Raw genomic sequence first — 230,686 nt, 5'->3', positions numbered from 1 at the left:
GGCGGACTAGCCGCATTTCGTTAAGGCTAAGTCAGGTCGACGAACCGCGCTGAGACTAATTTACACTTGGGGGTTGAAAACGATGGAGCTCAAGCTTAAAGGCATTCATCACGTATCGGCCATTACGGGCACGGCTGCGGGCAACGTCGATTTTTATACGAAGACGCTCGGGATGCGGCTGGTCAAAAAAGACGGTGAACCAGGACGATACGTCCGTTTATCATCTGTTTTACGGGGACGAGCGCGGGAATCCGGGCACGGAGCTGACGTTTTTTGAATTTCCCGCCGCTTGGCGAAGCCGGCCGGGGACGAGCAGCATCTCCGCGACTTCGCTGCGTGTGCCCGGCGACGCGGCGTTGGCCTATTGGCAGCATCGTTTTACGCAATTCGAGGTCGATCAGGACGAGATCGCAGAACGCGGCGGTCGCTTGACGCTTGCCTTCCGCGATCCCGAAGGTCAGCGGCTCATCCTCGTGTCCGACGAGCGCGATGCCGGCGTGGCCGGGGGCAAGCCTTGGGCAAGAGCGAAGTGCCTGCGGAATTCGGCATCGTCGGACTCGGCCCCGTACGGCTAACGGTTGTCCGCGCGGCACCTACCGAGCGAGTATTGACGGAGCTGATGGGCTATAGAAAGAAAGGGCAGTATGCTTCGGAGGCCGCAGGCCAGCCCGATATCGTCGTGTTCGAGACGGGAGAGGGCGGCAGCGGGTCGGAGGTGCACCTGGAGGAGCGCGACGATCTGCAGCAGGAGCGCCAAGGCATCGGCGCTGTGCATCACGTGGCCTTCCGCGTAGAGGACGAGGCAGAGCTGCGCGCTTGGATCGGGAAGATCTCGTCTGCGGGTCTCGTCAACTCGGGTTATGTCGACCGCTTTTATTTCAAGTCGCTCTACTTCAGAGAGCCGAACGGCATCCTGTTCGAGCTGGCGACCGACGGTCCGGGCTTCGACACCGACGAGCCGCTTGACCGGCTTGGCGAGCGGCTCGCCCTGCCGCCGTTCTTGGAACCGAAGCGCGAGCGCATTGAGGCTGGATTGAAGCCAATCTAACCCCGCGAAACCTGCATGTATAAAAAAAGGAGGAGAATCCCATGTCCATGATCCATATTTTCGAACCGGGCACAAGCCCGAACGCGCCTACGCTGCTTCTGCTTCACGGAACGGGAGGCTCGGAGCGCGATTTGGTCGGCGTCGGCCGCATGCTGAATCCGGAATCCGCGCTGCTTGGCGTGAGGGGCAACGTATCCGAACGCGGCATGGCTCGCTTTTTCCGGCGCATTGCCGAGGGCGTATTCGACGAAGCGGACCTGATCGCGCGGACGGCGGAGCTGAACGCCTTCGTCGACGAGAGCGCGGACAAGTACGGCTTCGACAGGCATAACGTCGTCGCGGTCGGCTATTCCAACGGCGCCAATATCGCGGCCAGCCTCTTGTATCATCACCAGGATGCGCTCAAAGGGGCCGTGCTCTTCCATCCGATGGTGCCGCGCAGAGGCGTCGAGCTTCCCGATCTGTCCGGCGTGCCGGTCTTCATCGGGGCGGGACGCAACGATCCGCTCTGCACGATGGCCGAGAGCGAAGAGCTCGCGGCGGCGCTTGGCGCTGCCGGCGCGGCAGTCGAGGCGCATTGGGAGAACGGCGGGCATCAGCTGTCGAGGACCGAAGTCGAAGCCGCGGCGGCTTGGCTGCGAGGCGTATGAGAACCGGGGCTCAGGCAGCGTGCGGCAAGCCGAGTGACGATCGTCTGCAGGGCGGCATGCGGCGGAAGCCGTCCATGACGATAAGGCGGTGCGCGGCAGTTGCGCCGGCAGGAGGCGAAGAATGAAGGTGAAACGGATCGTGGCGAACGTCGCCGCTTCGGATCTGTCGGCGGCCAAGCGGTTTTACGGGGAAGCGCTCGGTCTCGACGTCCTGATGGATCACGGATGGATCGCCACTTACGGATCGGCGGCCGACATGCAGGCGCAGATCAGCTTCGCGGCGGAGGGTGGTTCGGGTGCGCCCGTGCCTGACTTGTCCGTCGAAGTCGACGACGTCGACGAGGCGCTGGCGCGCATGCGGCAGGCCGGATTCGCGATCGAATACGGGCCGGCCGTCGAGCCGTGGGGCGTAAGGCGTTTCTACGTGCGGGATCCATTCGGCAGGCTCGTGAATATTCTGGCGCACCTCTGACTCGTGGCGCTATGGACGGTTTTAAGGCCATCCGCCGGGCAGTCGACATTCAATATGCGCGCCGAAAACGCGAGCGCAAGCAACGCAAAAAAAGGGACGGGCAGATCGCTCTGCTTCGTCCCTTCTTGCGTTTCGGCCTTTCGGATCAGCGGCGGCGCGGCGCGCCGGCGGAGCGGGTGGCGCCGCGGAAGCCGCCTTCGAAGTCGTCGGAGTAAACGTCCTTCGTCGTACATACGGTGACGTGATGGTAGACGGGCACGCAGTGATGGCGCCGGACGACCTCGACGGTCTGCACGACCTCGACGTGCTGTGGATGGTAATAATCCTCATATACCGTTTGCGGCGGATCGTATACGGTCTTGCTAACGCATTTTGGGCAATCCGACATGTCTGCCAACTCCTTCGCTTGGGATGTCGTACAGTATACGGGTCGGACGCCCTGTTGGACTGTTCATCCGCCTAGCGGACGATTATTCCTCGAATTCGATGCCCGATTCGGACAGGCTCGCGATGCGGGCCAGCGATTCGACGCGGTAACCGGCGTCTTGTAGCAACTTCCTTCCGGGCTGGAACGCCTTCTCGATCACAATGCCGATGCCCGCCACGGAAGCGCCGGCCTTCATCGCGATGCCTGCCATCGCCTGGGCGGCTTGTCCGTTTGCGAGAAAGTCGTCGACGATCAGCACGACGTCCGATGGCGAGAGAAACTGCCTGGAGACGGACACCTCGCTCTCCTCCTGCTTCGTGAAGGAAAACGAACGCTCGGTCCACAGGTCGTCCTTGAGCGTCAGCGATTTGCGCTTCTTGGCGAAGATGAGCGGCACACGGAGGCCGAGCGCGGTCATCAGAGCCGGCGCGATGCCGGAGGATTCGAGCGTGAGCACCTTCGTGACGCCGGCGTCCTTGAACAAGGAGGCGAACGTCTCGCCGATATCGGCCATCAGGACAGGATCGACCTGGTGGTTGAGGAAGGCGTCTACTTTAAGTACGTCGGCGCCGAGCACGCGGCCTTCCGTGCGGATTTTTGCTTTTAGCTTTTCGATGACTGGCAGCCCCTTTTGTACGGATGATCCCCATTATATAGGATGCGGCCCGACTTTTCTTATCCCATCGCGCATAATGGCTGTAATTTCCACGCAAAATGAGACAGCCGAGCGAACGATTGGAATGAAGAAGGGCAGGGATGCGAAATGAAAAAAGGATGGCGATGGAAAAAGCGACTGCTGAAAAGGGGCGGCATTCGTCTGGCGTCTGTTGCTGCTTCGGTTATTGTGGCTTTAAATGCGCTGCCCGCACCGTCGTCCGCGAGCGCGGCTGTCCCGGCCGGGCAGGACGCGCCGAAGGAACATACGGTCGCGGTCGTGATCGACGACTTCGGCAATCGGATGAAGGGGACGGCCGAAATGCTGCGATTGCCGATTCCGATCACCGCGGCGGTCATGCCGTTCCTGCCGACATCGCAAGCTGACGCGGAAGCGGCTCATGCCGCAGGCCGAGAAGTCATCGTTCATTTGCCGATGGAGCCGGTCAAAGGCAAGCCGAGCTGGCTCGGGCCAAAAGCGATATTGACCGCCTTGTCCGACGAGGAGATTCGCCTTCGCACCGAGGCCGCGATCGCCGACGTGCCGCATGCGGTCGGCATGAACAATCATATGGGCTCTCGCGCGACGGCGGACGAGCGCGTCATGCGCGTCGTGCTGCAGGTATGCAAGGAGCGCGGCTTGTTTTTCCTGGACAGCCGCACCTCTTATAAATCCGTCGTGCCGAAGCTGGCGCGCGAGATGGGCGTGCCCTTGCTGCAGAACGATTTGTTTCTTGACGATGTGTACACGGACAGGCACGTGGGAGGCCAGATCTTGCTGCTCAAGGCCCGCGTGCAAAAGCACGATCGCACGGTGGTAATCGGCCACGTGGGCCCCCCGGGGCTGATCACGTCGGGCCAGTTGGCGGCTGCGATTCCTGCCCTGCGCCAGGCGTCGGTCAGGTTCGTCAAGCTGTCGGAGCTCCTGTCGCCGTCCGCGCCCTATTCGCTGCCGGGGGCGAAGCTTCCCGGCTCGGCGTCTGTAGACGAGTCCGAGCCGGGCGCGAAAGTACCCGAAGAGAGTCCTACGAGCCGGTAGGCCGCGATGCCGTCTGCGATCGCGGTCGCGATCGCGGTCTGGCCCGCCGAGTTGGTGAGCATGTTCAGATCGCCAGGGTTGCTGATGAAGCCGGTTTCGACGATAACGCTCGGGGGGCCGGCTTTTTTCAGCACGTAAAATTGATCCCCTGCGAGCGGCGGGACGTTCGTCTTCTGCTGGATGTTCAGCCGTTCCTGGATGAGCGAGGCGAGCAGCGCGCTGCCGGCATCGAGCCGGTGGAGCACGACGGGCCCGCGGACCGATTTGCGTTTGGACCAGTTGACGTGAACGCTGATGAACGCGCCTGCGCCGATATCGCGGGCGAGTGCCTTGCGCTGGGACAGGTCGCGTTGATGACGGGAGGAGCGGAGCCAGCGGTTGTCGTCGCTGAGCGCGTAGTCGCCGGTACGATTGAGCACCGCATGCATGCCCCGGCTTCTCAAGATGAGATAAAGCTTGCGGGAGATGGCCAGATTGATGTCCTTCTCCAGGATGTTCCCGACATGCGTGCCGCCGTCGATGCCGCCGTGTCCGGCGTCGATGAGCACGTCGGCTGCGGGCAGCGTATGCCTTGCCGTCGGACTGCCTGCGAATGGCAGCGCAAGGCCCGCGTCCGTATCCTCGGCGCTGGCTGAGGGTAACGGGAGCGGGCCATGCGCTGCCGATAGGCACACTAAAGCTGCGCAAATGAGGCGTTTATAAGAGGGTATCATTCGATCGTCCGTCTCCTTCCGGCCCGGGGCGAAGATTCTGCCGTTAGCGTGGCTCGGGACGGGCAATCTCATTCATAGACCGCGCAATGGACCGGCTGAGCTTCAGGCTTCCGCTTCAAGCTTTGCCCTGCCGTCCTGGCTTAGCCAAGTTCGCTTCCAGACGCCTTGCACGATCGAGAGCGCGACGAGCGCGCCAAGCGCAATGCAGGCCATCGTGATGAAGCCGGGCGTATAAGAGCCGGTCTTGCCGTACAAGCTGCCGAGCAGCAGCGGCAGCAAGTAGCCGCCGAAGCCGCCGGCCGCGCCGACGATGCCGGTCAGCAGCCCGATGTCGGCGCCGAATCGCTGCGGGATCAATTGGAATACGGCGCCGTTGCCCGTTCCGAGACTCATCATCGCGAGGAAGAGAAGCGGGATGACGACGGCCAGCGGCGGCAGCGAAGAGATGGTAAGGAACAGGAGGCCTGCCGCTGCGTACAAGACGATCAGCATGCGGATGCCGCCGATTTTGTCGGACAAATACCCGCCTACGGGGCGGAAGAAGCTGCCCGCGATAACGCAGATCGTCGTGAAGTCGGCCGCGCGGACGGCGGACAGGCCGTACTGGGCGTTGAAGAAAATCGTCAGGTAATTGGTCAGGCCGACGAAGCCGCCGAACGTAACGCCGTACATGAGGCAAAACAGCCAGGTGTCGCGTTTTTTTAAGCACGGTCGCATATTGAGAGAGTCTTTTCGGGGCGGGCTGCGTTGGGCTTTCTTTGGCGAAAACGGTGAAGATGATAAATACGATGCCGATGGGAATTAGCGCGAGTCCGAATACGGTCTCCCAGCCGCCGAAATGCGTGGCGAGCCGATTGGCGAACAGCGTGGAGAATACCGTGCCGCTGTTGCCTGCGCCGGCGATCCCCATCGCGAGGCCTTGATATTGAGGCGGATACCACCGGCTGGCGAGCGGCAGCGCGGCGGCGAACGAAGCGCCTGCGAATCCGAGCAGAAGCGCTACGATATATAGATGGTTCAGCGAATCCACGAATTGCCAACCCCATACGAGCGGCACCATCGTCGCGAGCAGGCCGAATTGCCCCGTGCGCTTGGGGCCGATGTAGTCGGTTAGGAAGCCGAAGACGAGCCGGAGCAAGGAGCCGCCGAGGACGGGCAGCGCCACCAGATTCGCCTTTTGAATGGCCGTCATCGGATAATCGTTCATCATGATGACCGCGAGCGGCCCGATCAGCACCCAAACCATGAAGCTCATGTCGAAATACAAAAACGCGCTGAATAAAGAAGGCTTATGCCCGCTTTTCCAAAATCCTTTGTCTCTTACGATTTCCATTCGAATCCGCCTCCCATGATATACAAGATCACATATGGTTCGGGCGTGTTCACGCGCCACGGCGGGTGCCGAAAAACGAAAAGACGCACCTTGACCATGGCGAAAGTGACACCCCAGTGCGCGGTACGTCGTTGTACCGGGCGATCGGATGCTTTCGGTCACGTCATTGTGAGCCAATTTGGATTATACAGGGGCTTCAAAAGTCATGTCAATATATATAACATAATAATAATTTCCGCCGTGATCCGTGCATCGATTAGAGAATATATCTAAAGTTAAGTAATGAATATTGACATCGATTGTTTCTCCGCCTATGCTGAATAAAGATTCCGCGGCACAACGACGTGCCCGAAAACCGGCGACGAAGCCCGCCCCGATGAGGGGACGGGTTTTTTATGTTCTTTTTCAGGCATTTGCCGCGGCGCAGGAAGGGGAGTAGGCATGGCGAAGCTCAAGCTCGTGTTGGTCGGCAACGGCATGGCCGGCATTCGTTGTCTCGAAGAGATCCTCGAATTGGCGCCCGATGCCTTCGAAGTGACCGTGATCGGCAAGGAGCCGACGCCGAATTACAATCGCATTCAGCTCTCCAAGGTGCTACAGGGCGGCACTTCGCTTCAGGACATCGTCTTGAACGATTGGTCCTGGTACGCGGATCGAGGCATCCGGCTGCTGACGGGAGAGTCGGTCGTCCGCGTTCGCGCCGGCGAACGCAGGGTGGAGACGGAGTCGGGACTCCGCGTCGATTACGACAAGCTGATCTTGGCGACGGGCTCGTCCGCTTTCGTGCCGCCGCTCCCGGGCGCTGGCAAGCCCGGCGTGCTGGCGTTTCGAACGATTGAGGATTGCCGCCAAATCATGGAAGCTGCTGCCCAATATCGCAAGGCTGCCGTGCTGGGAGGCGGACTGCTCGGCCTTGAAGCGGCTCGGGGTCTCCTGAATCTGGGCATGGAGGTGGAAGTCGTCCACAACTCGCCCTTCCTGATGAACCGACAGCTCGACCGCATGTCTGCCGAACTGCTTCGTGCCGCGCTGGAAGAACAGGGCATGCGATTCAGGCTCGGCAAGACGACGACGCGCATCTTCGGGCGCAAACGCGCGGAGGGGCTTCTGTTCGCGGACGGCTCGAAGCTCGAAGCCGACCTGATCGTCCTGTCGGTCGGCATCAGCCCGAACGTCGCGTTCGCGAAGTCGAGCGGTATCGACACCAATCGCGCGGTCATCGTCAACGATTATATGGAGACGAACGTGCCGGACGTCTATGCGGTCGGCGAATGCGCCGAGCACAGAGGGATCGCCTACGGCCTCGTCGCCCCGCTCTACGAGCAGGGCAAAGTGCTGGCGCGCGTCGTCTGCGGCCTCGAGGCGGAGCCTTATGCCGGAAGCATGCCCTATGCGCAACTGAAGGTGGCGGGCATCAACGTGTTTTCCGCGGGCGTCGTGCAGGGCGGGGAAGCGAACACCGTGCTGCAGGCGTACGACGGGTTGCGCGGGACGTACAAACGGGTCACTGCTGAAAACGGGCGTATCGCGGGCGTCGTCCTGTACGGCGACACGGACGAAGGGCAAACGCTGCTAGGCCATCTGAAGCGGCGCGCCAAAGTCGAGGCGTTGGCGCGCGCGCAGTCAAGCGGATCGCCGGCCGGCGGCGCGGGCGACGTCGCCGCGGCGGCGATGGCGGATGCGGATACGGTATGCGGCTGCAATGGCGTCTGCAAAAGCGAGATCGTCCGCTCGGTGACCGAGGACGGCTCGGACACGATCGAGCTCGTCAGGGAGCGGACGAAGGCATCGAGCTCGTGCGGCGGTTGCAGCGGGATGGTCGCGGCGATCCTTCGCGCGGCGCTGGCAGGCGCGGCATCGGCCGCGCCGCCGGATCCCGCGTTGTGCGACTGTACGCCGCTCGGTCATCGCGCGCTCAGGCTCGCGCTGGCGGAGAAGGGCTTGCGCACGCCCGCGGAAGCGATGGCCGAATTGGATTGGCGGACAGCGGACGGCTGCGTCGTTTGCAAGAGCGCGCTGCGTTATTATACGCGGGATCGAATGGGGGCTTCCGGCGCGGCTCATGAATGGCATTTTTCCATACAAGTCGGGGAAGCCCTGGGCGGCAGCGGATCGAGGGGAGGGCCTTGCCGCGGGCATGGCCGCTAAGCTGTGCCGAAGGCTCGCGGACGCCGCGCTGCCCAGCCGGGTGCAGGCTGCCGTCGCCGGCTTGGCCGACGAACCGGTCGGCCTGCTCGTCCGCGATATCGGTCTCGCCCGGGCGCCGGCCGGCTGGGAGCTGTATGCCGGCGGTCATGCGGAGCGGCCCGTCAAGCAGGCGCAGCTCATCGCCGTCGAGACTTCGGCGGATACGGCGCTCGAGATGGCCGAAGCGCTGCTGCGGTGGTATCGGGCCGAGGCGGACTACGGCGAGCCGGTCTGGCGATGGCTCGAGCGCACGGGCTTGTCCGCCGCGCGCGAGCGTCTGCTTGACGCCGAGGCTCGCGAGGCGATGTTAGCGGAGGGCGTCCGCGCAGGCGCGGATTGATCCGCGATCGAAGCAAGAGATACGCGGGCGGGAGCCGAAGCCGCGCTTCCGTGCTAGAAAGAGGAGGAATCGCCATGCAAGTCATGCAAGCCATACAGGCCAGCTTCGATACCCAATGTCCGTTCTGCAGCGTTCAGTGCAAGATGCGGGTCATCGAACAGAAACATACGGACCGGCGGCCGACGTACAAAATCGAAGGATTGCCCAATGCCGCTTCCCAGGGGCGGCTTTGCATTAAAGGCATCAACGCCTATCAGCATGCACTCAGCCGGGATCGCCTGCGGATGCCGTTGCTGAAGACGGACGGCGCATTTCGCGAGATCTCCTGGGAAGCGGCGCTGGACGTTATCGCGGACCGCTTTTCGGCCATCCAATCGGAGCATGGCTCGGATGCCGTCGGCCTCTATGGCGGCGGTTCGCTGACCAACGAGTCCGCCTACGCGCTGGGCAAGTTCGCGCGGGTCGCGCTTAGGACGCGGTACGTAGATTACAACGGCCGCTTTTGCATGTCTGCGGCTGCGTCCGCGGGCGTCAAGACGTTCGGCCTTGACCGGGGGCTGACCAATCCGCTGGCCGAGGTGACGCAAGCTGAATGCATCGTACTGGCCGGCACGAACATCGCGGATTGCCAGCCGACGCTCATGCCGTACTTCGCGAAGGCCAAAGAAAACGGCGCCTTCTTCATCGTCATCGATCCGCGGACGACGAAGACGGCCGAGATGGCCGACCTTCATCTGAAAGTGAAGCCCGGCACGGACCTGGCGCTCGCGAACGGCCTCCTGAAGGTCGTCGTCGAAGAAAAGCTGACGAACCCTTCGTTCATCGCCTCGCGCACGAACGGCTTCGAGGACGTGCTGTCGTACGTGTCGTCGCTTCAGCTCGCCGACATCGCGGCGCTGACGGGCGTCGACGAAGCGGATATCCGGCGGGCGGCGCGCGCCTTCGGGCGGGCGGCCACCGGCATGGTCTTCACCGCGCGCGGCGTCGAGCAGCATCGCGACGGCCATATGGCCGTCCGGGCGTTTTTGAACCTGATCCTCGCCACCGGCAAGATCGGCAAGCCGGGCTGCGGATACGGCGCCGTGACCGGGCAGGGCAACGGGCAGGGCGGCAGGGAGCATGGGCAAAAAGCCGATCAGCTCCCCCGGCTACCGGCTTATCGAAAATCCGGTAGATCGCGCCTACGTCGCAAGCGTGTGGGGCGTCGATCCGGCCGAGCTGCCGGGCAAAGGCGTTTCCGCATACGAGATGATGGAGCTCGTGCACAAGCGGGACATCCGCGCGCTGCTCGTGATGTCTTCGAATCCCGTCGTCTCCAACCCGAACGCGGTCTTCGTCGAAGAGGGCTTGCGCAGCCTGGATTTTCTGGTCGTAGCGGACCTGTTTCTCTCGGAGACGGCGCTTATGGCCGATCTGGTGCTGCCCGCGACCGCGTTTCTCGAAAACGAGGGTACGTTGACGAACCTTGAAGGCCGCGTACTGCTTCGGGGCGGCGACCGTCCGGCGCCCGGAGAAGCCCGCCATGACTGGGTCATCCTTTCGGACATCGCGGCGCGGCTGGGCAAGGGGGACTATTTCCCGTACACGACGGCGGAACAGATCTTCGAGGAACTGCGCCTAGCGAGCAAGGGCGGACCGGCGGACTATTACGGCATCACCTACGAGCGGCTGAAGCGGGAAGGCGGCGTCTATTGGCCTTGTCCCGAGCCCGATGGTCCGGGGACGGCGAGGTTGTTCGAGCGGACATTCGCGCACCCCGACGGCAAAGCCGCATTCGCGAAGGCGGTTCACGACGTGCCCGGAGAGACGGCGGACGAAGCTTATCCGCTCGTCATGACGAACGGCAGAATGCTGTCCCACTATTTGACCGGGGTCCAGACGCGGCGCAGCCCGACGCTGCTCGCCAGGGAGCTCGAAAACGTGATGGAGATCCATCCGCGGACGGCCGAGCGTTACCGCATCGCGGACGGAGAGCTCGTGCGGGTAACCTCACGCAGGGGCAGCATGATCGTGCGCAGCCGGGTGACCGCGGACATCCGGGAGGACACCGTATTCGTGCCGATGCATTGGGGCGGCGTGCAAAATGTCAACAACGCGACTAATCCCTTGCTCGATCCTTTTTGCAAAATGCCGGACTTCAAAACCTCAGCCGTACGCATCCGGGCGCTGAACGCGGCAGATCTGGCAGCTCTCGAAGCAACGGAAGCATAAAAGGGTCCGATCGCGGGCAAACTGACTTCATCAAGCATCGCGAGGGAGGAAAGCCCGATGAGCGATACTACGGATTATTTGAAATATGTCGCGGAGCGGTCTGTCGCCTATCTGAACCTGCCTGCGGACGAACGCCGAGAGCGGCGCAAAAAGAAGCGCGAGCCCTGGCACATCCGTTGGTTCGGCCAGCTGCTGCCGCTAGGCATCCGGATTTGGTGGGCCGGTCGCAAAAAGAAGAAGAGCCTGCAGCTCGGGTCTGACGACCGGGGCCATGCGGGCTCTTTTTTGCATCCATCATTGATTTAACGATAAAAAAAGGCCGTCGCTCAGCTTCACGAGCGCATCGAGCGGAATGAAGCGCGAGCCGTTCATGTCGAGCGCGAGATCGAGCCGGCCGCCTTGCCATCGCTGGTAGCCGACGACGGATTGCGCGTACAGCATCTTGTCGCCGAGCGGCTCGGCGACGTACACGAGGCGATCCTTCGCTTTGAGTCGGGCGATCAGCCGATCCGGCCGGGGATCGAAGGGCTTGTCGCCGAGCAGCCAGGACAACCGTTCATAGGGATCGAACGTCTCGGCGGCGGCCAGCAAGCGGAGCTCGCGGGGCTTATCCGGCGCTGCGCCCGCGTCTGCGGGTATATACGGATCGCTAGCCGCAGCCGCCAGCCACTGCGCCTCGTTGTCGACGGGCAGCAGTTCTGCGGTTTTGGCGTCCAGCCAGATCGTCTCCTTCGCGAGCTTCACCTCCCAAGCTGCGGCGAAGGGATGAATATAATGCTTGACCGCGCGAAAAGCGTTCGAGGTCGCAGCCTGAATATAACCGCCCGTAGCCAGAGCCATGCGCAATGTCGTCGTATCGAACAACGGCTTGGGGCCAAGGCCGTATTCGCCCAGCCTGCAGCTGCCGTCTTCCGCTGCGTAGACGACGGCATAACCGAGGGGCGTTCCCTTGGGCCCGACGACGGTCGCGAGCCAGCCGTGCGTGCCGGGACCGAGCGCTTCGATGCGCGGCGAACCGGTTTTCCAGGCTGAGAAGCCGGGCTGGCCCGACAGCTGCGAGACGATGGCCGCGGCGCATTGGGCAGGATCGTTCGTATCCGCGGGAACCGGCGCCGCGGCCGACCGGGCTGCGGCGAAGACGCTCAGGACGGACAACAGAAGGACGAGCAGCAGCGGCCTGAAGGCGGCGGACCGGTAAGCTTTACGCATCGTATCACCTTTAATCGTCGAATTGTTCGAGCTTGTCCGTTCATTGTACCCGAGCCGTGCCGCCGATGGTGCCGGATGCTGTCCGGCGGCGCATCGGGAAGGGCTTCTATTTTTGTCGCAAGGAGGCTAATGGATGCCCGGCAGGTGGAAAAGGCCGCAGTTCATGACGGATAACGTCACTCTCGGCCGGTACTGCCAATCGATCTCGGATTCCCGCTGGGCGAGCCGTTGCGACAGGTTCTCCTTTTCCTCGTCGGTCACGGCCCGTCCGATCATCGGGTCATAGTAGGAGCGGATTCGCCGCAGCTCGTCCTGCCTTCGGTCCTCGGCTTCGGCCGCCCAAGAGAAGTCGCCCGACTTAAGCTTGCGTTCGAGCGCCTGCTCGAGCTGGCTCATCGCCTTCTTGAGCGATAGTCCGTTCGGCAGCAGGTGCACGTTGGAGGGGAGCTTCGGCGTCAACTTGCGGCCGCGGAGTCCTTCGAGAAAACGCTCTTCGATGTAGCCGGTAGCCAGCGAGATGCCCCAGCCGTACATTTCCTCGCGCTTCATGTCGCATTCGTAGTCCACTTTGAAGTTGACGCCGAGCCATGCCGTGTAAGGATTGGAGCCGAGCCGGTCCGCCCGTCCCCGCGGCGGCTCCTCGAACATGGCGACGCATCGCCCGCCGTCGCGAACGGCGCCGAAGATCTGCGCGAGCCGCCCCGATCCGAAGTACAGGTCCTCGCGCAGCACGCGTACGGGAGCGACGCCGAAGCCGAGAGGAGAGAGCCCGGATGCGGCAGCCTCTTGCGGGTCGGGAGCGGTCTGCTCCTTCTCGACTTCCCCGGCTTCGTCGTCGTCGCGCCCGAACTGCCAGCCGAACGTCAGCGTCTCCGGCGGCGTGCCCGTACGCTCCACGAAGCCCCAATAGTAGGGGCGATTCGTCAGCCGCTTGTCCGCCTCCGGCGACAGCCTGACCGTTACGCTGCCTTTCGCTTTTTCGATAATGTCGCAGCCCGTCGCCTCGAGATAGGACATCACGAATTTTTCCACCTGTCTGGCGTTCATGCGTTAGACCTCCTCCTCCACCTGCGCCTTGGTACGGAGCAGCGATTCGCCAAGGCCGTCGATACGGCTGCGAAGCTCGCCCTCGTCTTTGGCGTCCAGCATCATCTTGGCGAGGCGCTTCTCGAGCGATTCCTCGCGCTCCATCCGCTCCACGATCTCGTCCAGCTCGCCGATGACCGTCTCGAACATATTGATTTTCTCGTGCAGCAGGTGAACAATATGCTCCTCGATCGTCCCGTAGGTGCACAGGTTGTAAATCTTCACGTCCTCGGTCTGCCCGAGGCGGTGCACCCGGCCGATCCGCTGCTCGACGCGCATCGGATTCCAAGGGAGGTCGAAGTTGATGATATGGTGGCAAAACTGCAGGTTGATCCCTTCGCCGCCCGCCTCGGTCGCCACCATCACCTGCGCGCGCCTGCGAAACAAGTCCATCATCCAATCCTTTTTGCCCCGGTTCATCCCGCCGCGGTAGGGGACGGCGATCAATCCGTGCTCCTGGAAAAAGCGGAGGAGATATTCCTGCGTCTGGCGGTATTCGGTGAACACGATGACTTTGTCGCCGATCTCCTCGATGAGCTTCATCGTCGCTTCGGCCTTCGTATTCGCTTTGACGTTGCGGATGAACTCGACGAGCTCCCAGATTTTCGGACGGCGCGGCGAGTCTTCGGGCGTTTTTTTGAAAAGGTTGACGAGCGTCAGGAACACCGCGTCCCGGCTAGAGCATACTTCGCGCTGCAGCGTGACAAGCGAGAGCATGCTGGACATGTCGACGCCTTCGACGGTCGCGTTCTCGCGGACGTAACGGGTGACGGCCTCGTAAAGCGCTTGCTCCTCGGGCGACAGCCGGAGCGGGACGTTGGCGACGAAGCGCTTCGTGAACTCCACGCCGCCATCGGTGCGGCGGTTGCGGATCATGACCTGGCCGAGCGCTTCCTGAAGCTTGTCTTCGTTTTTGGCGATCCGTTTGCCGGCCACGTAGTTCGCGGAGAAGTCGCCTTCGCCGCCGAGCTGGCCCGGCTTGAGCAGCGTGATGAGGTTGTACAGCTCGTTCATGTCGTTCTGCACAGGCGTCGCCGTCAGCAGCAGGCAGTACTTTTTGCGGATGTCGCTGACGAATTGGTAATTGCCTGTCTTTTTGTTCTTGAGCTTGTGCGCCTCGTCGATGATGAGCATGTCGTACTCGGTATCGAGCAGCAGCTCGCGGTGCGGGTCGCGCTTGGCCGTATCGATCGAGGCGACGACGATCTCGTTGTTCCAGTGATACGCCTTCTTCTGCGCGATGGCCGGAATGCCGAACTTGGCGTTCAGCTCGCGTACCCACTGCAGCACAAGGGAGGCCGGCACGAGGATGAGCGCGCGCTTCACGAGCCCCCGGACGATATACTCCTTCAGGATCAATCCGGCTTCGATCGTCTTGCCGAGTCCGACCTCGTCCGCGAGGATCGCCCGGCCCCGCATCTCGTGAAGGACGCGCCGCGCCGTGTCTTCCTGATGGGGAAGCGGCGTGAGGCCCGGCAGCACGCGCATGCATTGCAGTTCATGGAAGTCCGTCACGAGCTGTGCTTCTTCGGCTTCCCACGACATCTTGTATAGGGACCAGTCGTCCCAAGGTCCGCCGCGGTCCGCTCTGCGTTCGAGCTCCTCGAAGGCGGCGCGGTCGACGTGCAGGTCGACGAGCGGATGCAGCTTGCGGGCGCTCCGCGCCGCTTCTTCCGGCGAAGCGGACGCGTTCGCCGCCCGGCCGCCGGATGGATCGGCATTCGGCTGCGCGGCAGCGGGGGACGCGCCGTCGGCCGGCGCGAGAGAAGGGGCGATGCTGACGGCTGTTTTGACTTCGGCCTCGGAACCGTGCGGATGATGGAATGGGGGGCGCAGACGCTTCTCCTCCTCTTGGGTCTATTCTTTTTAGTATGAGCAAGCGCGCGATTTTCATAACCGCTAGGCGTTACAAATAAGGCGCGTTCGGCGGCTTGCGTCGGTTCCCCGGATTTTTTGGGACCATTGTCGCAATTGACGAACGTGCCTCTCGAATATCTATATTTCGTAGCGTATAATGGGTAAAGTCGCAATATATTGTGTCCTATAAGGAGAGTGGCGAAGTGAGCGTCCAATTGAATAATGGCGGGGCGGACAAGGCCGCGGGCCGTCGTCTGGAAGGTCTGAGCGAGAAAATTTTTCTCGATCGATATGCATGGAAAAACGCGGATACGAACGCGGTCAAGGTCGGCGACACGGTGTTGGCGCTGACGAAGGACGATCCGAAGTTCCCGGCCAAGGAGGTCGGCGAGGTCGTCGCGAGGGACGGCAGGCGGGTGACCGTGCGCACGCGCGCGGGCGATCTCGTCGAGACGTCGCCGGAGAAGCTGACGCTGACGATCGAAAAGTCGCCGGAGGAAATGTGGGACCGGCTGGCCGGGGCGATGGCTTCGGTCGAAGCGCCGGAGCGGCAGGAGATCTGGCGCGAGCGGTTCCGCTGGCTGCTCGACGACTGGAAGCTCGTGCCGGGCGGCCGCATCGCCGCGGGAGCGGGCGCCAGCGACGAGCTGACGCTTTTCAACTGCTACGTCATCCCGTCGCCGAAGGACAGCCGCGGCGGCATCATGGAGACGCTGACCGAGATGACCGAGATCATGTCGCGCGGCGGCGGCGTCGGCATCAATCTGTCGTCGCTGCGCCCGCGCCGGTCGATCGTACGCGGGGTGAACGGCTCCTCGAGCGGCGCCGTGTCCTGGGGCGGCCTGTTCAGCTATACGACCGGACTGATCGAGCAGGGCGGCAGCCGGCGCGGCGCGCTCATGCTGATGATGAACGACTGGCACCCGGACGTCGTCGACTTCATCACGGTCAAGCAGACGATGGGACAGGTGACGAACGCCAACCTGTCGGTATGCGTGAGCAACGGCTTCATGAAGGCGGTCAAAGAGGACCTGGATTGGGAGCTTGTGTTCCCGGATACGTCCGACGCCGAATACGACGCGCTGTGGGACGGCGACCTGGACAAGTGGAAGTCGCTCGGCAAGCAAGTCATTCCGTACCGCACCGTCCGCGCGCGCGAGGTGTGGCGCACGATCATCGAGTCCGCCTGGAAGTCGGCCGAGCCTGGCGTCGTGTTCATGGAATACTACAATCAGATGTCGAACAGCTGGTATTTTAATCCGATCATTTGTACGAATCCTTGCGGCGAACAAGGCCTTCCCGCCTGGGGCGTCTGCAACCTGTCGGCGGTCAATCTGTCCCGCTTCTACGACGAAGCGAAGCACGACGTCGCCTGGGAAGAGCTCGGCCGGGTCGTCCGGTATTCGACGCGCTTCCTGGACAATGTCATCGACAAGACGCCTTACCACTTCGAAGAGAACGAGGCGAATCAGAAGCTCGAGCGCCGCGTCGGCCTCGGTACGATGGGTCTGGCGGAGCTGATGATCCGGCTCGAGATCCGCTATGGGAGCCCGGAGAGCCTGGAGTTCCTTGACAAGCTGTACGGCTTCATGGCGAAGGAGGCGTACTTGGCCTCCACGGAGATCGCGGCGGAGAAAGGCTCGTTCCCGGCGTTCGACGCCGAGCCGTTCCTGCAAAGCGGCTTCATGAAAAACATCGCCGAGTCGTATCCGGAAGTCGGGGCGGCGGTTCGGGAGCGCGGCATGCGCAACGTCACCGTGCTGACGCAGGCGCCGACGGGTTCGACGGGTACGATGGTCGGCACGTCGACGGGCATCGAGCCGTACTTCGCGTTCGAGTTCTACCGGCAGAGCCGGCTCGGCTACGACAAGCAGCTCGTGCCGATCGCGCAGGAATGGCAGGACGCGCATCCGGGCGAACAGCTGCCGGCATGGTTCGTGACCGCGATGGACCTGTCCGCGAAGGATCATATCCGCGCGCAGGCCGCCATCCAGCGCTGGGTCGACAGCTCGATCTCCAAGACGGCGAACTGTCCGGCCGACTTCACGGTCGAGGAGACGGCCGAGCTGTACGAGCTGGCGTTCGAGCTGGGCTGCAAGGGCGTCACGATCTACCGTGACGGCAGCCGCGACGTGCAGGTGCTAAGCACGACGAAGGATGAGAAGAAGGACGAGAAAAAAGAAGAGAGCAAGGACGAGGCCGCTCCGATCGTCGAAGCGGTAGCGGCGGTGCAAGCCGTATTGCCGGCGTCCGCGGCGCAGGCGGCGCCTGTCGAACCGGCTGTGCCGGTCGTATCGGCTGCTCCGGCTGACAAAGCTTACAAGAGCCGACCGAAAATTCTGCGCGGGGCGACGTACAAATTCAATACGCCGTTCGGCATGGCGTATATTACGGTCAACGACCTCGACGGCACGCCGGGCGAGATCTTCCTGAACGTAGGCAAGGCCGGCTCCGACGTGTTCGCGATGGCCGAGGCGCTCGGCCGCGTCTGCTCGCTGTTCCTGCGGTACGGCGACCACGGCGACAAGGTGCAGCTGCTCGTCAAGCACCTGAAGGGCATCGGCGGCTCCGGCGCCGTCGGCTTCGGTCCGAACCGCGTCGAGTCGATCGCGGACGCCGTCGCCAAAGCGCTTGAGCTGCATGCGGGCATGCTGGCCGAGGAAGCCGCGGCTTCCGAGACGTTCGATGCCGCCGCGGATAGCGTCGCGGGTTCGATCGCCGCGACCGCCATCCCGGCGCCGACGGCTTACGGTTACGGCAAGTCGGGCCACACCTCGACAGACCTGTGCCCATCCTGCGGTTCGGCATCGCTGAATAACGTAGAAGGCTGCAAGACTTGTACGAATTGCGGATATAGTAAGTGCAGTTAACCGCCGGCTGGTGAGACGGAATAAATGGACCTATACTACCGTTGTTGTCCGTCACGATTATTGCAAATACAGTCACAATAATTGAAAAAGTACGGCTAGAAAATCCACGTCTAGCAAGGGATAACTTCTTAATTACTGCAAAATGAAAACTATCTCATGTAAGAAGACGTTGTAGGCAATTGCTTACAACGTCTTCTTTTATTAAACAAGCTTGTAATTAGGATTGTTGAAGATAACTGTGGCGTGCCAAAGGTCAATATATGTTGTCAATCATTGAATGAACCCATCATAGCTACATTGCAGACGGCAAACGATGATATCTTCAAACGGATATACACCACCACCACGTACACGGTAACATGAACGTGTTGTCGATTTTTCAATCTCATATATACTGGAGATTATTGGGGGGGAAGTTTACCGTGCGAATTAAAGAACTGAAAATCAGTAACTTTAGAAATTATGATGAAGAAGTCCTAATCACACCAAAGATCGTAAATGGCATGGACATGGTTGTGCTGGTTGGAGAGAATAACGCAGGCAAAACAAGCATTCTAACAATTTTGCATTACCTGTTTAACCCTGAGCGATCGATTCGAACATTGGAATTTCAAGAAACTGATTTTTATGATTTGGACAAGCCGATTAAAGTGGAAGTTACATTCTCAGAACTTAGTGATGAACTACGGTCGCACTTCATCGGGATGGTGGACAGTGAGGAAATAGATGGCGTTGAAAAATGGTTTCTGCCTCTTGAATTCACCTGTGTTTTTGATAAAGCAACAAAAGAAAGTGAACCCGCACTGGTTTACGGAAGGCAGCCTGATCGCTCGGTAGGATTTACGGAAAAGCGACTTATCTCATTTTATTATCAAGATGCGCTAAGGGATTACCGCGCAATAAAGTCCAATAAGGGTAGTTTGTTCGGGCGTATTCTACAACAAATCGATTTATCCGCTGAAGAGCAGGTCATCTTGGACAAGTTGGGTGAAGCGGGGGACACATTAAAGGATAACAGCGACATCGGTGACTTTATCGGTGGCGTTACCGAGGTCACGCGAAGAATAATTGACCTGCCCAATGTAAGTGATCTCCTGCGCTTAACTGTTGCCGCTTCTTCGACGGTTGATATAAAGAAAAATATCCAATTGCAACTCAAACACACGGGCAGTGATCGTTATCTAAATATTGAACAACTTGGTCTTGGCTTGCAAAGTGTCCTGACTGTTAGTGTTTTTCGAGCGTTTGCAGGTATCGGCAAACTGCGTGAAGGGATTTTTGCAATCGATGAGCCTGAATCGCATTTATACCCACACTCCCAGCGGTCCATGTATCGCGAAATCATGGAACTATCCAAGGTGAGACAAGTATGGGTTGCAACGCACTCCCCGAGCTTATTGGAATGGATTAATCCGCGTCAAATTTGTTTAATTCGGAAAAAGGCAAACGGGGGGATCTATAAGTATTCAGCTCCCAAATGACTTCCCTGAACAACATATCGCTTCGTATGAGAAGCACCTTGATGTAGGAAAGGCAGATGCTTTCTTTGCAAAGGCAGTCTTACTGGTAGAAGGTCCGACAGAACTTGGATTGTTCCCTGCACTCGGTCTGGCATATACGTTTTTATCCGACGTTTACGATTTTGACAGAGTCGGTGTTTCTGTCATCAATGCAGGTGGAAAAAACAATATCAAAGCGCTCATTCAGCTCCTTGGAAACTTTAACATTCCAAGTGTGGCAGTAATTGATTACGATTCAAAAGACAAGAAACACGAAAAAGAACTTGAGCAAATCAAGGCGGTCACAGATAACCTGTATGAGTTGCCGAGACATGTTGATATGGGTGATATTGAGGGCTTTGTCTGTTTGAATGCTCCAATCGGAGAATTGGCCAGCTTTCTAGAGGAAATTTTACCAGCTGAGCGGGTCGACGACCTGATTTCGGAGATGCAAGGTATCGCTAGAACTATCGACGGGGACAGAGCAGATCAGATCAAATTTATTCGAGAAGCGGAAGCGGGACTTGCGGCTTGTATTTTGCTTGTTGAAAGTCTTCCCGACGCTGAATTTCGCGTGCGGAAAGCGCTAGCGGGAGGGTTTCGTAAGGTAAAAGGACGTACGACGGGGCGGTTGATCGGAGAACGATTCTGGATGCACTTTCCGAGTGAATTTATCGAAAAAACATTGGATCATGTAATCAAACTTGCGGGATATGAAATAATCTTTGCTGATGAGGGTACCGAAGATGAGATGTCTTAAGGATCTTAACCCCAAACAGCTAGAAGCCGTTCAATTCTTTGACAGAAACTCGATGGTGTTCGCAGGTCCTGGCACAGGCAAGACACGCGTAATCACAAGTCGGATCGCCTATATGCTTGAATCGGGAAAACTTCCCGAGGCAAGAAGAATTCTTGCGATTACGTTTACCAATAAAGCATCCAATGAAATGAAATCACGGGTGGCTGCTTTTGGGGTCGATCAAAAGCGTGTTCGAATTGGAACTTTTCATAACTTTTGTATGTGGGTTTTGAAAGCATACGGTGACAAGATTAATTTAAGCCGAGAATTTACTTTTATCTCTTCAAATCAGCAATTGCACTTACTTAAGCAAGTCGCAAAAGATGCAAATCTGATGATGAAGCCTAATGATCTTAAGAACCGTATCAGCGATCTCAAAAATTCTTCTGTGGATTTTGAGGATTATCTAAACAAAACACGATCGGGCACGCAAGAATTTCAAGTGGCTGCTGCTGATTATCAAAACCGTCTGTATGCGCACAAATTAATTGATTATGACGATGCCATTTTACACACCGCAACAATTTTTAAGTTGAAGCCAAGCATTTTAGAACTTTACCACAATGCCTTTCCGTATATTTTGGTAGATGAAATGCAAGATACCAATCGTATGCAACTTGAACTAATTCGTTTGCTTGGAGGAAATGCCAAGCATGTTATGGCTGTTGCCGATGATGATCAATCGATTTATGGTTGGAGAGGTGCGCTTCCCACGGTAATTCAAGAGTATATTGACTTACTCGCGGCAGACAAGATTATTTTGAATCAGAATTACCGATCGCCACAGAGAGTGCTGGATGTAGCGAATCGTTTGATTCAATTTAATGATGGTCGAACTGAAAAGGAATTGGTTGGTCGCCCGAATGAATTAGGCGATGACGTTATTGGCAGGTGGTTTGATACTTGGAAAGAAGAAGCGGAGTGGGTAGCGGATAAGATTGTGGAACTTCATAGTGCTGGCATGGAATATCGGCAAATGATTATTCTTTATCGAAGTCGGCACCCATCCTTGAAAGTGATTGATGAAAAGTTGTTGGAAAAGGGTATTCCATTCCAGCATTTCGGCAAGAATTTTCAAAACAAAAAACAACTTCTATCGGAGTTCATTGTGGCATCCATGAAACTTATTGCCGATCCTAATAACGAAGTTGTGCTGTCGGCTCTCATTTATGCTTTTGCGCAGCGCTTTGAATTAAATGATGATTTCGATCTATACGAGTATTATAAAAAAGATTCAGACAGATTGACGTTGGATAGATTGGCTCAAATCCATGTCGAAGATGAAATTGACGATGCCGTCCAACGAACCGCGGAGTTTTGTCTGTCTGCAAAAGACTTGAAGTCGTTCGCGAAATTATACGATGGTCTGTATAAGGCGCTTAATATCGAAGAAGATTTGGCAAAGTATGATGAGACAACTAGGCATGAAGAAAAACGTCATCTTGATCTGATGAGAGATCGGATGTCAAAGTCTGTGGCCTCAACGATTACCGATATGTTGGCTGAGATTGAATTGCAGGACGACTCCAATCATATCGATCAGCGAATGAATAAAGTTGGAGTTTCCACCTTTCATACAGCGAAAGGTCTTGAATACAAGGCGGTTTTTATTATCGCATTGGAAGACCATTTCGTGCCTGGACGCAATGGAGGACGACCTGATAAAGAACAAGAAGAACGGCGGGGGTTATATGTAGCCATCACAAGAGCAGAAAGCAAGTTGTTTATAACTCACGCAAATCAACGGACGGATTGGAATGGTCGAATTGAAGCCGTTAGACCTTCAAGGTTTATTGATGATATGAGAAAACGCGAAGTTACTGAATCATAATAAAAAAACTGGTGGATTCCCGAAAAGGAAGATCCACCAGTTTTTTTATGCTAGTTCCTCTGGTTTAATTATGACTTCTTTTTCTTTCAATTTAATCACAATTGTTCTTGTCGACTTATCTTTTACAACTACCACATTATCTTTCTCTTGTGAGGATAGACGTTTAATATTATTAGTTAGCCAATTTATTGTTGGATTATCATTAACCAAATGGTGGTACATTACGTGTGTTCTATACAAAAAAAGTGTAACTTTAAAGGCGATAAATCGATTTGTCTTATTGTTGTAAATATAATTATCATTATCTTCAATAACCCGCCTGACAGCCAATTCGGGTGTTAACTCTTCTTCTTTTAATAATGTTTTCCAAGTATGAATGATCAATATAACAAATTGATCGGAAGAAATGGAGTTGTTAAATTCCACTTCCTTATCCATTGTTTCTAAGTCAAAATCAGGACCCCATTCTTTATCCTTATCCAATTTCCTAACCCCCTTTAAAAAGAAACGAATAATATTAGGAATATATTCTGTCGTAGAAAATATGCAAGTTAATTTTGGGGAAGTTTTTTAAAAATTGAATAATTGTATAATCACAACCAACGCATGGTTCTCGTTGAGTATATAAGTACACTTCCCCGCTACTCTCTCGATTAAACCTTAACGCTAGTTCTTCCAATATCTTTGCTTCTGAATCCCTAAATCGTTCAATTGCCCCCCTCTGCCTTCATTCCCACATAAATATCCCGAGATTTATTTGCACTTACATGATCAAATTTACGAACAGTACGAAGGGGGGCGAAGACTGCTTTTATGTGGGCGTCATCAATATCTTTACTACTACCATAAACGATTTTAGAAGGCATACCCAATATATTATATTGGGCAGCAGCTAGATTTCCTTGTCTAAAGAAATTAAAAGTTTTACTTGGCAATTTTGCTTGGAGTCTGTTTACTATTGTATTAACACTGTTGCGAAGTAGGTAGCCCTTTACAGCATCATGTGGTGGGACTTTTGGTTTGATTGCTAGTAATTTTTGTCTAACAGCAAATCGCATACATATCTGCCGCCTTATCGATTAAGTATGAAAACAGTAATCTTTGAACATTAATACAAATAGAGATTCAGAATACATAATTCCGCATTTGGTTTTAGACCAAAATACATTATACCTTATACCCTTGCTATATGGTATTCTTTTCCTATAAACATAAACACATGCCTTAGTTTTTTATTGGAATAAGTTTATTATGCCAGTATGAGTGCGGCGTAAAGGAGCATTAATGAAATGGGCGGAAAAGAAGGCGCTTGGGGTTATCTTGCACAAGCAGTTGTTAGCGTAATATATTCTTTGGTTGAGGAAGAGTGGGACACTGTACAGGTTGAGCCCGATACTAAAAACGACAAGGTTGATATTGCTTGGTTTTATAAAGAACAACCTCCGCGTGTAGTTCAAGTGAAAACTTCAAAGAACAATTTTACCCTACCAGATATGAGAAGATGGCTCGAAAGTCTGATTGATGATGTTAAAGAAGCGGAAGAATATAAACTTATTTTATTAGGTACTTGTAATGACGAAACAAAAAAAAGTTATAAATCGGATTAACGAAAATAAAGCAACTAATGAGGATTTTGATGGGAAATTGGTTTTGGAAGAAAATAAGGAAAAATTAAAAATCAACTTAAAAACCAATGAACAAGACTCACTGGATTCCCAAATTTATAGATATCTCAGTAAATTTCTTTCCAATAAAAGGAAACATCCTAATAATACAGAGCTAGAAATTATGTGCAAAGCAATTGGATACCAATACATGGTTTTGTCGACGAATGGAAAAAAGGTAACTAAACAAGAATTTGAAACTCAGTTGATAACGTGGATTGATTCTTTTTTTGGGAATTTCAGAAGCAAGAAAAAGTGCACTGAAAATAGAGTTTTATCTAAAGGATAACGTACCTTATTCGTCAGAAATGAATGCAGTAAATACTAAGCTTAGAACTTCAAAATTTATAAAAAACAAAAGAAGAGATTTATTATCGCTTTATAAAGAAATAACAGAGAGAACAATTGAACAAAAGGATAGGAATGACCCAAATGATGAAGACGAAGAGATTTTTAAAAGACTTCGTATTTCCATAGGCATGAGTATGACTATATATTCTGAAATCAGCGGAAAAAGGCGTAAAGAGTTAGAATCTTTAGCCCATGAGTTATTAGAAGTCCAGATGAATGATGAGTTTTTTTTATGTAGGGAACCTAAAAGAACCAATGGTACGACCTAAACATATGTTTGGTTATTCACCTGTTGAGAGGACAGGAACTGGCGAAGAAATAGATAAGTTTAATTTATTATTAGAATTTGAAAATGAACTTGAAATACTACAATCATATACTAAAATGTTTGCATTTTTAGATTCCATTAACCTTATCCCAGTTGTCATACGCAACAATGGAACTCGACGAGATGAAGAAATTAAGGTGAAAATATACTTGCCAAAAAGCGTACGAATAGTAAAAGTTTCAGAATTTATGATTCCTGACGATAGAATTATTAAGGATTTTACGGGGTTTAAAGGGTTTATACACTATAAGTTTACTCATAGCTCTGATGGGCACATTAATTCTTATTTGCATCAACCATATGATTTATATCCTTTGCCTTTTTTTGGGATTAGAAGATGGAGGAAAACGAAATCGAGAATTATTTCCGCTTTACTTAGGTAGTTTATTCGATTTTAAATTGCATTCCCATGGAGAAAGTCAGTTGTTAGTGTTCGAATTTGATAAACTGAATCCAAAAGAAACATCAGCATTCCCTTGTTTTGTGCCAGTATGGGCAACTGAGAATTTTGAAATAACATATGAAATAACTTCGGCTCATCTTCCTTTAGAAGAACGCGGAACTTTATTATATAAGGTGAAGTCAGAATAAAAGATACTTAAAAAAGTGGGTTGCTTCGAATTAAGCACCCCACTTTTTGCTATGTTCTTTTATTGTTTAGATTGAATCAACTCATTTAAGGACTACTAGTGTTGTGGTATTATTTACCTAAGATAAAAGTACCTTGAAGTCAGGGAGTTATTATGGTGAATATCATCGAGAGTGTTATTGGTTACTTTCAAAATCGCAAAATTAAAAAAGAATGTCAACGGGTTGGTAAATATATAAATTCCTTCGAGTGGACCGTAGCATCTCTTAAAAGCATAGCAAATGACTTCAGTAAGCGCCGATCGCTAATTACCGATGATGAAATTAGCGGAGTATTGCTTAAATACAACGATTTAAAACAATACATAGACGGCAATAACGTTGCGAACGTGGACGAGCAATCGCGATCGTTTTTTATTGCACGCAGTGGTGCTATTGCATCCAAGGAATACCTTGAACTGACGAAGCGGTATCAGAAGCTTAAGGGTAACTACGTCACGGCATTAACCAACATCGAAAAAGCACACTTCGCGCAAAATCAGGTTGTTGAGCAACATACCGTACAGGCTACACAATTTCTAAAGAAGGTTAATCTATATCGTCAGGATTATTTCGTTCATTCTCGAATACAGCCCTTAAAAGAATCCTTCCTAGAATCGTTCAACTTCTTTCAAGGCAATGTCGCGGATATTAAAGATGGAAGTGTCAAAACTTTTGTTGATTACTACGACCAGCTCGATCGATACGTAGAAAGTTGGAACACGGAGTATATTCAAGATCAGTTGCTTAAGCAGCAGCAACTCTTTAACAACATCGACGGTAAGGCACTCGATCAGCAACAACGGATCGCGGTGGTGACCGACGAAGACAATAATCTTGTTCTTGCAGGCGCGGGAAGCGGCAAGACATTGACGATTTCAGGGAAAGTAAAATACCTGGTGGATGTGAAAGGGATTTCGCCGTCGGAGATCCTGCTTATTTCGTTTACGCGCAAATCTGCTAACGAAATGGCCGAGCGTATCAAAGGAAAACTTGATGTGCCTGTCGATGTTAAAACATTTCATAAATTGGGTCTAGGAATTATTGGGCAGGTAACCCGCTCAACCCCTGACGTTTTTGACGATTTACCTAAAGTGCTGGATAACTATTTTAAAGATAAAATCTTTGATGACGGCTCGCAAATCAAAAACCTGATCGAATTTTTTGGTTATTACATCAGCATTCCAAAGGATTATTCAGAGTTTAACAATCTAGGCGAGTATCATGATTATTATAAGAATATTGACTTTGAAACGCTTAAGGGCAAGGTTAACAAGACGGTCTTTGCAGAGCAAGCCGCTGGTAGATTGGCGGGGCAGAAACGGACCATTAACGGAGAAACCGTCAAAAGTTTTGAGGAAACGCTGATCGCGAACTTCCTGTTTTTAAACGGCGTCAGTTATGAGTACGAGAGAATGTATCCGTTCAATACGGCAGATGAATTCCATCGGCAATACAAACCTGATTTTTATTTGCCTGATTATGATCTGTATCTTGAGCATTTCGGAGTAGACGAACATAATCGAACACCATGGCTCAGTCCAGTTGAAGAACAGAAGTATCTTGAGGATATGGTATGGAAGAGGGGCATACACAGCGAGAAAGGCACTACGCTAATCGAAACTTACTCGCACTATAACAAGAACGGGGTTCTTCTAGAAAAGTTGAAGGAGAAGTTAATCGCCCACCAGGTCAAATTTCGCGAAGCCGATTATCAAGCCATCTTCACAAAGATTTATGACATCGAGAATCAGGACAGGTACTTCAAAGAGCTTGTGAAGCTAATCAATTCATTCCTTGGATTGTTTAAATCAAATGGATTTGGTGAGACTCATTTCACCTTGTTCTTGGAAGAGAACAAAAAGAGCGCAGCCAGCGCATTTACCAAAATGCGTACCAAGATGTTCATGGAAATGGTTCAACCGATCTTTATCCATTACCAAGAAGAGCTGAGACGTAACAAGGCGATCGACTTTAACGATATGATAAACATGGCAACTGATTATGTGAAAGCTGAAAAGATTCGATTCGATTACAAATACATCATGATCGATGAATACCAAGACATTTCTACAAGCAGATTTGAGCTGATCAAAGCTATTAAAGATCAAACGAATGCGAAAGTTATGTGTGTTGGCGATGACTGGCAGTCGATCTACCGCTTTGCGGGAAGCGACATTCAGCTCTTCACTAAATTCGGAGAGTTTTTTTGGATTTCACCAGCTGATGAAAATAGAGCGGACCTATCGTAACTCTCAGCAACTTATCGATATTGCAGGGAAGTTCGTCATGCAAAATCCAAGTCAGTTCCGCAAAGACCTTTTATCAGACAAAAGCATGTCCCAACCCATTCAGGTAATGGGGTACAAGAAAGAAGCAATCGTGGCATTAAAGCGAGCGATCGCAGACATCGCTGAGCATTCGGGTAGTTCATCTGAGATTATGCTGCTTGGCCGAAACAACTTTGACGTCAACTTTATTGATCAAGATGATGAGTTCGAAAAAAAGGTACGATAAAACTCAGGACGTCATGATGATTAAATACCGTAGATTTAGGGATTTAAAAATCACTTTCTTCACCGCGCATCGGTCGAAGGGTCTTGAAGCCGAAAATGTGATCATCATCAATGCAAAAAACAGTTTGGTCGGTTTTCCGAATAAAATTGCTGATGATCCGATCTTAGGATGGGTGTTGACTGAGCGGGACAACTTCGATTTTGCCGAGGAACGTAGGTTGTTTTATGTGGCCATTACACGAACCAAGAACCGTTGTATCATATTGGCTCCTGAGACGGGGATGTCAGTATTCGTAAAAGAGCTTATCGACAAGCATCAAGTCCCGTATTCCATGGTAACAGATGAAGAATCCATGGCTGATCATCCAAACTGCCCCCGTTGTAGAACAGGATACTTAGTGACAAGACAGGGAAACGGCGGACAGTCATTTCTCGGGTGCAGCAACTATCCTGGTTGTGAATACAGAGTAAGATATATACAAATATTGAAAGACAAAAAAGATTTGTAAAGCCTGCGGTGGATTTATGGTAGTGCGGAGTGGGAAATATGGCAAATTCTATGGTTGTACCAATTTTCCGAAATGCGGTAATAAGTATAACTTAGCCAGGTAATACCACGGAGGTGGAGCATGGGGATATATGATCAGTTTGAATGTTACGGACACTTTTATCAAATCGTGAAAGAAGGTAAGGTGATCGCATGTTGCCGTAGCCAATTAGATATTGTCGATACTCAAAGGTTAACTAATGCTTCGTCAATCGATGCATTGGCGATTATGATGAATCCTGGAACTTCTAAACCATGCGATGAAAATTATATTGAACCACAAGTAGACATTATGTCGTTTCGATTACATGGGGCTAAACCACTGGTTTCCACAATTCCAGACGATACTCAAAAGCGCCTCATGAAAATTATGAAGTATAAACAGTGGACACATATGAGGGTGATTAATCTCTCTGATATTCGACAACCCAAAAGCGCCAAGTTGCCAGGAGAGTTAAGGAAATATAAAACGCACAGCTCCAATCATGAACACAGTATCTTTTCGGATGAAAGGAAAGATGAACTTGCGGCTATTCTCGAACTGTATGAAGATAAACCAATTATCGTCGCGTGGGGATCACAGCCTTGTCTAAGTCAATATGCAAAAGCATGCCTTAAAGCGCTGGAAAATAGGGATTATTACGGCGTCAGTACGTCCAAGGTCCCGTATTTTCATCATCCTTTGACGCGCCAGTTCAGCTGGATAAATAGCCTGATTGCATTAATGGATAAGACCGTTTCAGCATTGTGATTGTCATTTTCTTAATGACATATTAAATATTAAAAGGCTACCGAGAAAAGGTAGCCTTATGCAAATATTATTCATTACTCGTTAAAATGTCCTGAAGCATTTAACCCTCCAAGCCTTCGAAGAAATCAAGACTCTTAAGCATCGTTTCAATGGTTTGTTTGTTTTTCTGATAATAGCCGCTAGATAATGACCCAGATAAACCATACTGTATCCGTTTATCGAGAATATAAGTCAACTGTATGGTCGTTGTGTTTCCTTCGTCTTGAACGAGTAAGTGCGCTTTTTTTCCATTGTTGAGTGTGAACGACTTGTAACCCGTTAGATCTGGTGCAAGTTCCTCCATGTAAAAAGATGCATAAGCCAATATTGAGCCAGCAGATTTTTCGCTAAGCTCGATCCCATCCCCGTTTGCAGGCTCTTCTCCTCTAACCCAGCTTTTTGGGTATGACAATTCAAAGCCAAAGCGAGCATTTTGGTAGGTATTCCACTTTTCAGACTTTGGCTTTGCTGTGGATGTTGCACTAGGTGTGGCAGAGGGTTCAGACATCTGAATGCTTGGGCTAGGAGTAGGCTCGATTTTTTCTGTCGGCTTACTTGACTCCGAAGGTTCATTAGTTGATATTATCGCATTAGATGCAGAAGCAACAGGAGGCTTGATATCTTCATTCTGATCCTCAGCATTCTCTGCAATTAACCAAAGGCCAATCGTCTCGTTTACTCTAAAAGTGTATCTCATGCTGCCTTTTGTGACGATCGTTTCCGCTTGTTGATCCTTAGCTGCTTTCGAAAGCTGACTGACGATTTCTTGCGCCCCAGCTGCGTCTAAAGTGGGGCTTGTAACTTGCAGGAGAGTCGTCCAAGCTGCAATTAATCCTACCGCTTGAGTTGGATCGGAAATTCCTGTTGAGATGATTATCGCATTTCGAAGGGTTTGGTCATTTTTATTGATGGTAGCAATCATCCCGACGTTATCGTTGAAGGTTTCTTGTAGTACGTCTTGAACATCACCTTGGGTGACGGAAGTGGTTATTCGGTAGTCGCTTGAGATGTTTGAGATCTGCTTATTCCATTTGCTTATAAACGTATTTGCCTTAATCCCGATTGACTTAGCGCCAACAGTCGACTCAGACATGGGAATCGCCGAAGCAGACTCTGTCGACTCGACTTGAAGCGATTTAGCTCCGCTGTGATCTCCAGCTTGATAGCCGATCCAGAACAACAAACATGCCAATACTAGACCAGCAAACGTAAACAGAACTTTTTTTAAGAATGTACATGACGATCTCCTTTTCATTTTCTTTTTTAGATTATATCTCTAAATGTTTGAAACATCTCCTGATTTTTCTTGCCGTGAGTTAGATGAATAATGAAAGATGTCTAGATGAGACCAAATTCAACAGCAGTATTTTTGTTCCATAAATAACCACTAAGTTGAAATAAGCACAGGAATAAAAATTTACGCTTGACTAGTAACATGTCCATAGCTGATTATATGCGTATGATAATGATTGTAATCACACGTGTATTGGAGGGTTAAAAGTGCAGGAGCAATTGTTAGTAGAGATAAGGGATCTGCTAAGCGATATTCTGCTCGAATTAAGGACAGCCAATCGCCAAAGTTCAAGAGCACCAATTCGTATCGAGGATGCAAATGAAAATGTCCTTCCAGGTTCCCAGGGTACTGTTTTAACCTCTAACTTGTTTAGGCGCATTGTTGATGTTTATTACAAGGAGGAACTTGAACGGATTAAATCAGGTAACTCTAAAAAATCTGCACGTCGTGTGTCAGTTGAGCTAGGTAAAACATTGGCCGACTTGTTTAACGAGCAAATGGCTCAGAAAGGCATGACATTCCAAAGAATGCCTGATGGAATGGTTATAGGTGAAGTGGAAGAAGAAAGCCGAATAGCAATTAAGCTGATTACAGACACAGGGTATTACCGCGGGGAACATTGGAATGAAATTATAGAGGATATTTTGGAAAGTTGCGAAGAAAAGTATGGAATTAAGAATGATCGAGTGTACTTTATAATCGCATCACTTCGTAATGGATTGGATCAAAGTTATATAGAAAAGTTATTGGGAGAAAAGGTACGTTCAAATGGGGAATTTTTAAAAAATCGATCATTAGTATTGAAATACATTAAGAAATTCAAAGCCACAACAACATCACTTGCTGCGCCATATGATCAGATTTACGTAATGGCTTCGGAGATGCATCCCAATGTCTTAGCGGAAGATCTTCACAAAATGACAAATGCGCAAATGCAAGAAGTATTAGATAAACTCGACGAATATGAATGGTTATCAGACTTGTCCAAATTGGTGTCTATTTTTAAAAAGGCAATATAATATAAGTACAGTGAGCCGCCAGGAACTTGGTGGCTTTTTTTTTATGTTGTGCTATTCATATCACATCAAACACATCACAGTGAACACAACATGTCATTATCTTACGGGATTCCTTGTGACGGTTTATAATTGAGAAAACACACTTTCGTGGGAGGTATAAAGATGCTATCTGAAAAAATGACGAAAAAAAGAGAAAATACTGCGTTTGTATAAGACGGGAATGAAGCAAGTTGATATCGCACGTGAACTTAGAACCTACACGAATTATGTATGTAGAGTCGTTAATGAAAATAAAGTGCATAAGGGAATTAACTAAGGAGTATTAAGCTCAGGCGAAACACATGTGAGAGTCCTCAGCTTAGCAAAGCAGCGATGCAGTGTTTGTTACTGCATCGCTGTTGTATATTTTAGATAGCTAAACTTAAAGACTTAGAACCAATTATTGCTGGACAGGAGTTGTGTGCGTATACCTGATCGTGAAGAGCGGATCGATCTGGTAAGCGAATGCAACTGCTTTACGATTGACGACAGGCAATTCGTAAACTGTCTCGGCAATTTCTACATTGTTTGAGTCTTTGCCAGTTGTCTCGTTAGCGTCGACGATCGTTCCACGGGGGGAGGATAGTGGTCACCTCAACTCTACTGCCATTTGGCATTCCAAGTCCGTCAAACGGAACGCGGATTTGCAATTCGTACGAATCAGGAGCGCCCTGCTTTGCAAGCGGAAAGATCTTGTACTCATACGTCAACTCGTACAGGTTGTTAGATCCTGCGACAGGCACGAGCGCAGACTTTTTCAGAAGTGACAGCAACAGGAGCTTGGCTGCATCATCAAGGGTAGCAGCGGGATCTCCGTTCAGTGCCTCATCACGTATATCTTCCGTCCCTGCAAGAAGTGTGTCGGCCTTGAAAGGTGTAACCTCAAGGTTCTGAAGCTTCAACAGTTCCAAAATAGCGGGGTTGGCGGTAACGCCACTTGGAACATAATACTCGTCCAATACAGGCTCGTCCGTTTTTAAAAACGTCTTAACTAGAACAGTATCAAATGCGTTCCCGTTATAGCGTGAAGTCCCATTCACCAAAATCACTACATCTTGCAGTTGAATGTTTGCCAATGAAAATCAGTCCTCTCACTTTGAGTTTGAGAACGACATTGACAAGGATACCCTACAAAGCACTCCAAGCCTATACAACACTTGTGACAGAAGGTCAAATGTTGTATGATACGGGAAGTGATAGTTTGACACAGTTGTTCCTTTGTTTTGTAGTTGCAGCTACAAAATGGTGAACGGGGCATCCTTGTCAACATCGCATAAGCGTAATTTCTTTGGGCCTTCCTTTGGAGGGTCCTTTTATTTTTCCTTGCGAACGCCCTTGAAAGGCCCAGGGCTACTGGTTTTAACATCCATGAATCGACCAGTGTTTGTGTCGCGTTTCACCCAAAGTCCGCTGGAAGTCTGCGTTTGGCTTCTGCCGCGTACAGCACCGATTCGTCCATTACCTGGTTGTCCGTTCTTTGCCATGCTTTCACCCCCGATCTGGCATATCTTGTCTTTCCTGATATTACGATAACCCATGAACAATGCGGGTGTCAACAATAAAAATTATATGAAAATAAAGTTTATAACATAAACATATTATAAAATTTTTTATGTAATTTATTGCGTTAAATCGCATGGGAAAATTTATATACCATAAGGAAAAGCTAAATAGTCAGACTATAATTAAGTGATTCAAAAATTTAAATAACAATCGAAATTACGCATGTTTTATGTTGATAGTTGACCCAATGTTTTTGAGAGAGGTTTTTTATAAATATAGGCGTTTTTCTAAATTATTGTAGCTTTATATCATAGGGAAAAGTTATAATCATAAAATGGGAACATACGTTCCTTATTTAATTAAAGAAGGAGATGTATCAAATGTTTAAGAAATTAGAATGCGTTTGTATTCATACAAACGACATTGAGAAATCACTTTCGTTTTACATATCAATGGGCTTAACAGAAAACTGGAAGATAGAACGTAACTTAGAGAATGGTTCGACTTGGACAGTGATAGGTTTGAAATTTCCTTTAAAAGATAGTTCTGAACTTGTGTTGAGTAATCACCCTGAAATTAATTTTACAGAAATCGAAATCTATGTTGAAGATGTTCGACAAGCATATGATGAGTTGAATAAGAACGAAGAAATCCAATGGATTAGGGCTCCTTTTTCAACCGAATCTGGACATATTGCCGTAATGGAAGCTCCTGATGGGAATGTATTTGTATTGGTTGGGAAGTAACCTATCAAACGTTTTTAATGTGCCAACAGTGGTGAAGTTTGGTTTCTGACAAGATGCCGATTTCGCATCTTGTTTCTTGTTAAGTTCAAGGAATCGATGTCCAATAAGTAGATTTCCAATTAGCGATTTTACATTATCAAATCGTTTTTAATGCTAAACAAATTGTTGGTGTTTGAAGTTATCGAATATATTTTTCTGATAGTCTCAATGGATGGCTTTGAGCCAGTATTTCTACTCAGGGGGGCTCTAGTACCTCGCAGATAAAATAAACCGCCCTTTTAGGGTGGTTTATATTAGGGTTGAGAATCACTATTTAAAAGTAACTTAGCTAAATTATTAAAGAAGAAAGATCTAGTTCACTTTTTCAACATCTATGTCTGAAGGACTATGTTTGCGTATAATATTGGGAAAAATATTATAGAAATTCTGATAAAATTCAATAACTTGGTAGTTTGTACAATTGTCAAATGTCTCAATACTAGTCTATACTTATTTAAAAGAAGTAAGGAAGAATATAAAATGGAAATCTACTTTCACATTGGTCGAAAGTTGAAAGAACTTAGAGAAAAGCTTGGTTACAAACAGTTAGAAGTTGCAGATAAAATTAATATGACTAGATCTTCAGTTGCGAATATTGAGCAAGGTAGACAAAAGATACAGATAGATGTTCTTTATGAATTAGCTTACTTATATGATGTCGATCCCAAAGATTTACTACCTGATTTGAGTATGATAACTAAGTATCAAGAAGTGGATGATAAAGTAAAAATACAAAACGATAAAACAAAGATGCTGAATTTAATCAATAAATTGAGGGAAGGGGAAGGAAAATGAATCTTAAAAGAGCAGAAAGAAAAGCTTACTGGCTTTTAGATGAAATGAACATCTCAGCTCCCTCAGTTCCAGTAGAAAAAATAGCAGAGGATTTGAATATAAAATTAGTGTATGAGAAGTTGGAAAAAGACTTATCTGGCTTTTTATTTAAAGATGATACATCGGAAGAAAGTTTTATTTTTATTAATGAAGGACATTCTATTAATAGAAAGAGATTTACCATAGCCCACGAACTTGGGCATTATTTATTGCATAGCGATAAACAAGACGAGGCTCATATAGATCGTGGTTTTACGATTAATTTTAGAAGTCCTCTATCTTCAAAAGCAGTGAATCCAAAAGAAATAGAAGCTAATGCCTTTGCGGCAGCCCTTTTAATGCCTGAAGAACTAATTATTGAAGAGATACAGAAAAAAATTAAAGATGGTATTGATCTTGTTGAATCCATCGAATTAAAAGAAATTGCAAAGAAGTTTGAAGTAAGTGAACAAGCATTATGTTTTAGACTGGGCAAACTAGGTTACTTATAAAAACAAAAAATACTTATCTAAAATAGAGAAGTCCATTTGGACTTCTTTTTTTGAAAGTAAAAAAATGTTAGTTGGAACTTTGGACGACACTAATTTTAAAATGGGGTTCAAAATATGTTCATCAGTAGCACTGAAGACTTAATCGATAATATCTTCACCTTACACAATTATAGAGATACTGAGTATCACGAGTTTTATAACGGCATGATTAAGAATGGTGTTGTGTACATAGCTTTGAAGCATAACGGAGAATTTTATTTCGCTCCGAGTCGCTTTGCAGGATATAAGAACAACAACGCTGATTCACACATAAATAGTTATGAAAAGGATGGAGGAGAAACTAATAGAGAAATAAGTAAATTAATGGGGAAGGAAAGAATAGACCAAGTTTTAGAAGAAGAATATAAGAAATATTGTGAAAGAAATGGAATAGTTCCAAGTAATAAGAGTCGAAGATATTGGCCTCTAATTGAAGGACCTTATCTACGCGAAAAGTCCATGGTTAAAGATATCTCTGAAATTATAAGGAATATACTCTCATTTGATAATGGGTTGTTTTCGGCGCTTGCAGATGTTTACAGCAGACTTCTTTATGCAAGTTCGACATTAGTGGTCTTAAAATATGACAAAGATTATTTCTTCGCTCCATCGACGTATGTAGCGTATATGAATTTAGACAAGATTGATTCTTTATGGACGGATACGATACAACATAAAGAAACGGATAAAGTTATTTCAAAGATCCTAGAGCAAGAGTTTATTACAAATCATCTACTCGATGCAAAGTATAAGCAGTATTTAGCGGTTAGTAAGCTTCGTGCTAATAACAAGAATTTATCGTATTGCTATTTAGACGTTGAAGAGGATTTGGGAATTACTGATATTACTATCAACTCAGTAGAGCAGACAGAAAGGGAATCAAAAATTAAAGCTCGTGTTGGACAAATCAAATATCGTTCGGCATTGATAGCGATGTGGCAAAAGTGCTCCGTTACAGGTTTTCAAAATGTTGAACTTCTTCGGGCATCGCACATAAAGCCTTGGCGAGATTGTGATAATGTAGAGCGATTAGATCCCAACAATGGGTTATTGTTAATTCCGAATTTGGATCTCCTTTTCGATAGAGGCTATATAAGCTTTGATGGCGATGGTCGAATATTAATTTCAAGTTTACTAAGTATTGATTCCCGAAGAAAAATGGGGTTGCATAGCAACATGAACGTGATACTTAACGAGCGCCAGAAAAAGTACATGATGTACCACGTAGAAGAAATTTTTAGGCCCTAGTTAAGGTTTAATATAAATTATCCCTATATGACACGGCGTATTGAAACTTCAGTGTCGGAAATAGATTAGGATAAAAATTATAATTGAGGTGATGCGAGTGTACATAAGCTACAAGAATCACAAAAGAAGCTGCCGCAGCAGTTGCAGAGCATATGAGGGATGCTAAAACAAGATATTTTCCAAAAGCCTATGATTTTCATCGTTCTTCTGAAAGCGAGTGGTGGGTCGTGTTATCTCAAGAGAAGTATCGATTCGCTAAGTTTTCGTTTTGGACGGAGAAAGAATTTATACATTGTGGGTATTATGTTGAAAAAGGATATGGCAGTGGAGAAGGAAACTCCAGTCTGCATGAACAGATGATGGATAAAAGCTGGGATTGGCATGAATTTTCTGCATCAATGATAAATGGTGAGATAGATAGTTTGTTAAAACAATTTAGCTTTCCAATTCATATAATTTTAACAGATGGCGGGTTAGGCGGAAATTTAAACCGCATAGAATTTGCATTGGAAAATGGAAAACTTAAGTTTCAAAACACTTCACATCAAATTGATACTTCATTTGAGGACCTGAAGAACTGTTCTAGTTTTATAGACATAGCAATGGTTCTCCAGAATGAAAAGTGGCAAGAGTATTGGATTAATTTTTATATCCATACCCCATTTTTACCTGACGAAAGTGGATGGGATGCAGACGACATATCCCGCAATTTTTTAATGCACTTCGAAAAGTGGATTAATAAGCCAAAGAAAAAAATTAAATAATTATGGGTCAAGACCGTAGCTGCTTAGTGACTGATGTGGTTAGTGTAATTTATTTTCCAACTGTATGGCCTTTAAAGTGGAACCGAGCATGAGCTTGGTTCCACTTCATTTTTCTTATACAGCCACCAAGATTGGGTTTATTAACTAAGACAAAAAGTTATGTCATTTTAGATACTCTCTCCAAAAGATCGAATTTTTGGAGCTTTGAAGTGAATTTAGCAAGATCATTGGGATCACTAGGCATAAATTTATACGAGACAACAACCGCAAGCATTTCTAAACAAGAATAAAGTCTATAAAAATTTATAGGCTTATAATAATCCTTATTGTACCCATGCAGAATACTGTGACGGTTCAATGTGAAATTTGACTGTGATTTATATAAATAGTTTAGTCCATATCTTTCGAAAGATATAAACATATCCATTACTTCATCAACTGTCCTCAAGATTTCATCATTAAGATAATCCTCTGGCAATATTAATTTACTTTGATGACCAATTAGCAATATCTTCTCCCGCCAAACAGACTTACCGTATTTAACTGCTGTGTCAAAGGCACTTATTGACCCGTGTTTATTAAATTGCAAATTGTGAAGTTCACAAAAATCTCTTGCGATACCTTCAATAATCGTGAGTAATAAAGTTATTGATGCAGCTAATTTCCCCAAAATAAAACATTCAATTGATTCCTCAATTAAACTTAAGTTTGTCACAAATAATGGAATTTCTTGATATGTGCTTGTCAATTGAGAAGCGAAATATCCGTTATTGTATGTTGATCTACATAATTGCTCCAAATCGGGAAACGATGTGCTTATCATCTCACCAATGATCCACATTTGTATATACGGGGGGAATAACCCAATGAAATGCTTCAAGCTCTTGACCAAGTGTACGCCTAGTGTTAGCCAATATTTCCTCAGGCGAATGTAAAGGGATGACATATTCAGATTTATCATCAATATTAATATTAATCGAATTCTGTTGTGTAGTCCTGCCCCACGTACCAATTCTAATCTTTAGACTATCCCCAAATCTTTTTTTTCATTTCCAAAATCAAATTTTCTTCGGAATAGCATTTATTCTTTAGAACTTGTTTGTAATACAGATAATAGCTATTCAACTTCTTATTATTCAATTCTTGATTCTCCATTCTCGATTGGGAGTAATTCCCTAATAAACTCATCGACTAATGATAATAATCAGATAGTATCAAACATTGTTATATCGTGGTACAATTTTCCTAAATAGCTACTGAATTGGTTAGGCACATAATCACGATTACGAAGGTGAAATCATGGCGAAACAAATTGTAAACCCATTACATAGCCGAATTGCAAATTGGAAGAACAATCTTATCGATATGAGCAAACGAAATACGTTGCTTAACTTTAAACCCAAGGCAAGCAATAGCATTAAATTTATGGATGAACCATCCATCTTATATAAGCTGCTTGTGAAGGAAGAAAATCAGTTAAATTGCGAAAAGTTGGCCACGCAGTTTTCAGCACAAATCGAAAAGCTCAAAGGCATGGCAATCGAAGAACTTGAAAAGAAAAAACGTATCTTTGAAGAAACACAAAAGTACAAGAAGATCCTTAACAAGTTAAGAATGGCTGCTAAAACCCGAATGAATGAACAAGGGATCAACATCTCATACCTTACATTCGGGCTTTTAAAAATGGAAAGAAACTCAAAGCGCCGCTACTTCAGATTATTTTTTTGCCCCTTTGCTTTTGGTGCCCACAACCATAAAAAAGAGCAAATGCTAATGACCCTTTCACCTTGACTATATTTGAAGATGATATCGTAATTAATCCGTTTCTTTCGCATATGTTGCGTGAGCAGCATGGAATTTATATGCCAGAGTTGGCTGAAGATCCTTCAGATCTTTCCGTAACAGACCTATGGATGAAAATACGTGAGCTCATTGCAAATTTGGAAGAGTGGAGCGTCGAAGAAGACGTTTATTTGTCTTTGTTCTCTTTCAACAAATTGGTTATGTATAAGGATATGGAAACCTACAAGGATCTTATTGAAAACCATCCTTTAATAAGGGAAATTGCAGGTGTTTCCGATGAAGATAGCAGAAAGCAGACGTTTGATCATACACGTGTGCCTGACGAATCATCTATGGATCGTGAGGTTCCGTCACAAGAAATTTTCAATATCCTAGATGCGGATTCAAGCCAGCAACAGGCGATTTTGGCAGCGAAGAATGGAATGAGTTTTGTTCTTCAAGGACCTCCAGGGACGGGGAAAAGCCAAACGATCTCCAATATAATCGCAGAGAACTTGGCAAGCAATAAAAAAAGTTCTTTTTGTTAGTGAAAAGATGGCTGCGCTAAATGTCGTTAAAACACGTCTTGAAAACGAGGGACTTGGGGATTTCTGTCTTGAGATGCATAGTCAAAAGGCAAACAAAAGACAGGTGCTGGATGAATTAAACCATGTATTGAATAAGCAGCCTTCTAAAAATAGAGTTCCAAATGAAGTGTATGGACAAATCAACGTAATTCGAGAAAAGCTAAATACATATGCCGAAAAAATCCATGAAATCAGGGAGCCATACGAAAAGACGGTTTTCGAAGTACACGGTATTCTCTCCAAGCTGGAGGAAGTCCCCGAATTAATGGTGGACTTTAATATAGCACCGAATACAGAGCTGGAGTCCATTTATAGGCTGCTGACCGATCTAGAGCGTTATCGGAATTCAGTTTATAAATCGGACTTTCATCCGTGGGAAGGGTTCAACGATGAAAGTTATTCTCTTGAGTTAAAATCAAAAGTAAAGATTTTCTTAACGGACTTATCCAAACAGATCGGAAATATTCTCAAATTAGCCTCCAATATTGAAGAAACCGTAGGTTTAAAAGTTAATACGCTGACCGACTTGAAGAAAACAATTGCAGTTTTAGACATGGCAATTCATTCGCCAATGCCCCCCATAGCATGGTTTGATAAAAATAATATTACACAAGTAATTGCCGACGCAAAAAAGTTATCAAGAACGCTTCTCTTATTTCCTGGATGATAAGAAGAAGCTTATGGAGCAGCTAACGGAGAATGTCCTCAATGAGGATAAATTAGAGCAAGCGTATGAGCAACTATTTATTAAGCGTGAAAAGCTCGTGTCGATTTTACCAGAAGGAAAATACTCGGAAGTATTGTTAGGGCAGAGCGAAATTATCGGAAATATTGATGGTTTTGCCACCGAAGCGGAGAAAATCACCGTCTACTTAGAAACAGCATCCCAATTGGGGATCTTTGGGCTTAACAATTTGGAAGACCTAAAACTTTTGTTGGTCTATTTATCACTCTTGAATAAGTCGGTAACCCCCACTGTTGAGTGGTTTGATGAAAATAAGTTTGAAGAAGTGCATAAACAAGCTGTGGCAATAAAGACGAAGTTCGATGAAATCGGATTAATACGGCTGAACTTGTTGTCAAAGTATAAGAGCTCTTTTATAGAAATCAACGCTGAGAAAGCTTTGGTTGAACTTGAAGTGAAAGAGGGCCTCTTGGGTTCATTTAATCGAAATCAAGATACTGTTCATAATCTCCTGTACGACCAAAAAAATCAAAGTCACGACGACCTTTAATGAACTGTTTAATAAAGTTAAGTTGTTTAACACCTACAAAACCGAGTTTGAAGAGCTTTTCGGGACTCCAATAATTAATGTTGCTTCGGTTAACAATCTGGAAACGATTGTCGGTTTAATCGCCAAGTCACCTCGCCCGCAGGAAAAATGGTTCAGCGTTCATAACTACCATGAGATTCAGTCTGCTGTACGGGAAGGCAAAGATCTATTTAGTAAATACCTTACCGAATATAATAAAGCAGTCAATGTCTTCGAAGAGGAAGTTTATGACGAGCGGATCTATGACATTTTTGACAAATGCGAAGGCAAGTATCAATCATTTACACGTATTGTTAACGGGTCATACAAAAAGGACTTGAAATGGCTTAGGGCTAACCTTAAGTCGAATGAGAAAATCGACTTTGATACATTTCATAAATATGTCCGTAACGTAAAACGCGTATTGGACTATAAGAAGGCCATCAACCAAAAAGGAAGCGACTTTAAAATGTCGCTTGGCTTGCATTATCAAGAAGTTGATACAGATTGGAATCAGATTGAACAAGCGTTAACGACCACCAGAGAAATAATTGAATGGCATCAAGGAAGAAATATTACCACATCGCTTAAAGACTTGCTGATTCGGCCTGCTGGCAGAGTAGAGCAGTTATTGACTTCTTACAATCAGCTTAAGCAAACAAGCAAAGAAATACAGCACTCAGTGAAAGTCCTCTTAACGGAGTTTCCGAATTTTATTCACCTTTTAGGTGCAAATATTGCATCCGTGAGTATCGATGAATTAAATGCTACCTTGCAAAACGAATGGGAGAAAGCTGAATCTTATTTCTTGTTTGTAGACGGTTTCGCAAATCTTCTGCATAATCCATTGAGTCTTAACGTTACTGGGTTAAAGGAAGACCTAGTGGGCTTAACCAAGTTCAATCATGAATTACGAATACTTAATGATATCCTTCAGGATAGCTCAAGTGTTCTCGGTGAGGCATTTAAAGGAGAAGGTACAGATTGGGATCGTCTTCTCGGGTTTATGGATTCCTTCAGCAACTTGTATAAATACAACGTGCGAATCAACCAGGAGTTTAAAAATCTGTTGCTCCACGGCGGTCTCACAGCTTCGATTGACGAAACGGCACTTCGAAATTGCATTAATAAATTCGAGAAGGATATGCCGCTATTCAAAGAAGCCTTGCCTAAAGTATTTTCGGGATTCGAAGGACCAGAGCAATACTGGCCCATTATTGCGTTCATTGAGCGACTTCGAGACTTCAAAGAGCAAGTAACAGAATGGCAATCCTGGTTCGCAAAAGTATCGCCGTATTTCCGTAGTTACTTGCCTTTCAATGAAACCAAAGCTTTACTCGAAAGGACAGTACAACTCAAAAAATTGCAAACGAGCTTGGATGGTCAGCTTGAGACCTTAAAAAATATTTTTGGAGATCGTTTCACTGGTTACACAACAAATTGGGAAAAGATTTTTGATGCACTGGCTTGGACTGACGAATGGCATGAATTGTTCATTGATACGGAAATGCCTGAACAAATCGTAGAATTTGTGAGTGCTGAAGGGAAGAAAGATGTTTCTGAATTAATTCATCTTATTACTGTTATGAAAGGTGAGCTAGAAAAAACAGAAGGCTTAGAAAGTAGCTTTCACCTGTATTTCACGATTTCGGTTATATTTATAACCGATTTTTCCCTAGTCTCGCTCAGCGAGTTATCAAGCTTCACGGATATTAGGCTTGGAGCCATTGATCTGTTGGAGGATTGGATACGATACCAGCGTCTTGAAAAGCATGCGGATTCGATGGGGCTAAACCGATTTATGCTTGCTATAAAGAAAGAAGAAATCGGCGATCATACTTTCAAGAATCTATTTCAAAAGCGATTCTTTAAACTTTGGCTGGATCAAATTTATATAAAGGAACCAATGCTTTACGAATTCGATGCTGACGCTATGAATACAGACGTTACAACTTTCAGGAAATTGGATCGGAACAGCAATGGGTTAAACGTGAATCGTATCAAAGAAAAACTGGAATCCAACCGAAATCATGCGATTAATGCTCTGGCTTATCGACGTGAACTTCAGATCATACAGGCTGAGATAGGAAAGAAAAAACGGCATTATCCAATTCGGAAGTTGATGAACGTAACAGCGTCATTGTTTATGGAGATTAAACCATGCCTTCTGATGAGCCCGCTCTCCGTAAGCCAGTTCTTAGATGCATCAGTTGTTCAGTTTGATGTTGTAATTTTTGACGAAGCGTCCCAGATTTTTTCCGAAGACGCGATCGGGGCAATTGTACGTGGAAAACAGGTCATTATCGTTGGTGATACAAAGCAGCTTCCTCCGACGAACTTCTTCCACAGCAGCATGATTGATGAAGACTTCGATGAAGATGAGCAGGAAGAAGAAGCTGTGTACGAAAGTATCTTAGAAGAATGCGCGCACGTTCTGCCTGCTATTAACCTACGCTGGCACTATCGAAGCAAGCATGAAACATTAATCAATTTTTCTAACCAGGCGTTTTATCACAACAACCTAATTACGTTTCCGAGTGCGGATAACGGACCCTATCTGGGAGCGGAATTAGTGCATGTGGAAGGCGGTATTTATGAACGTGGTGGGAGCAAGACAAATAAGAAAGAAGCAGAGACAATCGCCAAACTCGTCCTTGAACATTTTAGAAGCCATCCAGGACAGTCGCTGGGTGTAATTGCCTTTAGTGAAGCACAGGCGTCTGCTATTGAGGCAGAACTTGCAAACCAAAGGACTAATAACCCGATCTATGAGCGCTTCTTCCAAGAAGGTGCACAAGAGGAATTTTTCATTAAAAGTTTGGAAAACGTCCAAGGTGATGAGAGAGACGTCATTTTCTTAAGCATCGGGTACGCGAAAGCCATGGATCAATCCTTACATTATAATTTTGGACCTCTAAGCAAAGCACGGGGCGAACGGCGGTTAAATGTAGCGGTTACTCGCGCGAAGTACCACATGAAGCTTGTCAGTTCACTTATGCCATCTGACTTGTCCGATGCAAAAGTTAATGGGAATGCAGGTCTTCGTCTTCTTAAAGACTACATGCAAACGGTAATGGATGGAAAACTGCCTGTTAGTATGACACAGCATGAAGAAATGGAATTTGATTCACCTTTTGAAGAAGATGTTTTTAGAGTAATCACAGACCTGGGTTACAAGGTGAAAACTCAGGTTGGTTGCTCAGGTTATCGTATAGATCTTGCAGTGGTCGATCCATTGGACGAAGATAAGTTCGTTCTCGGTATAGAATGCGACGGTAAGGCATATCACAGTTCAAAAGTGGCCCGTGACAGAGATCGGCTTCGTCAACAAGTTCTTGAGGGGCTTGGATGGAAAATTTATCGGATATGGTCCCAAGAATGGTTCAAAAAACGGAAATTTGAAATAGAACGTCTTAAACATCGATTGGAGAGTCTTAGATATTGAATTAATTAAGTTTGAGGATTGCAAGGTGCTATTTTAGTTGAGTCAACTTTGCAAGCTTTTTCACTTATAGAACCGTTACTTTATTCAACTCAGTGATGATCACCGTTTACTTATAGTTTTAAGTCGTATTCCTTGTTGAGCAGCTAGAAGTCGCAAAAAGACTGTGACTTCTAGCTTTATCTTTAGGGGGGCAACTGAATGGATATCGCACAATATGAAGGAACTGTCGTCAATATCAACACCGAACTCAGCAAGTCCAGTGAATCCGACAGAGCAAGAACAATTGAAAAGTATAGGCGAATTGCCGAGAAGGGCGCTATGTCCTGTCCCTTTTGTAATGAAAAACTTCAACTGCGAGCGGGAGAGGTTCGTGAAATTCATTTCGCGCACTTAAAAGGCAAGTCATGCCAAGAGGCTGATGCGTATGATACCTATCGAAACCAAACGCAGCGGGAGAACAAAAAGCATTCGGTCATAAAAGAAATCATTTACACCGAACTTAAGAGTCAGGAAATCATCAAGCCTGACTTAAAAGTGGAGTACGGTTATAAAGAAAAAGCAGCAGAGAAGTGGAAGCATTATCCCGATATCTACATGAACAAGAATGGACGAGAATTCGCGATTTCTGTAATTACGAATGTACATAATATTGGTGACGAGAAAGTGGTAAAGACGATCAACAAGCGAAATCGGTATTTCGAGGAAAAGGGATTAAAGTCGATTTGGTTTGTCGAGGACAGGGAACTAGCGGATGACTACGAACATCGCGTGCTCCACTTGTGGGAAGCCGAATACGATTTGGCCATTAAAACGGAAGAAGATCAGATCTGGGATCAGCTTATTAATGATATTGTTGACGAGTTTCCTAATGAAAAACTGCTGGATCTATTTCATTACAAAGCTTACGGCCCCATGGATGTGGATGTGCGCAGTTTATATTACGTTCATTCAACAGGAGACGAGATCTCTTTCTCCGTTTATCGATTGATTTTGGATGAGAAGCAGTCGCCATATCGAGCATTCGCTGTAACCCGTGGTTACCGCATGCATATGTCTAATGCTTTAATTGTACGGGACGAAATCTTACTGAGCGATAAGCAGCGAGAAGATGCGGATCGTATTGACTTCGTGAATGAAGTTGCCAGGAAGTTGGAACAAGCCCGTGAGGTTGAGCAGGCAGCTGCCAAAGTACCCGAACTATCGTATAAAGAAGTTGCTGTCACGGCACTTCCCAAAGCCATCGAAGTAGCTGATATTGATGTACTGGAGTACATGGAGAAATTAAATCATTTAAGGATTTCGGAAAGTGAAGCGAAAACGCTATTTAAATACATGAAGAAGCATCGAAGTGATCTTGGCGATTATGGCTTAAGTTTTGCGGATGTAATGCGTACGATCAACTATGCGCTCGGAAAAATTATGGACCCAAAATCCGAATTTGGTTGGTGGATATTGAATACCTTCGGTAACTAAGTCGTCTTAAAAGGAGAGGTATATGAATTTAAACGAATTAGTGAGAATGAGGAACTTTACTCTGACCAACAAAGTAAAATTGGTACGCCATCAAGATCCCAATTATGACACAAAGTTATTACATAAAATCGGCATGCTTGAGTTTTACCAAAGCATCCAGAGTAATGATGTATTTGGTAACTGCGATTACATTCTTTCCTTCCTTGGTGAAGAGGGAAGAAAAGCGATCTTCATTGGTGCGTATCAAAAAAATTACTAGCGAAATGTACAACATTGAAAAACATGGAGCACCTCAAGGATACCCGTATATGGATATCCTAAGTCAGCCATTGTTCTATTACGAATTTCAAAAAAATTGATCTTCTGGGCGACATGATCGATCGGCTTGTCATCGATTGGTCGACCAGAGGATGGCACCAATGGATAGACTCTGGCTTGCCCAAACAAGTAATTGAAATCTTGCCCTCGGGTTACGTGAAAGAGTTTCCTGGATTCGACAACCTGATTTTAAACTATGATGAACTTGCAACGATCATTAAGAATCCCGATCCCAATCGGGTCTGGCACAATATGCTGAAATCGGTCGCGGGCGTATACTTAATCGTTGATTTGACGAACGGCAGCCAGTACGTGGGCTCTGCAAGCGGGGAAGAGGGTATCCTGGGGCGCTGGAAAACCTACGTGGATAGTCAACACGGTGGAAATGCTCGCTTAATGGAATTACTGAGCCTCGAACCCGATAGGTACAAACATTTTCAATTTTCAATTTTAAGTGCGTTGCCAAGAACGCTGACTAAAACACAAGTCATCTCCCATGAACAAAAATACAAGCAAAAGCTGGGATCTAGGGCATTCGGGCTGAATGCTAATTAATTTAGAAATTCAGATTTTAGGGCGCTGCGTAAAGCTAAGTTGAAGGGGAACGAATATATATGACCACTCACTTTGGGATAAAGCTACGAAATAAAGAAGGTGGCCATAAACTAACCATCGATAACTATATTGGCGTAAGGCCTAAGGACATTACCAGCTATTCTTTTGATGAGTTGGAGGAGAAGAAGGGGAGGATTCTGAACAAATTTGAACTTAATATGAAATACTTTGAATCCCTGTCAAGGATCGAATTTAACGATGAGCTAACTAAGTTAGTAGCCTCAGATAATTTCATTGAAATTATTGATCTTAACTCGATATATGATGTGCCTGGGTATTACATCATGGTATTAGATGATTACTGCCAAATTTATATTGGAATAGCTCACAATATTAAAAGCCGAATAATGCAGCACTGGAGGGACAAGGTACCATTAGATAACCTTGTGAACAGTTCAGATAGTGGATTGCTGCACATAGATAGTTTTAGGGCTCTGGACACTACAAGAATATATGCTTGTATCGGCTATGAAGATAACTTTTCCGAGGATCACATGGAAAATATGATACGTGAAAATCTATTCATATTTAAGTTTCCCGTAGACTATTGCCTAAATGTAGCTACTCTTTTTTTGGGGTAGTCGAGAAATACGTTTAAAAAGACTAAAGCATCTGGAGCTAAGAGATTTAAAAGTGTATGGTAAGAGCCATTTAACTCAGATGTTAGATTCGATTAATCGAAGAGCAAAAGGGAGTCATAGCAAGACCGACAGTCTACTGCATTAGTATGTACATTTGGAGGTTCCACATGCAAAATCGAGAGCTAATAACGAATGAAGATTTGGATGAAGTAATCTTGAAAAAAGAATTTGTTGAAGTTTGGGTCAATGGGGCGATCGCAGAGAAAGCCGTGTTAATTGAATCCTATACGAACGAAGCCATCAAGGTTTCGGACGGTTATTATTTAAGGGCAAATTGCACGATAATAAAGCCAGGCAAGAAAAAAGTTCTTTCGATGTTCGAGGGACGCTGAGTAGCATCCCAGTTAAGGTTGGTTTTATTGGTCTGATAGTTGTTTTAAAGTTTCAATCAGAATATTCTTTGCCTTTGAAAGCGTTTTGGGATCTTGGCGGTTTAGTACCGTTAAGATCTCTTTTATTTCTATATCCTTAGGAGTAGTCAGCTGCGGCTGTCCCGCGTAAACAAAAAAACTCGGACTCCGAGACACCGAGTACAGTTGCGATTTTACTTAACGTTTGAAGGGAAATGTTTTTCTGACCGCGTTCGATCCGCCCTATGTAGCTATAAGAGAGTCCAACCGCCTCCCCCGACTTGCTCCTGGGTCAATCCCATATGTAAACGAATCTCGCGAAGTCTTAGTCCTACCTGCTCAAGTATTTCCATGGCCACACCCCCACTTCGAGTGTAGTTTAGCCGTAACTTCGCTTGAATGAACTGATGGGAACATAAATAAAAAATGTTTACTGATAGGAACAAAGTCATATATAATAAGCATGCTCAGGTAACATTTGGATATGCGAGGTGAGATCATTAGGCAAACAGCATCTAAACAGAAAAGTCCCATATGGCGCAGCCTCGCCGACGTCATTGAACACAAGCAGATGTTCAAAGCGTTATTTTGGCTCGGGTCCCCGTTGCTCGTTTGCACCTTAATGTCCTTACTCGCCAAGGGACTGAAGTCGGAAGGGTATTTGGTTTTGCAAGGGACTTGGAAGTGGGCATTGATTTATTATCTCGTGGTGGGGCTCATCACTCGCGCAAAGAAGAACATCCCAAAAGTTAATCTCAGCGCGATAATTGGAGCCATATTAAGTATCTGGGCTGTTATCCTCATAAACGCTTGGGGACTGAAGCTGGTTCCCGCTTCATTGGTCCAAAGCGACATCGCTTTGTATCCTTGGACCTACGACGCGCTGAAGAGGTACTTATTCGGGTGGCAAGCAGTGTTTGTCCTGGCGGGAGCCGTGGTATTTCACGTGATCGGATTACATAGGAGGCCCGCTGAGAAAGAAGCCGTCTCGGCTGACAAGCGAAGCTTGGATCGCGAAGAGATCCTGGAAGCGGCGCTTGATAAGCTCGATCAAATGATTGGTCTTGAAGAAGTTAAAGCAGAAATCAAAGGCTTCATGAATCAGTTGGTCGGGCTAGCCAAACTCGCGAAAGTGGCGGTGGTCTCAAAGCCGACGCTGCACATGATTTTTTCTGGTCCACCTGGCACGGGGAAAACGGAAGTCGCGCGGATCATGGCGGATATTTTGTACGGACTCGGATTTTTGGAAACCAACACCTTGATCGAATGTGACCGATCCCAGATCATCGGCAAGTATGTTGGTCACACCGAAGAGAAAATGAACGGTCTCATTGAACATGCCATGGGCGGCGTGCTGTTTATCGATGAAGCGTACACGCTGTCCAAGGAAGGCAATGACTTTGGTCAGGAAGCGGTTGATATCCTGCTCAAAGCGATGGAAGATAAACGCGACCGATTCATGGTCATTTTGGCGGGCTACCAAGCGGACATGAACGCCCTTTTGGAGATGAACGAAGGATTCAAGTCCCGCATTCCTTATCATTTGAAATTTCGGGATTACGGCCCGAATGAACTCGCAGACCTTGCCGAGATGATGCTGAATTTGCAGGGCTACGAAACCGTTAGAGCCACGGAAATACTCCGTGAGGTCATCTGGACCAAACACAGGCGCGGTGAGATCAGCGGGAACGGCAGATGGGTCAGGCACTTGGTCGATCGCATCTTGAAAGAGCATGCGATATCCATCGCCTCCGACGACCGCGAAGCGGGTGTCATCACGAGCGAAGACATCCGCAAAGCGGCGGGAATGAATCGCTCCCGATACGAGACCGAAAACGAGCAGTTGAAGAAGGAAGCACTCCTGCAGCTTGACCAATTGATCGGTCTTGATAACATCAAAAGCGAAATCAAAGATTTCCTTTCCTTTGTGGAGGCGGAGAAGGAGCGGGAAGCGTCGGGCATATCATCCCAGAAGATGAGCATGCACATGGCCTTCACGGGCCCTCCAGGCACGGGCAAAACCACGGTGGCTCGCATCTTGGGCAAGCTTCTCAAGGCCGCGGGGATGCTCTCCACGGGGCAATTCATCGAGGCGGATCGATCGCAAATCATCGGCAAGTTCGTGGGTCACACCGAAGACAACATGAAGAAACTGCTGGATCAAGCAGACGGTGGCGTGCTGTTTATCGATGAAGCCTATTCGCTCGTGAAAGAGGGCAATGATTTTGGTTCAGAAGCGATCGCGGTTCTGATCAAAGCGATGGAGGACAGACGCGATAATCTGGTTGTCATTCTCGCGGGTTACGAAAATGAAATGAAAGAACTCATGCGAAGCAACTCGGGAATTCCTTCCCGAATTCCCTTCACGTTCCGTTTTCCTTCATACTCGGCCTCGGAGATGTCGCAAATCGTCCGATCCATTCTGGCGGAACATCAGCTGGAACTGAGTCTCCACGCGTCACATGTGCTCGATAATCTTCTGATATCGATACGGACATTTAATGGCAACGCGAGATGGGGACGTGATTTTGTCGGGAAGATTCGCATGGCTCAAGTCAGGCGAATCAAACAATCGGGCATGGCCGTTAGCCAGGAAATCACGGAACAAGATATTATCGAAGCCATCGCGAAAACGGGGTGACCAATGGCGGACTTAAAATTAACCGATGAGCCCGTACGCGCGGGGATGGTCCATTATTTCTTCAACAACCTTGCCAAGTATCTGCTAGAAATTCCGTTCAAAGTTTTTCTTTATCTGGTGAGAGAAGCGTACACGCTTGTGAAATGGCTGTTTGTCCAACTATGCCCCAAATGGCTTCAACCGATATTAGGCGTAGTTTTTTTTGTGGTTCTTGGTTCATTGGATTATGGATCTTTACGCTTACCTATCGCGGTACAGTTTTATAGATGAGCTCACGAAATCGATCGTTGAATTGGTAACCAAATAGGGGAGGATCAGATATATGAAATGCTATAAACACGAGAGCGTCGATGCGTCGGCCACCTGCCAGGAGTGCGGAAGAGCGCTTTGCAGAGAATGTTCGAGCCGTTTTTCCTTGCTCATGTGCGAAGGCTGCCTTGTACAAAACAACGAAATCGTAAAAAACAGGTTAATCAAGGGATTCGTCATGTCGGGGATTTTCTTTGCGATCGGGATCGCTTTTGGCATCATGGGAGACAGCGGGTTGTTTGCGACTTTGGTGACGGGATATGGTTTGTTCGGGGCGTATTGGTCGTACACGCTGATGAGCAAATTCATTAAAGGTGGCATGCCCATGCCGTTAATTAAGGGCGTTCTGGCGCTATTCACTGGCATCTTCGTTGCTCCCTTTAAAATTTATTGGGATGTTAGAGAACTGAAAAAGATTGAAGAGATTAAAGCAACCATTATTAGTAACGGAATTGCAGGTTAATCCGCCTATCGAAAATCCCCGCCGATTTTTGCGGGGATTTTTCTGTACAAATGGTGCAGCTTAGCAACTAGTAATCCTGTACTGTTTTTAAAATAGGGTCTGGTAAATTTTATTGTTGATTTTTGATTTAAATAACTGGCAGATTAGTGGAAAAAATTTTGTAGTTTCTATAAATTATTCGTGATAAAGTTAGATAACGAATGGTAATGGATGGATGGATGAAGGTGCTGATTCAACTAACCTAGACTAGGAGGCTCCTTAATGAGCGATATCACTACGCTTGGAAATGCTATTACAAAGTTCAAAAACAACCAATACGATAAAACAATATTAACCGCCGAAGATTTTGAAATTTTACAAGAATATGCCCCTGCTCTATTGGGGTTGTGTACCAAATTAGTTCAAGAAGGTAGCAAAGTCCAGGAAAGAGTATTTAACATTCTCGATAAAGTAACGGATAGTTTTGCAGACCAACTAAAAAAATCCAAATTTAACTCCAGAAGAAAGAAAAGAGTTGAATGCTCAAATGGAACGAATGGCTGATCGAGCTATGAAAAAAGATACGGAGTACAAACAGTGGGTGTATGGTGGACTAACAGTAGCAGTAGGAGCAGTTGTCGGATTCTGGGCAAAAAATAAATTCGGAAAACGATAGTTCAAGTGCCACCTCTAAATGGGGTGGTTTACTTTTGTTCGTAAATCAACAATGAAATTTAAATGAGCCGAAAAAAAAGAAAAGTCAATGGTGTGGGCTTGTAACTAATACAATCATGCAGAATTATGAGTCTTCTTGAATTTTTCCTGGTTTATAATGTGAATTAAATAAGCCGAACGGGTTGTGTTCTGGGGCGTAAGAGTCATTGATTCATTTGAATATAATTATAAGGAGCTGTTCGTGTGTTTTATGAAGACGATGAATACGAATTTGAACCCGATAGTAATTATTATTCAAGCGAAGAATTTGTCGATGACTACTTAAGCTTTAAAAAAAAAGAGAATAGCTATAAAGACATTAAGGGCTTTTTTTGAAGAGCGATTGTATACGCTCAGTGACATGGATTACAGTCCAGGGGGCACATATTTATCCGATTTATTAGCTTTGTTTTCAAAAAAAGGGTACTAGTATTTCGTTGATGTTTGCGAAGGATTATTTGAGGTCTCATTTTTATAGAAATGATCAGATTATTGAAGAAGGCTATGAATATGAGCAAATAATGAATAATCCCGACGTACTTAATCTTTCGAAGTTTCTTTCGAAAAATGGTGAAGAAATAATTATTGCTGAAAACGTACTTAATTATACAAAAATAATGTTTTTGAATGATAACAAGATAACCGATTACGATAGATATCAAATGAAATATAAAAATAAAAATTCTGATCCTGGTGATTCATTTGATTCAGAAGTTTTATATTGGGAAGCTGTACACGAAGGAGAAATTGACCCTACGCAAAAGAACTCTAGCATGACAGATCCACAAACATATTTTGAAGATCTAAGTGATGTTTACTCATATGACAAGTATGAAGTTCTAAGGAAATATATAAATATAATAATACAGTCGGATAATTTACCAATTTCTATGGAATCTGATATTTATTCTTCTATATCAGGATATGGTGAAAATAAACTTAATAAAATGGCTAATATTGGATACAAAAAAACTAATAAATAGAGCTTTCTTGAAATTTTCGAAGTTATATAATCTGGTTATTGATAGTAGTAGAAAAGAGCAGTTGGTACTAATCGATAAAAATAATGTTAGAGTGCTTAGATTTCACTACGGCAGTAATTTGGCAGATCCATATTTCTCAAAAAGCATTTACTTTTATGCATTGAATCAAAATGGGTTACCCTCTCGACTATATTTACGTTTTGCTCAGCGCCTTATTAAAACACTCAACTTCACTCTTGATGATCAATTATTATGTTATCTTGAAAAAAGATTTCTAAAAAATGAGAATGTAAGTCCTAATTATATGGATAAGGATCTTAGAATTTATACGCATCTTGGAAAAAGCGTTCATGGAAATCAAGCCGAACTTAGACTTGGTTTTAATTTATCTGCCTATGATAGAGAAGGAATGGGTGGGAACGGGAGTTTTAAATAGGCTGCATCAATAGATGTCTATTAGCACCACTAAAGATGTTTTAAAAGCACTTTTAAAGGTGGAGTTAATTTGGAAACTGAACACATTTACTCGGTGAATGAATTAATCCGATTACGTGAAAAAGCACAAAGAGCAATAAAAATTCAATCAAGCGAACTCGAAATCGATGGCTGGAGTAAATCGGACTATGATATCAAGGCATTACTTGACGTATTCAAACCCTTAAGAGCAAGAGAGGGTATTATCTTTAAATCCTATTTATACCGAAGCGGTTTAAATGGTAATGGAATCATCCGAGCCGTACAAGCCTCGGAAAATGATCAAGCAAGTGATTTGTTTTTGGGGAATGATTTGTTTTCTCCACCCAATCCCAAAGGATCATTTGAGAACTTAATGGATGGAATCCAAGGTGACGGTTCACCTTGGTCTTATATGTGCGCATCACTGTTTTTGCGTGAAGCCCTAGCTTTCGGTGAAATGTGGCACGGAATCAGTTGGGGGCATTTTCATATCTATGTTCCCAACATCGAGGGAGAAGAAAGCGTGATTCCTGAATATTGGGATCTAGATTGGAGAAGGGTTCCGCCTGATTTTACACCTCAAGTAACCGTTACAGAGGAAGCCGTTGTGGTGAAGTTTTACACGTTTTGTGGTGTGGGAGCATCTGGGGTATTTGAACACATCGATACATACAAAAAAAGGCTCTTATGCATTTGAGTTTCAGAATTAAAAGATCGCATTCGGAGAGGTCGGAATCATTTATTAACGAAAAGTTACTTTGCGTTAAATGAAGGAACAGAGCAGTTTTAGGCGAATTTTAGAACGATTGGGCTCATATAAAAAACATAGGTGATTAAAATATGAATATTAAAACATGAGCATTAAAGAAAAGATGTTGTTTGCCATTAATCCGACAGCTTATCTAATTTGTAAGGGTGCAGAAAAAGCAACTGAGATAGTAATGGAATTGGCTCAGAATGGAACGATTCAAGAACTGAGAGAAGAGTCCATTCGTCAGGAAATAATCGCAAAAATGCGTGCATCCCAAGCGAAGGTAGCGCAGGAGCTAATTAATATGTGCTTCGCAACAAACCGTTCGATAAGATAACGATATACAACAGTTCTGCTGTGTAAATGAAAAATCGCCTCCGAGAAATACGGAGGCGATTTTTCATTCTTCATCGTCATTCCAAGGTAGTGAGGTGAACTGTTGCAGGCAATTCTCAAGTTTTTTTAAGCGTAACCGCGCTGTTTCGGAGTCACCGCTTTTGATAATTGACTCCAAAGAGGAAAGGTGCTGGTCAAATGTTGATTTGATTGTGGTCACGGTTTCCCGAATTTCCAGCTGTGTATTTTGCCAAAACGTCGTGATCGCTTTTTGATAGTGTGCAATCACATTCTGCTTTTGGACAGCGCTTGCGGCATCCTTAGCCATTCGTTTTTTCCATCCGTCCCCGAATATGGCGGACACAAAAGCGAAGACACCAAGTGCAATCGAAATCGCGATAGTGATTGGACCGCCAATCGCCGCAACGAAGGTAGTTGCTGCTGCGCCGCCGCCGACTGAGATGCCAAGGGTACTTAACAGACCTACGCCCTTCGCAACAAGGATATAACCTCCTAGGTTACCAACCGTGCTTGCCCAAAGACCGAGCCCGCCAAGCACTGTCGCTCCTGCAAGTCCCCCTGAAAGAGCTCCTTTAAAATCGAATGGAATACTAGCAACGCCTGCGGCATGCTTGTCAATATCCTCGATTTTCTGCTCTACCGCATTAAAGAATGTAGTTAGGTCGTTCTCGAACTCAGCAAGGCTGGTTTTAAGGATCGTCTGCATTTGAGCAAAGTATAGATCCGACAAATCGCTTAAGAGATAATTTTTGGCTTGCTTTCGGTCATAGCCCTTCTTCTGGATAAGTCCCATTACAAAGTCGCTATTTATGGTCTTTTGTTCCCAAGCAGTCATTGCTGCGAGATTTTGTTTTTCCGCTTCTGAGATTTTGCATTGGAGGTCTTCTTGGAGGAGATCGATTTCGCGAAATCGTTTCTCCTTTTGTTGCATGGCTTTGTCATAACCTTCGATGGCTTGCTCTCTGCTGTGAAGCACACCGCTAACTTTTTGGATCTCATTTGTTTGATGGCTTATAACTCTATTTTTAAATGTAGCCAGCGCTTCACGAGTTTGTTTGCGTTTTAAAGCAGGTAGTTGCTTGGTGATCAGCTTGGTAAACGAGGCTTCAAACTTTTGACGAAGTGCAGGGTCATCCAGCTCGTAGCTGAAAAACCTTTTTTTTAAGCTTTGAGCCGAATTCGCGCTTTGTAAGACCAAACTGTGATTCAATGAGCTCCTCGGAGAGCAAGTTGAGCAGTGCATCCGAACGGGTAGCCAGGATCTCATCTGCGGCTTCCTCTGTTTTAGCCGTACGAGCCTGCGTGGCCAGGACAAACAGACTAGATAGCAGTGGGGCTTCTTTCGTGTCGACCGCAGGAATCGTTCGAATAATTTCTTTTAGAAGCAACATGTCCTCGTGGCGGTTTAAAAACCCGAGTGCAGGCGTCAAGAAGAGCACGACATCCGCAAGCGATTTTGTGCGTTGACTCTTAATTGTGTCTGTCTCATTCTCTGTACCAAAGCCTGGCAGATCTACAAAATCACAGGCAAGAAGCAAATCCGAATCGGTATAAATAATCGCCGAATCGACTTCCTCATAGGTGCGGTTTTGATGACGATTGCAGTATTTGTAAAGAAGGTCGAAGCTACCGAGGTGTAAGAGATGTTTTTGGCAGTATGCAGCCTGATTAACATTCTTGACGTTCCAACTCTGCTCGGCGCTTTCGGCTTTAAAGATAGCCACAGGATGTTCATCCATCCATTCTGGCTTATCATTGATGTGTCGAAGGTGAACGGTCGCCGATGTGGTTGGCGTCCATTTTTCCTCCAACACGTTTAAACCTGTCAATGCGTTGATTAGAGAGCTTTTACCCGCATCTGAAGGGCCTAACAGGGCCACGAGAGGCTTGTCCAATAATCGTTCAGTGAAATTCTCCATTTCCTCGACAAATGGCAGATCGCCTAATTTGTCGGCAGGGGAGAAGATCTTTCTCACCTCGCGGCGAAGCTTTAAAATACGTGTGCGGTCTTTGGCATACACGTCGCCTGCAACAAGAGGCTTTGGTCGCAAGAGTTGGAACTGCAAAACATCATTCGGCGTTAAGCGGTAAATCATGCATAACTTATAAAAAAAATTCGAGCGACATTGCTTCTGGGTGCTGTTCCAACCGCGAGATTAATTCTTGCCCGCAATCCATAGCTTCAGCGAGTTCTTTTTGCGTGAGTTTAAGCAGCTTCTCCCGAAGCGCTCGTAGATCAAAATTGAATTGCGGGGGTTGATTCTGATCGTCGCTCATTCGTAATTCTCCTTTGAAATAAGGTAGTAAAATTAGCTCGATCTCAGTTATACCAGATTAAATCTGGCATGTAAATACTGGATATGCAAATTTGCATATTTAAGATTCGAGTTATCTTATGTTCAGGAATAACTGAGAATCAAAAATGAAAATAAAAAAAAAGCTACCCGCCTAAAATCGGGTAGCTTTGGTTCGTCAAAAGTTTATATTCTCGGTGTCTTTTTTTGCTCCTGTCAAAATCTTACGATAATAATCGATCCAATCCTTCCCGCTTAATCTGCTCATTTCATCTAGAAACTTCTTCAGGTCTTCGGGGGATAGATTCTCATGTGCCTGATGTAGAACTCCCATGTCCCAGTGCGTATCTTCGACAGGTGCCAACCCATATTTACGACAGACATCTTTTTTCTCCGCAGCAGAGGCCGTAGTATTCAATTTGAAAGCACCTCTTCCAAGTTTAGTTACGTCATCTCGCTTATTTAGATATGTCCATACGGAGTCAGACCTGCTCTTATCGTTTAGGCCAGAAATCGTGTACATTTTCTCAATCTCTTGTTTCACTTCAGAATAGTGTGCACTTCCGCCTAAACGTTCAAGTGCTTCAATAGCAGCTTCGCCGATCTCCGAACCTTTAATGATTGGCTGCTGAATTTCTAATTTGTTGCCCGATAATTTCTCCAGTTCTCCTTGGAAGGTGGTTATTGCCATGTCGACTTGTTTGAGTTCACCTTGGAGGTTCTCCATTTGATTCCGAAGAACATTTTTTTCTTGTATTTTCTCTTCAAGCATGAATTGAAGCATTTCGATCTTCTTTTCATGATCCAAAGCGATCACTCCTCTGACTTAAAAGATAACACTATAAGTATATGATTGCAATAAAAACATATAAGTAATAATTATAAGTGAATTAAGGTTTGAATCATCTGAAACTGGAAATAAGGGAATGTGAGGTGAACTTGTATGTTGTTAAATGCTCGGCCAACAATCTTTGAAGATGAATGTTTAAGTAGTTACTTGTACCGCTTAGCGTATGCCAATGCACATGCATCGGGAAACGTTTATGCTAGAAAGCTCGGAATGACGGTTTCAAATATAAATAATAATGAATTTTCCGAGCAGGCCGTAAAGACACTTTCAGAAATGACGTGTTATCCACCACCAGAGTTAAAGAAGCATACGGCTATTCAACAAGAAAAACGGAGCAAAGAAGAAAGCCCGCTAAGACGCAGAATGAGATTTTGTCCATTGTGTCTTGGAGAAAATCGGTATCATCGATCTGCTTGGAATTTGAATTGGAATACCGTTTGCTTAAAACACGGGATCATGCTCAAGGATAAATGTGAATGCGGACGAATTACGTCGTTGCATTCAGTAATGATTAACGGGTGCTTATCATGTGGCAAAGCATTAATCCGTGAAACAGCAAAAAAAGGCTGATCCGTTCATTCTACGATTTCAGCAATTCATGTTTAGTTAATTAACGGATACGGACAACAAGCGATTGAGCGTTTTAATTTCTCTAATAACAATAAGAGGACTAAATCAAGGTTTACCAACCTATGGTGAATTTTAATGTTTGTTAATAAGCCTATGGATCTCTTCAGTTGGGATTAAAATGCCTTTGAAATTAGGGACACTTTTCAAATAAACAGTAGAAATTGATCCATCTATAATTTTTTTTTACTATCTCTGCAAATGTATGTCCCAGGGGCACAACCAAACTAAGTACAGCTTTGAGTGGCATATGTGAAGCAGGAGGCATATCGACCGAACTACTTTGATTTATTATCCTGTCCAAAAGTGCGTGTGCCTCAACTTTATTAAAATGCCAAATCTTATATCCATTAGTTTTAGGACCCCAATAAGCTGTTATTAGTCCATAGTCAAATAGCTCAACAGCTCGAACGAATTGGATACCTAGTAACTTACATAGTTGTCCCATTGAGTAGCTATTGTTTTTAATAAAGTAGTATCTTTCAACACTTGCACTTTCAATTAAAAGACTATTCGTATTTGTTCTATGAGAAGTCAAGATTCCAATATCACACAGATGATTAATAACATTAAAGTCTTTGCGCATTATTTTAATCACTTCAGTTGTCGACAAATATTTTTTTTGTGCAACATTTGATTTGATCAATCGTTTATTGAACGAATCAAATGAGAAGTTGTTAACGCATTGAGAATAACAATCGTGATATATAGAACCATCTTTAGAATCGATGATTGTTTTTAAGACTCGATATCGTCGTAAATTTCTGTTGCGGCTTTTGCCTGTCTCTTTGTTCATTTTTACGTTTATTTCTTCAATGTTTTTCAACAGATTCGTAAGGTGTTGGAACGGAACTGAAATTAGTTGATGTGATACAACTGAAACGAGGGACATCATTTGGATATCACGTTCTTCTTTCTTCGCTGAATTAAAATTAATTACAGGCTTATAAATGCCCGCTTGTTTAAAAAAAATTTCTCCTGGTAAGTTATCTATGATGCTACAAAAGGCTAAGAATAAAAAGAAATAGCCGCTTTTCTCTAGAATTCTGCCATCAGAAAGAATAACGGACTGCTGCGTGTTATCTAACAGTGTTCTCTGAATTACTCTTTGTGTTTCCATTATAATTTCACTTGGTACTCCTGCTGTCATACACGTGAAAATCTGACCACAGGAACACGAATTCTGCATTAAATTAGACATCGTAATTTTTTTTGAGCAATTGGTACAGCGATCAATCAAATAACAATTATGTGATTCACAAGCTGTAACAAAAGAAATATCCCAGTATAATCTGTGGTAAAAATTTTCTTGAAGACAAGACGGACAATACTTTGTTTTTTCTTTCTCATAAACTCGATTATCAATTAATTTATCTGTCATGTACTCACCAAAGATAACGTTATCGAACTGGTTCAGAACAAATTTATTAATATCGACACCTAAAGAATCCGTAATGGATTTGAAGTACGGAAACCAGGTACATTTTTGCCCAACATAGTTGCAATTTGTCTTATAGATTCGAGATGATTGTTCACTGATTATACTAGCCAAGTGTTTATAATAGTTGACTGTTGAATTACGAAAAAGAAACGAGTATATGCTTTCAAAAACTTCGGGATTTACTCTATTGAGAAGTCTCATTGTTGTTTCCCCCCTAATACTTCGCATCAAACAAACGTCTGGGACCTATTATACTGATTACATTAGGCACCGAGCACTATGAATCTTTTGGAAGAAACAAGTAATATAAAAAAATATATCCTTTTGTTTTGTGCAGAATTTCTGTGTGAACCACTCAAACGCAGCTCTCTACCTCACATCGACCCTTAATTTAAGACAGTGTGCATTATATTTCTTACCGTTTAAATCCGATACAAGCGAAAAGAAGTTGCATTGCTGTTCAGTGGGCAGTACAAATCGCCCGTAAGTTTCGTTAATCATCTGCCGCGACAAAAAATAGCTAGAGAAATGATCCTGCTGGAATTTATTCCAGCAGGTTTTGTTATCAGGGCGTGCATTTTCTTACAATATACGAATTGTAGGGGGGGAGTGATCAAATAAGATCCTGTGCGCAGGCGCACAGACCTTGGCATGTTATTTTATAAAGAACATTAGAAATCACGTATTTAGCGAGAAATAGAGAACGAGTGTTTGGGAATAATTATTTATTATTCTGGCTATAAAAAATAACAGAGGTGATAAATATGAGGTTAAATTTCAGGCCTCAAATTTACGAAGACGAAAGTCTCGGTGGTTATGTGCACCGACTTGCTAATGCTAACGGGTTTGACTCAGTAACGGCCTTTGCTGACGGACTTGGCATCCGTAGGCAGAAACTAGATAATCATGTTTTTACGCCTTCTGCAATAGAGATTCTCTCCGAAATGACTGATATTAGTGAATCAGAATTATTGCGTCATTCGGCTGCGGAGTATGAAAAAGTAAGCTTCATGAATGGCTTACTTAAAAACAGGTTTAGATATTGTTCACTTTGTGCAAAGGAAAAGTTATATCACAGACAATTATGGATTCTAAGGCCGTTGACGGCATGTTTAAAACATAAAGTACATTTAAACAGTAAATGCCATAACTGTGACACAAACATTTCCTTAACTAGTCTAGTGACAGGACACTGTAACAAATGCTACGCAGATTTGTTAACAGTTTCCCCTACGGTTATCGATGAACAGTTGGAGCAATACGAATTTGAAAGAAGCTTTGTAAATAAATTGAACGGCAAAAACACCGATTGTATCGGGAATTTGAGTATAGAAAAATATATGCTATTAGCGACGGGAAGTTTTCATTTGCTTGAAGGACTGGATAGTTTTTTTGGGCACAGGACAAAAAATCAGCCTATTTCACCAAAAGAGAGACTGCCGATTAGAAAATATAGAATACGGAAATTTTCACTGGATGTTTAAAAATTTCCCGCATAACTTTTTTGTGGTGCTTGAAAAGTTCAATGAAAAGCACTCTGACATTCGATATTTGCAAAAAATGAATTTTGAAAAAGTATTGATGGATAAAGCGTTTGAAAAGATAAAGCAAGCCTATTTATTCTTCTGGACAAGGAAATTGGACCATGGTGAAATCAGAAGAGACTTTTCTGTATTTAAAATGAACGAAAGATTGCTTGTGGAACGTGAATTTGTTACTCAAGATGAATTAAAGAATAAATCAAAACTAACATACCAGGCGATCAAGCGAATAGTTAAAAAAAGAACAAATTAAAGTTAACGAAAAAACATATGGGAAAATAAAAAAGAAGGGAGATTCACAAAAAAGACATTCGATAAAGCAGCAAAAATAAGATCAGGCTTCATTCCGAGGCGAGAGGCAGCCAACATGCTCGGTATCTCATTAGAATCCTTAAAAGGATTAATGGAGGCGGGATACCTAAAAATTAATTACGATTATTTTAAATATGGCCTGATCGATTCGCGACAGATCAAGGCTCTTCTTAAGAGATTTGCTGGAGAGTATGGTGCGGAGCTTTCAGATGCTGTTACCTTTGGCCATGCGTTAATCAAATATTCAGTATGCGGTTTGAAAATTGTAGACCTATTTGAATTTATAAAAAAAAGGATATTTGGTGCCATTCAATTCCATGGAAAACGGTAACCTTGCCAGCTCTGCTTACGGCAAGAAACAATTAGCACAATGCGTACAAATGCTAAAACGACAGAAGCAAAAAATGGAAGGGTATTATATGTCTGATGTGATTAGACGACTTCGTATTGGTGAAAAATCAATGATCCGTTTGATGGATATGAAAATGCTTATACCCGAAAAAATTGTTGTTCATAGGAATGGTAAAAAACATTACCTATTTTCAAAAATGCAAATTGATGCTTTTGCTAAAAACTATTGCACCATCGAAGAGGCGGCAAAAAGATTCAAGATCCCGAATTCACGAATTAGAAAGTGGTTTTATCAAGGTAGGCTCCAAGATGTAGCGCAAGGGCATTGTCGTTCGTATCTATTCAAAACAATAGAAATAAAAAAAACTAATAAATAGTCAATTAAAAGAACCGTCATAAATGGCGGTTTTATTTATTTTTTTAAGCAAAATATACTTCCCGCACGATCCAGGCCTCAAAAAAAGAATTTTTATTATTTTTTAAAAAAAAAGCAATTATTATAACATTTTCTTTATGTAATTATCAATAGTTGGGTAAAATTACCACTTGTCATAAGAACAAGTGCTCTAGTATGCTCATAAATATCAGCTTGTATTCAGCAAGAATAAACTTTTTAACCAAAATGCGCATAAAATTCCAAAATTGTGCTCATCATAAATAATAGCTGGATAATAATCCCAGAGACATAGCTGTTCCATATTAAGTCGGCTTACCGTCTGCCTGCGGAGGTAGACAATTCGAAAATGATTACCATACAAGACACTCTAGCGGTTTATCAAATTTATAAGGTCAGGTGGTTATATGCAACGAATCTATCCTGGAAAGGGTATTCGTTTCCTATTCCAAGAGCGGACTTTCGAGATATTGGAGGAATTACAGGACAAGGTCCGAGCTGCGGACAAAACCTTCGGTGGAGAGCGGATTTTTGCTCGGGAAGATTTGCTCATTTTTTTGGAAAGCGGTGAACTTAGATTTGAGGAATGGGGCCGAAACACTAAGCTTGTAGACGGCATAAGGCAAAGCACGTATGCGGACATCGATATGCTGCCTAAATCTCTTAAAGATGTAGTGGATTTTCGATTTAGAGCTATTAAGCCGATACTCAACTTCAAAGGAAGTTTAGAACCTGAATTAAAGAAGAGATCTGCTGAACTTGCAGTCATGGGCGAGAATGCTTCCTCCGCTTCATTAAGAAGATGGCTGAATTATTTTCGTGATAGCGGCGGAGATCGTAGTTCCCTTATAAGTAACGTACGGGATCGTGGTCCTCGTGGCAGTAAATTGCAGGCCGAAGTAGACACATTTATTGAACAATCGATTGATCGAATCTACAAACGGCGCGAAAAAATAACTGTTGAAACCGTGCTGGATGACGTGATTTACAAAATTGACGTTGCCAACAAGGACCCATATCGAAGGCCCGATGATCTACTTAACGTTCCCAGTGAGTCAACAATCAGACGAAGAATTCTTGAGTATGATCCATACGAAATGACTAAAGCTAAGGAAGGTTCTAAGCGAGCGTTTGAAAAATACGGTCAAGTCAATCTGAGGGAAAAGCCAAAGCGACCGCTTGAACGAGTTGAAATGGATCATACGGAGCTTGATTTCTTTGTTGTCGATGAAGAAAAGCGCGAGATCTACGGGAGACCTTATCTGACAACCGTTCTTGATTGCGCAACAGGCTATCCGCTTGGTATTTATTTGGGTTTTGAACCGCCTTCATATACTTCCGTGATGCTGGCTTTAAAGCATGCGATTTCTTCGAAAAGTTACATTAAAGAAAGATTCCCTTCGGTTCAAAATGCATGGTTGGCGCACGGAGTGCCCGATATGTTGGTCGTTGACAACGGAAAAGATTTTTTGAGCAAGCATCTGGCAGATGCGTGTATGCAATTGGGCATCGAACTTAAAAATACTCCCGTCAAAAAAGCCTTGGTATAAGGGACAAGTTGAGCGCTATTTTGGAACCATTAATCGAGGGTTGTTGCATCAAAACAAAGGTACGTCTTTTTCCAATGTTATTGAACGCAATGACTATGATCCAGAAAAAAAACGCTTGTGTAGATATCTCAAGTCTTCTTGAAATGATTCATATCTGGATTTGCGACATTTATACGCAAAAGCCTAGCAAAGGAGTAAAAGGAGTCCCCGCAAAGTTGTGGGAAGAAAAGATAAAATTATACGGCAGTCCCGCTTTGCCTTCTTCGAAGTTGGATTGGGAAATCGCGTTGATGAAAATTGGCGATGGAACAATACAGGATACAGGCATTCAGCATGATAACCTGCATTACCAATCCAAAGAGTTCGCCGAACTTCGTCGTCTTTTGCAGGCAAAGCCTAAAAAGCAGCGTAAAGTAAGATTTAAAATTGATCCCACCGACATCTCCAAAATGTATGTTTATGACGAATTCAATGACAAATACATTGAAGCTTATGTCGTTGAAAAGGAATACGCCATGGGACTCAATCAATACTCGCATAAAGTTGCTGTGAAAATGCTTCGAATGGAAGGTAAGAAAATAAACAGAGTTTCTCTTGCGTATGCCCGTAAAAAAATCGCTGAAATCATGGAAGGACAAGGTAAAAAAACCAAGATTTCAACGAGAAAGAAAATTGCTCGCATGAAAGGTGTAGGTTCCGACAAAGAAATTGTGAGGTCGCAATCCGAAACGGCTTCCTCCGCAAAACCGACGGAGAAGAAAAAACCAAAACGGTCTTCGAAGGCGAACGTGAGGCAAAACGTCGTTCAATTTCCGCAACAAGGCAACGATGACGATTGGGGTGTTTTTTCCGCAAAACGTTACTGACAAATAACTTTCTATCTCATCGCATCAATAAGTCATTTTTCACAACAATGCACTTGTTGACTTGATGTTGTCATTGATGTCAAACGACTGAGCTGGAGTTAATGTATAGACAACGATATAGGAGGATGTTCTAATGGTATGTGCGGTCGATTTAGATATTGATAACCAAATGGAAAGAATCAAAATCGTTGAGGATATTCGTATAAAGCATCCTAGATTTAACCATGCACTAAAACTGATCCAAGATTGCCATCAGCATTCAAAAATTGCCGCCGAACCCCAATGCTTATTGATAACAGCACCCTCAGGTGCAGGCAAAACCACCTTATTCAGGCAGTATGTCAAGATGCATGACAAAATAATCTATGGAAACACTCGTACAAAAAGAGTTATTCTTTCTGATGAAGTACCAAGTCCAACGAGATTGGTGGTCGTCGTGGAAAGCTTACTTGAGAAGTTGGGCGATCCATTTCCGTTAAGAGGAACACTAGGCAACAAAAGAGATCGATTAATTAAACTGATCAAAGACTGTCAAATCGAGTTGATCATGCTGGATGAATTTCAACACTTCGTCAACAGCGAGAACAACAAACTTAATTATGAAGTTGCCGAATGGTTTAAGTCTCTTGTCAACATCACCAATAAGCCGTTTGTTCTATTCGGTCTCGAAGAATCCCGTATCGTGATGGAAGTTAATGAACAGCTGGATGGTCGTTTTAGCGTTCCTTACCATCTTCATCCATTCAGCTTTAATTCACAGAGCGATAAAGAAGAATTCCGACGATTAGTTGACGCCATAAGCAAACAGTTGCCGTTTGAAGATCAGCCGACATTTGCGGAATCGGGAATGGCAACTAAACTAATGTATGCAAGCGACGGTACTATGAGACGGTTAATGAATTTGATTCGACGAGCGGCGCGGATCGCGATAGAAAGAAACCATCCGCATGTAGATGAGAATCATTTTAGCGAAGCTTTTGAACTGTTTACGCGTTTTCGCAAAGAATATAACCCGTTCCTAATTAACGATTTTGAATTTGAATGAACAACTATTTGAAGCCATCCCTAGGCTGGGGTGGTTTTTTATTATCGCTTGGAGAAAACAACGTACAATTATTTTGCAATTATCTTGGAGTAGCGGTGTAGTTTTTGCAATTATCTTGGTGAGTTTTTGCTGTAATTGTGAAAGCGGTCCTTGAGTGGCGTGGCTTTTCGGGTCTGACTTTTGCAATTATTGTGACGGACAACAACCGTGCTCTTGAACCGGGGACTGGACCTCGAGGATTCCGGCCGGCCGATGCTATTCGGCGACATCGACAGCGGCGCATGGTATGCTTCCGATGTGGCGGCTGCGTATGAGGCGGGGAATCCGATACGCTTCGCAATAGAAGCCGCTCAAGCGATATTCAATTTGTTCGTCAAATAAAAAAAGGAAGCTCGGGGTTAATGCCCGAGCTCCCGGCCTGCGGATATTCGTTCTTAACGGAACGGTATCCGCAGGCTTTTTTTTAAATGAAACAGAAATCTTAAATCTCCGCCTCGTGCCGATACGTTTTCCAGCCCATATATTTGCCCAGCGCTTCCTCCAGGGAATCCGCGACCGACGACATGCTGGACGAGACGTGATGCTCGAAGCCGTTCTCGCAAATGTATCGAAGCAGCTTCTGGAACTTCGGCACCTGAACGACGCCGTAGCCGCCGAACGTCAGCAGCGGGTCGCGGGTGAACAGTCCTTCGCCTGTATAAGCCGCGATGCCGCCGTTCAGATCGTCGGTCGTTATGCCGCAGTACGTGAACGGGCTCGCTTTGATTCGACCCTGGATCGTGCCGAGCGTATTTTCCCTGCCCACGGTGCCGGATAAAATCTCGTGATAGTCCATATGAATCTCTTCGAAAACTTCCTTCGGCAGGTTGCTGCAGTGGAAGACGACGCCTTTATCCGGATCGGCCCCGTAGTTGTTGTTCCAATCGAGCAGCGCGCTGGGCCTGCCCGACGCCTGCTGGAGCGCGTACATGCCGACCAGGCCGGTGATGTCGACCTCGCAGGCGCTCGGAATGAGACTGCTGCTGAGCATGCTCATAATCGTGCAGGGCACGATGCCGAAGTATTCCTCCATCGACGTCCAGCATTGCAGCGCCGTGCCGGCAAGGTCGTTTTCGTCCATCCACGCCTCGACGACGACGCCGAGGGAAGCCATGCGGACGAGATTTTCCTGCGGAAATCCCTTTACGTCGACATAAGCCGCGATTTCCTCCAGCTTGCGTTTGACGGCCGGATCGCTTTCTTTGCGTTTGTTCGCGCGGCCGAATACTTCGGACAGATCCAGCGTCTCGATCGTAATGCCGGAGCGTTCAAGCAGCTTCTCGCTGTAGCGGACCGTGTTAAAGGAGGCCGGACGGGCGCCGATCGAGCCGAGACGCGCATGGCGAAGCGACTTGACGACGCGGCAAGTTCCGGCGAAGCTGCGCAGATCGCGGCGGAAGCTCTCGCTCGACGGATCCACGGTATGGAGGGCAGTCAGCGTAAAAGGAATGCCGTATTGCTTGAGATTGTTGCAGACTGACATTTTCCCGCAGAAGCTGTCGCGTCGATCCTGGATGCCCATCTTGGTCATGTCGTCATTGAAGGCATGGACGAGTACGGGGACGTTCAGACCCGAATAACGGATCGTATTCGCAATCGCCTTCTCGTCGCCGAAGTTCGGCAGCGTGACGAGGATGCCGTCGATCTGGTCGCGGTGGGCTTTGAACAGATTACCGCAGGCTTTGGCGTCATCCAGCGTCATGACCGCGCCGTACTTCGTGTCCGCGATATCTAAAATAACCGCGTCTATGCCTTCTTCCTCCAGGACGCGGAGAATCTCCGTTCGTCCCGATTCGCACAGGTGGCCGGGGAAGAAGCCCCGATTGCCGACGATTACCCCAAGCTTCGTCCGATTCATATGTTTGCGCGCCATAACTCGTTCCTCCTTGGTTAGATCCCCGAAAGCGAGGATCATTCAATTCCTATCCCTGTCGGTCCGCCGGTCCGATCCATATCCCGGCTTGCTCTTCCCAGCGCCAGCCCTCCATCGATCTCCCGACGGGGAGCCGGTCCCAGCCCGAACGGATCCTTTCCTGCACGCGATCCCATGGGACGATGCCGTCCGTCGCGCCCAGCCGCTCGACGCTGCAGGCGCCGACCGCCACCGCGCCCGTCATCGCAGCTTCGGGTCCCAGCTGCAAAAGGAGACCTTGGATGAAGCCTGCGATCGTACAGTCGCCGGCACCGGTCGTTCCCGCTACGTCCGTCCGGAAGCAGGGCGCCCACAGCTCCCGACCGCTCCATGCGTCGCCGGCTAACGGCGCCAGCCGCCCGGCAAGGCCGTTCGGCAATTGCGCGGCGCTTCGCATATACAGGCCGCAAGCGCCCAGCTTGAGCGCGACGATGCCGCAGCCCATCGCCAGCAAGCTCCCGGCAAGCGTCCGGATTGTCTCCACGGATATCGATTCGCAGAGCTCGTCCCCCCGACAGCCCCGATTGCTCGTAGAGCTCGCGATTCACCATCATGAGCATCTCTTCGAGGCTTGGCATGAACACGTCTACGATGGGGAGCGCTCTCGATAATATGCCGGTCCAATCGGCCCGGTAAGCCGCCGTTCCTTTGCCGGGCATCGCCATGTCCAGAGAGACCGTCATCCCTTTCTCCCGCGCCTTCTTCAAGATGCCGGTCAGCCGATCGCCGTCGTCGTCGTACATCCGCTTCATAAGCGGCGGATAGCCGAAGTGAAAGTGACGGGCGGCAGGGACCTGGTCCCAGCCGATATCGCGCTCCGTAAACGTATCGTTGGTGCCCGGGCAATGCAGGAAGGTCCGATCGATGCCCGGCGGGTTGACGACGAACGTATAGGAGCTGGTTTCCCCGGAGACGCTGGCGATCCCCTCCGCAAGCGCAGGATGAACTTCGCGAAGGAGATTAAGCGTGAGGCTTCCGAAAATATCGTCGCTTACCTTTCCGATCAAACGGACGGGCGTTCCCAGCCGATGAAGCGCGATCCCCGTATTGGAGACGGCGCCGCCGGTGCAAAACGCCGCTTCGCCGACCTCGATCAGCGCGCCGGGCGCCAGTCGGCCGCTGTCGGATTCTCCCTGGATAAACTTCGGGATCACGTCGATCGATATATGTCCGCATACCCACACCTCCGCCGGCGCCGGCACCGGACCGTTGTTTTCCGCCATGTCTGATCTCCTTCGGTTACGGCGTCATTGCTTGACGTATTGCCGCCAGTAGGCGACCGATTCCTGATGGTCGGGGATAATGCTGAATTCCGACGACCACGCCTCGCGATGGTAAATTTCAAAAATGAGTTCCGCTTCCGTGGCCCCGGACGCTTCGAGCGCTTCGATGACCTTGTCCGCATGGATGATGCCGATATCGTTGTAAGTCTTCGTGAACGGCCAATGCCGGCTGTGTCCGGCTTCGGTCTGCTGCAGATGGACGATGGGGGACAGGCTTCCCAGCTCGCGAATCCAGCGATACGGATCCCGGTCGTTCGGATGCGGCGCATGGCCCGGGTCGAGACATAGCTTGAAGGGAACACCCGCGCCATCGTTCAGCCGGGCAAGCAGCTCCCGCGTCTCCTCGACGGTATTGGCGAACTCCCTGGGCACGGACATCGGCTCGAAGATCATGCAGGTCATGCCCAGATCCTTGCAGAACCAGCTGAGCTCCTGCCAATACTTGATGCCCTCCGCCGTTCGTTCTTCGCGGATCGCCGGGCTGTCGTAGTCCGAAAAAGTCAGAATGCCGGGATGGCCGCCCGTCATCTTGGCGCCCATCTTCGCGGAGATCGCCGCGAACTTTTTGAACCAGGCGAGCCAGGCTTGCCGCTGCTTGGCATCGGGGTGCATGAAGTGATTCACCCGCGTGAAGGAGCTGAGGAAGCTGCTCGTGATCGACAAGCCGTATTTGTCCGCATTTTCGATGATCTGTTCGGTTTGCTCCTCGACGATGTCGTCCGGCAAATAGACATTCAGCAGGTCGGCTACGAACTGCACGTATTTTAGCCCCAATTCTTCGGCGACGATGCGGGTCCAAACGTGCGGCTCGGGGTACTTGTTGTTCGCGAAGCCCATATTAATGCCAAGCTTCAAATCAAGTGTCATGCGGGTCGCTCCTCTCCTTCATTAGCAAACATGAACGTTAACATTAACGATAATGTTAACAGTAAATGAGATTGGAATCGCTGTCAATATAAAAAAGGCGTCGGCTTCGCAGGGAGGGAAGAACCCTGCGAAGCCGACGCTTCCTTATGGCTTGGCGACGCTTAAAGCAAAGATCTCGTGCTTTCCCGGACGACGAGCCGCGTATCGACGATTTCATTGTAGCGTTTGCCGGCGTTTTGTTTGTGCATTTTTTTCAGCAAAATCTCGAACGCTCTGCGGGAGGTTTTTCCTTTGGCGTTGCTGACGCTCGTGAGCGGGAAAGGAACGAACAGCCGCGATTGAATGTTGTCGAAGCCGACGACGCTGATTTGATCCGGTACGCGGATCTGGTGCTTGTTCAGCACATAAATGGCCTCCCAGGCCATCATATCGTTAAAGGCGAAAAGCGCGGTATAGGGGAGCTTGGATTTGATGACGTCGCTCATCTCGTTTTTGACGCCGCCCGCGAGATGGGACACTTCGCGGATCAGCTCCGGCTTTGCGGCAACGCCCGTTTCCGACAGCGCCCGCTTGTAGCCGGCCAGTCGCTCGCGCGAGCTCGATATCGAATGATGCGCATTCAGGAAAAGGATGTCGCGGTGTCCGAGCTCGAGCAGGTGTTTGGTTGCCAGATAGCCGCCTTTTTCGTCGTCGCTCACGACGTAATCCATTGCATCGTCGTTCAAATGGCGCCCCAACAGGACGAACGGTGTACCTGTGCGTTCCAGAAAAGCCAGATTGTTTTCGCTCCCCCTGTGAGGGGCAAATGATGATGCCGTCCACGTTTTTGGACAATGCGGACTGGATCGCCTTGCGTTCGGCGTCCTGGTCTTCGTACGCGTTCAAAATAAAAGTTGTATAATCCTGCATTCTCGCGGCTCGCTCGATCTCCTTGACGGCGATGGAAAAGTGGGGATTGGATACGTCCGCGACGATCACGGCGATCGTCTTCGTGGTGCCGGAACGAAGCGAGCTGGCCATGACGTTGCCGATATAACCGAGCTCCTCGGCTTTTTGCCGGATCAGCTTGATGGTGGCGGCGGAGATGTCGCCTTTATTTTTAAGCGCGCGAGACACCGTATTGATCGTAAATCCGGTCTGCTCGGCAATATCCTTTAAGGTCGTCGCTTTGGCCGGAGGGCGTCCTTGTTCGTCGCTCATCTCATCATTCCTTATCGCGCCTGTCGGCATTCGGTATCCTGTGATCTAAATAGTAGGGACAGGCGAACGGGTTGTCAATATGGCCGGAGGGAACTCGGATTGAACGACAAAGACCGGGCTGCGACCGCCCGGTCTTCATCATGCTTGTTTGCGCATCAGAACGTATATGCAGCGGATGGAGCTTGCGCGCATTATTTTTGCGCCGCTTGGCGGGCCAGCTCCTTGTGAACGATCGGCGCCACCTTCGTGCCGAGCAGCTCGATCGTGCGAAGCAGCTCGCGATGGGGCAAGGTGCTCACGTCCGCGTGCAGCATGAAGCGCGTCACGCCGAGGTTTCGCTGGAGCAGCACGATCTTCTCGGCGACGTACTCGGGATCGCCGACGTAGAGGGCGCCGCGCAAGCTGCGGGCGGCGTCGAACGAGTCGCGCGTATAGGGCGGCCAGCCGCGCTCTCGTCCGATCGTGTTCATCTGGGCCGCCGTCGACGGGTAGAACAAGTCCGCGGCCTTGTCGGTCGTGTCCGAGATGAAGCCGTGCGAGTGCGTCGCGATCTGCAGCTTGCTTACGTCGTGGCCGGCCTTCGCTGCCGATTCCTTGTAAAGGGCGACGAGCGGCGCGAACCGCTCCGGCATGCCGCCGATGATGGCGAACACGACCGGCAGTCCCAGCGTACCGGCGCGAACCGCCGACTCCGGGTTGCCGCCGGTGCCGATCCATACGGGCAGCGGCTCCTGGACGGCGCGCGGATAGACGCCGAGATTTTTAATCGCGGGACGATGGCCGCCGCGCCAGCTTACTTTTTCCGATTCGCGAATCGCGAGCAGCAGCTCCAGCTTTTCGTCGAACAGGCTGTCGTAGTGATTCAGGTCGTACCCGAACAGCGGGAACGATTCGATAAACGAGCCGCGGCCCGCCATAATTTCCGCCCGTCCGTTCGACAGGCCGTCCAGCGTCGAGAACGCCTGGTACACGCGGACCGGGTCGTCGGAAGACAATACGGTCACGGCGCTCGAGAGCCGGATCCGCTTGGTCGTGGCCGCTGCCGCGGCCAAAATGACGGCCGGCGCGGAGCTTGCGTAGTCCGCGCGGTGATGCTCCCCGATCGCGTAGACGTCAAGGCCGGCCTGCTCGGCCAGATTGATCTCTTCGACCGCCTGCCGCAGCCGCTCGGCGTGCGTGATGCCGCCGTCTCTCGGAGCGGCTTCGAGAAAAGTGCTGATTCCTATTTCCATTTTAGAAGTCGTTAGATCGGACATGGTGGATCGCTCCCTTCCGGATAAATCCATTATACTTTATATTATAAGGCAACTCAATATTAGTAAGTAAATAATTTGCGGGTAAGCTGACGGGAAAAGGAATGGGGGCGCATACTGGGTAATGGGATGGTGATGACGGCCTATATACTCATAAAACGGGAGGTGCTGCCATGAGACCGAAAGCTGCTTTTTGCTTGCTGTTCCTTGCCTTGATTATTATGCTTTGCGGCTGTCGCTTGGATGCACGATCTCCGCAAGAAGAGATCAAGGTCGAACGCAAGGGCGAGCTAACGCCGGACAAGTTAAACGTTGCGATCGAACGTTATTTTACGAGCTTTAATCATATCGAGGGGTGGAGTCGGTTCGCTACCGATGACTTTGTAAAACGCGTATATTTGTGGTGCTCCGGGGACGACTCCGATTCGAAAAGCATCGATGAAATGAAGCGGTTTTTAAAAGACCTCGAGCCGCGAACCTACGATCTGACCGGCTATCAAGTCGAAAGCTACAATTTGACGGGACCCGGCGCGGAGATCTTCGTAACGAGGGAGTGGGAAAACGACGAGACGGACCGGACGTCCTACTCGCTCGTCAAAATAAATAATGAATGGAAAATAGACGATCGCTATTGAGGATGAAACCGATCTCGGCGATTTTATCGTGCTTGAGCCGAGCTCTCCGGTTGGCGAAAGTGTCTACATGCAGGCTGTGCCTTGGTATGTGCCTCGATTATTGGGGGATGCAGAAGCTGCCCGACTTGACGGAATGGGAGGACGTATCGGATCAGTTCTCATAGAAAAGGCAAGCTGCCCGACCGGCAGCTTGCCGGATCGAATATGATGCGATCGGCCCGGTTAGCGCCGACGAGCCGCTAGTCGACCCGCTCTGCGGGCAGATGCGCGCAGAGGTATAAGCAGAAGGATAGACGTGACCAGGGCGGATGCCTGAAAGACGACGGATCCAAGCAAGCTATGCGAGACCGCATGCGCGAATGGCTGCCCGGAGATTTGGCCTGCTTGGATCGATGCGTTAAAAACGGTGACGAGAATCGCCAAGCCCAGCGAGGCGCCGCTCTGATGCGCCACATTTATGAGACCCGAAGCCGCGCCGGAATCGCGCGCGTCGACGTTCGAGAGCCCAAGCGCGGTGAGCGGCTGGAACATTAAGCCGGAACCGATGCCCATTATAACCATCAGGAAAAACATTTGCGGGAAATACGCCGTTTGCGCGGCGATCGTCCGGCTCATCCACAGCGTCCCGATGACCGCCAGCAGCAGGCCGGCGATCAACAATTTGCGGTTGCCGTAACGGAGAACGAGGCTTTGCATCACGAACATCATGCCGAATTGCGCCGCGGTAAACGGAAGAAAGGCTAGACCCGCTTCAAGAGAACCGAAGCCAAGCACATTTTGCAAATACTGCGGGATAAAGAAAAAGAGCGAAAAGTTGCCGCCGACCAGCAGAAACCGACCCAGATAAGCCCCGGAGCGCTGACGGCTCGCGAACAACCGCAGCGGCACGATCGGCTCGACCGCACGCTTTTCGACAAGCACGAAGACGGTCAGCGACACGATCCCGATGCCGAGCCAGATCCAAGTCTCCGCCGAACCCCAGCCTTGACCCGCGGCCTGGACAAAGCCGTAAACCAGCCCGGTCATGCCGACGACGGACGTCAGCGCGCCCCACAGATCGAACCGGCCGGTCCTCGTCTCCGATTCCGACACGTAACGCCACACCAGGTACATTAAAACGATGCCGATGGGAACATTGATAAACATCCCGACGCGCCACGATATAAAATCGGTAAAAAATCCGCCGAGCAAGAGACCGACGCCGCCGCCCGCGCCGGCTACCGCGCTGTACATCGCGATCGCCCTCGACCGCTCCTTTTCCTCCGTAAACGTGGCCGACAGCAGGGCCAGCGCAGCCGGCGTGGCCAGCGCGGCCGCAAAGCCTTGAAAAGCCCTGGAAACAAGCAACACTTCGGCAGTCGGCGCCAGACCGGCGAGCAGGGACGTCAGCGTAAAAAAGCCCGATCCCCGCGCCGAGCATCCTTCTGCGGCCCAGCAGGTCTCCGGCCCGGGCGCCGAGCAGCAGAAAACCGCCGAAGGCTAAAATATAGCTGTTCTGAACCCAAGTCAAACTGACGGTCGACATATGAAGCGAGCGGCCGATCTCCGGAATAGACGTCACCATGACGGAGGCGTCCAGCACGACAAGCAGCTGACACGCGATAATGATCGTTAAAATGATGCCTTTCGATTGCTGCATGCAGGCAAGTTCCTTTCCCCGATAAAATGTGTGTCTCTGATCCGTATTATGAATCGAATCGGCGGCGGGAAGTAGACCTTTCCTGCTTGAAAATTGCCTAAAGCTGCAATATGATACTTGAAAGAGTGAAGGAGGTCGAGCGATATGCCTGAGTCGGGATCGGATGCGGGCGGGACGTACGATAAGCCGTTATCCATTCATAAGAAGGCGTTGGACCAGCTACTGGCCTTAGCCAATCGGTTTTCGTTGGCAGAAGGCCGTACGTCGACCGTCGTGCCGTACTTCTCCATCGTGAAGCGCAGCCGGGAAACGGAGTGCATCCCGGGCGTTTTGACGCCTTCTTTTTGTCTGATCCTTCAAGGCGGGAAGAAGCTGTATCTGGGACAGGAAGTGTACCGTTATGGTGCGGGCGATTACCTGGCGTCGCTGATCGACATCCCCGCCTCCGCGCAAGTCGTGGGGGCGACGGAGCGCTCGCCTTATATCGGGCTGCGCATCGACTTTACGACGCAGGAGATCGCTTCCGTGGTGATGGACGCGGGGATCGACGCGGAATCCAGGGAGAGAGGCTTGAGCAAGGGCGCTTTTGTCGGGAAGTCGGATGCGGAGCTGCTGGACATCTTTTCGCGGCTGCTGAAGCTGCTCGACAAGCCGAACGACGCTCGTTTTCTGTCCGAGCTGCTCAAGCGGGAAATGATTTTTCATTTGCTGTCGGGCGATAACGGCCATTTGTTTTTTCAGAAGGTGCTGTTCGATCAACGGGCGGACGGCGTCGGCAAGGCGATCCAGTGGATCAAGGAAAACTACGCGCGTTCGTTCACCGTCGAGGAGCTGGCCAAATCGTGCAGCATGAGCGTCTCCGGACTGCATCACAAGTTCAAGGCGATCACGACGATCGGCCCGCTGCAATATCAGAAGCAGCTTCGCCTTCAGGAGGCGCGGCGCCTGATGCTGAGCGGGCCGGTGGGCGCGACGACGGCCGCGCTGGCCGTCGGCTACGAGAGTCCGTCGCAGTTCAATCGGGAATATCGGAGGCTGTTCGGCCTGCCGCCGCTGCAGGATATCAAGGCGATGCGCAAGTCGGCCGTCCCATGGACCGGAGCCGCTGCGGTAGATTAAAGCATCATGCGGGGGCGATCGAACTTATAACGGTTAGACCGAGGGAGGCGCTGCGCTCGATCTGCGCTCGATCAAGGCGGTAGCGACGGAGATGTTCATGCCGCCTTCGGACGGCGAATCGTCAAGCGAGGTCGCTAGCCGGACGGCGCTGCGTACCATCTTTTCTTTGTCTACGCGAACGGTCGTCAGCTCGGGCGATACGATGACCGCTTCGGCGATATCGTCGAAGCCGACGACGGAGACGTCCTCGGGAACGCGCACGCCGAGCTCAGCCAGCGATTTGATGACGCCGATCGCGATGAAGTCGCTCTCGCAGAAGATGGCGGTCGGCAGCGGCTTGCCAGCGCTTTGCATTTTTTCGATACGATCCCGGAAAACGGCTTGCGCGGCTGGAGCCATCGGGTCGACGGAAAATTCATGTTCGGACGAGACCGCGATCGACCATTCCCGCATCGCATCGTCGAAGCCTCTCCGGCGGGCGTCGAAGTTAGGAATGCGCACGTCCGAGGCGGCGTAGCCGATGGACCGATGTCCGGATCGGCACAGCCAAGTCCCGGCCTGATAGCCGCCAAGCACGTTGTTCGTGTATACGAACGGGATGGGGAGCGTCTCGAAGCAGGTGTCCAAGACGATAAGCTTATGCAGGCGCTCCGCGATGCGCGATAAGGTCTCTTTATTCAAATTGGTGCCAAGCAGAATAACGCCCCGATCCGAATGCATGTCCGCAATGGCCCGAAGATCTTCGTCGAAGCGTGCCATATCGATGGCCGAGATGAGCAGCGAAAAGCCGCCGGCGCGGGAGCCTTGCTCCAGAAAATGAATCAGCTCCCGAAAAAAAGGCTGCCGGTCATATTGAGAAGTAACGATGCCGGCGTTCGCAATGACCAAAAACAGCAGCGCAGGCGATGCTTCTTCGACAGCCGCGTCCGCGATCGTCGCTGCTTCCTGCGCTTGAACGCTCTTTCTCGGTTTATAACCCGCCTTCCCGGCAACGCTCAAAATGCGCGCTCTCGTCTCGTCCCCGATGCCCGGTTTGCCGCTAAAGGCAAGGGAGACGGCGGCTTTTGATACGCCCGCGAGTCTCGCGATATCCTCCATCTTCATGATCAAAACTCCTCGTTAAATGTTAAGTTTAGTTTAGTTTGTTTAGCTATTTGTAGCAAGGTCTTTGCAGTTGTTTAGTTTTGTTCAGTTAATTTTAGGTTTTGAGTAAGAATTCTCTACTTGAATCTAATCATTGACGCTAATCAAGCATGGTGATAGGATATTTTTAGTGGCTAGCAACTAAATTATCAACTTAACAATCGTGATTAACTTAACAAAATTACTGAACTTGGTTCGTGGAGGAATGAACATGAAATGGCAAGTGACTGAGGGCCGGACGGAGTACATGATCAATCCGCTGGGACTGGACGAGAAGGCGCCCCGCTTCTTCTGGAAGCTGCACGCGGACGAGCGAGGCGCAGCGCAATCCGCCTACCGCATTCTGGTCGCCTCGTCGTTGGAAGCGCTTGCTGGCGATGAGGGGGACATGTGGGACAGCGGCAAGGTCGCTTCCGACAGATCCGCGCACGTCGTTTACGAGGGAAAGCCGCTCCAATCGGAAGGACAATACTTTTGGAAGGTTCGCTCCTGGAACCGCGACGCTGTCGCTTCGGATTGGAGCGAAACCTTTTTCTGGACGATGGGGCTCCTCTCTCGCGACGAATGGAAAGGCTCCTGGATCGGCGCCAAGGCGCAGCCGAACGTAGAGCTCCAACCGTCGCCGTACGTCCGCAAGCCATTCCGGACGAGCGGCGAAGTTCGTCGGGCAACGGTTTACGCGACTGCGCTCGGCTTGTACGAGCTGCATATCAACGGCAGTCAGATCGGCGATCTGTTCGCGCCGGGCTTTACCGATTACGACAAGCGCGTGCAGACGCAAGCCTACGACGTGACGCCATGGCTGAAGGATGGAGACAACGTCATCGGCGCCGTGCTCGGCGACGGCTGGTACTCGGGGACCGTCGGGTTTCTGGGCAATCACGTGTATGGAGAACGTCCTTTTTTCCTCCTCCAATTGAATATCGAATACGCGGACGGCAGCCGCGAATCCGTCGAGACCGATGCCAGCTGGCGTACCTCCAAAGGACCGATCGTCTACTCCGACATGATCAAGGGAGAAACGTATGACGCGCGGCTGGAGCTGACGGGGTGGGATCAACCGGGCTACGACGATTCGGGCTGGGAGCGTCCGGACGTTCGCGCGGGCTATAACGGCCTGCTGACCGCGTCGATCGAGCCTCCGATCCGCGTGACCGAGCAGATGAAGCCGATCTCGCTCCGCAAGACGGAGCAGGGCACTTATATATACGATATGGGGCAAAACATGGTCGGGTGGACGGCGCTGCGGGTAAGCGGCGCGCGTGGAACCAAAGTGACCCTAAGCCATGCCGAGATGCTGAACCCCGACGGTTCGATCTACTTGGATAATCTGCGGGTAGCCGTTCAGCAGGAACATTACATTTTGAAAGGCGAGGGCGAAGAGCGGTACGAGCCGCACTTTACGTTCCATGGCTTCCGCTATGTCGAGCTAATTGGCTATCCGGGCGAACCGGACCTGGATACGATCGTCGGCAAAGTCGTTCATTCCGACACGCGCCCGACGGGAAGCCTGCGGACGTCCGATTCGATGGTCAACCAATTGATATCGAACATCTCCTGGGGACAGCGGGGCAACTTCCTCTCGGTGCCGACCGACTGCCCGCAGCGGGACGAACGGCTCGGATGGACCGGCGACGCCCAGATTTTCGCGCGGACGGCTTCTTACAACATGGACGTATCCCGGTTTTTCACGAAATTCATGTGGGATATGATCGATTGCCAGCAGCCGTCGGGCGCGTTCACCGACGTGGCGCCCGACGCGGGCTGGATCCGGCACAAGATGTGGAATACGAGGCTGAACTGGTTCGCGCCGGACAATGCGGGCTGGGGCGACGCGGGCGTCGTTATTCCATGGACGCTGTACCTGATGTACGGGGATATCCGAATTTTGGAGACGCACTACGGAGCGATGGTCCGCTGGGTCGAATATCTGCGGACGAACAGCAAGGGCCTGATCCGTCCCGACTACGCGAACTACGGCGACTGGCTGTCGATCGACGCGGATACGCCGAACGAGGTGCTGGCGACGGCCTACTTCGCCTATAGCGCCAAGCTGCTGAGCCGGATTGCAGGCGCGCTCGGCAAACGCGACGACGAAGAAACGTACGCGAATCTGCACCGGAACATCGCGGAAGCGTTCCGCCGGGCGTTCGTCGCAGCGGATGGCCGCATTCGCGGAGAGACGCAGACGGTGTACGTGCTTGCCCTGCAGTTCGACCTGCTGACCGAAGGGCTCCGGGAGCTGGCGATCGGCCATCTCGCCGAAAACATCGCCTCCCGCGGCGGCCGCTTGTCCACCGGGTTCCTCGGCGTCGGCTACCTGCTGCCCTCGCTGACGGACAACGGAAGGCTGGATGTCGCGTACGGCTTGCTGACGCAGGAAGAGTTCCCATCCTGGATGTACTCGATTAAGCACGGCGCGACGACGATCTGGGAACGTTGGGACGGCTGGACCGAGCATGGCGGCTTCCAGACGCCGTCGATGAACTCCTTTAACCATTACTCGCTCGGCTCCGTAGGCGAGTGGATGTATCGCTACATGGGCGGCATCGAAGCCGACCCTTCGGCGCCGGGCTTCCGCCGCGCGATCATAGCGCCTCGCCCGGGCGGCCGGATCACGGAGGTCGAAGCTTCCTACGAATCGCTATACGGCACGTACGAATCGGCCTGGACGCTGGACGCGAACGGCAACTTCAAGCTGCGCGTCACGGTGCCGGCGAACGCGTCGGCAGTCGTCCATGTGCCAGGCATCGGAATTGCCTTAGACGGGCAGCCGGCCGCGGAAGGAAAAGCGAGCTTCGAGCTTGGTTCGGGCACGTACACGTTCGTCAGCCAAATTGGAGGTTAATACGCTGCCAATTGTACCCTGGCCTCCGATTCTCTTGAAAGAGAATCGGAGGGAGTGGTATAAAGAGAAGATATTCGAGAGCAGATAAGTACAGGAAAGGGAGAATCGCCTATGGGAACGAACGCCGGTCGATGGATCATCGGGAGGGTTCGTGCCTGGTTCTCCCAGATCCGTACGACGCTGCTCTTTAGTTATTTTATCGTCATTTTATTGTGCATCGCGCTCGTCGGCACGGCATCCTTCTATATTTCCTACCAGACGATGGCCGATCGGATCGAATCGGCCGGTTCCCAGATCGTGGGCCAAATCGAGAACAACATGGACAACGACTTCCACAGCAAACGCAATCTGCTGCTTGCCCCCTACTATGACCAGAAATATATCGACGGCATCAACGCATACGCCGAGATGAGCGAACAGCAGAAGTTCCTGTTCCGCCAGAATCTCGTGAACCTGTATTTGAAAAGCTTCAACGCCACGCCGATCCGCGGCTTCAGCCGTTTTCAAATCTACTACAGCACGGGCGAGCTGCTGGGCGCTTCCGACGACTTCAAGCCGCCGTCCGAAGCGAAGATCCGCAATGCCGACTGGTTCCTGCGGACGATCGCCGCCGACGGCGGCGTGTACTTCATGGGGCGCGGCGACGGAAGCATAGATGCGGATAACACGGCTTATTCGTCGTCCATTCTGATCCGGGACTTCTCGAATCCCGAGCGATTTATCGTCGTTCGCGTCGAATACAACGACGAGCTGTTCCTGACGATCGGACAGAGCGACGACCTGTCGGCCGGCAGCCGAATCGTCGTTTTCGACCAGAACGACAAGACGGTGTATGCCTCCGGAACCTTGCCCGACCATGCGCCCGAATCCGAGCTCGTCGAGCGGGCGAACGGGCCGAAGGGCAAGTTCTGGTTCGCGAAAGGCGGCAAGAATATGCTCGCTTCCTATACCCGATCGGACTATACGAACTGGAAGATCGTGCTCGTCATGCCGCGAAGCGAAATTTTCGGTCCGCTCGACCGCATCAAGACGACCGTTCTCTATACCGCTTTGGTCGCGTTCGCGTTTACGTTTCTGTTGTCCGTTTTTTTCGGAAGAATCATTACGAAGCCGATCCTCAATTTGTACAAAACGGTAAACCGGCTGAAGCGCGGCGATTTTTCCGAACGGGTGGCGGTCGGACCGAACAACGAGATCGGGCGAATCGCCGCGAACTTCAACGCCATGCAAGACGAGCTGCAGATGCTGATCGAGACGAAGTACGTCAACCAGATCAAGCTGCAGGAGGTGGAGCTCAAGATGCTCTACTCCCAGATCAATCCTCATTTTCTCTACAATACCCTCGACAGCATCCGCGCCATGTCGGACTACTACAAGGTCGGCGAGATCGGAGAGGTCGCGCAGGCGCTCGCGGACATGTTTCGCTACAATACGAGGAACCGCGACGAGATCGTGACGCTCCAAGAGGAGCTGGAGCAGATCGACGCCTACATGAAAATTCAGGGGATTCGCTTCGACGATAAAATCGTCTACGAACAGGACATCGACGAGGCGCTTTACGGTTTTCCCTTGCTCAAGATGACCTTGCAGCCGCTCGTCGAGAACGCCGTGTTCCACGGCATCGAACGCAAGCGCGGGAAGGGGACGATCCGGATCGCCGCCCATAGCGAGCTTGAAGGCGTTCACCTCACCGTCTCGGACGACGGAGTCGGCATTTCCGACGCGCGCCTGGGCGAGCTCCGGGCGAAGCTGAACTGGCAGTTGCACCGGGAGGTATGGCCGGATTCGGCCGCCGAAGGCGGCATCGGCGTGCGCAACGTGTATACGCGATACGCGATCCGATTCGGGGAGCGCATGTCTTTTCGTATCGACAGCCAGAAAGGCGTGGGCACCCGCATCACGCTCATTCTCCCGCACGACGGGGTTTTCGCGCTCCCGCAGGCAAGGTCGGAATATTCAACATAAACGGTCGATTTCGTGAATGGGAGTCGGGAAAGCGCTTCCCTATAATCAAGTTGTAAGCGATTACGAGATGAAGGGGTTGCTCGAATGAGAAAGTCGAGAGCGTTAGCATCGGTCATGGTCCTGGCAGTAAGCGCGGCGGCGCTGGCCGCATGCGGCGGCGGCAACGGCAACAATAACGCAGGCGGCGCATCGTCACCGGCAGCAAGCGGAGCTGCCAGCGCCAAGCCGGCCAAAGACCCGGTCACGTTAACGTTCGTGATCTCGAATACGGAAGACACGACGGCGTTCACGAAGATCTTCGACGCCTACCAGCAGAAGACGGGCAATAAGGTGGAGCTTCAGGCGCTGCCGGGCGGCGATTACGACAATCTGATCAAGACGCGGTTTTCCACGCAAGACTTCCCGGATCTGTTCCTCATGCAGCCGGGGACGAAGCAATACGTGAAGCTGAGAGCGGACGAGACGCTGCACGAATGGTCGAACGAGGCCGGCGTGTGGGACAACGTGATCGATTCCATCAAGCAGGCGCAGGTGCAGGACGACAAAATTTACGGCGTTCCGTACGGGTCGACCGGCATGATGGGCGTGTTCTACAACAAGGACGTCTTCGCCAAGGCCGGCGTCAACCCGCCGACGAACTACGCGGACCTGGTCGAGATCGCGAAGAAAATCAAAGCGGCGGGCGTTACCCCGTTCTACGAGGGCGTCAAGGATGCGTGGCCGCCTCAGGTGTTCTATTACACGGGTTGGGTGACGCAGGTCGATCCGGCGATCGGCGACGAAGGCGTCGCGAAGCTCAATTCGAACGCGCTCAAGCTATCCGACATTCCGGAGCTGAAGGATCTGTTCGTGAAGCAGAAGGAACTGAAGGCGCTGGGCTTGTACCAGGACAACGTCATGTCGGGTACGTACGACGAGATGCAAAACGAGTTCGGCGAAGGCAAGGTGGGGATGACGTTCATGCTGGACGGCATCATCTCCCAGCTCGAGAAGAAGTTCGGCAAGGACTTCGTCGCGAAGAGCGTCGGCTTCTTCCCGTTCCCGTCCGCGACCGATACGGGCACGGCGATGATCACGCCTCCGAACCAGCTGATGGTGCCGGATAAGGCGAAGCATGCGGCCGAGGCGATCGAGCTCGTGAAGTTCATGCTCCAGCCGGAAAACGTCGACTTGTTCTACGCGAACAAACCGGGGATCCCGATCTTCAAGGGAGCGACCAGCGAGCTTTATCCGGTTCAAGAAGACGTGAAGAAATACATCGACGAAGGCAAATCCAAGGTCAATATCCAGAACCGCCTGACCCCTTCCTTCGTGGACTTCTCCAAGACGCTGCAAAACTTCTTCCTCGACGGCAATATCGACAAGGCGATCAAGGAATTCAGCGACAACTACCAGAAAGACGGCAAGGCGAAGGTGCTCGCAGGCTTCTAAGCCGAAGTCGTCAAAGCGGCAAAGAATGGCGGATGGGGGCGGCGCCCCCCATTCGCGACGGCCGCCGGAAGCCGAGGAGGAGACCCCATGGAGAGACGAAAATATCCGCTTTATTTTTCTTTTCCCGCACTTTCCGTATTTCTTCTGTTCTTCATCGCGCCGACCTTGATCGGCGTCTACTACAGCTTCACCGACTGGAACGTCAACGCCGATTCGATTCGATTCATCGGACTCGACAATTACAAGGCGCTGTTCGGGGAACCGAGACTCGGGAAGGCCTTGTCCAATACACTGATCTTCGCCGCCGCGGTCACGCTCCTTCAGAACGCGGTCGGCCTCGGGCTTGCGCTGCTCATGAACGAAGCGATCCGAATGCGCAACCTGTTCCGCACGATCTTCTTTATGCCGTACGTCATCGCCCCGATCGTCATCGGCTACGTGTTCCGCGCGATTTATCATCCGGAGCACGGCATCGTGAACGAGGCGCTCGGCTGGATCGGGCTCGGCTCGCTGGGCCAGGACTGGCTGAACGATCCGAAGTGGGCGCTATTCTCCATTATCCTCACGGACATCTGGCGCGTGGCCGGCTTCGCGATGGTCGTCTATCTGGCGGGCCTGCAGTTTATTCCGAAGGATCTGACCGAGAGCGCTTCGATCGACGGGGCCAGCTACTGGCGCCGCTTCCGGCACATCGTGTTCCCCCTGCTGGCCGCTTCGTTCACGGTTAACGTCCTGCTGTCCGTCATCGGCTCGATGAAGGTGTTCGAGATGGTCATGGTGCTCACCGACGGGGGGCCCGGCTACACGACGGAAGTGTTCTACACCTACATCCGCAGCACGTTCAGCATGGGTCAAATGGGGTATTCGACGGCGATCAACCTGGTGCTGTTCGTCCTCGTGACGGTCGTCGGCGTACCGGTGCTGATGGCCTTGAAGAAGCGGGAGGTGGAGATGTAATGGAACATCCGGGCCGCAAAGCGTTCGTAAGCGCCATCGTCTTCCTCGGTGCCTTGGTCATTCTGGTACCGTTCTACATGATCCTCGTCAACTCCTTTAAAGGCATCCGGGAATCCGCCCTGTTCGGGATGGGACTTCCTTCAACGTGGAATTTGGATAACTACAAGGAAGTTTTCGATAAAGGCAACATTTTGCGTGGCTTCAAAAACAGCTTCCTCATCTCGGGACTCGTCGTCGTCTGCGTGACGCTGTTCGCCTCGATGGCGGCGTTCGTCATTCAACGGCGAGACGACCGGTTCATGCGATCGGCGTATCTCACGTTCATCATGGGTCTGATCGTGCCCGTGTCGATCGTGCCGACGATCCGGCTCATGGGCGAACTGCATATCCGCGGCACGTACTTAAGCCTTGTCATGTATTACACGGCGGTATTGCTGCCGTTCGCGGTATTTCTGCTCGTCGGCTTCATGAAGCAAATACCGCGCGAGCTCGACGAGGCGGCGCTGCTGGAGGGCTGCGGTTACTTCCGGCTCTACTGGCGGATCATTCTGCCGCTGCTCGTCACCGTCCTCGTCACGGTTACGATCGTCGTCATGGTGTCGGTATGGAACGACTTCTTCGGTCCGTTCTACCTCATGACGGACAGCACCAAGTGGACGATCGTCCTGCAGATTTTCAACTTCGTCTCGTTATACAACACGAATTGGGGCATCGTGTTCGCCTTCATGGTCATCGTCATCGCTCCGATTCTGCTCGTGTACTTGCTGCTGCAGCGCTATATTATCGACGGATTGACGGCGGGTTCTGTCAAGGGCTGAAGGATCATCAGGTCAAGTGCTTAAGGATCGCCGGGTCAAGAACTGAAGGTCAGTTGGTAAAAAAACACGAATGGCCGGCGACACGATACATTCAATCGGGGGGGGGGGGCTTAACGACATGCGCAAAGTTCTCGTGGTCGACGACGAGAAGTGGATACGGCGCGGACTCATTCAGCTCATCCCGTGGGAACGCTTCGGACTTGAACTGGCTGGAGAAGCGGCGGACGGCCAGGACGCCTACGAGCTCGCGCTCGAGGTGAAGCCCGCCCTGCTGTTCCTCGACATGCGAATGCCGGGACTCGACGGCAAGCAGCTGCTCGGGAAGCTGCACGCCGAGCTGCCGGAGCTGCTGACGATCGTCGTCAGCGGCTACTCCGACTTCGAATATACGCAGGAGGCGATCCGCCACCGGGCGTTCGATTATTTGCTGAAGCCGGTAAAGAAGGAGGAGCTCGCGACCGTGCTGGAGAAGGCGGTTGCCGAGCTCGAGCGGCGGGAAGCGCAGCAAGCGGCCGCGTCCGCAGCCGGCAACGACAAGGAGGCGGGCTGGCTGCGCGAAGCGCTGACGCGGCGCGGGGGCGGCGAGACGGCGGAAGGAGAACCTGCGGCGCCGCCGGCAGGATGGGCGGAAGGAGAATGCGTCGTGTTCGTCGCCCAGGCGGACGTTTACGCCGAGGAGCGGCCCGATGCGGCGAAGACGGCGGAAGAGACGCGCGGACGGCTTGCGCAGGCGCGCGCCTTCCATCTGGGCGGCGAATGGACGTTCGCGCTGAAGCCGGGCGCCGACGGACGCGCCGAATTCGTCGGAGCGGTCGGGGCGCGGCGTTCGTTCGGCGCAGAGCTGGGCCGCGTGCTGACGGAGATCCGGGGCTTCCTGAGCGAAGCCGCCGGCGCGACGTTTAGCTTGGGCGCGGCCGTATCGCGGAGCTTGCGTCCCCTGCATTTGCAAGACGCATGCCAAGCGGCGCGGGAGGCGCTCGGCTGGCGGAAGCTCGGCGAGTCGGGAAAAGTACGGCTCGCGGGCGATAGCGAGGCGGCTTCCCAAGCGGCGCCCTCCTATCCGCACGAGGCGGAGAAAGCCTTTCTTCTCTCGCTCCAAATGGGAAGCGTGGAGACGGCAGGCGAGCTTTTCAGGCAGCTGTTCGCTCGCATCGCGACGGCCGGCACGACGGTCGAAGGGATGCAGCGAAACGCGGTGATCCTCGTCCATTCGATCGAAAAGCAGCTTCAGCTCTCGGGCTGCAGCCTGGAGAGCGTCAGCGGCCGCACCCCGCTCGCCTATTCCGAGACGATCCGGCAGCGCAACGATCCCGCCTCCGCAAGCGAGCTGTTCGAGCGGGAGATCATCCCCGCCATCCTGTCGAACGGCAGCCAGGCGGGAGGCAAGCAGGGCGAACGTCTCGTCAGGGAGATCGTGAAGCTGGTCGAAGTCCACTTCGAACAACCGCTCTCCCTGCAGCAGATCGCCGAGACGCGTTTCGTCAACGCCGATTACTTAAGCCGTTTGTTCAAGAAAACGACCGGCCATACGTTCGTCGATTACCTGACGGATTACCGGATTCATAAGGCGATCGAGCTGATGAAAATTCCCGCATACAAAAACTACGAAATCGCGAAAATGGTCGGCTATGAGGACTACCGATACTTCAGCCAGATTTTCAAAAAGAAAACGGGCAAAACGATTGGGGAGTACCGGGGCCAGGCCGAATGCGCGAGCAAATAAAAGGAGCGAACCTGCCATGACACGACGATTGATACCCGATACGCTGACGCTGGAGGAGAGGGCCGGGCACGCGCTGAACGCGATGGCCGGCATGGCCGATCCCGAATACGGCGGCATCCCGTTCTTCGCCGCGAACCTCATGAACGATCCTGCCAATCTGACGCACGGGGATTGGGACTTCGGCTCCTCCCACGGCCGCATGATCGACGGCATGATTCTGGCGCGGCATATGTCCGGCGAGACGTTCGGCGCGGAGACGGAGCAGCGCTACCGCGACAACTTCATGACCTTCTTCAAAGACGACGGATTAAGCTACCGGCAGGAAAACCCGAACTTCGGCTGGGAGCCGAACGCCAATCTGATCGACCAGCGTGCGGTCATCCTGTCGCTGACGACCTGGTACATGGCGACGGGAGACGCCAAGGTGAAGGAAGCGGCCGACCGCCACGTCGCCGCGCTGAAGCGGATCGCGATCAAAGAGCGCGAAGTATGGTATTATCCGGCTTCGGAATACAAGGAGGGCGGCTGGCCGTCCGCGAACGCGATGCTGCTGCGTCTGGCGCCCGATCCTGCGGCGTTCTGCGGCCGGCTCGTCATGCCGCTGCTGAAATACCACGAGCTGACGGGGAGCCAGGATGCGTTCGAGCTGTGCCAGTTTTTCGTCGCGCTCATCGTGGAGCGCAGCGGCGTGTTCAACAAGGACGGAAGCTTTAACGACGCGCTGGCTTACCGAAGCGGCCACTTCCACACCCGGCTCGGCACGCTCGACGCGATCGCGAGATTCGGCGCCTTCACCGGGGACGCTTCGCTGATCGCGTTCGCGGAGAAGAGCTACGCCTGGGCGCTGACGCAATGCACCGCCTTCGGCTGGACGCCGGGCGACATGAAGGAGCAGGCGTACGAGCACGAGACCTGTTCGCTCGTCGACCTGATCGCCACCGGCATTACGCTCGCGAAGAGCGGCTATACGAAGTATTGGGGCGTCGTGGAGCGCTTCATTCGCAACCACCTGACCGAATCGCAGCTGCTCGATCTCGATTGGGTGAAGGAGACGGACGACCGTTCTCACAATGTCGCCGGGCGGATCAGCTACACGAACGTGGCTGCCAGCACGCGCGGCGCGTTCGCCGGATATTCGGCGCCGAACGACTTTTGCTGCGACGTGAATCACGGGCGCGGGCATACGAACGACCTGCAAATCTGCTGCCTGGGCTCGGGCACGCGCGGCCTCTATATGGGCTGGAGCAATACGGTGACCGAGAAGGACGGCAAGGTGAGCGTCAACTTCCTTCTCAATCGCGGTTCGGTCTGGCTGGACGTCGAATCGTATTTGCCTCACGAAGGCAAAGTCGTGCTTCGCGTGAACAAGGACCTGCCGTCGCTGCAGGTTCGCATTCCGGAATGGGCGGGCTTCGCCAAGGTACGCATCGTGCGGGAACGGAACGGAGCGGTATCGGAAGGACGAGGCTCGGAGCCGAGCCGTTGGGTGAAAGAGGTGTTCCTACAGCTGAACGAAGCGTTCGCGGGGGGAAACGATCACGATTACGTTCCCGTTATCCGAGCGCACGACGGTGGAGACGGCGATCGGCCAGACATTCGTGACCGAATGGCGCGGCGACGACGTCGTCGGCATTACGCCCCGCGGCACGAAGCATCCGTTCTATTCCGGACGCAAGGTGTACGACGCGGCGCCGATGCGCGAGGGCGAGCTGCGCCGTATCGAGACTGAATTCGTATGGTGAGGGAGGGGTTCGGACGATGAAAACGGTCGTTGCCGTATACACGGGCCAAGGGTTGGCCGATCCGCTGAAAAAGGTATTCCAGGAGCTGCTGCCGGACGTCCGGCTCGTCAATATCATCGACGACAGCCTGATCGGCGACGTGGTGAAGGCGGGGCAAGTGCCGCCGGGCGTCGCCAGAAGGCTCGTGCAATATTATCACAACGGCGAAGAGCTGGGAGCGGACGTCATTTTGAACACATGCTCTTCCGTAGGCGAAGTGGCAGACGACGCGCGCAAGCTGATCGGCGTGCCGATCGTCAAGATCGACGAGGCGATGGCGGCGAAGGCCGCGGCGAGCTACGACCGGATCGCGGTGCTGGCGACGCTTCCTTCGACGCTCGAGCCGACGATGAGGCTGATCGAAAAGGAAGCGGCTGCGGCGGGGCGCGCCGTCGCGCTGGTGAACGGCCTGGCTGCGGGCGCGTTCGAAGCGCTGAACGGCGGAAGTCCGGAGGAGCACGACAGGCTCATTCTGGAGACGGCGCAGCGGGTGGCAGGCAATGCGGACGCGATCGTGCTCGCGCAAGGTTCGATGGCGCGCATGGAGAAAAAGCTGGCCGAAGCGACGGGCAAGCCGGTGCTATCGAGCCCGCGCCTGGGCGTCGAGCAAGTGCGCGAGGTGCTGGAGCGGCTCGCTCGCGCGGAGGAGTCCGCGCAATGAGCGGCGTCTGGAACGGGAAACCGGCAGGCGCTTCGGCGTCAGGGGCTCCGGCTGGCGGCACGGAGCGGGTTCTAGCGGAATACTTCGTCGAGACGCCGTGGACGCTCGCGCGCGCTGCGGAGGTGATCGCGGGCGAACAATCGACCGGGACCTTCACGGCCGTGCCGGGGGAGACGGCTGCGCTGAAGGAGCGCCACGGCGCGCGGATCGAGCAGATCGTGCCGCTGGAGGAGGCATCGGCTCCGCTGCTTCCCGGAGCGAAGCCGCCATCCGGCCATGACGGACGCTACCGGCGGGGCAAGATCTCCGTGTCTTATCCGATCGTCAACTTCGGTCCTTCGATTCCGAACCTGATGAGCGCGATCGCGGGCAACCTGTTCGAGCTGCAGGAGCTGTCCGGCTTGCGGCTGCTCGATATCGAGCTGCCCGACGCCTTTGCCCGTCGGTACCCGGGGCCGAAGTTCGGCCTTGCCGGCACCCGCAGGCTGACCGGCGTGTACGGGCGGCCCATCCTGGGCTCGATCGTCAAGCCGAGCGTCGGCTTGACGGCCAAAGAGCTGGGCAGCCTCGTCTACGAATTGGCCGTCGCCGGTCTCGATTTTATCAAAGACGACGAACTGAACGCCAACCCGCCTTACCTGCCCTTGGAACAGAAGGTCCGGGCGGTCATGGACGCGATCGGGCGCGCGGCGGACGTCACGGGCAAAAAGACGATGTACGCGTTCAACATTACCGGCGACATCGACGAGATGCGCCGCCATCACGACGTCGTCGTCGAAGCGGGCGGCAACTGCGTCATGGCGAGCGTCATGAGCATCGGCTTCGCGGGACTCGCGCACCTGAACGGCTACAGCGAAGTTCCGATCCACGCGCACCGCAATCAATGGGGCATGCTCACCCGCAGTCCGGGGCTCGGCATGGAGTTCGGCGCCTTCCAAAAGCTGTGCCGGCTGGCCGGAGCGGATCATCTTCACGTGAACGGACTGAACAGCAAGTTCTACGAGAGCAATGAATCCGTCGTGCGCTCGATTCAAGCGTGCGCGCGCCCGCTGTTCGGCGGCTACGAGACGGTGCCGGTCGTCTCTTCGGCGCAGTGGGCGGGCTCGGCTCCGCCTACGTACGAGGCGATCCGCAGCGTGGACGTGATGCACCTCGCGGGCGGCGGCATGCTCGCGCATCCGGACGGTCCCGCCGCCGGCTTCGCGAGCATGCGCCAAGGTTGGGAAGCGGCCGCGGCGGGCACCCCGCTCGAGACGTACGCGACGACCCATCCCGAGCTGGCCCGCGCGATCGAGAAATACGGAAAGGGCTGAGGCGGCATGGGCATACAGGATAGGATCGAAGAGGGAGGGGGCCGCGCCAAGCGGCCCCTGATCGGTTATTACGGGGACGACTTCACCGGGTCGACGGACGTGCTCGAGGCGCTGTTCAGACAGGGCCTGCGGACGGTACTATTCATGGATCCGCCGGACGAAGGGACAGAATCGGGCACGGCGAGGAGCGAGAGGTTTGCCGACCTTGACGCGTTCGGCATCGCCGGCGTCGGCCGTTCCCTCGCGCCGGAAGCGATGGAGCGAGAGCTGCCGCCGATCTTCGAGCGCTTGAAGCGGGCCGATCCGGCCGTCGTACACTACAAGATCTGCTCCACGTTCGATTCGTCTCCGGAAACGGGAAGCATCGGCAAGGCCGCGGAGCTTGGACGAGCCGTTTTCGGAGGGCGCTTCATTCCGGTGCTCGCCGGCGTGCCCTATCTGGGACGTTATACGGTGTTCGGCCATCACTTCGCGGCGGCGCCGGGCGGCGAGGTGTTCCGGCTCGATCGGCATCCGACGATGTCTCGGCATCCCGTCACGCCGATGGACGAATCGGACCTGCGCGTTCATCTGGCGCGACAGACTTCGCTCAAGACTTCCTTGCTGGACATCGTCGCGCTGGACGGCGACCCGACCGAGGCCGGCGAACGGCTTGAGCGGGTTCTCTCGGCAGAGCGTCCAGATCTGCTGCTGTTCGACGTGCTCGACGAGCGGCGGCTTACCGTCGCGGGACAGTTGATCTGGCAAGAGGCGCTAAAACGGGAGGGTCCGTTATTCGCCATCGGCTCCTCGGGCCTGGAGTATGCGCTCGGCGCGGCGTGGCAAGCTTCGGGCGCGGTATCGTCCGCAGCGTCGAGGGCAGTGAGGCCGGACGGGGAGGATGGGGACGGAGCGGCGGGAGCTGTCGTCGGCGTATCGAGGCCGGTCGATCGCCTGCTCGTCGTGTCGGGCAGCTGTTCGCCCGCGACCGCGAAGCAGATCGCCGAAGCCGAAGAAGACGGCTTTGCGTCGATCCGCATACCGGCGCTCGCGCTGATTCGTCCCGAGCAGGCCGATGGAGCAAGGGCGCGGCTGCTCTCGGAAGCGAAAGCGCTGTTGGATCAAGGCCGCAGCGTGATCTTGTATTCGGCCGGCGGACCGGACGATCCAAGCATCGGCGAGCTGCGGCGGGCGCTGACTGCGCAGGGGCTGAGGCCGGAAGACAGCAGCCGGCTGCTCGGCTCGGAGCTCGGCAGGCTGGCCCGTGCGCTGGCCGTCCAAGCGGGCCTGGCGCGCATTCTGGTCGCGGGGGGGCGATACGTCCGGCTACGTCACCAGGGCGCTAGGCATATATGCGCTCGAGTGCCTCCAAACGCTGGCGCCGGGCGTGCCTTTGTGCCGCGCATATGCCGACGATGCGAAGCTCGACGGACTCGAGCTGGTGCTGAAGGGCGGGCAGGTCGGCGGAGAGCGCTTTTTTGAACGCGTAAGGAAAGGCGGCGTATGAGCGGATGAACGAGCCTATTAAAGTGCCGATGAACGAGCCTTTGAATGACCGGCCAAGCGGCCGTATGAAGCAGGCGGCGTCCGGCAACCAGCCCGACTGGGCGAATCTGGCGGTGCTGGAGCGGAACGCCGAACCCCCAAGGGCCGATCTCATTCCGTACGGCGGGACAGGCGACGCGATGGCAGGCGAGCGGGAGTCTTCGCCTTATTTCCTGCTGCTGAACGGCACCTGGCGGTTCCGTTATTTCGAATCGCCGTCCGCCGTCCCCGGCGAATGCGAAGGTACCGACTACGCGGACGATAGCTGGGACTTGCTTCCGGTCCCGTCGAACTGGCAAATGCACGGTTACGGCGCGCCTCATTACTCGAGCTGTCCGTATCCTTTTCCGATCGATCCCCCCGCATGTGCCGGCGAATAACCCGGTCGGCTGCTACCGCATCGCGTTCGTCGTTCCCGATGGATGGGAGGGGCGCAACGTCCGGCTATTGTTCGAAGGCGTCGATTCGGCATTCCATGTCTGGGTGAACGGAAGCCCCATAGGTTACGGTCAAGGAAGCCACTTCACAACCGAGTTCGACGTGACGGGTGTGCTTCGTCCCGGCGCGAACCTGCTTGCGGTCCGCGTTTACCAATGGTCGGACGGGAGCTACCTGGAGAGCCAGGACAAGTGGCGTCTTAGCGGTATTTTCCGGGACGTGTACCTCTTGTCGCTGCCGGCGGTCACCGTGCTGGACGCATTCGTCAAGACCAGCTGGCGACCGGACGGAGAGACCGCTGAGCTGGACGTCTGCCTGCAAATTTCTAACCTGTCGCACGATCAGGCGAGAGGCGGCCGAATCGAAGCTTTTCTGATAGACCCCGAGGGAAACGTCGCGCTTGCTGCCGATTGGCCGTTCGCGTCATTGCTGCCGGGCGAATCCCGCGAGCTTCGGCTTCGCGAGCCCGTCGCTTCCGCCCGGCCCTGGTCGGCCGAAACGCCGAACCTGTACGTCTTATTATTGAAAGTCATTGACGTGGACGGCCGCGTCGCGGAGGTCAAACGGATCGCTGTCGGCTTCCGGGATATCCGGATCGCAGAGGGGCGCTTGCTCGTCAACGGGCGGCCGATCATCGTCAAAGGCGTCAACCGCAACGAATTCGACGCTCGCCTCGGCTACGTCACCACGAAGGAATCGATGCTCGAGGACATCCTGCTCATGAAGCGGCACCATATCAACGCTGTCCGGCTTTCCCATTATCCGAACGATCCGAGATGGCTGGACCTGTGCGACCGGTATGGCCTGTACGTCATCGACGAGACGGATCTGGAGACGCACGGATTTCATTTTGTCGGCGACGAGGGGTATTTAGCGAATCAGCCTTCGTGGAGAGAGGCCTACGTGCAGCGGGCGAGGCGATTGGTCGAGAGGGACAAGAACCATCCGTCCGTCATCGTCTGGTCGCTCGGCAACGAATCCGGCTACGGTTCGAACCATGATGCGATGGCGGAATGGGTCAGGGAGAAGGACGGGACGCGGCCGATTCACTACGAACGCGCCTACGACGCGCCGGTCGTCGATATCGTCAGCAGCATGTACCCCGCGGTCGGGACGATCGTCGAGGAAGGGCTCAAGGACGACCCCAGACCTTACTTGATGTGCGAATTCGGCCACGCGATGGGCAATTCGACCGGTAACCTGAAGGAATATTGGGACGCGATCTACGCGCATCCGCGCCTGCTCGGAGGGCTGATCTGGGAGTGGGCGGATATGGCGATCGAGGTGGCGGAGTCGGCAACCGCGGCGGATGCCGGACGCGTTGCCAAGCCGTTGGCCAGGCCATCTGCCGTATCGTCAGCCGATCCATCTGCCGTACCTTCAGCCGAGCCATCCGCGAGAACGTCGCACGAGACCGGCAAGATTTACCTGTATGGCGGGGATTTCGGCGACGAGCCGCACAGCGGATCGTTTTGCCTGGACGGGCTGCTTTTCCCGGACCGCACGCCGAAGGCGTCTTTGCTCGAATACAAGAAGGCGATCGAGCCGGTCAAGGTCGTATCCTGGAACGAAGATACGGGATCGCTCGTCTTGGAGAACCGCTACGATTTCTTGAGCCTGACGCATTTGGCGGGCGAATGGACGCTCTATCGAGAAGGAGCGGCGCTGAAGAGCGGGCAATTGCCTTTTCTCAGGACGCTGCCCGGCGAGCGCGAGTCGATTCGCCTCGCATCGAAGGCGGAGCTGCCGGCGGAATCCGGCGAGTACTGGCTGCGGGTTCGCTTTCTCCTTCGAGAGGGGACCCCGTGGGCCGAACGAGGCTTCGAGATCGCGTGGGCGGATCTGCCGCTGGGCGTCGTCAGCGCTCCTGCTTCAGACGCGCCGGTCCCGCCGCTTCCGGAGCTTCTGATCGTAAATGAGGCAGGTACTTCCGCACGGCTTGCCGTCGTGCGGGGAGAGAACGACGAGTTCGTATTCGATCTGAACCATGGGAAGCTGACGAGCTGGAAAAGCGGCGGCAGAGAGCTGCTGCTTTCCGGACCGTCCGTAAACCTCTGGCGCGCGCCGGTAGACAACGACGTGCATCTGGCGAAGGAATGGCTCGCGGCCGGTTATGATCGGCTCGCGCCGGATCTTCGTCACGCCGCGATCGAACGATTGGACGAGAGCGGCGCGATTCGCTTCCGCGCCGAGTTTGCGCTGGGAGCGAAGGGCCAGGGATCGGCGTTCTTGGCAAGCCTTACTTACACGGCGAATGGATCGGGCGAGCTGCTCGTCGAAGCGGAGCTCGAGGCGAAGCGAACCGATCTGCCGCCACTGCCCCGCTTCGGGCTGGAGCTGCGCCTGCCTCGCGAATTTGATCGGCTGACCTGGTTCGGCCGAGGTCCGCACGAGTGCTATGCCGACCGGCAAGAGAGCGGCAAGCTCGGCGTCTATGCCGGTTCGGTGGGCGAGCAATATGTGCCCTACATCAAGCCGCAGGAAAACGGGAATAAAGCGGACGTGCGCTGGGTCAGTTGCGAAGATATGAACGGCTTGGGGCTTCTGGCCGAAGCGAAGCGCGTTCCCATGAACTTCAGCGCGCATCACTATGCGACTTCCGATCTCGCGAGCGCGAAGCACAGGCATGAACTGACGCCGCTCGAAGAGACGATCGTCAAGCTGGATGCCGCGCAGAGCGGGATCGGCAATCATAGCTGCGGCTATGCCCCGACGCTGGAGAAGTATTTGCTGCCCGCGTCGGAACGCCGATTCTTTTCGGTCGCGCTGTCCGCAAAAAGGGGATAAAACATCGAACGGTCCTGGACAGCACGTCGTGTCCGGGACTGTTCTTTTTCATTGCGGCGTTCGCTGTCATCTCGACAAGCTTTTCCGGTAAGCGGCCGGCGTCCCGCCGGCGACCCGCTTGAACAGCCGGTGGAAGTGGGGCAAACTGTCGAAGCCGCATGCGGCGGCGATCTGAGCGACATTCTGATCCGTCCCGACCAGCAGCTCTTTTGCCTTGACGATGCGCTTCGCGGCGATAAAGCCGGTGACGTTCATGCCGGTCATTTGCTTGAACACCCGGCTGAAGTGCGCAGGGCTCACGGATGCCCGCTTGCTCAGCTCGCGAAGTCCGATTTCCTTTGAATAATGTTCGTCGATGAACAACAGCGTGTCCCGCATCCAAAGCGGCCCGATCGCGGGAGGGAGGCTGGCTTCGTCTCCTCCGGATACCCCGAGTTCCCGATGGACGGACAGCAGGATCCGCTGAACCAGCAAGGAAACGGCATGCCGTCCCCCGATCTCCGAAGCCCGCAGTTCATCGTCAATCTCCTGCAAGCACCGCTCGAAACCTTCCCGCAAGGCTAAGCTGCATTTCAATTCATGCCTCCGGTGCTGCCGGCTCCAGTCAAAGCACTGCATATAAGAGAACGGCTCTCCATACGACGGCGCCTGCACCAACGCGGGGTTAAAAAACAAGGCTGTCGACGTGACCGGATCTTCCGCGTCGGGGAAGGCGCGATGGATCGTGTTGGCCGGAATGAGGAACAAGCTGCCCGCGTGCATGTCATAAAAAAGTGCGATCGATAAAAAAAGGTCCCTTTGCCCCCGTGAACGTAAACCATCTCGTACCAGTCGTGCAAATGGTCGGGGAGCTCGCGCTGCTCCGTCTTGGTGTCCCTATAAACGAACGAGAAGGGAAAGGACGGCGCGACGTTAAATGGCTTGTAAATAGGCTTCATGGCGTTGGCACCTGCGCTCGGCGATTTCTTTTCAAAATATCAAAAAAAGGATATAAAATTGCAAGCAGAAGCCATTTTACATTTTAATCCGAATGCTAGAATAGACAGAGAACGGTTACAATACCTCGATTAAAGGGAGATACCCGATGAGAATCGATGCCCATCAGCATTACTGGCAGATCGAACGAGGCGATTATGGGTGGCTGACGCCTGATATCCCCGTCTTATTTAAGGATTTTTTACCGGCGGATCTGAAGCCTCGTCTGGACGCCCACCGTCTGGACGGATCGATTGTCGTTCAAGCGGCGCCGACGCCGGAGGAGACGGATTTCCTCTTGTCGCTCGCCGAGCGAGACGCGTCGATTAAAGGCGTCGTCGGATATCTGGACTTGACGGACGACCGGCATGCCGACCACTTTGCAAGATTCGATCGGCATCCGAAGTTCGTCGGCTTCCGCATCATGATCCAGGACATGCCCGACGCCGGCGTCATTCTCGCTCCGTCGTACGTCGAGGCGCTGCGGAGCTATGCGGAACGAGGCGCAGCCGTCGACCTGCTCGTGAAGTGCGATCAGCTCGATCCGCTGATCGAGCTGGTGGAGCTGGTGCCCGGGCTGCACGGCGTGATCGACCATATCGCCAAACCGCGCATCGCCGAAGGCAGGATGGAGCCATGGGCGGGCCAGATCGAGCAGTTGGCTTCGTACCCGAAAATATACTGCAAGCTGTCAGGCATGGTCACCGAAGCGGATCACGAGGGCTGGACGGCTGAACAATTTATTCCCTATGTGCGTCATGTGCTGACTTGCTTTGGGACGGACAGAGTGATGTTCGGCAGCGATTGGCCCGTCTGCTTGCTGGCGGCCGGTTACGACGAGGTGGTCGATATACTGGAACGCGCGCTGCCCGATACGTGGGGAGACGCGGAGCGGGAGAAGCTGTTCGGGTTGAACGCCAAGGCCTTTTACCGGCTGTAATTCGGGCACGCGATTTTTGACAACGGGGTGACTTGGGAAAATGAAGTATCGTCAATTGGGGAAAACAGGCCTGGACGTCTCCGTATTGAGCTTCGGCGCTTCTTCGCTCGGTTCGGTCTTCCGGGATACCGACGAGGGAGAGAGCGTCCGGACGGTGCATGCGGCGATCGATGCCGGGATCAATTATATCGACGTATCGCCCTACTACGGATTGACCAAGGCGGAGACCGTGCTGGGCAAAGCGCTGAAGGATATCCCGCGCGACAAGTACGTGCTGTCGACGAAAGCGGGCCGATACGGAGCGGATGCGTTCGATTTCTCGCATGACCGGATCGTCGCGAGCGTAGACGAGAGCCTTGCGCGGCTGAACGTAGACGAGATCGACATTTTATATTTGCACGATATCGAGTTCGTGCCGGCCGACATCATTTTCAACGAAGCGATACCGGCCCTGAAGCGGCTGAAGGAGCTTGGCAAGATCCGGTTCGGCGGCATCTGCGGTCTTCCTTTGGGGCTGTTCGAGACTTTTATACCGCGCGTCGAGGTCGATTGCATCATCTCGTACTGCCATTACGCCCTGAACGACACGAGTCTGCTCGGCTTGCTGCCGCTTCTCGAAGCCAGCCGCACGGGTCTGGTCAACGCTTCGCCGCTGTCCATGGGACTGCTCGGTACGCGCGGCACGCCGGACTGGCATCCGGCCTCTCCGCAGATCAAGGCTGCATGTCTCGAAGCTGCGCGGTATTGCGAATCCCGGGGAACGGATATCGCCAAGCTGGCGATCCAATTTTCCACGTCGAACGAACGGATCCCGACGACGCTCGTCAGTACGGCCAATCCGGCCAACATTCAGAAAAACGCAGCGTGGACAGAGGAGCCGATCGACGAAGGTCTTCTGGCCGAAGTGCTCGCGATTTTGCAGCCGGTGCACAATCGGACCTGGGTTAGCGGACGAGCCGAATACAACGTCGGGATCGGAGGCGACGATAAATGAGAGGCATCATCTGCGCGGAGATCGAACGTTTTGCGTTTGTGGACGATTTGCCTGAGCCAGTGCTTGAGCCCGGCTCCGCGATCGTTGCCTTGAAGAGAATCGGCATCTGCGGGACGGATCTGCATGCTTATAAAGGCAGGCAGCCTTTCTTTGCCTATCCGCGAATACTGGGACATGAGCTGGCCGGCGTCATCGAAGCGATCGGTCCGAACGAAAAAGGGCTTCGGATCGGCGATCGCGTCAGCGTCATTCCGTATATGCACTGCGGGATCTGCATCGCCTGCCGAGGCGGCAAGACGAACTGCTGCACGGATATGAAGGTGCTCGGCGTCCATATCGACGGCGGCATGCGGGAGCGGATCTCGGTTCCGGTCTCGCATCTGATCGCGGCGAACGACCTGACGCTCGACCAGACCGCGACGCTGGAGCCGTTCGCGATCGGCGCGCATGCGGTACGACGGTCGGGACTTGCGGCCGGGGAATCGGCGCTTGTCATCGGCGGCGGTCCGATCGGGCTGGGCGTCATGGCATTCGCGAAGGCGCGGGGCGCCAGGGTCATCGCCATGGACGTCAACGAGGATCGGCTGGCGTATTGCCGCGACTGGGCCGGCGTCGACCAAACGGTAGGGGCGCTGGCGGATCCGCTCGGCAGTCTGTTGGCGGCGAATGGCGGAGAGCTGCCAAGCGTCGTATTCGACGCGACGGGCAATGCGCAATCGATGACCGCGGCATTCGGCTATACGGCGCATGGAGGCAGATTAATATACGTCGGGTTGGTCAGTGCCGATATCCAGTTCCATGATCCCGAATTTCACAAACGAGAGCTGACGCTGATGGGGAGCCGCAACGCGACCAGAGAGGACTTCGAAAAGGTGCTTGAAGTTATCCGTGCCGGGAACATTGACGTTAACCGCTATATCACGCACCGGGCTTCGCTTGACGATATGATCGGGCAATTCGAGGATTGGCTGAAGCCTGAATCGAAGGTTATTAAGGCGATGGTCGAGCTTTGATCGAGATGTTAGTCCATAAATGCCATTGATCGGTAGACCCATGTGTCTGCCGATCTTTTTTTGTTGTTGAAATGAAACAACTATTATAATATCTACAAAAGAAAGTAAAATTTTTCTTTTTCAGGACCCTATAAATGAATCTGGAGGTTTTATGATGCTCAAAAAAGAAAAAAACACTTATCGCATCGATAATTGCCATTGCGGTAATCGTTTATTTATCGACAACGGCATTTGCAGCAATTCGATACTCCATATTGGTGAACGGTTCATTAATTAAAGGGGGAAGCCAAAGTTATTGATGGGGTTACATATGTACCTATGCGTACTGTGGTTGAAAAGTTAGGCGGAACATACCATGTCATGACGGATCAGAATAAAATCAGTATTCTGGGACAGGATCGAAGCATGTTCGGCGGCTACACGAAATCAAATCCATTGTACTCGGGTTCAGTTGCATATATAGCCATTAATAAAGGCAGCGAAAAATTCATCGCCTCGGTTTCAAGCGAAGGCATGAGTACGGGAACAGAAGCATGGAAAGATTTCAAAACATTCAAGGAACCAGCTCCAAAAGGTTACTACTATTTATTCGTTAAAGTGAATTTTAAATTGCTCTCAACGGAAGATCCGGGCTCCTCGGTTCATTTGCATTTTTATGACTTCAAATATTTGGACTCGAAAACAGGCGAATTAACTCCATCCATTCCATTGTTACTGGACGAAGTTATTTTGAGGCAGGGAGAAAGCTATGAAGATTGGATTGGATTCCTAATCCGTGAAGATGAAAAAAAATTATACAATCGGTTATTCATTTAGTAGCGATTCTAAAGATGCATTGTGGATGAAGGTTTAACGTCTAACTCGAAGAAATACGAGGAGATTACATGAAAAACATTCAAGCCGTTCTATTTGATCTGGATAATACGCTTTTGGATCGTACGCGTACTTTTCAAAATTTTACTTCCTCATTCGTTCGTACATACTTTTCCCATGATCCAAAAACGGATTCTATAGCGGCAAGAATCATTGAATTAGACCAAGACGGTTATAAGGAGAAGACTTTATTATTTACGGAATTGCTTCAAGAACTGCCGTGGTTAACCAAACCCGAGCTTAATGAATTGATGGACTACTATAGCGAGCATTATGTAAAAAATGCTTTATTGATGGAACATGCGGTAGAAACCATGAGCTATATCAGGAGAAAGTACAAGTTGGGTCTTATTACAAATGGCAGAACGGCTATTCAATATGGAAAAATCGATCGATTAGGAATTCGGGATAACTTCAACTTCATTCTCGTTTCTGAGGAGGCAGGCGTTAAGAAACCGGACAATCGAATCTTTAAAATGGCATCGGATAAGCTCGGCGTTAGCCCGGAGCAATGCCTGTATATCGGCGACCATCCCAAGAACGACATTGAAGGCGCAGGGCTGGCCGGGATGAAAACCATCTGGTTTGAAGTGAATCAACCATGGAGAGCGGAGATTACCGTTAAGCCGGAATTTAGAATTAAACATTTAATAGAATTAGAAAACATACTCAAATTGTAGAAGGGAGAGACACGATTGAAGAATCTTGCAACGAAGCTCATCCTTTCTGGCATTTTTATTATCGTTCTAAGCGGCTTAGAAAAGATCTTGATCTTTATGTCTTTTCGAGGGCAAGGCGTTATGGATTCTCATACATTGAAGAATTTGACCCCAAGCGTCATTTGGAATGTTACGCAATCGACGAAAATTTTCGGCGTCTGCATTTTAATCATAGGCATCGTTTTCTTTATGATAAAAAAACCGACATGTTCTCGATCTGTTTAAATCGCTTCGATTAAAAATCGCTTTAAGAGACGCGGAGTATGAAGCATCCAATCGCCTGGATTGAATAAGAGGACGGTGAATCCGTGATTTTCTACTTCGGTTTATTTATGTTCTTGGTCGTGGTGGGACTCGGTACGATTCATACCTGCTTGAAGAGACAGATTCAAAACGAGGAAAAGATCATTGAGCGGCTGGATATGATCCTTCTAGAGCTGAAGAAGGAACGGGACTTGCATTAGAATTCAGAAGGAGCTGCACGGTGAATATCATCGGGGAACAAACGGTCAAGCATGCGAAAACCGCTGATGCAAGGCGGTAATTTCGCACAACTTCGCACGTCGCTCGAAATGCCCAATCATTGTGCATCTTAGCGAAGCACCGACCGTGCGGCGGCACGCTTTCCTGGATGGTGCACAATGATTGGGCATGGAAGGGCTGCACGTACCTGGCTATGATGCATTTGGTTTTGATTATGCACATTTAATGCAAGGCTAGTGCATTAATTGTGCATGAGGCATCGGACTAGCCGCCCGGCGTCGCCGCCTCGGCTTACACGCGATGCAGCCTCCGATGGGCAGACGGCGTCATCCCGAGCTTGGCGCTGAATACGCGGCTTAAGTAAAAGCCGTTTTCGTAGCCGCACTGCTGTGCGATCCAGTCGAGCGGCTGCGTCGTCTCCTCCAGCAGCCGGCAGGCCCGTCCGAGCCGGAGTCCGGTCACGAACTCGGTCGGCGTTGTCCGGTATGCCGCGCGGAAGCGCCGGGTCAGCTGCACCGGGCTGATGCCGAGCGCATCCGAGAGCTTGCGCATCGCGAGCGGCTCATACGCATGCTCGAGCAGCCATTTGCGCGCTTCGACCATATCGGAACCGGGCGCGTCCGCCGCCGAACGCGCGGCCGATTCGTCGCGGCTGCGCTCGATCTCCATCAAGATCCACAAATCCTCGATCATATGCTTCATTCGGCCTAGCGCGGGCTCCTGCCGAATGGCGCCTCCGATCTCCTTCATGTACCGGTAGGTCGACATGAGGCGCTCCGCGTCATGTACCATCCACTTTCCGCCAAGCGCCGCCGATTCATCCGAATCCGGCGCAAGCGCCCAATCGAATTTGATGAAATGGAACGTCAGCGGCGACAGCGCGCGGCGATGAAAGACGATGCCGGGCGGACATACGACGATGTCGCCGAATCCGGCCTCGCCTGCATGCGCGCCGATCCGATATTCGAACCGCCCGCGCTCGACCGCGAACATCGTCCATGCCGCATCCGTGTCATGCGCCAACTGAAACTGCTTTTTTTTTGATCCAATACATGTAGGCCACCGGGCGCGACGACCAATCGTTCCTCATGCGCGGACTCTCCCGTCATTTTTGAAATATCGGATATGGTTATCGTAATAGGATGTATGTTAATTGGCAAGTGGGAGAATTAAAATGAAACAGAGGATAAACGAACGATTCGGAGGTTTGGGAGGCATATGCGGAACGAAACCGTAAAAACCGATATCGCCGTTATCGGAGGCGGACTCGCGGGCGTAAACGCGGCCATCGCGGCGGCGCGGCTCGGAAGAACCGTCGCGCTCGTCAACAACCGTCCGGTACTCGGCGGGAATTCCAGCAGCGAGGTGCGCGTCTGGGTGTGCGGGGCGACCGCGCACGGGACCCAGCGCTACGCGAGAGAGACCGGCATCATGGGCGAACTGTTCGTAGAAAATCAATTCCGCAATAAGGACGGCAACCCGTACTTCTGGGATATGGTCGTACTGGAGGCGGTACGCGCGGAGCCGAACATTCAGCTGTACCTGAATACGGACGTGCATGAGGTCGAAGCGGACGGAGAAGCGCATGATCGGACGATCCGCGCGGCGATCGGCTGGATGATGGGCTCGGAGCGCCGGATCCGCTTCGAGAGCGCGGTGTATCTCGACTGCACCGGCGACGGACTGGTCGGTTTCCTGGCGGGGGCGAAGTACCGGCTGGGACGCGAAGCCCGCGCGGAATTCGGCGAAGAATGGGCGCCCGAAGCCGCCGACGAGATCATGCTAGGCAGTACGCTGCTCTTTTATACGAAGGACGCCGGACATCCGGTCAAGTATACGCCGCCGCGGATGGCCATCGACGTGACGAAGACGACGATCCCGGAGCGGCGCATCATTCGGAGCGGGGACAACGGCTGCGCGTACTGGTGGATCGAATGGGGCGGCGAGCACGACGCCGTCCACGACAACGAGCGGATACGCGACGAGCTGTGGTCGGTCATCTACGGCATCTGGGATTATATTAAAAATTCCGGGAAGTTCGACGCGGACAACATGACGCTGGAGTGGGTCGGATCGCTGCCCGGCAAGCGCGAATACCGCCGCTTCGTCGGCGACTACGTGCTGAACCAGAACGACATCCTCGCGCAGCGGGAATTCGACGACCGCGTCGCGTTCGGCGGCTGGTCGATAGACCTGCATCCGCCGCAGGGCGTGTATGCGACCGAGTCGGGCTCGAAGCATTTGTTCCCGGACGGCATCTACCACGTCCCGTTCCGTTCGCTCTATTCGGTTAACGTGAGCAACATGCTGATGGCCGGCCGCGACATCAGCGCGTCGCACGTCGCGTTCGGCACGACGCGCGTCATGGCGACGTGCGCCGTCATCGGCGAAGCGGCCGGCACCGGTGCGGCGCTGTGCGCGGCAAAGGGCATCTCGCCGCGCGAGCTTCACGGCAGCCATCTGCGCGAGCTCCAGCAGACGCTGCTGCGCCAGGACGCATCGATCATCGGGCTGCGCAGCGACGACGAGACCGACCTGGCCCGCGGGGCTCGCGTCTTTGCCTCTAGCGAGCGCAGCCGCTTCGGCATCGAACAGCCGGCTTACGCCATCCCGCTCCATGCGGATATCGGCATCACCGTGCCGGTCGATCCGGCGCTGGACGGCATCGAGCTGCTCGTGGACGCCGACGCGCAGACGACGCTCGTCGTCGAGCTATGGGACACCGGACGCCCGGAAAATTACGTGCCCCATGCCAAGCTCGCGGAAGCGTCGGTCGCCTTGTCAGCCGGCAGCCTGCAGTGGGCGAAGCTCGGTTTGAGCTGGACGCCGGTGACGGCGTGCAACGCGTTTCTCGTCGTCAAGGCGAACGAAGCGCTCGCGCTGCATATATCGGATCGGCCGAGCTCGGGCGTGCTCGCTTATCGGAGGAGCGAGCAAACGGGCACCTCGCGGCCGAACGAAGAACATCAGCCGGGGCAGCCGCTAGTCGAGTGGAGGAAGCACGAATTCGATCATGCCGCGCCATGCATCCGCCTGACGGCTCCGACCGAAGCCTTCGCCGCGGACAAGGCGATCGACGGTTACCTTCGCCCGTACGGCGGGCCGCACCTGTGGTCGTCCGAACGGATGACGGCCGCGCGCCTGGAATGGCTGGAGCTTACATGGAGCGAGCCGGTGCCGATCCGCGAGCTTCATCTCGTTTTCAACGACGACGTCAACGACGACTTGATCAATTTGCATCACCATATTACGCCGTACGAGACGATGCCGACGCTCGTCAAGGACTACCGCGTCGAGGCGAGAGAAGGCGGCGCTTGGGCGACGATTGCGGAGGGACGGGGCAATTACAAGCGCAAAAACGTCCTTCGCCTCGATGCTCCGATACAGACGGACCGGTTGCGCATCGTCGTCGAAATGACCAATGGCAGCGAATATGCGGAGATCGTCGAAGTTCGGGTATACGCCTGAGCGGCCCCTGTAGTCGGTAATGTCGTTTTACGAAACAAATACGATAAGACGCAAAGAAGCGATTCCGCTTCGCCTAGTGAAGAGGAATCGCGTCTTTGCCGTTTTCTGCGGCCTGCAGCAACCCCTTATTGCTTGTTCTGTCAAAATGCCCACGTCGCCGCTACCCAGCCGGGTCATGTTCAAGATCGATTTGATGGTCGTCGTTTTCCGTGCGCCATTGGCGCCGATAAAACCCCGCAATGCGCGCCGTCAAACGTTAGATCCGAATGCTTGTATAAAAATGTCCTATAATAAACAAAGAATGGTCCATTGGATGCCTTGAAGACGCCTACCATAATGAGATCAAAGGAGGCGTATGGATGCTGACCGTTTATCATGCGAAAAAAGATTTCGAAGCTTCGGATTGCCGGGTCGCCGTTCTTCCCGTCGGCGCGACCGAGCAGCATGGCAGCCACCTGCCGGTCGGAACGGACACGATTTTCGCCGAACGCTATGCGAGGGAATTGGCGGCGGCGCTGGACGCCTATTTGCTGCCAGCCGTCGCGATCTCCTCGTCCATCGAGCATCGGAAGGGCAAAGGAACGGTCTATCTGAAGTCGGACACGCTCGCGCTGATGCTCCGGGACATCGCCGAGTCGCTGCGGTTTTCGGGCTTCAGCAAGCTGATCATCGCGAACTTCCACGGCGGCAACTGGATCATCAAGCCGACGGTTCGGAATTTGAACCGGGAGCTTCGGGATTTTCAGGCGATTCTGCTTTATGCCGGCGAAGTGGCCAGACCGAGATACCACGAGATTTTTAACCATGTCCAAAACGACGTGCATGCGGGGGGAGATGGAAACGTCGCTCATGCTTCACCTTCACCCGGAATATGTCGGGGACATCAAGCGAGAGCAGGATCCATCATTCGTGCCCCAGGCTTTCATGGATTACTTTGATGTCGGCGATATTACGCCCGACGGGTACTGGGGATTTCCGGAAGACGCGACCGCGGAGAAAGGGAGCAAGGTGCTGGAGCTCATGCTGCGGGAGGGGATCAAATACCTCGCAGATGTGGATCGGATCACGCAGCAGGTCAGGGCGAAGGCCGCTCGCGAGGCCGGACAATGAACCGGCTGCGAATTCGGGCGCTTTCCGAACGCGACATTCCCTTCGCGATGAACCTCAAAAATATCGCAGGTTGGAACCAGACGGAGCGGGATTGGCAGGACTATCTCTTTTTTCGATCGTGAAGGCTGTTTTCTGGCCGAATTCGACGGTCAAGCCGCTGCGACCATGACGACGATCCGCTATGGCGACCGCTTCGGCTGGATCGGCATGGTATTGGTGCATCCCGAGTTCCGGGGGAGAGGCATCGCGACGCAGCTGCTGCAGCTGGGCATTCGGCATCTGCGCGACCAAGGCGTGCGCTGCGTCAAGCTGGATGCCACGGCGATGGGAAAAAAGGTTTATGTCCCGCTCGGATTCGCGGAGGAGTACGACGTTCGCAGATATGAGCTGGAGGCATCGCCGTCCATGCGCGAGTCGATAGGCGAGGATGCGGCTGGATATCGGGGCGAGGTCCGGACGTTAACGGAAGCGGATCTGGAAGAGATCGCTGTCTACGATGCGGCGATATTCGGCGCGGATCGAAGGGCCGTCCTTGAGCGATTGCGGGCGCGGGAGCCTAAGTATGCGTTCGTAACGCGGGACGATCGCGGAATAACAGGGTATTTGATGGCCCATCAGGGATACGAGGCGGTGCAGATCGGTCCGTGGGCGGCATCCGACGATCGTGCCGCGGAGTCGCTGCTTGCGGTCTTGCTGGCCGAAGTCGGAACCGGGCGCATCTATTTCGATCTGCCTTGTCCGAACGTACAAGGTATTCAAATGGCGGAAAAAGCCGGGTTCCGAATCCAGCGCACGTTTTGCCGGATGTATCTCGGGGTCAACGCGAATCCGGGCACGCCGCATCTCGTCTACGGCACGTCCGGCGCGGAAAAAGGCTGAGGGTGCCGCGTGTCCTACGTCGGCGCTTGCCATTATTTGAGGATAGGTATCCGATCTCCGATTGATTACGATAGAGTGCGAGAGTCTATCAACGATCGGAGAGCGTGATACCTGATGCTGTTTAAACTGGCAACCGCATCCCGCAAGGCGGTTGCGTCGGCGGCGCTCGCCGGAATGCTGGCGGGATGGATGAGCGAGCCCTGGTTAACGCCGGCGGCTGCTGCCGCTTCCGTCTCCGCCTCGGGCGCGCTTCCTTTTGACGACGTGCGCGACAACTTCGCCGCCCAAGCGATATCGAACATGGCGGCCCTACATATCGTGACCGGAACGGGAGAGCGTCGGTTCGAGCCCGACAAGCCGGTCACCCGCGCTGAATTCATGACGATGCTGGACAGGCTGCTGCGCATCGAGCCCGTCGAGAGCGCGATTTCTTCCTTTTCGGACGTTCCGAAGACGGCGTGGTTTTACCGATGGGTGCAGCCCGCTGTCCAAATCGGATTGGCAAAGGGGAAGTCCGATACCTCGTTTGAGCCGAACCGCCCGGTGACGCGCGAGGAAGCGGCGGCGCTGATCGCTCGCGCCTTGAAGCAGCCGCTCTCCGCCGGCGCGGCGCCATCCGCGCCGGTCTACCGGGATCAGGCGCGTATCCAGGCTTGGTCGCTGCCCGCGGTATACCGTCTGCGGCAGCTCGGCCTCATGGGCGGAGACGACGACGGCAGCTTCCGGCCGGCATCCCCGATGACGAGACAGGAAGCTGCCGCGCTGCTCGATCGGATCTGGTCGTATCCGGGCTGGGCGGCGGAGATTCAAGCCGCGCCGGACAACCCGATTCAACTCGGCTGGCAATACGGGCAGTCGACCGCGCAGTACGAAAAGGAGGTTCAAGCCTCCGGCATCAATACGTTGTCGCCGCGCTCCTTTTTCCTCGACAAGAACGGGACGATCGCGGACGATACGGACGCCGCGCTCGTCGCTTGGGCGCACGGCAATGGCAAGCAGGTGTGGACGATGGTCGGCAATCGCTCCGACCAAGCCGCCACGCATGCGATGCTGTCCGACGCCGGACGGCGAAGCGCGTTCGCTTTACAGCTAGCCGGCTTGGTCCGGCAGTACGGTCTCGACGGGCTCAACATCGACTTCGAGAACATGGCGCCAGGCGACCGTCAGTCGTTTACCGCCTTCATCTCCGAATTGAACGACGAGCTCGACGACCTTCACGCCGTCTTGTCGGTCAACGTGTCTCCCGACTTCGGCACGGATTGGACGGACGTATTCGACTATGCGGCGCTGGGGAAGGAAGCCGATTATATCGTGCTGATGGGCTACGACGAGCATTGGGGAGGCGGCGATCCGGGCTCGGTGTCCTCGCTGCCTTGGCTTCGCGCAGGCTTGACGACGCTGCTTAAGCAGGTGTCCGCCGCCCGGGTCGTCCTGGCGCTGCCGCTGTATAACCGGGACTGGAGGAGCGAAGCCGGCATGACCGTCTCCGAGGAAATCAGCCTGCTGCAGCAGAATGCGCGGGTGACGGGGATGCGCGCCAAGGCGAGTTGGGAGGAGACGATGGGCCAGTACTACGCATATTACGGGAAGGGCGCGTCTATTCATCGCATCTGGCTGGAGGACGGACGTTCGCTGTCGTTAAAGGTCGGACTCGGCCAATCGTTCGGCGTAGCCGGATACGGCTTCTGGTATATGGGCGGAGAGAGCCTGGACGTCTGGACGAGCATGGCGAACGCCAGGCGGTTTGCCTCGTATGTTTTCGATTGAGCGGGTGTATGATCATCGACGATCGCGCCCTAGTGGATCAGGATTCGTTTGCCGTATTCCAGATGTTCGGTCACGGCGGCCGCGGCTTCGTCGGGCCGGCCTGCGACGATCAGCTCGAAGATGCGGACGTGATCCTCGTACGAAAAGCGGATGCGCGTCGTATCCTTGCGCAGGACGCGGATGGCGATCCGGTACAGCTTGTCCTGGAGGTTTTCCATCGCTTGAATGATCTCGACGTTTTCGTGGCACTTCGCGAGCTGCAGATGAAAGGCCGAATCGGCCGTCGTGAAGCCGGCATTGTCGTTTTGGTCCGTGCATTCCTTCTGCCGCGCCAGATTGTCCCTGAACCAGGCCAGCTCCTCCTCCCGCCAGGCGCGCGCCGACAGCTTGCGGACGACATGCGTCTCCAGCGCGACGCGGATGTCGTAGAAGTCGACGGCGCGCTGGATGGAAAAGTCGGCGACGAACAGCCCCTTGTTCGGGGTATAGCGGACCAGTCCGTCGCTCTCGAGCCGCTCGAGCGCCGAGCGGATCGGCGTCCGGCTCATCGAGAGCCGCTCTTCGAGCATGCGCTCGGTCATATAGTCGCCGGGCTCGAATTCATTGCCGAGGATCAGCCTTTTCAGCTCGGCGTAGGCCTTTTCTTTAAGCGTCGTTTTCATTTTTCCATTCTCCTCGCACGAAGGGTATGCTGGCTTCGAACCATTCCCGTTCCAGCTCGATCGTCCGCTCGACGCTTCCCGCGAACGGCGTCCATAGTTCAAGGATCCAATTCGGCGTCCGACCGCTCTTCCGCAACGCCTCGCGCAGCAGGGGCCAATTCAGTCGGCCCTGTCCGGCAGGCGTGCCGAGCACCGAGAAGCCCATCTGATGATCGACTCGTTTAATCTCGAAGTCTTTGATATGCAAGTTTACCGTATAATGCGCCAGCGCCCGGATGACCGTATCCGGGCCTTCGAGCGCGCCGAAGGAATTGACGGTATCGAGGCAGCATCCGAGGGAAGGCGAGTCGAAATGCTCGAAGAGCGCGACCAGTCGGTCCGTCGTATGCAGCCCGTGGTTTTCGATCGCGAGGACGATCCCCTTCGATTCATAATCGGACAGCGAAGCCTCGAGATCCCGGTAGGCCGAGCGAATATCCGGCTCGGTAATCAACGTGCGTACGATCGGGGAGCCGATCTGAACCGCGAGCTCCGCATACAGCGCCAACGATTCGGGCGCGGTGCCCCGAAGGCCGGCCTCAAGCCCGATGTCCCACTCGCGCGCGAGCCGGACGAGCTCGCCCAGCTCGGATTCGGACAGCGCGTGCAGCGGCAGATTGTCGGCGTACTGTACGACGCCGGCGCCTACATCCTTGGCCGCGGCCAGCAAATCCCGAGCCGCGAGCGGACGATTCGGCGGTTCATAACCCGGCACGCCGATCGCCCAAGTGAGCGAATAACTCCCGATTCCCCAGCTCATATGCTAGCCCCCCCGGTTTTGAAATCCATTTCCTGCCCTTTTGAAGTGTAACATGCCCGCTCTGACCCTACAATACTTTCGGTATTTTTTTTGGTATACCAATTGTATTCAAGAATGAGGCGTGTTAATCTTAGCTTGATAACGACGCGGAACGTAGGCAAACGATTCGCGATCCGGGAGGGGTATCACGTGACCAAGGTCGTCGCACTGATCGGCGCCGGCGGCAAGATGGGCTGCCGCATCGCCGATAATTTGAAGGAATCGCACTATGACATGAGGTATGTAGAGACGGGCGAGCGGGGCGCCGCGCAGCTGGCGCAGCGGGGACTCGCGCCGACACGTCAGGAGGATGCCGTACCCGAAGCGGATATCGTCGTCATGGCCGTGCCGGACGTCCGCATCGGGGCTGTATCGGCGAACATCGTCCCGCTCATGAAAAGCGGGGCGATGATGATCCTGCTGGACCCTGCCGCGGCTTATTTGAAGCAGCTGCCGGAGCGGGACGATATCGTCTACTTCGTATCTCATCCGTGCCACCCGCCGGTATTCAACGACGAGACGTCGCCGGAAGCGCGGCGCGATTACTTCGGCGGCATCAAGGCGAAGCAGGCGATCGTCTGCGCGCTCGTGCAAGGAGACGAATCGCGGTACGCGGTCGGGGAGGAGACGGCCAAGGCGATGTTCGCGCCGGTCTTCCGATCGCACCGGATCACGCTCGAGCAGATGGCGATCCTCGAGCCGACGATGGCGGAGACGGTGAGCTCGATGCTGGCGACGCTCATGCGGGAGGCGATGGACGAGGCAGTGAACCGCGGCGTGCCCTACGAAGCGGCGCGGGACTTCATGCTCGGCCACGTCAACATTCAGCTTGCCATCGTGTTCGGCGAGGCGGGCAACCCGTTCTCCGACGCCTGCAAGATCGCGATCGAGTACGGCAAGCGGTTCATGATCCAGCCGGATTGGCGCCGCCTGTTCGAGCCCTCCTCCGTCTATGAGCAGATCGACGTCATGCTCCATCCCGAGAAGCTGAATTCGGCGGGTTAGGAGAGTCGGAACATGAGCAAATGGAAGATCGGCCTCGTCGGCACGGGCTGGTGGTCGGAAAAGCATCTCGGCGCCTGGCAGCGGATCGAAGGCGTGCAGATACAAGCGCTTTGCGATCGGGATCCGGAAAGGCTGGCGGCGAAGGCCGGGCGATACGGCGTGCGCGAAGCGGATCGCTACGGCGATCTCGCGTCCATGCTGGCGAATGCGGACATCGATATCGTCGATATCGTGACCGGCCCCGACACGCATGTCGAACTGGTGCGTCAGGCGGCCGCCGCGGGCAAGCATATCCTCTGCCAGAAGCCGTTCGCGCGCAACGAGGAGGAAGCCCGGGAAATGGTCGAGCTGGCGCGCGCGGCGGGCGTACGGCTCATGGTCACGGAAAACTGGCGCTGGCTCTCTCGCTTCCGGACGATCAAAAGGCTGCTGGACGAGGGACGATGCGGCAAGCTTCATGCCATTCGTTACATTCATTCGGACTATTACACGCCTCGGATGCGGCCGGACGCATTGTTGCCGCAGCCCTTTTTCCGCGAGATGCCTCGCCTGCTGTTCTACGAGATGGGCGCGCACTGGTACGACACTTGGCGCTTTCTCTTCGGGACGCCGTCCAGGCTCTATGCCGAGACGGCGTCGGTCAGCCCGTACGTCCGCGGAGAGGACGCGGGCATCGTCGCGCTCGGCTACGACGACGGCCGATACGGCTATATGGACATGAGCTGGGCGACGAGGCAGAAGCTCGACGCGCCGCTCGGCGAAGACGTCGGGCCGGTTCATCTGGAACAGATGATCGTGGACGGAGAAGACGGGTCGATCAAGCTGTACGCGGACGGCGCGATCGGGCTCGTGCGGCGGGACGGAGGCGGCGAATCGACCGTGCTGGAGGCGCATCCGTTGGACCACGAGGAGAGCCATGTCCGGCTTCAATCGCATTTTATCCAATGCTTGGCTGACGGACTTCCGTTCGAGACGAGCGGCGAAGACAATCTGACGACGCTGCGCATGATCTTCGGCACGTACGAGAGCGCGGCCGGTCATGTCCCTGTTTACTTCAATCGAGAGGAGCGAGAAGCGACATGACGATCATCGACGTGCATGCCCACCTCGGCGAGGACTGCGTATTCGACGAGACGTTCACGGAGGAGGAGCTGCTGGACAAGCACCGGGCGCACGGGATCGGCCTGTCCATCGTTCAGCCGGCTTCCTGTCACGACATTGAGAATGTGCGGGCGCAGCACGACGCCGTCTATGCGCTCGCGGGCCGGTATCCCGGACAATTCCTCGGCATGGCCAATCCGAATCCGCATCTGAAGGATGAGACGTACGCGGAGGAGATTCGGCGATGCATCGAGGAGCTCGGCTTCGTCGGCATCAAGCTGCACACGTCGGCGCATGCGGTCCATCCGAACAGCCGCGACGGGCGCAAGGTGTTCGAACAGGGCCGCAAATGGGGCGTCCCCGTCATGGTGCATACGGGCGCGGGCATTCCGTTCGCCAATCCGGCCAATCTGATGGCGGCCGCGGAGCGGTTCCCCGACGTGAACATCGTCATGGCCCACTGCGGCATGATGATCATGGCGGGCGAGACGGCGCTCGCCATGGAGCGTCACGACAATCTGTACGCGGACATCACTTGGACGGCGGGCTTCCAGATCCGGCGCTGGGCGGAAGCGTTCGGCGCGCGCCGGTTCCTGTTCGGGTCGGATCACGCGGACAATGCCGGCGCCGAGATCGGCAAGCTGCGTACGTGCGGGCTGTCGGCGGAGGATCAGGAATGGATTTTCGGTAAAAGCGCGGAGGCGCTGTATCGCATTCAACCCGGGAGGGAAGACGCATGAGTCTGACGATCGACCCGTCGAATTCTTATTTTCTGAAGGACGGGAAAAAGTTTTTTTTACCTGGCGGATACCGTTTGGAGCGTATTTTCCAACGCCACGATGGAGGAATGGGAGACGTACCTGGACTTCCGCGCGGGCCAAGGCTTTAACGCGGTCCAGATCTCCGTCTTGCCGATCATCCACGACCGGAGCGAATCGGTCCTCGGTTTGTATCCGTTTCATGTGCGGGAGGACGGGAGCTGGGACTTCTCCCGTATCGACGAGCCGTTCTTCGAGCGGGCCGCCAAGATGACGGAGCTGGCGCGCGCCAAGGGATTCCTCCCCGTGCTCGTCGTCCTGTGGGGCGACTATGCGCCTGGCAACTGGATGAGCCGGATCACGGAAAACCGGTATGTCATGCCGCGCGAGTCGGTCGCGCCGTACGTTGGGCAGGTGTCCCGCACGTTCGGCCCGTACGAGCCGATGTACTTCATCAGCGGCGATACGAACTTCGAGACGGATGAGGCCGACGACTATTATGCCGAAGCGCTGCATGCCCTTAAACGGCTGGAGCCGAACGCGCTCATGGCGATGCATTGCGGCGGCAGCGTCGTCAACCTGACGGAGCGGCTCGAGCAGGATCCGGCGCTCGATTTTTACGCTTATCAATCCAGCCACAGCATCGACGGCCAGCACGAGACGTACGACATGGCGCTGAAGCTGAACGCCAAGCCGGTCAAGCGGCCCGTCATGAACGTGGAGCCTTGCTACGAAGGTCACGGCTACGGCGGCAAGTACGGGCGGTACGACGCGTTCATGATTCGCAGGGCGTTCTGGACGAGCGTGCTCTCGGGCGCCGCGACGGGCTTCGGCTACGGCGCGCACGGCGTCTGGTCCTGGCATCGGCGAGGTCAAGCTTTCAACAACGAAGGCTATTCGATGACGCCGTACGATTGGCGCACGTCGCTCCGGTTCGAAGGCGCGCGGGACGCCGCGTTCGGCAAGTGGCTGTTCGAGCGCTATGACTTGTTCGGCTGGCAACCAACGCAGGAGCTGCTCGCGGTCGACGAGCCCGAGATCCGCGTCGCCGCTTCGGCGGATCGCGCGGGCGTCGCGATTTATGCGCCCTACGCCAGAAGCTTGCCGCTTCGCATCGGCTCGGATCGTTACACCTGGGAGGCGTTCGATTTGCGCGAGCGATACCCGCTCGTGCCGAGCGTGCGAGTGGTAGGCGCGGAGACGCTGCTGGCGCTGCCCGAAGCGAACGCGGACGTGCTGTATATCGGAAAGCGAGCCTGATCGCTTCGCCATCGTATCTGTCTATCCATCCCCGACGAGATCCGCTTGCTTAACGGCATGCGGATTTTTTCAATGACATAGCATCACGTATCGGCGAAAGGTTCCCTTTTTGACGAGGCCGCGATCCGCAATGGCGAACCCCGCCACCGCAAGCATATCGTCGATCGGTTCGATGGAGACGACCGCTACGCGGCCTGCGATCCGGCGGGCGTGCCGGAGGATGGACAGCTGCTCCTCGGAAGTGATTTTGGAAACGTGATTGTACGGCAAATCCACGATGGCCGCATCGTAACATTCGCCCGCCTCCGCGATCGGGCCGAGGACAACCTCGCCTTGCAATCCGAAAAACGCGAGGTTTTCGCGCGCGCCGACCGCGAGCTGCGGATTGATCTCGCGGCCGACGATGTCGATGCCCATGGAGAGCGCCTCTACGAGGACGGTCCCGATGCCGCAGCAGGGATCGATGGCCTTAACGCCTTCGGGGCGCGGAACCGCGATATTGGCGAGCGCTCTTGCGAGTCTCGCGGGGAGCGCCATCGAGTAATTGCGGGGTTTGTTCATATGGGCCAGCCATACGGAACGGTTTTTCGCATAAGGGCCGAAGTACCAGCGTCCGCCCAGCGTCGCGATGCCGAATACTAGATCGGGATGGCGCATATCGGCTTTGCCTTTTATCCGCATGCCGACCTGCCGCTCGATTTCCCGGTGCTCCTCGTACGTCATTTTTTCGGCAGCCGTCAGATCGTTCGTCTTCACGAACAGCACCTTAAACGACGAATGAAGCGCAGGCATATTCGCCGCTTGAACCGAGACATCATCGACGCTGTCGCCCTCGTACAATACTTCAATGCGTTCCCGGATAAACGGACTTCGGCTGGGGTCGATGGCGGCGCTGCTTTTAAAAACCGGCCATTCCGGCTCGATGCCGAACAAGGCGCGCAGCTCCAGTCGGCACAGCGAACGCTCGTCTTCATGCGCCGCGCAAGTGTAAACGTATTGGATGGAATGCGGAGAAAGTGTCAAAGCCTAACCGCCTTTGGATGAAGTTCATGTCGCTTATTATACACGGAAGCAGGATACGGGAGGCGTTGGATGGAATAAGATGGAGACGCCGAAAAACAAAGGAGGATGACTTTGGAGCCGAACGACAGAAGCCTCCTCGCCCGATTCATGGCGCTCACGGAAGCGGAGCAGTTTCAAATCACGTCCGCGCTATCGCTGCATTTCGGGGAACCGATCGCGGTGACCGAAGCCGATTTATCGAAGAGAAATCATGACGATGTCGAGATCATTAAAAACGTAATAAGCGGCTGGATCTTGACGAAAAACAATCGACCGGATATTGCAGAAGCGCACGAAAGGCTTAAAGATACGAAGCTGCCGCATATCGTATCGTTCGGTCGCCTCGACGACGGTCATGAACCGTTTAGTGTAGGGCTGGTGCGAGCGGATATTCAGGATGCATGCCTCATTCATGAAATGCAGATCAGAGCGTTCAAGCCTTTGCTGCTAAAATACGAGGACTTCGATACGAATCCGGCCAACGAAACGGTCGAGCGAATCGTCGAACGGCTTCAACAACCTTTCACCGAATACTACCTCATCGTTCTTTCCACTCTGACTGTGGGGGCCATTCGAATCGTTAAAAAGCCAAATAATATCTACCGGGTGAGTCCGATCTTCCTCTTGCCCGAGCACCAAGGCCGGGGGATCGCGCAAATCGTATTCGAATTGATCGAGCGACAATACGCGGATGCAGCGAAGTGGGAGCTGGCTACCATCCGGCAGGAGGCGGGCCTTTGCTACCTTTACGAAAAACTGAGCTACAGGAGAACCGAGGGAAGCAAGATTATTAACGACAAGATGACGATCGTTTTTTATGAGAAGCGGATGGATAAAGCGGTTGATCAAGGGGATATCCAATGATCGATAACCAGACGGCAATTTGGTTTCTTATCGGACTATTTGGCTTCATTATCGCGGCAGCAGCTTTGTTAATCGGACATGTGAAAGTCGTGAGCTGGGTTTCGGACGATTGCGAGAAAAGAGGAAAAAGCGAAACGAATCAATATCTCTCGATTGCAGGCGTCTTTTGCTTTCCGCTTATTGGAATAGGTTTTTATTTGCTTCTTCGGTGGATCGTGCATCATTCACAACGGCATCTTAAGAGTTAGTCCGTGAGGAACGAGACTGCTTTCGCAACACGATTTAGATTGGAGCCGATCAATTTGTCATTCATCATGACCAAACAGGAAAACGCGATTAGCAAAGCGTATATTTGAAATAAAAGGATTGAATTTAGTCCGCAAGCCATCCGGCAAGCGGGATTATTTCTTTTTGCAAGCGATTACAAAACTATACAGTCAGGAAAATCGCGAAAGGCATTAATGTTCAAAATATATCGTTTCGCGGGGACGGCCCTGCGTGGAACAATGGTGGCGCACTACCATTCGAACCGCAGAGGAGGATTCAAGTAATGAGCATGAGCAAGAGCGCAGCGTCAAGAAGCTTGGTATGGCTGTTGGTCGCGGTATTGTTTGTCGGCATGGGCACGATCTCGTTCGTTCAGCGTTCGCACGCGGCGACGAACTACTACGTCAGTCCGTCGGGGAGCGATACGACCGGCACGGGGACGGCGGCGAGCCCTTGGAAGACCATCGCCTACGCGGCGGCGCATGTGCCGGCCGGCGCTGGCAACACGATCGTGCTGTCGGCGGGAACGTTTACGGAGACGCAGCCGATCCAACTGCCGGTTGGCGTCAACGTCACGGGAGCCGGCGTCTCGCAGACGACGGTATCCGCCGGTTCGCTTCCGGCCGCCAGCGGACGCACCGAGCTGTTCCTGCTGATCTCGTCGTCGCACGCGAACGGCAATCAGACGCTGAGCGGGTTCAAGATCGACGGACAATCCAAGGCGCTTGAAGCGGGCATCCACGTTGAAGGTCGCGATAACGTCATTATCCACGACGTGAACGTACAGAACACCAAGCATACGGCGATGCGGATCATCGCCAGCTGGAGCCCGACGGACACGGTGCCGCCGTCCTTCTATTTGACGGGCATCCAAGTTTACAATTGCGTGCTGACGAATGTGGCTCAGGATCTGGCCAACTGGACGTCCGGCGCCATCCTGATCGGCGGCGTGGACGGCGCGCTCCTTCATCACAATACGATCAACGAAACTGCCGGCTACGGCATCAAGTTCGAGAGCAATGGCTGGTTCAAGGGGCTGAAGGTATACGACAACACGATCAATACGAACAGCTACGATACGAAATGGGGAGCGGACGCGTCTCTCGAATTTTGGAACATTTACGACGGCAGCGAGATTTACAACAATACGCTCAACAACTGGGTGTCGCTGGTCAACCGGTTCGCGGGTACGGGGACGACGTTGACCTTCCGCGACAACACCGTGATCAACACGCGCGACGATACGCCGGTGGCGGGCATCGAGCTGGCGGCGGGCAACGCCAAGGTGTACAACAACTACCTCGAGCAGTTCCGGTGGGGCGTCGGCATGTGGCAGGAGAAGTACGTCAGCAACAACGAGATTTACAACAACGTCTTTTATAACCGCGTGCTGCCGGCCGACGCCTACAATTCCGGCATCTTTTTCGAAAATCTTAACGTCGGCTACGCCTATGACAACAACAAAATCTACAACAACTACTTCAACAAATTCGAGCAGGCCGTCTGGTACAAGATCGTCGGCAATTCGCCCATCACGAACACGAAGTTCCAGAACAATATCGTCGAAGACATGTCCTACGCGCTCATTCTGACGGCGTCGGACACGAATTATTTGTCCAATACGACGATGACCTACAATGTGCTGAACAACGTGCCGGCCGTATTGCGTCCGTTCGGCGCGGCGCCGTCCAACCTGGTGACGACGAACAATTTGACGGGAAATCCGGGGCTGAACAAGTCCGGGGCGAAGCCCGATCCGTACTTCCGTCCTTCGTCGTCGTCGAGCTTGGTCGTCAACGCCGGTACGAATGTCGGACTGCCTTACAGCGGCGCCGCGCCCGATATCGGCCGGTACGAATGGACCGGGACCGGCGGCGGCACGGATACGACGGCGCCGACCGCGCCGACCGGACTCGCTTCGCCGTCCAAGACGGACACGACGGTCAGCCTGACCTGGACGGCATCGACGGACAATGTCGGCGTGGCCGGCTATGACGTCTATCGCGGCACGACGAAGGTCAATTCGTCCCTGATCACGGGCACGAGCTACACGGTGACCGGTCTCGCCGCGTCTACCGCGTACTCGTTCACGGTCAAGGCGAAGGATGCGGCCGGCAACGAATCGGCGGCAAGCACAGCACTGTCCGTCACGACCAACGCTTCCTCCTCGGCCGGCGCAACCTACGAGGCGGAAGCGACGGCGAATACGCTGACCGGCGGCGCCTGGAGGGCGACCTGCTCGACGTGCTCGGGCGGCTATTCGGTGAACAACATCGGCAACAACGACGGCACGCTCCAGTTCAACGGCGTGGCTGCGTCTTCGTCGGGCAGCTATACGGCCAGAGTGTATTACAAAAACGGAGACGCCTCGGCAAGAACGGGGCTGATGAGCGTAAACGGCGGCACGGCGGTCACCGTGACCTTCGCGCCGACGGGCAGCTGGACGACGGTCGGCTACGTCGACGTGACGGTGAGCCTGAACGCGGGCAGCAACACGATCAAGTTCTACCATAACGCAGGATCGTACGCGCCGGACTTCGACAAGCTGACGCGGCTGTAGGATGAATTAGCGATACATGCACAGGCGTGAAAGGGGGCCGCGAGGCCTCCTTTTTTGCTTTTCCTCAATCGGAACAAACCGAGCCTCGCCACAGCTGGCATGTGCGGAAAAGTCTCAACCAGAAACAAATCAAACTTCGCCGCAGCTGGCATGTGCGGAAAAGTCTCAACCAGAAACAAATCAAACTTCGCCGCAGTTGGCATGTGCGGAAAAGTCTCAACCAGAAACAAACCGAGCCTCGCCGCAGCTGGCATGTGCGGAAAAGTCTCAACCAGAAACAAATCAAACTTCGCCGCAGTTGGCATGTGCGAAAAAGTCTCAACCAGAAACAAATCAAACTTCGCCGCAGCTGGCATGTGCGGAAAAGTCTCAACCAGAAACAAGTAGAGACTCCCCGCAGTTGGGCTGCCTAAGGAAGTCCCAATTAGGATCCAATCAAAACGCCTTCCGCGAGAGCGATCGTCGACTCCTCCGCCATTCTCCCGTCCAAGCGTGCCCACCTTCATTTTTGGTAGTCATGTGCAAGATGGATAGTCGGCAATAACCGACTGGGGCATTGACGTTCACTCCGTACAGTAGACCCTGCCTTCGCCTCGAAGCATACTGAGCCCAAGACGTCCGCAGCCCGCAAGTCAAACGGCGAACGACAGATCGCAATAAACCATTCAATGAATCGCCGGAGGTGCATCATGTCAAACGCTCCAATCGCCATTCAGCGATGGCGCCCCGCGGACGACGCGTCCGGCGGGGACCGACCGGTCAGCCGGGATAAAGAAGACTGGCTGCTGCCATGCGACGGCGAGCCGCGCCGCTACGATGGCGTCGTCGCCGTTCCCGAAGACGGCGTTCTCCTGCTCCAATGGCGCTCGCCCAGACCGCTGCGCCTATGGCTGAACGGCATACTCGTCGTCGACGAGCCGCTGTATTGGCGCTCTTTCCAGCGGGAGATCCGGGGCGCGTTCGCCGTCCCGTGCCGCAAGGGCGAAGCCGTCCTGCGCGGATTCACGGGCGAGCGGCCTTCGTTCGCGCCCTACGCCGCGGCCAACTGCCCGTCGCGCAACAGGCAGAAGGTGTTGGAGGCGGTGCGGGAAGCCCGCCCCGACATCATTCGCATGAGCGGGACCGTGTACCCGGGCATCTCCGGCTTGCCGCCGGTTCACCTCCGCTTCGACCCGGTCCAGCACCAGGCTGGCGGCATCGTCTATCAGCGCGTCGAGGCGAAGCGGCTGCAGGATCCGTTCGAGCCGCCGGGCACCGACTGCCGGTCGACGGCCGAACGGCCCACCTCGCGGCTCGAGCTGCGTTCGTCGGTCGTGCCGTACGAGACGAAGTACGAGCAACATGCGCACCCGAGCGCGTCCGCGGACATCTTGATCGTCCACGTGCCCGTCGCCGACACGGTCGATCCGCTGCCGTCCGCCCGCGGATGGGAAGAGACCGAGAAGCGCGCCGAGCCGCTGCTCGAGATCGTCCGAACGGACCAACTGACGCTGCGCGCCGCGTCCGCGGACCCGTCGGCGCCCGGCATCCGCGTGCCGCTGCCGGTGTTCGAGTCGCTCGGCCGGCTGGCGCCCGAGCGGGAGCGCCGGCAGCTGCGCTGGCCGTCCGAGCGAGAGCTGCTGGCGGCAGCCCCGGAGCCGGTGCTGCCGGCCGAATGGGCGGGGCTCGGCGAGCTGTACGCCGAAGCCTGGCGAATGCTGCTGCGGCTCGTCCGCGAGCCCGCGCCGGATAGCGGCCTGCCGGGCGGCTACATTTCCACAGGATCTAATTTTCCCGTGAACCAGTTTCTATGGGACACGGCGTTTACGGCGATCGCTGCGAAATACGGCGCGAGGGCGCTGCCCGTCCATGCGTCGCTCGACGTCCTTTACGGCACTCAGTTCGACGGGGGCTACATTCACCGCGAGCTGGACGTAAGGGACCGGCAGCCCGTGCTGTACGAGCCCGACTTCGGGCCGAATCCGCCGATTCTGTCGCTGGCGGAGTGGAGCCTGGCGATGCTCACCGGCGACGTCCTTCGCCTGAAGCGGACGTACCCCGCGCTCAAGGCGTATCACCGTTGGATCGTCCGCAACCGCCGGCAGGCGAACGGAACGTACTGGACGACGGGCCTCGCCAACGGGCTGGACAACTCGCCTTCTTACGGCAGCGGCTACCCTTGCCTCACCGCGCAAATGGCGCATGACGCGGAGCTGCTCGGGCAGATCGCCGGCTTGATCGGCCGCGACGAGGAAGCCGCGCGATGGGCGCAGGAATACGAGGCGACCAAAGAAGCGCTGAACCGGCATCTCTGGGATCCGGCTGCCAAGATTTATTCCGCTTCGCTCGACGAGGGCGGACACAATCCGAACAAGGTCGTCACCGCCTTCTGGCCGCTGCTGGCCGGTGCCGTGCCCATGGACCGGGTTCAGTCGCTCGCGCGGCACTTGACGGACCCCAAGGCGTTCTGGCGGCCGCATCCGATCCCGAGCGTCGCGGCCGACTCGCCTCACTTCGTCCCGGAAGGCGACTACTGGCGGGGGTCCGTCTGGGCGCCGACGAACTACGCCGCGATCCGCGGCTTCCAGCGGGCGGGCATGACCGACTTGGCCCGCCGCGCCGCCCTCAAGCATTTGAACGCCCTTCGCGAGGTGTACCGGGACACCGGCTCGTTCTGGGAGAACTACTGCAGCGAGCGCTTCGCCAAGGGCAGCGCCTCGGCGCCGGACTACAGCTGGACAGCGCTCGGGCCGATCGCGCTGCTGCTCGAGACGGTCATCGGACTCGAGCCCGATGCGACCGCGGGCGAGCTGAAGTGGAGCCCGCCGCCAAGGACGGCGGTTGGCGCGAGACGATATCCGCTCGGCCAGGCGACGATCGACGTGGAGCTTATCGACGAACGGGACGGTTGGCACGTACATGTCCGCACCGACAAGCCGTTCAAACTCCGCTTCGCGCTCGGCGAATCGGAGACCGTCTTCCCATGCGCGCCCGGACATCGGCGATGGCGGATCGACATGCCTGATCCTTTGCCCGATGCCGAACCGCTTCCTCGCTAACCAAGCGAAAATCCGCCGCGGCGTCCGTCCGCAAAGCCTTTGCAAGTGCGTTTTCGCAAGCAATGTGCAGTTTATACAGTCCCGCCCGCGCGTAAAGTTCAGTTCCGGCAGTATCCGCAAGCGCGGCCGCCTTCGCATAATAGGCATCAAACCGACGAGGCGATTTCGCACAACAAACCGAGGTGACCGCAGCAATGAGAAGAAGATTTTCTTTCCTGAGAGGGAAAAACGGAGAGTTAAGCGTGCTTTTCCTGCCGGGCTTTCTGTTTTTCCTCGTCATGTCCTACATTCCGATGGTCGGCATCGTCATCGCGTTCAAAGACTACAACCTGCGCAAGGGGATCTTCGGCAGCGAATGGGTGGGCTTCGACAACCTGAAGTTTTTTTTCGTCAGCGATACCGCGTGGCGGGTCACGCGAAACACCATTTTGTACAGCTTGAGTTATATTGTGCTCACGCTGGTCGTCTCTTTGGCCCTGGCGATTCTGCTGAACGAGCTGACGAGAAGGTGGATCAAGATTCACCAGACGGTCATGTTCCTGCCGTATTTTCTCTCGTGGGTGCTCGTCTCGTATATTTCGAACGCGTTTCTCGACCATCAGAACGGCTTCCTGAACGCGCTGCTGAAGAGCGTAGGGATGCAGCCGGTGGAATGGTACTTCGGCGCGGCGTACTGGCCGATCATCCTGAATCTCGTGCACTTGTGGAAAGCGGTCGGCTTCAACGTCCTGCTCTACTACGCGGGCATCATGGGGATCGACCAGAGTTACTATGAGGCGGCGAGGATCGACGGCGCGAACAAGCTGCAGATGGCGCTGAAAATCACGATCCCGCTGCTTGCGCCGCTCGTCACGATTTTGCTCATCCTGTCCATCGGGGGGGGATGTTCCGCGGAGATTTCGGCTTGCACTATTTCATTCCGAACAATACGGGGCTCATCTATTCGACGACGGACATTATCGACACCTACGTATTCCGCGCGCTCCGCACGATCGGCGACATCTCCATGTCGGCCGCGGTGGGCTTCTTCCAATCCGTCGTCGGCCTCGTGCTCGTCCTCGGCGCCAACATGGTCGTCCGCAAGCTCAACGAAGAAAACTCACTTTGGTAACCGGGAGGGGCCCGCATGTCCACGATCCAAGCAACCGCAAACGCCGGCGCCGCGCCCGAGCTGCCGGCCGCGAGGTCCAAAGCGCTCGATTCCCGTCCGATCTACCGGTGGCTGATCAACGCGCTGTTCATCGTCGTCTCGGCGTGCATCTTCGTACCGTTTCTGCTCGTCGTCGTCTCCAGCTTTTCATCGGAGGATTCGATCCTCCGCCACGGCTATCAATTCATCCCCCGAACGCTGGTCGCTCGGCGCGTACCGCCTCGTGTTCCAATCGCCCAAGATTTTGCTGCGCGCGTACGGCGTCACGATCGTCGTGACGGTCGCCGGGACCGCGGCCGGCTTGCTGCTGACGGCGATGACGGGCTGGGTGCTGTCGCGCTCGGATTACCGGTTCAACCGCCAGGCTACGTTCTACGTGTTTTTCACGATGCTGTTCGGCGGCGGTCTCGTACCGTTTTATATTTTAATGACGCAATATTTGCATCTGAAGGACAGCCTGCTCGCCGTCATTATCCCGGGGCTGCTCAGCCCTTTCCATATCATGGTCATGAAGGGCTTCATGTCGAAGATCCCGTTCGAAATGATCGAGTCCGCCAAGGTAGACGGGTCCAGCGAGATGCGCATTTTTTTCACGATGGTGCTTCCGCTGTCCACGCCGGCCCTCACCACGCTGGGACTTACGATCGCGTTCAACTATTGGAACGAGTGGTTCAACGCGATGCTGTTCATCGACAAGCCGAACCTGGCGACGCTGCAGCTGCTGCTCGTCCGGATGCTGAGCACGATCGAATATTTGACGGCCAACACCGAGTTCGTCAAGCAGCTCGGCATCGACGTCGGACAGCTGCCCAAGTATAGCGTGCGGATGGCGATGGCCATCCTGGCGGCGGGACCGATGCTCTGCATCTTTCCGTTTTTCCAGCGCTACTTCGTCTCCGGGCTCACGCTCGGCTCGCTCAAAGGCTGACCCTTCATCCGGGAATCCGCGGGGCGGGACAGGCCCAAAAAACGCTTGTTCTCGCCGCCGCCGTCCAACATAATAAAAAAGAACAGGGAGGTTGTTTGAAAATGAAAAGATGGCGTACGGGGGTGACCGCGGCATTGTCGCTCGGTCTGGTACTAAGCGGCTGCGGCAATAACGACGGAGGGAACGAGGGGTCTTCGTCCGCGCCGGCTTCGCCGTCCGCATCCGCAGGCGCGTCGTCGTCGGCCTCGCCGTCCGGCTCGGAAGCCGCGGCGCTCGAGCCCGTCAAGCTCAAGTGGTACTATGTCCAGTTCGGCATTCCGCAGGACCAGCAGGCGGTATCCGATGCCTTCAACGAGATGACCAAAAAAGCTGATCAATACGACGGTGGAGCTCGTGCCGATCGACGGCGGCGACTACGAAAACAAGATGAACACGATCGTGGCCGCGAGCGACGACTACGACCTCGTATGGACCTCCAGCTGGCTGTTCAAGTACGGAGATAACGTCAATAAGGGCGCTTTTATGGAAATTACCGACGAGATGCTGGACAAATACGCGCCGACGATCAAGGCGAGCTTCTCCCAGGTCGCCTGGAACGACGTGAAGGTCAAAGGGAAATTGTATGCGATTCCAAACTTCCAGACGTTCACGAAGACGCCGGGCTTCATCATCCAGAAGCGGTTCGTGGACAAATACAACTTCGATACGAGCAAGGTCAAGACGTACGCCGATCTCGAGCCGCTGCTCGACCAGATCAAGAAGAACGAGCCCGGCATCATTCCGTTCGGGATGGGCAAAGACCAGACGAGACTGAGCGAAGCTTACGGCATGCAGTGGCTCGGCGGCGTCGACTATCGCCTCAGCGACCCGTTGACCGCGATCGATCTGCTCCAGACCGACGAATACAAGACGCACGTGAAGCTGATGAAGAGCTGGCACGATAAAGGGTACACGAACCCGGACGCCGCCACGGTCAGCGACCTGAAACCGCTGCTCGCTTCGGGCAATGTCGCCGTCGTCCAGGACTTCACGCTCGCCCCGGGCAGCGAAGCCGGACGCAAGGCGGACTTCGGCGGTAACGAAGTCGTCTACGTGCCGATCGCCGAGCCGACGTTCACGGGCGTCACGCCGACGATGAACGCGATCAATTACAATTCGAAGCATGCGGACCGCGCGCTCATGCTGCTCGAGCTGCTTAACACGAACGCCGATCTATTCAACTTGCTCACGTTCGGCATCGAGGGCAAGCACTACACGAAGGTCGGCGACAATACGATCAAGATCATCGACAAGGGCGGCTACTCCAACAACGCCGGCTGGATTTTCGGCAACGTGACCAACGGCTACCTGCTCGAAGGCCAGCCGGCCGACACGTGGGAGCGGGTCAAGAAGCTGAACGAAGAAGCGACCGTGCCGGCGCTGAGCGGCTTCAACTTCAACAGCGAGAATGTCAAGGCCGAGATGGCGAACATGGATGCGCTGTTCAAGGAATACAGCCCGGGGCTCGAGACCGGCACGATCGATCCCGACAAATATTTGCCGATCTTCACCGAGAAAATGAAGAAGGTAGGCGCCGAGACGGTGCTAAAAGAAAAGCAAAAGCAAATCGACGAATGGGCGAAAGCGAACGGCAAAAAATAAGCGTCTTCAGAGGACCGCTTCCCGTAGGGGGCGGTCCTCTGGGGCCGTCAATATGAACGATGCGGGTGATCCGATGTCCTTGTTTCCGGCGATTCGATCCAGAAAATATTTGCAGCGGATCTGGCTGTCCGTCACCCTGCTCACCGTCGTGCTGCTCCTGACGACGGCTTTTTCGATCATGTACACCTCCGAACGGACCGTGCTGCGCGTGCAGCAGCGCGCGAACGCGAAGGTGCTCTCGCAGATCCGCTACAACGTCGCGCAGCTGAACGAGATCGTCGCCGATTCGGCGCAGACGCTATATCAGAACGGCGACGTGAAAATTTTGCGGTACGCCAAGACGGACGACGAGTTCATGTACCAGCGGATCGCGGCGCTCGATACGTTCGTCGGCACTTCGTCGTTTCTTCATTCGATCTTCGTTTACAACGGCAACATGAACCGGTTCTACATCGGCAACGGCAATATCAGAGCCCTGAAGGAGCCGTACGAAAAGAAATTTTCCGCGTTGTTGACCGATTCGCGGCGGACGCCCAAGCTGCGTCTGCTGCCGATCGACCTGAACGAACCCGGCGTCGGATTCGGCAAAGTCGATTTTTTCAGCTATATTCTGTTCGATCCCAGCACCAAAGAAGGGCTCGACGACGCCTTGATCTTGAATATTAAGTCGACATGGCTTTTCGATAATCTGGCATTGATCGCGCAGGAGGATGCCGGGCGGTCCGGCGAGGCGTACTTGATGGACGGCTCCGGCAAGATCCTCAGCGCGGGCACCGAGCTCGAACCCGACGTGTCCCGGATGGCCGAACGGCTCGGTCCGGTGGCGGCGCGGGAGGAGACGAGCGGCTACAAAGTGATCGAGACCGGCGGCTCCAAGCAGTTCGTGACTTACATGCAAGCGGGCTTGCAGGACTGGACGCTGATCTACAGCCAGCCGTATGCCGAAGTCGTCGGTCAAGTTCAGCGGCTCCGGTACACGACGCTCCTGCTCACGGTACTGTTTCTGGTGCTGGCGCTGTGCGTGGCCGTCGTCGTATCGAAGCGGCTGTATCGACCGGTCGAGCAGCTGTTCCGCTCGGTAATCTCCAATACGCCGGACGCGATGGTGCGCGAGGCCCCGATGCAGGACGAGATGACGTTCCTGTCCGGCTTGTACGATCACATGGCGGACCGGCTGAAGCGCGCGGACTCGAACTTGACGGAGAACCGTTGGATATTGAAAAGGTTCACGCTGCGCCAGCTCGTTCAGGAGAGCGCCCTTCGGACGCCGGAGCAGTGGGACAAAGAAGCGAAGGAAAACGGCCTCGCGGTCGATGCCTCCGGCGGCTATACGGTCTGCGTCGCGCGCGCCGAAGACGCTTCGTCTCTTCTGCTGCGCCAGCCTGACGATCTGCGCCTCTATCACTACGCGATCTCGAATATCGCGGAGGAGATCGTCTCGCGCGAGTTCGCGATCGAAGTCGTCGACCTGAAGCCCGATCATCTCGTCTTCCTCGTCCAGCGGAGGGAGGCCGGCTTCGATCGCCTGCCGGCGCTGCTCGAGGAAGTTCAGCTGGTCGTGAAGCAGTATTACCGCCTGACGTTCGGGGTCGCGGTCGGCGAGCCGACCGGCGATTGCCGGGAGCTGTCGGCCGCGTACGCCAAGGCGCTGAATCTTTCGCTTTACAAATGGTTTTACGGCAGAGGGGCGATACTGACGCCGGAGATGGCGCATAAGCCCGAAGGCGGCGGCGGCGACGCGACGATTCCCTCGGAGCTCGAACGCAAGCTGGCCGAAGCGATTCGCTCGGGCAATGCCGACGCCGCCGATGCGGCGATCGATCGGATCTTCGAGATCGTCGCGACGGCATCGTACGACGACTGCATCCATGCGCTCTCGTACCTGGCCATCGTCATCAAGCGGACGGTATCCGAAGCGAACGCCAACAAGCTGAAGCCGATCTCGCACGACCTGTACCGGTTCCATACGGCGGTGCTGGAGCAAGAGACGCTCGAGGACGCCAAGCATACGTTTCAACGCACGCTTCGCGAGTTATGCTCGTTCCGGCAGGAGGCGCGCGAGTCGGATTCGAACAGCTTCATGATCGAGACGATCAAGGAGATCGTCAGGGCGAATTACAAGGATCTGAACTTAAGTTTGCAGAGCGTGGCCGACCTGCTCAAGATGTCCTCGGTCTACGTCGGACGGCTGTTCAAAAAAGCGGAAGGGCTCTCGCTCGCCGATTATATTAACGAAGTCCGGCTCGAACAGACGATGCAGCTGCTCGAGAAGGGCAACTATACGGTCAATGAAATCATGGAGCAGACCGGCTTCAGCAACCAGAGCCATTTCTTCCGTTCGTTCAAAAAGAAATTCGGCACGACGCCGCGCGAATACCGACTGAAAAAGAGCTTGTCCTAGCGCTTCTCCGCGCGCGTGAAATATTGGATATGCCATTGATATCGCGTGCATGTACACCGGAAAAGAACAAAGCTATGATGCAACTTAGGATTAGAGAAGAAAGGGAGTAAGATCGCCATGACGACGTCGCTCGAGCCTGCGGTCGAAGCGCTGCTCCGCGAAGCGCAAGCTAGCCTGAAGACGGCTTGCAGCGCGGTTCTCATCTGGTCGATTCCCGGCTATTATTACGATCGCGAGGGCCATCTGACCGGCAAACGGTTGATGGAGCCCGATGCCCAGGCGGCCTATACGACCGCGCTGGCGTACCGGATCACCGGAGAGGCTGCCTACGCGGCCAAAAGCGCGGACATTCTCGACGGCTGGGCAAGCGTGAACCGGGAGATCGGCGGACACGACGGACCGCTGGTATCGGCCTACCTGGGCGTCGGTCTTATTCGCGCGGCCCTGTGGCTTGAGCCGTTCGAGGGCTGGAGTCGCGAAGCGCGGGACCGCTTCATAGGCTGGCTGAAGCAAGTTTGCCTCGGCGCATGGGTGCGCATCGAAGGTCGCAATAACTGGCGGGACTGGAGCCTGTACGCGCGACTCGCCCTTCATCGGTTAACGGGAGACGACGCCTCGTTCGCCGCGGCGACGGCAGCACTGAAGGCGCACATGGACCATGCCATTGCGGAGGACGGCTTCTTGCCGGAGGAGGCGGCCAGAGGAGCTAACGCCATGTGGTACCATTACTTCGCCCTGGCGCCGATGACGGCCGCGGCGAAGCTGGTCCTGGACGCGACCGGGGAGGATCTCTTCCGTTGGACGACGCCCGGCGGCAAAAACATCAAGCGAGCGCTCGACACGTTCCTTCGTTACGCGGACGGCCGTTCCAACGAATGGCCCTTCGGCGACGAAGAGCAGAACATGCCGGTCCCGCTCGGCGCGGATACGTGGCCCGTCGATTTGTTCGAAGCGATGGCGATTGTATATCGGGACGAAGCCTACGCGCGCTTCGCCGCGCCGCATCGGCCGGTAGCGGGGCACCGCAATGCGAGCAGCGGCTATTTCCAGTCGTATGCTTGGAATTACCCTTCGCTCTCCGTTTAGAGACCTCCACATGCAACGCGGGCAGCTTCACTCGCGAGACCGCGCGCTTGCTTCGCAGATGCACAATTCTTGTGCATGGGGGCGATTGTCCTGCCGCGAGACCGCGCTTGCTCCATGCTCTTCGTAACAACGAGAAAAACCGTTCTTTTTCAAATGGAAGGATCGCGCTTCCATTTGCGAAGAGTACGGTTTTTTTGCGCGATGTAAGTGACAGCGAAATAACTTATATCGATCAACTCTATAGTAAATATTTATTAAAGTCGGTTGGTAATAGTGTTAAAATAGATAAGGTTAATCGGACCCGTATAAAAATCGAGCAAATTTTAAGATATAAGGATGGTCATAATGAGTAACGGACAAACAGGTTCAGACGTAATCTTGATCGGCGCGGGCATCATGAGCGCGACGCTGGGCGCCATGCTGAAGGAATTGGCGCCGAACTGGAAGATCACCGTGCTGGAAAAGCTCCCGAGCGCGGGCGAAGAGAGCTCTAACGAATGGAACAACGCCGGCACGGGACATGCGGCGCTGTGCGAATTGAACTATACCGTCGAAAAGCCGGACGGCTCGATAGATATCAGCAAGGCGATCAGCATCAACGAGCAGTTCCAGGATTCCATGCAATTCTGGTCCTACCTCGTCGAGAGCAAGCTGATTCGCAATCCGCAGGACTTCATTATGGCCCTGCCTCACATGAGTCTCGTGCACGGGCAAAAAGACGTGTCGTTCCTGAAAAAACGGTACGAAGCGTTGTCCGCGAATCCGTTGTTCCAAGGCATGGAGTATACCGAGGACCCCGCCAAGCTGAAGGAATGGATCCCGTTGATCATGAAAAACCGGAGCGCGAACGAGCCGATCGCGGCCACCAAGGTCGACGCGGGCACGGACGTCAACTTCGGCGCTTTGACGCGCATGCTGTTCGAGCATCTGAAGAAAAACGGCGTCGAGATCAAGTACAAGCATAAAGTGGACGATATCAAGCGCACCCGCGGCGGCGCATGGGAATTGAAGGTTCGCGCCGATAACGGTCGCGTCGAGCGGCATGCCGCGAAATTCGTCTTCATCGGGGGCGGCGGCGGCAGCTTGCACCTGCTTCAAAAAACGGGCATCCCCGAAGGCAAGCACATCGGCGGGTTTCCGGTCAGCGGTCTGTTCATGTCCTGCAACAATCCGGACGTCATCGCCAGGCATCACGCCAAGGTATACGGCAAGGCGAAGGTCGGCGCGCCGCCGATGTCGGTACCGCACCTCGACACCCGCTTCATCGACAATAAGAAGTCGCTGCTGTTCGGACCGTTTGCCGGATTTTCGCCAAAGTTCCTGAAGACGGGCTCGATGCTCGATCTGATCACTTCGGTCAAGCCGCACAATCTCGTCACGATGATGGCGGCTGGCGCCAAAAACATGTCGCTCACCAAGTACCTGATCCAACAGGTCATGCTGTCGAAAGAACAGCGTATGGAGGAGCTGCGCGAGTTCGTGCCGGACGCGAAAAGCGAAGATTGGGACTTGGTCGTAGCCGGCCAGCGCGTCCAGGTCATCAAGGATACGGCTGCCGGCGGCAAAGGCACGCTGCAATTCGGCACCGAGGTCGTAACGGCAGCCGACGGCTCGGTCGCCGCGCTGCTTGGCGCATCCCCGGGCGCCTCGACCGCCGTCTCGGTCATGCTGAACGTCATTAAAAAGTGCTTCCCGCAGCAAATTCAAGCTTGGGAGCCGAAGTTAAAAGAAATGATCCCGTCTTACGGCGCCTCCTTGCTTAAAAATCCGGAGCTCCTCCGCGACGTTCAAGCATCGACCGCGCAATCGCTCGGTTTAAGCCCCGGTCAATCGTTTCAAAAGGCGGTCAGCCAGCCTGTTTCCTAGCCTTTATAGCCTGTTTTTTCGACAGCGAGCGTCCGGTGCGTTTTCCCCGAACGCACGCTGTTGTTTTTTATGTTTCAAAAGAATTCGAATGGGGTATAAGCATCTAAAACTATGCCTTCATGCAGTATTGGCGGCAGATGGTACAAACTTGGAGGTAAAGGCATGCATCGCGTTAACTTGGATCAAAATTCCTTTAACGGTCAAGTGTTTCAATACGCGTTCTTCGGCGTCGCGCTCATCGATCCCAAAGGACTTTTTTTAACCGTAAATCCCGCGATGGAGCGGATTTTCGGCTATAGCAAGGAAGAATTCGACGGGCGCCTGTTCGGTTGCTTCTCGCATCCCGACGACCCGATCAAATCCATCGGAGAGTTAAAAGAGGCGATGGGGGAGACCGAGCTCGAGTGGCAGATGGAGAAGCGGTTTTTCAGAAAAGACGGCGCGACGATCTGGACGTTGATGTCCGTGCGTCTGTTCCGCAATGACGAGGGTACGCCGCTTTATTATATTTTGCAGGTCATCGACATCTCGAAGCAGAAGTTATCCGAGATCCAACTGCAGGAATCGGTCGAGAGATACACGTCGCTAAAAAAATACAATCACGATGCCGTAATCTCCTTTGACCTTCAGGGGCGCGTGATCAACGGAAACGCCGTAGCCGAAAAGCTCACGGGCTATGGCATCGCGGAGGAGCTCATCGGAATGGAGCTCGCCAACATTATCGGCAAGCCGAACGTGGACCGCATATTGGCGGACGCGCTGCATGACGCCACCGTCGAGCAGGGTATCGATACGCTTGTCACCAAGGAAGGCGAGACCGTCGAAGTGATAACGAGCATCGCCCCGATTTTCGTCGGCAACCGCAATATCGGCTTCTATCTGATCTGCAAGGATATATCGGAGCAAAAGCAGCTCGTGCTGGCTAAAGAAATGGCGGAGGCCACCAACAAAGCGAAAAGCGAATTCCTGGCCATGATGAGCCATGAGATCCGCACGCCGATGAACGGGGTCATCGGGATGACCGACCTGCTGCTCGATTCGGAGCTCGACGAGGAAAGCAAGGCCTATGCCGAAATTATCCGTAAAAGCGGTGAGGCGCTGCTTGCCATTATCAACGATATTCTCGATCTGTCGAAGATCGAGGCGGGCAGGAGCGAGCTGCATGAGACGTCCTTCGATTTGAGGAAGTGCATCAAGGACAGCATGTCGGTCGTCTCGGCCAAGGCGGACGAAAAAAATCTCGAGCTGTCGTACGCCATCCATCACGACGTTCCAGATTATATTTTCGGCGATGCCGATCGATTGAAGCAAGTGCTGCTTAACTTGCTCGGCAATGCGGTGAAGTTTACGACAAGCGGCAAGGTGTCTATCGCCGTCAAAAAAATAAAAGGAAAAACGCCCCTCCTTGCGTTTACCGTGACGGATACGGGCATTGGCATCCCGCCGGACCGCCTGGAGGAGATTTTCGAGCCGTTTTCGCAGATCGACAGCTTCATGGTGCGCAAGCACGAAGGCACGGGCCTCGGACTCTCGATCAGCCGGCGCATCGTCGAGCTGATGGGCGGGGGGGATTCGCGCGGAGAGCGATGGCAAGAGCGGCTCCGCTTTCCAATTCACGATCGAACTGCACGAGTCTACCGAAGACCCATTGGCGCCCGAAGCCGCATTGACGAATGAAGCCGGCACTGCCCAAGCGAAAATATTGGTCGGCGAAGACAATCCGATTAATACGCTCGTGTTGAAAAAAATGCTGGAAAAAATGGGACATCACGTAACGGTGGCCGACGACGGCAAAGAGGTCATCGAGGCGGCGCTGCGCGAATCGTTCGACTTTATTTTCATGGATATCCATATGCCCGTCATCAACGGCTTGGACGCGGCGCGCGCGATCAAAGAGAGGTCGGCGCCAGGCAAGTGTCCGCGGATCGTCGCGGTGACCGCGAACGCGCTGAAGGGCGATCGGGAAAAATGCCTGGCAGCCGGCATGGACGATTACGTGAGCAAGCCCGTAAAGCGCGACGTGATCTCGCATATTTTGGGTCAATATATGGGTAAGGCGGTTTAAACAAGGCATCGGTAATTCGAACTTGCATGGGGGTACGCGTCCGATGATGGACGCGTACCTTTTTTTATGCGCGAAATATCGCGGTCGCATGAATAAACGCCGACAAACGCATAGGAGGCCCGAGTCCCCCACGCATATATAGAAAACGGGGCCAAATGCGGAAAACGGGGGACGATCATGCACGGGAACAACAAGATGGGCAAATATAGGCTGATGCTTAAGGATCGGGCGACGGCGAGGCATCTGCCTCCGACCGCGATCGCTTCCTTGAAGGCTGTTCGCAGGATGTTGGGGCGTTATGCGGCCGTCGATATCAAACCGAGTCATGGCACCGGCGGCTACGGCATTTTCAAAATGTCCAGGTTCAAGGGCGGGTACCAACTCAGGTACGGCACCCGAAGCCGCTCTTATCCGAAGCTGGAACAAGCTTATGCCGCTTTCAACAAGGCCAGGAGTAACAGAATATACCTGGTGCAGATGGGGATCCCGCTGCTTCGATACAAGCGCCGACCGTTCGATCTGCGCATCATGGTGCAGCGCAATCCGAAGGGAGCCTGGGAGGCGACCGGCATCGTCGGCCGGCTCGCCATGGCGAACAAGATCGTGACCAACTATCACAACGGCGGCAAGCCTATGCCGGCCGACGTCTTGCTCTCGTCTGCGGTCCCGGCGGCCAAACGCCAAGGGTACAAGGGGCGGCTACAAGGGCTTGCGCTTCGAGTCAGCCGCCATTTGAACGGTTATTTCCCTCAATTTCGCGCGTACGGCGTCGACATCGGCATCGACCGGTCGCTGAAGCCGTGGATTATCGAGGTGAATTCGCGTCCCGACAGATCCATCTTTAACGCGCTGTCCGACAAGCGCATGTATCGAAAAATCATGGCCTACAGCCGGCGGCCGAAAGCAAGAGCGCCGCTGGCGCGCAACGCCGCTCGCAACCGACGCAAGCGATAGCGGTGGCCGAATGGCTCTCGACTATTGAGATGTTTTTGACCGAAGACGTTTGTCGCGGTTTGTCCGCGCCAAGCGTCTTTTTCGCGTGGCAACCATGCCGAGCGGGCGGCGCTTAATCGTGTTATGTTAAGGAGTGAAAACGTATTCCATTTATCGAAGGGTGGAAGTGACGGATGGTAAAAGACCCGACATACGATCGCAATTGGGCCGGCAATTATGAATACAGCGCTTCTGAGACCGTTTTTCCGCAAAGCGTCGAGGAAATTCAGGAGCGGGTGGCGCGCAGCCGCCGCGCGAAGGCGCTAGGTTCGCGACATTCGTTCAACGGAATCGCCGATACGGACGGGACGATGATCTCGCTGGAGCGGCTGAACCGCGTCGTCGAACTGGACCGAACGAACGGCAGAGTGAAGGTAGAGGGCGGCATCCGGTACGGCGAATTGTGCGCTTATCTGGACGAGCGCGGGTATGCGCTGCCCAACTTGGCTTCGCTGCCGCATATTACGGTGGCAGGCGCCTGCGCGACCGCGACGCACGGCTCCGGCGATCGCAACGGCAACCTGGCGACGTCGGTGCACGCGCTGGATATCGTGACGGCGGACGGGGAGAAAATCGCGATCTCGCGCGAAGACGGAGACGGGACGCTGGCCGGGGCTGCCGTCGGACTCGGGTGTCTGGGGATCGTGACCGCGATCACGCTTGACGTCATACCGGCTTTCCGCATGAGCCAGACGGTCTACGAAGGATTGCCGCTCGCGGCGTTAGCGGATCGGCTCGACGCGATCTTCTCGGCCGGATACAGCGTCAGCTTGTTTACGGATTGGCGCGAAGCCTCGTTTAATCAGGCGTGGATCAAACGAACGGAAACGGACGGGGGGCATGACCGGGAGGAGGCGGCGTTCTTCGGCGCGGTCCGCGCGACCGAACGCAAGCATCCGGTGCCGGGACTGCCGGCTGATCCATGCAGCGAGCAGCTCGGCATCGTCGGGCCATGGTACGAGCGGCTGCCCCATTTCCGCATGGATTTCACGCCGAGCGCCGGCGAAGAGCTGCAGAGCGAATACTTCGTCCCGCGCGCCGCGGCTTACGATGCGCTGTGCGCGATCGAACGGCTGCGTCTGCGGATCGCCCCGCTGCTGTACGTCTCCGAGATCCGTACGGTCGCCGCTGACGAACTGTGGATGAGTCCCTGCTATCGCCAGGATTCGGTTGGGTTCCATTTTACATGGAAGCCCGACCAGGAGGCCGTCTACCGTCTGCTTCCGTTGATCGAGGAGGCGCTTGAACCTTACCGGGCCCGCCCGCACTGGGCCAAGGTGTTCGCCATGACGCCGGACAAGCTGCGCCTGCATTACGCCAAGCTGCCGGACTTCGAGCGGCTGGTCGCGCGGCTCGATCCGGACGGCAAATTCCGCAACGGTTATACGGAACGGTATTTGACGGGAGGCGCCGAGTCCGGCCTGCGAGATTAAGGCCTTTTAACCTTGCGATAGTGGCCGGGCGGAACGCCGTAGACTTGCTTGAACGAACGGATGAAATAGTTCGGGTCCATGCCGATCCTTCCTGCCGTATCCGATACCGAGGCGCGCGGATCCTCTTCCAGCCATACCGCGGCCTGATGGAGCCGGATGCGGCGGAGGTAAGCAAGCGGCGGTTCGCCATAGGCTTCGCGGAACAGGCGCTGGAAATGCTGGACCGAATAACCGACCGCGCTGGCGACGTTGGACATGACGAGCGGCTCGGCAAAGTGCTCGTGCAGATAATGGACGGCGCGTTCGAGCGCGGCGTCGGATTGGCGCGCTCGAGGCGGCGCGGCCGGGGCTGCCGGTCCGGCGGCGAGCGACCCGAGCAGCAGCAGCAGGTCGTAAAGGCGCGCCGACAGCAGGCGAGCGGCATCCGGGTCGGCGCGCTCCGCGAGCTGCCAGAGCGCCCGGATGCTTGCCGCCGGCGCCGCCGTTTCTTTTAGCGAAATCGCCGTTCGCAATGGCAGTCCGCAAGCCCCGGCGATGTCCGCCGCGCAAGGCCCCTCGAAACCGACGAACCCGAGGAGCCACGGCTGTCCCGGAAAAGGCTCGTAGCGATGCGCTTCGTCCGCGGGGAGCAGCAGCGCCTGGCCGGCCGCGATCGACAGACGGTTCCCGTCGGAAAATTCAAAGCGGCCCCGTCCGCCGAAGGCAATAAAGCACTGCATGACGGGAAAGCCAGCCGGACGGGCTACGGGATGCTGGGCATGCGCGCCTACGCAGTACAGGCTTGCCGGGAGTCGCTCTAGCTGGACGGAAGAGGACAACCGGAACGGGAGCTGCATCTTGATTCGCCTCCATATTCATTTTGTGCTTATTTTAACGTGCATTTTGCTAACGATTATGCCTTTTGTGCGTCTACAATCAGACTATAGTTTAGTTTTTAAACGTTAGCAATAAAAAGAAAAGCGCAAGCGCGAAGGAGAGAATCGAGATGGCGAAGCGGTATGCGCCGGTGAGCGGCAAGATCAAAGGGTTCATGCATGGCGCGGATTACAATCCGGACCAGTGGCAGCACGACCCGAAGGTGCTTGAGGAGGACATTCGGCTCATGAAGCTGGCCGGCTGCAATGTGATGGCGGTCGGCATCTTCGCCTGGGCGGCGATCGAGCCGGAAGAGGGCCGGTTCGAATTCGGCTGGCTGGATCGCGTGCTGGAGCGGTTCGAGGCCAACGGCATCTATGCCTGGCTAGCGACGCCGAGCGGCGCCCGGCCGGCTTGGATGTCGGAGCGCTATCCGGAGGTGCTGCGCGTCACCGCCCAGCGCATGCGGAACCTGCACGGACATCGGCACAACCACTGCTACAGCTCTCCCGTCTACCGGGAGAAGACGGCGATCATGAATCGCAAGCTGGCGGAGCGGTACGCCACGCATCCCGCGGTCGTCGGCTGGCATATCTCCAACGAGTACGGCGGCGATTGCCACTGCGATTATTGCCAGGAAGCGTTTCGCGAGTGGCTGCGGGCCGAATACGGCACGCTGGACGCGCTGAACGCCGCCTGGTGGACGACTTTCTGGGCGCATACGTATACGAGCTGGTCGCAGGTCGAGTCGCCGTCGCCGCGCGGCGAAAATATGGTTCACGGTCAAAATCTGGACTGGAAGCGCTTCGTTACCGCGCGGACCGTCGACTTTTGTGCCCACGAGATCGCGGCGGTGCGTCCGTACAATACGGACCTGCCCGTTACGACCAATCTGATGGAAGGCTACGAGGGGCTCGATTACCGCAAGTTCGCCGACATCCTCGACGTCGTTTCCTGGGACGCTTACCCGAAGTGGCACGGCGCGCGGGACGATATCGAAGTCGCGGCTTGGTTCGCGTACAATCACGATTTGTACCGCTCGCTCAAGGACAAGCCTTTCCTTCTCATGGAGAGCACGCCGAGCATGACCAACTGGCAGCCGATCAGCAAGCTGAAGAAGCCCGGCATGCACAAGCTGGCTTCCCTTCAGGCCGTCGCTCACGGCTCCGATTCCGTGCAGTACTTCCAATGGCGCAAAAGCCGGGGCTCGAGCGAAAAGCTGCACGGCGCGGTCGTCGACCATGCCGGGCACGAGCATACGCGCGTATTTTCCGACGTGGCGGAGCTAGGCGAGACGCTGAAGCGGATCGCGGACGTCGCGGGAACCGGCGTGAAAGCTCGCGCCGCCCTTCTGACCGACTGGGACAACCGGTGGGCGGTTAACGACTCGCAAGGGCCGCGCAATGCGGGCGTTCATTACGAAGACACCTTGATGGAGCATTACCGCGCGCTGTGGGCGCTCGGTATCCAGGTGGATATCATCGGCTCCGAGGAGGACCGGGACCTTTCCCGCTACGACCTGATCACAGCCCCGATGATGTATCTGTGCCGCGCATCCGCCGGCGAGCGCCTGGAGCGTTTCGTCGAAGCGGGCGGCACGCTCGTCGCCACCTATTGGAGCGGCGTCGTCGACGAACATGACCTGTGCCATCTCGGCGGGTTTCCGGGGCCGCTCCGCAGAACGCTCGGCATCTGGGCGGAGGAGATCGACGCGCTGTACGACGACGAGCGCAACGCGCTCGTGCCGGTGGAGGGCAATGCGCTCGGCCTTGCGGAAACGTACGAGTCGCGCGAGCTGTGCGAGCTCGTGCATCTGGAGGGCGCGACGGCGCTGGCGACGTACCGCGACGATTTCTACGCCGGACGCCCGGCGCTCACGGTGAACGCGCTTGGCAAGGGCCGCGCTTATTATCTTGCAACCAGGGCCGACGCAGCGCTTCTCGATGTGCTGTACGCCAAGCTCGCCGGGACGCTGTCGCTGCCGAGGGCCATCGAGGCGGACCTGCCGCGAGGCGTGACGGCGCATGTCCGCACGGACGGCGAATCGGACTATGTGTTCGTAGAAAATTACAGCGGCGAGAGCCGGCGCGTCAAGTTGGATGGCCGGGCCTACCGCGATGCGGAGACCGGGGAGCCGGTGACTGGCGACGAGCTGAGCCTGCCGCAGAACGGCGTGCGCGTGCTGATCCGGACGACCGAATAAAATACGAGTCGAGACCGCTTCCCTTTTGTGGGGGAAGCGGTTTTAATTTACCTTAAGAAAGCGCTATTATAAATAATGGCAATTGACGATCGTTGGTTCTATTACGGAAGCATTTATCGGCTCCTCGTACCGGTTTACACATTCAGGAGAGGATGGAGAAGGACGATATGACGGATGAGCGAAGGCTGCCGGATGTTCTCAAGGGAGCAAACGGAAACGCGATCAAGACGGTCGAGGAGTGGCGCGGCTCGAGGCGACCCGAAATTTTGGAGCTGTTCCGCACTTACGTATACGGCAGAGAGCCGGTCGGCCGGCCGGCATCCCAGGTTTTTGAGACGGTGATTACGCCGGGCACGATGAACGGCGCCGCAGTCCGCAAGCAGGTCGAGATTCGCTTCGAAGGCCAGGGAGGGACTGGGAAGGTCCGCCTGCTGCTTTTCGTCCCGAGCGAGGGAAAAGGGCCTTATCCGGCCTTCTTGTTTCTCAACAATCGGGGAGTCACGGAGATGGATCCGGAGCGGCGCGACATCTCCATGTTCTGGCCCGCTGAGCGGATCGTCGCCCGGGGATACGCGGCGGCCGCGCTCGACCTCGAGGATGCGGATCCGGACGTCGACGAAGGCCATCGCAACGGCGTGCACGGCATCTTCGACGAATACGACGGCGAACGCCCGAAGGATGCTTGGGCTACGATCGCGGCCTGGGCATGGGCGGCGCGCCGCGCGATGGATTATTTGGCGACGGACCCGGACCTGGATGCCGGCCGGATCGCCGTCGCCGGACATTCCCGGGGCGGCAAAACCGCGCTCTGGGCCGGAGCCCTGGACGAGCGCTTCGCGCTGGTCGTGAGCAACGAATCCGGCAGCACGGGAGCCGCGTTGTCGAGAGGCAAGCGCGGAGAGACGATCCAAGCGATCAATGACCGTTTTCCGCACTGGTTCAACGGCCATTATAAATCCTTCAACGGCCGGGAAGAGGCGCTTCCCGTCGACCAGCATATGCTGATCGCGGCCTTGGCCCCTCGATCCGTGTACGTAGCGAGCGCCGTCCAGGACGAGTGGGCGGATCCGGCTTCGGAGTTCGCGGCGCTCGCCGAAGCCGCACCGGTGTACCGGCTGCACGGCTACAAGGGATTGGCGGGAGCGCCGTTCCCGGCGCCGGAGTCGCCGCTGTTCGGGGAGCGGATGGGCTATCATCTGCGCAGCGGCGGCCACGACCTGACGGCATACGATTGGGAGCGGTTCATGGACTTTGCGGACGCAGGCGCGTTGAAGTGACGCGACGCTGTTCCGTTCGCTTGTCGCTGGAACCGCAAAAACGAACCTAGAGCGGAGGGAGTACCAAGCTTGGAAGCAGAAAACGCGAGAAGCGCTTAGAGAAATCATGGTCTATCATCTTCGGTGGCCTCCGCACAGGGCGGAGGCCACTTCTTTAGCCCTGCAGTCAGCTTCGCGGCTTGACCGGCGCAACGCTCGTGATCGCGTACAAGGCGTCGATCGAAATTTAGCGATCCGCACAATCTTGCATGCGCCGCACTGTCCATAACAAACGGCAGGCGATAAGATAGGAATAAGCTAACAGATGATGTTTGCAATACGGAATTCATTGGCGATCCGGATCTATTCGTTCGCCTCGGAAGGGAAAGATCCCGATGAGCCTGGAAGCGTTGAACGAGCGCGTGAAATCCGACCTTGCCTACCTGGCGTTCGGCGGGGCGACCTGGGTTCGCCCGACTCTCCATCCGGAAGGACATGTCTATGACGCGGTCATCGTCGGCGGCGGGCAGAGCGGACTGGGGATCGCCTTCGGCCTCATGCGCGAGCGGATCTATAATATTCTGATCGTCGACGAGAATCCCGAAGGCGCGGAAGGCCCATGGGAAACGTACGCCCGCATGACGACGCTTCGAACGCCCAAGCACTTGACCTCGATCGATCTTGGCATCCCGTCGCTCACTTTTCGTTCCTGGTGGGAAGCGCAGTTCGGTCCCGAGGGCTGGGAGGCGATCGACAAAATTCCGCGCGGCGATTGGATGAACTACCTGCGCTGGTATCGCCAAGCGCTTAGCCTGCCCGTCGTCAACGAGACGAAGCTGAAGCTGGTGGAACCAGCCGGAGAAGGCCTCCACCGGCTGCATCTCGAGGGTGCCGGCGCGCCTTCGCCCGCGGTGCTCGCCCGCAAGGTCGTACTTGCCACGGGCATCCAGGGCGGCGGCGAATGGCATGTGCCGCCGATGATCGCGGACAGCCTGCCGCCGCATCTCTACGCGCATACGTCCCAGCCGATCGACTTCGCGGCGCTGCGCGGCAAAAAGGTCGCCGTGCTCGGCGGCGGCGCATCCGCCTTCGACAACGCCAACTTCGCGCTAGGCGCGGGCGTCGCCGAAGCGCATGTGTTCGTGCGGCGCCAGGCGCTGCCGCGCGTCAACCCGATCCGCCAAATGGAGGGCTCGGGCATGATCGAGCGCTTCCCGGCGCTGCCGGACGCGGACAAGTACGCGGTCATATCGCACTTTTTCAAGTTTAACCAGCCGCCGACCAACGACACGTTCGAGCGCGCGAGCGCCTGGCCGGGCTTTGCGCTTCATCTCGGCGCGCCATGGCTCGCGGTGCGGCCCGAAGGGGACGGCGCGGTCGTGACGACGCCGCAGGGCGAGCATCGCTTCGACTTCCTCATCGTCAGCACCGGCCTGCTCACCGATCCAGCGCTGCGCCCCGAGCTCGCGCGCGTCGAGCGGCATATCGCCCGCTGGGGCGACAGGTACGCCGCGCCTGCCGAGCTTGCGAGCCCGCTGCTGGACGCGCACCCCTACCTGACGCCGGGCTTCGCATTCACAAGCCGCGACGAAGCGGGCAAGGCGCTGCTGCACGGGCTTTTTGCCTATAACTATTCCGCTCTGGTCAGCTGCGGCATCTCCGCGTCGGCGCTGTCCGGCATGAAGTACGGCATTCCGAGACTCGTCTCCGCGCTGGCCGACCAGCTGTTCCTTGACGACCGCGACGAGACGCTCGGTCGTTATTACGACTACGAAGTTCAAGAGTTCGTCGGCGAGTGGCCGCGCCGATCCGAAGAAGCATAGGCAAAGGCAGATCGCCGTGCGAATAACGCTTGCACTGCCGCTTGGGACACCGTTCCCGGCGGCTTTTTTTATCATTCCATCGCGTTGCATTGGCTCGATTATCCGAATCAAAAGCTGCCTCGAGCTCGGCGCCAATTCGGCCGTCGTCGGAGAAGCCATCACCTGGCTTAACGAGATCATGCGGAGATTCGTCGAAGCGATCCGTACCTGCAGCGCAGCTTAACAAGTAAAAGCGGACCCGCATGCGATGCATGAAATGCATGAAGTGGCGGGTCCGCTTTTGCTTGCGCGAAGCCGACTTCCGCGACAAGCGTTGCAGGCAGAACATCGCCATTATCGCCATTTTGAACGATATCCCCTTCCAACAGGCAACGGGCATTCCGCAGTCGTTTTAATGGTATCCCCTTCGCGCAGGAGCGCCTTCGATTAACCTAGAATGCACGTCGTTGGGACGCGCATTCGCACGGGCTGAATCCGGTTCCTGACCGAAAGGGATACCGTTTAAATACGCGTATTCGCCATGTCGCCCGCCAAGTCGCCCGAGGCAGAACCAGCGGCTTGCTCGTCGCCGCCCATCTGCATCGAAACGCGTTCGGTGGGCGCGTGCCCGAAAATATTGCGGTAGGCGCGAAAGAAAGAGGAATAGTGGCCGAAGCCTGCGTTCAGGGACGCGGCACTCGCGGTCTCGCCCTGCATCATGAGCTGCCTTGCGAGCGCGACGCGTTTATGAATGACGTAATTGCCGACGGTCGTGCCGGTCGCCTTGCGGAATATTTTGTTCAAATGATGCTTGCTCACGAAGAAGCGGGCGGACAGCTCATCCAGGGAGACGTCCTCGGCGATATGGGCGTTCAGGTAGCCGATGATCCGCTCGACGGTCTGCCTCGGACGCTCCTCGCCTTCGGCGCGATGGACCGTCCGCCTCATATGGAGAAGCTGAGACAGCAGCGCGGCGAGCCGGATGCGCAGCGACAGGTCCCGGATGTCGTCGCTCATCCCCGTACAAGACATGAGCTGCTCGAAATAATCACGCATGCCAAATCGGTCGGCATCGGTAAAATAGATGTCGTCCGGCCCATCGGCGTCGTGGAACGGCGACAACAGCAGGGCACGCTCTTCTGCAGGCAGGATGGCGGGGTCGAAGTGGACCGCGAAACGCTCGTAGGGCCGGTCGCTCTCGACCTTCACGCCGTGAAACACGTTCGGAGAAATGAGCAGCAGGCTGTGCGGCTGCGGTACGTAATCGACGCCTTCGACGAGATAGCTCGCTTCGCCTTCGACGAAGTAGAAGAGCTCGTAAAAGGGGTGGCAGTGCAGCGCGTAAGCATCGGTTCTGCGGCAGTCCAGGCCATGGTGAAAATAGACGGATTCGGTATGCAGCTGCGAAATGTTTCCCACGATTTCACCCCGTCCTTGTTGAACGCGATTCCAATACCGCTATATTCGCAATGTCAGTCGTGCTTTTCACAATGGATACGGGCTAGCGGATCACTATACTTAAAGGTATCACAAATCCGGCACGATTGACGAGGAGGAAGTCTAAACCGATGAAATTGGGCGCGCAGCTGTACACCGTCAGATCCTATCTCCAGACGGAGACGGACATTCGCAGATCGCTTGAGCGGATTGCAAAAATCGGGTATACGTCGATCCAGGTGTCGGCGATGGGCAGCATCTCTCCGGAGATGCTGAGGCGCGTGTGCGACGAGCTGGGCCTGACGATCGCGCTGACACATGTAAGCGCTGACCGTATTTTGAACGATACCGAGGCGCTCATCCGGGAGCACGATATTCTAGGTTGCAAATATATCGGTCTCGGCGCGCTTGCCGAAAAGTACCGTACGGCGGAATGGTACGAATACTTCGCCCGGGACTTCCGCAAGGCCGCGGCCGCGATCGCCGATGCCGGCAAGCTGTTCATGTATCACAACCATAACTTCGAATGGCAGAAAATCGGAGGCAAACGGCTGATCGAGCGGCTGATCGAAGACTTTTCGCCGCAAGAGATGGGCATCACGCTCGACACGTACTGGGTACAAGCCGCCGGCGCGGACGTCTGCGAGTGGATCGCGAAGCTCGCCGACCGCATCCATTGCGTCCATCTCAAGGACATGGACGTCCGGGGCATGGAGCAGGTCATGGCGCCCGTCATGGCGGGCAACATGAACTTTCCCGCGATCCTCGAAGCGATCGGGAAGGCGGGCACGACCGAATATCTGCTGGTCGAGCAGGATACGTGCGAGGGCAGTCCGTTCGACTGCCTGGAGACCAGCTATCGCAATCTCGCGGCACTCGGATATCGCTGACAGTCCATACCGAATAGAGGAGCGTTCATAATGAAGCAGCTGAAGCTTGGCATCATCGGCATGGGGAACATGGGATCCTCGCATGCGAAAAATATAGCGGCGGGCGCCGTTCCCGAAGTGTTGCTGGCGGCGGTGGCCGAGCGCGAACCGGTTCGGCTCGAGCAGGCGAAAGCGTACTTGCCTGCGCGGACCGCGCTGTTCGATTCGCCGGAGGCGCTCATGGAGAGCGGGCTTTGCGACGCGGTTTTGATCGCGACGCCGCACTACGAGCATCCGGCGCTCGCGATCAAGGCGTTCGACCGCGGCCTTCACGTGCTGTGCGAGAAGCCGGCGGGCGTATACGCCAAGCAGGTGCGGGAGATGAACGAACGGGCCGCATCGAGCGGCGTCGTGTTCGCGATGATGTTCAACCAGCGGACAAACCCGGTCTATCGCAAAATGCACGAGCTCGTGAACGGGGGCGAACTCGGCGCGATCAAGCGCGTCAATTGGATTATTACGGACTGGTACCGGACGCAGGTCTATTACGATTCGGGAAGCTGGCGGGCGACCTGGGCGGGCGAAGGGGGCGGGGGGCTGCTGAACCAGTGTCCGCACAACCTGGACCTGCTTCAGTGGATATGCGGCATGCCGAGCCGCGTGCGCGCTTTTTGCCACAACGGCAAATGGCACGATATCGAGGTCGAGGACGACGTGACCGCGTACCTCGAGTTCGAGAACGGCGCGACCGGCGTATTCGTGACGAGCACGGCGGATTGCCCGGGCACGAACCGGCTCGAGATCACGCTCGAGTGGGGCAAGCTCGTCTGCGAGCACGACAAGCTTACGCTGTATAAGCTCGACCGCAATGAGCGCGAGTTCTGCTTCGACAAGACGGTCGGCGGCTTCGAGCGGCCGTCGTCGACGGTGCGCGAGATTGAGACGCAAGGTGAAAATCCCCAGCATATGGGCGTCATCGCCGCCTTCGCGGGACGCATCCTGAACGGCACGCCGCTCACGGCGGACGGGGCGGAGGGCATTCGCAGCCTCGAGCTGTCCAACGCGATGCATCTGTCCAGCTGGCTCGAGCGCACGGTCGATATGCCGCCTAACGAGGACCTGTTCCTCGCGGAGCTGAACAAGCGCGCAGCCGCATCGCGACATAAGACGGGGAGCGGCGCAGTCTTCAGTACGGAAGGGAGCTACGGATCGTGAGCGAAGCGCAAAAAAAGCGACGGCATGAACTATGCGCCGAAGGGGAAAACCGAGTCCCGTCGTCTCGCCGGGCGAGTTCGCGTTCGCGGCGATGTCGCTCGAACATGGCCATATTTACGGCATGGCGAACGGATTGACGGAGGCCGGCGCGACGCTGAAGTGGGTGTACGACCGCGACCGGCAGAAGGCCGAGGGCTTGGCGAAGGCGTTCCCGGGCGTGAGAATCGCGGAGAGCGAATCCGAGATTTTGGACGATCCGGAGATCCGGCTCGTCGCGGCGGCGGCGGTGCCTTCCGAGCGGTGCGCGCTGGGCTTGCGCGTCATGGACGCCGGCAAGGACTACTTTACGGACAAGACGCCGTTCACCACGCTGGCGCAGCTTGCGTCCGCTCGGCAGAAGGCGGCGGAGACCGGCCGCAAGTACATGGTCTATTACAGCGAACGGATACACTCGGAAGCGGGCGTCTATGCAGGACAGCTCGTGCGGGACGGCGCGATCGGAAAGGTGCTTCAAGTGATCGGGCTCGGTCCGCATCGGCTGAACGCGCCTACGAGGCCGGAATGGTTTTTCCAAAAGGAAAAGTACGGCGGCATCCTGTGCGACATCGGCAGCCATCAGATCGAGCAATTTCTTTATTACGCCGGCTGCGCGGATGCGAAGGTGCTGCACAGCAAGGTGTCGAATTACGCGAATCCGGCATATCCGGAGCTGGAGGACTTTGGCGACGCGACGCTCGTCGGCGACAACGGGGCCACGCAGTACTTCCGCGTCGACTGGCTGACGCCGGACGGTCTCGGCACTTGGGGGGGACGGCCGAACGACGATTCTCGGCACCGAAGGCTACATCGAGCTGCGCAAATACGTCGATATCGCGCGCGACCGGTCAAGCGATCATGTGTATCTCGTCAACCGGGATGGCGAATATCACGAAGCGGTGGGGGGCAAGGTCGGCTTTCCGTTTTTCGGCGAGCTGATCCTGGATTGCATCCATCGTACCGAGCGGGCAATGACGCAGGCGCATGCTTTCAAGGCGGCGGAGCTCTGCCTGGTCGCGCAGGTCCAGGCGATTCGCGTGTGATTTTTTTATCGGCATGCGTCTTCATAAATGAAGCGGCCCTTCTCGTTAACCGGGAAAAGGACCGCTTCTTCTTTTTGCGCGGCAGTTGTTGTCAAACGGCTAAAAATCCCGGGGGGAGACAAGCAGCCCGTACGACGAATCATTTTACTTGCTCAGGCATCAACCCATCGCTCTCGCAGTCGTTTTTCTTGGTGTAGAGCCAGAGTCTCGGGTAAAGTTGATCGAATGAATAAGCTTGACAACTCGCAGTAATTCAAACTAATATTACCTCCAAACACGGATTAATAAGGAGGGAAATTCATTGAATATCGAAAATATCGAAGCCTTCGTGCATGTCCTTCACTACGGCAGTTTCAACAAAGCGGCGGAAGCGCTTTTTCTGTCGCAGCCTTCCGTAACGGCGCGGATCCAATCGCTCGAGCGCGAGCTCGATTGCCAGCTGTTCGACCGCGTCGGCAAGCAGGTGCTGCTGACGAACAAAGGCAAGCTGTTCAGGCCGTACGCGGAACAGCTGCTCGATACGTACCGCAAGGGGAAGCAGCAGGTCAGGCAGACGCAAGCCGCCAAAGAAGAGGTGCGGATCGGCTGTACCGTCTCCGCCGCCCAATATTTGCTGCCGCTCATCCTCCCCGCTTTCAGGAGACGGCACCCCGCGCTGCGGCTGAAGCTCACGACGGCGACGTCCGAGGAGATCGGCGCCCGCGTGCTGGCCAAGGAGCTGGACATCGGCTTCGTCCGCAAATTCAATCATCCCGGCCTGAATTCCGCGGTCCTGTACGAGGATCCGATCCGGCTGTACGTCCATCGCGAGCATGCCCTGGCGTCCAATCCGCAGCCGCGCATCGAGGACTTGTCCCTTGAGCCGCTCCTCTTTTTCGAATGCGGCGCGCTCGATTGGCTTCGCATTCACCGGGTGTTCGAGAGCCAGGGGCTGCTGCCGAATCTCATCTTGCAGACGGACAACGCCGAGACCGCCAAGCGTCTGCTGCTTCAACAGGAAGGCATCTGCTTTCTGCCGGGTATGAGCGTCCGCCGCGAAGAGCGCGAAGGGACGCTCGTGCCGATCGGCTTCCCGGAGACGGCGGGCATCGGCCTGATGACCAGTCTCATCAACGGACAAGGGGAAAACGAGGCGTTCGCGCGCTCGCTGAAGGAGATCGCGGGCCAGGCGCTGTCGGGCGCGGACCCCGCTTATCGGATAGTGTGATTCGCATATAGAACTTATCTATTAAAAACCGTATTGACGCGCTTCAAGCAAGCGTGTAGATTATTGAACATATAATCCTTACTAAACGGGTAAGAATTATAAACTATCAATTAACGGACGAATCGACCCGACATCCGGAGATCGTCGTGACATGCAGAAGAACACGAGAAAAGGGTGGAGGATCAATATGAAAAACAGATTATTGACGGGCGCGGCAAGCTTGGTATTAACGGCAACGGTAGCGGTGACCGCGGGTTGCGGCAACAAAAACGACAATGGCGCGGCGGCCGCAACGAATGGCGCATCGGCAACCGCTAAGGCAACGGCGTCTGCGTCGGCACCGGCCTCCGCATCGGCATCGGCCAGTACGGCCCCGGACGGCGAAGTCAAGAAGATCGTCGTCGGCACGGGCACGCAGTTCCCGAAGGTCGCGTTCCTGGACGACAAAGGGAAGCTGACGGGCTTCGACGTCGAGCTCGTGAAGAAGATCGACGAGCGTCTGCCCGGCTATGAATTCGAGCTTAAGACGATGGATTTCAGCAACCTGCTGCTGAGCCTGGAAACGAAAAAAATCGACTTCGTCGCTCACGAAATGGAAAAAAAATCCGGAGCGCGAACAAAAATACCTGTTCAACAAAGAGGCGTACGCGCATTGGCGCAACAAGATCATCGTGGCCAAGGACAACGATACGATCAAATCCCTCGACGATCTCGTCGGCAAGAAGGTGCTTACGGGCGCGACGAGCGCCGAAGCGCAAATTCTCGAGAACTACAACAAGGATCACGACAAGAAGATCAATATCGTCTATCAGAGCGGCGCGGCGAACGATACCGTCAACCAAGTCGCGACGGGCCGCGTGGACGCGATCATCGGCGCCGACTTCACGCTCTCCCTCATCGATCCCGAGAGCAAGCTGAAGACGGTCGGGGACGACCTCAGCGAAGCCGATATCCTGTTCGTCTTCCGCAAGAACGAACCGGAATCGCAGCAGCTTGCCGACGACATCGACGGCGCCATCAAGGAACTCAAGGCCGACGGCACGCTCGGCAGTCTCAGCAAAGAATGGCTGGGTCAGGACTTCACGGCCAACCTCTCCAAATAGCTTCTGAAAGGGTGAACGCCGATGGGTACATCCGTTGATGTCTCCTACGTATTCGAGTATTTTGTCCGGCTGCTGCCTTCCGTGGGGATCACGCTGAAGATCGTGGTTCTTTCGCTCTTGATCGGTTCGGCGGTCGGCATGCTCGTCGCCCTTCCCCGTCTTTACCGGATCCCCGTGCTGCAGCGGCTGTCCCAGGTGTACGTGTCTTTTTTCAGGGGCACGCCGCTGCTTATCCAGCTCTTTCTGATCTATTACGGCCTGCCCGAACTGCTGAAGCTGGTCCAAGTGGACGTCTCGCGGACGCCTGTGCTTGTTTTCGTCGTTACGGCTTACGCCCTGCATAGCGGCGCCTTCATCTCGGAGGCGATCCGCGCGGCCGTAGGCGCCGTGGACCGCGGTCAGGTCGAGGCGGGCTACGCGATCGGCATGACGGGCTTCCAGGCATTCCGCCGCGTCGTCCTGCCGCAGGCGATCGCCGTGGCGATGCCCGTGCTCGGCAATCTGGTCATCGCCAACCTGAAGGACACGTCGCTGGCGTTTTCGCTCGGCATCATGGAGCTGACGGGCAAGGCGCAAACGCTGCCGACGATATCCCAGCGTTTTTTCGAATCGTATCTGGCGCTTGCGCTGCTGTACTTCATCCTGAGCTTCGTTCTCGAAAAGCTGCTCTTCCGGCTGGAGCGGCGGCTGCTCCGCCATGAGGCGACGGACGGCGCCGCTACATCCAGGGTGCGCCGCCGCCGCATCAAAGACGGCGATGCGAACGGCAGGCTCAATCTGACCGAAGAGGGGGCGCTGCGATGAAGCTCGATCCGGCATTCATCTGGGAAGCCTTCATCAAGCTGCTGGCCGCGATCCCGACGACGCTCGAGATTACCGCCGTATCGGTCGGATGCGGCTTCGTCATCGGCATCGTCACCGCGCTGGCCCGCATTTACCGGGTACCCGTCCTTCGGGAGATCTCGTCCGCCTATGTTACGTTCATTCGCGGCACGCCGATGCTGACCCACCTGCTCATGGTCATGTTCGGCCTGCCGATCGCCATCGACGCGCTGTCCGGCGCGCTCGGGCTCTCCTTCAGCTCCGTTCAAGTCCCGATGATCGGCTTCGCGTACGTCGCGTTCTCGCTTACGGCCGGCGCATATATGTCGGAAGTCGTACGGTCGGGCCTGCTGGCCGTGAACCGCGGTCAGATCGAAGCCGCTTACGCGGTCGGCATGACGACCTGGCAGGCGCTTCGCCGGATCGTGTTCCCGCAGGCGTTCGCGTCCGCGCTGCCCAATCTGTCCAATTCATTGATCGGGATGCTGCACGGCTCCACGCTCGCCTTCACCGCGTCGGTCGTCGAGATCAACGCCAAGGCGCAGATCGTTGCGTCGACCAACTGGAAGTTTTTCGAATCGTACATCGCGGCCGCGCTGATCTTCTGGGGACTTACGATCGTCATCGAACGGTTGACGGCGCTGCTCGAGAAGCGGGTCGCCCGCTATGACAGAGGAGGGGTCGCATGATTGCCTTGAAGGAGATTCGCAAGTCGTTCGGCCGTCACGAAGTGCTGAAGGGCATCGACCTCGAGGTCGAAAAGGGCGAGGTCGTCGCCATCCTGGGACCGAGCGGCTCGGGCAAGACGACGCTGCTGCGCTGCATTAACTATCTGGAGCGTCCGGGCAGCGGGCGCATTCGAATCGGCGACGTCGCGGTCGATTGCGGCCACCCGTCCAAAAAGGAAATTCATCGCCTTCGCGGACGTTCCGCCATGGTGTTTCAGCAATATCATCTGTTCCGCCACAAGACGGCGCTGCAGAACGTCATGGAAGGGCTCGTCGTCGTGCAAAACGTGCCGAAGGAGGAGGCCAGGCAGCGGAGCGTCGAGCTGCTCGAAAAGGTAGGCCTCGGCGCCAAGTTGGACGCTTATCCGAGCCAGCTGTCCGGCGGCCAGCAGCAGCGGGTCGGCATCGCCAGGGCGCTGGCGCTCAACCCGGACGTCATCCTGTTTGACGAGCCGACGTCGGCGCTCGATCCCGAGCTGGTCGGCGAGGTGCTCGCCGTCATCCGCAAGATCGCCCGCGAGGGCATTACGATGATTATCGTCACGCACGAGATGGCGTTCGCGCAGGAGGTGGCGAGCCGCATCGTGTTCATGGACGACGGCGCCGTCATCGAGGAAGGCGCGGCGTCCGAATTTTTCCGATCGCCGCGGGAGGAGCGCACGAGACAGTTTTTGCGCCGCATGACGCCCGAGGCCGTCTATAACATCTAATTCGAACGGAGCTGGGACCTATGGCCTTATCCCTTGGCATCTTGGACCAAAGCATTGTTTTCCCCGGGCGCACGCCAGCCGAGGCGCTGCAGGGCACGATCCGGCTGGCGCAGCTCGCCGAGGAGCTCGGCTACGACCGGTACTGGGTCGCCGAGCACCACGATTCGCCTACGGTTGCCGGTTCGTCGCCGGAAGTGCTGATCTCCCATTTGCTCGCCCGCACGGCGCGCATCCGCGTCGGTTCCGGCGGCGTCATGCTGCAGCATTACAGCCCGTACAAGGTCGCCGAGAACTTCAACGTGCTCGCGACGCTGTCCCCGGGCAGGGTGGAGCTCGGCATCGGGCGCGCGCCGGGCGGTCTCCCGCGTTCGACGCGCGCGCTGCAAGGCGAAGCCGGCCAGTCCGCGGATCTGGAGAGCAAGCTCGGCGAGCTGGAGCAGTACTTGAGCGGTCCAGCGGGAGAAGCGCATCCGCTCGCCGGCGTCCAGGCGAACCCGCTGCCGGTCGCCCCGGCAGCGATCCATCTGCTCGGCACGAGCGTGTCGAGCGCCGAACTGGCGGCGAAGCGCGGGTATCCGTACGCGTTCGCGCTGTTTATCAACAACGATCCGGATACGGCCGTGCGCGCTTTCGAGACGTACCGTACGAACTTCGACTATGGCACTGGCCGCCAGCCCAGGGCGATCCTCGCCTTGTCGGTCATCGCCTCGGATACCGAGGAGGAAGCCGCCGAGCTGGCGGGCGAATTCAAAAACGTGCGCGTCACGCTGGCAAGCGGCAAAACCGTTAACGTCGGCACGCTCGAGCAGGCCGAGGAGTTCGCCCGGCAGGCCGGCGAGACGTTTACGGCGGAGGTGCGCGACGCGGACATCACCCGCGGCACCAAGGAGCAGGTGCGCGAGCGCCTGCTGGAGCTGGCCGATACGTACGGCGTGAGCGAGCTGCTGTTTACGACGATTTTGGCGGATTTCGAGAAGCGCGAGCGCTCCATCCGTTTGATCAAGGAAGCGTTCGAGGAGCTGCCGGTCGGCGTCGAGTGACCGCGGGAGGAAAGGGCGGCGACGCCTCGCACGATTGCAAGACCGCAGGAGCGAAGGAGGGACATGGGATGAGTCTAAAGGCAGAGGAGTCGCTGGCACGGCGGCTGATCGATATCCGGCGCGAGCTGCACGCCAATCCGGAGCTGTCCGGCGAAGAGTTCGAGACGACCGCGGCGATCCGCGGATGGCTCGAAAAGGAGGGCATTGGGATCGCGGACTATCCGCTGAAGACCGGTCTCGTCGCCGAGATCGGCGGCTTGCGGGAAGGCCCGATCGTCGCGCTGCGCGCGGACATCGACGCGCTGCCGATCCAGGAGGAGACGGGACTCCCGTTCGCCTCGCGCCGCCCGGGCGCGATGCATGCGTGCGGCCACGATTTTCATACGGCGGCGCTGATCGGCGCGGCCGTGCTGCTGAAGCGCCGGGAAGCGGAGCTGCCGGGCAAGGTGCGGCTGCTGTTCCAGCCGGCGGAGGAAAAGGCGAAGGGTGCCGCGCAGGTCATCGAGAGCGGCGCGCTGAAGGACGTCGCCGCGGTGTTCGGCCTGCACAACAAGCCGGACCTGCCGGTCGGCACGATCGGCATCCGGTCCGGTCCGATCATGGCCGCGGCGGACGGCTTCGCGGTCGAGGTCGACGGGAAGGGGACGCATGCCGCGGTGCCGGAGGCCGGGCGCGATCCGCTGATTACGGCGGCGCACATGCTGACGGCGCTGCAGAGCATCGTCAGCCGCAACGTCAGCTCGCTCGACAGCGCGGTCGTCAGCGTCACCCGGCTTAGCGCGGGCACGTCCTGGAACGTCATTCCGGAAAAGGCGATCTTCGACGGGACGATCCGCACCTTCGACGAAGGCGTACGCGCCGAGGTGCGCCGCCGCTTCGAGCAGGTGGTGGACGGCGTGGCGGCGGCCTTCGGCACGACGGCGCGCACGCGCTGGACCGGCGGTCCGCCGCCGGTCGTCAACGACGCGCGATGGGCCCGAACGGCAGCTAAGGCCGCAGAGCTGGCGGGACTCGCGGTCGTGGAGCCGAAGCCTTCGCCGGCAGGCGAGGACTTCGCTCTTTACCTGAAGGAAGCGCCCGGCGCCTTCGTCTTCCTCGGAACGAACGGTCCGCGCGAGTGGCATCATCCCGCCTTCGACGTCGACGAATCCGCGCTCCCGCTTGCCGCAGCCTATCTGGCATCCGTGGCCGTCGAATCGCTGGCCGAATTGTCGCCGAAGAGACGACGGGCTCCGAGCCGGTTGCGGCGCGCGCCGAAGCCGGAGCGCAGGCATGAGCGGCCCGGACGCATATGACGTCGTCGTCGTCGGCGCCGGTTCGATGGGGATGAGCGCCGGCTACCATCTGGCCGCACGCGGGCAGAAGACGCTCCTCATCGACGCGTTCGATCCGCCACACACGGGCGGTAGTCATCATGGCGAACCCCGGCTGATCCGTCACGTATACCCCGGAGGCCCGCATTATGTCAGGCTTGCGCTTCGGTCCGATGCCCTCTGGCGGGAGTTGGAGGACCGGACGGGCGAACGGCTGCTTGAGCGGTCCGGGGTGCTGAACGTAAGCGATCCGAACGCCTATGCGTTCGAGGGGGAGGTTCGCCGACGCCGATCTCGAGGGCGTTCGGTACGAATCGCTGGACGCTGCGGAGATCGAGGCCCGGTGGCCGGGATGGACCGTGCCCGCGCACTACCGCGGTCTGTATGAGCCGGATGCCGGTTATCTATACAGCGAGCGCTGTGTCGCCGCTTACCGGCGCGTGGCGCTGGCCGCAGGCGCGGAGCTGCTGACGGATACGGCCGTCCTCGGCATCGAGGCGAAGCGCGGCCTTACGGTGAAAACGAGCCGCGGCGAATTCGCGGCCGGCAAGATCGTCGTCAGCGCCGGCGCTTGGTTCAAATCGCTGGAACCGAGCGTGAAGCTGCCGGTTCGGGCTCTGCGCAAGGTCGTCGGCTGGTTCGAGGCCGACGAGCGTCTCTTCCGCGCGGGCGCTATGCCCGGCTTCACGTTCGGCGGACCTTCGGGCGGCTACTACGGCTTCCCGAGCATCGGCGGCGCCGGCGTCAAGATCGGCCGCCACGACGGCGGTCGCCCCTGGCAGCCCGGCGAACGCTTCGAACCGTTCGGCGCGTATCCCGAGGATGAAGCCGACCTGCGGGCGGCGCTCCGCGAATTCCTCCCCGGCGCCGAAGGCCGCCTGATCCATGGCGCGGCATGCAAATACGAGCTGTCCCCGGACGATCAATTCATCGTCGACGCCCATCCGGAGTTTCCAGGCGTATTGCTCGCCGGCGGCTTCTCGGGCCACGGCTTCAAGTTCGCGAGCGCGATCGGCGAGGCCCTGGCCGAGTGGACCGAATCCGGCATTCCCCCCGCAAGACCTTCTGCCGTTCTCGCTTTCCCGCTTCTCGTCGGCAACCGCAGCTTCAACCCCATAAGGAGGTCGTTTACGCATGAGCAACCATAACGCCGATATCGACGCGTTTTCGAATACTTACGATTGGCTGACGGACGCCGTCCGCGGACTGGACGTATCCGCCCTGACTTGGAAGCCGGGCCCCGGCAAATGGAGCGCGACCGAAGTGCTCGTCCATCTGGCCGACCATCTGATCGTCGTGTCCTTCCGCATCCGAGAGATCTTGTCCGGCTCTCGGGTCCGCCTGCCCGCATTCAGCCAAGACCCTTGGGTCGAAGGCCAGTACGGCAACGAGGCGGAAGTATCCGATGTGCTCGAAGGCTTCCGGTCGCTGGTCGCATACAACGCGCGCCTGCTGCATCGTCTGTCCCCCGCGGATTGGGAGAAGGAGGCCATCAACGCCAAAGGCGACCGGGTGACGCTCGCCGACGTCGTTCGAGGCTTCGCGGCGCATGCGAAGCATCATCTCGGCCAGATCGACAGGATCAAGGCCGCCGAGGCCGCCGCGAGCGGGCCGGAGACGTCGGCAACCGCGCGAGAGGGGGCTTAATCATGCCGCAACCGCTCATTCACGTCCGCGACGCCGAGGACCGCGACCGCGAAGCGATCCGGGAGGTGCTGCTCGCGGCGTACGGCCAATACGAAGGCACCATGCCCGAGGAACGCTGGATCGAATACAAAAACAATATCGCCGCTTCGGTCGACGCGCCGGGACCGTTCGCCCGCCTGGTGGCCGAGCGGGAGGGCAAAATCGTCGGCAGCGCGGTGTTGTTCGACTCCTCGATCGTCGCCTACGGCCGCGATCTGGGCATCGATTCTCCGATCATCCGCCTGATCGCCGTGAGTCCCGAAGCCCGCGGCCAAGGCGTCGCCACCGCGCTGCTCCGCGAATCCGCGATTCGCGCCAAGGCGCACGGCGGCGATACGCTGCACCTTCACACCTCCGACATCATGGCTTCCGCCGTCCGCCTTTACGAACGCCTCGGTTTCGAACGCGCCTTCGACAAAGACATTTATAACGGCGACATCCTCGTCAAAAGCTATCGGCTCCATCTGAACGACGCCGCGTTGCTGAAAATTTAAATTAAACAACCTATACTTAAGGAGGCAATACTATGAGCGCACGCAAAAAGCTGAAATTCGGCGCCATCATCCACGGCGTAGGCGGCAACATCTCGGCATGGAGACATCCGGAGATCCCGTCCGACGCGAGCGTCAGCCTTCCCTTCTACGTGCAGGCCGCCCAGAAGGCGGAAGAAGGCCTGTTCGACCTCGTCTTTATCGCGGACGGCCTTTATATCAACGAAAAGTCCATCCCCCACTTCCTGAACCGCTTCGAGCCGATTACGATTTTATCCGCGCTCGCGGCCGTCACGAAGAAGATCGGGCTCGTCGGCACGCTGTCCTCCTCCTATAGCGAGCCGTTCACGGTGGCGCGCCAGTTCGGATCGCTCGACCAGATCAGCGGCGGCCGCGCAGGCTGGAACGTCGTGACCTCTCCGCTCGAAGGCTCCGCACGCAACTACGGGAAGACGGAGCATCCGACGCATGACGAGCGCTACCAGATCGCGGAGGAGTATCTGGCCGTGACGAAAGGACTCTGGGATTCTTGGGAAGACGACGCTTTCGTGCGCGACAAGGCGTCCGGCGTGTTTTTCGATCCTTCCAAGCTGCACAGGTTGAACCATAAGGGCAAGTACTTTTCCGTGGAAGGGCCGCTGAACGTCGCTCGCTCGAAGCAAGGCCAGCCGGTCATCTTCCAGGCGGGCTCTTCGGAGAGCGGCAAAAACCTGGCGGCCAAGGAAGCCGACGCCGTCTTTACCGGGCAGGAGAATCTGCAGGAGGCAAAGGCTTTCTACAGGGACGTCAAAAGACCGCGCGGTCGCCTTCGGCCGTTCGCGCGACGACATCGTTATCCTGCCGGGCATCGGACCGATCATCGGCCGCACGCAGGAGGAGGCGGAGCGTAAATACGAGGAGATCGCCAATCTCGTATCGATCGACAAAGCGCTGGATTACCTCGGCCGGTTTTTCGAGCATCACGATTTTTCGCAGTATCCGCTCGACGAGCCGTTCCCGGATATCGGCGACCTCGGCAGCAACAGCTTCCGAAGCGGCACGGACAAGATCAAAAAGGACGCGCGCGAGCAGGGGCTCACGCTCCGCCAAGTGGCGCTTCGCGCGGCGACGCCCCGTGGCCAATTCATCGGCACGCCGGAGCGGATCGCAGACCAGATCCAGCAGTGGCACGAGGAAGAAGCCGCCGACGGCTTCATCATTCACTCGACGTTCCCGAGCGGCCTGAACGACTTCGTCGCGCATGTCGTGCCGCTCCTTCAGGAGCGCGGCATCTATCGCACGGAATATGAAGCCGACACGCTTCGCGGCAATCTCGGCGTGCCGATTCCGGCCAACCGGTATACGGCGGCGAAGGCGTCGGTTGAAGTCTAAAGTCCGGTAAATCGAGAAAAACGGAACGAAGCAGCGCGATTGCGCTGCTTCGTTCCGTTTTTTTTGGTGTGTTCAACGGGACGAGAGGCTGGTGGATACTGTGCGGAGACTACTTGGCATCGTGCTGAACCGCAATAGCCGCCACCGGACAGGTGGCGGCGCGAGGAAACGCTGATGGGAGACTACTTTCGACGCACTCGCCGACTGTTGCTGCGAAGAGAAGCTGACCGAGACTACTTGGTATGACTAGGCCGACAATTGGTGCGAAGAGACGCTGGCCGAGACCACTTTGTATGACTGGGCCGACAGTTTGTACAAAGAGACGCTGACGGAGACTTCATTCGTAACGCGGACGTGCTGATAACGCGATTCAAACCTGGTTATTGCTTGCTATAATGAGGTTAATGAGGAAAAGGGAAGTGAACGGGATGATGCGGGACGCGTTCCTGTGGCTGCGCAAACTGGGCCTCGATTTACAATCGGTCAAAACGGCGTTGGCGTGCGGCTTGTCGTGGGTGCTGGCGGAGGCGGTCATGCCGCATTCCTATCCGTACTTCGCGCCGATCGCCGCCATTCTCACGCTGCAGGTGACAGTGGCCGACTCCATCCAGAAGGGATTGTACCGGATCGTCGGCATCGTCGTCGGCATCGGGATTAGCCTGTTGGCTGGCCAATGGTTGAGCGTGAACGCATGGACGGTGGCCTTGGTCGTGCTCGCCGGTCTGTCGGTGTCGAACGCAATGCGCTTCAATGCGCAGATCGGCGCGCAGATCGGCGTATCGGCGCTGCTCGTGCTGGCCTTCGGCAATGCGAACGGCTATGCGGCCTACCGGATCCTGGAGACGCTGCTCGGCTCGGGCGTCGCCGTCGCCGTCAATCTCGCGCTCGTCCCGCGAGACACGACGCGCGAAGCGCTAAATGCGGCATCGGGTCTTGGTAAAAGGATCGCGGCGGTGCTGCGGGAATACGACGAGGCGGTACGCGGGAAACGGCGCCCGATGCAGGTGCTCGAGGAGGCGCGGGGACTGCTGCTGCTCATCCAAAGAGGCAACGAAGCGACCGCGCTCGCGAGACAGAGCTTGAAGTTCGTGCCGCTCGGACGCATGCGCCGGGAGCGGGTCGAGCGCGTCTCGGCCGTGATGGAGCGCCTGGAGCATCTGTCGGTGCAAGCGCGGGGCATCGCCCGAAGCTTGATCGAACTCGACGAAGCCGGGCTGCAGGTCCCGGGACTCGTCCCGGCGCTAGCGGCGGCGGCGGATTGCGTCGACCGCTTCGCGGACACGGTCGCGGATCCGTCGCCGGAGGCGCAGGACAAGCTGCGGGAAGCGACCGAACGGGCAAGAAGCGTACAGCTTGAGAGCCTTGGACAGAGCATGGCAGGCGCGGATCCCGAACGGCTTAAGCTGATCGGCAGCGTGTATGCGGATCTCGGGCGCATGCTGACCGAAGTGGTCCGGAAGGAGGGAAGTGGGAGCGCTTGACGAAATTAACTGTAACCATTATAATAACAGTATAGCCGAAGCCGATTCAGTGGAAAGCGCCACAGATACCGGCATGCAGGCTGATACCTAAGAACAGGCGGTGATTTGCATGCGATTTGAAATGGGAGAATGGGTGGCCGGCAGGACTAGTCAAGGTGAACTGATTCAAGGCTTCGTCAATTCGATTCTGTCGATGCAAGGCGCCGCAGGCATATACGTCACCGCTTCGGATCGCGTCGAAGCGATCGGCACGGAGATTGCGGTGCCTGTCGGCTCGCTGCGGGCGCTGCCGCAGTCGGCGAAGTACAACGAAGAGCAGCTTCGCAACCTGATCGACGTGTCGCTGGCGATCCGCGATACGGCTTGGTTCGGCGAGCTGACGGGCGAGCTCGCGAGCCTGCAGTCGACGGCAGGCGATCGCGGTCAATCCGCGACGGACGTCCCGGTCGCATGGCGCAACCGGCTCGGCCTGATCGTGCAAGAGTAAGCGCGCCGTGCGCGCGCTTAAGCGACAGACCCCCTGACCGTCCAGCAGGACGGCAGGGGGTCTGTTCGTTTGTAGCGAAGCGAAAATCAAGGCGATCAGACGCCGATGCTCGCGATGAGATTATGCAGCTTGTCGGCGGATCGATGCAGCAGCTCGCGCTCGAAGTCCGAGATCTTGATATCGATGATCTCCCGCACGCCCTGGCGGTCGACGACGCAGGGCACGCCGAGGAATACGTCCGAAACGCCGTGGTAATCGTGCAGCAGGGTGGAGACATTGAGAACTGCGCCTTCGTCCCGTAGGATCGCCGTGCAGATCCGGTCGAGCGCGAGGGCGATGGCGTAGTAGGTCGCGCCCTTAGCGCTAATGATCTGATACGCGGCGTCGCGCGTATTCGCGAACACTTCTTCCTTGTCGGCGTCGCTCAAAGACAGCTCGGCGCCCGCAACGTTGGCCAGGCTCCAGAGCGGCAGCTCGGAGTCGCCGTGCTCGCCGACGATATGGCCGTGCACGCTGCGCGGGTCGATCTTCAGCTTCTCGCCGATCAGGTAACGGAAGCGCGCGCTGTCGAGCAGCGTTCCCGAGCCGATGATCCGCTCGACCGGCCAGCCCGACTTTTTCCAAGTGATATAGCTCATGATGTCGACCGGATTCGAGGCGATGAGCAGGATGCCGCTCGTGTTGTACTTGAGCACTTCTTCGACGATGCTGTCGATAATGACGGCATTGCGCTTCAGCAAGTCGACGCGCGATTCGCCTTCACGCTGGGCGGCGCCTGCGGTGATGACGATGATGTCCGCATCCTTGCAGTCCTCGTAGCTGCCCGCCCATAGATCGCCGCCGCCGAGGAAAGGCATGCCGTGATTCATGTCGAGCGCGTCGCCGACGGCTTTTTTGTGATTGGCGTCGATGAGCACCAGCTCGTCCACCCGGTTGCGCAGCATGAGCGTGTAGGCGGTCGTCGAACCGACGGCTCCCGCGCCGATGACGACGATTCTCGTTTTTTTCATTCGAATCCTCTCCTTATACCGCTTCTATTGTTCGTCTTGCTGCGACTCTTCCATGAAAGGCTTATTGACATAATAATACATGTAAGCCATGAGCACGCCGCCCCCGATCAGATTGCCCAGCGTGACCGGGATCAAGTTGTGGAGGACGCCGCCGAGCGAGATCGTGCCCGGGTGGTGCAGCACGAGCGCGATGGCGAACGTGCACATGTTAGCGATGCTATGTTCGTAGCCCGAGATAAAAAAGCAGAAGACGAACAGCATCATCGCGAACATTTTAGCGCCGTTTTCCTTCATCGACATCGGGACGAAAAAGGCAAGACAGACAAGCCAATTGCACAGGATGCCCCGGAAAAACAGCTCGATGACCGGCGTGTTCATCTTCTTGTCCACGACGCTGAGCAGGAAGCCGTTGACGCTCGCGTCCTTGAACAGGGCGGTGGCGAAAATCATGAACGCGAACAAGCATGCGCCGATGGTATTGCCGGCATAGCTCCAGCACCACAGCTTGATCGTGTCGGACCAACGGATTTTCCGGCGGAGTGCCGTGTAGGAGTAGTAGAACGTATTGCCGGTAAACAGGTCGCCGCCGCCGTACACGATCAGGATGATCGCCGCGCCGAACGTAATCGCCGCCATCGGATACGTCAGCGGCGAGTGCTCGAGGTAAAAATAGTTCCCCGTCTTGAAGGCGACGATGACGCCGAAGCCGATGAACATGCTGGCGAGCGCCGAACGGGCGAGATAGCGGAGCTTGCTCTGCTTGAAGATTTTCATTTTTTTCTCGGCCAGCTTTTCGACCATGCGCAGGGATTCGGTTTCCATTTGATTCACCTCGCTATGCTGCTTTCCATAGATACCCAAGCCTGCTTCGATTATGCCATGACGGCGGCTGCGGGTCCATGTTTTCTTACCGGTGCGCCTAACCTGCCGATATGCGCCTGGGCCCCGAAGGTCGAACGGCCAAAGGCGAAACGCGGATTTTGTCGTTCGCCGCCATGGGCGAGCGAGGCAAAATGTGGTAAACTGATTAGCGTTCGAACAACAATCGATGGAGGTGCGCTTCGCATGATGAACGACACGCTGCACGACGCGCTGAACGAGCAGCTTAACTTTGAACTGCATTCCGCGCACGTCTACCTCGCGATGGCCGGCTACTGCTCCGCCGAGAGCTTGGACGGCTTCGCGAACTTTTTCGTCATCCAGGCCGAAGAGGAACGCTTTCACGCGTCCAAGATTTATAAGTATCTGAACGACCGCGGCAAAAAGGTCAAGCTGAAGGGCATTCCCGATCCGCAAAACGACTACGGCTCCATCCTCGAAGTATTCGAGCACGCCTACGAGCACGAGCAAGAAGTGACCCGCCGCATCTACCATCTGTCCGACCTCGCGCTGAACGATCGCGAGCACGCGACCATTCAATTTTTGAAGTGGTTCATCGACGAGCAGGTGGAAGAAGAGGCGCTGTTCGACAGCATTATCGCCAAGCTGAAGCGCATCGCCGACGACAGCAACGCGTTCTTCATGATGGACGCCGAGTTCGCGAAGCGTAGCTTCACGCCGCCGGCTGCCGAATAAGACCGCCTATCGCCTCTGCCAGACGAGAATGACGAACGACCCCGGGAGCGCATGCTGCCGGGGTCGTTTGTCGATGCGAGAGACGTTTTTTCCCGAAACTAGACGTCCGAAGCCTTGCGCCGGCGCAACGTAAATACGCAAAGCTCCGGCACGCTGCCGAGCCTGACCCGAAAGCGCGTCGTGCCGATGCCCCGGTTCACGTACAGCAAGTAAGGCCTGCGCGGGCGGCGCCGGTCGGAGACGACGTGCAAACCGGACAAATATCGTCTGCCGAGCTGCGTGCGGACAAGCGCGCCGACGATCGGAAGCTTGACTTGTCCGCCGTGGCTGTGGCCCGACAGCTGCAGGTCGATCGGATAGCGAACGAGAAAGGCCGCAACGTCTGGCTCGTGCACGAGCAGCAGGTTGAAGCCGTCCGGACGGAGCTTCGCGAGCGCGCGCGACGGGTCCGGCTTGCCAAGTACGTAGTCGTCCAGCCCCGCTACCGTCAGATGCTCGCCGTTTTCCAACCGTATTTTTTTGGTTTCGTTCAGCAGCAGTTCGAAGCCAGCCTTTTCCAGCGAAGGGTTCGTGCTGCGTTTGGTCCGCTCGTACCCGAAGTCGTGATTGCCGTAGACGGCGAACTTGCCAAGGGGAGCCTCAATGCGGGACAACAGCGGGGACAGGTCTTTTTCCCGCTCGGGATTATGCTTCCTGGCATCGAAAAGGTCGCCCGTGAACGCGACGATATCGGGCTTTTCCGCTGCGATCGTCGAGATGAGACCTTCGAGTCTCTTGACCGAATAGTTGGGTCCGATATGCGTATCGCTGAATTGTACGATCTTGATGCCGTCGAAGCCCGCGGGCAGCCACGGGGATTCGATCTCGCGCCGGGTCACGGCGAGCCTCGCCGGCTCAATGAAAAAACGTAGATGCCGCCTGCCAAGAAGAAGGCGAATAGCGCAGCCGCTGCGCCGATTAACCAGAGCCATTCCGTGTTACCCAAGACGCTTCCTCCTTCTCCCATTTTCTAAATGTATCAAAAAAAGGACCGGCAAACAAAAAAACGGCTGAAATCGGGTAAGACTAACCATAACGCGATTCGACGGAAAAGGAGGCGACGCCGCATGGGCAAGGCGATCGCGAATGGAAGGACAAGGCGGTCCGGATCGACCGAACAAACCGGATCGTCAGGACCGGCCGGACCGACAGGGCGGACGGGACAGCGCAAGCTCATGGTCAGCGCGGGTCTCAGCTGGCTGTTCGACGCGATGGACGTCGGACTGATCTCGTTCGTCGCCGCGGCGCTGGCGGCCGACTGGGATCTAGGCAAGCAGCAGCTTGGACTGTTGGCCGCGATCGGCTCGGTCGGGATGGCGGCCGGCGCCGCCGTAGCCGGCTCGATGGCGGACCGCTACGGCAGACGCACCGTGCTGCTCGCCACGCTGATCGTATTCAGCCTCGCCAGCGGTCTGTCGGCGCTCGCGGCCAGCTTCGCCATGCTATGCCTGCTCCGGTTCGCGGCCGGCTTCGGGCTTGGCGGAGAACTGCCGGTTGCTTCGACGCTCGTGTCCGAATCGGTGAGAGCCGAGGACAGGGGGCGCGCCGTCGTGCTGCTCGAGAGCTTCTGGGCGGTCGGATGGATCGCCGCCGCGCTCATCGGTTATTTCGTCATCCCGGACTACGGCTGGCGAGCCGCCTTCGTCATCGGCGCGCTCCCCTGCCTGTACGCGGTTTATTTGCGCCGGGCGGTGCAGGACGCGCCGAGGTTCCGGGAGCAGCAGCGCTCCCGCGAGCGCTTCAAGCTTCGCGAGCGGTTCGCGCAGCTGTGGGCGCCGCGTTACCGGACTTCGACCGTCGCCCTCTGGGTGCTTCGGTTCACGGTCGTCTTTTCCTATTATGGAATGTTTCTTTGGCTGCCGCAGGTCATGGTGCTCAAGGGCTTCAGCCTGGTCAAAAGCTTCGAATACGTCCTGTTCATGACGCTCGCCCAGCTGCCCGGCTACTTCAGCGCGGCGTGGCTCATCGAGAAATTGGGGCGCAAGCTCGTGCTGACGATCTATCTGATCGGAACGGCGATCTGCGCGTGGTGGTTCGGCTGGGCGACGAGCGATGCCGCGCTCATGACGGCCGGCGCTTGCCTGTCATTCTTTAATCTAGGCGCATGGGGCGCGATGTATGCCTATACGCCCGAGCTGTATCCGACGCGCATCCGGTCGACCGGCGCGGGCATGGCCGCATCGTTCGGCCGCATTGGCGGCGTGATCGGTCCTTATCTGGTCGGTTATTTGCTGGAACGCGGGACGGGCATTACCGGCGTCTTTTTTGATCTTTTGCGGCGCGATCGTCGTCGGGGTCGTCGTGCTGCTCGCATGGGGCAGGGAAACGCGCGGCGTCGATCCCGACGATGCGGCCGATACAGCCGCGAGCGCCGGGTAACGCGGGCAGCGCATTGGGGACGTCGCGCGCCGGCCTGTCCTTCGCCACCGCATTGGGCTATAATGAATCATCCATAAATGAATAGCGCAAGCGGAGGTAGATGGAAGTGTCTGGATTGCTTAACGGTCAAAATGTCATCGTCATGGGAATCGCCAACGAACGGAGCATCGGCTGGGGGATCGCCAAGTCGCTGCACGCGCAGGGCGCCCGCCTGATTTTCACGTACCGCAAGGAGAGATCGTACGAAAAGCTCGCCAAGCTGCTCGCGGAGAGCGGCATCGACCCGCTGCTGACGGTGCAGTGCGACGTGTCCGACGACGCGTCGATCGAAGCGGCGTTCGGCAGGATCGGCGCTGAAGCGGGCGTCGTGCACGGCGTCGTGCACTCGCTCGCCTTTGCGGACAAGGACGAGCTCGGCGGCGAGTACGTCGACACGTCGCGCGAAGGCTACCTGCTCGCGCAGGAATCGAGCGCCTTCTCCCTGGTCGCCGTCGCGAAGGCCGCGAAGCCGTTAATGACGGCGGGCGGCAGCATCGTTACCCAAACGTATCTGGGCGCCGAGCGCGTCATGCGCAATTACAACGTGATGGGCGTCGCCAAGGCAGCGCTTGAGGCGAGCGTCCGCTATTTGGCCGAGGATCTGGGCAAATACGGCATTCGCGTGAACGCGGTGTCCGCGGGTCCGATCCGCACGCTGGCGGCGAAGGGCGTCTCGGGCTTCAACGATATCATGAACACGGTCGAAGAAAAGGCGCCGCTTCGCCGGAACGTCGACCAGTCGGAAGTGGGAGATGCCACGATGTTCCTGATCAGCGGGCTGTCCCGCGGCATCACGGGCGAAGTGCTGCACGTCGATGCGGGTTTCCATATTATCGCCGGATAAGCTGCAAGCCGTTCTCCCGCCATATCGGGAGGACGGCTTGATTGCCTTATCATTTTTATCGTATTGACGATGTATGCTTTGCTGTACTCGAGTGCGCCTTTCCGCAACAAGCGGGTTGACGAGACGGGCATAAACATATATAGTTGTCATGACAACTAATTGAGGTGATCGTTTATGTCCAGAGAAGGTCTGGAAGGCTCGCTCGGCTTCACGACGGGACTCGTCTACCGGCGGATGTCCAATAGGCTGATGCAGCGGTTAAAACCGTACGATATTACGCCGGAGCAATGGTCGGTGCTCTATTACGCCTCGCGTTCCGAAGGCCAGATCCAACGCGAGCTCGGCGAGCGGGCGGGCAAGGATAAGCCGACGACGACGCGCATCGTGGATCATCTCGTCCGCAAAGGCTGGGTAGTCAGGCGACCGGATCATGCGGACAGGCGGGCGATCTTCATCGAGGCTACGGCGGAGGGGAGGCGGCTGATCGACGAGACGGCGCCGATCGAGGCGGCCGTGCTATCGGAAGTGACGGCGTGCTTGACGTCGGAAGAGAATGAGACGCTGCTAGATCTTCTGCATCGCGTCGGCAAGCATATCGATCAGTTAAAAGGGTAGCGAGCGCTCGCGGTTGCGCGCCGGAAGCTCTTCTGTCATCCAAGTCAATCCTGCGAAGGAGTTTTTGCAGCATGATTACAACCGAACGCACCGCCCCGCTATGGACGAAGGCTTTTATCGGCCTGACGCTGGGCTTCTTTTTTACTGTTTCTCAATTTGCAAATGCTGTTGTCGTCGCTGCCTGTCTATGTAAAAGGGGAGCTGGGCGGCGGGGATTTGACCGTCAGTCTCGTCACGGCGACGTTCGCGCTTGCCGCCATCGCCAGCCGCTTCGCGACGGCGGCGCTCATGCCGAAGCTCGGCCGCACGGCGCTGCTGTACGCCGGACTCGCGGTTGCCGCGCTGACGACGTTCCTATGCGCCTACGCCTACGCGGTCGGGTCGCTGATCGTCATTCGCGTGCTGTACGGCGTCGGCTTCGGCACGGCGAGCACGATCGTGCCGACGCTCGTGGCGCGGATCATCCCGCAGGACCGGATCGGCGAAGGCATCGGCTACTTCGGGCTGTCCACGAGTCTCGCGATGTCGCTCGGCCCGGTGATCGGCATGAATCTCATGAGCGGGCTCGGTTTCCCGGCATTGACGCTGTCCAGCGCCGCAGCGGCGGCATTGTCGGCGGGCGTGCTGCTGCTGACCGGAGCCGCGCGCGGCGAAAAAAGGGACAGCCGGGAAGCGGCGCTTCGCGCCGCTAGGGGTAATTCCGGATCCGCGACCGGGGAAAAGGCAAAAACGGATGCCCCATCCGCAGGCGCATCCCGGAACGGTATCGTTTCGCTCCTCCTCCCGGCGCTGTTGAATATGCTGCTGTCCGTAACGTACAGCGGCTTGCTCAGCTTCATCGCTCTGTTCGGCGAGAGCGTCCATATCGCCCAAGTCGGCTTGTTTTTCCTTTTTAACGCGATCACCGTCATCCTCGTCCGGCCGATCGCGGGCCGCATCTTCGACCGCAGGGGGCATGCCGCCGTCTTGATCCCTGCAGCCGCGTGCGTGCTGGCCAGCATGCTCGTGCTGTCCGGCGCGACGGGCATGCCGCAGCTCATCGCCTCGGCGCTGCTGTACGGGCTCGGCTTTGGCGCGATCCAGCCGACGCTTCAGGCTTGGATGCTGCGAAGCACGCCGCGGGAGCGCCATGGATTCGCCAACAGCATGTTCTACAACTCGACCGACCTCGGCGTCGCGATCGGGGCCGTCCTGCTAGGAGCGGTAGCCGCCCGCGCGGGATACGCCCGCATGTACGGCTATTCCGCGCTGATCATGGCGGGATTTCTCATTTTATATATCGCGATGCGATTCATCGCGGCCGCCCGGGCGTCGAAGGCAGGCGCTCAGTCGTCCGTCTAATCGTCACTGGAACAGCGACATGACGGGCGCCGCGGCGAACAATGTCACGAATGCGGTGCATACCATGGCGATGCCCGCGCAGGCGCCCGCGTCGGCGCCGTATTCGAACGCTTTCGCGATGCCTGCCGCATGCGCGGCGGTTCCGAGCAGGATACCCCGCCCGACGGAGCTGCGGATGCGCATCCAGCGGACGAGCAAGGGGCCGACGATCATGCCCGTGAGCCCCGTCGCTAGCGTGGCGACCGCGGTGATCGTCGGCACGCCGCCGAGCGCGCCCGAGACGGACAGGGCGACCGGCGTCGTCGCCGACTTGGGTGCCAGACTGTCCATGATCGGCGCCGCCAATCCGAACAGGCGGGCAAGCCCCGCGGAGACGGCGACGGCCGCGAGCCCGCCGGCGGTCACGCCCGCGGCGATGGCGCGCGCATGCTTTTTCAGCACGTGCAAATGCTTGTGCAGCGTGACGGCGAGCGAGATCGTCGCGGGACCGATCATCTCTCCGATCCAATGGGCGCCCCGGTCGAACGCGTCGTAAGAGGAGCCGCTCAACAGCAGCGCGGAGATGACGACGGCGGGGGTGACGACGAGCGGCGTCAGATACAGCTTGCGCGTCCGCGCATACAGCCGTTTCGAACAAACGTAGACAAGGACGGTAAGCGCGGGCCAAACGAGCGGCATCACGATGCCGCCTTCCCGCGGCGGGCTTTGCCCGCACGTTCGCCGGCCAATCCCGCGACCGACATGACGATGGCCGTGCTCAACAGGATCGTCGCGAGGATCTCGGCGCCGCTTTGCACGATCAGCGGCTTGTAGCGCACGATGCCGACCGTGGCGGGTACGAAGAAAAGCAGCATTTGCGCGACGAGCCAATCTGCGCCAAGCTCGATCCAGGAGAGCTTCACGATTTTCAGCTCAAGCAGCGCGAACAGCGCGAGCAGCCCCAGGATGCTGCCGGGAATCGGCGAACGGAGCGCTTCGGCCGCCATTTCCGACGCTCGGGACCATGCGGTGAAAAAGCCGACTTGAAGCGCGATTTTAACGATCTGGTTTGTTTTCATTCGTTTTGCTCCTTTTAATCACCTTAAAATAAGTATACGAATCGTCATATCATAGGTAAAATGAATATATAGAATAGAAATCATTCCAATTAACTATAGGAGAGGCGGTACAATGGATATTCGGCATCTGGCGGCCGTGGCAGAAATTGCGAAGCGGGGGGAGCTTCACGCTGGCGGCAGACGCGCTTCACATCGCGCAGCCCACGCTCAGCAAGACGGTCATTCAACTGGAGGGGGGATCTCGGCGTCCAGTTGTTCAGCCGGGAGGGCAAGCGGCCGCGGCTGACCGAAGCGGGAGAGGCGGTGCTTCGCTACGGGGAACCGATCCTCGCGCAGATGGACGCGCTGCACCGGGAGCTGACGGACCTGGCCGAGCTGCGCCAGGGTACGCTACGGCTCGGACTGCCGCCGATGGCGGGCTCCAACTTTTTTCCGGGCGTCATCGGCGAATATCGGAGACAGTACCCGGGCGTCGAGATCCGTCTGTCCGAAGCGGGCGCCAACCGGCTGGACGAAGACTTGCGGGCCGGCTTGGTGGACGTCGGCGTTCTGCTGACGCCGATCGACGCCGCGTTCTACGATTCGTTTAACGTCATCGACGATCGCATGAAGGTCGTGCTTCCCGCGGGACACCGTTTGGCGGAAAGGCCCGCGCTGGCGCTGGCGGAGCTCGCGGAGGAGGCGTTCGTGCTGTTCCGCGCGGACTTCACGTTGCACGGAAGGATCACGGCCGCATGCGAGGCGGCGGGCTTCGAGCCGAATATCGTCGCGGAGAGCTCGCAGTGGGATTTCATCGGGCAAATGGTGGGCGAAGGACTCGGCATCGCCCTGCTGCCCGCGACGATCTGCGCGCAGCTCCGCCCCGAGCGTTTGCGTACCGTAGCGTTGACGCCGCCCGGACTGCCTTGGCAGCTGGTCATGGCATGGAGGCGGGAGGGTTACCTGCCGCTTGCCGCGAAGGCTTGGATCACGCTCGCTCGCGAGCTGTTCTCGCGTTCGCCGGCGTGATTCGCGCTTGGCGGTTCGGTTTATTATTGGAGAAGATGCGATTCGGGCTGCGATGAATTGCGTTGCGTATTCGCCGCGGGCGCATGTTATAATTTTATCAAAAATTCGCCAACCGGCTCGCATTGGCAGGCGATTCACTCAGAACTTGGAGGCTCGCGGATGACATCCCCTTTGGATTACGGCATCATCTTCCAGCAAGCCAGCAATTTTTCGATCAACGGCTTTGCCGTCATTTCGGCATCCGACGATACGCTTCTCAAGCTGAATCCGGCATTGTGCGATATGCTGGGCTACCGCGAAGAGGAGCTGATCGGGGTGCCTTTTCCCGATATTACCGATCGCGATCCGAATCGTCCGTCCTTCTACCGGGCGGCGGCTGACAGATGCAAGGCGCATAGCGGCCATATGGAAGAGATCGAGAAGCGTCTTCTTCATAAACAAGGGCGCACCGTTTGGGTGCGCATGCGCTTGTCGTCCGTCAGGGACCCCGAGACCGGCGAGGCGCTGTATTTGTGCGCGGAAATGCTGGACATCACCAATCTTAAGACCGAACGGATTCCCGTCCTGGACAACCGTCACCTGTACATGCTCCTCACCCGCAATTCGCACGATCTCGTATCGATAAGCTCGCTCGAAGGCGAGCTGCTCTATATCTCGCCGTCCTGCCTGGACGTGCTCGGATACACGCCAGAAGAAATGACCCGCAAACTGAGGCAAAATTACTATCATCCGGACGATGCGCGCGAGATGAGCCAACCGGGCCAGCTATACTCGAACGATCAGTTTTTTCTTCGGCGCGTCCGCCGCAAGGACGGCCGTTATCTCTGGTTCGAAGTATGGTCCCAAGTCATTTGGGACGAGACGGAGCAGGCGGACAGGGTGTTGTCCGTCGCACGCGACGTGAGCGACCGCAAGCAATACGAGGACAAGCTGGACGAAGCGCAGCGGATCGCCAAGATGGGCACGTACGAGATCGATCTCGCCAGCGACGTCATTACGCTGTCCAAGGGGGCGAGGCGCGTCCTCGGCCTGCCGGAGAGCTTCGAATCGGGCAGCATCGATTCCGCCATGGCGAACATACCGGAGGAGGATCGTCAGCGAATCCACAGCCATCTGGATCAAGTATCCGCCGATACGCTAAAAGATTCGGTCGTCTACCGTCTTTTCCTTCCCGACGGTTCGACGCGTTTTCTCGAAGGCACCTGGGAAGTGCTTGACGTCGATTCCAAGCAACCGATGCGCCTGCTTGGCACGGTCCAGGACATTACCGAACGCAGGCAGTTCGAGCAGCGGCTGCAGGAGAGCGAGCAGCGCTACAAGTCGCTTTTCGAATACAATCAGTCCGCCGTATACTCGATGAATCTCAAGGGCGAATATTTGACGGCCAATCCGAATTTGGAAAAACTGACGGGATACACGCTCGAGGAATTGATCGGGATGTACTACGGACCGCTCGTGCCGCCCCGCTACGAGGCCAAGACTGCGCATCACTTCGCGCTGGCGGCGCGAGGCGAAGCGCAGAATTACGAGATCACGATAATCCGCAAAGACGGGCGCGAGATCGATACCAACGTGTCGAACATCCCGATCGTCGTAGACGGCGAGGTCGTCGGCGTGTACGGCATCTCGATCGATATTACCGCCCGCAAGCGCGCCGAAGAGAAGCTCATGGAAAGCGAGAGCCGGTACAGGTGTCTGTTCGACCTGAACAACACCCCCATTTGCTCCATTGATTCGACGGGCCGCTTCATCAAAATCAACCCCGCGATGGAGCAGCTGACCGGCTACGACCTGGAGGAGCTTCGCGAGCTGTCGTTCGCGCCGCTAACGTATCCGGAAGATCTGGACAAGCTGACCGAGCATGTCAATCGGGCGTTCCAAGGGAAGCCGCAGACGTACGAGGCGCGCCTCATCCGCAAGGGCGGGGACATCCTCGCGCTCAGCATCACGAACGTGCCGATCGTCGTGAACGGCGAGACGGTCGGCATATACGGCATCGCGACAGACATTACGGCTGCGAAGCAGCATACAGAGCGCGTTTACAAGCTGAACGAGGAGCATACCCGGATCTTGAACTCCGTCACCGAGGGAATCTTCGGGCTGGACGAGGAAGGGAACTTTACCTTCATCAATCAGTCGGGCGCCTTGATGCTCGGCTTGCGGGAGGATCGTCTGCCCGACGTATCCGCGCTGCGCTATCTGCTTCAGACCGGGATGGACGGGCAAAGCTACTGGGACGACGAATCCCCGTTGATTCTGGCGCTTCGGGAAGGGCGCGCGTACCATGACAAGGACGCGGTTTTTTGGAAAAGCAACGGTACGAGCTTCTTGGCGGACTATCGAATCTCGCCGACATACGAGGACGGCGTACCCAAAGGCGCCGTCGTCGTCTTCCGGGACGTGACCGGCGAAAAGGAGATCATCGAGGCGAAGGAAAGAGCGGAGAGCGCGGACCGGGCCAAGTCCGAGTTCCTGTCGGTGATGAGCCACGAGCTTCGGACGCCGATGAACGGCGTCATCGGCATGACGGGGCTGCTGCTCGATACCGAGCTGTCGGAAGAACAGCGCGGCTATGCGGAGGTCATCGGCCGGAGCGGCGAGTCGCTGATGCATATCCTGAACGAGATTCTGGACTTCAGCAAGATCGAAGCGGGCAAGCTCGTGCTTCATTATGAGCCGATCTCGGTGCGGGATACGGCCAGCGAAGCGCTTGAGCTGTTCAGGGCGCAGGCCGCGGACAAAAAAATCGAGCTCGGTCTCCGGTTCGAAGGGGATGTGCCTGAGCTGATGTTCGGCGACCCGGTACGGCTGCGGCAGGTACTCGTCAACTTGATGAGCAATGCCGTCAAGTTCACGGAGACGGGGTCGGTGTACTTGTACGTTCGGGGGATGCCGACGAGGAACAAGGAATCCATGCTAGTCGAATTCGCGGTGCAGGACACCGGGATCGGCATTCCGAAGGACAAGCAGAACATGCTGTTCCAAGCGTTCTCCCAATTGCACTCCGGCACCAATCGCAAGTATGGCGGAACCGGACTCGGGCTGTCCATCTGCAAAAAGCTGGTCGAGCTCATGGGCGGCTCGATCGGATTCGATACGATCGAGGGGCAAGGCTCGACGTTCCGGTTCACGCTGTCCTCGCAGGCGCAGCCCGAGCATGCGGATGCGGCCGCAAAGGACGGAACGCACGTTGCCGCGGATCGGACGGACGCGACGGAGGGACAAAGCGAGCCGCGCTTCGGGCCGATGCGGATTCTGGTGGCGGAGGACCACGCGGTGAACCAGCAGATCATCCGGGCCATGCTGAACAAGCTGGGCTATGAGCCGACGATCGCGGCGGACGGGCAAGCCGCGGTCACCGCGGCGATCGCGCAGCCGTTCGACCTGGTGCTGATGGACGTGCAGATGCCGGCGATGGACGGCTTGCAGGCAGCGGCGAAGATCAAGGAGCTGCTCCCTGAGCATCGTCGCCCGGTCATCGTCGCGCTGACGGCGTTCGCGCGTCAGGAAGACCGGGCGGCATGCCTGGCCGCGGGCATGAACGATTTTTTGAGCAAGCCGACCCGCCCTGCGGAAATTCAGGAGCTGCTGTTCAAATGGTCGGAGGACATTCGGGCGAGACGCTCGCGCCGCGGATAGAAGAAGGAGGAAAAGGAGCATGGCGTTCGGGGTCAAACGCGAAGAACTCGAAGCCTGGAAGCGGAGGGTGGCCGAAGGCGAGATCGCTTATTTAACGCATTATTGGTTCGAGCCCCGGTTCCCCGGCGTCAAGACGATCACGAAGGTAGGCTGCGCGGACCTGCTCAAGCTGGCCGACTGGTGCGAACGGCATGGCTTGAACCCGGCTTACATTCATGCGCGCAGACCCTTCCCGCACTTCGACCTGATCGGCGACAAGCAATCCGAGATTTTGCGGCTGGAGGGACAATGGGAGCAGTTGGCGCGCTTCGGCATGACCTGAATACAGAAAACCCGCCAAAAGCTTGCATTCTGATTCGTCTCCAATAAAAACGTCTCGCGATCCTTAAAGGACGGCGAGACGTTTTTACTTGCGATTCGTTCTAATGCGAGCCTTCCTTCTCGTTCGACCAGCCGAGCAACTCGAACAGCTTGAACAGCAGGCTCATCGCGATCGCGACGACGGTGGCGAGCGCCATGCCCGACAGCGAGAAATCGCCGGCCGTAATCTTGACGCCCGACAGCCCGGTAACGAGCACGATCGTCGTGAGGAACAGATTGACCGGCTTGCTGTAGTCGACCTTCGATTCGACGAGCATCCGCAGGCCCGAGGCGGCGATGACCCCGAACAGCAAGAGCGATACGCCGCCCATGACGGCAGGCGGAATTGCCGCGATGAGCGCGGACAGCTTGCCGAAGAAGGAGAGCACGATCGCGATGACGGCGGCGCCGCCGATGACGAAGGTGGAGTAGACGCGCGTAATGGCGAGCACGCCGATATTTTCGCCGTAGGTCGTATTGGGCGTCGATCCGGCGAAGGCGGACAGAATCGTCGAGATACCGTTGCCGAGCATCGAGCGGTTCAGGCCCGGGTCCTTGGACAGGTCCTTGCCGACGATGTTGCCGTTGACGATCAGGTGGCCGATGTGCTCGACGACGACGACGAGGGCGGCGGGCACGATCGTGAGGACGGCCGACCATTCGAACGAAGGCGCGGTAAACGTCGGCGACGCCAGCCAGCCCGCGCTTTTCACGCCGGCGAAATCGGTCAGCCCGACCAGCCCGGACAGGACGTAGCCGGCGACGATGCCGAACAGGATCGGGATGATCTTCATGAAGCCGCGAAACAGCACGGAGCCGAGGACGGTAACGAGGAGCGTGAACACGCTCACGCCGATGACGGTGCCGTCCGGCGACCAATCGGGGCCGTCCGTCGACTGCGGGATCCAGCCGGCCATGCCGGCTGCGACGGGAATAAGCTCGAGGCCGATGACGGCGACGATCGCGCCCATCGCTGCGGGCGGGAAGACGACGTCGATCCAGCTCGTGCCGGCGAACTGGACGATCAGGGCGACGACCACGAAGACGACGCCTGCCGCCAGGAATCCGCCGAGCGCCGCCGCATAGCCGTCGCCGTGATCGGCGTAGGTGCCGATGACCGCGCCGGCCGGCGCGATAAAGGCAAAGCTGGAGCCGAGGTAAGCGGGGATCTTTCCCTGGCAGATGAAAATGTACAGCAGCGTGCCGATCCCGTTCATCAATAAGCAGATGGCGGGGTCTACGCCGAGCAAATTCGGCACGAGCACCGTGGAGCCGAACATGGCGAATAGATGCTGCAGGCTGAGCATGAGGCTTTGGCCCAGCGGAGGCCGTTCGTGAATGCCGATTTCATGCCTCGTCAATGGTTGCTAACCTCCAATATGCTGCGAATATGTATAAATCCTTTGTCGATTCTATACAGTTCATTCCGTTTTGACAAGCGAAGTTTCGACATTTTCGGAAATGCCTGCGCACCGCCCGCTTCCGCGTTCGCTGCGTTCCTCATATCTTATCGGGAGACGGACGACACGCATGCGGAAGAGAGGAGCTTCGCGATGATCGACACGAGGAAAGCAAGGGAAATCAGAAGCCGCCTTGAGGCGCGAAACGAAGCGCGAAGGCATGGACGGAGCCGCCCGTTATTGCTGCGAGGGTCGGTCTGCGGCGGACGGCGCGAAGGGGCCTGCCGGAGCGGCGATCAAACGGAAGCGATTCGCGGCGTAGCCCGTGCGCTGCTGCTGTCCGCGCGCGCCATGCTGCCCTTTTACCGATCGGTCGCCACGAACGGCCGGTATGCGTATCGCTGGTCGCGCAGCGTCGTCGGGCTGCGGTTAGACGATATGAAGCGGCAGCTGCGGGAAGCCTCGCCGCTCGCCGGACGGCTAGAACAAGGTATCGGAACCAACGGCATCGGCTATTTTATCGATTTTCCGTCGCCGGGCACGCAGGATGCATACGCTACGGGCATAACGATTCCCCCCCGGGCAGCGTCCAGTTTTACTTCGTGCCAGGCGCGCACCGGGCGGTCGCGGCGGCGCTTCTGCCTTTTGTCAGCGCGCTCGCGGCGGATCGGGGGTACGCCATCGTGCTGGCGTCCGCGATGGCGCGCGGCGACCGAAGGGCCGTATCCGCGCTTGTGCGCCGCAGCGTTCGCTCGGGCGATTTGCGCGCCGTCGATGGCTCGCCCGGTTATCTCGCCCTCGATTTCAAGCCCGCCGGCTCGAAGTACGCGTACCGGAACTTGTTTTTCCGCGAAGGCTTGTGATCTAATTAGAACGTTACCCGTTATCCTATACCAACTGCGCAAGGAGCCATATACTCATGACGGTAAGATTCGGACTGGTCGGCACGAATTGGATCACGGATAGGCTGCTCTCGGCGGCGAAGGAAGCTGAAGGCTTCGAAGCGGCGGCGGTCTGCTCGCGCTCGCTGGAACGCGCGGAGGCTTATGCCGCGAAGCACGGCATCCCGCATGCTTTCGACGATATGGAGGCGATGGCGGCAAGCGGCTTGATCGATGCCGTCTACATCGCGACGCCGAACGTCTTTCATGCGGAGCAATCGATGCTTTTCATGCGTCGCGGCATCCACGTGCTCTGCGAAAAGCCGGTCGCTTCGAACGGCGCGGAAGCCCGGCGTATGATCGAGGAAGCGCGCAAGCACGGCGTGCTGCTCATGGAGGCGATGAAGCCGACGTTTATGCCGAGCTTCAAGGCCATCGGGCGGGCGCTGCCTTCGATCGGCAAGGTGCGGCGATATGTCGGCAACTACGGGCAATACTCTTCGCGCTATGACGCCTACCGCGCGGGAACGGTGCTGAACGCGTTTAATCCGTCGTTGTCGAACGGAGCCTTGATGGATCTGGGCATCTACTGCCTGTACCCGGCGATCTACTGGTTCGGCAAGCCGTTGGCCGTTAAAGCTAGCGGCGTGATGCTTGAATCCGGCGCCGACGGCGAGGGCAGCCTGCTGCTGCGGTACGCCGACATGGAGGCGGTGGCGATGTACTCCAAAATCACCAATTCGTACGCGCCGAGCGAGATCCAGGGGGAAGAGGGAAGCATCCTGATCGATCAGATCAGCCAGCCGGAGCGCGTACGCATCCGTTACCGGGACGGCCGCGAAGAGGAGCTGTCCGCGCCGCAATCCGAGCATACGATGTTATACGAGCTGCAGGAATTCGTGAACCTCGTTCGGGAGGGCAGGACGGAATCCGAGATCAATACGCACGAGCGGATGGCCGTGGTCCTCGACGTCATGGACGAGGCGAGGCGGCAGATCGGCATCGTCTATCCGGCGGATTCGCTAATTTGATGGGCATTGAGCGGTAATGGTGAAAGCGTCGGCCGAGACCGGCGCTTTTTTCGTTGTCCGGCTCCCCTATCGATGCTTCCGCCCGACCGGTATGATTTGGGCATATCGCAGCTGCCTAGGACCGATTCCAAAGCGGGCGGCTATGACTATATGCTTTTTCTCGCGCAAGCCTTTCCCTCCCGGAGAAATACCGGATGAAGCAAAAAAGACCGCCCTCTGGCGGTGTTTTTGCGTTCGGGCGCGATTGGAATGGGCAGCGGCATCGACGCTAGCTCGCGCGCGTCGCGCCGGATAGTCCCGAGCGCTCCAGCAGCCGGCGGCTGTCTTCGTTCAATCCGACGATCAGCACCGTTTTGCCGTTCTGCTCGTACTTGTCGACCGCCTTCGCGATCGCCGTGACGGCTGAGTGATCCCAAACGTGAGAGGCCGAGAAATCAATCGTGATCTTCAAAGGATCTGCCTTGTAATCAAACAAGTTCACGAAGTGGTTCACGTGCCGAAGAAGAGTTGGCCTGCGATCCGGTATACTTTGCGACCGTCCGAGTCCGAATCCGTATGCGCTTTGATCTGGGCGGAGCGCCATCCGAAATAGACGGCGCTGAGCACGACGCCCGCGAGTACGCCAAACGCGAGATTGGACGTGGCGACGACGATGCCGACGGTCACGACCATGATCAGGGCGTCGCTGCGCGGAATCTTGGCTAGTGTCGTCAGCGATCGCCAGTCGAAAGTGCCGATCGACACCATGATCATGACGCCGACGAGCGCGGCCATCGGAATCTCGCGGACGACGTCGCCCAGAACGAGGATCAAAAACAGCAGGAATACGCCCGCCACGAACGTCGAGAGCCGCGAACGACCGCCGGATTTGACGTTGATGACCGTCTGTCCGATCATGGCGCAGCCGGCCATGCCGCCGAACAAGCCGGAGACGACGTTCGCGATCCCTTGTCCGCGAACCTCGCGGTTTTTGTCGCTCTTCGTCTCCGTCAACTCGTCGACGATCGTCGCGGTCATGAGCGATTCGGTCAAGCCGACGACCGCGAGCGCGAGCGAGATCGGCACGATGCGCCAGATCGCCGCGAAGGTGAAGTCGATGTCCGGGAAATGAAAGAGCGGCAGCTTCTGCGTGATCGGCCCCATGTCGCCGACCGTCCGCAGATCGAGGCCGAGGCTGACCGACACGATCGTCATGACGATGATGGCGACGAGGGCGGAAGGCACGGCTTTGGTCAGCAGCGGGAACAAGTAAATGATCGCGAGCGTACACGCCACCATCGCGTACATCTGCCAGTTCGCGCCTTCGAAGTTCGGCAGCTGCGCCACGAAGATGATGATCGCCAGCGCGTTGACGAAGCCGGTCACGACGGAATGGGGGATAAAGGTGATGAACCGCCCGAACCGCAAAAGTCCCATGATGAATTGGATGGCGCCGGTCAGCAGCGCGGCGGCATAAATATATTCGATGCCGTACTTGGCGACGATCGGCCCCATAAGGGAAGCCATAGCGCCGGTCGCGGCGGAGATCATGCCGGGACGGCCGCCGACGATCGAGATCGTCACGGCGATGCAGAAGGAGGCGTACAAGCCGACCATCGGGTCGACGCCGGCCAAGATCGAGAAGGCGATCGCTTCCGGTATGAGCGCAAAAGCGACCGTCAACCCGGACAGAATGTCTCTGCGCGCGTTGAAGAACCAGTTGCTTTTCAATTTTTGCAACAACAAAAAAACTCCTCTCGAAGTTGAACGAATGCGCCGGGATCGTTAATGCGGTGCCGTACCGATCGCGGTCTATTCCGTTCTAAAATGTCGTTTGTATGGGGCTTTCCTCTCTCGGAAAAGCCGGGGCCGATTGTCGTCCGGTTCATTATACATGCTCCGGTTCGATTTGAATACCCTGGGCGAATGTCCTCGTCGAAGGATTGCGGTTATAATACGAGAAGCGAGTGGAAACGGAGGGAATGGGATGAAGATCGTATTCGTGAGGCACGGTCAGAGCGAATACAACCTGGAAAACCGGTTCACGGGCTGGACCGATTCGGATCTGTCCGAACAGGGGCTCAAGGAAGCCCGGCGGGCGGGACAGGTGCTGCGCGCGAACGGATTCGCCTTTGACGCCGCCTTCTCGTCGGTGCTGACGCGGGCGATTCGGACGATGGGCATCATTCTGGACGAGCTCGACCAGCTCTGGATCCCGGTCTCCAAGAGCTGGCGGCTCAACGAACGGCATTACGGCGCGCTGCAGGGCCTCAACAAAGCGGAGACGGCGGCGCGCTACGGCGCCGACCAGGTGCTGCTCTGGCGCAGGTCCGTGAGCGAGCGCCCGCCTGCGCTCGAGCGGGACGACGAAAGGTATGCGGGCGACGATCCCCGTTATAAAGACATCGACGGCGACGTTCCGCTGACGGAAAATCTGGACGACACGGCGGACCGCGTGCTCGTCTATTGGGAGAAAAAAATCTTGCCCCAGCTGTCGGCGGGGCGCAAGCTGCTGCTCTGCGCGCACGGCAACACGCTGCGGGCGCTGATCCGGTACCTGGACGATCTGCCCGAGGACGGCGTCGTCAACCTCAACATTCCGACGGCGATACCGCTCGTCTACGAGTTCGGCGACGATATGAAGCCCGTCCGGCATTACTATCTTGGCGAAGACGGACCGCTGCCGCCCGGCGAGATCCCGCACAAAATCTCGCCCGATCCTGCGCAGGATATGCCGGCGAAGGGCGAGGGGCATCACGAAGGGACATAATCGACTATTTTAACGAGCAATCGTGTCCGTATCGCGCAAAAGTACATCATTAAGCTGGGATGCTAGTGGGAAGTGCTCGTCTATCGTGCCAATGTGCATCATCCATGTTCGTCAGTGGCCGTTTTTCGCTATAATCGACGACGGATGATGCATTTTTGCGCGATATTCCCTTGAAAAATCGCCATCGGCTGACTTTCCTGCACATTTGCGCGATACGCGGCCGCGGTAGCTGGGTTTGCAAGTTTATGACAAGCGATATACGGCGAACGGGCTGCCATGCCGGAAATCGTCGCTGATCCGGTCCAGCCTGTCAAGCGTCTCCTCTGTCAGGCGAAGGGCATCCGCCTCCAGGTTGGCGCGAAGCTGCTCGGGCCGGGTCGCGCCGGCGATGACCGTGGCGACGGCGGGGCGGGCGAGCAGCCAGGCGATCGCGAGCGCCGCCGGCTGTACGCCGAGCTCGCCAGCCAGCGCGGCGACCTGCCGGCCGAGCTCGTCCGCCCGTCCGCCGAGGAACCGGCGGAACGAAGGATCCGTGTCCGCGCGCGAACCTTCCGGCGCCGCATCGCCGTATGCGCCGTATTTGCCGGTCAGAATGCCGCCCGCGAGCGGGAAGTACGGGATGAGCCCGACGCCTTGGTCGAGGCATAGCGGGATGAGCTCGGTCTCGGGCGTGCGATCGGCGAGCGAATAGCTGGCCTGCGTGCAGACGAAGCGCTCGAACCCGCGCCGCTCGCTGACGCCGAGCGCCTTCATGAGCTCCCAGGCTGCATAATTGGACGCGCCGATATAACGCACCTTGCCTGCCGCGATCAAGTCGTCCAGCGTTCGCAGCGTCTCCTCCAGCGGCGTCGCCGGATCGAACGTATGGATCTGGTATAGATCCACGTAATCCGTCTTCAGCCTCCTCAGGCTGCCCTCCAGCTCCCGTTGAAGATGGAAGCGGGACGAGCCTCTGTCGTTCGGGCCTTGGCCCATCGGCAGCCCCGCCTTGGTGGCCAATACCGCTTCGTGACGCCTTCCCGCCAGCGCCTCCCCGATGATCGTCTCCGACTGCGTCCCCGCATAGATGTTGGCCGTGTCCAGCATATTGATGCCGCTGTCCAGCGCCTCATGAACGATCCGGATCGACGTCTCCCGGTCGGACCGTTTTCCGAACGCGTTCGTGCCGAGTCCGATCGCCGATACTTGAAGCCCGCTTTGACCTAATGAACGATATTGCACCCTAAATCCTCCTTCTAATAAAACACCTCTTGATCTAAGATTGTCTCATGCTAACGACTGCCGATCAACCGAGTGACGCGACGGGCGCGCGATCCTTGCTTGTGGCCGTTTTTCACATCGGGCCGGGCGGCAAGGATTTATTTGCGCGGCTATTATGTTAAAATCAAAGCTTGAACGCGGGGCCGCGCGCTCGGCGCGCAGGCTGCATGGAGGAAAAAGGACATGGCAGGCAAATATTACGTCGTCTGGGAAGGCGGCGCGCCCGGCATCTACGATTCTTGGCCGGCGTGCCAGGCGCAAGTATCCGGACGCAAGGACGCGAAGTACAAATCATACGCGAACAAGCAAGAGGCGGAGCGGGCCTACCGGGAAGGCTGGAAAAAGCATTGGGGACAAGGCGGCGCGAAGGGGTCGTCAGCCTCCGCGTCCAAATCCGCAGGAGCGGCGCAAAAGCTGCCGCTATCGCCGGAGCAGGCCGAGCGCGAGATCGACTTCGACAGCGTCTCGGTCGACGTCGGCACGCGGGGCAATCCGGGTCCGGTCGAGTACAGGGGCGTGGATACGCGGACCGGGGACGTTTTGTTTTCGGTGGGACCGATCTCCAAGGGGACGAACAATTTGGGCGAATTTCTCGCGATCGTGCATGCGCTTGCCTATCTGAAGCGGCAGGGGAGCGCGAAGACGATTTACAGCGACTCGCGCACGGCGCTGAAGTGGCTTAGGCAAAAGGAAGTCGAGACGACACTGGCGCGGGACGCCTCGACTGCCGAGATCTGGGAGCTCGTCGACCGCGCGCTCAGCTGGCTCCGCATGAACGCATACCCGAACAAAGTGCTCAAATGGGAGACGGAGCGCTGGGGGGAAGTCAAAGCGGATTACGGCCGGAAAGGCTGACGGAATCGTCAATCGCCTGGCTAAGGGTCTAAATGATCCAGCGTGCATACAAAAAAAGGCCTTCCGCTGCAGAACCGCTCTGCGGATGGCCTTTTGTCCGTTCAGACGCTGATGCGAAGTCCCTGAAGCTGGGAGATGCCTTGGCGGATGAGGTGCTGCTTGCGCTTCGGGACGGGTAGCATATGGTTCAAAGCGGGACCGTCGCCGAAGTATACGGCATTGTCCGTCACGTAGGTGATCTTGGCGACGTTGACGTAGCAGTCCGAGGTGATCCGGACGAAAAGCGCGTCTCTCGTCAAAGCTTCCGCCTGCTCGGCCGTCATTCGTTTTTTTATCGTATAGTTGCGGCCGTGACAACAAATTTGCCCTTGGGCGCCGATGCGGAAGAAGTAGCAATCGTTTCTCGGTTCGAACTGATCGTATAAATTCATCGCTGCATCCATCTTTTCGTATCCCCCTGTCATCGAAAGTTTGGGTGGTAGCGCTTTCATTATAACGCATGGGACTTTGTCTTGGCTAGCGTTATTTTGTGAAATCGCACATGTTTTTTTGGATTTTTTCACGTTGTCGGCCGAAAGCCGGCGAGACTGCGGTTGGGGGCAGGATCGAAAGGCCGATTGCCGCCTCATTTGACCAAGCCCGCAGCGACACGGTCGAAGCGCATCGGCACGCGGTAACGTGCGGAGCGGCTGGCGAGATGTGCTATACTGGAAAAAACGACGCAAGACAGGAGCGAAAGAAAAATGAACGATTTGCGTTATCCGATCGGCAAGTTCGCATTCGATGGCGACATTTCCCCCCGAGCAGCGCAGACAGTGGATCCAGGACATCGCAGCGCTGCCTGACCTGCTGTCCGAAGCGGTCCGCGGGCTGGACGATACGCAGCTCGATACGCCATACCGGGAAGGCGGATGGAAGGTCCGGCAGGTCGTGCATCATATCGGAGACAGCCATATGAACAGCCTGACGCGGTTCAAGCTGGCGCTCACCGAAGACCGTCCGACGATCAAGCCATACGAGGAGCAGCTGTGGGCGGAGCTCGCCGACTCGCGCGATTTGCCGATCGCGCCTTCGCTCGCGCTCATCGCGGCCGTTCACGTGCGTTGGACCGCGCTGCTGGCGTCGCTCACGGACGAGCAGTTCGCCCGCGATTTCTACCATCCGGGCAGCGGGGAGACGACCCGTCTCGATCGTTGTCTCGGCATGTACGTATGGCACGGCAAGCATCATACCGCGCACATTGAACGGCTGAGAGACCGCATGGGCTGGTGAGTCCCGGCGAGGACCGATTCGACGATCGACTGAAGGACGGCGGACAAGCCCGGTCCCTCATGGGGGCGGGTTTGTTCGCGTGCCCCCAATTCGGGTAAAATGGTAACTTGAGGCGTAAATAAGGCCGGCTGCTTGGCTCGCCTAGGCGCATGCGGCACGGTTCGAATCGGACAAGGAGCGCGCAACATGGGAAGCGACTGGCTGTTTGCATTGCTGGATATGATTCTGATCAACATCGTCCTGAGCGGCGACAATGCGGTCGTCATCGCGATGGCGAGCAAAAATTTGGATCCGGCGCATCAGAAAAAAGCGATATTTTGGGGGACGTTCGGCGCGGTGGCACTCCGAATCGTGCTGACGTTCGCCGCGGTAACGCTGCTTCGGATCCCGCTGGTACAGGCGTGCGGCGGCGTGCTGCTGCTGTTCATCGCGTGGAAGCTGCTGAACGAGGATTCGCACGAAGAAGAGATCGAGGCGAAGCCCACGCTCGGCGGCGCGATCCGGACGATCGTCATCGCGGATCTCGTCATGAGCCTCGACAACGTCGTAGCCGTCGCTGGCGCGGCTCACGGCAACTTCACGCTTATCGTCATCGGACTTGCGATCAGCGTCCCGCTGATCATCTGGTGCAGTCAATTCCTGACCAAGCTGATGACGCGGTTTCCGCCGCTCGTATGGGTGGGGGCCGGCTTGCTCGGTTATTCCGCGGGCGAAATGCTGGCAGGCGATCCCTGGGTCGGCGATTATATGGACGAGGCCGCTCCGGCGCTGCCCGAGATTCTGCCGATTCTGCTTGGTGTGCTTTTTCTCGCATACGGGGCGCTGTCGTTTTGGCGCGCGCGGCGCGTTTGGCGGCACAAGCATTAATTTTAAGCTCTGCGAACACGTTTAAGGGAGACAGACGAAGATGGCCATCGATCCGAGCAGCATGCGGGAATGGGGCAAGATGCTGCTGACATACAAGTTCGCGCTCGACGAAGTCAGCACGAAGCTGAATATTTTGAACGAGGAATTGCACTTCATTCAGAACTATAACCCGATCGAGCATATGAAAACGCGCATCAAGTCGCCAGAGAGCATCCGGGACAAGCTGATCCGCAAAGGGCTCGCGGTGACGATCGACAACGCGGTGAACCATATCCGCGATATTTCGGGCATTCGGGTCATCTGCTCTTTTTCAACCGATATTTATCGCATGTACGAGATGATCAGCAAGCAGCAGGACGTTACCGTGCTCGAAGTCAAAGATTACGTGGCGAATCCGAAGCCGAACGGCTACCAGAGCCTGCACTTGATCATCCTGGTGCCGGTGTTCCTGACCGACCGGATGGAGCAGGTGCCCGTCGAGATCCAGATCCGCACGATCGCCATGGATTTTTGGGCGAGCCTCGAGCACAAGATCTATTACAAATTCAACGCGCAGGTGCCGCACGAGATCGGCCTGCAGCTGAAAGATACGGCAGACCTGATCGCTTCGCTGGACAAGCGCATGTTCGCGCTGAACGAAGAGGTGCAAAAATACCGTTTAGACGAATAGACGGGAAGAGTCGCGGGGAAGCATGACTATAATGAGGCGCCAAAAGTCCGGTCCCTGTCGAGGGGCCGGATTTTTGGCGGTTACGGCGTTTAATCCTCGCGAGAGACGTCTATCATCAAGCGTTCGACGAGCTCGTCGAAGCGCGCCAGCAGCCGTTCCTTGACGGGCGGCTCGGCGAACGCCGCCAGCAGCGCACCGCGCATGAGGTCCGCCAGCTCGTGAGGCGCGAAGCCGAAGCGCGTCGCGATCGCCTCGCATTCGCGCGTCATATCGGTGCTGGACACGGTCGGATTGTCCGTGTTGACGGTGACGTAGACGCCGGCGTCGTAGTAGCTGCGGATCGGGTAATCGTCCCACGACGCGATCGCCTTCGTCTGAACGTTGCTCGTCGGACATAGCTCGAGCGGGATGCGCCGGTCCCGGATCCAATCCAGCAGCTCGGGGTCCTCCCGCAGCCGGATGCCATGGCCGATGCGCGTCGCGCCCAGCCCCTCCACGGCTTCGCGGACATTGAAAGGGCCGGCCGCTTCGCCCGCATGAATCGTGATGGGGATGCCGGCTTCGATGGCGGCGGCGAACGTGGCGCGGAATTGGTCCGCGGGATGAGAGGCTTCGTCGCCGGCCAAATCGACCGCCACAACGCCTTGGTCCCGCCGGGCGATGGCGGCGCGGATGACGGGCAGGTTGATCGCTTCGTCCTGATGCCGCATGCAAATGACGATGAGTCGGGCGACGACGCCGTAGGCCGCCTCTCCGCGCTTAAGGCCCTCCAGCACGGCGGCGATAGCGTCGTCGGGCGTCATGCCTTCGTTCGTATGGAGCGCGGGCGCGAACCGGACTTCTATATAAAGGCAATTGCGCGCGGCCGACTGCTCGACCGTCTCTTCGGCGACGCGCGAGAGGGCGGCCGCATCCTGCAGCAGCGGGAGAACGAAGCCGAACTTTTCCAAATACGTTTTCAGGCTGTCGCAGTTCTCGTCGACCTGCATGAAGGGCAGGAGATCCTCCGGCCGGTCCGCGGGCAGCGGATAGCCGCGGCGCTCCGCCAGTTCGAGCAGCGTGGCGGGCTTCACGCATCCGTCCAGATGCAGGTGCAGATCCGCCTTCGGCAGCGCTTCGAGCCAGTTGTCCATCCCGATCTCTCCTGTCGTGTATCTTAATTGGCGCCGTCAAGGCGCTTTATCGGCATCCGCGCGCGTCAGCTTGGCATAGACCGCATCCGCGTATTGTTCGTAGGCGTCTTGCTGCGTCCAGCCGCGTTCGTTCATCATGAGCCTGTAGCGCAGCCGCTTTTCCGACAGTTCGCCCTTCAGCTTCGCCGATTGTGCCGGATCCCGGCAAGCTTCGAGCAGATCGGACAACGATACGAGATCCTTGCGGATCTGCAGTTCTTCGGGCAGCGCGCCCGCGTTTTTAAGCAGCTTGTAGGAAAGGCGAAGCTCCTCGGGCACGCCCGCCAGGTCGTCTTCGGGCAGCGGCTTTCCCTGGCCGGACAATCCGTCGAACTGTCCCGATTTTTCGGCTTCGCGTATTTTTTGCTCGGCAATGGAGACAATCCAATTCATCTGCCCACCGTCCTTTGCTTGTGTTATTATAGCATTGTATCAGGGTTAAACGGTTGATTGAAGGTTGAGACGCAAGGAATCGCTTTAAGTTTGTCAGTAAAGTTAACATAGCTGCAAGCTTTTAAACCGGAAATACCGAGCGGATTAGACAAGTTTTGTCGCCGGAGACGAATTTTCGAGTCGGATTTCAGCCTGATTCACAAAGCAAGTGCTAGGGTAAAGGGTATTTTCGATTGGGTCTGGCGTTTGTGTGATTAATGGGTTATAAAAGATTACAGGACATTCGTTCAAATCGGAATGCAAAAAAGGTTCAACGAAGGATGGTCGAACGTTGAGAGTTTATATGAATCATGACGGCGGCGGCGACGATTTCGTCGCGCTGCTCCTGCTGCTCCGCATGCCGGACGTACAGTTGACGGGCGTCTCGGTCATCGGGGCCGACGGCTATCTCGAGCCTTCCATACAAGCCAGCCGGAAGATTATCGACCGGTTCGGCGGGGAGAGGCGCGAAGGGTTGGATCTTTCACGTTCCGATTCGCGCGGCAAAAATCCGTTTCCTGCGGCCTGGCGTATCATGTCTTATTATGTTGACGCCTTCCCGATTCTAAACGAAGCGGAAGCCGTCCTGACGCCGGTCTCGGACAAGCCCGCGCATCTTCATCTCATCGATCGCGTACGCGAGGGCGAAGGGAAAACGACGCTCGTCTTCACGGGGCCGCTCACGGATCTCGCCCGCGCGCTCGACGAAGCGCCCGATATCGAAGCGCGTATCGATCGCGTCGTATGGATGGGCGGGACGTTCTTGCCGAAGGGCAACGTCGAGGAGCCGGAGCATGACGGCACGGCCGAATGGAACGCGTTCTGGGACCCCGAAGGGACGGCTCGCGTATGGGCGAGCGGGCTTCGGATTGATATGGTCGCGCTGGAGAGCACGAACCAGGTGCCGCTGACGCTTGTGGCCAGGGACGCTTGGGCCAAGCTCCGCAGGCACGAGGCGATCGACTTCGTCGGCCAGTGCTACGCCCTTGTGCCGCCGCTCATTTTCCATGCGACCAATTCGACTTACTATTTATGGGACGTGCTTACCGCGGCTTATGTCGGCAAGCCCGATCTGGTCAAGGTCAAGACGGTGAACAGCATCGTCAGAACAGACGGCGCGGCGCAGGGACGGACGGAGTTGTCGGAGAGCGGCAGGCCGGTTAACTTGATTTACGACGTCGACCGCGACGGCTTCTTCGCTTACATGACCGAACTGCTGAAGCAAGACTAATTTCGGCTACCGCGGCTCGCGGCCCCGTTTCGCCGGCTCTTACAGCGGTTCCGGAGCGGCCCTCGCGCCGTAGATGCAAATACAAGTATGAGAGACGGGGAGAGAATCAAGCATGAAAAAGAGCACGATGAAACCGCTTAGCCTGATGCTGGTCGCCATGTTGGCGATGCTGCTGGTGCTGTCCGGCTGCGGAAGCAAGAACAACAATAGCGAAGGCGGTTCGAGCGCCAGCGCCAGCGCGTCGGCTTCCGAATCCGCCAGCCCGAGCGCTTCGGCCAGCGAGTCCGCATCGCCTTCGGCTTCCGCGTCCGCCAGCGAATCCGCGGCTCCTGCCGACGGCAAGGGCAAGAAGATCGGCATGGTAACCGACCTTGGCGGCGTCAACGACAAGTCGTTTAACCAACAGGCCTGGGAATCCCTGCAGAAGATCGCGAAGGATACGGGCGCAGAGACGAAGTATCAAGAGAGCAAAAAGGACAGCGACTACATTCCGCTCCTGACGAAGTTCGTCAAAGACGGCTATGACCTGACTTGGGGCATCGGCTTCCTGTTCGCTGACGCGGCTACGACCGTCGCTTCCGCCAACCCGGAATCGAAGCTCGCGCTCATCGACACGACGCCGACCAAGGAGCTGCCGAACGTCGAGTCCGTCCTGTTCAAGGAAAACGAAGGTTCCTTCCTCGTTGGCGTCGTCGCGGGTCTCACGACGAAGACGAACAAGATCGGTTTCGTCGGCGGCATGGAGCTGCCGGTCATCAAGAAGTTCGAAGCGGGCTTCAAAGCCGGCGTCGCGGCCGTCAACCCGAACGCGACGATCGAAGTGAATTATGTCGGCGACTTCAGCAAGCCGGACCAAGGCAAGTTGGCCGCGGCCACGATGTACGACGGCGGCGCGGACATCATCTTCCACGCGGCCGGCGGCTCCGGCAACGGCGTGTTCAATGAAGCGAAGGATCGCTTCAAGGCCGGCAAAAAAGTTTGGGTCATCGGCGTCGACAAAGACCAATCGATCGAATTCGGCAACGACGTGACTTTGACTTCGATGGTCAAAAAGGTCGACGAAGCCGTATACCGCGTATCCAACGACCTGCTCGCCGGCAACTTCCACGGCGGCCAGACGGTCGAGCTCGGTCTTGCCGAAGGCGGCGTCGGTCTGCCTGTCGAAAACCCGAACGTCTCCAAGGAGATCCTCGACAAGGTCGAAGATTACAAGAACAAGATCATCAGCGGAGAAATCAAGGTTCCGACGGAATAATTCCGCGCTGCACGGAATCTCCGCAAGGGCAAGGCCGCTTTCGCGAGCCTTGTCCTTTCTTCCGTTTTAACGCTTTTGATATGGGGACAGGAGCTGATATGAGATGGAGCAAGCGGTACCGGTGGTCGAGCTTAGGGGCATCACCAAGCGGTTTCCCGGCATCGTCGCCAACGACGCCATCAGCCTGGAGCTGCGCAAGGGCGAGATCCACGCGCTGCTCGGGGAAAACGGCGCCGGCAAATCGACGCTGATGAGCATTTTATTCGGCTTGTATCAGCCTGACGAGGGCGAAATCCGCGTAAACGGCAAGCCGCAGGCGATCGACGGACCCGGCAAAGCGATCGAGCTCGGCATCGGGATGGTTCACCAGCACTTCAAATTGGTCCAGCCGTTCACGGTCGCCGAGAACATCGTGCTCGGCATCGAGCCCTCCAAGGGACTGTCCATCAACTATCGGCAGGCGAACGCAAAGGTCAAGGAGCTGTCCGAACGCTATGGGCTCATGGTCGAGCCGACGGTCAAGGTCGAGAATATCACGGTCGGCATGCAGCAGCGCGTCGAGATTTTGAAAACCCTCTATCGCGGCGCAGAAATTTTAATTTTCGACGAACCGACCGCGGTATTGACCGTGCAGGAGATTCACGAGCTGATGCAAATTTTGAAACGGCTTGCGAACGAAGGGAAATCCATCATTTTGATCACCCACAAGCTCAAGGAAATTATGGAAGTGTCCGACCGCGTGACGATCATTCGCAGAGGCAAGGTCGTCGGCACCGTGAATACGGCGGAGACCAGCGAGAGCGAGCTCGCCGAGAAAATGGTCGGCAGGCGCGTGTCGCTCGACAAGCCGAAGGAAGCTGCGAAGCCGGGCGAGATGGTACTTGAGCTGTCGGACGTCACGGTCGCGGGCGCCGATAAAGGCAAGCCAGTCGTCGACGGTGTGTCCTTTAACATTCGGGCGGGCGAGATCGTGGGCATCGCCGGCGTCGACGGGAACGGACAGCACGAGCTGGTGGAAGCGCTCACGGGCATGCGAGCGGTGCAGAGCGGCAGCATTCGGCTGAACGGCAGGGACATTACGCAGGCTTCAATCAAAAACCGGATCGAAGCGGGCATGTCGAACATTCCCGAGGATCGTCAGAAGCACGGACTCGTGCTCGATTTTAGCGTCAGCGAAAACTTAATCCTGGGATCCCCCGAGCAAGAACGGTTTTTCAAGGGCGGCTTCCTGAACAAATCCGAAATCGACCGGCACGCCGCGAAGCTGATCGAAGCTTACGACGTGCGGACGCCGGATATTCATAACAAGACGCGCTCGCTCTCCGGCGGCAACCAGCAGAAGGCGATCATCGCGCGGGAGATGGAACGCGACCCGCAGCTGCTCATCGCCGTTCAGCCGACGCGGGGGCTCGATATCGGCGCGATCTCGTTCGTACACGACCGGCTCCTGCAGGCAAGGGCCGAAGGCAAGGCCGTTCTGCTGATCTCCTACGAGCTGGACGAGCTTCACCGGCTTTCGGACCGCATCCAGGTGATCTTCGACGGCCGAATCATGGGCGAGGTCGATCCCGAAAAGGCGGCAGACGATGAGATCGGTCTCATGATGGCGGGCAAAATGCAGGCTGGCAAAGGAGCGTCGGCATGAATAAAGCGGCTGAAATCTTCAATAAACCGTCCACCTACATCCCGTTTATCGCGATCGTGCTCGGATTGCTGTGCGGCGGGATCGTCATGTGGATCGGCGGCTACGACCCGTTCGCGGCATACGGCGCGCTTTGGAAAACGGTATTCGGCACCAAATACGACTTCGGAGAGACGATCGTCGCCATCACGCCGATCCTGTTCACGGGCCTCGCCGTCGGCTTCGCCTTCCGTGCCGGCATCTTCAACATCGGCGCGGACGGCCAATACATCATCGGCATGACGGCTGCGACGTTCATCGGCCTAAAAGTGCACCTGCCCGCATTCATTCACGCCCCGCTGGCGCTGATCGTCGGCATGCTGTGCGGCGCGCTCTGGGGCGCGCTGGTCGGCTGGCTCAAGGCCTACCGCGGCGTAAACGAGGTCATCTCGGCCATCATGCTGAACTGGATCGCGCTGTATTTGTCCAACTACATTCTCCGCGATTTTCTCGTCAAAAAGGGCGAGCAAAAGACGCCGAACATCGACGATACCGCCTCGCTGTCCATCGGCTGGCTCCAGAACTTCATGGAGGGCGCGCGCATGGACTGGGGCATCTGGATCGGCCTGCTCTGCGTCGTCATCTTCTACGTGCTGCTGTGGCGCACGAAGCAGGGCTACGAGCTGCGCGCCGTCGGGCACAACGCCGATGCCGCCAAAGCCGCGGGCATCAACATCAAGGCCAGCTTCATCAAGACGATGATGATCTCGGGCGCGTTCGCAGGACTTGGCGGCGTCTTCTCGGTACTCGGCGTTTTCCACTATCAGGTCGTACAAGCCGCGTCCGCGGGCTACGGCTTCGACGGCATCGCCGTCGCGCTGCTCGGCGGCAACCATCCGATCGGCATCCTGCTCGGCGCGATCCTGTTCGGCGGACTTACCTATGGATCTGCGGGGATGAACTTCGAAGCCGACGTACCGTCGGAGATCGTACGAATCGTCATCGGCAGCATCATCTTCTTCGTCGCCTCTCACGGCCTGATCCGCACCGTGATTCAGCCGTTGTTCAAAAAACGCAAATCGCGCGAGCGGAAGGGGGGCTGACATGAATGGGAACGTTGGCTGATCTAATCAGTTCTACGCTTGTCTTTTCCGTCGCGCTCATCTTCGCCGCGCTCGGCGGCGTGTTCAGCGAACGGTCGGGCGTGTTCAACATCGGTCTCGAGGGCATGATGACCGCCGGTGCGTTCGGCGCCGCGATCGCAAGCTATTATATGGAGACGGACGGAGGCGCGACGACTTCCTCGCCTTGGGTCGGACTGATCGCGGGCGTCTTTTGCGGACTCGTATTCGCGCTGCTGCACGCCTATGCGACCGTGTCGCTCAAAGCCGATCAGACGATCGTCGGCGTCGTCATTAACATTCTCGCGGTCGCCGTCACGTTGTATCTGGTGAAAATCATCTTCGAGGGAGCGGGCGACACCGCGCAGCTCGAGCAAGTATTCGCCAAGTGGCCGATTCCGCTGCTGTCGGATATTCCGTTTCTCGGCAGAGCGTTTTTCAACAGCTACCCGACGACGTACATCGCATACATCCTCGTGCCGCTCAGTTCGTATTTGCTGTTCAGGACGCCGTTCGGACTGCGCTTGCGTTCGGTCGGCGAACATCCGGGCGCCGCGGACACGGTCGGCATCAGCGTCACCAAATACCGCTATATCGGCGTATTGATCAGCGGCGCGCTCGCGGGTCTCGGCGGCGCGACGATTACGCTCACGACTACGAGCAACTTTTCGCATAGCACGATCTCGGGCCAGGGCTTCATCGCCATCGCCGCGCTGATCTTCGGTCGCTGGAATCCGTACGGCGTATTCGGCGCCGCCTTCTTCTTCGGCATGGCGCAGGCGCTGCGGAACTTCCTGACCCGGTTCGAATTTTCCCAATCGATTCCGACCGAGTTCCTCTACATGCTGCCTTACGTGCTGACCCTGATCGTACTCGCCGGCGCGGTCGGCAAGTCGGTCCGCGGACCGGCGGCCGCCGGAGAACCATACGATCCGTCGAAGCGTTAGCCATCCCGCATTTCTTAAAGGCCGTTCGAATCCACTTGGATCCGGCGGCTTTTTTTTGTTGATCGACGCAGAAATCAGGTATAATCGGCAATAACGACCGCATGAATGATCGATTGAATTGAAGCTAGGAGCGAACACTGAATGATTAATCGCAAGGTTACTCCCTCGGAGAGCGGCAAGCGCCTGCACCGCTTTCTCCGCAACCTGCTGCCGAACGTCCCGCTCGGTCAGATCTACAAGATGATCGACTCGGGCAAGGTCCGGGTAAACGGCAAGCGCAAAAAGCAGGACTACGAGCTGGCTGCGGGCGACGAGCTGGCGATCTATATGGAAGAAGAGCAATACAAGGAAGCTTCGATCGGGCAGCAAAAGACGAAGTACGTCGGCGTCAACGCCGACATTCACGTCGTCTACGAAGACGATCAGCTGCTCGTCGCGCTGAAGCCCGCGGGCATGCTCACGCATCCGGATCAGACGGATCAGAGGGACACCCTGATCAACCGCGTGCATGCGTACTTGTACCGCAAAGGGGAGCTCGACAGCCCGATGTTCATGCCCGCGACGGCCAACAGGCTCGATCGCAATACGAGCGGTCTTGTGCTCGTCGGCAAGACGGCGGGCATGCTGCATCAGCTCAATCAGTGGATCCAGAAGCACGAGCTGCAAAAGTATTACGTGACGATCGTCGAAGGTAGGCTCGAAGGCGAAGGCGAGCTGACGGACGAGCTCGTGCGAGACGAAAAGCGCAATCGCACGCGGGTCGCGTCGGCAGCGAGCGCCGCCGACGAAAAGCGGTTGTCCGCGACGACGCGATACCGGGCGCTCTCCCAGGGCGATGGCTACAGTCTGGTCGAGATCGAGCTCGTCAGCGGACGCACGCATCAGATCCGCACGCACTTCCAGAGCATCGGCCATCCGCTGCTCGGAGACGTGAAGTACGGCGGGAAAATATTTGCGGGCATCAACCATCAGCTGCTGCACGCTTGGCGAGTCGTGCTGCCGGACGGACGCGAGTTACTCGCGCCGGCGCCTCCGATATTGAAGCGAACGGCGGACAAGCTGCGGCTCGAGGGCATCTGAAGCGATGGACGAACGCATGCTGCTGTCGCTCGTTCGAGCGGACGAGGAGATGATGTCCGCGCTGCGGGCGGCCCGCGCGTTGAACCTGCCCGACTGATGGATCGCCGCCGGGTTCGTGCGAAGCAAGTTGTGGGACGTTCTGTCCGGTTCGACTACGCGCACGCGTCTGCCCGATGTCGACGTGATCTACTTCGACGCCGCGGATACGGACGAGGCAATCGAAAAACGGCATGAGGACGAGCTTCGCTCGAGAATGCCGAACGTGCCTTGGTCCGTGAAAAACCAGGCGCGCATGCATGTCATGAACGGCCGAGCGCCTTACCGGTCTTCGCTCGACGCCGTCGCGAATTACCCGGAGACCGCGACCGCGCTCGCCTTGACGCTCGGAGCCGACGGCCTGCCCGTGCTCGGCGCGCCGCACGGCCTGGCCGACGCTGTCGCTATGCGGGTCGCGCCGACGCCGGCGTTTAAAGACGATCCGGCGCTTCGCGCGATTTTCGAACGCAGGATCGAGGCCAAGCGATGGGACCAGACTTGGCCGGCGTTAGCTTTGTGAGGTGACACGGCCGGTGCTGCTCAGCATCAATCGATGATAGCGATAGAGGCAGACATGAATGTGGCTATCGCGCAAAAGTGCATGATTGACAGCCGTCCCCTTTCGTCGTTCCCTCTATCGCGCATAAGTGCAGCATTTTTACTCAATTAGTCCCGGTTCTCGCATACAGCGATGATCCATCGTGCACTTATGTACGATAGACCGCTAAACGCCCACAAACCAGCCTCGGATGCTGCACTTTTGCACGATAGCACCAGGCAGGAGCAGGATTGTTCCCGATGAGGAACAACCAGGCACCTTTCGCGCGTGAGAGAGCGGCGAAGTTCCTGGTCAGGAACACCTCGAGTACATTTGCTCGGGAGAAGGCAGCATTGTTCCCCATGAGGAACAACCTGCGCCGTTTGCGAGTGGGACTCCAGCGATGTTCCTAAATAGGAACAACCAGCCATATTTTGTGCGCGAGAGGCCGGCATGGCTCCTGGCAATCACACGCTCAATCGCATAAGGCGCGCAAGCTGTGCGAGATAACCGGATGGGCGCGCGTCAATCGAAAAGAAGCCGTCAACGCAGTCCCAACGGACATACGGCGACGGCTTCTTTTGGCGTTAGAACAGAAACTTTTCCGGATCGGCGCCGAACCGTTGGTCCCGGTTCAGGTCGTCGATAAGCGCCATCTCGTCCGCGCTCAGCACGAAGTCGAACACGTTCGCGTTTTCCGCGATGCGCGCCGGCGTCACCGATTTCGGAATCGTCACGACGCCATGCTGGATGTCCCAGCGCAGCACGACCTGGGCCGGCGATTTGCCGTGCTTCGCGCCGATCGAACGCAATACCTCATGATCGAGGTTGCCCTGCATGAGCGGGCTCCAAGCCTCGAGCTGGATGCGGTTTTCCCGGCAATAGCCGAGCAGGTCGCGCTGGGACAGGAGCGGATGGTATTCGACTTGATTGACCATCGGGACGAGGTCGCTGTGCCGTTTCAGCTCCTCCAGGTGCCGGATGTTGAAGTTGCTGACGCCGACGGCCTTCACGCGTCCGTCCGCATACAGCTTCTCGAACGCGCGCCATGTGTCGACGAATTTGTCGGTGCCCGGCCAATGAATGAGCAGCAGATCTACCGCGTCGAGTCCGAGGCGGCCGAGCGACGCGTCATAGGCGGCCAGCGTCTTGTCGTAGCCCTGATCGTCGTTCCAAATCTTCGTCGTGACGAACAATTCCGAACGCGGGACGCCGCCTTCGCGGATCGCCTGTCCGACGCCCGCTTCGTTTTTGTAGATCGCGGCCGTATCGATGCTCCGGTAGCCGGCGTCGAGCGCGGCGCGTACGGCGGAGACGACCTGCGCGTCGTTATCCATTTTCCAGACGCCGAGTCCCAGCCAGGGCATGCGTACGCCGTTATGCAGCACGGTGCAGGATTGAAGAGAGTTCGTCATCGTAAAGTGCCTCCAGTCGAGTATGGGTGATTGGATCGTCTAAGTTGTATCGGCTTCAGATCAGCAAATCCAGCCATTCTTCCATCGTGACCGCGCCGAAGTAAAAGGCCAAGTCCACGCCTTCGAACGCGGCCGCGAGCGACTCCCGGTCGTAACGCAGCCCTTGAAGCATCTCGGTCACGTCGCCGATCTCGCCCCGCCCGAAGAAGTCGCCGTATACGGCGGCTTCCGCGATGCGTCCTTCCTGCACGTTCATTCGAATATCGAAGGTGCCGGCGGGCAGGCGCTTGCGCTGCTGAACGTTGAATGACGGCGACAGGCCGTAATTCCAATCCCAGCTTCGGTAACGCTCGTCGGCCAGCTTGCGAACCGCTTCCCAATCCGGCTCGGTCAGCCGAAGCTGCGGAATGTCGGAGGCGCCGTGGAAGATCGAGGCGAGGATTCGGCCTCTGAAGGCTTCGATCGTCATCGGCTCCGCCAGAAACTCCGAGATGTTGGCGACGCGCGCGCGGATCGACTTGGTCGCCTTCGACTCGAACTTGAGCGGATTCGGCTTCAGCGCCGCGGATACGTCCTCCATGCGGGAATCGAACAGGAGCGTGCCGTGGCAGAACATCCGTCCGCCGGTCGCGAACATCGCGTTGCCCGATATTTTGCGTTCGCCGACTTGAATGTCGTTGCGGCCCGACAGCTCGGCATCGACGCCCATGTCGCGCAGCGCCTTGACGACCGGCTCCGTGAACTTGCGGAAGTTGTGGAACGAATTGCCGTCGTCCTTGGTAATGAAGCTAAAGTTCAAATTGCCGAGATCGTGATAAACGGCACCGCCGCCGGACAGCCTGCGGACGACGTCTATGCCGTGCGCCTCGGTGTAGGCCGAATTGACTTCTTCGGCGGTGTTCTGATTTTTACCGATGATGATGGAAGGCCTGTTGACGTAAAAAAAGCAGGATCGGCTCGTCCCCGGACAGCTTGCGAAGGGCATACTCCTCGAGAGCCAGATTAAGGGCGGGATCGTTGCCTCCGCCGTTGTCGATAAAAAGCAATGCCGTCTGCCTCCCGTCGAATGTGCGTCCTCTCTATTTTATGCCATTTGAGACTTGCGGACAAACTCGCTTTGGTTCATATTGAATTCATAATTGAAGGATAGGGTAGGGATATCCTTTTGTTCAAAAGCAACAACCTAGTAATCGGGAGAGGATGACGTACATGTTAAAGCTGTTCAGACTGCTCGCGCCGTACAGGGCCCTCGTCGTCCTGGTCATGGCGCTGATCCTGCTGCAGTCGCTGTCCGAGCTGTACCTGCCGACCTTAATGGCGGACATCGTCGACGAAGGCATCGTCAAGCGCGGCGGCGATACCGCTTACATCCTGCGGATCGGCGGCTTCATGCTCGCCGTGGCGCTCGTCGGCACCGGCGTATCGATCCTGGCGAGCTATTACTCGTCGCGCATATCGGCGGGCTTCGGACGGCTCGTCCGGGGCAAGGTTTTTTCCCGCGTCGAGCAGTATTCGCTGCAGGAGTTCGACAAGATCGGCACCGCCTCGCTGATCACCCGCACGACCAACGACATCAACCAGGTACAGCAGGTGCTCATGATGATGCTGCGGATGATGGTCATGGCGCCGATGATGAGCATCGGCGGCATCATCATGGCCGTCTCCAAGGACGCCCGGCTGTCGCTCGTGCTCGTCGTGGCCGTACCGGTACTCGTTCTGACGATCGTCCTGGTCGCGCGCAAAGGCATCCCTTTGTTCAGAGTCATTCAAAAAAAGCTCGATAAGCTGAACCTCGTGCTTCGCGAGGGTCTGACGGGCATCCGCGTTATCCGATCGTTCGGACGCATCGGGCACGAGCAGGCGCGATTCGTCGAAGCGAACCGCGACCTCACGGACACCTCCGTACGGGTCAACCAGATTATGGCCGTCCTCTGGCCGCTCATGATGCTGATCATGAACTTTTCGAGCGTCGCGATCATCTGGTTCGGGGGCCTTCGGGTCAGCCACGGCCATATGGAGGTCGGGGACCTGATGGCGTTCCTCCAATACGCGATGCAAATCATGTTCTCGATGCTCATGCTGTCGATGATGTTCGTCATGGTGCCGCGCGCGTCGGCTTCGGCCGTCCGCATCAACGAGGTACTGGAAATGTCGCCCGTCGTGAACGACGCGCCGCACGCGCGTGCCGGCCGTACGGAGCTGCGAGGCGTCGTCGAGTTCGACGATGTCACGTTCAGCTATCCCGGCGCAGAGCAGCCCGCGCTTAAGAACGTCAGCTTCCGGGCGGACCCCGGCGAGGTGACCGCGATCATCGGAGGTACGGGCTCAGGCAAGTCGACCCTCGTCAATCTGATCCCTCGCTTCTACGACGTGGATTCGGGCAGCATCCGGATCGGCGGCACAGACGTGCGGGAGCGTCCTCAAACGGAGCTTCGATCGCAGATCGGCCTCGTGCCGCAGAAGGCGGTGCTCTTCACCGGATCGATCGCGGACAATATCCGTTACGGCAAAGAAGACGCGACGGACGAGGAGCTTCGCCATGCCGCTGAGATCGCGCAAGCGGCCGACTTCATCAACGGAATGGAAGGCGGCTACGGCGCGCATATCGCCCAAGGCGGCACCAACGTATCCGGCGGGCAGAAGCAGCGGCTCTCCATCGCCCGCGCGCTCGTGCGGCGGCCGGACATCTATATTTTCGACGACAGCTTCTCGGCGCTTGACTTCAAGACGGACGCGAAGCTTAGAGCCGCGCTGAAGAGCGAGACGACGGAGGCGACCGTCCTGATCGTCGCGCAGCGCGTAAGCACGGTCATGGACGCAGATCGCATCATCGTGCTCGACGACGGGGAGATCGCGGCCGTCGGCACGCACAAACAATTGCTGCAATCGAGCGAGATCTATAAAGAAATCGTGTCTTCGCAGCTGACGGAGGAGGAGATCGCATGAGCCAGCAACCAGGCGCAGGCAGAGGGGAACCCCCCGCGACAGGGCGGCGGACCGGGCGGGCCCGGCCCATTCGGCGGTCATCCGGGCGGAAGGCCGGGCATGCCGGTGCAGAAGGCCAAGGACTTCAAAGGCACGTTCCGCAGGCTGGTCGGCTATTTGAAGCCGTTCCGTTTCACGCTGATTACGGTGTTTGCCGCGGCAATCGTAAGTACGGTCTTTTCCATTCTTAGCCCGAAGATTCTCGGGCATGCGACGACGAAGTTGTTCGCGGGTATCATAGATCCGAACGCCAAGATCGACTGGCCCGGCATCGAGACGATCATCGCTTGGCTGATCGGTTTGTACGTGCTGAGCGCCGTCTTCAGCTACATCCAACAATACTTGATGGCCGGCGTCGCCCAGCGTACCGTCTACAAGCTGCGCAACGACGTCAACGAAAAGCTCGCCCGCCTGCCGCTCAAGTTTTTCGATTCGCGCACGCACGGAGAGATCCTGAGCCGCGTCGTCAACGACGTGGACAATATCAGCAACACGCTGCAGCAAAGCCTGACGCAGCTCATTACATCCGTCGTCACGATCATCGGCGTCATCGTCATGATGCTGACGATCAGTCCGCTGCTGACGCTCATCGTGCTGCTGACGCTTCCGCTCAGCTTCCTGGTCATCAAGGCGATCGCGGGCAAGTCGCAGGGCTACTTTATCGGCCAGCAAAAAAATCTCGGCGAGCTGAACGGCCACGTCGAAGAGATGTATACCGGCCACCAGATCGTCAAGGCTTACGGCCACGAACGGAAGGCGGTCGAGAAATTCGACGCCATCAACGATCGGCTGTACGACGCCGGCTGGCGCGCGCAATTCGTCTCCGGCATCATGATGCCGCTCATGAGCTTCATCGGCAACATCGGGTATGTCGCGATCAGCGTCGTAGGCGGCGTGCTCGTCACGCGCCAGGCGATCAACATCGGGGACATCCAGGCGTTCATTCAATACGCGCGGCAATTCACGATGCCGATCACCCAGACCGCGAACATCGCCAATATCATTCAATCGACGGTCGCATCGGCGGAGCGGGTGTTCGAACTGCTCGACGAGAGCGAGGAGATGCCCGAGGAGAAAAAGGAACTCGATCCCGCTCACGTCGTAGGCCACGTAGCGTTCAAACATGTGGATTTCAGCTACAAGGAAGACGTGCCGCTCATCGCGGATATGAACATCGACGTGAAGGCCGGTCAAACCGTCGCGATCGTCGGGCCGACCGGCGCGGGCAAGACGACGCTCGTCAACCTGCTCATGCGTTTCTACGAAGTGAACGGCGGGACGATTACGGTCGACGGCACCGATATTTCCAAGCTGAAGCGCGGCAACCTTCGCAGCCTGTTCGGCATGGTGCTGCAGGATACATGGCTCTTTGGCGGCACGATCCGCGACAACATCGCTTACGGCCGCGCCGGCGCGACCGAGGCGGAGGTGGTGGATGCCGCGAAGGCGGCGTTCGCGGATCACTTCATCCGCACGCTGCCCGACGGGTACGACACCGTGCTGAACGAGGAAGCCTCGAACTTGTCGCAAGGGCAAAAGCAACTGCTTACGATCGCCCGCGCCATTTTGGCCGACCCAGCGATTCTGATTCTCGACGAAGCGACGAGCAGCGTCGATACGCGGACCGAGGCGAACATTCAGACGGCGATGAACAGGCTCATGCAAGGCCGCACCAGCTTCGTCATTGCGCATCGCTTATCGACGATCCGGGAGGCCGATCTGATCCTCGTCATGAACAAGGGGACCGTGATCGAACAGGGCACGCACGAGGCGTTGCTTGCCAGCGGCGGTTTTTACGCCGACCTGTACAACAGCCAATTTTCCGGCGGCAGATTTTCGGAAGACGCGAGCTGAAGTGAAGTTTTATCCCCATTTCAGATTTTGTTCACGATCCATTCATTTGCCCGTGATACCTTGCTGATAGGACATGGGAGGAGATGGTGGGCGAATGAACAAAAAATGGACAGTGCTTGCGTGGGCGGCGTTAACGGTTGCATTGCTGGCGGGCTGCGGCTCCAAAGCCGACGATGGCGGGGCTGCGGCGATTGCGCAGGCGGCTGTCGGCGACCAGCCCGGCGCCGCCGCTGCGGGCGATCAGGCTGCGGCCGGTCAAGGCGGCGGCTTCGGCGGCATGCAGGCGATGGGAACGCTAGGGAAGATTAAGAGCGTGAACGGCAATACAATTACGATCTACAAGTCTTCGTTCCAGCCCGGACAAGGCGGCGGTCGAATGGGCGGCAACCGCCAGGGCGCCGGCCAGAACGCGGGCGACGGCGCCGCGCCAAGCGGAGACGCGCAGCCGCCGAGCGGCGATCCGCCGCAGCAAGGGGCGGATCGCCAAGCCGGCGGGCAGGCTGGACAAGGCGGGGCTGGCGGACAAGCGGGTCAGGGAGGCCAGCGGCCCGATATGGCCAACATGTTCACCGAAGAAACCGAGGATATCACGGTTACCGACGCGACGAAGATTTACAAGACGGAGATGGCGGACGGACAGCGGACGGAGACCGAGATCGCCATCGGGGATCTGAAGCCGGACGACGTCATCACGGTGACGCTGAAGGAAGGCGCGCAAGAGGCCGAATCGATCCGCCTGGGCGGCCTCGGTGGCGGCTTCGGCGGCGGTATGCGCGGCGGACAAGGTCAAGGCCAGGTGCAAGGCCGGGTGCAAGGCCAGGGTAAGACCCAAGCGGACGGACAGCAGGCTGCGACCGGCGCCTGACCGAAGCTTATATTATATGGGGCCATTCCCGTATCATTTGGACCGCATTTCCGTATCAAAACACGGAAATGCGGTTTATTTGCGTTTATTTAAGTTTATTTATGTCGCATTCCTAACTTTATCTTGGCCGATGATGGTGATAAACTGAAATTATTGGCGTTTTGAATCGCATGGGGAGAGTGGTTGGAGATGAAAAAGCTGCTTGAGGAGCTGTCCCGCGAAAAAATCGTGGCGATCATCCGGGGCATCGACGAAGCGAACGGCGACCGGACGGCGAAGGCGCTGGCTGACGGGGGAATCGTGTTCCTGGAGGTTACGCTCAATACGGACGGCGCCCTCGGGATGATCTCCCGTTTTCGCGAAGGCTATGCGGGCAAGCTTCGAATCGGCGCAGGCACGGTGCTGGATATCGGGCAAGCCAAAGAAGCGGTGGCGGCGGGCGCCGAGTATCTCATCTCGCCGAACCTGGACGAAGAGATTGTCTATTACGGCGCGGAGAACGGCATTGAGGTATGGCCGGGCACAATGACGCCGACCGAGATCGTCAAGGCGTACAAAGCGGGCGCGTCGGCAGTCAAAGTGTTCCCGTTCGCATCGCTGGGGGCAGGCTATCTCAAGGAAATCCGCGCGCCGCTCAATCACATCCCGATGATCGCGACGGGCGGCGTTAACCTGGGCAACATTCAATCCGTATTCGACGCCGGCGCGGTGGCGGTCGGCTTGGGCGGCAATCTCGTCGACAAGCGATTGATCGCCGAGGGCCGGTTCGACGAGCTGACGGCGCGCGCCCGCGCGTTCGCCGACGCCGTACGCGAAGGAGCGGGAGCATGAGCGCGAACTGGGCGGACGTCGTCACGATCGGCGAGAGCATGGTGCTGATGCAGCCCATCCATGACGGACCGCTGGCCTACGCGCCGCTTTTCACGCGCTCCGTCGCCGGCGCCGAATCGAACGTGGCGATCGGCTTGTCTCGAATGGGATTGAAGGTACGCTGGATCAGCCGTCTCGGCAAAGATCCGTTCGGGGATCTGATCTTGTCGACGCTGGCGGGCGAGGGCGTGGACACGAGCCTGGCCGAACGGGACGACAGCCATCCGACCGCGATCTATTTCAAAGAATTCAAAGGATACGGCGATCCCAACGTCTATTACTACCGCAAAGGCTCGGCGGCCAGCACGCTGACGCAGGAACATATCCGTCCCGAATGGTTCGCGAACGCGGGACATCTGCATGTGACGGGCATCACGCCCGCGCTCAGCTACGGTGCCGAGAACGCGATCCGCGCGGCGATGATCGCCGCCCGCAACGAGGGCTTGTCCGTCTCCTTCGACCCGAACCTGCGCCGCAAGCTCTGGTCCGAGGAAAAAGCGCGTCAGACGCTGCTGTCCCTGATTCCGCTTTGCGACGTGTTCATGCCGGGGCTCGAGGAGGCCGAGTTTCTGCTCGGGACGAAGAGCGAGGCCGAATACGGCGCCGACTTCTTGGGCATGGGGCCGAAGACCGTCGTGCTGAAGCTGGGCGAGCAGGGCTCCGTTGCCTTTTCCTCGCAGGCCGCCGTCATGGCGGAGCCGCATGTCGTGAAGCGCGTCGTCGATACGGTCGGCGCCGGAGATGCCTTTGCGGCGGGCTTCCTGTCCGCATGGCTGGAAAACGAGCGTCAGAGCGACAGCGCCTACCTCAAGGCCGCGCTCGATCGCGCGAACCTGCTCGGCGCGCTGGCGACGCAGTTCAAAGGCGACTGGGAGGGCTTGCCCCGCCGGGAAGAGATGCTGCGTCTCCTGGACGGCGGCCAGGAAGTGACGCGCTAAAGAGTCGCGTCCGCTATTTTGCTATTTGCCCGCAACGCGGCACGCAGCACGAAATAACGATACGCGACATCGTTATTTGCCTGAAACGCGATTCGCGGCACAAAAATAACGATACGCGACATCGTTATTAGTTCTCCAAATAGAAGGCCTCCACAACCATACGCGCGGTATCCCCAAGTCTCAGGTCTAATTGCCTGGACAGCAGGAACCCGCGTTTTTATTCGTACAGCTGCCTAAACTTGTCTGGCGGCAGCCCGGTTTTGCGCCTGAACGTGGCGACGAAGTGGCTCGTATCGCGAAAACCCGCGAACGTCGCGATTCGCGAGACGGTCTCCTGCGGACGGCCGATCAGCATCTCCTTCGCTTTGCGAATCCGCAGGTCGATGAGATAGTTGTAGGGGGACTGGCCGAACGCCCGTCTGAACAGCTCGTTCATCGTGCTGGGCGGCATGCCGAGCACCGCTCGCATGTCGGCCAAGCCCGCGTCGGGATCGGCATAGTGCCGTTCCATCCATTCGATGAGCGGACGCAGCCGCTCCGACGCGCGGTCGACCGAGTCCTGTCTGCCCGATCGGCCATGCCGCCGCAGCGTGAGCAGGAACCGATAGGCATCCGCGGACGCCTCCAGGCCGAACGGATCGTCGTCGGTCTCGGTTCGATCCAGCATCCGCTCCAAAAAATCGGCTAAGGGGGGAATCCCCTTCCCAGTGAATCGGCACCGGCTCGACCAGGCCGAGCGCGATCAGCATCGTCGCCGCCGCGGTTCCGCCGAACGTTAAATACGCCGTCTCCCACGCCTCGGAGGCTGGTTCGTAGACATGCGCCTCCTCCGTCGGGACCAGGATGCCGGAGCCGGCAGGAAGGCTGTATTTTCTGCCGCTAACGGTAAACGCGCCTTCGCCGCTTAAAGTTTGCAGCCAATGGTAAAAAGGGTAACCGGACGGACGAGCGATTTTTCCTTCCTCGAGCACGGTTCCGATCGTCTCGACGAACAAGGGGAGCTGGCCTGTCTGCCCGGAGGGGATCGCGAATCTTCTGTATGTCCGCATTTGCGCAGCACTTCCTGTTGTTTTCTTATATCGAATCGGGCAATGATTATATTTAGCGGGACATCGGACTGCGTTAAGATGAAGATATAATTATATGATAAAGGATGTGCGCGCGCATGATCAACGATAAGCTGCCGAAAATCTGGTACGGCGGAGACTACAATCCGGAGCAATGGGATGCGCAAACATGGGCCGAGGACGATCGGATGTTCAAGCTTGCCGGCATCGACGTGGCGACCGTTAACGTATTTTCCTGGGCGTTGATTCAACCTGACGAGACTACTTACGACTTCGCTTGGCTGGACGAGACGATCGACCGGCTTTACCGCAATGGCGTGTACGTCTGCCTGGCGACGGGCACGGGCGCGCATCCGGCTTGGATGGCTCGCAAATATCCGGAGGTCACGCGGGTCGACTATCAAGGCCGCAAGCGCAAATTCGGCGGACGGCACAACTCCAATCCGAACAGTCCGGTCTACCGTCGGTTCGCCAAGGCGCTCGCGGGCAAGCTCGCGGAGCGTTACAAGGACCATCCGGCCGTACTGATCTGGCATATCTCCAACGAATACGGCGGGTACGATTACAGCGAGCAGTCGGAAGCGGCTTTCCGGACGTGGCTGCAGGCGCGCTACGGCACGCTTGACGCCCTCAACAAAGCTTGGAACACCCGGTTTTGGGGACACACGTTTTACGATTGGGAAGAGATCGTGCTGCCGAACGCGCTGAGCGAGGAGTGGGACGGCAACCGGACGAACTTCCAGGGCATTTCCCTCGATTTTCGAAGATTCATGTCCGACAGCCTGCTCGAATGCTATCGGATCGAATACGACGAGATCAAGAAGCATACGCCGCATCTGCCGATTACGACGAATCTGATGGGGCTGTATCCGGAGCTGGATTACTTTAAATGGGCGCCGTACCTGGACATCATCTCGTGGGACAATTATCCGTCGCTCGATACGCCGGTCAGCCTCACCGCGATGACGCATGATCTCATGCGCGGCCTGCGGCAAGGGCAGCCGTTCATGCTCATGGAGCAGACGCCGAGCCAGCAGAACTGGCAGCCGGTCAACACGCTGAAGCGTCCCGGCGTCATGCGCCTTTGGAGCTACCAAGCGGTCGCGCGCGGCGCGGATACCGTGATGTTTTTCCAGCTTCGCCGTTCGATCGGGGCCTGCGAGAAATATCACGGCGCCGTCATCGAGCACGTCGGGCACGAGCATACGCGCGTATTCCGCGAATGCGCGGAGCTTGGCGTGGAGCTCGGCCGCCTCGGCGACAGCCTGCTCGACGCCAGGAGCGGCGCGCGCGTGGCGATATTGTTCGACTGGGAAAACCGCTGGGCGCTCGATCTGTCTAGCGGGCCGACCGTGCATCTGAAGTACGTCGACGAAGTGCACAAGTATTACGATGCCTTGTTCAAGCAGCACATCCCCGTCGACATGATCGGGGTGGAGGACGATCTTGGCGCGTACGACATCGTCATCGCTCCGGTACTCTATATGGTGAAGCCGGGCTTCGCGCAGCGGGCCGAAGCGTTCACGGCGGCCGGCGGCACGTTCGTGACGACGTTTTTCAGCGGCATCGTGAACGAGAGCGACATCGTGACGGTCGGCGGCTACCCGGGCGAGCTTCGCAAGCTGCTCGGCATATGGGCGGAGGAGATCGACGCGCTGTTCCCGGACACGACGAACGCGATCGTCGTCAAGGACGCCGGGCAAGGCCGCTTGTCGGGCAGTTACGAATGCAGAATATTGTGCGACTTGATCCATGCCGAGAGCGCGCAGGTCGTCGCCGAGTACGGCCGCGACTTTTATGCGGGCATGCCTTCCGTAACGGTGAATCGCTTCGGAGAGGGAGAGGCCTGGTACGTTGCAACGAGCCCCGAAGCCTCCTTCCTCGAGGATTTGCTCGGACAGCTGTGCGAGGATAAGGGGATTCTGCCGCTCGTCAGCGCGCCGGCCGGCGTAGAGTCGACCGTGCGCGTCAAGGGCGAAGATCGCTTCCTCTTCCTGCTGAACCACAATCCCGAGCCTGCCGTCGTCAAGTTCGACGTGAACGGCACCGAACTGCTGACCGGCGCCGACGCGCCAGGGCGCGTAGAAGTGCCCGCGCGTGGCGTGATGATCATCGCCGGCAAAGGCTGAGCGGCGGTTGGACACGTTAACGGCGAATAATGTGATTCGATCGGCGGCATGCTAACCTCGACAGGAGGTGGAAGACATGGCGGATCGTGAACAAGTCGTAGGCGTTCGCAAAAACGGCGACGGCGACATCGTGGAGCTGAAGCTGTCTTCGGGCCAAGTGGTAGGCTACAAAGAAGCGCAGCAGATGGCGAAAAACGACCAGATCGAAAACGTCAACGTTTTCCGCGGCCGCGACGGCGACGAGCATCTGCGCTCGAACCCGGACGGACGGGAAGACAACAATCTCGACAACCTGCCCGGATTCTGAGGGGGAGAGTGCTACCGAGGCGCCGCCGAAACCGCTTGACTGAAGCGGCTTCGGCGGCTTCTTTTTTCGTCGTGCTTAAAAATCTTTTAACATGTACATACAAGTGTTGATTGCATGCGCGATATTCGTTATTATGAAAGTGTAAAGGTACGTACAAGTTGAATCGCAATAATCGAGTTGATTCGCTCTTATCCAAGGAGGTAGCGTCATGCTTCAAGTGAAACCCTATACGTTTTGGTTCATTACCGGCAGCCAGCATCTGTACGGTCCGGACACGCTGGAAGAAGTGGCCGCCCACTCCCGCGAGATCGCGGAAGCGCTGACCGGGCGCGTCTTGTATCCGGTCCTGTTCAAGCCTGTCGTGACGACGCCGGAAGAGATCCGCCGCGTGCTGAACGAAGCGAACGTCGACGAGGATTGCGCCGGCGTCATCACGTGGATGCATACGTTTTCCCCGGCCAAAATGTGGATCGCGGGTCTGACGGAGCTGCGCAAGCCTTTGCTCCACCTGCATACGCAATATAACCGCGACATTCCTTGGGATTCGATCGACATGGACTTCATGAATACGAACCAAGCCGCGCACGGGGACCGCGAATACGGATTCATCGGCGCACGCCTCGGCATCGCCCGCAAGGTCGTCGTCGGCCATTGGAGCAGCGAGGATGTCCATGCCCGCGTCGGCGCATGGCAGCGCACGGCCGTCGCCTGGAACGAGAGCAAGCGGCTTAAGGTCGTCCGGTTCGGCGACAATATGCGACAAGTCGCGGTGACCGAAGGCGACAAGGTCGAAGCGCAAATCAAATTTGGCTGGTCGGTCAATACGCATGGCGTAGGCGACCTCGTTCAATACGTCAACAAGGTGACCGACGCTGAAGTCGAAGCGCTTCTCGGCGAGTACGCCGAGCGCTACGAAATCGTCGAAGCGGGCCGCTCCGACGGACCCGTGCGCGATGCGATCGCCTATCAGGCTCGCTTGGAGATCGCGATGAAGCGATTCCTGGAAGAGGGCGGCTTCACGGCATTCACGACGACGTTCGAGGATCTGCACGGTCTCGAGCAGCTGCCCGGCCTCGCCGTACAGCGCTTGATGGAGCAGGGATACGGCTTCGCCGGCGAAGGGGACTGGAAGACCGCGGCGCTTACGCGTTTGATGAAAATCATCGCGGGCGGCAAGGATACCTCTTTCATGGAGGACTACACGTACCACTTCGAGCCGAGCAACGAGCTTGTGCTGGGCGCCCATATGCTGGAGGTATGCCCGACGCTCGCGGCTTCGAAGCCCCGCATCGAGGTTCATCCGCTCGGCATCGGCGGCAAGGCCGACCCGGCGCGCATCGTTTTCGACGGCAAAGGCGGCAAGGCGCTGAACGCCTCGATCGTCGATCTGGGAACCCGATTCCGCCTGATCGTGAACGAAGTGAACGGGGTGCCGGTCGAACGCGAGATGCCGAAGCTGCCAGTCGCGCGCGTCCTATGGAAGCCGGAGCCGTCGCTCTCGGCTGGCGCGGAGGCTTGGATTCTGGCCGGCGGCGCGCATCATACCGTCTATTCGTTCGCGGTGACGACGGAACAATTGCTCGATTTTGCCGAGCTGGCAGGCATCGAGACGATCGTCATCGACGCATCGACGAACGCGAGGCAGCTTAAAAACGAGCTGCGGTTCGGCCAGGCCGCCTGGGGCCGCTGATCCGCGAGAAGGCAACCGCCGGAACCTGCGTTCCGGCGGTTTTCGTTTTTTCGCCCGCTAGATTCGTTCGTTCGCCACCCGTTCACCACCCGTTCACCATTCGTTTGCGATTCGGACAAGCGATGGACGCATTTTCGACACGCTTCGAAACAGCGAATGTCACCGAATAGACAAGAGGATGAGACAGGCCGAAGTCGAATTTTGTCTAATAGGCGAATTGACAGAATGATGGAGGCTTCGACATGAACAAAGGGATGGGAATCGTCGCGAAAATGGTCGTCGGCATTACGCTGGTGTCCGGCATCACTTATGCGACCAGCGCTTTCGTACTGCTGGAAATGAAAAAAAACGTTTGATTTCATGCCTTTTTTGGGTATTCGTTCTTTTGACGCTGGCGCTCGGCGTTTTTTGGACGGGGCTGTTCGGTTTATTCGCGGCCAGATGGCTGCTGCGTCCCCTGCTCTCGCTGACGGCCGCCGCCAAGGAGGCGGAGCAAGGCAATCTCGGCGTGCGCGTGCACGCGAGCGGAACCGGGGACGAGCTCGCGCAGCTCGGGGCGGCGTTCCAGGGCATGCTCGACCGGCTGAAGACCATTACGGGCAGCATACTGGACAATTCGGCGCAGACGGATCAGCATGCGGCCGAGCTCCAGGGCGCGATCTCGCAAGCGGCGCTTCGAATCGAGGAGATGTCGCGCCATGCCGAGCGGATCACCGAGGGCACGGAGAGGCAGTTCGCGTCCGCCGAGGCGATGCAAGCGTCGGTCGAACGGCTGGCCGACGCCGCCCGTATCGCCGACGAGAGCGCCGCGGCCGCCAAGGATAAGACCGAGCGCATGAACGGCACGGTCGCGCGGAGCGAGGCGGTCTTCAGCTCGCTCGTGTCCGGCATGGATCAACTGGCCGAGCAGAACCGCACGGCGCTCGAGATCGTGAACCGTCTGAGCGACAATGCCGACAAGATCGGATCCATCTCGAACGTCGTCGGCGACTTCGCCGAGCAGACGAACCTGCTCGCGCTCAACGCTTCGATCGAAGCGGCGAGGGCCGGCGAGGAAGGCAAAGGCTTCGCGGTCGTCGCCCAGGCCGTCATGACGCTGGCGGGACAAAGCGCTAGCGCGGTCAAGGATATTCGTCAACTGATCGCGCAGATTCAAGCCGAAGTCGGCGCATGCGTCGGGCATATCCAGCGCCAGGCCCAAGTGGCGGAGCATGAATCGGAACAGGGCAAAGCATCCGCCGAAGCATTCGGCATCGTGGCCAGGGAAGCCGCCGAAGTCGGCTCGATCGTGGAGCGGATCGCGAGCCGGATGTCCGAGCAGGCCGAGCAGGCCGGCCGGGCGCTTGGCGAAGCCCGCAGGGTGGCCGAGGTGGCAGGCGAGATTCGCGGCGGGGCCGAGCAGGTGTCCTCTTCCTCGCAGGAGCAGACGGCGGTGATGGAGGAGATCGCGGCTTCGTCCGAATCGCTCCGGGCCAAGTCGCTGACGCTCAAGGAGCAGGCCTCGTATTTTAACCGATAAGCGCATGGACGGCTGCTGCAGCCTCCCGTTCCAGTCCTTTGGATAGGACTGACGCGGGAGGTTATTTTATCGCAAATGCCGGAACTTTTTTTAGGAAAGGCGGATGAAAAGGGAGGAACATTCCTCTATAATAAACATAATACAGTTGTTGCATGTGAGGAAAAATGACAAAAATTTAACGCAATTGGCGATCCCGCCGCTTTGTCCGCCAAGGAGGGTCCGATATGACGACCGGTACGGCATCGGTATCGCAGCATGATCTGTATTTGTATAACAACGGAGAATTGTTTCGCGCTTATCGCGCATTCGGCGCGCATCCGTGCGAACGGGACGGCGAACGCGGCACGAGATTCGCCGTGTGGGCCCCGCATGCCCGCGAAGTCAGGGTGGCCGGCGACTTTAACGGCTGGCGCGGAGCGTCGCATCCCCTCGCGCCGTCGGGTTCGACCGGCGTCTGGCAGGGGTTCTTTCCCGGCATCGGCGAGGGCGCGGCTTACAAGTACGAGATCGTGGACGCAGCCGGACGCGTCTTCCTCAAATCCGACCCGTTCGCGTTCTTTTCGGAACTTCGCCCGGGAACCGCTTCCGTGGTGGCGAATTTGGATAATTATTCTTGGGGAGACCATTCGTGGCAGGAGAGGAGGAGCCGAAGCAAGCCCTACGAACGGCCGATGCTCATCTACGAGGTGCATCTGGGCTCCTGGCGAATCGACGGCCCCGAGCAATTTTGGTCCTACGAGCGGCTCGCGCACGAGCTCGTCGATTATGTCGCGGACAACGGATATACGCATATCGAGCTCCTGCCTGTCACGGAGCACCCGTTCGACCGTTCCTGGGGCTATCAGACGACCGGCTATTACTCGGCCACCAGCAGGTACGGACACCCCGACGGACTGAAAAAGCTCGTGGACCGGTGCCATGAGCGCGGAATCGGGGTACTTCTGGATTGGGTGCCCGGTCATTTTTGCAAGGACGATCACGGACTGCGCCGGTTCGACGGCCAGCCGCTCTACGAGCCCGCCGATTGGCGCGTCGCCGAAAAGCCGCTCTGGGGCACGCTGGCCTTCGATTTCGGAAGGCCCGAGGTTCAGAGCTTCCTCATCTCGAACGCGCTCTTCTGGATGGACGTGTACCATATCGACGGCATACGGGTCGACGCCGTGGCGAGCATGATCGACCTGAACTTCGACAAGCCGCCGGAAATGCACACGAGGAACAAGCGCGGCGGCGTCGACAATCTCGACGCGCTTGCCTGGATCCGCAAGCTGAACGAGGTCGTGTTCCGCTATTACCCGAACGCGCTCGTCATCGCCGAAGATTCCTCGGCTTGGCCGGGCGTCACCGCTCCCGTGTATCTGGGCGGGCTGGGGTTCAATTACAAGTGGAACATGGGTTGGATGAACGACATGCTCAAGTACATGGAGACCGAGCCTGCTCATCGATCCGGGGTGCACAATTTGGCGACCTTCTCCATGATGTATGCCTACGCCGAGAATTACGTGCTCCCGCTATCCCACGACGAAGTCGTGCACGGCAAGCGGTCGCTGCTTAACAAGATGCCCGGCGCTTACGAACAGAAGTTTTCGAATCTCCGGCTATTTTACGGCTACTGGATGACGCATCCGGGCAAAAAGCTGCTCTTCATGGGCGGCGAGTTCGGACAGTACGACGAGTGGAAGGACCTGGGCGAGCTTGACTGGCCGGTACTCCGGTACCCGCTGCACGATTCGATGCGGCGATTCACGCGGGACCTCGGTTCGTTATACCGGAACGAGGCCGCGCTGTGGGAGCAGGATCACTCGCCCGAAGGCTTCAGATGGATCGACGCGGATAATGCCGCCCAGAGCGTGCTTTCCTATATCCGGTTCGGCAAGAAAAGGAAGGCGCATCTCGTGGCCGTCTGCAATTTCTCGGCAGCCGCCTATCCGGTTTTTCGCTTGGGCGTGCCGACGGGCGCTTCATACCGTCTGGCGATGAACAGCGACGCCGTAGACTACGGCGGTTCCGGCGCGCCGATGCCCCGCAAGTTCAAAGCGGAGCGCAGCCCGATGCACGGCCAGCCCTTCAGCATGGAGATCGTACTGCCTCCGCTGACGTTCCTGCTCTTCGAGCCGGACGCGTCCGCGGAGGACTAGTCAAGCCTGGCACATTCTCAAAGAGAGCGGGGAGAGCAGGATGCATAAGAGCGAATGCATTGCCATGCTGTTGGCAGGCGGCGAAGGCCGTCGGCTCGGCGTATTGACCAAGGACCTTGCGAAGCCCGCCGTGCACTTCGGCGGCAAGTACAGAATCATCGACTTTACGCTAAGCAACTGCGTGAATTCAGGGATCGATACGGTGGGCGTCCTGACCCAATACCAACCGCTCGTACTCAATCAATACCTCGGCATCGGCAGCTCGTGGGGGCTCGACCGAAGAGGCGGCGGCATGCATGTCCTGCCGCCTTACGTCCGCTCCAAAGGCGGCACATGGTACAAAGGCACCGCTAACGCGATCTATCAGAACATGGGCTTCATCGAAGGCTACGACCCCGAGTACGTGCTTATCATTTCAGGCGATCATATCTACAAAATGGACTACGACGAACTTCTCGAATCCCACAAGCGGAATCGCGCCGACGCGACGATCGCGGTCATCACCGTGCCGTGGGCGGAGGCGAGCCGCTTCGGCATCCTGAGCGTGGACGAGGACGACCGCGTCGTCGAGTTCGCCGAAAAACCGAAGCAGCCCAATAGCAATCTTGCGTCGATGGGCGTTTATATTTTCACGTGGAAGGTTCTGAAGGAAGCGCTGATCCGCGACGAAGCGACGCAGGGCTCGTCGAACGACTTCGGCAAGGACATCATCCCGACGCTGCTCGAAGACGGCGCGCGACTGTTCACCCACCGGTTCGAAGGATACTGGAAGGACGTAGGGACGATCGATTCGCTCTGGGAGGCCAATATGGACCTGCTGGAGGATGAACCTGCGCTGAACCTCAATGACCGGTCCTGGCGCATCTATTCCGTCAACCCGAACATGCCGGCTCATTATTTGTCGCCGTCGTCAAGCGTTCAGAGCTCGCTCATCAACGAAGGCTGCGTCGTCGAAGGGACCGTCAACCGTTCGGTGCTCTTCCAGTGCGTCACCGTAGGCGAAGGCAGCTTCATCGAGGATTCGGTCATTATGCCGAACGCGAAAATCGGAAAAAACGCGCGGATCGTGCGCGCGATCGTCGGCGACGGGGCGGTCGTCGGAGACGGCTGCGTCATCGGCAGCGCGGACGCCGCAGAGATCGCCGTCGTCGGCAGCGGCGACCGCATCGAAGCCGAAGCCAAACTCGAGGAGGCGAAGTCCTGATGAAACTGCCGCTCATGGGCGTCATCAACCTGATTCACGAGACGGAGGACATGGGCCCGCTCACGAGCGCCCGCTGCCTCGCCACGGTGCCGTTCGGCGCCCGCTATCGCTTGATCGACTTCGTCCTGTCCTCGATGGTGAATTCGGGCATGAACAAGGTCGCCGTCTTCGCCCATACGAAGTACCGTTCGCTGATGGACCACCTGGGCTCGGGCAGCAACTGGGACCTGCACAGCAAGCAAAGCGGCCTGTTCGTGCTGCCTCCGTCGATGGAGGATCAGTCCGACTTCGGCAAAGGCGACCTGTACCAGTTTTACCGGCACCGGGATTACTTCGCGCGCAGTCCGCTCGAATACGTTGTCGTCGCGCGCAGCCATATGGTATGCAACATCGACTTCGCCAAGGTGCTCGAGCAGCACCGCGAACGCGGCTCGGACATTACGGTCGTATGCAAGGACTGGCCGGATGCGGTGACGGGGTTGACGCGCAAAGCGAAGCTGGACGCGGACGGCCGCATCGTCGACATGCAGGATCACTTCGGCAGGCTGGCGAGCGACGTCGTCTCGATGGAGATGTACGTTCTTCGCAAGGAGCTGCTGCTCGACCTGGTCGACACCTCGCTCGCGCAAGGCAAGGACCACTTCGTCCGGCACGCCGTCATGCCGCGGCTCGGCGAGCTGAAGGTCGACGCTTACATGCATGAAGGCTTCCTTGGGGTCGTGAACAACATTCCGTCCTATTACAAGCACAGCCTCGAGCTATTGGATCCGAGGGTGTGGAACGAGCTGTTCTTCGAACCGGGTCCGATCTTCACCAAGGTAAAAGACGAACCGCCTACCCGCTATCGCGCCGGCTCCGCGGTGACCGGCTCGCTCATCGCGAACGGCTGCGACATCGAAGGCCGCGTGGAGGGAAGCATCCTGTTTCGCGGCGTCAAGGTGCACAAGGACGCGGTCGTGCGCAATTCGATCGTCATGCAAAACGGGGTCATCGGCGAGCACGGCCTGCTGTCGAATTGCATCTTGGACAAAGAAGTGGAAATCCGCAGCGACCAACAGCTGATGGGCGCTTCCGACCTGCCGTACATCGCGCTAAAGCGCAAAATCATTTAAAATATTCGATTCTACGAGAAAAAATCCAACTCATCGGAGGTGTTCCATGAACGTTTGGTTCGTGGCGTCCGAAGGCGTCCCTCTCGTCAAGACGGGAGGGCTCGCGGACGTCATCGGGGCTCTGCCCAAGGCGCTCGGCGGTCGCGGCATCGAAGTGACCGTCGTCCTCCCCAAGTACGGGAGCATACCCGACGCTTATCTGGAAGACGCGGCTTTCAAAGGCTATTACTATATTACGATGGGATGGCGCAGGGAGTATTGCGGGCTATACGAGGTTATGGCCGACGGCGTGCGTTTTCTCTTGATCGACAACGAGTTTTACTTCAGGCGCGAGTCGCCTTACGGCTACGGTGACGACGCGGAGCGCTTCGTGTTTTTCAGCTTCGCTGCGGTCGAGGCGATGCTGCGCGAGGAGACGCTTCCCGACGTCGTGCATTGTCACGACTGGCAGACCGGTCTCGTACCGTTTCTGCTGCGCACGAGGTACGCCTATGAGCCGGCCGTACAACGCGTGCGGACGGTATTTACGATCCACAATTTGCAATATCAAGGCGTGTTCTCTCGCGAATTGCTGCAGGATCTGCTCTCCGTCGGCGACGACGCCTTTACGGGCGACAGCCTTGAATTTTACGGCGCCGCAAGCTGCATGAAGGCGGGACTGCGCTTCGCGGACAAGCTGACGACCGTCAGTCCATCTTATGCGCTCGAGATTCAGACGGCCGAATACGGAGAAAAGCTCGACGGCGTGCTGCGCCAGCGGGCGGGCGATCTGGTCGGCATTTTGAACGGTATCGACACGCAATCGTACGATTCGATGACCGATTCGGCGCTTCACGTACGATATCGGGATTCGCTCGCGAAAAAGCGGCAGAACAAGCCGGCGCTTCAGCGCGAGTTAGGACTGGCCGAGGATGCGAATGCCCCCCTCATCGGCGTCGTCTCGCGAATGGTCGGGCAAAAGGGCTTCGACTTGATTTTGGACAGCCTCCCCGCCTTGATGGACGAAGGCGCCCAGCTCGCCGTGCTCGGTTCGGGGGACCCGCACTTCGAACATCTGCTCGGCGAAGCGATTCGCCGGTACCCGGGACAGCTCGCGGTCTGGTTTGGCTTCAACGAGGGACTCGCGAGGCGGATCTACGCTTCGTCCGACATGTTCCTGATGCCCTCGCGCTTCGAACCGTGCGGCCTTAGCCAGCTCATCTCGCTGCGCTACAGGACGGTGCCGATCGTGCGGGAGACAGGCGGGCTCAAAGACACGGTCGAGCCGTTCAACGAGTTCGCCGGTACCGGCACCGGCTTCACCTTCGGCCCGGCGAGCGCGCACGACCTGATCTTTACGGTGCGCCGCGCGCTCCGTTTTTACCGGGAAGAGCCCGAAGCCTGGAAGCGCATCGTGAACAACGGCGCGAAGCGGGACTACGGTTGGGGTAGCTCGGCCAAGCAGTACGAACTACTATATAGAGAGCTCGTTAAATAGGGGACGGTCCGCGGCAAGGGCGGTCCAATAGGAGAGGGGAATGCTGGCATGGCCCGACATCTCGTGATCGGCAACGGCAAGATGCTCATCAATCTCGACGATCATTGCTTCATCCGCGATCTTTATTTCCCGTTCGTCGGCCAGCTCAACCATATCGGCGGGCAGCAATGCCGGTTCGGCATCTGGTGCAACGGCTCCTTCGTATGGCTCGACGACCCGTCTTGGCGGATCGAGCTCGGCTACATCGAAAATTCGCTCGTCACGAACGTGGTCGCCAGACATGACGGACTCGGCCTCGAGCTGTACGTCAACGACGGGATTCACCAGCGGGAGAGCATCTATATGAAGCGCGTCGTCGTTCGCAATCTGACGGGGGGAACCGAAGGACGTGCGCGTGTTTTTCCACCAGGACCTGATGATCGACGGCAACGAGGTCGGCGACACGGCGGCATACTATCCCATGAACCGTACTGTATTCCATTACAAGCGTTCCTCCTACTTCATGTTCAACGGCCGTTCCCAGACCGGCGGCATCTACCAGTTCACGACCGGCATCAAGCGATTCCATTCGGCCGAAGGGACTTGGCGCGACGCCGAGGACGGCGAGCTGATGGGCAACGCGATCGCCCAAGGCTCCGTCGACAGCACGATCAGCTTCAGGCTGGAGCTGCAGGGGAACGCCGAGAGCTCGCTTTATTACTGGATGTCCGTCGGCAGCGACCTTGAGGAGGTCAAGCGGCTCGATCAATACGTACTCGAGAGCCATCCCGAAAAGCTGCTGAGCCGCATCGTCATCTATTGGAACCACTGGCTGACGAAGGTCGGCACGCAGTATCAGTTCGGCGATCTGCCGCCGGAGGTCGTGCGGCTGTTCAAGCACAGCCTGCTCATCGTTCGTACGCAGATCGACGAGCGCGGCGCCATCTTGGCCGCCAATGATACCGACATCCTTCAATATAACCGCGACCACTACAGCTACATGTGGCCGCGCGACGGCGCGCTGATCGCGGACGCCATGTCGCTGGCCGGCTACCACGGCACGATCGCGCCGTTTTTCCACTTCTGCAACGATGCGCTCGCGCCAGAAGGCTATTTGTACCACAAGTACAATCCGGACGGCACGGTCGGCTCCAGCTGGCATCCGTACGTCGTGCACGGCCTGCCCCGGCTGCCGATCCAGGAGGACGAGACGGCGCTCGTGCTGTTCGCGCTCTGGAAGGATTACGAGCGTCACGGAGAGATCGAGCTGCCCCAGTCGCTGTATCCGAGCCTCGTGCGCAAAGCGGCGTCCTTCCTGTGCGACTATATCGAGCCTTCGCTCGGATTGCCGCTCCCGAGCTACGATCTGTGGGAGGAACGCTACGGCATCTGGACGTACACCTCGGCGTCCGTCTACGGCGGCCTGATGGGAGCCGCGTACTTCGCGGACCTGTTCGGCGATTACGAGCGCAGCGACCGCTATCGCAACGTGGCGGAGCGGATCAAGCTCGGCATGCTGACGCATTTGTGGGACGAAGAAGCCGGCCGCTTCGCGCGGGGGGCTCGCGCTGCGGGACGGCAAGTGGGAGAAGGACATGACGATCGAGAGCAGCGTATTCGGCCTGTTCGAATTCGGCGTGCTCCCGGCGAGCGACGAACGCGTCGTCCGTACGATGCATGCGATCCAGCAGGGGCTGTCGATCAAGACCGACATCGGGGGGGATCGCCCGGTACACGAACGACTATTATTTCCAACAGTCCGACGACCTGGATCGCGTACCCGGCAACCCGTGGATCATCTGTACGCTGTGGGTCGCGTACTTCCAGATCGAGACCGCGACCAGCCTGGCCGATCTCGAAGCGCCGCGCATCACGCTCGAGAAGATCGTCCGTTCGACGCTCGAGGGCGGCAACATGCCGGAGCAGATTCATCCGACCCAGGGTACGCCGCTCTCCGTGGCGCCGCTCACCTGGTCGCACGCGACCTACATTAAGACCGTATGCCTTTACGTTCGCAAACACGAGGAGCTCGCCGCAGCCGCGCTTAAGGGCAGCGCCGTATAAGGCGCGTTCAAGTAATCTCCGGCGAAGGTCGACTGCCATCCCAAGGCGGAAGCCGGCGGGATGGCTTTTTATTTTTAGCGCTTAAACGCAACTTTTCCCCGTCATTCGGTGTAAATAGGACAGTAACAAGCATTGAGAGGAGGTAACGCAACGATGAGCCGCAATCAACCGCGCGCTGCAGCCGAGCCGCTTGTCACGCCGGCATTTTTAATCCTTTGCTTCACGTCGCTGCTGTGCCTGTCCATGCTCGTCGTCAGGGAAGCGCAGGTCGGCGATGCCCGCTACCGGTTCCTGCTATGGAATTTGTTCCTGGCCTGGCTCCCGCTCGTCGTCTCGATGGCGGCCGCCGGGGCAAACCGATTGCTTGCGGGGATGCCGGCTGCGCGCGGAGCGATGCTGCTGATCCTCGGGATCGGCTGGCTGCTGCTTTATCCGAACGCGCCGTATTTGACGACCGACTTGATCCACTTGATCATGAATCCCACCTATAGCTGGCGGCAGTCTTCCGAATCGCTGCTCCTTTGGTACGATCTGATCGTCTTTTTCCTGTTCGCTTGGTGCGGCTTGCTGCTCGGCTACTTGTCGATGCGCCAATTCCATCGTCTCGTCTCCCGGTATTTAGGAGATGCGGCGGGCTGGCTGTTTATCGTGGCCGTCTCGTTCCTCGGCGGGTTCGGCGTCTATTTGGGGAGAGTCATCCGGCTGAATAGCTGGGACGTCGTATTCAGTCCGTTCAGGCTGGCGAACAGCGTTATCGGCGGCATCAACGCGAACGGCGCGATTTTGACGATTTTGTTCGGCATGCTCATCCTGATCGTTTATTTGTCGCTATACGGCCTCGGCTTCCAACGCGGGCCCGGTCAGGGCGGCGGCGTTGCCCGGGACGGGGCCGGCGGGTTATCATAGTACATAGCTACAGTTGCTCGAGTCTAGGAGGCGGAATTCATGAGTTTCTTCAAAAAGTTAACGGAGACAGTCAGCAAAGGGGTCAGCACCGCCACGGAGAAGGCCCAACAGACCGTCGAGATCACCAAGCTCCACTCGCAAATCGCGGGCAAGCGCAAGGAGATCGAGCGTCAATATAATGAAATTGGAGAAGCCGTCTTCAAGGCGTACTTAGCCGGCGACTTGTCCAAGGCGGAGAGCGAAGTCATCCCGGCCTGCCAGGTCATCGCGGACAAAGACCGCGAGATCGACGCCTTGGAGGACCGTATTCGCGAGCTGCGCAACGAAAAGGAATGCGAGTGCGGACAGCGCGTTCCGTTCCAGACCCGCTTCTGCCCGGCTTGCGGCAAGCCGTTCCCGGAGCCGGTGCCGGCGGCGCCTGCGGCCGAGATTCCGGCCGAAGACGAGTTGTCCGTGCTGCCCGAAGACGCGGCTTCCGATCGCGCGTCGCAGGCGATCGATATTTATCCGGAGGATGAGTCCGCGGACGAAGCTTGGGCTGCTAGCCGTTCCGTTCCCGCTGAGGAGCCGGCGGCGGCCGAGCCTCCGCCGCCTGCCAAGCCGACCGTGCAGGTCTGCACGGCGTGCGGATCGGAAATGCCGGAGGAAGCGAGATTTTGCCAGGATTGCGGCAATCCGATGTATCCTTGAATCCAGGTTGACGACGCATCTGGGGGTTGTAAGGCCGTCGAAGCGGCTTGCATGTCGCTTCGACGGCTTTTTTTGTGCGTGTAAGGGTTCATGCAAAATGAAGGACATGGAATGAATTGTGTTATAAAAAGTTACGCAATAGAAGGGTGAGATCATATGAAAATCAAAAAAAGTCGAAATATAAGAAGACAATTCATAATTAATGTTATAATATATAACATATCGAAGAAGGTGCATTTAAGCAAAACAACCGCGCATGGCGAGGAGGGGATCCCTATGACTCCAATGTCACGTAAAGACGCCCATCTTGATAGCAGGCCGACCCGTGTCAGCTTTCCGATCATGGAACCGAAGGAAGACTTTTTGGAAATGGCGGTCGAAGCGCGCTTGGCGCCAAATCGATCGCAGGCCGAAGATTATGGTCAATTGGTCGAACTTCAATCGGCGATCGGCCGGGTGTCCCGGCTGCTCCTGGAAGGCGGCAGCTTGGAGCAGGCGCTGGATACGATGGAAGAAGCGCTGGGCAATCCGATCGCCGTCTTCGGAAGCCGGGGAGGCGAATGGCGTTCGAGCTGCCTTCGCTTGCCTGACGCGTCTCCGTCCTTCGCGGCTGTTGCTGCGCAAGTCAGGCGCGGGGGAGAGCGGGCGTCCGTTTCCAGCTTCGTCGGCACGGATGGCGGGCGAAGGGCCTACGTGCATCGGATCGCGAAGAGCGGAGACCCCGCGACCGCGATCGCGCTGTTCGAGCACAACCGACCGGTCACCGCCCTGGACATGCTGACGCTCGCGCGTCTGTCGGCGTTCGTAGACTTGGAGATGGCCAATATCGACGCGGTGCGCGAGGTCGAAGGAAAATATCTCGAACTGTTCCTGCAGGACTGGCTGTCGGGCAAGATCGTCTCCGAACTGGACTGGACGATGCGGGCCGAGGTGTGCGGCTGCGAGATCAAGCGCCCAGGCTGGCTATACGCGGCCGTAATCGGCTGGGAGGAAGCCGGCGCCGGCGGCGATGCGCCGGACGGAACGCTAGCGGATCTATCCCGCCGGCTCAGGTCTGGCAGGCGGCTGCCCGGTAGAGAGCTGCTCTCGGCCGTCTTCGGCGGCGATCTCGTGCTGATTCTGACAGGTGACGACGGCGAAGGACGCGACTTGGCCGAGGCGGCCGGGGAAGCGTCGCTTCGGGAGCTGCTCGAAGAGCTTCGCGCGGAACTCGCCATGCCGGCCATCAGGCTGTTCGCCGGACGTCCGGTCGCTAAACCCGAGCTGCTGCCGGCGAGCCTGTCGCAGGCGAAAAGGGCGAAGCGGGTCGCGGAAGTATGCGGATTGGCCGGCGACGTCGTTTCTTACGATAACCTCGGCGTATATGCGCTGCTGTACTTGATTCCCGGAGGGGAAGAGCGCGAACAGTTTTTGCGCCGCTACATGGTCCCGTTGCAGCAGGCGGACCGTAAAGGCGGAGGCCGGCTCGCGGAGACGCTGGAAATGTTTTTCCGATGCAACGGCAACATCAAGCTGACCTCCGAGAAGCTGTATGCGCATTACAACACGATCGTCTACAGGCTGGACAAAATCCAGAGCATCCTCGGCGTATCGCTCGACGATCCTGAAGACAGGCTGCAGCTGCAGCTGTCGCTGAAGCTTGGGCAGATCTCGCCTGGCAGCTATTGACCGCCGAGGCGCCGCAGCGTCTCGAAGCGCTTATAAAACGTTCAAAAGCCTCCGGCCGCAGCGAATGCGGACCGGAGGCTTTTTACGCTATCGAATCGGGCGCGACTTCGCCGCAAGTCGATTAGAAAATGCCGGCTTTAAGGATGATGACGAGCAGTACGTACAGAACCAGCGCGAACGCTGCACCCGCCATGGCGCCGCCGCCGTATCCGCAACCTGCGCCTGCTACTGGGTATCCCATAGTAACAACCTCCCGATTAGGTTTATGTGATGAGCGATCACACAGTCATCATATGCGGAGGCCGGCGGGCGGCTTGTGCGTTCGCCCGTTTACGCCGGGAGGATCATTTAAAATCGACTTCGACGCGCGGTTGGACGCCGGGTATGCGATTGCGTATATTGACGATACGCGTCTCTGCGGTTTCCGGACCGCCATTGCCGATCCTGACGTGCGAAGCGGCCGAAATGGCGGTAATTCGAACGGTGCCGATCTCGATCGGCGCGGACGCAGACCTGAAGCTCGCGGCCGGTCCCTCGTCGGGCGGAGGGATGGGCAAGGGACGCGTAAAAAGCGAATAAGAGGCGAAAGGAAATTCGTTGTCCCTGAACGTCGCGACGCTGCGCTGTACCGCAAGCACGCGCGCGGTCAATCTTGCGCCGTCGCGGTTGTCCCCAAAATGGACGACGGACGAATCGGAAGCCGAATTGATATAGACGAGACCGATTGCCGAGACTCTGGGCGACAAGCTCATATCATAGGTTCTCTTCGGGAAGGTCCGGCAGCGGCGCCAGCGGTCCGACGATGACGGATTCCGGCGGCGTGTCGAAATACGAATACAGCGTCATGCTATGCGTATCCCCCACGAGCATCGAGGAAGAACTGGATATGCCGAGTACGCGAATCGATCCGATCCGGACCGGTTCGTTGTTTACGATCATTTGTCCGAAGTTCATTGGATTCACTGCCCTTCCGGCGGCGTTTGCGACACGCGCTTGGCCGCATAGTTTTCAAAAGCGGCGCGTACGTCTTTCCTGACTTTTCCGATCACTTCCCGTTCCCAATCCGCCAACGCTTTTTCCCCGCTTTCCTTAGGCAGCGGCGTCGTGCGCGCGTAATACTGGATTCGGGGTCCCAATTGCGCTTTTACGTCCTCCGTTACCCGCCCGATCTCGGAAGCTTCGAAAGAAATGCCGTTCTTCGCAGCGGTCGCGGCCAGATCGGCTGCGGCCTCTTGGTCGAACATCTCGCGGCCTTGTTTGAGGAGTCTCGGAATAAAAGACTCGGGTCCTTCGGACCCGGCGGCGGGCGTCTGCCAAGTGCCCGTTGCCGGAACTTCGAAGGAGTCGACGTCGCCTTTGGCGTTCGGGCTGATGCCGATATTGAGCGTGCCGTCCAGCCTGCTCACCTTCAGCTGGTCGAAGTGATACTCGACGTGAACCGGGGGCTGGCGCTGCAGGTCCTCGATTCGGGTCTGCATCTCGCCGATTCGCGACTGCGCTTCGGCATGCTGCTGGCGAAGGTTATCGATTTGCTTCTGGAATTCTTTCAATTGCTCCGCGGCCGACCCCGCCCAAGATTCGAGCTCGCGAATTCGACCTGCGCAGACTTGGCAATCGAAACCCGAATGCCCGTTCGGAAAATGCCATACCGAGTTCAATGCGATACGCCTCCTGCCGGTGAAATGCGTAACTCGCTAGCTTGGATTGGGCAACGGAGCGAGAAATAGCGGCTCCGACGCGTTGGGCTGGCTCTCGCTCAATTGCGCGGCCGGTTCGGTGAACCCTCCCGAATTATATAATTGGGAGAGCGATCGAATGCTTCCGGCGCTGCCGATCTGAAGGACGGAGGAGTTGGAGACGGCATCCACGCGCAACTGGCCGATCGATATTTGTTGATAGATCGTCCACGCCATCAGACGACGGCGCCTCCCGCCGAATTCGAATCGACTACGTCGGGATCGTTCGTATTCGTCGAGCTGATCGAGTTGGTTCTAGGCAAGTCGCCGGTAACGAAGGAACCTGCTCCCGCGAAAGTTTTGGTCGTGCTGGATGGGGAAACTTGGAGACAGTCCCCGAATTGGACGACGCCGCTGGAGCCGATGCTGATGATTTTGACAGCTCCTACGATGCTGGGCATGCGGCAACGACTCCCTTTTAAATGGTCATGTCTTAATGTATGAAGGCAGGAGCCCAGATGTTCCCGAATTCCGGCTTTCCGCACTCCCTCGCCCAGGCCCGCATAAGCTGATGATGGTTCGGAACCGGCGGAACGACTTGCAGCGAGCAAGAAGCGCTGCAACGTTTTGCCTGCGAGGGAGGGCGGAATGGATGGCATTTTTCGACGAAGGACCGCTGCCGGATTGGAGCGAGCTCCGCCGGCTGATCGGCAAGGACCTGCCGTGGGATTTGATCAAACAATGGAGGCACGAAGACGAATCGTGGCTCGACGATTATATACGGAAGCTCGGGTTCGGCAAGTCCGAAGAAAAGACGGGTAGCGTCGCGGGGGCGCGGCCCGAAGCCAACGTCACCGCGAACCCGCAAATGGAAGCTCGAAAAGAGCAAAAACGCGTCGTCGCCACGATCAAACCGCCGCCGGGCACGGACAGGAGCGCCGTTCGTCTGTACGCGGCGGCCGACAGGCTGCGCGTGTCCGGTCTGCCCGGCGACGCAACCGCGTCGCTGAAGCTGCCCTGTCTCGTCTTGCCGAAGACGGGGAGGGTCGCCTGGAAAAACGGGAAATGGGTCGTCGTATTCCGCCGAAAGCCGCCGAGGCAAGGCGAGGTCGAGCTTTTTTATCGGCGAATAAGCGCGGCAAGCGTGTTCAATCCCTTCCGAATTCGCTATAATGCAAACAGCGGCACTCGCGCGCGGGTTGCGCCGGTGCGTCATGAGGATAGGGAGGAAGCGCTTTTGGAATTAGTCGACGTATCTGAAGTTTCAGCCGGATTGTTCATCGTAGGCGTCATTTTCATTTTGTTGGTCGGGGGACTGCTCAGCATGGGCATACTCCGTTTTTTTCAGCTTAAAAAAGGACAAGGGTGGGGCTATATGATCGGATCGGCCGTCTCGCTCGTCGCCTTTATTCTGGTCGTGAACCAATGGTTTGACTGACTGCGGTCCGTTGTTCGAATTGACTTCGGCAGCGGGCTTCCGGCATGATGAAAATAACGGATGCAATCGCAAGGGAGGCGTGACGGGATGAGGAACGCATTCGTGGCGGCGATGCGGCTGCCTATCGTATTTTACCGCCGGTTCGTCTCTCCGCTCAAGCCGCCGACCTGCCGGTTCGCTCCGACCTGTTCCGCCTATGCGCTGGAGGCGATCGAGGTGCACGGACCGCTCAAGGGCGCGGGCTTGGCCGCGGCGCGCATCTGCAAATGCCACCCTTTTCACCCCGGCGGCTTCGATCCGGTCCCTCCGCCTAAGGCAAAACGCGAGGAAGGGCGGCCGTCCGCTTGACATCGCCCCTCGCGCTGCGTTATATTTTGGCCAATACAACCGTATACCGATCCGATGAAGCGATGAGTACAAAGGCAACGATCTATCTCAGAGAGCCGGGGACGCTGCGAGCCGGCATAGATCGACTTTGGAAGATGGTCCTGGAGGATTCGTGCTCGAGCGCCGCCGCCGCCGCCGCGGTCCGGCGATGAGAGTACGACGCGTTCCGGCGTTAACGGAGCTGCCGGTCGAAGGCGACCGGCGCGAATGAGCCTTCGCGCGCGCATGCGGCGGAGGGAATTTGGGTGGTACCACGTGAGCGCAGACTCTCGTCCCATGTCGGACGGGAGTCTTTTTGCGTTTTCGGCCCGATGTCTGCGCCATATCCCCCCTACAGGAGCTGAAGAAAATGACCGAAACGGGCAAAACCTTTTATATCACGACGCCGATCTACTACCCGAGCGACAAGCTGCATATCGGGCACGCTTACACGACCGTCGCCGGCGACGCCATTTCCAGGTACAAACGCCTGCGCGGCTTCGAGGTTCGCTATCTGACGGGCACGGACGAGCACGGCCAGAAAATCGAGCGCAAGGCGCAGGATGCGGGCAAGACGCCGCAGCAGTTCGTCGACGATATCGTCGTGGGCATCAAGGATTTGTGGAAGAAGCTCGAGATCTCGAACGACGACTTCATTCGCACGACCGAACCGCGGCATACGCGGGTCGTGGAGGAAATTTTCGAGAAGCTGCTGGCCAAGGGCGACATCTACAAAGGCGAGTACGAAGGCTGGTACAGCATTCCCGACGAGACGTTTTATACCGAGACGCAGCTGGTCGACGTCGTCAAGGACGAGCAGGGCAACGTCGTCGGCGGCAAGAGTCCCGACAGCGGACACCCGGTCGAGCTGGTCAAGGAAGAGTCTTACTTTTTCAAAATGAGCCATTACGTGGACCGGCTGCTCGCCCATTACGAGGCGCATCCGGGCTTCATCCAGCCCGAGTCGCGCAAGACCGAGATGATCAACAACTTCATCAAGCCCGGACTCGAGGATCTAGCGGTATCGCGGACGACCTACAATTGGGGGATCCCGGTGCGCTCCGATCCGAAGCATGTCATCTACGTTTGGATCGATGCGCTCTGCAACTACATCACGGCGCTCGGCTACGGGACGCCGGACGACGCGCTCATGCGCAAGTTCTGGCCGGCTGACGTGCACCTGATGAGCAAGGAGATCGTCCGCTTCCATACGATCTACTGGCCGATCATGCTCATGGCGCTCGACCTGCCGCTGCCGAAAAAGGTTTTTGCCCACGGCTGGCTGCTGATGAAAGACGGCAAAATGTCCAAGTCCAAAGGCAACGTGGTGGACCCGGTCAAGCTGATCGACCGCTACGGGCTCGATCCGGTCCGTTACTACCTGCTTCGCGAGGTGCCGTTCGGCTCCGACGGCACGTTCACGCCGGAGAACTTCGCCGAGCGGCTGAACTACGATCTGGCCAACGATCTGGGCAACCTGCTGAGCCGCACCGTCGCCATGATCGGCAAGTACTTCGACGGAGTCGTGCCACAGGCTGACGGCGCAACGGATTTCGATGCGGACTTGGAATCCGTGGCTGCGGCGGCCGTTCGAAAAACCGAAGAAGCGATCGAAGCGATGGAATTTTCCGTCGCGCTGACGGCGATCTGGACGCTCGTCAGCCGGACGAACAAATACATCGACGAGACGCAGCCATGGGTGCTCGCCAAGGATGAAGCCGACCGCGGCGCGCTGGCTTCGGTCATGGCCCATCTGGCGGAGAGCCTGCGCATCGTATCGATTTTGCTGCAGCCGTTCATGACCCACGCCCCCGCCCGCATCTGGGCGCAGCTCGGCATCGCCGAAGGCCGGGCGACCGCTTGGGACAGCATCGGCGCGTGGAGCGGTCTCGCGGCCGGCGCGAAGGTCGAGAAGGGCGAAGCGTTGTTCCCGCGTCTCGATCTGGAGAGCGAGGTCGCCTGGATCGTGGAGATGATGGGCGGCGGCGCCAAAACGGAAGCGACTGCGGAGAAGCCCGCGTCCGGCGCGAAGGAAGAGGTCGCGCAGCAGAACGCAAAGGCGGGCGCGAAGGAGGAGATCTCCATCGACGACTTCGCCAAAATCGAGCTGCGCGTCGCGCAAGTCACGGCATGCGAGCCGATCCCGAAGGCCGACAAGCTGCTGAAGCTGCAGCTCGATCTCGGAGGCGAGTCGCGGCAGGTCGTATCGGGCATCGCCCAATACTACAAGCCGGAGGAACTCGTCGGCGCCAAGGTGATCTGCGTCGCCAATTTGAAGCCGGTCAAGCTGCGCGGCGAATGGTCCCACGGCATGATTTTGGCGGCTTCGGAGGGCGGCCAACTGAAGCTGGCGACGGTCCCCGAAGGGATGCCGAACGGCGCTTTAGTCAAATAAAATCGGATAAAAAACCTGCGAATCTCGGCATTCGCAGGTTTTATATTTTAATTGATCGTTATTTTCAGTTATGATAGTAATAATAGATTAACGGCAACGAGGAGGAGCAATTCGTGTACAGCGTCCCGGAGCGAAGGAGAAAAATATCCATTCGGACCAAGATTCTGTTAGGCAACGTGATCGTAATGGTCTTTTTGGGCATTGCGATCGTCGCTTTGACCGTGCGGATCGCGTCCTTGCAAAACGAAGTGGAATTCATCAGCACGCACGACATTCAGGTGCACGAGACGGTCGACCAGATTCAAAAAGACATGCTGGACATGGAGACGGGGATGCGAGGCTACGTCATCAGCGGCGACGATGATTATCTGGAGCCCTACAATACGGGCAAGGCCAGATGGGAATCCGACGTCAACGCGCTGTCGGCGCTTGTGATCGACAACCCTGCGCAGCTGCGCAACCTGGATAGCATCAAGGCGAATATCCAGGAATGGACGAATACGGCGAGCGAAAACGCGATCGGCTACAAGCGAAGCGGAGATACGGCAAGCCTCGACCGGTTTTTTCAGGAGAAAATAGGGAAGTCCAAGACGGACGCGCTCCGTCAGCAACTGCAAAATTTCAAAGACACCGAGATGAATATGACGAACCAGCGGGTGGCTGATCTTAAAGAGAGAAACGCCTCCCTGATCTTTTTCCTTTATCTTCTCTGGCTGTTCGTGGCGATCATCGCGATCGCGATCGCTTGGTTCATCTCCGGCACCGTCATTAAGACGATCCGCAAGGTCAGCACGACGATCCGCCAGATCGCATCGCAGGACGGGAACCTGGACAAGCGGATCGAGATCAACACGAGAGACGAGATGATGGAGCTCGGGGACTCGACCAACGCCCTGCTGGATTCGATCGAGCGGCAAAACCTTCGCAAAGACCAGATTGCGGAGATCGCTACGCTGCTGCAGGAGCAGAACGACATCGATGCGGTCGGACGTCTGTTCATGAATCAGATGGTGCGCGTATTCGATATCCCTTACGGCGTCTTGTACGTCCGCGACCGGGCGAACCAGCTGGTCAAAAACGCTTCTTACGCGGACGGCTCCGAGAACTTCGGACGGAAGGAATTCCAGGTGGGCGAAGGACTGGTCGGGCAATGCGCGGCCGGCACTCGCACGATGATCGTCAATCAGGTACCCGACGGCTACGTGCGCATTCACTCCGGCATCGGTCAATCCGCGCCTAAGCAGATCGTCCTGCTGCCGGTTCTCTTCGAGAAAGTCGTCGTCGGCGTCCTCGAGATCGGCGCGTTCAAGTTTTTCAAAAAAGGCGGAGATCGAGCTGTTGGAACAGCTGGCGTCCATGCTGGGCGTGACGATTCAATCCGTCAAGAGCCGCATGGAGATGGAGCAGCTGTATACGGAGGCGCAAGCGGCGAACGAAGAACTCCAGGTGCAGTCCGAAGAGCTCAACGCCCAGTCGCTCGAACTGTTGTCGATGAACGACGAGCTCAAGCGCAGCTCCAACTTCAAAAGCGAATTTCTCGCCAACATGTCGCACGAACTGCGGACGCCGCTTAACAGCATGCTGATTCTGTCCCAGATGCTGGCCGAGAACCGGCACGGCCATCTAAGCGAAGACGATATCAGCTATGTCAATACGATTTACAGCGCCGGCAACGATCTGCTGAATCTGATCAACGATATTCTCGACCTGTCCAAGGTCGAGGCCGGCAAACTCGATATCGAGATGGGCAACATCGTCCTGTCGGATCTTCAACTCACGATTCAGAGCAACTTCCAGGAAGTCGCGGCCAAGAAAAAGCTGGACTTCGCGGTTCGGATCGCGCCGTCAACGCCGGCGTGGCTGGAGACAGACGGATTCCGCCTGCAGCAGATATTGAAAAACTTGCTGTCCAACGCGTTCAAGTTTACCGAAGCCGGCAAAGTCGATCTTCTTATCGGCGTGCATGCGAACAATTCCTGGGGTCAGCAGGAGATCGCGTTCACCGTCACGGACACGGGCAGGGGCATTGCGAGCGATAAGCTCGGTTTGATTTTCGAAGCCTTCACCCAAGCAGACAGCGGCACCGCCCGCAAGTACGGGGGCACCGGCCTAGGCCTTACGATCTCGGCGTCCCTCGCGAATATGCTCGGCGGCCGGATCGAGGTGCAGAGCATGGAAGGCAAGGGCAGCGAATTCACGTTGTATTTGCCGGCGCAGCGTTCGATCGGCGTGTTGGACGAGGCGGTCGCGTCGAAGCAGCTCGCGACGTCCTCCGCAGCGCTGTCCGTTGCCGATCCGGTGTCCATCGCCGTGTCCGAGATGCCGCTGAGTACCGCGGCGTTGAAGGGACGGAGCGTCCTTCTGGTCGACGACGACGCACGCAATCTGTTCGCGCTTTCGCATGTGCTGGAGTCGCTCGAGATGACATTCACGATCGCGCATGACGGTATAGAGTGTATGGACCGGCTGCGCGTCGGCGACAATTACGACTGTATACTGATGGACATCATGATGCCGGACATGGACGGATTCCAGGCGATTCGAGAGATTCGACATACGCTGCAGCTGAACACGCCGATCATCGCGGTGACGGCCAAGGCGATGAAGGAAGACCGGGACAAATGCCTGGAGGCCGGAGCGAACGCTTATATCAGCAAGCCGGTTCAGGTCCAGCAGCTCATATCCATCATGGTCGCTCAGATGAAGGTAGAAGCTTGATGCGTCGGGGCCGGTTTTCCGGCCCCGCTTTCATATCCGTAAGGAGGAACCTATGAGTCAACTGAACATCGGAATCGCTTTTGCGGGGGGGCTCGCTTCCTTTATTTCTCCTTGCTGCCTTCCATTATATCCGTCCTATCTTTCGTACATAACCGGTATATCGGTGACACGCCTCAAAACCGAATCGAGCAAAGAAATTCGCGCGAAAACGATGGCGCATACGTTCTTTTTTTATTTTGGGCTTCTCGGCAGTATTTTTCACGCTTAGCTATACGGCCAATACGTTCGCCTATACATTCCGGGAATATCAGGATTTGATCCGTCAGATCTCGGCCATCCTCATCGTATTGATGGGCTTGTTTTTGCTGGGCGTCTTCCAGCCGCAGCTTCTGCTCAAGGAGCGCAAGATGAACGTGAGTTGGCGCCCAGCCGGATATATCGGCTCATTTATTTTCGGGATCGGCTTTTCCGCCGGATGGTCTCCGTGCGTAGGGCCGATCCTTACCGCGATTTTAGCGTTGGCCGCCAGCGAACCGGGCACATGGGCAAGCATGACGGCCGCGTATTCGTTAGGCTTCGGCGTACCTTTTTTCGTACTCGCGTTTTTTATCGGGTCGGCCAGATGGATTTTGAAATATTCCGACAAGCTGATGAAAATCGGCGGCGCGCTCATGATTTTAATGGGCATCTTGCTGTTTACGGACCGGATGACCGAGATCACGATCTGGCTGAACCGGATCACGCCGGATTGGCTTTTGTTCTAAAGCATCTGGCGCGTGCTTAGGTAAAGTATTCGATTTTCGCGGTCGGGAAAGCTTCGAAGATGCGTTCGGTTATGAACATGCGCAGCGCATCGGCTTGCTCGTCGGGATAAACGTATTTATTTTGCCCCCAACGGCCCCATTTCTTTTTCCGTTTCGCCTCGTCCATTTCGAGCTTGGTTTTCGGATAGCGCTTTTCGATGACGGTCTTGGCTGTCTTCGTAAAGCGATGCTGGATCAATTCGAAGGTCAGGTCTCGCCCGGCCTCCTGCGGCAGCTCGGCAGCCAGGCGCTTCAGCAGCTCGGCGTAGCCGTCTTCCCAGCCGTCGAACCAGATAATAGGCGCGATGATGAAACCAAGCGGGTAGCCCGCTCTTGCGATTTTGCCGGCCGCCTCGATCCGTTCGGCGAACCGGGACGTGGCGGGCTCGAAGCTTCGGATGACATAATCGGCGTTGACGCTGAACCGCACCCGCGTATGCCCGCCGTGCGCGATGCCGAGCAGCGAGTCGACGTGATGGAACTTGGATACGAACCGCAATCTGCCGAGCGGCTGCTTCGCCATAAAGGCGATCGTCTCGGCTAGCGATCCGGTTATATGCTCGAGGCCGAGCGGATCCGACGTACAAGCCGCCTCGAAGCGGGTAATATCTGGACTGCGCTCGTCGATGTAGCCTTTGGCGGCCGTCAGGATGTCGTCGATATTGACGTACACGCGGATATACGGCTTCGCGCCCAGCGTCGTTTGCAGGTAGCAATAATGGCAGTGGCCCATGCAACCTGTCGCCAGCGGGATCGCATATTCGGCGGAAGGCTTGGACGTATCGAATTTCAGCGTCTTGCGGAGGCCGACGACGAGCGTTCTTTTCGCGATCTTGTACTGCTCCGTCTCGGTCTCTCCGGGCAGGTTGGTGATTCGGTTATGCGAAGTGGTCATCCTGTGCGGAATGCCTTCCCGCAGCGCCCAGTCGCGGATTCGAATGCCCATCGGATAGTTCAGCGCTTCGGGCTCGAAGTAGACGAGCTCGGGTACGAACGGCTTGGTCGTTGCGGCTTTGCGCGGTTTTTCGGTAACGCCGACGCTCATCGAACACTCGCCCCCCTTTGAATCCGTAGTATGCTTCGGCCAAGGGCGGCGGACACCGGTTAACTTCTGGATGAGAATCAAGCGGCAAGGGCGGGCGGCTTGCCCTTGCAAGTCCAGCGTTGTATGATACAAAGAGTTATTAACCGTCGGGAAAGGGGACAGTTCGGTGCCGACGCCAAGCATGGAAGATTATCTCGAACGCATCTACAGGCTGATCGACGAGAAGGGATACGCCCGCGTATCCGACATCGCCGAAGGACTGGAAGTGCACCCCTCGTCCGTGACCAAGATGATTCAGAAGCTGGACAAGGATCAATACTTGATTTACGAGAAGTATCGGGGACTTATCCTCACGAGCAAAGGAAAAAAAATCGGAAAGCGGCTCGTCGACCGGCATCATCTGCTCGAATCGTTCCTGAGCGTGATCGGCGTGCAGCATGAAAATATTTACCGCGACGTGGAAGGAATCGAGCATCATTTGAGCTGGGATTCCATCACCTGCATCGAGACGCTGGTCGAATATTTTAATCGGGACGATGCGCGCCGGGCCGAATTGATGCGCATACGCGCCGAATTGGATACCGAATAAGAGGAGAGGACGCGCGAAGCGTCCTCTTTTGCTTGCTTGAAGAGAATGGATGAACAAACGAAGATGAACCCCATCGGTCTGCGTCCCCATCCTGCCGCATAAGCTTGCTGTAACCGGGTTAATGCGGACGGAGGTAGCCTGATGCACCTGAAAATGATCAATGCGGTTTTCGAAGGCGGCGGGGTGAAGGGCATTTCGCTCGCGGGCGCGGTTCGGGCCGCGGAGTTGAACGGCTACGGGTTCAACCAGGTTGCGGGAACCTCCGCCGGGAGCATCGTGGCGGCGCTGATCGCAGCCGGGTACAGCGCATCGGAG

The 230,686-nt window shown here is 56.0% G+C and carries 205 protein-coding genes and 22 pseudogenes (2 of these 227 running past the window's edge); 167 read left to right on the top strand and 60 right to left on the bottom strand.

Translation table 11 applies throughout. The features are described 5' to 3' along the window. From OMP38_RS03345 to OMP38_RS03330, 4 genes and pseudogenes are all read left to right on the top strand, one after another. On the top strand, positions 1 to 10 hold the final stretch of the coding sequence (locus OMP38_RS03345) for a MarR family winged helix-turn-helix transcriptional regulator (protein WP_277563880.1). Its footprint begins 440 nt before the window's first position; the window shows 10 of its 450 coding nt (coding positions 441-450); the start codon falls outside the window, past its left edge; the stop codon is at positions 8 to 10. A gap of 72 nt (positions 11 to 82) precedes the next feature. Further along, a pseudogene (locus OMP38_RS03340) lies at positions 83 to 1,048 on the top strand (ring-cleaving dioxygenase). Between the two features lie 47 nt (positions 1,049 to 1,095). Continuing rightward, on the top strand, positions 1,096 to 1,698 hold the full coding sequence (locus tag OMP38_RS03335; RefSeq protein WP_277565151.1) for an alpha/beta hydrolase: 603 nt from the start codon (positions 1,096 to 1,098) through the stop codon (positions 1,696 to 1,698). A gap of 121 nt (positions 1,699 to 1,819) precedes the next feature. After that, positions 1,820 to 2,170, top strand: a complete 351-nt coding sequence (locus OMP38_RS03330) for a VOC family protein (RefSeq protein WP_277563879.1) — start codon at positions 1,820 to 1,822, stop codon at positions 2,168 to 2,170. Between the two features lie 145 nt (positions 2,171 to 2,315). Here the strand turns inward: OMP38_RS03330 and OMP38_RS03325 are convergent, their stop codons facing one another. Continuing rightward, positions 2,316 to 2,558: a hypothetical protein gene (locus OMP38_RS03325; RefSeq protein WP_090115718.1), complete on the bottom strand. Its 243-nt coding sequence runs from the start codon at positions 2,556 to 2,558 to the stop codon at positions 2,316 to 2,318. Positions 2,559 to 2,640: 82 nt separating this feature from the next. Beyond that, the gene (locus OMP38_RS03320) at positions 2,641 to 3,213 is read right to left on the bottom strand and encodes a xanthine phosphoribosyltransferase (protein WP_277565150.1); all 573 of its coding nucleotides are present in this window, start codon (positions 3,211 to 3,213) and stop codon (positions 2,641 to 2,643) included. Between the two features lie 147 nt (positions 3,214 to 3,360). Here OMP38_RS03320 and OMP38_RS03315 point away from each other — a divergent pair, with 147 nt between their 5' ends. Then, entirely contained in the window at positions 3,361 to 4,290 is a 930-nt protein-coding gene (locus tag OMP38_RS03315; protein ID WP_277563878.1) for a divergent polysaccharide deacetylase family protein, read from the top strand. Here the strand turns inward: OMP38_RS03315 and OMP38_RS03310 are convergent. Continuing rightward, entirely contained in the window at positions 4,194 to 5,003 is an 810-nt protein-coding gene (locus OMP38_RS03310; RefSeq protein ID WP_277563877.1) for an N-acetylmuramoyl-L-alanine amidase family protein, read from the bottom strand. The two genes, OMP38_RS03315 and OMP38_RS03310, sit on opposite strands and share 97 nt — an antisense overlap. A 102-nt stretch (positions 5,004 to 5,105) precedes the next feature. Next, positions 5,106 to 6,210, bottom strand: a pseudogene (locus OMP38_RS03305) (MFS transporter). 567 nt (positions 6,211 to 6,777) lie between these two features. Here OMP38_RS03305 and OMP38_RS03300 point away from each other — a divergent pair. From OMP38_RS03300 to OMP38_RS03280, 4 genes and pseudogenes are all read left to right on the top strand, one after another. After that, positions 6,778 to 8,484, top strand: coding sequence for an FAD-dependent oxidoreductase (locus OMP38_RS03300; protein WP_277563876.1), 1,707 nt, complete (start codon positions 6,778 to 6,780; stop codon positions 8,482 to 8,484). Then, entirely contained in the window at positions 8,474 to 8,863 is a 390-nt protein-coding gene (locus tag OMP38_RS03295; RefSeq protein WP_277563875.1) for a hypothetical protein, read from the top strand. The genes OMP38_RS03300 and OMP38_RS03295 overlap by 11 nt, the downstream gene beginning before the upstream one ends. Before the next feature lie 50 nt (positions 8,864 to 8,913). Further along, positions 8,914 to 11,074, top strand: a pseudogene (gene nasC, locus OMP38_RS34390) (assimilatory nitrate reductase catalytic subunit NasC). Positions 11,075 to 11,131: 57 nt separating this feature from the next. Beyond that, positions 11,132 to 11,380 (top strand): YqzE family protein, encoded by a 249-nt coding sequence (locus tag OMP38_RS03280; RefSeq protein ID WP_277563873.1) that lies wholly within the window; start codon positions 11,132 to 11,134, stop codon positions 11,378 to 11,380. Here the strand turns inward: OMP38_RS03280 and OMP38_RS03275 are convergent. The 3 genes from OMP38_RS03275 to OMP38_RS03265 all read right to left on the bottom strand — a co-directional run bounded on the left by OMP38_RS03275 (position 11,369) and on the right by OMP38_RS03265 (position 14,884). After that, a complete protein-coding gene (locus OMP38_RS03275) occupies positions 11,369 to 12,283 on the bottom strand; it encodes a hypothetical protein (protein WP_277563872.1) in 915 nt (304 codons plus the stop codon). The genes OMP38_RS03280 and OMP38_RS03275 overlap by 12 nt on opposite strands. Before the next feature lie 126 nt (positions 12,284 to 12,409). Beyond that, positions 12,410 to 13,330 (bottom strand): YqhG family protein, encoded by a 921-nt coding sequence (locus OMP38_RS03270; protein ID WP_277563871.1) that lies wholly within the window; start codon positions 13,328 to 13,330, stop codon positions 12,410 to 12,412. Positions 13,331 to 13,333: 3 nt separating this feature from the next. Continuing rightward, entirely contained in the window at positions 13,334 to 14,884 is a 1,551-nt protein-coding gene (locus OMP38_RS03265) for a DEAD/DEAH box helicase (RefSeq protein WP_420869583.1), read from the bottom strand. Positions 14,885 to 14,992: 108 nt separating this feature from the next. On the opposite strand from OMP38_RS03265, the gene OMP38_RS03260 reads away from it, so the two are divergent. The 5 genes from OMP38_RS03260 (at position 14,993) to OMP38_RS03240 (ending at position 22,225) form a co-directional block, all read left to right on the top strand. Beyond that, complete coding sequence (locus tag OMP38_RS03260; protein ID WP_277563869.1) at positions 14,993 to 15,244, top strand: hypothetical protein; 252 nt, start codon at positions 14,993 to 14,995, stop codon at positions 15,242 to 15,244. A 185-nt stretch (positions 15,245 to 15,429) separates the two neighbouring features. After that, positions 15,430 to 18,096: an adenosylcobalamin-dependent ribonucleoside-diphosphate reductase gene (locus OMP38_RS03255; RefSeq protein ID WP_277563868.1), complete on the top strand. Its 2,667-nt coding sequence runs from the start codon at positions 15,430 to 15,432 to the stop codon at positions 18,094 to 18,096. A gap of 422 nt (positions 18,097 to 18,518) precedes the next feature. Continuing rightward, positions 18,519 to 19,577 carry an ATP-dependent nuclease gene (locus OMP38_RS03250; RefSeq protein ID WP_277563867.1) on the top strand — a complete coding sequence of 353 codons (1,059 nt, stop codon included), beginning with the start codon at positions 18,519 to 18,521 and terminating at the stop codon, positions 19,575 to 19,577. Continuing rightward, entirely contained in the window at positions 19,555 to 20,355 is an 801-nt protein-coding gene (locus tag OMP38_RS03245) for an ATP-dependent nuclease (RefSeq protein WP_338130467.1), read from the top strand. Before OMP38_RS03250 ends, OMP38_RS03245 begins: the two co-directional genes overlap by 23 nt. Continuing rightward, complete coding sequence (locus OMP38_RS03240) at positions 20,342 to 22,225, top strand: ATP-dependent helicase (RefSeq protein ID WP_277563865.1); 1,884 nt, start codon at positions 20,342 to 20,344, stop codon at positions 22,223 to 22,225. The genes OMP38_RS03245 and OMP38_RS03240 overlap by 14 nt, the downstream gene beginning before the upstream one ends. Before the next feature lie 45 nt (positions 22,226 to 22,270). On the opposite strand, the gene OMP38_RS03235 is transcribed toward OMP38_RS03240, so the two are convergent. Genes OMP38_RS03235 through OMP38_RS03230 form a run of 3 tightly spaced genes read right to left on the bottom strand, consistent with a single transcriptional unit; the run spans position 22,271 to position 23,283 of the window. After that, on the bottom strand, positions 22,271 to 22,708 hold the full coding sequence (locus tag OMP38_RS03235) for a hypothetical protein (RefSeq protein ID WP_277563864.1): 438 nt from the start codon (positions 22,706 to 22,708) through the stop codon (positions 22,271 to 22,273). Between the two features lie 34 nt (positions 22,709 to 22,742). Next, positions 22,743 to 22,907, bottom strand: coding sequence for a deaminase domain-containing protein (locus OMP38_RS35510; protein ID WP_420869618.1), 165 nt, complete (start codon positions 22,905 to 22,907; stop codon positions 22,743 to 22,745). Between the two features lie 25 nt (positions 22,908 to 22,932). After that, positions 22,933 to 23,283, bottom strand: coding sequence for a hypothetical protein (locus OMP38_RS03230; RefSeq protein WP_277563863.1), 351 nt, complete (start codon positions 23,281 to 23,283; stop codon positions 22,933 to 22,935). A 231-nt stretch (positions 23,284 to 23,514) separates the two neighbouring features. Between OMP38_RS03230 and OMP38_RS03225 the strand changes: the two genes are divergently transcribed. The 9 genes from OMP38_RS03225 to OMP38_RS03190 all read left to right on the top strand — a co-directional run bounded on the left by OMP38_RS03225 (position 23,515) and on the right by OMP38_RS03190 (position 29,009). Continuing rightward, the gene (locus OMP38_RS03225; protein WP_277563862.1) at positions 23,515 to 23,832 is read left to right on the top strand and encodes a hypothetical protein; all 318 of its coding nucleotides are present in this window, start codon (positions 23,515 to 23,517) and stop codon (positions 23,830 to 23,832) included. Continuing rightward, positions 23,798 to 24,178 carry a hypothetical protein gene (locus tag OMP38_RS03220; protein ID WP_277563861.1) on the top strand — a complete coding sequence of 127 codons (381 nt, stop codon included), beginning with the start codon at positions 23,798 to 23,800 and terminating at the stop codon, positions 24,176 to 24,178. The genes OMP38_RS03225 and OMP38_RS03220 overlap by 35 nt, the downstream gene beginning before the upstream one ends. Further along, on the top strand, positions 24,120 to 24,509 hold the full coding sequence (locus tag OMP38_RS03215) for a hypothetical protein (RefSeq protein ID WP_277563860.1): 390 nt from the start codon (positions 24,120 to 24,122) through the stop codon (positions 24,507 to 24,509). The genes OMP38_RS03220 and OMP38_RS03215 overlap by 59 nt, the downstream gene beginning before the upstream one ends. Further along, the gene (locus OMP38_RS03210; RefSeq protein ID WP_277563859.1) at positions 24,457 to 24,951 is read left to right on the top strand and encodes a hypothetical protein; all 495 of its coding nucleotides are present in this window, start codon (positions 24,457 to 24,459) and stop codon (positions 24,949 to 24,951) included. The genes OMP38_RS03215 and OMP38_RS03210 overlap by 53 nt, the downstream gene beginning before the upstream one ends. A 363-nt stretch (positions 24,952 to 25,314) precedes the next feature. After that, positions 25,315 to 27,447: a UvrD-helicase domain-containing protein gene (locus OMP38_RS03205; protein WP_277563858.1), complete on the top strand. Its 2,133-nt coding sequence runs from the start codon at positions 25,315 to 25,317 to the stop codon at positions 27,445 to 27,447. Then, the gene (locus OMP38_RS03200) at positions 27,422 to 27,712 is read left to right on the top strand and encodes a hypothetical protein (protein WP_277563857.1); all 291 of its coding nucleotides are present in this window, start codon (positions 27,422 to 27,424) and stop codon (positions 27,710 to 27,712) included. The genes OMP38_RS03205 and OMP38_RS03200 overlap by 26 nt, the downstream gene beginning before the upstream one ends. 13 nt (positions 27,713 to 27,725) lie before the next feature. Beyond that, positions 27,726 to 28,220: a 3'-5' exonuclease gene (locus OMP38_RS03195; protein WP_277563856.1), complete on the top strand. Its 495-nt coding sequence runs from the start codon at positions 27,726 to 27,728 to the stop codon at positions 28,218 to 28,220. Positions 28,221 to 28,236: 16 nt separating this feature from the next. Beyond that, on the top strand, positions 28,237 to 28,323 hold the full coding sequence (locus tag OMP38_RS35505; protein WP_420869617.1) for a topoisomerase DNA-binding C4 zinc finger domain-containing protein: 87 nt from the start codon (positions 28,237 to 28,239) through the stop codon (positions 28,321 to 28,323). A 17-nt stretch (positions 28,324 to 28,340) separates the two neighbouring features. Further along, positions 28,341 to 29,009, top strand: coding sequence for a DUF1643 domain-containing protein (locus tag OMP38_RS03190; RefSeq protein WP_277563855.1), 669 nt, complete (start codon positions 28,341 to 28,343; stop codon positions 29,007 to 29,009). Between the two features lie 100 nt (positions 29,010 to 29,109). On the opposite strand, the gene OMP38_RS03185 is transcribed toward OMP38_RS03190, so the two are convergent. Beyond that, positions 29,110 to 30,141, bottom strand: coding sequence for a hypothetical protein (locus OMP38_RS03185; RefSeq protein WP_277563854.1), 1,032 nt, complete (start codon positions 30,139 to 30,141; stop codon positions 29,110 to 29,112). Positions 30,142 to 30,548: 407 nt separating this feature from the next. On the opposite strand from OMP38_RS03185, the gene OMP38_RS03180 reads away from it, so the two are divergent. Continuing rightward, positions 30,549 to 31,361 (top strand): hypothetical protein, encoded by an 813-nt coding sequence (locus tag OMP38_RS03180; protein WP_277563853.1) that lies wholly within the window; start codon positions 30,549 to 30,551, stop codon positions 31,359 to 31,361. Between the two features lie 590 nt (positions 31,362 to 31,951). Here the strand turns inward: OMP38_RS03180 and OMP38_RS03175 are convergent. Continuing rightward, the gene (locus tag OMP38_RS03175; RefSeq protein ID WP_277563852.1) at positions 31,952 to 32,476 is read right to left on the bottom strand and encodes a hypothetical protein; all 525 of its coding nucleotides are present in this window, start codon (positions 32,474 to 32,476) and stop codon (positions 31,952 to 31,954) included. 807 nt (positions 32,477 to 33,283) lie between these two features. Here OMP38_RS03175 and OMP38_RS03170 point away from each other — a divergent pair. From OMP38_RS03170 to OMP38_RS03150, 5 genes are all read left to right on the top strand, one after another. Further along, complete coding sequence (locus tag OMP38_RS03170; protein WP_277563851.1) at positions 33,284 to 33,649, top strand: VOC family protein; 366 nt, start codon at positions 33,284 to 33,286, stop codon at positions 33,647 to 33,649. A 519-nt stretch (positions 33,650 to 34,168) separates the two neighbouring features. Continuing rightward, a complete protein-coding gene (locus tag OMP38_RS03165; RefSeq protein WP_277563850.1) occupies positions 34,169 to 34,483 on the top strand; it encodes a helix-turn-helix domain-containing protein in 315 nt (104 codons plus the stop codon). Then, positions 34,480 to 35,013 (top strand): ImmA/IrrE family metallo-endopeptidase, encoded by a 534-nt coding sequence (locus OMP38_RS03160; RefSeq protein ID WP_277563849.1) that lies wholly within the window; start codon positions 34,480 to 34,482, stop codon positions 35,011 to 35,013. The genes OMP38_RS03165 and OMP38_RS03160 overlap by 4 nt, the downstream gene beginning before the upstream one ends. A gap of 114 nt (positions 35,014 to 35,127) precedes the next feature. Further along, positions 35,128 to 36,300, top strand: a complete 1,173-nt coding sequence (locus OMP38_RS03155; RefSeq protein ID WP_277563848.1) for an HNH endonuclease — start codon at positions 35,128 to 35,130, stop codon at positions 36,298 to 36,300. A gap of 152 nt (positions 36,301 to 36,452) precedes the next feature. Beyond that, the gene (locus tag OMP38_RS03150) at positions 36,453 to 37,064 is read left to right on the top strand and encodes a hypothetical protein (protein ID WP_277563847.1); all 612 of its coding nucleotides are present in this window, start codon (positions 36,453 to 36,455) and stop codon (positions 37,062 to 37,064) included. A gap of 157 nt (positions 37,065 to 37,221) precedes the next feature. Here OMP38_RS03150 and OMP38_RS03145 read toward each other — a convergent pair whose 3' ends face one another. Further along, positions 37,222 to 37,887 carry a hypothetical protein gene (locus OMP38_RS03145; RefSeq protein ID WP_277563846.1) on the bottom strand — a complete coding sequence of 222 codons (666 nt, stop codon included), beginning with the start codon at positions 37,885 to 37,887 and terminating at the stop codon, positions 37,222 to 37,224. 476 nt (positions 37,888 to 38,363) lie between these two features. On the opposite strand from OMP38_RS03145, the gene OMP38_RS03140 reads away from it, so the two are divergent. The 10 genes from OMP38_RS03140 (at position 38,364) to OMP38_RS03095 (ending at position 47,510) form a co-directional block, all read left to right on the top strand. Next, complete coding sequence (locus OMP38_RS03140; RefSeq protein ID WP_277563845.1) at positions 38,364 to 38,855, top strand: DUF4011 domain-containing protein; 492 nt, start codon at positions 38,364 to 38,366, stop codon at positions 38,853 to 38,855. Further along, complete coding sequence (locus tag OMP38_RS03135) at positions 38,852 to 39,394, top strand: hypothetical protein (protein ID WP_277563844.1); 543 nt, start codon at positions 38,852 to 38,854, stop codon at positions 39,392 to 39,394. The genes OMP38_RS03140 and OMP38_RS03135 overlap by 4 nt, the downstream gene beginning before the upstream one ends. Positions 39,395 to 39,401: 7 nt before the next feature. Next, positions 39,402 to 40,100 carry a hypothetical protein gene (locus OMP38_RS03130; RefSeq protein WP_277563843.1) on the top strand — a complete coding sequence of 233 codons (699 nt, stop codon included), beginning with the start codon at positions 39,402 to 39,404 and terminating at the stop codon, positions 40,098 to 40,100. Between the two features lie 13 nt (positions 40,101 to 40,113). Next, entirely contained in the window at positions 40,114 to 40,668 is a 555-nt protein-coding gene (locus OMP38_RS03125; RefSeq protein ID WP_277563842.1) for a hypothetical protein, read from the top strand. 22 nt (positions 40,669 to 40,690) lie between these two features. Further along, positions 40,691 to 44,131: an AAA domain-containing protein gene (locus OMP38_RS03120; protein WP_277563841.1), complete on the top strand. Its 3,441-nt coding sequence runs from the start codon at positions 40,691 to 40,693 to the stop codon at positions 44,129 to 44,131. Between the two features lie 198 nt (positions 44,132 to 44,329). Then, complete coding sequence (locus OMP38_RS03115) at positions 44,330 to 45,604, top strand: competence protein CoiA family protein (protein ID WP_277563840.1); 1,275 nt, start codon at positions 44,330 to 44,332, stop codon at positions 45,602 to 45,604. A gap of 22 nt (positions 45,605 to 45,626) precedes the next feature. Next, positions 45,627 to 45,863 (top strand): hypothetical protein, encoded by a 237-nt coding sequence (locus OMP38_RS03110; RefSeq protein WP_277563839.1) that lies wholly within the window; start codon positions 45,627 to 45,629, stop codon positions 45,861 to 45,863. A gap of 176 nt (positions 45,864 to 46,039) precedes the next feature. Next, a complete protein-coding gene (locus tag OMP38_RS03105; RefSeq protein ID WP_277563838.1) occupies positions 46,040 to 46,477 on the top strand; it encodes a GIY-YIG nuclease family protein in 438 nt (145 codons plus the stop codon). 59 nt (positions 46,478 to 46,536) lie between these two features. Then, entirely contained in the window at positions 46,537 to 47,118 is a 582-nt protein-coding gene (locus OMP38_RS03100) for a hypothetical protein (protein ID WP_277563837.1), read from the top strand. A 167-nt stretch (positions 47,119 to 47,285) separates the two neighbouring features. Further along, complete coding sequence (locus OMP38_RS03095; protein WP_277563836.1) at positions 47,286 to 47,510, top strand: hypothetical protein; 225 nt, start codon at positions 47,286 to 47,288, stop codon at positions 47,508 to 47,510. A 136-nt stretch (positions 47,511 to 47,646) separates the two neighbouring features. Here OMP38_RS03095 and OMP38_RS03090 read toward each other — a convergent pair. After that, positions 47,647 to 47,793 (bottom strand): annotated as a pseudogene (locus OMP38_RS03090) (helix-turn-helix domain-containing protein); the annotation flags it as partial. A gap of 306 nt (positions 47,794 to 48,099) precedes the next feature. Between OMP38_RS03090 and OMP38_RS03085 the strand changes: the two are divergent. The 8 genes from OMP38_RS03085 to OMP38_RS03050 all read left to right on the top strand — a co-directional run bounded on the left by OMP38_RS03085 (position 48,100) and on the right by OMP38_RS03050 (position 54,161). Further along, positions 48,100 to 50,169 carry an AAA family ATPase gene (locus OMP38_RS03085; RefSeq protein WP_277563835.1) on the top strand — a complete coding sequence of 690 codons (2,070 nt, stop codon included), beginning with the start codon at positions 48,100 to 48,102 and terminating at the stop codon, positions 50,167 to 50,169. Positions 50,170 to 50,491: 322 nt separating this feature from the next. After that, entirely contained in the window at positions 50,492 to 50,941 is a 450-nt protein-coding gene (locus OMP38_RS03080) for a hypothetical protein (RefSeq protein WP_277563834.1), read from the top strand. A 261-nt stretch (positions 50,942 to 51,202) separates the two neighbouring features. Then, complete coding sequence (locus OMP38_RS03075) at positions 51,203 to 51,484, top strand: hypothetical protein (protein WP_277563833.1); 282 nt, start codon at positions 51,203 to 51,205, stop codon at positions 51,482 to 51,484. Positions 51,485 to 51,838: 354 nt separating this feature from the next. Next, a complete protein-coding gene (locus tag OMP38_RS03070; RefSeq protein WP_277563832.1) occupies positions 51,839 to 51,970 on the top strand; it encodes a hypothetical protein in 132 nt (43 codons plus the stop codon). Positions 51,971 to 52,071: 101 nt separating this feature from the next. Next, positions 52,072 to 52,617, top strand: a complete 546-nt coding sequence (locus tag OMP38_RS03065; RefSeq protein WP_277563831.1) for a hypothetical protein — start codon at positions 52,072 to 52,074, stop codon at positions 52,615 to 52,617. Continuing rightward, positions 52,592 to 53,053 (top strand): hypothetical protein, encoded by a 462-nt coding sequence (locus OMP38_RS03060; protein WP_277563830.1) that lies wholly within the window; start codon positions 52,592 to 52,594, stop codon positions 53,051 to 53,053. The genes OMP38_RS03065 and OMP38_RS03060 overlap by 26 nt, the downstream gene beginning before the upstream one ends. Positions 53,054 to 53,122: 69 nt before the next feature. Next, positions 53,123 to 53,770 (top strand): hypothetical protein, encoded by a 648-nt coding sequence (locus tag OMP38_RS03055; RefSeq protein WP_277563829.1) that lies wholly within the window; start codon positions 53,123 to 53,125, stop codon positions 53,768 to 53,770. 157 nt (positions 53,771 to 53,927) lie between these two features. After that, positions 53,928 to 54,161 (top strand): hypothetical protein, encoded by a 234-nt coding sequence (locus OMP38_RS03050; RefSeq protein WP_277563828.1) that lies wholly within the window; start codon positions 53,928 to 53,930, stop codon positions 54,159 to 54,161. Between the two features lie 63 nt (positions 54,162 to 54,224). Here the strand turns inward: OMP38_RS03050 and OMP38_RS03045 are convergent, their stop codons facing one another. From OMP38_RS03045 to OMP38_RS03030, 4 genes are all read right to left on the bottom strand, one after another. Continuing rightward, complete coding sequence (locus OMP38_RS03045; protein ID WP_277563827.1) at positions 54,225 to 55,391, bottom strand: hypothetical protein; 1,167 nt, start codon at positions 55,389 to 55,391, stop codon at positions 54,225 to 54,227. Then, positions 55,312 to 56,277, bottom strand: a complete 966-nt coding sequence (locus OMP38_RS03040) for a dynamin family protein (protein WP_277563826.1) — start codon at positions 56,275 to 56,277, stop codon at positions 55,312 to 55,314. The genes OMP38_RS03045 and OMP38_RS03040 overlap by 80 nt, the downstream gene beginning before the upstream one ends. Positions 56,278 to 56,284: 7 nt before the next feature. Next, a complete protein-coding gene (locus tag OMP38_RS03035) occupies positions 56,285 to 56,458 on the bottom strand; it encodes a helix-turn-helix domain-containing protein (RefSeq protein ID WP_277563825.1) in 174 nt (57 codons plus the stop codon). 195 nt (positions 56,459 to 56,653) lie between these two features. Then, on the bottom strand, positions 56,654 to 57,283 hold the full coding sequence (locus OMP38_RS03030) for a hypothetical protein (RefSeq protein WP_277563824.1): 630 nt from the start codon (positions 57,281 to 57,283) through the stop codon (positions 56,654 to 56,656). Between the two features lie 135 nt (positions 57,284 to 57,418). Between OMP38_RS03030 and OMP38_RS35500 the strand changes: the two genes are divergently transcribed. After that, positions 57,419 to 57,895, top strand: a complete 477-nt coding sequence (locus OMP38_RS35500) for a TniQ family protein (protein WP_420869581.1) — start codon at positions 57,419 to 57,421, stop codon at positions 57,893 to 57,895. A gap of 190 nt (positions 57,896 to 58,085) precedes the next feature. Here the strand turns inward: OMP38_RS35500 and OMP38_RS03025 are convergent, their stop codons facing one another. Next, complete coding sequence (locus OMP38_RS03025; RefSeq protein ID WP_277563823.1) at positions 58,086 to 59,594, bottom strand: TniQ family protein; 1,509 nt, start codon at positions 59,592 to 59,594, stop codon at positions 58,086 to 58,088. Between the two features lie 563 nt (positions 59,595 to 60,157). Here OMP38_RS03025 and OMP38_RS03020 point away from each other — a divergent pair. From OMP38_RS03020 to OMP38_RS02990, 7 genes are all read left to right on the top strand, one after another. Continuing rightward, a complete protein-coding gene (locus OMP38_RS03020; RefSeq protein WP_277563822.1) occupies positions 60,158 to 60,877 on the top strand; it encodes a TniQ family protein in 720 nt (239 codons plus the stop codon). After that, complete coding sequence (locus OMP38_RS03015; RefSeq protein ID WP_277563821.1) at positions 60,870 to 61,187, top strand: hypothetical protein; 318 nt, start codon at positions 60,870 to 60,872, stop codon at positions 61,185 to 61,187. Before OMP38_RS03020 ends, OMP38_RS03015 begins: the two co-directional genes overlap by 8 nt. Before the next feature lie 114 nt (positions 61,188 to 61,301). Then, the gene (locus OMP38_RS03010) at positions 61,302 to 61,577 is read left to right on the top strand and encodes a hypothetical protein (protein WP_277563820.1); all 276 of its coding nucleotides are present in this window, start codon (positions 61,302 to 61,304) and stop codon (positions 61,575 to 61,577) included. Continuing rightward, positions 61,564 to 61,974, top strand: a complete 411-nt coding sequence (locus OMP38_RS03005) for a hypothetical protein (protein ID WP_277563819.1) — start codon at positions 61,564 to 61,566, stop codon at positions 61,972 to 61,974. Before OMP38_RS03010 ends, OMP38_RS03005 begins: the two co-directional genes overlap by 14 nt. Before the next feature lie 487 nt (positions 61,975 to 62,461). After that, entirely contained in the window at positions 62,462 to 63,541 is a 1,080-nt protein-coding gene (locus tag OMP38_RS03000) for an integrase catalytic domain-containing protein (RefSeq protein WP_277563818.1), read from the top strand. Positions 63,542 to 63,549: 8 nt separating this feature from the next. Next, positions 63,550 to 64,407 carry a Mu transposase C-terminal domain-containing protein gene (locus OMP38_RS02995; protein ID WP_277563817.1) on the top strand — a complete coding sequence of 286 codons (858 nt, stop codon included), beginning with the start codon at positions 63,550 to 63,552 and terminating at the stop codon, positions 64,405 to 64,407. A 133-nt stretch (positions 64,408 to 64,540) separates the two neighbouring features. Next, on the top strand, positions 64,541 to 65,452 hold the full coding sequence (locus tag OMP38_RS02990) for a TniB family NTP-binding protein (RefSeq protein ID WP_277563816.1): 912 nt from the start codon (positions 64,541 to 64,543) through the stop codon (positions 65,450 to 65,452). Between the two features lie 481 nt (positions 65,453 to 65,933). Here the strand turns inward: OMP38_RS02990 and OMP38_RS02985 are convergent, their stop codons facing one another. The 8 genes and pseudogenes from OMP38_RS02985 to OMP38_RS02965 form a co-directional block, all read right to left on the bottom strand. Further along, positions 65,934 to 67,364 carry an L-fucose/L-arabinose isomerase family protein gene (locus OMP38_RS02985; RefSeq protein WP_277563815.1) on the bottom strand — a complete coding sequence of 477 codons (1,431 nt, stop codon included), beginning with the start codon at positions 67,362 to 67,364 and terminating at the stop codon, positions 65,934 to 65,936. Positions 67,365 to 67,413: 49 nt separating this feature from the next. Next, on the bottom strand, positions 67,414 to 67,800 hold the full coding sequence (locus tag OMP38_RS35495) for a PfkB family carbohydrate kinase (RefSeq protein WP_420869616.1): 387 nt from the start codon (positions 67,798 to 67,800) through the stop codon (positions 67,414 to 67,416). Between the two features lie 196 nt (positions 67,801 to 67,996). Further along, positions 67,997 to 68,626 (bottom strand): annotated as a pseudogene (locus tag OMP38_RS35490) (carbohydrate kinase family protein); the annotation flags it as partial. Between the two features lie 24 nt (positions 68,627 to 68,650). Continuing rightward, positions 68,651 to 69,553, bottom strand: coding sequence for a sugar phosphate isomerase/epimerase family protein (locus tag OMP38_RS02975; protein ID WP_277563813.1), 903 nt, complete (start codon positions 69,551 to 69,553; stop codon positions 68,651 to 68,653). A gap of 161 nt (positions 69,554 to 69,714) precedes the next feature. Continuing rightward, positions 69,715 to 70,278: a substrate-binding domain-containing protein gene (locus OMP38_RS02970; RefSeq protein WP_277563812.1), complete on the bottom strand. Its 564-nt coding sequence runs from the start codon at positions 70,276 to 70,278 to the stop codon at positions 69,715 to 69,717. Positions 70,279 to 70,399: 121 nt separating this feature from the next. Then, a pseudogene (locus tag OMP38_RS35485) lies at positions 70,400 to 70,483 on the bottom strand (hypothetical protein); the annotation flags it as partial. Positions 70,484 to 70,636: 153 nt separating this feature from the next. Then, positions 70,637 to 70,753, bottom strand: a pseudogene (locus OMP38_RS35480) (LacI family DNA-binding transcriptional regulator); the annotation flags it as partial. 191 nt (positions 70,754 to 70,944) lie between these two features. Next, a complete protein-coding gene (locus tag OMP38_RS02965) occupies positions 70,945 to 72,009 on the bottom strand; it encodes an LLM class flavin-dependent oxidoreductase (protein WP_277563811.1) in 1,065 nt (354 codons plus the stop codon). 170 nt (positions 72,010 to 72,179) lie between these two features. Here OMP38_RS02965 and OMP38_RS02960 point away from each other — a divergent pair, with 170 nt between their 5' ends. After that, on the top strand, positions 72,180 to 72,641 hold the full coding sequence (locus OMP38_RS02960; protein WP_277563810.1) for a nuclear transport factor 2 family protein: 462 nt from the start codon (positions 72,180 to 72,182) through the stop codon (positions 72,639 to 72,641). Positions 72,642 to 72,863: 222 nt separating this feature from the next. On the opposite strand, the gene OMP38_RS02955 is transcribed toward OMP38_RS02960, so the two are convergent. Continuing rightward, complete coding sequence (locus tag OMP38_RS02955) at positions 72,864 to 73,991, bottom strand: MFS transporter (RefSeq protein WP_277563809.1); 1,128 nt, start codon at positions 73,989 to 73,991, stop codon at positions 72,864 to 72,866. Between the two features lie 433 nt (positions 73,992 to 74,424). On the opposite strand from OMP38_RS02955, the gene OMP38_RS02950 reads away from it, so the two are divergent. Continuing rightward, on the top strand, positions 74,425 to 75,399 hold the full coding sequence (locus tag OMP38_RS02950) for an AraC family transcriptional regulator (RefSeq protein ID WP_277563808.1): 975 nt from the start codon (positions 74,425 to 74,427) through the stop codon (positions 75,397 to 75,399). 33 nt (positions 75,400 to 75,432) lie between these two features. Here OMP38_RS02950 and OMP38_RS02945 read toward each other — a convergent pair whose 3' ends face one another. Continuing rightward, entirely contained in the window at positions 75,433 to 76,503 is a 1,071-nt protein-coding gene (locus OMP38_RS02945; RefSeq protein WP_277563807.1) for a LacI family DNA-binding transcriptional regulator, read from the bottom strand. A gap of 250 nt (positions 76,504 to 76,753) precedes the next feature. Here OMP38_RS02945 and OMP38_RS02940 point away from each other — a divergent pair, with 250 nt between their 5' ends. From OMP38_RS02940 to OMP38_RS02880, 12 genes and pseudogenes are all read left to right on the top strand, one after another. Continuing rightward, positions 76,754 to 79,390 (top strand): alpha-L-rhamnosidase, encoded by a 2,637-nt coding sequence (locus OMP38_RS02940; protein WP_277563806.1) that lies wholly within the window; start codon positions 76,754 to 76,756, stop codon positions 79,388 to 79,390. Between the two features lie 111 nt (positions 79,391 to 79,501). Next, positions 79,502 to 81,355, top strand: a complete 1,854-nt coding sequence (locus tag OMP38_RS02935; RefSeq protein WP_277563805.1) for a cache domain-containing sensor histidine kinase — start codon at positions 79,502 to 79,504, stop codon at positions 81,353 to 81,355. An 84-nt stretch (positions 81,356 to 81,439) separates the two neighbouring features. Next, entirely contained in the window at positions 81,440 to 82,786 is a 1,347-nt protein-coding gene (locus OMP38_RS02930) for an ABC transporter substrate-binding protein (RefSeq protein WP_277563804.1), read from the top strand. A gap of 87 nt (positions 82,787 to 82,873) precedes the next feature. Continuing rightward, entirely contained in the window at positions 82,874 to 83,743 is an 870-nt protein-coding gene (locus tag OMP38_RS02925) for a carbohydrate ABC transporter permease (protein ID WP_277563803.1), read from the top strand. Further along, the gene (locus OMP38_RS02920; protein WP_277563802.1) at positions 83,743 to 84,561 is read left to right on the top strand and encodes a carbohydrate ABC transporter permease; all 819 of its coding nucleotides are present in this window, start codon (positions 83,743 to 83,745) and stop codon (positions 84,559 to 84,561) included. The genes OMP38_RS02925 and OMP38_RS02920 overlap by 1 nt, the downstream gene beginning before the upstream one ends. Positions 84,562 to 84,679: 118 nt before the next feature. After that, entirely contained in the window at positions 84,680 to 86,284 is a 1,605-nt protein-coding gene (locus tag OMP38_RS02915; RefSeq protein ID WP_277563801.1) for a response regulator, read from the top strand. 16 nt (positions 86,285 to 86,300) lie between these two features. Continuing rightward, the gene (locus OMP38_RS02910; RefSeq protein WP_277563800.1) at positions 86,301 to 88,013 is read left to right on the top strand and encodes a glycoside hydrolase family protein; all 1,713 of its coding nucleotides are present in this window, start codon (positions 86,301 to 86,303) and stop codon (positions 88,011 to 88,013) included. Between the two features lie 29 nt (positions 88,014 to 88,042). Then, positions 88,043 to 88,726 (top strand): aspartate/glutamate racemase family protein, encoded by a 684-nt coding sequence (locus tag OMP38_RS02905; RefSeq protein WP_277563799.1) that lies wholly within the window; start codon positions 88,043 to 88,045, stop codon positions 88,724 to 88,726. Continuing rightward, a complete protein-coding gene (locus OMP38_RS02900; RefSeq protein WP_277563798.1) occupies positions 88,723 to 90,039 on the top strand; it encodes a ribulose-bisphosphate carboxylase large subunit family protein in 1,317 nt (438 codons plus the stop codon). The genes OMP38_RS02905 and OMP38_RS02900 overlap by 4 nt, the downstream gene beginning before the upstream one ends. 6 nt (positions 90,040 to 90,045) lie before the next feature. Then, positions 90,046 to 91,525 (top strand): annotated as a pseudogene (locus OMP38_RS02895) (four-carbon acid sugar kinase family protein). Positions 91,526 to 91,529: 4 nt separating this feature from the next. Then, positions 91,530 to 91,943, top strand: coding sequence for a sugar-binding domain-containing protein (locus OMP38_RS02885; RefSeq protein WP_277563796.1), 414 nt, complete (start codon positions 91,530 to 91,532; stop codon positions 91,941 to 91,943). After that, complete coding sequence (locus tag OMP38_RS02880; RefSeq protein ID WP_277563795.1) at positions 91,930 to 94,788, top strand: glycoside hydrolase family 2 TIM barrel-domain containing protein; 2,859 nt, start codon at positions 91,930 to 91,932, stop codon at positions 94,786 to 94,788. The genes OMP38_RS02885 and OMP38_RS02880 overlap by 14 nt, the downstream gene beginning before the upstream one ends. Before the next feature lie 66 nt (positions 94,789 to 94,854). Here OMP38_RS02880 and OMP38_RS02875 read toward each other — a convergent pair whose 3' ends face one another. Beyond that, positions 94,855 to 95,364, bottom strand: a complete 510-nt coding sequence (locus tag OMP38_RS02875) for a helix-turn-helix transcriptional regulator (protein WP_277563794.1) — start codon at positions 95,362 to 95,364, stop codon at positions 94,855 to 94,857. Positions 95,365 to 95,872: 508 nt separating this feature from the next. On the opposite strand from OMP38_RS02875, the gene OMP38_RS02870 reads away from it, so the two are divergent. From OMP38_RS02870 to OMP38_RS02850, 5 genes are all read left to right on the top strand, one after another. Then, positions 95,873 to 96,703 (top strand): amidohydrolase family protein, encoded by an 831-nt coding sequence (locus tag OMP38_RS02870; RefSeq protein ID WP_277563793.1) that lies wholly within the window; start codon positions 95,873 to 95,875, stop codon positions 96,701 to 96,703. A 40-nt stretch (positions 96,704 to 96,743) separates the two neighbouring features. Beyond that, positions 96,744 to 97,697 (top strand): aldo/keto reductase, encoded by a 954-nt coding sequence (locus tag OMP38_RS02865; protein WP_277563792.1) that lies wholly within the window; start codon positions 96,744 to 96,746, stop codon positions 97,695 to 97,697. Then, entirely contained in the window at positions 97,694 to 98,710 is a 1,017-nt protein-coding gene (locus OMP38_RS02860; RefSeq protein ID WP_277563791.1) for a zinc-binding alcohol dehydrogenase family protein, read from the top strand. The genes OMP38_RS02865 and OMP38_RS02860 overlap by 4 nt, the downstream gene beginning before the upstream one ends. A gap of 360 nt (positions 98,711 to 99,070) precedes the next feature. Beyond that, on the top strand, positions 99,071 to 99,526 hold the full coding sequence (locus OMP38_RS02855; RefSeq protein ID WP_277563790.1) for a hypothetical protein: 456 nt from the start codon (positions 99,071 to 99,073) through the stop codon (positions 99,524 to 99,526). 68 nt (positions 99,527 to 99,594) lie between these two features. After that, positions 99,595 to 100,263: an HAD family hydrolase gene (locus OMP38_RS02850; protein ID WP_277563789.1), complete on the top strand. Its 669-nt coding sequence runs from the start codon at positions 99,595 to 99,597 to the stop codon at positions 100,261 to 100,263. Between the two features lie 813 nt (positions 100,264 to 101,076). Here OMP38_RS02850 and OMP38_RS02845 read toward each other — a convergent pair. Continuing rightward, positions 101,077 to 101,808 carry a helix-turn-helix domain-containing protein gene (locus OMP38_RS02845; protein ID WP_277563788.1) on the bottom strand — a complete coding sequence of 244 codons (732 nt, stop codon included), beginning with the start codon at positions 101,806 to 101,808 and terminating at the stop codon, positions 101,077 to 101,079. A 195-nt stretch (positions 101,809 to 102,003) separates the two neighbouring features. On the opposite strand from OMP38_RS02845, the gene OMP38_RS02840 reads away from it, so the two are divergent. Then, a complete protein-coding gene (locus OMP38_RS02840; protein WP_277563787.1) occupies positions 102,004 to 104,253 on the top strand; it encodes an FAD-dependent oxidoreductase in 2,250 nt (749 codons plus the stop codon). Between the two features lie 141 nt (positions 104,254 to 104,394). Here the strand turns inward: OMP38_RS02840 and OMP38_RS35475 are convergent. After that, positions 104,395 to 104,493 (bottom strand): annotated as a pseudogene (locus OMP38_RS35475) (ABC transporter ATP-binding protein); the annotation flags it as partial. Between the two features lie 119 nt (positions 104,494 to 104,612). Here OMP38_RS35475 and OMP38_RS02835 point away from each other — a divergent pair. From OMP38_RS02835 to OMP38_RS02815, 5 genes are all read left to right on the top strand, one after another. Beyond that, positions 104,613 to 105,191, top strand: a complete 579-nt coding sequence (locus OMP38_RS02835; RefSeq protein WP_277563786.1) for a creatininase family protein — start codon at positions 104,613 to 104,615, stop codon at positions 105,189 to 105,191. Then, positions 105,076 to 105,363 carry a creatininase family protein gene (locus OMP38_RS02830; RefSeq protein WP_338130466.1) on the top strand — a complete coding sequence of 96 codons (288 nt, stop codon included), beginning with the start codon at positions 105,076 to 105,078 and terminating at the stop codon, positions 105,361 to 105,363. The genes OMP38_RS02835 and OMP38_RS02830 overlap by 116 nt, the downstream gene beginning before the upstream one ends. Further along, positions 105,360 to 105,485 carry a hypothetical protein gene (locus tag OMP38_RS02825; RefSeq protein ID WP_277563784.1) on the top strand — a complete coding sequence of 42 codons (126 nt, stop codon included), beginning with the start codon at positions 105,360 to 105,362 and terminating at the stop codon, positions 105,483 to 105,485. Before OMP38_RS02830 ends, OMP38_RS02825 begins: the two co-directional genes overlap by 4 nt. Beyond that, positions 105,454 to 106,242, top strand: coding sequence for a GNAT family N-acetyltransferase (locus OMP38_RS02820; RefSeq protein WP_338130465.1), 789 nt, complete (start codon positions 105,454 to 105,456; stop codon positions 106,240 to 106,242). The genes OMP38_RS02825 and OMP38_RS02820 overlap by 32 nt, the downstream gene beginning before the upstream one ends. A 114-nt stretch (positions 106,243 to 106,356) precedes the next feature. Beyond that, on the top strand, positions 106,357 to 108,009 hold the full coding sequence (locus tag OMP38_RS02815; RefSeq protein WP_277563783.1) for an S-layer homology domain-containing protein: 1,653 nt from the start codon (positions 106,357 to 106,359) through the stop codon (positions 108,007 to 108,009). A gap of 29 nt (positions 108,010 to 108,038) precedes the next feature. Here OMP38_RS02815 and OMP38_RS02810 read toward each other — a convergent pair whose 3' ends face one another. Both OMP38_RS02810 and OMP38_RS02805 read right to left on the bottom strand, forming a co-directional pair. Beyond that, positions 108,039 to 108,671, bottom strand: coding sequence for a GntR family transcriptional regulator (locus OMP38_RS02810; protein WP_277563782.1), 633 nt, complete (start codon positions 108,669 to 108,671; stop codon positions 108,039 to 108,041). Continuing rightward, entirely contained in the window at positions 108,655 to 109,470 is an 816-nt protein-coding gene (locus OMP38_RS02805) for a sugar phosphate isomerase/epimerase family protein (RefSeq protein WP_277563781.1), read from the bottom strand. Before OMP38_RS02805 ends, OMP38_RS02810 begins: the two co-directional genes overlap by 17 nt. A 189-nt stretch (positions 109,471 to 109,659) precedes the next feature. On the opposite strand from OMP38_RS02805, the gene OMP38_RS02800 reads away from it, so the two are divergent. From OMP38_RS02800 to OMP38_RS02785, 4 genes and pseudogenes are all read left to right on the top strand, one after another. Next, positions 109,660 to 110,514: a phosphogluconate dehydrogenase C-terminal domain-containing protein gene (locus tag OMP38_RS02800; RefSeq protein ID WP_277563780.1), complete on the top strand. Its 855-nt coding sequence runs from the start codon at positions 109,660 to 109,662 to the stop codon at positions 110,512 to 110,514. Positions 110,515 to 110,526: 12 nt separating this feature from the next. Beyond that, a complete protein-coding gene (locus OMP38_RS02795) occupies positions 110,527 to 111,597 on the top strand; it encodes a Gfo/Idh/MocA family protein (RefSeq protein WP_277563779.1) in 1,071 nt (356 codons plus the stop codon). Next, on the top strand, positions 111,594 to 112,355 hold the full coding sequence (locus tag OMP38_RS02790) for an amidohydrolase family protein (protein WP_277563778.1): 762 nt from the start codon (positions 111,594 to 111,596) through the stop codon (positions 112,353 to 112,355). Before OMP38_RS02795 ends, OMP38_RS02790 begins: the two co-directional genes overlap by 4 nt. 51 nt (positions 112,356 to 112,406) lie before the next feature. Then, positions 112,407 to 113,633: pseudogene (locus tag OMP38_RS02785) on the top strand (glycoside hydrolase family 140 protein); the annotation flags it as partial. A 69-nt stretch (positions 113,634 to 113,702) separates the two neighbouring features. Here the strand turns inward: OMP38_RS02785 and OMP38_RS02780 are convergent. After that, positions 113,703 to 114,656: a TRM11 family SAM-dependent methyltransferase gene (locus OMP38_RS02780; RefSeq protein ID WP_277563777.1), complete on the bottom strand. Its 954-nt coding sequence runs from the start codon at positions 114,654 to 114,656 to the stop codon at positions 113,703 to 113,705. Positions 114,657 to 114,875: 219 nt separating this feature from the next. Between OMP38_RS02780 and OMP38_RS02775 the strand changes: the two genes are divergently transcribed. The 3 genes from OMP38_RS02775 to OMP38_RS02765 all read left to right on the top strand — a co-directional run bounded on the left by OMP38_RS02775 (position 114,876) and on the right by OMP38_RS02765 (position 118,386). Next, complete coding sequence (locus OMP38_RS02775; protein ID WP_277563776.1) at positions 114,876 to 115,559, top strand: GNAT family N-acetyltransferase; 684 nt, start codon at positions 114,876 to 114,878, stop codon at positions 115,557 to 115,559. Further along, entirely contained in the window at positions 115,556 to 115,807 is a 252-nt protein-coding gene (locus OMP38_RS02770) for a hypothetical protein (protein ID WP_277563775.1), read from the top strand. Before OMP38_RS02775 ends, OMP38_RS02770 begins: the two co-directional genes overlap by 4 nt. Positions 115,808 to 116,109: 302 nt before the next feature. Further along, positions 116,110 to 118,386 carry a fibronectin type III domain-containing protein gene (locus tag OMP38_RS02765; protein WP_277563774.1) on the top strand — a complete coding sequence of 759 codons (2,277 nt, stop codon included), beginning with the start codon at positions 116,110 to 116,112 and terminating at the stop codon, positions 118,384 to 118,386. Here OMP38_RS02765 and OMP38_RS02760 read toward each other — a convergent pair. Next, positions 118,332 to 118,769, bottom strand: a complete 438-nt coding sequence (locus tag OMP38_RS02760) for a hypothetical protein (RefSeq protein ID WP_277563773.1) — start codon at positions 118,767 to 118,769, stop codon at positions 118,332 to 118,334. The two genes, OMP38_RS02765 and OMP38_RS02760, sit on opposite strands and share 55 nt — an antisense overlap. Positions 118,770 to 119,075: 306 nt before the next feature. Between OMP38_RS02760 and OMP38_RS02755 the strand changes: the two genes are divergently transcribed. The 12 genes from OMP38_RS02755 to OMP38_RS02700 all read left to right on the top strand — a co-directional run bounded on the left by OMP38_RS02755 (position 119,076) and on the right by OMP38_RS02700 (position 134,987). Next, positions 119,076 to 121,424 carry an MGH1-like glycoside hydrolase domain-containing protein gene (locus OMP38_RS02755; RefSeq protein ID WP_277563772.1) on the top strand — a complete coding sequence of 783 codons (2,349 nt, stop codon included), beginning with the start codon at positions 119,076 to 119,078 and terminating at the stop codon, positions 121,422 to 121,424. Positions 121,425 to 121,618: 194 nt separating this feature from the next. After that, positions 121,619 to 122,650, top strand: coding sequence for an ABC transporter permease subunit (locus OMP38_RS02750; protein ID WP_338130391.1), 1,032 nt, complete (start codon positions 121,619 to 121,621; stop codon positions 122,648 to 122,650). Positions 122,651 to 122,797: 147 nt separating this feature from the next. Further along, the gene (locus OMP38_RS02745; RefSeq protein ID WP_277563771.1) at positions 122,798 to 123,502 is read left to right on the top strand and encodes a carbohydrate ABC transporter permease; all 705 of its coding nucleotides are present in this window, start codon (positions 122,798 to 122,800) and stop codon (positions 123,500 to 123,502) included. A 101-nt stretch (positions 123,503 to 123,603) separates the two neighbouring features. Further along, a complete protein-coding gene (locus tag OMP38_RS02740) occupies positions 123,604 to 124,005 on the top strand; it encodes a hypothetical protein (RefSeq protein WP_277563770.1) in 402 nt (133 codons plus the stop codon). Then, on the top strand, positions 123,896 to 125,143 hold the full coding sequence (locus tag OMP38_RS02735; RefSeq protein ID WP_277563769.1) for an ABC transporter substrate-binding protein: 1,248 nt from the start codon (positions 123,896 to 123,898) through the stop codon (positions 125,141 to 125,143). The genes OMP38_RS02740 and OMP38_RS02735 overlap by 110 nt, the downstream gene beginning before the upstream one ends. Positions 125,144 to 125,195: 52 nt before the next feature. Beyond that, positions 125,196 to 127,544: an AraC family transcriptional regulator gene (locus tag OMP38_RS02730; protein ID WP_277563768.1), complete on the top strand. Its 2,349-nt coding sequence runs from the start codon at positions 125,196 to 125,198 to the stop codon at positions 127,542 to 127,544. A 117-nt stretch (positions 127,545 to 127,661) separates the two neighbouring features. Further along, entirely contained in the window at positions 127,662 to 128,630 is a 969-nt protein-coding gene (locus tag OMP38_RS02725) for an alginate lyase family protein (protein ID WP_277563767.1), read from the top strand. Positions 128,631 to 128,975: 345 nt separating this feature from the next. Next, positions 128,976 to 130,496 (top strand): malate:quinone oxidoreductase, encoded by a 1,521-nt coding sequence (locus tag OMP38_RS02720; RefSeq protein ID WP_277563766.1) that lies wholly within the window; start codon positions 128,976 to 128,978, stop codon positions 130,494 to 130,496. Positions 130,497 to 130,658: 162 nt separating this feature from the next. Further along, entirely contained in the window at positions 130,659 to 132,173 is a 1,515-nt protein-coding gene (locus tag OMP38_RS02715; protein WP_277563765.1) for a PAS domain S-box protein, read from the top strand. Beyond that, a complete protein-coding gene (locus OMP38_RS02710; RefSeq protein WP_277563764.1) occupies positions 132,163 to 132,561 on the top strand; it encodes a response regulator in 399 nt (132 codons plus the stop codon). The genes OMP38_RS02715 and OMP38_RS02710 overlap by 11 nt, the downstream gene beginning before the upstream one ends. Before the next feature lie 177 nt (positions 132,562 to 132,738). Next, positions 132,739 to 133,515 carry a YheC/YheD family protein gene (locus OMP38_RS02705; RefSeq protein WP_277563763.1) on the top strand — a complete coding sequence of 259 codons (777 nt, stop codon included), beginning with the start codon at positions 132,739 to 132,741 and terminating at the stop codon, positions 133,513 to 133,515. 173 nt (positions 133,516 to 133,688) lie between these two features. Then, positions 133,689 to 134,987 carry an FAD-binding protein gene (locus OMP38_RS02700; RefSeq protein ID WP_277563762.1) on the top strand — a complete coding sequence of 433 codons (1,299 nt, stop codon included), beginning with the start codon at positions 133,689 to 133,691 and terminating at the stop codon, positions 134,985 to 134,987. Here OMP38_RS02700 and OMP38_RS02695 read toward each other — a convergent pair. After that, on the bottom strand, positions 134,984 to 135,823 hold the full coding sequence (locus OMP38_RS02695) for an AraC family transcriptional regulator (protein WP_277563761.1): 840 nt from the start codon (positions 135,821 to 135,823) through the stop codon (positions 134,984 to 134,986). The genes OMP38_RS02700 and OMP38_RS02695 overlap by 4 nt on opposite strands. Positions 135,824 to 135,972: 149 nt before the next feature. Here OMP38_RS02695 and OMP38_RS02690 point away from each other — a divergent pair, with 149 nt between their 5' ends. The 3 genes from OMP38_RS02690 to OMP38_RS02680 all read left to right on the top strand — a co-directional run bounded on the left by OMP38_RS02690 (position 135,973) and on the right by OMP38_RS02680 (position 141,124). Then, positions 135,973 to 138,045, top strand: coding sequence for a beta-galactosidase (locus OMP38_RS02690; RefSeq protein ID WP_277563760.1), 2,073 nt, complete (start codon positions 135,973 to 135,975; stop codon positions 138,043 to 138,045). Positions 138,046 to 138,197: 152 nt separating this feature from the next. Then, positions 138,198 to 139,322: an alpha/beta hydrolase family protein gene (locus OMP38_RS02685; RefSeq protein WP_277563759.1), complete on the top strand. Its 1,125-nt coding sequence runs from the start codon at positions 138,198 to 138,200 to the stop codon at positions 139,320 to 139,322. A 374-nt stretch (positions 139,323 to 139,696) separates the two neighbouring features. Continuing rightward, a complete protein-coding gene (locus OMP38_RS02680) occupies positions 139,697 to 141,124 on the top strand; it encodes an FAD/NAD(P)-binding protein (protein ID WP_277563758.1) in 1,428 nt (475 codons plus the stop codon). A 501-nt stretch (positions 141,125 to 141,625) separates the two neighbouring features. Here the strand turns inward: OMP38_RS02680 and OMP38_RS02675 are convergent. Beyond that, positions 141,626 to 142,522, bottom strand: a complete 897-nt coding sequence (locus OMP38_RS02675; protein WP_277563757.1) for a helix-turn-helix domain-containing protein — start codon at positions 142,520 to 142,522, stop codon at positions 141,626 to 141,628. Between the two features lie 149 nt (positions 142,523 to 142,671). Between OMP38_RS02675 and OMP38_RS02670 the strand changes: the two genes are divergently transcribed. From OMP38_RS02670 to OMP38_RS02595, 17 genes and pseudogenes are all read left to right on the top strand, one after another. Continuing rightward, on the top strand, positions 142,672 to 143,430 hold the full coding sequence (locus OMP38_RS02670) for a sugar phosphate isomerase/epimerase family protein (protein WP_277563756.1): 759 nt from the start codon (positions 142,672 to 142,674) through the stop codon (positions 143,428 to 143,430). 30 nt (positions 143,431 to 143,460) lie between these two features. Next, positions 143,461 to 144,624 carry a Gfo/Idh/MocA family protein gene (locus OMP38_RS02665; RefSeq protein ID WP_277563755.1) on the top strand — a complete coding sequence of 388 codons (1,164 nt, stop codon included), beginning with the start codon at positions 143,461 to 143,463 and terminating at the stop codon, positions 144,622 to 144,624. Between the two features lie 24 nt (positions 144,625 to 144,648). Then, positions 144,649 to 145,703, top strand: a pseudogene (locus tag OMP38_RS02660) (Gfo/Idh/MocA family protein). Positions 145,704 to 146,004: 301 nt separating this feature from the next. Beyond that, entirely contained in the window at positions 146,005 to 146,910 is a 906-nt protein-coding gene (locus OMP38_RS02655; RefSeq protein ID WP_277563754.1) for a LysR family transcriptional regulator, read from the top strand. A gap of 187 nt (positions 146,911 to 147,097) precedes the next feature. Further along, positions 147,098 to 148,013: pseudogene (locus tag OMP38_RS02650) on the top strand (transporter substrate-binding domain-containing protein). A 21-nt stretch (positions 148,014 to 148,034) separates the two neighbouring features. Then, positions 148,035 to 148,817, top strand: coding sequence for an amino acid ABC transporter permease (locus OMP38_RS02645; protein ID WP_277563753.1), 783 nt, complete (start codon positions 148,035 to 148,037; stop codon positions 148,815 to 148,817). Continuing rightward, complete coding sequence (locus tag OMP38_RS02640) at positions 148,814 to 149,524, top strand: amino acid ABC transporter permease (RefSeq protein ID WP_277563752.1); 711 nt, start codon at positions 148,814 to 148,816, stop codon at positions 149,522 to 149,524. The genes OMP38_RS02645 and OMP38_RS02640 overlap by 4 nt, the downstream gene beginning before the upstream one ends. Then, positions 149,521 to 150,273: an amino acid ABC transporter ATP-binding protein gene (locus OMP38_RS02635; RefSeq protein ID WP_277563751.1), complete on the top strand. Its 753-nt coding sequence runs from the start codon at positions 149,521 to 149,523 to the stop codon at positions 150,271 to 150,273. The genes OMP38_RS02640 and OMP38_RS02635 overlap by 4 nt, the downstream gene beginning before the upstream one ends. Positions 150,274 to 150,293: 20 nt before the next feature. Further along, complete coding sequence (locus OMP38_RS02630) at positions 150,294 to 151,313, top strand: LLM class flavin-dependent oxidoreductase (protein WP_277563750.1); 1,020 nt, start codon at positions 150,294 to 150,296, stop codon at positions 151,311 to 151,313. 68 nt (positions 151,314 to 151,381) lie between these two features. Next, positions 151,382 to 152,608, top strand: coding sequence for an amidohydrolase (locus tag OMP38_RS02625; RefSeq protein WP_277563749.1), 1,227 nt, complete (start codon positions 151,382 to 151,384; stop codon positions 152,606 to 152,608). Next, positions 152,586 to 153,014 carry an FAD-dependent oxidoreductase gene (locus OMP38_RS34385; RefSeq protein ID WP_338130389.1) on the top strand — a complete coding sequence of 143 codons (429 nt, stop codon included), beginning with the start codon at positions 152,586 to 152,588 and terminating at the stop codon, positions 153,012 to 153,014. The genes OMP38_RS02625 and OMP38_RS34385 overlap by 23 nt, the downstream gene beginning before the upstream one ends. Beyond that, entirely contained in the window at positions 152,944 to 153,774 is an 831-nt protein-coding gene (locus OMP38_RS34380) for an FAD-dependent oxidoreductase (RefSeq protein ID WP_338130464.1), read from the top strand. Before OMP38_RS34385 ends, OMP38_RS34380 begins: the two co-directional genes overlap by 71 nt. Then, positions 153,761 to 154,273, top strand: a complete 513-nt coding sequence (locus OMP38_RS02615) for a DinB family protein (RefSeq protein WP_277563748.1) — start codon at positions 153,761 to 153,763, stop codon at positions 154,271 to 154,273. The genes OMP38_RS34380 and OMP38_RS02615 overlap by 14 nt, the downstream gene beginning before the upstream one ends. A gap of 2 nt (positions 154,274 to 154,275) precedes the next feature. After that, the gene (locus tag OMP38_RS02610) at positions 154,276 to 154,806 is read left to right on the top strand and encodes a GNAT family N-acetyltransferase (protein ID WP_277563747.1); all 531 of its coding nucleotides are present in this window, start codon (positions 154,276 to 154,278) and stop codon (positions 154,804 to 154,806) included. Between the two features lie 32 nt (positions 154,807 to 154,838). Further along, positions 154,839 to 156,174 (top strand): annotated as a pseudogene (locus OMP38_RS02605) (LLM class flavin-dependent oxidoreductase). A gap of 428 nt (positions 156,175 to 156,602) precedes the next feature. Then, positions 156,603 to 157,655 carry an FUSC family protein gene (locus OMP38_RS02600; RefSeq protein ID WP_277565147.1) on the top strand — a complete coding sequence of 351 codons (1,053 nt, stop codon included), beginning with the start codon at positions 156,603 to 156,605 and terminating at the stop codon, positions 157,653 to 157,655. Between the two features lie 109 nt (positions 157,656 to 157,764). Further along, positions 157,765 to 158,142, top strand: a complete 378-nt coding sequence (locus tag OMP38_RS02595; RefSeq protein WP_277563746.1) for an IDEAL domain-containing protein — start codon at positions 157,765 to 157,767, stop codon at positions 158,140 to 158,142. Between the two features lie 95 nt (positions 158,143 to 158,237). Here the strand turns inward: OMP38_RS02595 and OMP38_RS02590 are convergent, their stop codons facing one another. Together OMP38_RS02590 and OMP38_RS02585 are read right to left on the bottom strand one after the other, a co-directional pair. Then, positions 158,238 to 159,152: an L-lactate dehydrogenase gene (locus OMP38_RS02590; protein ID WP_277563745.1), complete on the bottom strand. Its 915-nt coding sequence runs from the start codon at positions 159,150 to 159,152 to the stop codon at positions 158,238 to 158,240. Positions 159,153 to 159,176: 24 nt separating this feature from the next. After that, positions 159,177 to 159,974, bottom strand: a complete 798-nt coding sequence (locus OMP38_RS02585) for a formate/nitrite transporter family protein (protein WP_277563744.1) — start codon at positions 159,972 to 159,974, stop codon at positions 159,177 to 159,179. A 246-nt stretch (positions 159,975 to 160,220) separates the two neighbouring features. Here OMP38_RS02585 and OMP38_RS02580 point away from each other — a divergent pair, with 246 nt between their 5' ends. Further along, positions 160,221 to 160,727 (top strand): ferritin, encoded by a 507-nt coding sequence (locus OMP38_RS02580; RefSeq protein WP_277565146.1) that lies wholly within the window; start codon positions 160,221 to 160,223, stop codon positions 160,725 to 160,727. Positions 160,728 to 160,825: 98 nt separating this feature from the next. Here the strand turns inward: OMP38_RS02580 and OMP38_RS02575 are convergent, their stop codons facing one another. Continuing rightward, complete coding sequence (locus OMP38_RS02575; protein WP_277563743.1) at positions 160,826 to 161,605, bottom strand: metallophosphoesterase; 780 nt, start codon at positions 161,603 to 161,605, stop codon at positions 160,826 to 160,828. Positions 161,606 to 161,941: 336 nt separating this feature from the next. Between OMP38_RS02575 and OMP38_RS02570 the strand changes: the two are divergent. The 4 genes and pseudogenes from OMP38_RS02570 to OMP38_RS02555 all read left to right on the top strand — a co-directional run bounded on the left by OMP38_RS02570 (position 161,942) and on the right by OMP38_RS02555 (position 165,984). Continuing rightward, a pseudogene (locus OMP38_RS02570) lies at positions 161,942 to 163,145 on the top strand (MFS transporter). A 100-nt stretch (positions 163,146 to 163,245) separates the two neighbouring features. Further along, the gene (fabI, locus tag OMP38_RS02565) at positions 163,246 to 164,028 is read left to right on the top strand and encodes an enoyl-ACP reductase FabI (protein ID WP_420869579.1); all 783 of its coding nucleotides are present in this window, start codon (positions 163,246 to 163,248) and stop codon (positions 164,026 to 164,028) included. 174 nt (positions 164,029 to 164,202) lie between these two features. Beyond that, a complete protein-coding gene (locus OMP38_RS02560) occupies positions 164,203 to 164,643 on the top strand; it encodes a MarR family winged helix-turn-helix transcriptional regulator (RefSeq protein WP_277563741.1) in 441 nt (146 codons plus the stop codon). Between the two features lie 162 nt (positions 164,644 to 164,805). Next, positions 164,806 to 165,984 carry an MFS transporter gene (locus OMP38_RS02555; RefSeq protein ID WP_277565145.1) on the top strand — a complete coding sequence of 393 codons (1,179 nt, stop codon included), beginning with the start codon at positions 164,806 to 164,808 and terminating at the stop codon, positions 165,982 to 165,984. A gap of 3 nt (positions 165,985 to 165,987) precedes the next feature. Here the strand turns inward: OMP38_RS02555 and OMP38_RS02550 are convergent, their stop codons facing one another. Both OMP38_RS02550 and OMP38_RS02545 read right to left on the bottom strand, forming a co-directional pair. Next, positions 165,988 to 166,662, bottom strand: coding sequence for an LrgB family protein (locus tag OMP38_RS02550; protein ID WP_277563740.1), 675 nt, complete (start codon positions 166,660 to 166,662; stop codon positions 165,988 to 165,990). After that, positions 166,662 to 167,042, bottom strand: coding sequence for a CidA/LrgA family holin-like protein (locus OMP38_RS02545; protein WP_277563739.1), 381 nt, complete (start codon positions 167,040 to 167,042; stop codon positions 166,662 to 166,664). Before OMP38_RS02545 ends, OMP38_RS02550 begins: the two co-directional genes overlap by 1 nt. A 146-nt stretch (positions 167,043 to 167,188) precedes the next feature. On the opposite strand from OMP38_RS02545, the pseudogene OMP38_RS35470 reads away from it, so the two are divergent. The 4 genes and pseudogenes from OMP38_RS35470 to OMP38_RS02530 form a co-directional block, all read left to right on the top strand. Continuing rightward, positions 167,189 to 167,242: pseudogene (locus OMP38_RS35470) on the top strand (hypothetical protein); the annotation flags it as partial. Positions 167,243 to 167,294: 52 nt separating this feature from the next. Further along, complete coding sequence (locus OMP38_RS02540; RefSeq protein WP_277563738.1) at positions 167,295 to 168,050, top strand: LysR substrate-binding domain-containing protein; 756 nt, start codon at positions 167,295 to 167,297, stop codon at positions 168,048 to 168,050. A gap of 159 nt (positions 168,051 to 168,209) precedes the next feature. Then, positions 168,210 to 171,689, top strand: a complete 3,480-nt coding sequence (locus OMP38_RS02535) for a PAS domain-containing hybrid sensor histidine kinase/response regulator (protein WP_277563737.1) — start codon at positions 168,210 to 168,212, stop codon at positions 171,687 to 171,689. A gap of 19 nt (positions 171,690 to 171,708) precedes the next feature. After that, positions 171,709 to 172,011: a hypothetical protein gene (locus OMP38_RS02530; RefSeq protein ID WP_277563736.1), complete on the top strand. Its 303-nt coding sequence runs from the start codon at positions 171,709 to 171,711 to the stop codon at positions 172,009 to 172,011. Between the two features lie 100 nt (positions 172,012 to 172,111). Here the strand turns inward: OMP38_RS02530 and uraA are convergent, their stop codons facing one another. Further along, positions 172,112 to 173,410 carry a uracil permease gene (gene uraA / locus OMP38_RS02525; RefSeq protein WP_277563735.1) on the bottom strand — a complete coding sequence of 433 codons (1,299 nt, stop codon included), beginning with the start codon at positions 173,408 to 173,410 and terminating at the stop codon, positions 172,112 to 172,114. Positions 173,411 to 174,051: 641 nt separating this feature from the next. Here uraA and OMP38_RS02520 point away from each other — a divergent pair. Further along, positions 174,052 to 174,312 (top strand): hypothetical protein, encoded by a 261-nt coding sequence (locus OMP38_RS02520; protein ID WP_277563734.1) that lies wholly within the window; start codon positions 174,052 to 174,054, stop codon positions 174,310 to 174,312. 56 nt (positions 174,313 to 174,368) lie between these two features. Further along, the gene (locus OMP38_RS02515) at positions 174,369 to 175,361 is read left to right on the top strand and encodes a Gfo/Idh/MocA family protein (RefSeq protein ID WP_277563733.1); all 993 of its coding nucleotides are present in this window, start codon (positions 174,369 to 174,371) and stop codon (positions 175,359 to 175,361) included. 268 nt (positions 175,362 to 175,629) lie between these two features. Here OMP38_RS02515 and OMP38_RS02510 read toward each other — a convergent pair. Next, positions 175,630 to 177,083 (bottom strand): annotated as a pseudogene (locus OMP38_RS02510) (SulP family inorganic anion transporter). A 244-nt stretch (positions 177,084 to 177,327) separates the two neighbouring features. Here OMP38_RS02510 and gpmA point away from each other — a divergent pair. Next, on the top strand, positions 177,328 to 178,110 hold the full coding sequence (gpmA, locus tag OMP38_RS02505) for a 2,3-diphosphoglycerate-dependent phosphoglycerate mutase (protein ID WP_277563732.1): 783 nt from the start codon (positions 177,328 to 177,330) through the stop codon (positions 178,108 to 178,110). Between the two features lie 243 nt (positions 178,111 to 178,353). Here the strand turns inward: gpmA and OMP38_RS02500 are convergent, their stop codons facing one another. Beyond that, positions 178,354 to 179,331: an aldo/keto reductase gene (locus OMP38_RS02500; RefSeq protein ID WP_277563731.1), complete on the bottom strand. Its 978-nt coding sequence runs from the start codon at positions 179,329 to 179,331 to the stop codon at positions 178,354 to 178,356. 222 nt (positions 179,332 to 179,553) lie between these two features. Here OMP38_RS02500 and rnhA point away from each other — a divergent pair, with 222 nt between their 5' ends. Then, a complete protein-coding gene (gene rnhA / locus OMP38_RS02495; RefSeq protein WP_277563730.1) occupies positions 179,554 to 180,225 on the top strand; it encodes a ribonuclease H in 672 nt (223 codons plus the stop codon). Between the two features lie 101 nt (positions 180,226 to 180,326). Here rnhA and OMP38_RS02490 read toward each other — a convergent pair whose 3' ends face one another. Continuing rightward, entirely contained in the window at positions 180,327 to 180,668 is a 342-nt protein-coding gene (locus OMP38_RS02490) for a hypothetical protein (protein WP_090113218.1), read from the bottom strand. A 300-nt stretch (positions 180,669 to 180,968) separates the two neighbouring features. On the opposite strand from OMP38_RS02490, the pseudogene OMP38_RS02485 reads away from it, so the two are divergent. The 3 genes and pseudogenes from OMP38_RS02485 (at position 180,969) to OMP38_RS02475 (ending at position 183,034) form a co-directional block, all read left to right on the top strand. Then, positions 180,969 to 181,497: pseudogene (locus OMP38_RS02485) on the top strand (YfiT family bacillithiol transferase). Positions 181,498 to 181,683: 186 nt separating this feature from the next. Beyond that, complete coding sequence (locus OMP38_RS02480; protein ID WP_277563729.1) at positions 181,684 to 182,364, top strand: TerC family protein; 681 nt, start codon at positions 181,684 to 181,686, stop codon at positions 182,362 to 182,364. 40 nt (positions 182,365 to 182,404) lie between these two features. Continuing rightward, entirely contained in the window at positions 182,405 to 183,034 is a 630-nt protein-coding gene (locus OMP38_RS02475) for a GTP pyrophosphokinase (protein WP_277563728.1), read from the top strand. Positions 183,035 to 183,123: 89 nt separating this feature from the next. On the opposite strand, the gene add is transcribed toward OMP38_RS02475, so the two are convergent. Together add and OMP38_RS02465 are read right to left on the bottom strand one after the other, a co-directional pair. Then, a complete protein-coding gene (gene add, locus OMP38_RS02470) occupies positions 183,124 to 184,167 on the bottom strand; it encodes an adenosine deaminase (RefSeq protein ID WP_277563727.1) in 1,044 nt (347 codons plus the stop codon). Between the two features lie 36 nt (positions 184,168 to 184,203). After that, on the bottom strand, positions 184,204 to 184,599 hold the full coding sequence (locus OMP38_RS02465) for a DnaJ family domain-containing protein (RefSeq protein WP_277563726.1): 396 nt from the start codon (positions 184,597 to 184,599) through the stop codon (positions 184,204 to 184,206). Positions 184,600 to 184,942: 343 nt separating this feature from the next. On the opposite strand from OMP38_RS02465, the gene OMP38_RS02460 reads away from it, so the two are divergent. The 7 genes from OMP38_RS02460 to OMP38_RS02430 all read left to right on the top strand — a co-directional run bounded on the left by OMP38_RS02460 (position 184,943) and on the right by OMP38_RS02430 (position 192,449). Next, positions 184,943 to 185,869, top strand: a complete 927-nt coding sequence (locus OMP38_RS02460) for a nucleoside hydrolase (RefSeq protein WP_277565144.1) — start codon at positions 184,943 to 184,945, stop codon at positions 185,867 to 185,869. A gap of 112 nt (positions 185,870 to 185,981) precedes the next feature. After that, positions 185,982 to 187,124: a BMP family lipoprotein gene (locus tag OMP38_RS02455; protein ID WP_277563725.1), complete on the top strand. Its 1,143-nt coding sequence runs from the start codon at positions 185,982 to 185,984 to the stop codon at positions 187,122 to 187,124. A 103-nt stretch (positions 187,125 to 187,227) separates the two neighbouring features. Continuing rightward, positions 187,228 to 188,769 (top strand): ABC transporter ATP-binding protein, encoded by a 1,542-nt coding sequence (locus tag OMP38_RS02450; protein ID WP_277563724.1) that lies wholly within the window; start codon positions 187,228 to 187,230, stop codon positions 188,767 to 188,769. Beyond that, positions 188,766 to 189,848, top strand: a complete 1,083-nt coding sequence (locus OMP38_RS02445) for an ABC transporter permease (RefSeq protein WP_277563723.1) — start codon at positions 188,766 to 188,768, stop codon at positions 189,846 to 189,848. Before OMP38_RS02450 ends, OMP38_RS02445 begins: the two co-directional genes overlap by 4 nt. 5 nt (positions 189,849 to 189,853) lie before the next feature. Continuing rightward, positions 189,854 to 190,813, top strand: coding sequence for an ABC transporter permease (locus OMP38_RS02440; protein ID WP_277563722.1), 960 nt, complete (start codon positions 189,854 to 189,856; stop codon positions 190,811 to 190,813). Positions 190,814 to 190,954: 141 nt separating this feature from the next. Further along, the gene (locus OMP38_RS02435) at positions 190,955 to 191,893 is read left to right on the top strand and encodes an RluA family pseudouridine synthase (RefSeq protein WP_277563721.1); all 939 of its coding nucleotides are present in this window, start codon (positions 190,955 to 190,957) and stop codon (positions 191,891 to 191,893) included. Between the two features lie 100 nt (positions 191,894 to 191,993). Further along, entirely contained in the window at positions 191,994 to 192,449 is a 456-nt protein-coding gene (locus tag OMP38_RS02430) for a nucleotidyltransferase family protein (RefSeq protein WP_277565143.1), read from the top strand. Positions 192,450 to 193,054: 605 nt separating this feature from the next. On the opposite strand, the gene OMP38_RS02425 is transcribed toward OMP38_RS02430, so the two are convergent. Both OMP38_RS02425 and OMP38_RS02420 read right to left on the bottom strand, forming a co-directional pair. Then, positions 193,055 to 193,882: an aldo/keto reductase gene (locus tag OMP38_RS02425; RefSeq protein WP_277563720.1), complete on the bottom strand. Its 828-nt coding sequence runs from the start codon at positions 193,880 to 193,882 to the stop codon at positions 193,055 to 193,057. 55 nt (positions 193,883 to 193,937) lie between these two features. Then, positions 193,938 to 194,928 (bottom strand): annotated as a pseudogene (locus OMP38_RS02420) (lipoate--protein ligase). A gap of 163 nt (positions 194,929 to 195,091) precedes the next feature. On the opposite strand from OMP38_RS02420, the gene OMP38_RS02415 reads away from it, so the two are divergent. The 5 genes from OMP38_RS02415 to OMP38_RS02395 all read left to right on the top strand — a co-directional run bounded on the left by OMP38_RS02415 (position 195,092) and on the right by OMP38_RS02395 (position 201,394). Beyond that, complete coding sequence (locus tag OMP38_RS02415; RefSeq protein WP_277565142.1) at positions 195,092 to 196,828, top strand: ABC transporter ATP-binding protein; 1,737 nt, start codon at positions 195,092 to 195,094, stop codon at positions 196,826 to 196,828. Between the two features lie 99 nt (positions 196,829 to 196,927). Further along, positions 196,928 to 198,721, top strand: a complete 1,794-nt coding sequence (locus tag OMP38_RS02410) for an ABC transporter ATP-binding protein (protein WP_277563719.1) — start codon at positions 196,928 to 196,930, stop codon at positions 198,719 to 198,721. 94 nt (positions 198,722 to 198,815) lie between these two features. Continuing rightward, a complete protein-coding gene (locus OMP38_RS02405; protein ID WP_277563718.1) occupies positions 198,816 to 199,586 on the top strand; it encodes a hypothetical protein in 771 nt (256 codons plus the stop codon). A gap of 189 nt (positions 199,587 to 199,775) precedes the next feature. Then, positions 199,776 to 200,417, top strand: a complete 642-nt coding sequence (locus OMP38_RS02400; RefSeq protein WP_277563717.1) for a bifunctional 4-hydroxy-2-oxoglutarate aldolase/2-dehydro-3-deoxy-phosphogluconate aldolase — start codon at positions 199,776 to 199,778, stop codon at positions 200,415 to 200,417. Then, complete coding sequence (locus tag OMP38_RS02395; protein ID WP_277563716.1) at positions 200,414 to 201,394, top strand: sugar kinase; 981 nt, start codon at positions 200,414 to 200,416, stop codon at positions 201,392 to 201,394. The genes OMP38_RS02400 and OMP38_RS02395 overlap by 4 nt, the downstream gene beginning before the upstream one ends. Before the next feature lie 217 nt (positions 201,395 to 201,611). Here the strand turns inward: OMP38_RS02395 and OMP38_RS02390 are convergent, their stop codons facing one another. Then, positions 201,612 to 202,061 (bottom strand): helix-turn-helix domain-containing protein, encoded by a 450-nt coding sequence (locus OMP38_RS02390; protein ID WP_277563715.1) that lies wholly within the window; start codon positions 202,059 to 202,061, stop codon positions 201,612 to 201,614. A 16-nt stretch (positions 202,062 to 202,077) separates the two neighbouring features. Continuing rightward, positions 202,078 to 202,443 (bottom strand): annotated as a pseudogene (locus tag OMP38_RS35465) (AraC family ligand binding domain-containing protein); the annotation flags it as partial. A 116-nt stretch (positions 202,444 to 202,559) separates the two neighbouring features. On the opposite strand from OMP38_RS35465, the gene OMP38_RS02385 reads away from it, so the two are divergent. The 12 genes and pseudogenes from OMP38_RS02385 to OMP38_RS02330 all read left to right on the top strand — a co-directional run bounded on the left by OMP38_RS02385 (position 202,560) and on the right by OMP38_RS02330 (position 219,341). Next, on the top strand, positions 202,560 to 204,590 hold the full coding sequence (locus tag OMP38_RS02385; protein WP_277563714.1) for a beta-galactosidase: 2,031 nt from the start codon (positions 202,560 to 202,562) through the stop codon (positions 204,588 to 204,590). A gap of 76 nt (positions 204,591 to 204,666) precedes the next feature. Further along, positions 204,667 to 204,897 (top strand): DUF3892 domain-containing protein, encoded by a 231-nt coding sequence (locus tag OMP38_RS02380; protein WP_090113173.1) that lies wholly within the window; start codon positions 204,667 to 204,669, stop codon positions 204,895 to 204,897. Between the two features lie 208 nt (positions 204,898 to 205,105). After that, positions 205,106 to 206,587, top strand: a complete 1,482-nt coding sequence (araA, locus tag OMP38_RS02375) for an L-arabinose isomerase (protein WP_277563713.1) — start codon at positions 205,106 to 205,108, stop codon at positions 206,585 to 206,587. Between the two features lie 385 nt (positions 206,588 to 206,972). Then, positions 206,973 to 208,106, top strand: a complete 1,134-nt coding sequence (locus OMP38_RS02370; RefSeq protein ID WP_277563712.1) for a methyl-accepting chemotaxis protein — start codon at positions 206,973 to 206,975, stop codon at positions 208,104 to 208,106. Between the two features lie 224 nt (positions 208,107 to 208,330). Next, positions 208,331 to 210,241 carry a 1,4-alpha-glucan branching protein GlgB gene (gene glgB, locus OMP38_RS02365; RefSeq protein WP_277563711.1) on the top strand — a complete coding sequence of 637 codons (1,911 nt, stop codon included), beginning with the start codon at positions 208,331 to 208,333 and terminating at the stop codon, positions 210,239 to 210,241. A 40-nt stretch (positions 210,242 to 210,281) separates the two neighbouring features. Then, entirely contained in the window at positions 210,282 to 211,445 is a 1,164-nt protein-coding gene (locus OMP38_RS02360) for a glucose-1-phosphate adenylyltransferase (protein WP_277563710.1), read from the top strand. Then, entirely contained in the window at positions 211,445 to 212,557 is a 1,113-nt protein-coding gene (glgD, locus tag OMP38_RS02355; protein WP_277563709.1) for a glucose-1-phosphate adenylyltransferase subunit GlgD, read from the top strand. The genes OMP38_RS02360 and glgD overlap by 1 nt, the downstream gene beginning before the upstream one ends. A 46-nt stretch (positions 212,558 to 212,603) precedes the next feature. Further along, positions 212,604 to 214,034, top strand: coding sequence for a glycogen synthase GlgA (gene glgA, locus OMP38_RS02350; protein ID WP_277563708.1), 1,431 nt, complete (start codon positions 212,604 to 212,606; stop codon positions 214,032 to 214,034). A gap of 48 nt (positions 214,035 to 214,082) precedes the next feature. Then, positions 214,083 to 216,077: pseudogene (locus OMP38_RS02345) on the top strand (glycoside hydrolase family 15 protein). Positions 216,078 to 216,230: 153 nt separating this feature from the next. Then, the gene (locus OMP38_RS02340) at positions 216,231 to 216,983 is read left to right on the top strand and encodes a DUF1361 domain-containing protein (protein WP_277563707.1); all 753 of its coding nucleotides are present in this window, start codon (positions 216,231 to 216,233) and stop codon (positions 216,981 to 216,983) included. A gap of 39 nt (positions 216,984 to 217,022) precedes the next feature. Next, positions 217,023 to 217,673, top strand: a complete 651-nt coding sequence (locus OMP38_RS02335) for a zinc-ribbon domain-containing protein (protein ID WP_277563706.1) — start codon at positions 217,023 to 217,025, stop codon at positions 217,671 to 217,673. Between the two features lie 276 nt (positions 217,674 to 217,949). After that, on the top strand, positions 217,950 to 219,341 hold the full coding sequence (locus tag OMP38_RS02330; protein ID WP_277563705.1) for a PucR family transcriptional regulator: 1,392 nt from the start codon (positions 217,950 to 217,952) through the stop codon (positions 219,339 to 219,341). Positions 219,342 to 219,462: 121 nt separating this feature from the next. On the opposite strand, the gene OMP38_RS02325 is transcribed toward OMP38_RS02330, so the two are convergent. The 6 genes from OMP38_RS02325 to OMP38_RS02300 form a co-directional block, all read right to left on the bottom strand. Next, entirely contained in the window at positions 219,463 to 219,582 is a 120-nt protein-coding gene (locus OMP38_RS02325) for a sporulation protein YjcZ (RefSeq protein WP_277563704.1), read from the bottom strand. Between the two features lie 103 nt (positions 219,583 to 219,685). Beyond that, on the bottom strand, positions 219,686 to 220,093 hold the full coding sequence (locus OMP38_RS02320) for a spore germination protein GerPE (RefSeq protein WP_277563703.1): 408 nt from the start codon (positions 220,091 to 220,093) through the stop codon (positions 219,686 to 219,688). A gap of 1 nt (position 220,094) precedes the next feature. Then, positions 220,095 to 220,295 carry a spore gernimation protein GerPD gene (locus tag OMP38_RS02315; protein ID WP_277563702.1) on the bottom strand — a complete coding sequence of 67 codons (201 nt, stop codon included), beginning with the start codon at positions 220,293 to 220,295 and terminating at the stop codon, positions 220,095 to 220,097. Between the two features lie 5 nt (positions 220,296 to 220,300). Then, the gene (gene gerPC, locus OMP38_RS02310; protein WP_277563701.1) at positions 220,301 to 220,999 is read right to left on the bottom strand and encodes a spore germination protein GerPC; all 699 of its coding nucleotides are present in this window, start codon (positions 220,997 to 220,999) and stop codon (positions 220,301 to 220,303) included. Positions 221,000 to 221,035: 36 nt separating this feature from the next. After that, the gene (locus OMP38_RS02305) at positions 221,036 to 221,254 is read right to left on the bottom strand and encodes a spore germination protein GerPB (RefSeq protein ID WP_277563700.1); all 219 of its coding nucleotides are present in this window, start codon (positions 221,252 to 221,254) and stop codon (positions 221,036 to 221,038) included. Beyond that, positions 221,254 to 221,478 (bottom strand): spore germination protein, encoded by a 225-nt coding sequence (locus OMP38_RS02300; RefSeq protein WP_090113143.1) that lies wholly within the window; start codon positions 221,476 to 221,478, stop codon positions 221,254 to 221,256. The genes OMP38_RS02305 and OMP38_RS02300 overlap by 1 nt, the downstream gene beginning before the upstream one ends. Before the next feature lie 191 nt (positions 221,479 to 221,669). On the opposite strand from OMP38_RS02300, the gene OMP38_RS02295 reads away from it, so the two are divergent. From OMP38_RS02295 to OMP38_RS02270, 6 genes and pseudogenes are all read left to right on the top strand, one after another. Next, positions 221,670 to 222,455: a hypothetical protein gene (locus tag OMP38_RS02295; RefSeq protein WP_277563699.1), complete on the top strand. Its 786-nt coding sequence runs from the start codon at positions 221,670 to 221,672 to the stop codon at positions 222,453 to 222,455. 87 nt (positions 222,456 to 222,542) lie between these two features. Beyond that, the gene (gene yidD / locus OMP38_RS02290; protein ID WP_277563698.1) at positions 222,543 to 222,803 is read left to right on the top strand and encodes a membrane protein insertion efficiency factor YidD; all 261 of its coding nucleotides are present in this window, start codon (positions 222,543 to 222,545) and stop codon (positions 222,801 to 222,803) included. 388 nt (positions 222,804 to 223,191) lie between these two features. Next, complete coding sequence (gene metG / locus OMP38_RS02285) at positions 223,192 to 225,216, top strand: methionine--tRNA ligase (RefSeq protein ID WP_277563697.1); 2,025 nt, start codon at positions 223,192 to 223,194, stop codon at positions 225,214 to 225,216. 236 nt (positions 225,217 to 225,452) lie between these two features. Then, complete coding sequence (locus OMP38_RS02280; protein ID WP_277563696.1) at positions 225,453 to 226,790, top strand: CHASE3 domain-containing protein; 1,338 nt, start codon at positions 225,453 to 225,455, stop codon at positions 226,788 to 226,790. Continuing rightward, positions 226,708 to 227,934, top strand: coding sequence for an ATP-binding protein (locus OMP38_RS02275; RefSeq protein ID WP_338130463.1), 1,227 nt, complete (start codon positions 226,708 to 226,710; stop codon positions 227,932 to 227,934). The genes OMP38_RS02280 and OMP38_RS02275 overlap by 83 nt, the downstream gene beginning before the upstream one ends. Positions 227,935 to 227,986: 52 nt before the next feature. Further along, positions 227,987 to 228,698 (top strand): annotated as a pseudogene (locus tag OMP38_RS02270) (cytochrome c biogenesis CcdA family protein). 16 nt (positions 228,699 to 228,714) lie between these two features. Here the strand turns inward: OMP38_RS02270 and splB are convergent. Next, on the bottom strand, positions 228,715 to 229,782 hold the full coding sequence (gene splB, locus OMP38_RS02265) for a spore photoproduct lyase (protein ID WP_277563695.1): 1,068 nt from the start codon (positions 229,780 to 229,782) through the stop codon (positions 228,715 to 228,717). A gap of 166 nt (positions 229,783 to 229,948) precedes the next feature. Here splB and mntR point away from each other — a divergent pair, with 166 nt between their 5' ends. Both mntR and OMP38_RS02255 read left to right on the top strand, forming a co-directional pair. Next, positions 229,949 to 230,371 carry a transcriptional regulator MntR gene (gene mntR, locus OMP38_RS02260; RefSeq protein ID WP_217592633.1) on the top strand — a complete coding sequence of 141 codons (423 nt, stop codon included), beginning with the start codon at positions 229,949 to 229,951 and terminating at the stop codon, positions 230,369 to 230,371. A 153-nt stretch (positions 230,372 to 230,524) separates the two neighbouring features. Beyond that, positions 230,525 to 230,686, top strand: a pseudogene (locus tag OMP38_RS02255) (patatin-like phospholipase family protein); its annotated part runs 763 nt beyond the window's last position; the annotation flags it as partial.

Origin of the sequence: Cohnella ginsengisoli (assembly GCF_029525555.1) — a bacterium.
GTDB lineage: Bacteria > Bacillota > Bacilli > Paenibacillales > Paenibacillaceae > Cohnella > Cohnella ginsengisoli.
This window is presented reverse-complemented; position numbering and strand designations above follow the sequence as displayed.

Excerpts from the sequence above, each read along its gene's own strand:
- OMP38_RS02925 (WP_277563803.1), top strand. The coding sequence starts at position 82,874 with ATGGAGAGACGAAAATATCCGCTTTATTTTTCTTTTCCCGCACTTTCC.
- OMP38_RS02930 (WP_277563804.1), top strand. The coding sequence starts at position 81,440 with ATGAGAAAGTCGAGAGCGTTAGCATCGGTCATGGTCCTGGCAGTAAGC.
- glgD (WP_277563709.1), top strand. The coding sequence starts at position 211,445 with ATGAAACTGCCGCTCATGGGCGTCATCAACCTGATTCACGAGACGGAG.
- OMP38_RS02905 (WP_277563799.1), top strand. The coding sequence starts at position 88,043 with ATGAAAACGGTCGTTGCCGTATACACGGGCCAAGGGTTGGCCGATCCG.
- OMP38_RS02450 (WP_277563724.1), top strand. The coding sequence starts at position 187,228 with ATGGAGCAAGCGGTACCGGTGGTCGAGCTTAGGGGCATCACCAAGCGG.
- yidD (WP_277563698.1), top strand. The coding sequence starts at position 222,543 with ATGAGGAACGCATTCGTGGCGGCGATGCGGCTGCCTATCGTATTTTAC.
- OMP38_RS02695 (WP_277563761.1), bottom strand. The coding sequence starts at position 135,823 with ATGCAGCTCCCGTTCCGGTTGTCCTCTTCCGTCCAGCTAGAGCGACTC.
- OMP38_RS02705 (WP_277563763.1), top strand. The coding sequence starts at position 132,739 with ATGCACGGGAACAACAAGATGGGCAAATATAGGCTGATGCTTAAGGAT.
- OMP38_RS02610 (WP_277563747.1), top strand. The coding sequence starts at position 154,276 with ATGCCGCAACCGCTCATTCACGTCCGCGACGCCGAGGACCGCGACCGC.
- OMP38_RS03270 (WP_277563871.1), bottom strand. The coding sequence starts at position 13,330 with ATGAACGCCAGACAGGTGGAAAAATTCGTGATGTCCTATCTCGAGGCG.
- OMP38_RS02840 (WP_277563787.1), top strand. The coding sequence starts at position 102,004 with ATGCGGAACGAAACCGTAAAAACCGATATCGCCGTTATCGGAGGCGGA.
- OMP38_RS02715 (WP_277563765.1), top strand. The coding sequence starts at position 130,659 with ATGCATCGCGTTAACTTGGATCAAAATTCCTTTAACGGTCAAGTGTTT.
- OMP38_RS03315 (WP_277563878.1), top strand. The coding sequence starts at position 3,361 with ATGAAAAAAGGATGGCGATGGAAAAAGCGACTGCTGAAAAGGGGCGGC.
- OMP38_RS02900 (WP_277563798.1), top strand. The coding sequence starts at position 88,723 with ATGAGCGGCGTCTGGAACGGGAAACCGGCAGGCGCTTCGGCGTCAGGG.
- OMP38_RS02315 (WP_277563702.1), bottom strand. The coding sequence starts at position 220,295 with ATGAACTTCGGACAAATGATCGTAAACAACGAACCGGTCCGGATCGGA.
- OMP38_RS03095 (WP_277563836.1), top strand. The coding sequence starts at position 47,286 with ATGCAAAATCGAGAGCTAATAACGAATGAAGATTTGGATGAAGTAATC.
- OMP38_RS02585 (WP_277563744.1), bottom strand. The coding sequence starts at position 159,974 with ATGGAAACCGAATCCCTGCGCATGGTCGAAAAGCTGGCCGAGAAAAAA.
- OMP38_RS03130 (WP_277563843.1), top strand. The coding sequence starts at position 39,402 with ATGGCTGCGCTAAATGTCGTTAAAACACGTCTTGAAAACGAGGGACTT.
- OMP38_RS03020 (WP_277563822.1), top strand. The coding sequence starts at position 60,158 with ATGAGGTTAAATTTCAGGCCTCAAATTTACGAAGACGAAAGTCTCGGT.
- OMP38_RS02335 (WP_277563706.1), top strand. The coding sequence starts at position 217,023 with ATGAGTTTCTTCAAAAAGTTAACGGAGACAGTCAGCAAAGGGGTCAGC.
- OMP38_RS35500 (WP_420869581.1), top strand. The coding sequence starts at position 57,419 with ATGTTGTTAAATGCTCGGCCAACAATCTTTGAAGATGAATGTTTAAGT.
- OMP38_RS02425 (WP_277563720.1), bottom strand. The coding sequence starts at position 193,882 with ATGACGAACTCTCTTCAATCCTGCACCGTGCTGCATAACGGCGTACGC.
- OMP38_RS02550 (WP_277563740.1), bottom strand. The coding sequence starts at position 166,662 with ATGCCGCTCGTTTGGCCCGCGCTTACCGTCCTTGTCTACGTTTGTTCG.
- OMP38_RS03125 (WP_277563842.1), top strand. The coding sequence starts at position 40,114 with ATGGAGCAGCTAACGGAGAATGTCCTCAATGAGGATAAATTAGAGCAA.
- OMP38_RS02830 (WP_338130466.1), top strand. The coding sequence starts at position 105,076 with ATGCGGGGGGAGATGGAAACGTCGCTCATGCTTCACCTTCACCCGGAA.
- OMP38_RS02935 (WP_277563805.1), top strand. The coding sequence starts at position 79,502 with ATGGGAACGAACGCCGGTCGATGGATCATCGGGAGGGTTCGTGCCTGG.
- OMP38_RS02600 (WP_277565147.1), top strand. The coding sequence starts at position 156,603 with ATGATGCGGGACGCGTTCCTGTGGCTGCGCAAACTGGGCCTCGATTTA.
- OMP38_RS02740 (WP_277563770.1), top strand. The coding sequence starts at position 123,604 with ATGAAAAGATGGCGTACGGGGGTGACCGCGGCATTGTCGCTCGGTCTG.
- OMP38_RS03190 (WP_277563855.1), top strand. The coding sequence starts at position 28,341 with ATGGGGATATATGATCAGTTTGAATGTTACGGACACTTTTATCAAATC.
- OMP38_RS03195 (WP_277563856.1), top strand. The coding sequence starts at position 27,726 with ATGATGATTAAATACCGTAGATTTAGGGATTTAAAAATCACTTTCTTC.
- OMP38_RS02545 (WP_277563739.1), bottom strand. The coding sequence starts at position 167,042 with ATGAAAACAAACCAGATCGTTAAAATCGCGCTTCAAGTCGGCTTTTTC.
- OMP38_RS03035 (WP_277563825.1), bottom strand. The coding sequence starts at position 56,458 with ATGAGCGACGATCAGAATCAACCCCCGCAATTCAATTTTGATCTACGA.
- OMP38_RS02480 (WP_277563729.1), top strand. The coding sequence starts at position 181,684 with ATGGGAAGCGACTGGCTGTTTGCATTGCTGGATATGATTCTGATCAAC.
- OMP38_RS02380 (WP_090113173.1), top strand. The coding sequence starts at position 204,667 with ATGGCGGATCGTGAACAAGTCGTAGGCGTTCGCAAAAACGGCGACGGC.
- OMP38_RS03295 (WP_277563875.1), top strand. The coding sequence starts at position 8,474 with ATGGCCGCTAAGCTGTGCCGAAGGCTCGCGGACGCCGCGCTGCCCAGC.
- OMP38_RS03325 (WP_090115718.1), bottom strand. The coding sequence starts at position 2,558 with ATGTCGGATTGCCCAAAATGCGTTAGCAAGACCGTATACGATCCGCCG.
- OMP38_RS02810 (WP_277563782.1), bottom strand. The coding sequence starts at position 108,671 with ATGAAAACGACGCTTAAAGAAAAGGCCTACGCCGAGCTGAAAAGGCTG.
- OMP38_RS02680 (WP_277563758.1), top strand. The coding sequence starts at position 139,697 with ATGAGCCTGGAAGCGTTGAACGAGCGCGTGAAATCCGACCTTGCCTAC.
- glgA (WP_277563708.1), top strand. The coding sequence starts at position 212,604 with ATGAACGTTTGGTTCGTGGCGTCCGAAGGCGTCCCTCTCGTCAAGACG.
- OMP38_RS02440 (WP_277563722.1), top strand. The coding sequence starts at position 189,854 with ATGGGAACGTTGGCTGATCTAATCAGTTCTACGCTTGTCTTTTCCGTC.
- OMP38_RS02755 (WP_277563772.1), top strand. The coding sequence starts at position 119,076 with ATGTCAAACGCTCCAATCGCCATTCAGCGATGGCGCCCCGCGGACGAC.
- OMP38_RS02435 (WP_277563721.1), top strand. The coding sequence starts at position 190,955 with ATGATTAATCGCAAGGTTACTCCCTCGGAGAGCGGCAAGCGCCTGCAC.
- OMP38_RS03010 (WP_277563820.1), top strand. The coding sequence starts at position 61,302 with ATGCTCGGTATCTCATTAGAATCCTTAAAAGGATTAATGGAGGCGGGA.
- OMP38_RS02560 (WP_277563741.1), top strand. The coding sequence starts at position 164,203 with ATGTCCAGAGAAGGTCTGGAAGGCTCGCTCGGCTTCACGACGGGACTC.
- OMP38_RS02330 (WP_277563705.1), top strand. The coding sequence starts at position 217,950 with ATGACTCCAATGTCACGTAAAGACGCCCATCTTGATAGCAGGCCGACC.
- OMP38_RS03155 (WP_277563848.1), top strand. The coding sequence starts at position 35,128 with ATGTTCATCAGTAGCACTGAAGACTTAATCGATAATATCTTCACCTTA.
- OMP38_RS03170 (WP_277563851.1), top strand. The coding sequence starts at position 33,284 with ATGTTTAAGAAATTAGAATGCGTTTGTATTCATACAAACGACATTGAG.
- OMP38_RS02640 (WP_277563752.1), top strand. The coding sequence starts at position 148,814 with ATGAAGCTCGATCCGGCATTCATCTGGGAAGCCTTCATCAAGCTGCTG.
- OMP38_RS02795 (WP_277563779.1), top strand. The coding sequence starts at position 110,527 with ATGAGCAAATGGAAGATCGGCCTCGTCGGCACGGGCTGGTGGTCGGAA.
- OMP38_RS02515 (WP_277563733.1), top strand. The coding sequence starts at position 174,369 with ATGACGGTAAGATTCGGACTGGTCGGCACGAATTGGATCACGGATAGG.
- OMP38_RS02635 (WP_277563751.1), top strand. The coding sequence starts at position 149,521 with ATGATTGCCTTGAAGGAGATTCGCAAGTCGTTCGGCCGTCACGAAGTG.
- gpmA (WP_277563732.1), top strand. The coding sequence starts at position 177,328 with ATGAAGATCGTATTCGTGAGGCACGGTCAGAGCGAATACAACCTGGAA.
- OMP38_RS02340 (WP_277563707.1), top strand. The coding sequence starts at position 216,231 with ATGAGCCGCAATCAACCGCGCGCTGCAGCCGAGCCGCTTGTCACGCCG.
- OMP38_RS02295 (WP_277563699.1), top strand. The coding sequence starts at position 221,670 with ATGGCATTTTTCGACGAAGGACCGCTGCCGGATTGGAGCGAGCTCCGC.
- OMP38_RS03075 (WP_277563833.1), top strand. The coding sequence starts at position 51,203 with ATGAGCGATATCACTACGCTTGGAAATGCTATTACAAAGTTCAAAAAC.
- OMP38_RS02465 (WP_277563726.1), bottom strand. The coding sequence starts at position 184,599 with ATGAATTGGATTGTCTCCATTGCCGAGCAAAAAATACGCGAAGCCGAA.
- splB (WP_277563695.1), bottom strand. The coding sequence starts at position 229,782 with ATGAGCGTCGGCGTTACCGAAAAACCGCGCAAAGCCGCAACGACCAAG.
- OMP38_RS02965 (WP_277563811.1), bottom strand. The coding sequence starts at position 72,009 with ATGTCCGATCTAACGACTTCTAAAATGGAAATAGGAATCAGCACTTTT.
- OMP38_RS02720 (WP_277563766.1), top strand. The coding sequence starts at position 128,976 with ATGAGTAACGGACAAACAGGTTCAGACGTAATCTTGATCGGCGCGGGC.
- OMP38_RS02455 (WP_277563725.1), top strand. The coding sequence starts at position 185,982 with ATGAAAAAGAGCACGATGAAACCGCTTAGCCTGATGCTGGTCGCCATG.
- OMP38_RS02385 (WP_277563714.1), top strand. The coding sequence starts at position 202,560 with ATGATCAACGATAAGCTGCCGAAAATCTGGTACGGCGGAGACTACAAT.
- OMP38_RS02415 (WP_277565142.1), top strand. The coding sequence starts at position 195,092 with ATGTTAAAGCTGTTCAGACTGCTCGCGCCGTACAGGGCCCTCGTCGTC.
- OMP38_RS02590 (WP_277563745.1), bottom strand. The coding sequence starts at position 159,152 with ATGAAAAAAACGAGAATCGTCGTCATCGGCGCGGGAGCCGTCGGTTCG.
- fabI (WP_420869579.1), top strand. The coding sequence starts at position 163,246 with ATGGAAGTGTCTGGATTGCTTAACGGTCAAAATGTCATCGTCATGGGA.
- OMP38_RS03110 (WP_277563839.1), top strand. The coding sequence starts at position 45,627 with ATGAATTTAAACGAATTAGTGAGAATGAGGAACTTTACTCTGACCAAC.
- OMP38_RS02855 (WP_277563790.1), top strand. The coding sequence starts at position 99,071 with ATGACGGATCAGAATAAAATCAGTATTCTGGGACAGGATCGAAGCATG.
- OMP38_RS03310 (WP_277563877.1), bottom strand. The coding sequence starts at position 5,003 with ATGATACCCTCTTATAAACGCCTCATTTGCGCAGCTTTAGTGTGCCTA.
- OMP38_RS02960 (WP_277563810.1), top strand. The coding sequence starts at position 72,180 with ATGAGACCGAAAGCTGCTTTTTGCTTGCTGTTCCTTGCCTTGATTATT.
- OMP38_RS02325 (WP_277563704.1), bottom strand. The coding sequence starts at position 219,582 with ATGGGATACCCAGTAGCAGGCGCAGGTTGCGGATACGGCGGCGGCGCC.
- OMP38_RS02690 (WP_277563760.1), top strand. The coding sequence starts at position 135,973 with ATGGCGAAGCGGTATGCGCCGGTGAGCGGCAAGATCAAAGGGTTCATG.
- OMP38_RS02945 (WP_277563807.1), bottom strand. The coding sequence starts at position 76,503 with ATGAAGATGGAGGATATCGCGAGACTCGCGGGCGTATCAAAAGCCGCC.
- OMP38_RS02860 (WP_277563791.1), top strand. The coding sequence starts at position 97,694 with ATGAGAGGCATCATCTGCGCGGAGATCGAACGTTTTGCGTTTGTGGAC.
- OMP38_RS02725 (WP_277563767.1), top strand. The coding sequence starts at position 127,662 with ATGACGACGTCGCTCGAGCCTGCGGTCGAAGCGCTGCTCCGCGAAGCG.
- OMP38_RS02400 (WP_277563717.1), top strand. The coding sequence starts at position 199,776 with ATGAAAAAGCTGCTTGAGGAGCTGTCCCGCGAAAAAATCGTGGCGATC.
- araA (WP_277563713.1), top strand. The coding sequence starts at position 205,106 with ATGCTTCAAGTGAAACCCTATACGTTTTGGTTCATTACCGGCAGCCAG.
- OMP38_RS35505 (WP_420869617.1), top strand. The coding sequence starts at position 28,237 with ATGGTAGTGCGGAGTGGGAAATATGGCAAATTCTATGGTTGTACCAAT.
- OMP38_RS02625 (WP_277563749.1), top strand. The coding sequence starts at position 151,382 with ATGAGTCTAAAGGCAGAGGAGTCGCTGGCACGGCGGCTGATCGATATC.
- OMP38_RS02615 (WP_277563748.1), top strand. The coding sequence starts at position 153,761 with ATGAGCAACCATAACGCCGATATCGACGCGTTTTCGAATACTTACGAT.
- OMP38_RS03300 (WP_277563876.1), top strand. The coding sequence starts at position 6,778 with ATGGCGAAGCTCAAGCTCGTGTTGGTCGGCAACGGCATGGCCGGCATT.
- OMP38_RS02910 (WP_277563800.1), top strand. The coding sequence starts at position 86,301 with ATGACACGACGATTGATACCCGATACGCTGACGCTGGAGGAGAGGGCC.
- OMP38_RS02950 (WP_277563808.1), top strand. The coding sequence starts at position 74,425 with ATGCCTGAGTCGGGATCGGATGCGGGCGGGACGTACGATAAGCCGTTA.
- OMP38_RS02865 (WP_277563792.1), top strand. The coding sequence starts at position 96,744 with ATGAAGTATCGTCAATTGGGGAAAACAGGCCTGGACGTCTCCGTATTG.
- OMP38_RS03015 (WP_277563821.1), top strand. The coding sequence starts at position 60,870 with ATGTTTAAAAATTTCCCGCATAACTTTTTTGTGGTGCTTGAAAAGTTC.
- rnhA (WP_277563730.1), top strand. The coding sequence starts at position 179,554 with ATGGCAGGCAAATATTACGTCGTCTGGGAAGGCGGCGCGCCCGGCATC.
- OMP38_RS03210 (WP_277563859.1), top strand. The coding sequence starts at position 24,457 with ATGATGAGTTTTTTTTATGTAGGGAACCTAAAAGAACCAATGGTACGA.
- OMP38_RS02815 (WP_277563783.1), top strand. The coding sequence starts at position 106,357 with ATGCTGTTTAAACTGGCAACCGCATCCCGCAAGGCGGTTGCGTCGGCG.
- OMP38_RS02630 (WP_277563750.1), top strand. The coding sequence starts at position 150,294 with ATGGCCTTATCCCTTGGCATCTTGGACCAAAGCATTGTTTTCCCCGGG.
- OMP38_RS02580 (WP_277565146.1), top strand. The coding sequence starts at position 160,221 with ATGAACGACACGCTGCACGACGCGCTGAACGAGCAGCTTAACTTTGAA.
- OMP38_RS03025 (WP_277563823.1), bottom strand. The coding sequence starts at position 59,594 with ATGAGACTTCTCAATAGAGTAAATCCCGAAGTTTTTGAAAGCATATAC.
- OMP38_RS02835 (WP_277563786.1), top strand. The coding sequence starts at position 104,613 with ATGCTGACCGTTTATCATGCGAAAAAAGATTTCGAAGCTTCGGATTGC.
- OMP38_RS02940 (WP_277563806.1), top strand. The coding sequence starts at position 76,754 with ATGAAATGGCAAGTGACTGAGGGCCGGACGGAGTACATGATCAATCCG.
- OMP38_RS02770 (WP_277563775.1), top strand. The coding sequence starts at position 115,556 with ATGATCGATAACCAGACGGCAATTTGGTTTCTTATCGGACTATTTGGC.
- OMP38_RS02985 (WP_277563815.1), bottom strand. The coding sequence starts at position 67,364 with ATGGCGCGCAAACATATGAATCGGACGAAGCTTGGGGTAATCGTCGGC.
- OMP38_RS03185 (WP_277563854.1), bottom strand. The coding sequence starts at position 30,141 with ATGTCTGAGTCGACTGTTGGCGCTAAGTCAATCGGGATTAAGGCAAAT.
- OMP38_RS03335 (WP_277565151.1), top strand. The coding sequence starts at position 1,096 with ATGATCCATATTTTCGAACCGGGCACAAGCCCGAACGCGCCTACGCTG.
- OMP38_RS02320 (WP_277563703.1), bottom strand. The coding sequence starts at position 220,093 with ATGAGCTTGTCGCCCAGAGTCTCGGCAATCGGTCTCGTCTATATCAAT.
- OMP38_RS02445 (WP_277563723.1), top strand. The coding sequence starts at position 188,766 with ATGAATAAAGCGGCTGAAATCTTCAATAAACCGTCCACCTACATCCCG.
- add (WP_277563727.1), bottom strand. The coding sequence starts at position 184,167 with ATGGACAACTGGCTCGAAGCGCTGCCGAAGGCGGATCTGCACCTGCAT.
- OMP38_RS02885 (WP_277563796.1), top strand. The coding sequence starts at position 91,530 with ATGAACGAGCCTATTAAAGTGCCGATGAACGAGCCTTTGAATGACCGG.
- OMP38_RS02475 (WP_277563728.1), top strand. The coding sequence starts at position 182,405 with ATGGCCATCGATCCGAGCAGCATGCGGGAATGGGGCAAGATGCTGCTG.
- OMP38_RS02920 (WP_277563802.1), top strand. The coding sequence starts at position 83,743 with ATGGAACATCCGGGCCGCAAAGCGTTCGTAAGCGCCATCGTCTTCCTC.
- OMP38_RS02670 (WP_277563756.1), top strand. The coding sequence starts at position 142,672 with ATGAAATTGGGCGCGCAGCTGTACACCGTCAGATCCTATCTCCAGACG.
- OMP38_RS02390 (WP_277563715.1), bottom strand. The coding sequence starts at position 202,061 with ATGCTGGATCGAACCGAGACCGACGACGATCCGTTCGGCCTGGAGGCG.
- OMP38_RS02530 (WP_277563736.1), top strand. The coding sequence starts at position 171,709 with ATGGCGTTCGGGGTCAAACGCGAAGAACTCGAAGCCTGGAAGCGGAGG.
- OMP38_RS34385 (WP_338130389.1), top strand. The coding sequence starts at position 152,586 with ATGAGCGGCCCGGACGCATATGACGTCGTCGTCGTCGGCGCCGGTTCG.
- OMP38_RS02360 (WP_277563710.1), top strand. The coding sequence starts at position 210,282 with ATGCATAAGAGCGAATGCATTGCCATGCTGTTGGCAGGCGGCGAAGGC.
- OMP38_RS03100 (WP_277563837.1), top strand. The coding sequence starts at position 46,537 with ATGACCACTCACTTTGGGATAAAGCTACGAAATAAAGAAGGTGGCCAT.
- OMP38_RS03050 (WP_277563828.1), top strand. The coding sequence starts at position 53,928 with ATGAGCATTAAAGAAAAGATGTTGTTTGCCATTAATCCGACAGCTTAT.
- OMP38_RS03085 (WP_277563835.1), top strand. The coding sequence starts at position 48,100 with ATGTTCAAAGCGTTATTTTGGCTCGGGTCCCCGTTGCTCGTTTGCACC.
- OMP38_RS02790 (WP_277563778.1), top strand. The coding sequence starts at position 111,594 with ATGACGATCATCGACGTGCATGCCCACCTCGGCGAGGACTGCGTATTC.
- OMP38_RS03115 (WP_277563840.1), top strand. The coding sequence starts at position 44,330 with ATGGATATCGCACAATATGAAGGAACTGTCGTCAATATCAACACCGAA.
- OMP38_RS02300 (WP_090113143.1), bottom strand. The coding sequence starts at position 221,478 with ATGCCCAGCATCGTAGGAGCTGTCAAAATCATCAGCATCGGCTCCAGC.
- OMP38_RS03240 (WP_277563865.1), top strand. The coding sequence starts at position 20,342 with ATGAGATGTCTTAAGGATCTTAACCCCAAACAGCTAGAAGCCGTTCAA.
- OMP38_RS35495 (WP_420869616.1), bottom strand. The coding sequence starts at position 67,800 with ATGCGAAGCGCCGCGCAATTGCCGAACGGCCTTGCCGGGCGGCTGGCG.
- OMP38_RS02645 (WP_277563753.1), top strand. The coding sequence starts at position 148,035 with ATGGGTACATCCGTTGATGTCTCCTACGTATTCGAGTATTTTGTCCGG.
- OMP38_RS03160 (WP_277563849.1), top strand. The coding sequence starts at position 34,480 with ATGAATCTTAAAAGAGCAGAAAGAAAAGCTTACTGGCTTTTAGATGAA.
- OMP38_RS02535 (WP_277563737.1), top strand. The coding sequence starts at position 168,210 with ATGACATCCCCTTTGGATTACGGCATCATCTTCCAGCAAGCCAGCAAT.
- OMP38_RS03150 (WP_277563847.1), top strand. The coding sequence starts at position 36,453 with ATGAGGGATGCTAAAACAAGATATTTTCCAAAAGCCTATGATTTTCAT.
- OMP38_RS02275 (WP_338130463.1), top strand. The coding sequence starts at position 226,708 with ATGAACGACGAGCTCAAGCGCAGCTCCAACTTCAAAAGCGAATTTCTC.
- OMP38_RS03200 (WP_277563857.1), top strand. The coding sequence starts at position 27,422 with ATGAAAATAGAGCGGACCTATCGTAACTCTCAGCAACTTATCGATATT.
- OMP38_RS03080 (WP_277563834.1), top strand. The coding sequence starts at position 50,492 with ATGAAATGCTATAAACACGAGAGCGTCGATGCGTCGGCCACCTGCCAG.
- OMP38_RS03280 (WP_277563873.1), top strand. The coding sequence starts at position 11,132 with ATGAGCGATACTACGGATTATTTGAAATATGTCGCGGAGCGGTCTGTC.
- OMP38_RS03230 (WP_277563863.1), bottom strand. The coding sequence starts at position 23,283 with ATGCGATTTGCTGTTAGACAAAAATTACTAGCAATCAAACCAAAAGTC.
- OMP38_RS02700 (WP_277563762.1), top strand. The coding sequence starts at position 133,689 with ATGGTAAAAGACCCGACATACGATCGCAATTGGGCCGGCAATTATGAA.
- OMP38_RS02805 (WP_277563781.1), bottom strand. The coding sequence starts at position 109,470 with ATGAGCTGGGGAATCGGGAGTTATTCGCTCACTTGGGCGATCGGCGTG.
- OMP38_RS03040 (WP_277563826.1), bottom strand. The coding sequence starts at position 56,277 with ATGATTTACCGCTTAACGCCGAATGATGTTTTGCAGTTCCAACTCTTG.
- OMP38_RS02990 (WP_277563816.1), top strand. The coding sequence starts at position 64,541 with ATGGTATGTGCGGTCGATTTAGATATTGATAACCAAATGGAAAGAATC.
- OMP38_RS02915 (WP_277563801.1), top strand. The coding sequence starts at position 84,680 with ATGCGCAAAGTTCTCGTGGTCGACGACGAGAAGTGGATACGGCGCGGA.
- OMP38_RS03005 (WP_277563819.1), top strand. The coding sequence starts at position 61,564 with ATGGAAAACGGTAACCTTGCCAGCTCTGCTTACGGCAAGAAACAATTA.
- OMP38_RS02665 (WP_277563755.1), top strand. The coding sequence starts at position 143,461 with ATGAAGCAGCTGAAGCTTGGCATCATCGGCATGGGGAACATGGGATCC.
- OMP38_RS02305 (WP_277563700.1), bottom strand. The coding sequence starts at position 221,254 with ATGGCGTGGACGATCTATCAACAAATATCGATCGGCCAGTTGCGCGTG.
- OMP38_RS02595 (WP_277563746.1), top strand. The coding sequence starts at position 157,765 with ATGCGATTTGAAATGGGAGAATGGGTGGCCGGCAGGACTAGTCAAGGT.
- OMP38_RS02730 (WP_277563768.1), top strand. The coding sequence starts at position 125,196 with ATGAACGATGCGGGTGATCCGATGTCCTTGTTTCCGGCGATTCGATCC.
- OMP38_RS02460 (WP_277565144.1), top strand. The coding sequence starts at position 184,943 with ATGAATCATGACGGCGGCGGCGACGATTTCGTCGCGCTGCTCCTGCTG.
- OMP38_RS03330 (WP_277563879.1), top strand. The coding sequence starts at position 1,820 with ATGAAGGTGAAACGGATCGTGGCGAACGTCGCCGCTTCGGATCTGTCG.
- OMP38_RS02825 (WP_277563784.1), top strand. The coding sequence starts at position 105,360 with ATGAACCGGCTGCGAATTCGGGCGCTTTCCGAACGCGACATTCCCTTC.
- OMP38_RS02750 (WP_338130391.1), top strand. The coding sequence starts at position 121,619 with ATGAGAAGAAGATTTTCTTTCCTGAGAGGGAAAAACGGAGAGTTAAGC.
- OMP38_RS03165 (WP_277563850.1), top strand. The coding sequence starts at position 34,169 with ATGGAAATCTACTTTCACATTGGTCGAAAGTTGAAAGAACTTAGAGAA.
- OMP38_RS02410 (WP_277563719.1), top strand. The coding sequence starts at position 196,928 with ATGCCGGTGCAGAAGGCCAAGGACTTCAAAGGCACGTTCCGCAGGCTG.
- OMP38_RS02405 (WP_277563718.1), top strand. The coding sequence starts at position 198,816 with ATGAACAAAAAATGGACAGTGCTTGCGTGGGCGGCGTTAACGGTTGCA.
- OMP38_RS02765 (WP_277563774.1), top strand. The coding sequence starts at position 116,110 with ATGAGCATGAGCAAGAGCGCAGCGTCAAGAAGCTTGGTATGGCTGTTG.
- OMP38_RS02685 (WP_277563759.1), top strand. The coding sequence starts at position 138,198 with ATGGAGAAGGACGATATGACGGATGAGCGAAGGCTGCCGGATGTTCTC.
- OMP38_RS03140 (WP_277563845.1), top strand. The coding sequence starts at position 38,364 with ATGGCGAAACAAATTGTAAACCCATTACATAGCCGAATTGCAAATTGG.
- glgB (WP_277563711.1), top strand. The coding sequence starts at position 208,331 with ATGACGACCGGTACGGCATCGGTATCGCAGCATGATCTGTATTTGTAT.
- OMP38_RS03225 (WP_277563862.1), top strand. The coding sequence starts at position 23,515 with ATGGGCGGAAAAGAAGGCGCTTGGGGTTATCTTGCACAAGCAGTTGTT.
- OMP38_RS02490 (WP_090113218.1), bottom strand. The coding sequence starts at position 180,668 with ATGGATGCAGCGATGAATTTATACGATCAGTTCGAACCGAGAAACGAT.
- OMP38_RS02975 (WP_277563813.1), bottom strand. The coding sequence starts at position 69,553 with ATGACACTTGATTTGAAGCTTGGCATTAATATGGGCTTCGCGAACAAC.
- OMP38_RS02555 (WP_277565145.1), top strand. The coding sequence starts at position 164,806 with ATGCTGTTGTCGTCGCTGCCTGTCTATGTAAAAGGGGAGCTGGGCGGC.
- OMP38_RS02850 (WP_277563789.1), top strand. The coding sequence starts at position 99,595 with ATGAAAAACATTCAAGCCGTTCTATTTGATCTGGATAATACGCTTTTG.
- OMP38_RS03220 (WP_277563861.1), top strand. The coding sequence starts at position 23,798 with ATGACGAAACAAAAAAAAGTTATAAATCGGATTAACGAAAATAAAGCA.
- OMP38_RS02870 (WP_277563793.1), top strand. The coding sequence starts at position 95,873 with ATGAGAATCGATGCCCATCAGCATTACTGGCAGATCGAACGAGGCGAT.
- OMP38_RS03145 (WP_277563846.1), bottom strand. The coding sequence starts at position 37,887 with ATGATAAGCACATCGTTTCCCGATTTGGAGCAATTATGTAGATCAACA.
- metG (WP_277563697.1), top strand. The coding sequence starts at position 223,192 with ATGACCGAAACGGGCAAAACCTTTTATATCACGACGCCGATCTACTAC.
- OMP38_RS03275 (WP_277563872.1), bottom strand. The coding sequence starts at position 12,283 with ATGCGTAAAGCTTACCGGTCCGCCGCCTTCAGGCCGCTGCTGCTCGTC.
- OMP38_RS02395 (WP_277563716.1), top strand. The coding sequence starts at position 200,414 with ATGAGCGCGAACTGGGCGGACGTCGTCACGATCGGCGAGAGCATGGTG.